Annotated in this window: 209 protein-coding genes, 9 pseudogenes and 2 riboswitches (2 of these 220 cut by a window edge); of the genes and pseudogenes, 112 read left to right on the forward strand and 106 right to left on the reverse strand. The window is 71.0% G+C overall.

Annotated elements, in window-relative coordinates:
- Together ACZ7JA_RS12360 and ACZ7JA_RS12365 are read right to left on the reverse strand one after the other, a co-directional pair.
- On the reverse strand, nt 1-604 hold the 5' portion of the coding sequence (locus ACZ7JA_RS12360; RefSeq protein ID WP_351663674.1) for an aldo/keto reductase. It extends 380 nt beyond the left edge of the window; the window shows 604 of its 984 coding nt (coding positions 1-604); its start codon is at nt 602-604; its stop codon lies off the left edge, out of view.
- Between the two features lie 222 nt (nt 605-826).
- On the reverse strand, nt 827-1,672 hold the full coding sequence (locus ACZ7JA_RS12365) for an SDR family oxidoreductase (RefSeq protein ID WP_470808039.1): 846 nt from the start codon (nt 1,670-1,672) through the stop codon (nt 827-829).
- A 130-nt stretch (nt 1,673-1,802) separates the two neighbouring features.
- On the opposite strand from ACZ7JA_RS12365, the gene ACZ7JA_RS12370 reads away from it, so the two are divergent.
- A complete protein-coding gene (locus tag ACZ7JA_RS12370; protein ID WP_351663672.1) occupies nt 1,803-2,393 on the forward strand; it encodes a TetR/AcrR family transcriptional regulator in 591 nt (196 codons plus the stop codon).
- A gap of 282 nt (nt 2,394-2,675) precedes the next feature.
- Here ACZ7JA_RS12370 and ACZ7JA_RS12375 read toward each other — a convergent pair whose 3' ends face one another.
- Nucleotides 2,676-2,879 carry a cold-shock protein gene (locus ACZ7JA_RS12375; protein ID WP_062048923.1) on the reverse strand — a complete coding sequence of 68 codons (204 nt, stop codon included), beginning with the start codon at nt 2,877-2,879 and terminating at the stop codon, nt 2,676-2,678.
- A 755-nt stretch (nt 2,880-3,634) separates the two neighbouring features.
- Between ACZ7JA_RS12375 and ACZ7JA_RS12380 the strand changes: the two genes are divergently transcribed.
- Nucleotides 3,635-3,766 (forward strand): hypothetical protein, encoded by a 132-nt coding sequence (locus ACZ7JA_RS12380; RefSeq protein ID WP_470808040.1) that lies wholly within the window; start codon nt 3,635-3,637, stop codon nt 3,764-3,766.
- 152 nt (nt 3,767-3,918) lie between these two features.
- Here ACZ7JA_RS12380 and ACZ7JA_RS12385 read toward each other — a convergent pair whose 3' ends face one another.
- The 4 genes from ACZ7JA_RS12385 to ACZ7JA_RS12400 all read right to left on the reverse strand — a co-directional run bounded on the left by ACZ7JA_RS12385 (nt 3,919) and on the right by ACZ7JA_RS12400 (nt 7,078).
- Nucleotides 3,919-4,386 carry a hypothetical protein gene (locus ACZ7JA_RS12385; protein ID WP_470808041.1) on the reverse strand — a complete coding sequence of 156 codons (468 nt, stop codon included), beginning with the start codon at nt 4,384-4,386 and terminating at the stop codon, nt 3,919-3,921.
- Between the two features lie 264 nt (nt 4,387-4,650).
- On the reverse strand, nt 4,651-5,196 hold the full coding sequence (locus ACZ7JA_RS12390) for a hypothetical protein (protein WP_351663666.1): 546 nt from the start codon (nt 5,194-5,196) through the stop codon (nt 4,651-4,653).
- Between the two features lie 783 nt (nt 5,197-5,979).
- Nucleotides 5,980-6,546 (reverse strand): SMI1/KNR4 family protein, encoded by a 567-nt coding sequence (locus tag ACZ7JA_RS12395; RefSeq protein WP_470808042.1) that lies wholly within the window; start codon nt 6,544-6,546, stop codon nt 5,980-5,982.
- 100 nt (nt 6,547-6,646) lie between these two features.
- Nucleotides 6,647-7,078 (reverse strand): SUKH-4 family immunity protein, encoded by a 432-nt coding sequence (locus ACZ7JA_RS12400; protein WP_470808043.1) that lies wholly within the window; start codon nt 7,076-7,078, stop codon nt 6,647-6,649.
- Between the two features lie 364 nt (nt 7,079-7,442).
- Here ACZ7JA_RS12400 and ACZ7JA_RS12405 point away from each other — a divergent pair, with 364 nt between their 5' ends.
- Nucleotides 7,443-8,876: a pre-peptidase C-terminal domain-containing protein gene (locus tag ACZ7JA_RS12405; protein ID WP_470808044.1), complete on the forward strand. Its 1,434-nt coding sequence runs from the start codon at nt 7,443-7,445 to the stop codon at nt 8,874-8,876.
- 258 nt (nt 8,877-9,134) lie between these two features.
- On the opposite strand, the gene ACZ7JA_RS12410 is transcribed toward ACZ7JA_RS12405, so the two are convergent.
- The 4 genes from ACZ7JA_RS12410 to ACZ7JA_RS12425 form a co-directional block, all read right to left on the reverse strand.
- Nucleotides 9,135-10,355, reverse strand: coding sequence for an MFS transporter (locus tag ACZ7JA_RS12410; RefSeq protein ID WP_470808045.1), 1,221 nt, complete (start codon nt 10,353-10,355; stop codon nt 9,135-9,137).
- A gap of 455 nt (nt 10,356-10,810) precedes the next feature.
- Entirely contained in the window at nt 10,811-11,416 is a 606-nt protein-coding gene (locus tag ACZ7JA_RS12415) for a hypothetical protein (protein WP_351663660.1), read from the reverse strand.
- Nucleotides 11,417-11,680: 264 nt separating this feature from the next.
- Nucleotides 11,681-12,229, reverse strand: coding sequence for a PaaI family thioesterase (locus ACZ7JA_RS12420; RefSeq protein WP_389297906.1), 549 nt, complete (start codon nt 12,227-12,229; stop codon nt 11,681-11,683).
- 69 nt (nt 12,230-12,298) lie between these two features.
- On the reverse strand, nt 12,299-12,598 hold the full coding sequence (locus ACZ7JA_RS12425; protein WP_351663656.1) for a putative quinol monooxygenase: 300 nt from the start codon (nt 12,596-12,598) through the stop codon (nt 12,299-12,301).
- 119 nt (nt 12,599-12,717) lie between these two features.
- Here ACZ7JA_RS12425 and ACZ7JA_RS12430 point away from each other — a divergent pair, with 119 nt between their 5' ends.
- The 4 genes from ACZ7JA_RS12430 (at nt 12,718) to ACZ7JA_RS12445 (ending at nt 17,124) form a co-directional block, all read left to right on the forward strand.
- The gene (locus tag ACZ7JA_RS12430; RefSeq protein ID WP_401132808.1) at nt 12,718-13,677 is read left to right on the forward strand and encodes a GlxA family transcriptional regulator; all 960 of its coding nucleotides are present in this window, start codon (nt 12,718-12,720) and stop codon (nt 13,675-13,677) included.
- A gap of 365 nt (nt 13,678-14,042) precedes the next feature.
- A complete protein-coding gene (locus ACZ7JA_RS12435) occupies nt 14,043-14,609 on the forward strand; it encodes a putative immunity protein (RefSeq protein ID WP_470808046.1) in 567 nt (188 codons plus the stop codon).
- 293 nt (nt 14,610-14,902) lie between these two features.
- Nucleotides 14,903-16,333: a selenium-binding protein SBP56-related protein gene (locus tag ACZ7JA_RS12440; RefSeq protein WP_351663652.1), complete on the forward strand. Its 1,431-nt coding sequence runs from the start codon at nt 14,903-14,905 to the stop codon at nt 16,331-16,333.
- An 11-nt stretch (nt 16,334-16,344) separates the two neighbouring features.
- Nucleotides 16,345-17,124, forward strand: coding sequence for a hypothetical protein (locus ACZ7JA_RS12445; RefSeq protein ID WP_470808047.1), 780 nt, complete (start codon nt 16,345-16,347; stop codon nt 17,122-17,124).
- A 294-nt stretch (nt 17,125-17,418) separates the two neighbouring features.
- Here ACZ7JA_RS12445 and ACZ7JA_RS12450 read toward each other — a convergent pair whose 3' ends face one another.
- Nucleotides 17,419-17,838 carry a hypothetical protein gene (locus ACZ7JA_RS12450; protein WP_450752015.1) on the reverse strand — a complete coding sequence of 140 codons (420 nt, stop codon included), beginning with the start codon at nt 17,836-17,838 and terminating at the stop codon, nt 17,419-17,421.
- Nucleotides 17,839-18,152: 314 nt separating this feature from the next.
- Between ACZ7JA_RS12450 and ACZ7JA_RS12455 the strand changes: the two genes are divergently transcribed.
- The 10 genes from ACZ7JA_RS12455 (at nt 18,153) to ACZ7JA_RS12500 (ending at nt 32,090) form a co-directional block, all read left to right on the forward strand.
- Complete coding sequence (locus ACZ7JA_RS12455) at nt 18,153-21,044, forward strand: nSTAND1 domain-containing NTPase (RefSeq protein ID WP_470808048.1); 2,892 nt, start codon at nt 18,153-18,155, stop codon at nt 21,042-21,044.
- Between the two features lie 200 nt (nt 21,045-21,244).
- Nucleotides 21,245-22,096 carry an MBL fold metallo-hydrolase gene (locus tag ACZ7JA_RS12460; RefSeq protein WP_351663644.1) on the forward strand — a complete coding sequence of 284 codons (852 nt, stop codon included), beginning with the start codon at nt 21,245-21,247 and terminating at the stop codon, nt 22,094-22,096.
- A 359-nt stretch (nt 22,097-22,455) separates the two neighbouring features.
- Entirely contained in the window at nt 22,456-23,817 is a 1,362-nt protein-coding gene (locus tag ACZ7JA_RS12465; RefSeq protein WP_351663642.1) for a bifunctional o-acetylhomoserine/o-acetylserine sulfhydrylase, read from the forward strand.
- 5 nt (nt 23,818-23,822) lie between these two features.
- Nucleotides 23,823-24,965 (forward strand): homoserine O-acetyltransferase MetX, encoded by a 1,143-nt coding sequence (metX, locus tag ACZ7JA_RS12470; protein ID WP_470808049.1) that lies wholly within the window; start codon nt 23,823-23,825, stop codon nt 24,963-24,965.
- A 211-nt stretch (nt 24,966-25,176) separates the two neighbouring features.
- The gene (locus tag ACZ7JA_RS12475) at nt 25,177-25,965 is read left to right on the forward strand and encodes a GntR family transcriptional regulator (RefSeq protein WP_351663640.1); all 789 of its coding nucleotides are present in this window, start codon (nt 25,177-25,179) and stop codon (nt 25,963-25,965) included.
- Nucleotides 25,966-26,004: 39 nt separating this feature from the next.
- Nucleotides 26,005-26,232, forward strand: coding sequence for a 4Fe-4S dicluster domain-containing protein (locus ACZ7JA_RS12480; protein WP_030180763.1), 228 nt, complete (start codon nt 26,005-26,007; stop codon nt 26,230-26,232).
- A 15-nt stretch (nt 26,233-26,247) separates the two neighbouring features.
- Nucleotides 26,248-27,594: an ABC transporter substrate-binding protein gene (locus ACZ7JA_RS12485; protein WP_470808050.1), complete on the forward strand. Its 1,347-nt coding sequence runs from the start codon at nt 26,248-26,250 to the stop codon at nt 27,592-27,594.
- Nucleotides 27,591-28,523 carry an ABC transporter permease gene (locus tag ACZ7JA_RS12490; protein WP_389447348.1) on the forward strand — a complete coding sequence of 311 codons (933 nt, stop codon included), beginning with the start codon at nt 27,591-27,593 and terminating at the stop codon, nt 28,521-28,523. Before ACZ7JA_RS12485 ends, ACZ7JA_RS12490 begins: the two co-directional genes overlap by 4 nt.
- Complete coding sequence (locus tag ACZ7JA_RS12495) at nt 28,507-29,301, forward strand: ABC transporter ATP-binding protein (protein ID WP_470808051.1); 795 nt, start codon at nt 28,507-28,509, stop codon at nt 29,299-29,301. The genes ACZ7JA_RS12490 and ACZ7JA_RS12495 overlap by 17 nt, the downstream gene beginning before the upstream one ends.
- 56 nt (nt 29,302-29,357) lie before the next feature.
- A complete protein-coding gene (locus ACZ7JA_RS12500) occupies nt 29,358-32,090 on the forward strand; it encodes a fumarate reductase/succinate dehydrogenase flavoprotein subunit (protein WP_470808522.1) in 2,733 nt (910 codons plus the stop codon).
- Nucleotides 32,091-32,230: 140 nt separating this feature from the next.
- Here ACZ7JA_RS12500 and ACZ7JA_RS12505 read toward each other — a convergent pair whose 3' ends face one another.
- The 10 genes from ACZ7JA_RS12505 to ACZ7JA_RS12550 form a co-directional block, all read right to left on the reverse strand.
- Nucleotides 32,231-33,376, reverse strand: coding sequence for an LLM class flavin-dependent oxidoreductase (locus ACZ7JA_RS12505; protein WP_351663630.1), 1,146 nt, complete (start codon nt 33,374-33,376; stop codon nt 32,231-32,233).
- Nucleotides 33,369-34,460: an LLM class flavin-dependent oxidoreductase gene (locus ACZ7JA_RS12510; RefSeq protein WP_470808052.1), complete on the reverse strand. Its 1,092-nt coding sequence runs from the start codon at nt 34,458-34,460 to the stop codon at nt 33,369-33,371. Before ACZ7JA_RS12510 ends, ACZ7JA_RS12505 begins: the two co-directional genes overlap by 8 nt.
- A complete protein-coding gene (locus ACZ7JA_RS12515) occupies nt 34,457-35,833 on the reverse strand; it encodes an NtaA/DmoA family FMN-dependent monooxygenase (protein WP_351663626.1) in 1,377 nt (458 codons plus the stop codon). Before ACZ7JA_RS12515 ends, ACZ7JA_RS12510 begins: the two co-directional genes overlap by 4 nt.
- A 20-nt stretch (nt 35,834-35,853) precedes the next feature.
- Nucleotides 35,854-37,062 (reverse strand): LLM class flavin-dependent oxidoreductase, encoded by a 1,209-nt coding sequence (locus ACZ7JA_RS12520; RefSeq protein ID WP_470808053.1) that lies wholly within the window; start codon nt 37,060-37,062, stop codon nt 35,854-35,856.
- Nucleotides 37,063-37,175: 113 nt separating this feature from the next.
- The gene (locus ACZ7JA_RS12525; protein WP_389447359.1) at nt 37,176-37,298 is read right to left on the reverse strand and encodes a putative leader peptide; all 123 of its coding nucleotides are present in this window, start codon (nt 37,296-37,298) and stop codon (nt 37,176-37,178) included.
- Between the two features lie 13 nt (nt 37,299-37,311).
- Complete coding sequence (locus ACZ7JA_RS12530) at nt 37,312-38,037, reverse strand: GNAT family N-acetyltransferase (protein WP_470808054.1); 726 nt, start codon at nt 38,035-38,037, stop codon at nt 37,312-37,314.
- Nucleotides 38,038-38,115: 78 nt separating this feature from the next.
- On the reverse strand, nt 38,116-39,144 hold the full coding sequence (locus ACZ7JA_RS12535; RefSeq protein WP_389447361.1) for a transporter substrate-binding domain-containing protein: 1,029 nt from the start codon (nt 39,142-39,144) through the stop codon (nt 38,116-38,118).
- A gap of 70 nt (nt 39,145-39,214) precedes the next feature.
- Nucleotides 39,215-40,012, reverse strand: coding sequence for an amino acid ABC transporter ATP-binding protein (locus ACZ7JA_RS12540; RefSeq protein WP_351663622.1), 798 nt, complete (start codon nt 40,010-40,012; stop codon nt 39,215-39,217).
- Nucleotides 40,009-40,989, reverse strand: coding sequence for an amino acid ABC transporter permease (locus ACZ7JA_RS12545; RefSeq protein ID WP_351663621.1), 981 nt, complete (start codon nt 40,987-40,989; stop codon nt 40,009-40,011). Before ACZ7JA_RS12545 ends, ACZ7JA_RS12540 begins: the two co-directional genes overlap by 4 nt.
- Nucleotides 40,990-41,313: 324 nt before the next feature.
- Nucleotides 41,314-41,422: riboswitch (SAM riboswitch) on the reverse strand.
- Between the two features lie 65 nt (nt 41,423-41,487).
- Complete coding sequence (locus ACZ7JA_RS12550; protein WP_389297866.1) at nt 41,488-42,351, reverse strand: glutathione S-transferase C-terminal domain-containing protein; 864 nt, start codon at nt 42,349-42,351, stop codon at nt 41,488-41,490.
- A gap of 468 nt (nt 42,352-42,819) precedes the next feature.
- Here ACZ7JA_RS12550 and ACZ7JA_RS12555 point away from each other — a divergent pair.
- The 3 pseudogenes from ACZ7JA_RS12555 to ACZ7JA_RS12565 all read left to right on the forward strand — a co-directional run.
- Nucleotides 42,820-43,149: pseudogene (locus ACZ7JA_RS12555) on the forward strand (LLM class flavin-dependent oxidoreductase); the annotation flags it as partial.
- A 100-nt stretch (nt 43,150-43,249) separates the two neighbouring features.
- A pseudogene (locus ACZ7JA_RS12560) lies at nt 43,250-43,396 on the forward strand (DUF1684 domain-containing protein); the annotation flags it as partial.
- Nucleotides 43,397-43,555: 159 nt separating this feature from the next.
- A pseudogene (locus ACZ7JA_RS12565) lies at nt 43,556-43,732 on the forward strand (transcriptional regulator); the annotation flags it as partial.
- A gap of 116 nt (nt 43,733-43,848) precedes the next feature.
- Here ACZ7JA_RS12565 and ACZ7JA_RS12570 read toward each other — a convergent pair.
- Nucleotides 43,849-44,754 carry an MBL fold metallo-hydrolase gene (locus ACZ7JA_RS12570; protein ID WP_450745134.1) on the reverse strand — a complete coding sequence of 302 codons (906 nt, stop codon included), beginning with the start codon at nt 44,752-44,754 and terminating at the stop codon, nt 43,849-43,851.
- Between the two features lie 12 nt (nt 44,755-44,766).
- Nucleotides 44,767-44,834, reverse strand: a riboswitch (guanidine-III (ykkC-III) riboswitch).
- 137 nt (nt 44,835-44,971) lie between these two features.
- Complete coding sequence (locus ACZ7JA_RS12575) at nt 44,972-45,358, reverse strand: hypothetical protein (RefSeq protein ID WP_470808055.1); 387 nt, start codon at nt 45,356-45,358, stop codon at nt 44,972-44,974.
- Between the two features lie 210 nt (nt 45,359-45,568).
- Here ACZ7JA_RS12575 and ACZ7JA_RS12580 point away from each other — a divergent pair, with 210 nt between their 5' ends.
- Together ACZ7JA_RS12580 and ACZ7JA_RS12585 are read left to right on the forward strand one after the other, a co-directional pair.
- A complete protein-coding gene (locus ACZ7JA_RS12580; protein ID WP_351663616.1) occupies nt 45,569-45,751 on the forward strand; it encodes a hypothetical protein in 183 nt (60 codons plus the stop codon).
- A 614-nt stretch (nt 45,752-46,365) separates the two neighbouring features.
- Nucleotides 46,366-48,600, forward strand: a complete 2,235-nt coding sequence (locus ACZ7JA_RS12585; RefSeq protein ID WP_470808056.1) for an ATP-binding SpoIIE family protein phosphatase — start codon at nt 46,366-46,368, stop codon at nt 48,598-48,600.
- Nucleotides 48,601-48,623: 23 nt separating this feature from the next.
- Here ACZ7JA_RS12585 and ACZ7JA_RS12590 read toward each other — a convergent pair.
- A pseudogene (locus ACZ7JA_RS12590) lies at nt 48,624-48,751 on the reverse strand (ATP-binding protein); the annotation flags it as partial.
- A gap of 20 nt (nt 48,752-48,771) precedes the next feature.
- Between ACZ7JA_RS12590 and ACZ7JA_RS12595 the strand changes: the two are divergent.
- The 4 genes and pseudogenes from ACZ7JA_RS12595 to ACZ7JA_RS12610 all read left to right on the forward strand — a co-directional run bounded on the left by ACZ7JA_RS12595 (nt 48,772) and on the right by ACZ7JA_RS12610 (nt 51,569).
- Nucleotides 48,772-49,128 carry a zinc-binding dehydrogenase gene (locus ACZ7JA_RS12595; protein WP_470808057.1) on the forward strand — a complete coding sequence of 119 codons (357 nt, stop codon included), beginning with the start codon at nt 48,772-48,774 and terminating at the stop codon, nt 49,126-49,128.
- A gap of 198 nt (nt 49,129-49,326) precedes the next feature.
- Nucleotides 49,327-49,596 (forward strand): annotated as a pseudogene (locus ACZ7JA_RS12600) (aminotransferase class III-fold pyridoxal phosphate-dependent enzyme); the annotation flags it as partial.
- 61 nt (nt 49,597-49,657) lie between these two features.
- On the forward strand, nt 49,658-50,332 hold the full coding sequence (locus tag ACZ7JA_RS12605) for a LysE family translocator (RefSeq protein ID WP_470808058.1): 675 nt from the start codon (nt 49,658-49,660) through the stop codon (nt 50,330-50,332).
- Nucleotides 50,333-50,954: 622 nt separating this feature from the next.
- Nucleotides 50,955-51,569 carry a hypothetical protein gene (locus tag ACZ7JA_RS12610; RefSeq protein WP_470808059.1) on the forward strand — a complete coding sequence of 205 codons (615 nt, stop codon included), beginning with the start codon at nt 50,955-50,957 and terminating at the stop codon, nt 51,567-51,569.
- A 167-nt stretch (nt 51,570-51,736) separates the two neighbouring features.
- Here the strand turns inward: ACZ7JA_RS12610 and ACZ7JA_RS12615 are convergent, their stop codons facing one another.
- The 4 genes from ACZ7JA_RS12615 to ACZ7JA_RS12630 all read right to left on the reverse strand — a co-directional run bounded on the left by ACZ7JA_RS12615 (nt 51,737) and on the right by ACZ7JA_RS12630 (nt 55,872).
- Nucleotides 51,737-53,071: an ABC transporter permease gene (locus tag ACZ7JA_RS12615; protein WP_470808060.1), complete on the reverse strand. Its 1,335-nt coding sequence runs from the start codon at nt 53,069-53,071 to the stop codon at nt 51,737-51,739.
- Nucleotides 53,068-53,763 (reverse strand): ABC transporter ATP-binding protein, encoded by a 696-nt coding sequence (locus tag ACZ7JA_RS12620; protein ID WP_470808061.1) that lies wholly within the window; start codon nt 53,761-53,763, stop codon nt 53,068-53,070. The genes ACZ7JA_RS12615 and ACZ7JA_RS12620 overlap by 4 nt, the downstream gene beginning before the upstream one ends.
- A complete protein-coding gene (locus ACZ7JA_RS12625; protein WP_389297860.1) occupies nt 53,760-54,293 on the reverse strand; it encodes a PadR family transcriptional regulator in 534 nt (177 codons plus the stop codon). Before ACZ7JA_RS12625 ends, ACZ7JA_RS12620 begins: the two co-directional genes overlap by 4 nt.
- A gap of 337 nt (nt 54,294-54,630) precedes the next feature.
- Nucleotides 54,631-55,872, reverse strand: coding sequence for a PP2C family protein-serine/threonine phosphatase (locus tag ACZ7JA_RS12630; protein ID WP_389297858.1), 1,242 nt, complete (start codon nt 55,870-55,872; stop codon nt 54,631-54,633).
- Nucleotides 55,873-55,926: 54 nt separating this feature from the next.
- Here ACZ7JA_RS12630 and ACZ7JA_RS12635 point away from each other — a divergent pair, with 54 nt between their 5' ends.
- On the forward strand, nt 55,927-56,106 hold the full coding sequence (locus ACZ7JA_RS12635) for a hypothetical protein (protein ID WP_351663607.1): 180 nt from the start codon (nt 55,927-55,929) through the stop codon (nt 56,104-56,106).
- A 12-nt stretch (nt 56,107-56,118) separates the two neighbouring features.
- Here the strand turns inward: ACZ7JA_RS12635 and ACZ7JA_RS12640 are convergent, their stop codons facing one another.
- Complete coding sequence (locus ACZ7JA_RS12640; protein WP_470808062.1) at nt 56,119-56,949, reverse strand: alpha/beta fold hydrolase; 831 nt, start codon at nt 56,947-56,949, stop codon at nt 56,119-56,121.
- 651 nt (nt 56,950-57,600) lie between these two features.
- Here ACZ7JA_RS12640 and ACZ7JA_RS12645 point away from each other — a divergent pair.
- Both ACZ7JA_RS12645 and ACZ7JA_RS12650 read left to right on the forward strand, forming a co-directional pair.
- Complete coding sequence (locus ACZ7JA_RS12645; protein WP_351663605.1) at nt 57,601-58,032, forward strand: Rrf2 family transcriptional regulator; 432 nt, start codon at nt 57,601-57,603, stop codon at nt 58,030-58,032.
- Between the two features lie 142 nt (nt 58,033-58,174).
- Nucleotides 58,175-58,924: a glucose 1-dehydrogenase gene (locus tag ACZ7JA_RS12650; protein ID WP_389297853.1), complete on the forward strand. Its 750-nt coding sequence runs from the start codon at nt 58,175-58,177 to the stop codon at nt 58,922-58,924.
- 363 nt (nt 58,925-59,287) lie between these two features.
- Here ACZ7JA_RS12650 and ACZ7JA_RS12655 read toward each other — a convergent pair whose 3' ends face one another.
- Complete coding sequence (locus ACZ7JA_RS12655) at nt 59,288-60,400, reverse strand: hypothetical protein (protein WP_351663603.1); 1,113 nt, start codon at nt 60,398-60,400, stop codon at nt 59,288-59,290.
- A 344-nt stretch (nt 60,401-60,744) separates the two neighbouring features.
- Between ACZ7JA_RS12655 and ACZ7JA_RS12660 the strand changes: the two genes are divergently transcribed.
- Nucleotides 60,745-60,951, forward strand: coding sequence for a hypothetical protein (locus tag ACZ7JA_RS12660; RefSeq protein WP_351663602.1), 207 nt, complete (start codon nt 60,745-60,747; stop codon nt 60,949-60,951).
- 36 nt (nt 60,952-60,987) lie between these two features.
- On the opposite strand, the gene ACZ7JA_RS12665 is transcribed toward ACZ7JA_RS12660, so the two are convergent.
- Nucleotides 60,988-61,554: a TetR-like C-terminal domain-containing protein gene (locus ACZ7JA_RS12665; RefSeq protein ID WP_389297850.1), complete on the reverse strand. Its 567-nt coding sequence runs from the start codon at nt 61,552-61,554 to the stop codon at nt 60,988-60,990.
- Nucleotides 61,555-61,630: 76 nt separating this feature from the next.
- Between ACZ7JA_RS12665 and ACZ7JA_RS12670 the strand changes: the two genes are divergently transcribed.
- The gene (locus ACZ7JA_RS12670; protein WP_470808063.1) at nt 61,631-62,914 is read left to right on the forward strand and encodes an MFS transporter; all 1,284 of its coding nucleotides are present in this window, start codon (nt 61,631-61,633) and stop codon (nt 62,912-62,914) included.
- A 144-nt stretch (nt 62,915-63,058) separates the two neighbouring features.
- On the opposite strand, the gene ACZ7JA_RS12675 is transcribed toward ACZ7JA_RS12670, so the two are convergent.
- Nucleotides 63,059-63,409 carry a hypothetical protein gene (locus tag ACZ7JA_RS12675; protein WP_351663599.1) on the reverse strand — a complete coding sequence of 117 codons (351 nt, stop codon included), beginning with the start codon at nt 63,407-63,409 and terminating at the stop codon, nt 63,059-63,061.
- A gap of 397 nt (nt 63,410-63,806) precedes the next feature.
- On the opposite strand from ACZ7JA_RS12675, the gene ACZ7JA_RS12680 reads away from it, so the two are divergent.
- Entirely contained in the window at nt 63,807-64,133 is a 327-nt protein-coding gene (locus ACZ7JA_RS12680) for a helix-turn-helix transcriptional regulator (protein ID WP_393438464.1), read from the forward strand.
- A gap of 306 nt (nt 64,134-64,439) precedes the next feature.
- Here the strand turns inward: ACZ7JA_RS12680 and ACZ7JA_RS12685 are convergent, their stop codons facing one another.
- On the reverse strand, nt 64,440-65,321 hold the full coding sequence (locus ACZ7JA_RS12685; protein ID WP_470808064.1) for an alpha/beta fold hydrolase: 882 nt from the start codon (nt 65,319-65,321) through the stop codon (nt 64,440-64,442).
- Between the two features lie 212 nt (nt 65,322-65,533).
- On the opposite strand from ACZ7JA_RS12685, the gene ACZ7JA_RS12690 reads away from it, so the two are divergent.
- A complete protein-coding gene (locus tag ACZ7JA_RS12690; protein WP_351663595.1) occupies nt 65,534-65,680 on the forward strand; it encodes a hypothetical protein in 147 nt (48 codons plus the stop codon).
- A gap of 83 nt (nt 65,681-65,763) precedes the next feature.
- Here ACZ7JA_RS12690 and ACZ7JA_RS12695 read toward each other — a convergent pair whose 3' ends face one another.
- Entirely contained in the window at nt 65,764-66,330 is a 567-nt protein-coding gene (locus tag ACZ7JA_RS12695) for a MarR family winged helix-turn-helix transcriptional regulator (RefSeq protein WP_470808065.1), read from the reverse strand.
- Between the two features lie 43 nt (nt 66,331-66,373).
- On the opposite strand from ACZ7JA_RS12695, the gene ACZ7JA_RS12700 reads away from it, so the two are divergent.
- Nucleotides 66,374-67,090 carry an SDR family NAD(P)-dependent oxidoreductase gene (locus tag ACZ7JA_RS12700; RefSeq protein ID WP_470808066.1) on the forward strand — a complete coding sequence of 239 codons (717 nt, stop codon included), beginning with the start codon at nt 66,374-66,376 and terminating at the stop codon, nt 67,088-67,090.
- 76 nt (nt 67,091-67,166) lie between these two features.
- Here ACZ7JA_RS12700 and ACZ7JA_RS12705 read toward each other — a convergent pair whose 3' ends face one another.
- A complete protein-coding gene (locus tag ACZ7JA_RS12705) occupies nt 67,167-67,817 on the reverse strand; it encodes an FMN-dependent NADH-azoreductase (protein ID WP_351663593.1) in 651 nt (216 codons plus the stop codon).
- 301 nt (nt 67,818-68,118) lie between these two features.
- Between ACZ7JA_RS12705 and ypfJ the strand changes: the two genes are divergently transcribed.
- Nucleotides 68,119-69,006: a KPN_02809 family neutral zinc metallopeptidase gene (ypfJ, locus tag ACZ7JA_RS12710; RefSeq protein ID WP_389297840.1), complete on the forward strand. Its 888-nt coding sequence runs from the start codon at nt 68,119-68,121 to the stop codon at nt 69,004-69,006.
- 152 nt (nt 69,007-69,158) lie between these two features.
- Here the strand turns inward: ypfJ and ACZ7JA_RS12715 are convergent, their stop codons facing one another.
- The 7 genes from ACZ7JA_RS12715 to ACZ7JA_RS12745 all read right to left on the reverse strand — a co-directional run bounded on the left by ACZ7JA_RS12715 (nt 69,159) and on the right by ACZ7JA_RS12745 (nt 77,073).
- A complete protein-coding gene (locus ACZ7JA_RS12715; RefSeq protein ID WP_470808067.1) occupies nt 69,159-70,370 on the reverse strand; it encodes a PP2C family protein-serine/threonine phosphatase in 1,212 nt (403 codons plus the stop codon).
- 293 nt (nt 70,371-70,663) lie between these two features.
- On the reverse strand, nt 70,664-71,071 hold the full coding sequence (locus ACZ7JA_RS12720; protein ID WP_351663590.1) for an STAS domain-containing protein: 408 nt from the start codon (nt 71,069-71,071) through the stop codon (nt 70,664-70,666).
- 251 nt (nt 71,072-71,322) lie between these two features.
- Nucleotides 71,323-72,759, reverse strand: coding sequence for a carotenoid oxygenase family protein (locus ACZ7JA_RS12725; protein ID WP_470808068.1), 1,437 nt, complete (start codon nt 72,757-72,759; stop codon nt 71,323-71,325).
- A gap of 303 nt (nt 72,760-73,062) precedes the next feature.
- Nucleotides 73,063-74,046: a potassium channel family protein gene (locus ACZ7JA_RS12730; protein ID WP_389297834.1), complete on the reverse strand. Its 984-nt coding sequence runs from the start codon at nt 74,044-74,046 to the stop codon at nt 73,063-73,065.
- A gap of 168 nt (nt 74,047-74,214) precedes the next feature.
- A complete protein-coding gene (locus ACZ7JA_RS12735; protein ID WP_450745369.1) occupies nt 74,215-74,856 on the reverse strand; it encodes a hypothetical protein in 642 nt (213 codons plus the stop codon).
- Between the two features lie 509 nt (nt 74,857-75,365).
- Nucleotides 75,366-76,286: an NADP-dependent oxidoreductase gene (locus ACZ7JA_RS12740; protein ID WP_389297831.1), complete on the reverse strand. Its 921-nt coding sequence runs from the start codon at nt 76,284-76,286 to the stop codon at nt 75,366-75,368.
- Nucleotides 76,287-76,434: 148 nt separating this feature from the next.
- Nucleotides 76,435-77,073, reverse strand: a complete 639-nt coding sequence (locus ACZ7JA_RS12745; protein ID WP_351663586.1) for an HD domain-containing protein — start codon at nt 77,071-77,073, stop codon at nt 76,435-76,437.
- Nucleotides 77,074-77,208: 135 nt separating this feature from the next.
- Here ACZ7JA_RS12745 and ACZ7JA_RS12750 point away from each other — a divergent pair, with 135 nt between their 5' ends.
- Nucleotides 77,209-78,186 (forward strand): GlxA family transcriptional regulator, encoded by a 978-nt coding sequence (locus tag ACZ7JA_RS12750; protein WP_389447395.1) that lies wholly within the window; start codon nt 77,209-77,211, stop codon nt 78,184-78,186.
- A 136-nt stretch (nt 78,187-78,322) separates the two neighbouring features.
- On the opposite strand, the gene ACZ7JA_RS12755 is transcribed toward ACZ7JA_RS12750, so the two are convergent.
- Both ACZ7JA_RS12755 and ACZ7JA_RS12760 read right to left on the reverse strand, forming a co-directional pair.
- On the reverse strand, nt 78,323-79,072 hold the full coding sequence (locus ACZ7JA_RS12755; protein ID WP_470808069.1) for a hypothetical protein: 750 nt from the start codon (nt 79,070-79,072) through the stop codon (nt 78,323-78,325).
- Nucleotides 79,073-79,247: 175 nt separating this feature from the next.
- Nucleotides 79,248-80,246: an aldo/keto reductase gene (locus ACZ7JA_RS12760; RefSeq protein ID WP_389297824.1), complete on the reverse strand. Its 999-nt coding sequence runs from the start codon at nt 80,244-80,246 to the stop codon at nt 79,248-79,250.
- A 106-nt stretch (nt 80,247-80,352) separates the two neighbouring features.
- Between ACZ7JA_RS12760 and ACZ7JA_RS12765 the strand changes: the two genes are divergently transcribed.
- The gene (locus ACZ7JA_RS12765; RefSeq protein ID WP_351663582.1) at nt 80,353-81,240 is read left to right on the forward strand and encodes a LysR family transcriptional regulator; all 888 of its coding nucleotides are present in this window, start codon (nt 80,353-80,355) and stop codon (nt 81,238-81,240) included.
- A gap of 140 nt (nt 81,241-81,380) precedes the next feature.
- Nucleotides 81,381-82,502, forward strand: coding sequence for a PP2C family protein-serine/threonine phosphatase (locus ACZ7JA_RS12770; protein WP_470808070.1), 1,122 nt, complete (start codon nt 81,381-81,383; stop codon nt 82,500-82,502).
- 161 nt (nt 82,503-82,663) lie between these two features.
- Here ACZ7JA_RS12770 and ACZ7JA_RS12775 read toward each other — a convergent pair whose 3' ends face one another.
- Both ACZ7JA_RS12775 and ACZ7JA_RS12780 read right to left on the reverse strand, forming a co-directional pair.
- A complete protein-coding gene (locus ACZ7JA_RS12775; protein WP_389297819.1) occupies nt 82,664-83,077 on the reverse strand; it encodes an SRPBCC family protein in 414 nt (137 codons plus the stop codon).
- Between the two features lie 892 nt (nt 83,078-83,969).
- Nucleotides 83,970-84,893: a helix-turn-helix domain-containing protein gene (locus ACZ7JA_RS12780; RefSeq protein WP_450750657.1), complete on the reverse strand. Its 924-nt coding sequence runs from the start codon at nt 84,891-84,893 to the stop codon at nt 83,970-83,972.
- Between the two features lie 83 nt (nt 84,894-84,976).
- Between ACZ7JA_RS12780 and ACZ7JA_RS12785 the strand changes: the two are divergent.
- The 5 genes and pseudogenes from ACZ7JA_RS12785 (at nt 84,977) to ACZ7JA_RS12805 (ending at nt 89,146) form a co-directional block, all read left to right on the forward strand.
- Nucleotides 84,977-85,569, forward strand: a pseudogene (locus ACZ7JA_RS12785) (non-oxidative hydroxyarylic acid decarboxylases subunit B).
- A 37-nt stretch (nt 85,570-85,606) separates the two neighbouring features.
- The gene (locus ACZ7JA_RS12790; RefSeq protein WP_470808071.1) at nt 85,607-87,034 is read left to right on the forward strand and encodes a non-oxidative hydroxyarylic acid decarboxylases subunit C; all 1,428 of its coding nucleotides are present in this window, start codon (nt 85,607-85,609) and stop codon (nt 87,032-87,034) included.
- A gap of 28 nt (nt 87,035-87,062) precedes the next feature.
- On the forward strand, nt 87,063-87,308 hold the full coding sequence (locus tag ACZ7JA_RS12795; protein ID WP_389297813.1) for a non-oxidative hydroxyarylic acid decarboxylases subunit D: 246 nt from the start codon (nt 87,063-87,065) through the stop codon (nt 87,306-87,308).
- 279 nt (nt 87,309-87,587) lie between these two features.
- On the forward strand, nt 87,588-87,722 hold the full coding sequence (locus ACZ7JA_RS12800) for a hypothetical protein (protein WP_470808565.1): 135 nt from the start codon (nt 87,588-87,590) through the stop codon (nt 87,720-87,722).
- A 158-nt stretch (nt 87,723-87,880) separates the two neighbouring features.
- Entirely contained in the window at nt 87,881-89,146 is a 1,266-nt protein-coding gene (locus tag ACZ7JA_RS12805) for a PP2C family protein-serine/threonine phosphatase (protein WP_470808072.1), read from the forward strand.
- Between the two features lie 237 nt (nt 89,147-89,383).
- Here the strand turns inward: ACZ7JA_RS12805 and ACZ7JA_RS12810 are convergent, their stop codons facing one another.
- The 10 genes from ACZ7JA_RS12810 to ACZ7JA_RS12855 form a co-directional block, all read right to left on the reverse strand.
- Nucleotides 89,384-89,554 (reverse strand): DUF5670 family protein, encoded by a 171-nt coding sequence (locus tag ACZ7JA_RS12810; RefSeq protein WP_011113206.1) that lies wholly within the window; start codon nt 89,552-89,554, stop codon nt 89,384-89,386.
- A gap of 191 nt (nt 89,555-89,745) precedes the next feature.
- Nucleotides 89,746-90,120: a VOC family protein gene (locus ACZ7JA_RS12815; RefSeq protein ID WP_389447409.1), complete on the reverse strand. Its 375-nt coding sequence runs from the start codon at nt 90,118-90,120 to the stop codon at nt 89,746-89,748.
- Between the two features lie 294 nt (nt 90,121-90,414).
- Nucleotides 90,415-91,434, reverse strand: coding sequence for a histidinol-phosphate transaminase (locus tag ACZ7JA_RS12820; RefSeq protein ID WP_470808073.1), 1,020 nt, complete (start codon nt 91,432-91,434; stop codon nt 90,415-90,417).
- 3 nt (nt 91,435-91,437) lie between these two features.
- Nucleotides 91,438-92,457 (reverse strand): ketoacyl-ACP synthase III family protein, encoded by a 1,020-nt coding sequence (locus tag ACZ7JA_RS12825; protein ID WP_389297806.1) that lies wholly within the window; start codon nt 92,455-92,457, stop codon nt 91,438-91,440.
- On the reverse strand, nt 92,454-93,107 hold the full coding sequence (locus ACZ7JA_RS12830; RefSeq protein ID WP_351663571.1) for an SRPBCC family protein: 654 nt from the start codon (nt 93,105-93,107) through the stop codon (nt 92,454-92,456). The genes ACZ7JA_RS12825 and ACZ7JA_RS12830 overlap by 4 nt, the downstream gene beginning before the upstream one ends.
- Nucleotides 93,079-94,857: a thiamine pyrophosphate-binding protein gene (locus tag ACZ7JA_RS12835; RefSeq protein ID WP_470808074.1), complete on the reverse strand. Its 1,779-nt coding sequence runs from the start codon at nt 94,855-94,857 to the stop codon at nt 93,079-93,081. The genes ACZ7JA_RS12830 and ACZ7JA_RS12835 overlap by 29 nt, the downstream gene beginning before the upstream one ends.
- Nucleotides 94,820-95,872, reverse strand: a complete 1,053-nt coding sequence (locus ACZ7JA_RS12840) for a GlxA family transcriptional regulator (RefSeq protein WP_470808075.1) — start codon at nt 95,870-95,872, stop codon at nt 94,820-94,822. Before ACZ7JA_RS12840 ends, ACZ7JA_RS12835 begins: the two co-directional genes overlap by 38 nt.
- 257 nt (nt 95,873-96,129) lie before the next feature.
- A complete protein-coding gene (locus ACZ7JA_RS12845) occupies nt 96,130-96,747 on the reverse strand; it encodes a DUF6058 family natural product biosynthesis protein (protein ID WP_470808076.1) in 618 nt (205 codons plus the stop codon).
- Between the two features lie 125 nt (nt 96,748-96,872).
- Complete coding sequence (locus tag ACZ7JA_RS12850; RefSeq protein WP_389447417.1) at nt 96,873-97,055, reverse strand: hypothetical protein; 183 nt, start codon at nt 97,053-97,055, stop codon at nt 96,873-96,875.
- Between the two features lie 459 nt (nt 97,056-97,514).
- Nucleotides 97,515-98,729, reverse strand: a complete 1,215-nt coding sequence (locus ACZ7JA_RS12855; RefSeq protein WP_351663563.1) for an MFS transporter — start codon at nt 98,727-98,729, stop codon at nt 97,515-97,517.
- A gap of 1,194 nt (nt 98,730-99,923) precedes the next feature.
- Between ACZ7JA_RS12855 and ACZ7JA_RS12860 the strand changes: the two genes are divergently transcribed.
- Together ACZ7JA_RS12860 and ACZ7JA_RS12865 are read left to right on the forward strand one after the other, a co-directional pair.
- Entirely contained in the window at nt 99,924-101,054 is a 1,131-nt protein-coding gene (locus ACZ7JA_RS12860) for a globin domain-containing protein (protein WP_351663561.1), read from the forward strand.
- The gene (locus ACZ7JA_RS12865) at nt 101,051-101,722 is read left to right on the forward strand and encodes a pyridoxamine 5'-phosphate oxidase family protein (protein WP_389447420.1); all 672 of its coding nucleotides are present in this window, start codon (nt 101,051-101,053) and stop codon (nt 101,720-101,722) included. Before ACZ7JA_RS12860 ends, ACZ7JA_RS12865 begins: the two co-directional genes overlap by 4 nt.
- A gap of 107 nt (nt 101,723-101,829) precedes the next feature.
- Here the strand turns inward: ACZ7JA_RS12865 and ACZ7JA_RS12870 are convergent, their stop codons facing one another.
- Nucleotides 101,830-102,603: a dienelactone hydrolase family protein gene (locus tag ACZ7JA_RS12870; protein ID WP_470808077.1), complete on the reverse strand. Its 774-nt coding sequence runs from the start codon at nt 102,601-102,603 to the stop codon at nt 101,830-101,832.
- 255 nt (nt 102,604-102,858) lie between these two features.
- Here ACZ7JA_RS12870 and pnuC point away from each other — a divergent pair, with 255 nt between their 5' ends.
- Complete coding sequence (pnuC, locus tag ACZ7JA_RS12875; RefSeq protein WP_389297792.1) at nt 102,859-103,524, forward strand: nicotinamide riboside transporter PnuC; 666 nt, start codon at nt 102,859-102,861, stop codon at nt 103,522-103,524.
- Nucleotides 103,521-104,639: an AAA family ATPase gene (locus ACZ7JA_RS12880; protein WP_470808078.1), complete on the forward strand. Its 1,119-nt coding sequence runs from the start codon at nt 103,521-103,523 to the stop codon at nt 104,637-104,639. Before pnuC ends, ACZ7JA_RS12880 begins: the two co-directional genes overlap by 4 nt.
- A gap of 84 nt (nt 104,640-104,723) precedes the next feature.
- Here the strand turns inward: ACZ7JA_RS12880 and ppk2 are convergent, their stop codons facing one another.
- Nucleotides 104,724-105,701, reverse strand: a complete 978-nt coding sequence (gene ppk2, locus ACZ7JA_RS12885) for a polyphosphate kinase 2 (RefSeq protein ID WP_403680671.1) — start codon at nt 105,699-105,701, stop codon at nt 104,724-104,726.
- Nucleotides 105,702-105,894: 193 nt separating this feature from the next.
- Complete coding sequence (locus ACZ7JA_RS12890; protein WP_470808079.1) at nt 105,895-106,674, reverse strand: oxidoreductase; 780 nt, start codon at nt 106,672-106,674, stop codon at nt 105,895-105,897.
- A gap of 210 nt (nt 106,675-106,884) precedes the next feature.
- Between ACZ7JA_RS12890 and ACZ7JA_RS12895 the strand changes: the two genes are divergently transcribed.
- Nucleotides 106,885-107,232 carry a VOC family protein gene (locus ACZ7JA_RS12895; protein WP_470808080.1) on the forward strand — a complete coding sequence of 116 codons (348 nt, stop codon included), beginning with the start codon at nt 106,885-106,887 and terminating at the stop codon, nt 107,230-107,232.
- Nucleotides 107,233-107,315: 83 nt separating this feature from the next.
- Nucleotides 107,316-107,747 (forward strand): ASCH domain-containing protein, encoded by a 432-nt coding sequence (locus tag ACZ7JA_RS12900; RefSeq protein ID WP_389297785.1) that lies wholly within the window; start codon nt 107,316-107,318, stop codon nt 107,745-107,747.
- Between the two features lie 68 nt (nt 107,748-107,815).
- Here ACZ7JA_RS12900 and ACZ7JA_RS12905 read toward each other — a convergent pair whose 3' ends face one another.
- The 5 genes from ACZ7JA_RS12905 to ACZ7JA_RS12925 all read right to left on the reverse strand — a co-directional run bounded on the left by ACZ7JA_RS12905 (nt 107,816) and on the right by ACZ7JA_RS12925 (nt 112,709).
- Complete coding sequence (locus ACZ7JA_RS12905; protein WP_470808081.1) at nt 107,816-109,072, reverse strand: HEAT repeat domain-containing protein; 1,257 nt, start codon at nt 109,070-109,072, stop codon at nt 107,816-107,818.
- Nucleotides 109,073-109,118: 46 nt separating this feature from the next.
- Nucleotides 109,119-109,913, reverse strand: coding sequence for an alpha/beta fold hydrolase (locus tag ACZ7JA_RS12910; RefSeq protein WP_351663543.1), 795 nt, complete (start codon nt 109,911-109,913; stop codon nt 109,119-109,121).
- The gene (locus ACZ7JA_RS12915; RefSeq protein WP_351663541.1) at nt 109,910-110,455 is read right to left on the reverse strand and encodes an NAD(P)H-dependent oxidoreductase; all 546 of its coding nucleotides are present in this window, start codon (nt 110,453-110,455) and stop codon (nt 109,910-109,912) included. Before ACZ7JA_RS12915 ends, ACZ7JA_RS12910 begins: the two co-directional genes overlap by 4 nt.
- Before the next feature lie 38 nt (nt 110,456-110,493).
- Nucleotides 110,494-111,861 carry a YhgE/Pip domain-containing protein gene (locus ACZ7JA_RS12920; RefSeq protein ID WP_389297779.1) on the reverse strand — a complete coding sequence of 456 codons (1,368 nt, stop codon included), beginning with the start codon at nt 111,859-111,861 and terminating at the stop codon, nt 110,494-110,496.
- Between the two features lie 95 nt (nt 111,862-111,956).
- Nucleotides 111,957-112,709: a thioesterase II family protein gene (locus ACZ7JA_RS12925; protein ID WP_351663539.1), complete on the reverse strand. Its 753-nt coding sequence runs from the start codon at nt 112,707-112,709 to the stop codon at nt 111,957-111,959.
- Between the two features lie 169 nt (nt 112,710-112,878).
- On the opposite strand from ACZ7JA_RS12925, the gene ACZ7JA_RS12930 reads away from it, so the two are divergent.
- Nucleotides 112,879-113,493: a TetR/AcrR family transcriptional regulator gene (locus ACZ7JA_RS12930; RefSeq protein ID WP_450743030.1), complete on the forward strand. Its 615-nt coding sequence runs from the start codon at nt 112,879-112,881 to the stop codon at nt 113,491-113,493.
- Here ACZ7JA_RS12930 and ACZ7JA_RS12935 read toward each other — a convergent pair.
- Both ACZ7JA_RS12935 and ACZ7JA_RS12940 read right to left on the reverse strand, forming a co-directional pair.
- Entirely contained in the window at nt 113,432-114,553 is a 1,122-nt protein-coding gene (locus tag ACZ7JA_RS12935) for a fatty acid desaturase family protein (protein ID WP_450743028.1), read from the reverse strand. The genes ACZ7JA_RS12930 and ACZ7JA_RS12935 overlap by 62 nt on opposite strands.
- A gap of 92 nt (nt 114,554-114,645) precedes the next feature.
- Entirely contained in the window at nt 114,646-115,134 is a 489-nt protein-coding gene (locus tag ACZ7JA_RS12940) for an SRPBCC family protein (RefSeq protein ID WP_389447439.1), read from the reverse strand.
- Nucleotides 115,135-115,752: 618 nt separating this feature from the next.
- Between ACZ7JA_RS12940 and ACZ7JA_RS12945 the strand changes: the two genes are divergently transcribed.
- The 14 genes and pseudogenes from ACZ7JA_RS12945 to ACZ7JA_RS13010 form a co-directional block, all read left to right on the forward strand.
- A complete protein-coding gene (locus ACZ7JA_RS12945; RefSeq protein WP_351663535.1) occupies nt 115,753-116,940 on the forward strand; it encodes an aminotransferase class I/II-fold pyridoxal phosphate-dependent enzyme in 1,188 nt (395 codons plus the stop codon).
- Nucleotides 116,941-116,969: 29 nt separating this feature from the next.
- The gene (locus ACZ7JA_RS12950; RefSeq protein WP_351663534.1) at nt 116,970-117,752 is read left to right on the forward strand and encodes an SDR family NAD(P)-dependent oxidoreductase; all 783 of its coding nucleotides are present in this window, start codon (nt 116,970-116,972) and stop codon (nt 117,750-117,752) included.
- Between the two features lie 45 nt (nt 117,753-117,797).
- Nucleotides 117,798-120,923, forward strand: a complete 3,126-nt coding sequence (locus ACZ7JA_RS12955) for a non-ribosomal peptide synthetase (protein ID WP_470808082.1) — start codon at nt 117,798-117,800, stop codon at nt 120,921-120,923.
- The gene (locus ACZ7JA_RS12960) at nt 120,916-123,660 is read left to right on the forward strand and encodes a type I polyketide synthase (protein ID WP_470808083.1); all 2,745 of its coding nucleotides are present in this window, start codon (nt 120,916-120,918) and stop codon (nt 123,658-123,660) included. Before ACZ7JA_RS12955 ends, ACZ7JA_RS12960 begins: the two co-directional genes overlap by 8 nt.
- A gap of 5 nt (nt 123,661-123,665) precedes the next feature.
- Nucleotides 123,666-125,300, forward strand: a complete 1,635-nt coding sequence (locus ACZ7JA_RS12965; RefSeq protein WP_450743019.1) for an aldehyde dehydrogenase family protein — start codon at nt 123,666-123,668, stop codon at nt 125,298-125,300.
- An 8-nt stretch (nt 125,301-125,308) separates the two neighbouring features.
- Nucleotides 125,309-126,436, forward strand: coding sequence for an acyl-CoA dehydrogenase family protein (locus ACZ7JA_RS12970; protein ID WP_389447449.1), 1,128 nt, complete (start codon nt 125,309-125,311; stop codon nt 126,434-126,436).
- Nucleotides 126,437-126,440: 4 nt separating this feature from the next.
- Nucleotides 126,441-127,772, forward strand: coding sequence for an aspartate aminotransferase family protein (locus ACZ7JA_RS12975; protein WP_470808084.1), 1,332 nt, complete (start codon nt 126,441-126,443; stop codon nt 127,770-127,772).
- 1 nt (nt 127,773) lies between these two features.
- Nucleotides 127,774-128,277: a type II toxin-antitoxin system RatA family toxin gene (locus ACZ7JA_RS12980; RefSeq protein ID WP_389297766.1), complete on the forward strand. Its 504-nt coding sequence runs from the start codon at nt 127,774-127,776 to the stop codon at nt 128,275-128,277.
- Nucleotides 128,277-128,783, forward strand: a complete 507-nt coding sequence (locus tag ACZ7JA_RS12985) for a hypothetical protein (protein ID WP_470808085.1) — start codon at nt 128,277-128,279, stop codon at nt 128,781-128,783. The genes ACZ7JA_RS12980 and ACZ7JA_RS12985 overlap by 1 nt, the downstream gene beginning before the upstream one ends.
- A complete protein-coding gene (locus ACZ7JA_RS12990; protein WP_470808086.1) occupies nt 128,780-129,778 on the forward strand; it encodes a phosphatidylglycerol lysyltransferase domain-containing protein in 999 nt (332 codons plus the stop codon). Before ACZ7JA_RS12985 ends, ACZ7JA_RS12990 begins: the two co-directional genes overlap by 4 nt.
- A gap of 85 nt (nt 129,779-129,863) precedes the next feature.
- Nucleotides 129,864-130,817, forward strand: a complete 954-nt coding sequence (locus ACZ7JA_RS12995) for a VlmB-like protein (protein WP_470808087.1) — start codon at nt 129,864-129,866, stop codon at nt 130,815-130,817.
- Nucleotides 130,817-131,716 (forward strand): alpha/beta hydrolase family protein, encoded by a 900-nt coding sequence (locus ACZ7JA_RS13000; RefSeq protein ID WP_470808088.1) that lies wholly within the window; start codon nt 130,817-130,819, stop codon nt 131,714-131,716. The genes ACZ7JA_RS12995 and ACZ7JA_RS13000 overlap by 1 nt, the downstream gene beginning before the upstream one ends.
- A 150-nt stretch (nt 131,717-131,866) precedes the next feature.
- Nucleotides 131,867-132,505 carry a TetR/AcrR family transcriptional regulator gene (locus tag ACZ7JA_RS13005; RefSeq protein ID WP_470808089.1) on the forward strand — a complete coding sequence of 213 codons (639 nt, stop codon included), beginning with the start codon at nt 131,867-131,869 and terminating at the stop codon, nt 132,503-132,505.
- Between the two features lie 184 nt (nt 132,506-132,689).
- Nucleotides 132,690-134,039: pseudogene (locus ACZ7JA_RS13010) on the forward strand (asparagine synthetase B family protein); the annotation flags it as partial.
- Nucleotides 134,040-134,064: 25 nt separating this feature from the next.
- On the opposite strand, the gene ACZ7JA_RS13015 reads toward ACZ7JA_RS13010, so the two are convergent.
- Nucleotides 134,065-134,628 (reverse strand): ArsR/SmtB family transcription factor, encoded by a 564-nt coding sequence (locus ACZ7JA_RS13015; protein ID WP_351663510.1) that lies wholly within the window; start codon nt 134,626-134,628, stop codon nt 134,065-134,067.
- A 66-nt stretch (nt 134,629-134,694) separates the two neighbouring features.
- Between ACZ7JA_RS13015 and ACZ7JA_RS13020 the strand changes: the two genes are divergently transcribed.
- Entirely contained in the window at nt 134,695-135,264 is a 570-nt protein-coding gene (locus ACZ7JA_RS13020; RefSeq protein WP_389297990.1) for a dienelactone hydrolase family protein, read from the forward strand.
- A gap of 81 nt (nt 135,265-135,345) precedes the next feature.
- Here ACZ7JA_RS13020 and ACZ7JA_RS13025 read toward each other — a convergent pair whose 3' ends face one another.
- From ACZ7JA_RS13025 to ACZ7JA_RS13055, 7 genes are all read right to left on the reverse strand, one after another.
- A complete protein-coding gene (locus ACZ7JA_RS13025; RefSeq protein ID WP_351663507.1) occupies nt 135,346-135,678 on the reverse strand; it encodes a putative quinol monooxygenase in 333 nt (110 codons plus the stop codon).
- 57 nt (nt 135,679-135,735) lie between these two features.
- Nucleotides 135,736-136,761, reverse strand: coding sequence for an NAD(P)-dependent alcohol dehydrogenase (locus ACZ7JA_RS13030; RefSeq protein WP_351663504.1), 1,026 nt, complete (start codon nt 136,759-136,761; stop codon nt 135,736-135,738).
- Entirely contained in the window at nt 136,758-137,513 is a 756-nt protein-coding gene (locus tag ACZ7JA_RS13035; RefSeq protein WP_470808090.1) for an iron-sulfur cluster assembly protein, read from the reverse strand. Before ACZ7JA_RS13035 ends, ACZ7JA_RS13030 begins: the two co-directional genes overlap by 4 nt.
- Before the next feature lies 1 nt (nt 137,514).
- On the reverse strand, nt 137,515-138,582 hold the full coding sequence (locus tag ACZ7JA_RS13040; protein WP_470808091.1) for an amidohydrolase family protein: 1,068 nt from the start codon (nt 138,580-138,582) through the stop codon (nt 137,515-137,517).
- Nucleotides 138,583-138,712: 130 nt separating this feature from the next.
- Nucleotides 138,713-139,654, reverse strand: a complete 942-nt coding sequence (locus ACZ7JA_RS13045; protein WP_351663495.1) for a hypothetical protein — start codon at nt 139,652-139,654, stop codon at nt 138,713-138,715.
- Nucleotides 139,655-139,974: 320 nt separating this feature from the next.
- A complete protein-coding gene (locus ACZ7JA_RS13050; RefSeq protein WP_470808092.1) occupies nt 139,975-140,550 on the reverse strand; it encodes a GNAT family N-acetyltransferase in 576 nt (191 codons plus the stop codon).
- A 34-nt stretch (nt 140,551-140,584) separates the two neighbouring features.
- Nucleotides 140,585-140,737, reverse strand: a complete 153-nt coding sequence (locus tag ACZ7JA_RS13055) for a hypothetical protein (RefSeq protein ID WP_389297754.1) — start codon at nt 140,735-140,737, stop codon at nt 140,585-140,587.
- A 216-nt stretch (nt 140,738-140,953) separates the two neighbouring features.
- Between ACZ7JA_RS13055 and ACZ7JA_RS13060 the strand changes: the two genes are divergently transcribed.
- Nucleotides 140,954-141,868, forward strand: coding sequence for a GNAT family N-acetyltransferase (locus ACZ7JA_RS13060; protein WP_470808093.1), 915 nt, complete (start codon nt 140,954-140,956; stop codon nt 141,866-141,868).
- 33 nt (nt 141,869-141,901) lie between these two features.
- Here ACZ7JA_RS13060 and ACZ7JA_RS13065 read toward each other — a convergent pair whose 3' ends face one another.
- A complete protein-coding gene (locus ACZ7JA_RS13065; protein ID WP_389447470.1) occupies nt 141,902-142,456 on the reverse strand; it encodes a peroxiredoxin in 555 nt (184 codons plus the stop codon).
- Between the two features lie 198 nt (nt 142,457-142,654).
- Here ACZ7JA_RS13065 and ACZ7JA_RS13070 point away from each other — a divergent pair, with 198 nt between their 5' ends.
- From ACZ7JA_RS13070 to ACZ7JA_RS13080, 3 genes are all read left to right on the forward strand, one after another.
- Complete coding sequence (locus ACZ7JA_RS13070; protein ID WP_351663480.1) at nt 142,655-142,894, forward strand: hypothetical protein; 240 nt, start codon at nt 142,655-142,657, stop codon at nt 142,892-142,894.
- A 78-nt stretch (nt 142,895-142,972) separates the two neighbouring features.
- Nucleotides 142,973-143,995 (forward strand): LacI family DNA-binding transcriptional regulator, encoded by a 1,023-nt coding sequence (locus ACZ7JA_RS13075; RefSeq protein ID WP_351663477.1) that lies wholly within the window; start codon nt 142,973-142,975, stop codon nt 143,993-143,995.
- A gap of 287 nt (nt 143,996-144,282) precedes the next feature.
- Complete coding sequence (locus ACZ7JA_RS13080; protein ID WP_470808094.1) at nt 144,283-145,410, forward strand: glycoside hydrolase family 12 protein; 1,128 nt, start codon at nt 144,283-144,285, stop codon at nt 145,408-145,410.
- A gap of 76 nt (nt 145,411-145,486) precedes the next feature.
- Here ACZ7JA_RS13080 and ACZ7JA_RS13085 read toward each other — a convergent pair whose 3' ends face one another.
- Nucleotides 145,487-146,713, reverse strand: coding sequence for a restriction endonuclease (locus ACZ7JA_RS13085; protein ID WP_470808095.1), 1,227 nt, complete (start codon nt 146,711-146,713; stop codon nt 145,487-145,489).
- Nucleotides 146,714-147,679: 966 nt separating this feature from the next.
- On the opposite strand from ACZ7JA_RS13085, the gene ACZ7JA_RS13090 reads away from it, so the two are divergent.
- Nucleotides 147,680-149,308: an alkaline phosphatase D family protein gene (locus ACZ7JA_RS13090; RefSeq protein WP_470808096.1), complete on the forward strand. Its 1,629-nt coding sequence runs from the start codon at nt 147,680-147,682 to the stop codon at nt 149,306-149,308.
- A gap of 94 nt (nt 149,309-149,402) precedes the next feature.
- Here ACZ7JA_RS13090 and ACZ7JA_RS13095 read toward each other — a convergent pair whose 3' ends face one another.
- Entirely contained in the window at nt 149,403-150,143 is a 741-nt protein-coding gene (locus tag ACZ7JA_RS13095; protein WP_351663466.1) for a class I SAM-dependent methyltransferase, read from the reverse strand.
- Between the two features lie 133 nt (nt 150,144-150,276).
- Entirely contained in the window at nt 150,277-151,365 is a 1,089-nt protein-coding gene (locus ACZ7JA_RS13100; protein ID WP_470808097.1) for an epoxide hydrolase family protein, read from the reverse strand.
- A 100-nt stretch (nt 151,366-151,465) separates the two neighbouring features.
- Between ACZ7JA_RS13100 and ACZ7JA_RS13105 the strand changes: the two genes are divergently transcribed.
- Nucleotides 151,466-151,942, forward strand: coding sequence for a MarR family winged helix-turn-helix transcriptional regulator (locus ACZ7JA_RS13105; RefSeq protein ID WP_470808098.1), 477 nt, complete (start codon nt 151,466-151,468; stop codon nt 151,940-151,942).
- Between the two features lie 342 nt (nt 151,943-152,284).
- On the opposite strand, the gene ACZ7JA_RS13110 is transcribed toward ACZ7JA_RS13105, so the two are convergent.
- The 4 genes from ACZ7JA_RS13110 to ACZ7JA_RS13125 form a co-directional block, all read right to left on the reverse strand.
- Nucleotides 152,285-152,746 (reverse strand): hypothetical protein, encoded by a 462-nt coding sequence (locus ACZ7JA_RS13110; RefSeq protein ID WP_470808099.1) that lies wholly within the window; start codon nt 152,744-152,746, stop codon nt 152,285-152,287.
- Nucleotides 152,747-152,844: 98 nt separating this feature from the next.
- Nucleotides 152,845-153,297, reverse strand: a complete 453-nt coding sequence (locus ACZ7JA_RS13115) for an iron chaperone (RefSeq protein WP_401133050.1) — start codon at nt 153,295-153,297, stop codon at nt 152,845-152,847.
- Between the two features lie 118 nt (nt 153,298-153,415).
- The gene (locus ACZ7JA_RS13120) at nt 153,416-154,195 is read right to left on the reverse strand and encodes a VOC family protein (RefSeq protein ID WP_351663454.1); all 780 of its coding nucleotides are present in this window, start codon (nt 154,193-154,195) and stop codon (nt 153,416-153,418) included.
- A 116-nt stretch (nt 154,196-154,311) separates the two neighbouring features.
- Nucleotides 154,312-155,181 carry a class II glutamine amidotransferase gene (locus ACZ7JA_RS13125; RefSeq protein ID WP_351663451.1) on the reverse strand — a complete coding sequence of 290 codons (870 nt, stop codon included), beginning with the start codon at nt 155,179-155,181 and terminating at the stop codon, nt 154,312-154,314.
- Between the two features lie 323 nt (nt 155,182-155,504).
- On the opposite strand from ACZ7JA_RS13125, the gene ACZ7JA_RS13130 reads away from it, so the two are divergent.
- Nucleotides 155,505-156,164 carry a BlaI/MecI/CopY family transcriptional regulator gene (locus ACZ7JA_RS13130; RefSeq protein ID WP_470808100.1) on the forward strand — a complete coding sequence of 220 codons (660 nt, stop codon included), beginning with the start codon at nt 155,505-155,507 and terminating at the stop codon, nt 156,162-156,164.
- Nucleotides 156,165-156,245: 81 nt separating this feature from the next.
- Here ACZ7JA_RS13130 and ACZ7JA_RS13135 read toward each other — a convergent pair whose 3' ends face one another.
- On the reverse strand, nt 156,246-158,552 hold the full coding sequence (locus ACZ7JA_RS13135) for a helix-turn-helix domain-containing protein (protein ID WP_389297732.1): 2,307 nt from the start codon (nt 158,550-158,552) through the stop codon (nt 156,246-156,248).
- Between the two features lie 285 nt (nt 158,553-158,837).
- Between ACZ7JA_RS13135 and ACZ7JA_RS13140 the strand changes: the two genes are divergently transcribed.
- The 12 genes and pseudogenes from ACZ7JA_RS13140 (at nt 158,838) to ACZ7JA_RS13195 (ending at nt 170,400) form a co-directional block, all read left to right on the forward strand.
- Complete coding sequence (locus ACZ7JA_RS13140; protein WP_470808101.1) at nt 158,838-159,740, forward strand: PIG-L deacetylase family protein; 903 nt, start codon at nt 158,838-158,840, stop codon at nt 159,738-159,740.
- A gap of 78 nt (nt 159,741-159,818) precedes the next feature.
- Nucleotides 159,819-160,511: a DUF4232 domain-containing protein gene (locus ACZ7JA_RS13145; protein ID WP_470808102.1), complete on the forward strand. Its 693-nt coding sequence runs from the start codon at nt 159,819-159,821 to the stop codon at nt 160,509-160,511.
- A 301-nt stretch (nt 160,512-160,812) separates the two neighbouring features.
- Nucleotides 160,813-161,211 carry a DUF6234 family protein gene (locus ACZ7JA_RS13150; RefSeq protein WP_351663436.1) on the forward strand — a complete coding sequence of 133 codons (399 nt, stop codon included), beginning with the start codon at nt 160,813-160,815 and terminating at the stop codon, nt 161,209-161,211.
- A 129-nt stretch (nt 161,212-161,340) separates the two neighbouring features.
- On the forward strand, nt 161,341-161,670 hold the full coding sequence (locus ACZ7JA_RS13155) for a hypothetical protein (protein WP_389297724.1): 330 nt from the start codon (nt 161,341-161,343) through the stop codon (nt 161,668-161,670).
- Nucleotides 161,671-161,732: 62 nt separating this feature from the next.
- Nucleotides 161,733-162,272, forward strand: a complete 540-nt coding sequence (locus ACZ7JA_RS13160) for a GNAT family N-acetyltransferase (RefSeq protein ID WP_389297722.1) — start codon at nt 161,733-161,735, stop codon at nt 162,270-162,272.
- A 210-nt stretch (nt 162,273-162,482) separates the two neighbouring features.
- Nucleotides 162,483-162,920: a nuclear transport factor 2 family protein gene (locus ACZ7JA_RS13165; RefSeq protein WP_351663428.1), complete on the forward strand. Its 438-nt coding sequence runs from the start codon at nt 162,483-162,485 to the stop codon at nt 162,918-162,920.
- A gap of 111 nt (nt 162,921-163,031) precedes the next feature.
- Complete coding sequence (locus ACZ7JA_RS13170) at nt 163,032-163,613, forward strand: sugar O-acetyltransferase (protein ID WP_389297718.1); 582 nt, start codon at nt 163,032-163,034, stop codon at nt 163,611-163,613.
- A 10-nt stretch (nt 163,614-163,623) separates the two neighbouring features.
- Complete coding sequence (locus tag ACZ7JA_RS13175) at nt 163,624-164,181, forward strand: TetR/AcrR family transcriptional regulator (RefSeq protein WP_351663422.1); 558 nt, start codon at nt 163,624-163,626, stop codon at nt 164,179-164,181.
- Between the two features lie 169 nt (nt 164,182-164,350).
- Entirely contained in the window at nt 164,351-165,337 is a 987-nt protein-coding gene (locus ACZ7JA_RS13180; RefSeq protein WP_389297989.1) for a hypothetical protein, read from the forward strand.
- Between the two features lie 49 nt (nt 165,338-165,386).
- The gene (locus tag ACZ7JA_RS13185) at nt 165,387-167,234 is read left to right on the forward strand and encodes an HSP90 family protein (protein ID WP_470808103.1); all 1,848 of its coding nucleotides are present in this window, start codon (nt 165,387-165,389) and stop codon (nt 167,232-167,234) included.
- Nucleotides 167,235-167,236: 2 nt separating this feature from the next.
- Entirely contained in the window at nt 167,237-170,161 is a 2,925-nt protein-coding gene (locus tag ACZ7JA_RS13190; RefSeq protein ID WP_470808104.1) for a hypothetical protein, read from the forward strand.
- A gap of 143 nt (nt 170,162-170,304) precedes the next feature.
- Nucleotides 170,305-170,400, forward strand: a pseudogene (locus tag ACZ7JA_RS13195).
- A 49-nt stretch (nt 170,401-170,449) separates the two neighbouring features.
- Here ACZ7JA_RS13195 and ACZ7JA_RS13200 read toward each other — a convergent pair.
- The gene (locus ACZ7JA_RS13200) at nt 170,450-171,520 is read right to left on the reverse strand and encodes an acyltransferase family protein (RefSeq protein ID WP_470808105.1); all 1,071 of its coding nucleotides are present in this window, start codon (nt 171,518-171,520) and stop codon (nt 170,450-170,452) included.
- A 244-nt stretch (nt 171,521-171,764) separates the two neighbouring features.
- Here ACZ7JA_RS13200 and ACZ7JA_RS13205 point away from each other — a divergent pair, with 244 nt between their 5' ends.
- The gene (locus ACZ7JA_RS13205) at nt 171,765-172,079 is read left to right on the forward strand and encodes a hypothetical protein (protein WP_389297711.1); all 315 of its coding nucleotides are present in this window, start codon (nt 171,765-171,767) and stop codon (nt 172,077-172,079) included.
- A gap of 33 nt (nt 172,080-172,112) precedes the next feature.
- Here ACZ7JA_RS13205 and ACZ7JA_RS13210 read toward each other — a convergent pair whose 3' ends face one another.
- Nucleotides 172,113-172,415 carry a protealysin inhibitor emfourin gene (locus ACZ7JA_RS13210; protein ID WP_470808106.1) on the reverse strand — a complete coding sequence of 101 codons (303 nt, stop codon included), beginning with the start codon at nt 172,413-172,415 and terminating at the stop codon, nt 172,113-172,115.
- A complete protein-coding gene (locus ACZ7JA_RS13215) occupies nt 172,412-173,623 on the reverse strand; it encodes a M4 family metallopeptidase (RefSeq protein WP_470808107.1) in 1,212 nt (403 codons plus the stop codon). The genes ACZ7JA_RS13210 and ACZ7JA_RS13215 overlap by 4 nt, the downstream gene beginning before the upstream one ends.
- 570 nt (nt 173,624-174,193) lie before the next feature.
- Here ACZ7JA_RS13215 and ACZ7JA_RS13220 point away from each other — a divergent pair.
- Nucleotides 174,194-176,047, forward strand: coding sequence for a peroxidase family protein (locus ACZ7JA_RS13220; protein WP_470808108.1), 1,854 nt, complete (start codon nt 174,194-174,196; stop codon nt 176,045-176,047).
- A gap of 86 nt (nt 176,048-176,133) precedes the next feature.
- On the opposite strand, the gene ACZ7JA_RS13225 is transcribed toward ACZ7JA_RS13220, so the two are convergent.
- On the reverse strand, nt 176,134-176,712 hold the full coding sequence (locus tag ACZ7JA_RS13225; RefSeq protein ID WP_351663393.1) for a glycoside hydrolase family 25 protein: 579 nt from the start codon (nt 176,710-176,712) through the stop codon (nt 176,134-176,136).
- 561 nt (nt 176,713-177,273) lie between these two features.
- On the opposite strand from ACZ7JA_RS13225, the gene ACZ7JA_RS13230 reads away from it, so the two are divergent.
- Together ACZ7JA_RS13230 and ACZ7JA_RS13235 are read left to right on the forward strand one after the other, a co-directional pair.
- Nucleotides 177,274-180,840 (forward strand): tetratricopeptide repeat protein, encoded by a 3,567-nt coding sequence (locus ACZ7JA_RS13230; protein ID WP_470808109.1) that lies wholly within the window; start codon nt 177,274-177,276, stop codon nt 180,838-180,840.
- Between the two features lie 36 nt (nt 180,841-180,876).
- On the forward strand, nt 180,877-181,983 hold the full coding sequence (locus tag ACZ7JA_RS13235) for a DUF2235 domain-containing protein (RefSeq protein WP_450749020.1): 1,107 nt from the start codon (nt 180,877-180,879) through the stop codon (nt 181,981-181,983).
- A 16-nt stretch (nt 181,984-181,999) separates the two neighbouring features.
- Here ACZ7JA_RS13235 and ACZ7JA_RS13240 read toward each other — a convergent pair whose 3' ends face one another.
- Entirely contained in the window at nt 182,000-183,154 is a 1,155-nt protein-coding gene (locus ACZ7JA_RS13240; protein WP_470808110.1) for an ARPP-2 domain-containing protein, read from the reverse strand.
- Nucleotides 183,151-184,590: a hypothetical protein gene (locus ACZ7JA_RS13245; RefSeq protein WP_450749023.1), complete on the reverse strand. Its 1,440-nt coding sequence runs from the start codon at nt 184,588-184,590 to the stop codon at nt 183,151-183,153. Before ACZ7JA_RS13245 ends, ACZ7JA_RS13240 begins: the two co-directional genes overlap by 4 nt.
- A gap of 193 nt (nt 184,591-184,783) precedes the next feature.
- Here ACZ7JA_RS13245 and ACZ7JA_RS13250 point away from each other — a divergent pair, with 193 nt between their 5' ends.
- A complete protein-coding gene (locus tag ACZ7JA_RS13250) occupies nt 184,784-185,197 on the forward strand; it encodes a DUF3224 domain-containing protein (RefSeq protein ID WP_351663378.1) in 414 nt (137 codons plus the stop codon).
- Between the two features lie 70 nt (nt 185,198-185,267).
- Here ACZ7JA_RS13250 and ACZ7JA_RS13255 read toward each other — a convergent pair whose 3' ends face one another.
- Both ACZ7JA_RS13255 and ACZ7JA_RS13260 read right to left on the reverse strand, forming a co-directional pair.
- Nucleotides 185,268-187,031, reverse strand: coding sequence for a thiamine pyrophosphate-dependent enzyme (locus ACZ7JA_RS13255; protein WP_351663375.1), 1,764 nt, complete (start codon nt 187,029-187,031; stop codon nt 185,268-185,270).
- Between the two features lie 14 nt (nt 187,032-187,045).
- Nucleotides 187,046-188,629: an FMN-binding glutamate synthase family protein gene (locus ACZ7JA_RS13260; RefSeq protein ID WP_470808111.1), complete on the reverse strand. Its 1,584-nt coding sequence runs from the start codon at nt 188,627-188,629 to the stop codon at nt 187,046-187,048.
- A gap of 130 nt (nt 188,630-188,759) precedes the next feature.
- Here ACZ7JA_RS13260 and ACZ7JA_RS13265 point away from each other — a divergent pair, with 130 nt between their 5' ends.
- The 4 genes from ACZ7JA_RS13265 to ACZ7JA_RS13280 all read left to right on the forward strand — a co-directional run bounded on the left by ACZ7JA_RS13265 (nt 188,760) and on the right by ACZ7JA_RS13280 (nt 191,073).
- Nucleotides 188,760-189,398: a hypothetical protein gene (locus ACZ7JA_RS13265; RefSeq protein ID WP_470808112.1), complete on the forward strand. Its 639-nt coding sequence runs from the start codon at nt 188,760-188,762 to the stop codon at nt 189,396-189,398.
- A 31-nt stretch (nt 189,399-189,429) separates the two neighbouring features.
- Nucleotides 189,430-189,921, forward strand: coding sequence for a hemerythrin domain-containing protein (locus ACZ7JA_RS13270; protein ID WP_351663366.1), 492 nt, complete (start codon nt 189,430-189,432; stop codon nt 189,919-189,921).
- Nucleotides 189,922-190,146: 225 nt separating this feature from the next.
- Complete coding sequence (locus tag ACZ7JA_RS13275) at nt 190,147-190,521, forward strand: hypothetical protein (RefSeq protein WP_351663363.1); 375 nt, start codon at nt 190,147-190,149, stop codon at nt 190,519-190,521.
- A 192-nt stretch (nt 190,522-190,713) separates the two neighbouring features.
- Complete coding sequence (locus ACZ7JA_RS13280) at nt 190,714-191,073, forward strand: ArsR/SmtB family transcription factor (RefSeq protein ID WP_351663360.1); 360 nt, start codon at nt 190,714-190,716, stop codon at nt 191,071-191,073.
- Nucleotides 191,074-191,106: 33 nt separating this feature from the next.
- On the opposite strand, the gene ACZ7JA_RS13285 is transcribed toward ACZ7JA_RS13280, so the two are convergent.
- Entirely contained in the window at nt 191,107-191,244 is a 138-nt protein-coding gene (locus tag ACZ7JA_RS13285) for a hypothetical protein (RefSeq protein ID WP_389447527.1), read from the reverse strand.
- A 186-nt stretch (nt 191,245-191,430) separates the two neighbouring features.
- On the opposite strand from ACZ7JA_RS13285, the gene ACZ7JA_RS13290 reads away from it, so the two are divergent.
- Nucleotides 191,431-192,357 (forward strand): DUF3626 domain-containing protein, encoded by a 927-nt coding sequence (locus tag ACZ7JA_RS13290; RefSeq protein ID WP_389447530.1) that lies wholly within the window; start codon nt 191,431-191,433, stop codon nt 192,355-192,357.
- Here ACZ7JA_RS13290 and ACZ7JA_RS13295 read toward each other — a convergent pair.
- From ACZ7JA_RS13295 to ACZ7JA_RS13310, 4 genes are all read right to left on the reverse strand, one after another.
- Nucleotides 192,329-193,303, reverse strand: a complete 975-nt coding sequence (locus ACZ7JA_RS13295; protein WP_470808113.1) for an antibiotic biosynthesis monooxygenase — start codon at nt 193,301-193,303, stop codon at nt 192,329-192,331. The genes ACZ7JA_RS13290 and ACZ7JA_RS13295 overlap by 29 nt on opposite strands.
- 6 nt (nt 193,304-193,309) lie before the next feature.
- On the reverse strand, nt 193,310-196,027 hold the full coding sequence (locus ACZ7JA_RS13300; RefSeq protein ID WP_470808114.1) for a molybdopterin-dependent oxidoreductase: 2,718 nt from the start codon (nt 196,025-196,027) through the stop codon (nt 193,310-193,312).
- On the reverse strand, nt 196,024-196,851 hold the full coding sequence (locus ACZ7JA_RS13305) for an FAD binding domain-containing protein (protein ID WP_389297691.1): 828 nt from the start codon (nt 196,849-196,851) through the stop codon (nt 196,024-196,026). The genes ACZ7JA_RS13300 and ACZ7JA_RS13305 overlap by 4 nt, the downstream gene beginning before the upstream one ends.
- 477 nt (nt 196,852-197,328) lie before the next feature.
- Complete coding sequence (locus tag ACZ7JA_RS13310) at nt 197,329-197,619, reverse strand: hypothetical protein (protein ID WP_389297690.1); 291 nt, start codon at nt 197,617-197,619, stop codon at nt 197,329-197,331.
- Nucleotides 197,620-197,966: 347 nt separating this feature from the next.
- Here ACZ7JA_RS13310 and ACZ7JA_RS13315 point away from each other — a divergent pair, with 347 nt between their 5' ends.
- Nucleotides 197,967-201,155, forward strand: coding sequence for a TIM-barrel domain-containing protein (locus ACZ7JA_RS13315; protein ID WP_470808528.1), 3,189 nt, complete (start codon nt 197,967-197,969; stop codon nt 201,153-201,155).
- A gap of 64 nt (nt 201,156-201,219) precedes the next feature.
- On the opposite strand, the gene ACZ7JA_RS13320 is transcribed toward ACZ7JA_RS13315, so the two are convergent.
- The gene (locus ACZ7JA_RS13320) at nt 201,220-202,227 is read right to left on the reverse strand and encodes a YihY/virulence factor BrkB family protein (RefSeq protein ID WP_470808115.1); all 1,008 of its coding nucleotides are present in this window, start codon (nt 202,225-202,227) and stop codon (nt 201,220-201,222) included.
- Nucleotides 202,228-202,442: 215 nt separating this feature from the next.
- Here ACZ7JA_RS13320 and ACZ7JA_RS13325 point away from each other — a divergent pair, with 215 nt between their 5' ends.
- Both ACZ7JA_RS13325 and ACZ7JA_RS13330 read left to right on the forward strand, forming a co-directional pair.
- Entirely contained in the window at nt 202,443-202,763 is a 321-nt protein-coding gene (locus ACZ7JA_RS13325) for a UBP-type zinc finger domain-containing protein (protein WP_470808116.1), read from the forward strand.
- A gap of 191 nt (nt 202,764-202,954) precedes the next feature.
- A complete protein-coding gene (locus ACZ7JA_RS13330) occupies nt 202,955-203,482 on the forward strand; it encodes an STM3941 family protein (RefSeq protein WP_389297685.1) in 528 nt (175 codons plus the stop codon).
- Nucleotides 203,483-203,583: 101 nt separating this feature from the next.
- Here ACZ7JA_RS13330 and ACZ7JA_RS13335 read toward each other — a convergent pair whose 3' ends face one another.
- Both ACZ7JA_RS13335 and ku read right to left on the reverse strand, forming a co-directional pair.
- Nucleotides 203,584-204,180, reverse strand: a complete 597-nt coding sequence (locus ACZ7JA_RS13335; RefSeq protein WP_389447542.1) for a DUF488 domain-containing protein — start codon at nt 204,178-204,180, stop codon at nt 203,584-203,586.
- Between the two features lie 223 nt (nt 204,181-204,403).
- The gene (ku, locus tag ACZ7JA_RS13340) at nt 204,404-205,327 is read right to left on the reverse strand and encodes a non-homologous end joining protein Ku (RefSeq protein WP_351663331.1); all 924 of its coding nucleotides are present in this window, start codon (nt 205,325-205,327) and stop codon (nt 204,404-204,406) included.
- Nucleotides 205,328-205,468: 141 nt separating this feature from the next.
- Here ku and ACZ7JA_RS13345 point away from each other — a divergent pair, with 141 nt between their 5' ends.
- Complete coding sequence (locus ACZ7JA_RS13345; protein ID WP_351663328.1) at nt 205,469-206,014, forward strand: hypothetical protein; 546 nt, start codon at nt 205,469-205,471, stop codon at nt 206,012-206,014.
- Between the two features lie 65 nt (nt 206,015-206,079).
- On the opposite strand, the gene ACZ7JA_RS13350 is transcribed toward ACZ7JA_RS13345, so the two are convergent.
- The gene (locus tag ACZ7JA_RS13350) at nt 206,080-206,385 is read right to left on the reverse strand and encodes an STAS domain-containing protein (RefSeq protein WP_389297678.1); all 306 of its coding nucleotides are present in this window, start codon (nt 206,383-206,385) and stop codon (nt 206,080-206,082) included.
- Between the two features lie 329 nt (nt 206,386-206,714).
- Between ACZ7JA_RS13350 and ACZ7JA_RS13355 the strand changes: the two genes are divergently transcribed.
- Nucleotides 206,715-206,993: a GlsB/YeaQ/YmgE family stress response membrane protein gene (locus tag ACZ7JA_RS13355; RefSeq protein ID WP_351663322.1), complete on the forward strand. Its 279-nt coding sequence runs from the start codon at nt 206,715-206,717 to the stop codon at nt 206,991-206,993.
- A gap of 145 nt (nt 206,994-207,138) precedes the next feature.
- On the opposite strand, the gene ACZ7JA_RS13360 is transcribed toward ACZ7JA_RS13355, so the two are convergent.
- The gene (locus ACZ7JA_RS13360; RefSeq protein ID WP_351663710.1) at nt 207,139-208,077 is read right to left on the reverse strand and encodes a L,D-transpeptidase; all 939 of its coding nucleotides are present in this window, start codon (nt 208,075-208,077) and stop codon (nt 207,139-207,141) included.
- Nucleotides 208,078-208,475: 398 nt separating this feature from the next.
- Between ACZ7JA_RS13360 and ACZ7JA_RS13365 the strand changes: the two genes are divergently transcribed.
- The 4 genes from ACZ7JA_RS13365 (at nt 208,476) to ACZ7JA_RS13380 (ending at nt 211,332) form a co-directional block, all read left to right on the forward strand.
- Nucleotides 208,476-208,721, forward strand: a complete 246-nt coding sequence (locus tag ACZ7JA_RS13365) for a DUF5133 domain-containing protein (protein ID WP_351663319.1) — start codon at nt 208,476-208,478, stop codon at nt 208,719-208,721.
- A 73-nt stretch (nt 208,722-208,794) separates the two neighbouring features.
- Nucleotides 208,795-209,202: a thiol-disulfide oxidoreductase DCC family protein gene (locus ACZ7JA_RS13370; protein WP_389297675.1), complete on the forward strand. Its 408-nt coding sequence runs from the start codon at nt 208,795-208,797 to the stop codon at nt 209,200-209,202.
- Between the two features lie 120 nt (nt 209,203-209,322).
- Entirely contained in the window at nt 209,323-210,363 is a 1,041-nt protein-coding gene (locus tag ACZ7JA_RS13375) for a vWA domain-containing protein (RefSeq protein ID WP_351663314.1), read from the forward strand.
- Nucleotides 210,364-210,483: 120 nt separating this feature from the next.
- Complete coding sequence (locus tag ACZ7JA_RS13380; protein ID WP_389447547.1) at nt 210,484-211,332, forward strand: maleylpyruvate isomerase family mycothiol-dependent enzyme; 849 nt, start codon at nt 210,484-210,486, stop codon at nt 211,330-211,332.
- Between the two features lie 51 nt (nt 211,333-211,383).
- On the opposite strand, the gene ACZ7JA_RS13385 is transcribed toward ACZ7JA_RS13380, so the two are convergent.
- Both ACZ7JA_RS13385 and ACZ7JA_RS13390 read right to left on the reverse strand, forming a co-directional pair.
- Nucleotides 211,384-211,767, reverse strand: coding sequence for a VOC family protein (locus ACZ7JA_RS13385; protein ID WP_351663309.1), 384 nt, complete (start codon nt 211,765-211,767; stop codon nt 211,384-211,386).
- A 156-nt stretch (nt 211,768-211,923) separates the two neighbouring features.
- On the reverse strand, nt 211,924-212,445 hold the full coding sequence (locus ACZ7JA_RS13390; protein WP_351663306.1) for a transglycosylase SLT domain-containing protein: 522 nt from the start codon (nt 212,443-212,445) through the stop codon (nt 211,924-211,926).
- A gap of 452 nt (nt 212,446-212,897) precedes the next feature.
- Between ACZ7JA_RS13390 and ACZ7JA_RS13395 the strand changes: the two are divergent.
- Nucleotides 212,898-212,992, forward strand: a pseudogene (locus ACZ7JA_RS13395).
- 48 nt (nt 212,993-213,040) lie between these two features.
- On the opposite strand, the gene ACZ7JA_RS13400 reads toward ACZ7JA_RS13395, so the two are convergent.
- Nucleotides 213,041-213,964, reverse strand: a complete 924-nt coding sequence (locus ACZ7JA_RS13400; RefSeq protein ID WP_351663708.1) for an NADP-dependent oxidoreductase — start codon at nt 213,962-213,964, stop codon at nt 213,041-213,043.
- A gap of 130 nt (nt 213,965-214,094) precedes the next feature.
- Between ACZ7JA_RS13400 and ACZ7JA_RS13405 the strand changes: the two genes are divergently transcribed.
- From ACZ7JA_RS13405 to ACZ7JA_RS13425, 5 genes are all read left to right on the forward strand, one after another.
- Nucleotides 214,095-215,138: a GlxA family transcriptional regulator gene (locus ACZ7JA_RS13405; protein ID WP_470808117.1), complete on the forward strand. Its 1,044-nt coding sequence runs from the start codon at nt 214,095-214,097 to the stop codon at nt 215,136-215,138.
- A 102-nt stretch (nt 215,139-215,240) separates the two neighbouring features.
- Nucleotides 215,241-216,074 (forward strand): hypothetical protein, encoded by an 834-nt coding sequence (locus tag ACZ7JA_RS13410; protein ID WP_470808118.1) that lies wholly within the window; start codon nt 215,241-215,243, stop codon nt 216,072-216,074.
- Between the two features lie 185 nt (nt 216,075-216,259).
- On the forward strand, nt 216,260-217,993 hold the full coding sequence (locus ACZ7JA_RS13415) for a SpoIIE family protein phosphatase (protein WP_351663297.1): 1,734 nt from the start codon (nt 216,260-216,262) through the stop codon (nt 217,991-217,993).
- Between the two features lie 223 nt (nt 217,994-218,216).
- Nucleotides 218,217-219,338, forward strand: coding sequence for an aminotransferase class V-fold PLP-dependent enzyme (locus ACZ7JA_RS13420; RefSeq protein ID WP_470808119.1), 1,122 nt, complete (start codon nt 218,217-218,219; stop codon nt 219,336-219,338).
- 106 nt (nt 219,339-219,444) lie between these two features.
- Nucleotides 219,445-220,656 (forward strand): PP2C family protein-serine/threonine phosphatase, encoded by a 1,212-nt coding sequence (locus ACZ7JA_RS13425; RefSeq protein WP_351663291.1) that lies wholly within the window; start codon nt 219,445-219,447, stop codon nt 220,654-220,656.
- Between the two features lie 31 nt (nt 220,657-220,687).
- Here the strand turns inward: ACZ7JA_RS13425 and ACZ7JA_RS13430 are convergent, their stop codons facing one another.
- A complete protein-coding gene (locus tag ACZ7JA_RS13430; RefSeq protein WP_389297662.1) occupies nt 220,688-221,272 on the reverse strand; it encodes a helix-turn-helix domain-containing protein in 585 nt (194 codons plus the stop codon).
- Nucleotides 221,273-221,388: 116 nt separating this feature from the next.
- Between ACZ7JA_RS13430 and ACZ7JA_RS13435 the strand changes: the two genes are divergently transcribed.
- The 3 genes in view from ACZ7JA_RS13435 to ACZ7JA_RS13445 are tightly spaced (at most 45 nt apart) and all read left to right on the forward strand, a layout consistent with a single transcriptional unit that may run on beyond the window.
- On the forward strand, nt 221,389-222,225 hold the full coding sequence (locus ACZ7JA_RS13435) for an EamA family transporter (RefSeq protein WP_470808120.1): 837 nt from the start codon (nt 221,389-221,391) through the stop codon (nt 222,223-222,225).
- Nucleotides 222,226-222,258: 33 nt separating this feature from the next.
- Nucleotides 222,259-222,906: an FMN-binding negative transcriptional regulator gene (locus tag ACZ7JA_RS13440; RefSeq protein WP_450749048.1), complete on the forward strand. Its 648-nt coding sequence runs from the start codon at nt 222,259-222,261 to the stop codon at nt 222,904-222,906.
- Nucleotides 222,907-222,951: 45 nt separating this feature from the next.
- On the forward strand, nt 222,952-223,159 hold the 5' end (the start) of the coding sequence (locus ACZ7JA_RS13445) for a B3/B4 domain-containing protein (protein WP_450745186.1). It continues 500 nt past the right edge of the window; only the first 208 of its 708 coding nucleotides appear in the window; it begins with the start codon at nt 222,952-222,954; its stop codon lies off the right edge, out of view.

The following is a 223,159-nucleotide window of genomic DNA, read 5'->3' on the forward strand; positions in this document are numbered from 1 at the left end:
CGACCAGGCCAATCCCGAGCTCGTTCAGGGTGGCCAGGACCCCGTCGTCCTCGATGCCGCGCTCGAAGAGCGAGTACTCGGTCTGGACGGCCGTGATCGGGTGGACGGAGTGGGCGCGGCGGATGGTCCGCGGTGCGACTTCGGACAGGCCGATGTAGCGGACCTTGCCGGCGGCCACCAGCTCGCCCATGGCGCCGACGGTCTCCTCGATCGGCACCTGCGGGTCTACCCGGTGCAGGTAGTAGAGGTCGACGTAGTCGGTGTTCAGGTGGCGCAGGGAGCGGTCGAGGGAACGACGGATGTATTCGGGGCGCCCGTTGTGGCCGACGAGCGTCCCTTCGTCGGTGAACTCGACGCCGGTCTTGGTGGCGACGACGGCCTGATCGCGGCGGCCGGCGAGGGCTTTGCCGAGGAGCTGCTCGTTGATGAAGGGGCCGTAGCTCTCGGCGGTGTCCAGCAGGGTGACGCCCAGTTGCAGGGCGCGGTCGATGGTGGCCAGGGACTCGGCCTCGTCGGTGCTGCCGTAGAAGGCGCTCATGCCCATGCAGCCGAGTCCTTCGGCGGAGACGGTCAGGCCCTGGTTGCCAAGGGTGCGGAGTTCCATAGTGATCTTCTTTCCGTTGCGGGTCACCCCGCGGTGTGTGAGGGAGTGGTTCAGCATCCGGCGCGTTGGGGCCCTCGGGCCGGAACCGGGTGCGGCTGCGCGCCGGCTACGTGTGAGTGGGCGCGGCGGCGGTGTAGCGCCGGTGGGCGGATGGGGGTGCGGCTGCCGCGCCTGCCACCGACAGTGCGTGCAGTGCATCAACCGGGACGCGGGACCGGGAGGTCAGCGGAGCCAGGCGCCGGTGATGGTCCGGACGGCGGAGCCGTCGAGGTCGGCGAGGGTGGTGGCGACGAAGTCGCGGGCCCACTGCGAGGTCTGGATGCGGAAGGGCGGGCGGGCGACGGTCAGGGCGTCGACGATGGGGGCGGCTGCCTCGGCCGGAGTCTGGGCGTTGCCGTACGACTGCTGGGTGCGGGTGATGTACGCCTCAAGCGCCGGTCCGTAGGGTCCGGCGGCGGCGAGCAGCGTCGGGACGTCCAGGCCGAGGTTGGCCACGAACTCGGTCGCCACCGCGCCCGGCTCGACCACGGTGACATCGACGCCGACGGTGGCGGCGACCGGCGCGAGGGACTGCATGAAGCCCTCGACGGCGAACTTCGCCGCGCAGTACGCCTCGTTGAAGGGCTGGCCGACGGCACCGCCTACGCTGCTGACGGTGATAACCCGGCCCTTCGACGCCCGCAGGTACGGCAGGGCGGCCCGGGTCATCGTCACCACGCCGAAGAAATTGACCTCCATGGCCGCGCGGACGTCATCGACGCTGCTCTGCTCGATGGTGCCGACCTGGGCGGCGCCGGCGTTGTTGATCAGCGCGTCGAGGCCGCCGTGCTCGGCGACGACCTCGTCCAGGCATGCGGTGATGCTCGCGGAGTCGGTCACATCCAGGTGCTTGACCTCGATCCGGTCCGCGACATCCGCCTCGGCGGCGGCCTTGAGCAGGGCCTCGGCCTTGCCGATGTCGCGCATGGTGGCGATGGTCGCCCAGCCCGCCCGGGCGGCGCCGATGGCGGTGGCCAGGCCGATGCCGGAGGACGTACCGGTGATCAGCGCTGTCTTTGTCGAGGTCATGAGGGTCTTCCCTGCCTAGGTAGCAACGAGCGGAAATCCGTAACCGGGGAGTCCCCCGGTTATCCGCAACGGTAAGCGGGGAACTCCCCGGTTGTCCAGCTAGACTGGTCTTCCGACGAAGGGAGCAACCTTGACCACCAAGCCGGGCGCGTTGCGCGCCGATGCCCGCCGCAACCGGGAGCGCATCCTCGAAGCGGCCGTGCGCGCCTTCTCCGACAAGGGCCCGGACGTCGCGATCGACACGATCGCCAAGGCCGCGGGCGTCGGCTCGGCCACGCTCTACCGCCACTTCCCCACGCGTGAGGCGCTCATCGAGGCGGCCTACCGCAACGAGCTGGCCCGCGTCTGCGACAGTGCCGAGAAGCTACTGGCCGACAACCCGCCGGACCGGGCGATCCGCCTGTGGATGGACGACTTCATCGATTACGTGGCGGCCAAGCAGGGCATGGCGGACGCCCTGCGGGCCGCTGTCGCATCCGGCGCAGACCCCTTCGCCGAAACCCTCGACAAACTCGGCACCGCGCTCGGCACCCTGCTGCACGCCGGCGCCGACGCCGGCCTCCTGCGCCCAGACATCGACACCTTGGATGTCGGCTTCAGCCTGGCCGGCGTCGCCCTCATCACCAGTGCCCCCGACCAACGCGAACGGGCCGGCCGCCTCCTCGACCTGCTCCTCGACGGCCTCCGCTACGGGGCGCCCGGGCCGACGCCCGGCGCCTGACCAGGCTCGAACGACGACCGATCCCCGGTACGCGAACCTGGTGGCGGCGTGGAAGCGCGCGCAGCAGCCGGCGTCCAGGGCTCCGCAGCAGGAAAGGCCCGTGCGGGGGTTCGTCATCCTGCCCAAGCCCTAACAGCAGCACGGCGGCTGCCCCTTGCTTGGCCAGCCGCCCCTCAAGCGCCCGCCCCGTCGGAGGACCGGAAACCTCTGGCGGGGCGAATGAAAGCGAAGAGGCCCCAGCCGGTGGTGCGTTCCGGCTGGGGCCTCTTCCTTGTTCCCTCGTTACAGCGGGCGGATGTTCTCCGCCTGCGGGCCCTTCTGGCCCTGCGTAACGTCGAACTCGACCTTCTGGCCCTCCTGAAGCTCACGGAAGCCCTGGGCGGCGATGTTCGAGTAGTGGGCGAAGACGTCGGGGCCGCCACCCTCCTGCTCGATGAAGCCGAAGCCCTTTTCCGAGTTGAACCACTTCACAGTGCCCTTGGCCATGCCTGTCTCCTTCGAAAGGACTCGTATCGGGTCTCGCACCGTGCGGGACCCGGAGGTGATCGCCCTGGTCCGGAGAGGCGTCGAACAGCAAGAACGCCCGCGATGGCGATCACGGGCGAACGGGACTTCGGAACCACGACTGCTAGTCACGACGCTACACCGACTGGTGAGGCTCGGCCACGCGGTTCCGGTCATCATGGCGTGTTGCCCCGACGCGCCGCATACGTGCCAACGTCTCACGAGGCCCAAGTCAGTGACTGGCAACCGTGTCCCTGCGGTCGGTCTCCCACACCTTGTTCCGCCAAGGGCGCGGTCTTGCCAGGAACACATCACGCCTGCCGCGCAGCCCGCTCCCCACCCGCAAGCCCGGCCCGCTCCCCCGGCGTCAGATCACGACGGATCACCCGGTGCAAGGTGGGCAGTGACGGCGGCTGGACGCGTCGCAGAAGCCGCTGGGCGGGCGGCCGGTGCGTGCTCGGCGAGGCTCCTACCTGCGGTGACGCCGACGGCGCACCGTGACCCAGGCCAGTCAAGGCTATGGAGCAGACCCCGCCGGGAGACGCTCGCCGCCACCTTGACCGGCCCCTGCGAGGATCACCGACGCCGACCGCTCTCGCACCCGCACGGCAAGACGTCACCCAAATGGCCCACACCAGCCCCGTGCCGCTGTGCGGCGTAACCCGTTCGGCCGCAAGGTGAGCATGACCCGATGGCCGCCGACGAAGCCACCGAGGGGGCCAGCGCGGGGAGGCGTCATGCTTCTGACAGTTCTGATCGTCCCCGTACTACTGGTTCTCATGCTGTTCGGATTGCCCATGCTGGAAGACCACCTGTTCCCCCAGCTCCCGCACGAGGACGAGCCGAACGGCGAACCCGGAGCACGGTAGCCAACCCACCAGGCCGCCCTAGGACCAGTTGCCCCTGGACGACGAGCGCGAAGAGCTGCCCGATAGCGAGGAGCAGGTCAAGGTCCCGCCGTCACTCCCGCTGCGTCCACGACCGAGTTCGACACGCTCGCTCCGCGTGATCTCAGTCGGCGTCAGGGCGATCCGGGAAGCATGTGTGCGCCTGTTCTGCCGCTCGTCGGGGATGGACGGAATCTGTGGCTGAAGTTCAGGGCGATGTTCAGTGCGAGGAAGTTCTTTCCGACGTCCGTCCGGGCGCGCAGCTGGATGCGGTGCTCTGCCACCGGCACTGCCTCGGGTAGCTGGAGGTTCCACGTCTGACGCCACGGTCCGGCGGCCGGCCTGAGGTGACCGGAGAGCTGCGCGCCCATGCACTCCAGCAGGTCGGGCAACCTGTACTCCCTGTCGAGCATTCTCACCGGACCGAATTTCATGATCACGTTGCAGGTGACCCGGGTGAGGTCGACGGGTTCCTTGAGGTGGCCGGTCATCTCCCAGCGGACCTGGTGTCCCAGCCGGGGCAGAGCCGGGGTCAGCGTGATGTCGAGGCTGTCCAGGACGTAGGTGCCGTCGCTCACGTCTTCCACAAGGCGGATGCTCATGTCACTCCTCACCCGTTCGCGGGGTCGGGAAAGCACCCGGAGGACAGCCGGGCCAACGGCCTGGGATCACATACAGATGGGCGGAAATCCGCAGGTAGGACGGACAGTGACGGCAGGGTGCAGCCGCGCGGACACTGATGGCGCGCGCCTCGCATCCGGCACCGGCAGGGGTGTGCGCGGGGCGTGGACGTCGGACAATGGGACAGACTGGGACCCCGGCCCGATTCCGGCGGGCCGGGGCTCCACAGTACGGCCGGCTGCGGCCTAGTACTCGTCGTGGTGACGCTTGACCACCCGGAAGCTGGCCACCACACCCTCGTCGATGTCGATGCCCTCGGTGCATCCCGGGTCCACGCCGTAGCTGGAGCTGTGCGGGCCGACGGTGGCGATGGGAGCGCCGTTGTCGCAGACGGCCCCGCGGAAGACCTCGACGGCCTTACGGCTTTCGTTGCGGACGTTCAGGGTCTTCGCGCCCAGGCCGCTGACCACGGTGATGCAGTCGCCGGGGTGGGTGGAGTAGGACCGCTCGTTGATCTGGATGCGGCCCTCGTCCTCTCCTCGGTGCCCGTTGTTGTCGTTGTCGTCGTCGCCTTCGTTGCCCTTGCCCTCGTTGCCCTTGCTGTTGTTGCCCTCGTTGCCCTTGCTGTTGTTGTTTCCGTTGCTGCCGCCGTGGGGCGCGGCTGCGGTGGCCTGGGCCTGCTGGGGGGCCGGAGCGGAGGCGGGGGCGGCCGAAGCGTAGGTGATGCCGGTCGCGGCCAGCGCGGCGGCCGCTGAAACGGCGGCGGTGATCACCGTGGAACGAAGCTGCATTTCGCGGTCTCCTGTTCGGGGTGCCGGCCTGTCAGCCGGCTCGTTGATGAACCTACCTACAGCTGACATGACGGGCATATCGGGAGGTCAGGGACTCAGCTCCGAACAGGGTATTCTCGGGCATTTCGCATTGGTTGATGGAGCGTCACATCCATTAAGCAAAAGGCAGATTGACATACTATTAGCCTTTCCAGGTGATAATTGACGTCTCCTTACTCGCGTCGTTACGGCGCGTCGCTGCGAACCTCATGAGCTGAGTCGTGCTAGATGGGGCCACACTGGAGACCGCCGACGGGCCGCACCGCCGGGCAGAAGATCGGAGAGCACCCGGTCAGAGCGGGCCTGGGTGCCAGGCCACCGTCGTTGCCCGTACCGGCCTCGATGATGGCCATCGCGGGGATGTTCTTGACCAGTGCGTTCCAGAGGCCCTCGCGCGAGAACTTGAGGGAGCTGTTCGCTTCCAGTTCAGGTCGTCGGACTCCGCCAGCCAGTCGGCAGCAGCCTCGACGACGATGCCGAAGCCCAGGGGCCGGGCGCAGCCCCCCGAGGTGCTCATGCAGTCGTGTCCAGGAAGGTGCCCTGCCTAGCACCTAGTGCGTGGCACTGACACCGACCGTCGCACCCGCCCTTAGGCGTTGCGGGCTCAGTGGCGACGGTGGCCGGTTGGGCGGCGAGCTCGCGGCGGGAGAGGCCGCCCAGGGGCCGCTCGTAGATGGCCTTCCAATGCCCGAAGGCACATCAGGCACGTTGATCGAAGCTGGGCCCCGAGACCGTGTACGAGATCTAATGGGATGCCAGCCATGCGGTGTACCAGTCGTGGAAGTCCGGTCCTGGGGTCAGGCCGCCCCAGGACCGGTCGTCGAGCCAGACTTGTCCGGCGTTCGTGCCCGTGATGAGGAGGCGAGAGAAGGTACCGCAGCCGATCTCACTGAGGACAAGAGTCCCCGCAACCGAGTAGTCGGCGTCGCCTCCCCTGCCCGATCCCGGCCAGTCCGTGGTGTGCGGGAACGGGGTGGTCAGAAAGCCGGCTCGCAGGCACTCGGTCCGGAAGTCGTGCAGGGCCTCTTCGTCATCCACTTCCTCTGCCAGGCCCAGCAGTCCGTAATGAGGTCCCGCTCCGCCACCGGCGACCGTGCCCAGAAAGTCCCGATAGGACGCGGGCAGGGTGACGCCGTGTAGTTGCTCGAAGGAGCGGATCGCGCCCTCCGGCAGGAGCGGTTGGAGCCGGTATCCGTGGTGCGCAGCACCGAAGCGGCGACGCTCAGGATCCTCCAGGGCCATCGCGGCAACACGAGAGCGCACCGAGACGCCGTTCCAGGTCCCGCTCGGGGCGGCAGCATCAGCGGTCACGCCCGAACCGTATCCCCGTCCGGCTCCACCAGGATCAATGGCCTGGGGCCCGGCCGTGTGGCGGGATGGCAGTCCGGGGCCTTGCTCACGATAGGCGGCTTCAGATGTGCACGGTGCCGTCGTGCCGGTGGAGGTACAACTCGCCGAACTCGGTGTCAGCGAAGGCGACCAGATCCTTCGCTGACAATCCGTCGGGCAGACCCTTTCCGGCCAGATCCTCCCGCGCCGGGGGACGCATTGCGTCGGCCGGGCGGGTCTCGTACTGGCCACTGTGGCACACCCACCAGATGGGCAGGCCGACGTCCCACAGAAACCGTCTGCTACCGGCGTAGGTGAGCCCTTCGGGCAGCTCCTCATCGGGGATGCGCAGCACGTGCTGCTCCCCGAAGGCGTCGTCGAACCGTGCCGCGGTAAGCGGACCCATCGGCCGCCGTACGGCGGGGGTCGGTTCCGGCGGCGGCTCCTCCGCCGACGTGGGGTCAATGCCCGCGTCGCGCGGCCAGTCCCGCAGCGTGACGGCGTCCGTTTCCACGACCGCTATGCCGTGCACGCTCTCGATGAGGTGACGGGTCGCCGTCCGTGGCGAAGGCCTCGGCGCCCTCCCACTCTGCAGGAAACTACAGAAGTCCAATCGCCTTGCATAGATGTAACACCGATTACGTCGCTGTAGCTCCACCCGACCACCGCGTAGATTGGCCAAATGTCCGCTTACGTGCGGCTTCTGAGGCTCCGATAGAGCCGTCTCGCTGAATTCCGCCTTACATCTTCCCGTAACAAGCTACTGCTTGTATGTTCCGCTACTGCCGACTCAACACGCCGCTGTCGGTCCGTCAGAAAGAGGTGAGCGGAGGCGCGTTCCTCCCGCACCCGTCTCTTCCCGCAACCCAGGAGCACCGATGACCTCACGCGCGCTGAGCAGGCCCCTCACCTCGCTCCTTGTGATCGCGGCGGCCGCCACGACCCTCGCCGTCACCAGTGATCCCGCCCATGCCGCCGCGGACCGCATCCGCCTCGGCAGCGCGTCCGATGTCAGCCGATCAAGCTGGTCCGGCCCCGCCTTCACCATGAATGGCGACGGCGGTGTCGTCGGTGGCTCCATGACGAGGGCCATCGACGCGATCCGCGGCAACACCGGAAGCCTCGACGTCGTCGTGCTGGCCGGCTCGGCTCCCACGTCGGGCGGCAAGACCCCCGAGTGCGACACGATCACCGCACTCTCCGGCGTCAACTCCTGTACCACCTGGACGCTGACTGCCGCATCCGACGGCAACAACACCCAACTGAACGCTGACATCCGCAACGCGGAGTTCGTCTACTTCGCCGGCGGCGACCAGTGCCGCTACGCCGCCTGGAAAGGCACTTCTCTCCAGGCCTCCGTACAGTCCGTCATCGCCAAGGGTGGCGGCTCCGGCGGCGGCAGTGCCGGCCTCCACATCAACAGCTCCATCGTCTACGACGCCTGCACCGCGAGCGCGACCTCGGCCACCGCGCTCGCCAACCCCTACGACAAGTCCGTCACGTTCACCACCGGCATGTTCAACTGGCCGAACTACGGCGACACGATCAACGACTCCCATTTCGTTGCCCGCGACCGCATGGGCCGCACCATGGCGTTCGTCGCCCGTGCCATCAAGGACGGCCTGACCAGCCAGGGCAAGGCATGGGGCGTGGGTATCAACGAAGGAGGCAGCTCTCTCTACGTCGACAAGAACGGACTGGCCACACTGATTGGCAGCGACGCCTATGTCGTCCTCGGCGACCACCAGCCGGAGCAGGCCGTCGCCGGCAAGCCCCTGACTTTCTCCGACTACAAGATCTGGCACCTCACCAGCGGCCAGACCTTTGACTTCAAAAACCGTCCCACTTGCGGCTATTACCGACGCAGCGTCAACAATGGCGTCGCTGACCCCAACCTGTACAGCGGCACGCCCGAGACCGGTTGCGGCACCTCGGGGGGAGGCACGACGGTCGGCGAAAGCGAGCCGAACGACTCCCGCTCCACCGCTGACGACATCACGTCGAGCACTCCCCCGCTGACCCTGACCGGCGCCCTGAGCACCACTTCCGACCGGGACTACTTCAAGTTCACCCTGGCCTCAGGCAGGACCGCGACCATCTCCTGCGCGATCCCCGACGCCTACGACGCGGACGCCTATCTCCTCGACTCGACCGGAACCACACTCACGAGGTCGGTGAACGACGGCCGGGGCACCGACGAGTCCCTCACCTACACCCGCACGGCCTCGGGTAGTGGGACGTACTACCTGGACCTCGAGGCCTACGCCGGTTCCGGCTCGGCCACCTACGCCTGCGACCTGAGTGCGGTCTGACTGCGACCAGAGGCCCAGACCGCTCGCGCGTCCGGAAATGCTGCTAACGGACCTATGCCGGCCCCTCAACCGCGGCGCCGAGTTGGTCGTGGGTCTCGGCCCTGTGGTCTGCGGGCGCCCACTGTCCGACCGACCCGCAGACCGGGGCGCTCATCCCCACCCGGCGCCGAGCACTTCGCGACGAATCGGCCGCCGGTCTGGGCGTCGACCTGCGCCCCGTCTGGGTCCGGGCCCGCACCGACACCCGCCTCGCACATGTCACCCGATGCCCGGCTGTGCGAAGCGCCTGAAATCCGGGACCGCCGTATACAGCACCAGCATGACCGCCACCACCAGCAGACCTCCGCCCGTGACCGCCCACATGGGACCGACCAGGGAGGCCGCTGCACCGTGGGCCAGGCCCGCGAGGCGGGGACCGCCGGCGGCTATCACCGTGTCGGCGCCTTGCAGACGACCTCGCAGCTCGTCGGTGACGACGGTTTGAAGCGCGGACTTGCGGTACGCGCTCAGCACGGTGAGCGCAGCGCCGGCCAGGACGAGCAGGCCTGAAGCGGCTGCCAGGGACCGGGCCAGGCCGAACCCGGCGATGGCCCCGCCCCAGCAGCAGACCGCGCCGCAGATCGCGGGGCCATAGCGACGGTTCCGGGTGAACGTCCCGGACAGCAGCCCGGCCAGCACGCTGCCGACCGGGATCGCCGCATACAGCACGCCCACGACGTCAGCGCCGCGCAGTCCTGTGGCGAGTTGCGGGTACACCGCGTAGGGCAGGCCGAGGAAGAGCGCTGAGAAGTCGGCGGCGTAGGTGACGACCAGGACCTTGTCCGTGGTGAGCAGTCGGAGCCCGGCCAACACGCCGTTCCTGCCAAGGCCGCGTCCGCCGGAACTTACAGGCAACAGGGGCGGAAGGCGCCACACGGCCAGGAGCGTCGCCGTGAGCGCCACGGCATCGATCAAGTAGAGCGTGGGACTCCCCACAACAGGCAGCAGCGCGCCGGCCAGCAGCGGGCCGGCGATTCCTGCTGACCAGGAAGCCGTCGACTGCAGCGTGTTCGCCGCCGGGAGGACTGCAGCGGGCACCAGGCGTGGAACGACTGCGCCGCCTGCGGCGGCGTTCGCGCCGAAGCAGGCCTGTTGCAGCCCCACAAGGACGAGCAGTAGCACCACCGAACGCAGGTGGGCCGCGGCTTGGAACCACAGCAGCAGCGAGGCCACCCCGATCGCGGCATTGGTGCACAGCAGCACCAGACGTCGGTCGGCGGTGTCCGCCACGGCTCCTCCCCACAGCGATCCGAGGACCATCGGAACGAAGCCGACGAGGCCCGCGAGTCCAACGTCTGCGGAGGAACCGGTCAGACCGTAGATCTGCATCGGTACGGCCACCGCCGTGAACTGAGCACCCGACGTCGTAATCGCACCCGCGAGCCACAGTCTGCGGAAGTCCCTATGCCGCAGCGGCTCGATATCCATGAAGATCCGCATGGCCAAACGCTGGGGCTTACCCCTGCGGCAAGGTCAAGGCCGGCCCCCAGGACCCCGTCCTCACCTGCCGAGGGCCCCTGTCGCTCTGTCCTCTCCCTAGCACCGGCGGAACCTCCGGGGAGTGCGCGGAGCCCGCCTGTCAGTGGTGCGAGACCAGGGAGAATGCGTCATGACTCACCGATCGCGCCCCCGCGTGCAGCTACTCACCGGCGGGCCAGGACCGCCGCTTCCCTGAAGCGTCGGGACACCACCGACATACGTAGCGCGGACTTGGGCGGGCCCCCTGACGAGTGGGCGTTCCCCCGCAGAAGGCCCACCCCGTGTCAGACGGGACGCGTTGGGCGCGGACGCCGACTGGCTTATGCGGTCGAGGTAGGCGTGCGTATGCCGTACGGGACGTGTGCGACGCGCGCCGTCACCACGGAGACGGTTCAGATCGGGCGCCCCGCCCGGTGTCAGTCCAGCGCCTCCAAGCTGGTAGCCGCCTCGGACACCCCGGCGATTTGGGAAACAGGTCGTCCTGCAAACCGCACCTGATGCGCGTCACGTTGCGGGGATGCGGCTTCGGGGAACGTCCCGTGTCCGCGCCATGGGAGGGCGGACGGCACGTAGTGGGCCCGGGCGGCGGCTCCGCCGCTGTCGATTTCGAAGTACAGCAGGGAGAACGCGAGGACGGTGGTGGCCCACACGCTGCCGCCGGCCTGCAGGAGGGCGTCGGCGGAATTGGTCTCGCTGCCGCCGTGCACGAGGTCGTCGGTCAACCGGACGGTCGACCAGATCGCGCCGCACGCCAGCACGCTGACCAGGGCTATCGAGATCGCGCGCAGAGCGGCCGAGCGGCGGCTGATGCGGCCCGGGTCGCCGGCGATCAGCGCCACCAGGAGGAGCCCTTCGACGGCGGGGAGCGCCCAGCGGGGCCCCAGGCGAAGGTCGTCGGGCAGCAGCAGGGTCAGCACCGCGGCGGCGATGACGGCTGCGGCCATCGGCCAGCGGGACTCGCCATAGGGCACCTGCCGGGGCTCGTGCCGGCTGCTCTCGTCCGCGGGGTGCGGTCCGGTCATGTCCGGCTGCCGTCCGAGGTCGAGCCGCTGAGGCGGGTGCGGTGGCGGACCGGCCACGGTCGGGTCGTCTCGAATGCCATCGCCTCATTGTGCGGAAGGGCTGCCATGTCGACATCGTGTGACACGCGCGTACGCGGCTCGACAGCGGGTGGGCCCTCCCTATTGAGAGAGGGCCCACCCGTGGGGCGCCGGTCTCATGGAACGGTGTGAACGCGGACCGCGCAGCGACCGGCTCACGCGAGCACCGGCTGACGGGCGACTCCGCTACGGCAGCGGGAAGACGGCGCACGTGGTGGTCGCGTGGGCGTACAGCTTCCCGTCCGCGGAGCCGATGACCCTGGCCTCGGCCGTCGCGGTGGTCCGGCCCGCGTGGATTACGGTGCCCTCGCACCGCAGGCTCGGGGTGTCGGGGAAGACGGGGCGCACCATGTTCACGCCGAGCTGGATCGTGGTGTAGGCGCGCCCCGCGGGGAGCGTCGACATCACGGCGCTGCCGAGAGCCGAGTCGAGGAGCGTGGCGAGGAACCCGCCGTGCACCGTGCCCATGGGGTTGAGCAGGTGCTCGGCGGGTTCGCCCACGAAGACGGCCCGGCCGTGCTCCGCCGCCACGAGACGGAAGCCGAGCGTCCCGCAGATCGGTGCCTGCGGGAACCGGCCCTCGACGCACATTCGGAGCACCTCGAGACCCGAGCGGCCGGCGCCGTCGGCGTAGCTGGTGGGCGGCTCCCACGTGTGGGTCCGGGAGCGGACGCCGGGTCCCGCCTCGCGCGGGGCTGTGGTGTCCGGCGCCGCGGCGGAGGGCGTTGATGTCATGGTCGGTGGATCTCCGTGTTCTTCTCGTCGTTCACATACTCAAGGGGTTCGCGGGGCGTGAGGGGCCGATCAGGGCAGCTTGACCGCGAGCAGGTCGACCGGCCGGATGTCGGGGGCCGAGGCGAGCATGGTGTCCGCGGCGCCCATGAGCGCGGCGGCGATCCGTCCGCGGAGGTGTTCCGTGCGGTCGTCGTCGTTCTCGAAGGTGTCGAAGACACCGAAGGTGGTGGCGTTCTCCCGGAAGGCGAACCAGGTGACGGTCCGCTTCTCCTCCTCGGCGAGGCGCACGGCCTCGGTCAGCATCCGGGCGATGTCGTCGGCGTATTCGGGCTTGGCCTCGATGCGGGCCAGCAGGCCGATGTTGTTCATGACGGGATTCCTTCGGCTCGGTGTGCGGTGCTCTGCGGCACCGGCGACACCACTCACGCTAGGTCGCCGAAGGGCTCGGCCCCAGTGTCGGAAACGACAGCTCTGATACCGTTCCCGACATGGATGTCTCCGTACTCGTGTACGACGGCGTGTTCGACTCGGGGCTCTGCGCTGCTCTGGACGTGCTGGAGGCGGCCAACGCCATGCGCGGCGAGCTGCCCCAGCCCCCGCCCGCCTGGAACGTCCGGACGATCGCCTTCACTCCGCAGGTGCGCACCGGCGCCGGGCACCTCGTCACGGCGGAGCCCGCGGGGAGCACGGACGGCACGGAGCTGCTGCTCGTGCCCGCCCTGGCCGAGCGCAGACCGGAGGCGCTGCTGGAGCGGGTCGGCGGGGCCGGTCTGGCCGAGGTGCGGGATCTGGTCGCCGAGCACCGGGGCCGGGACGCGCCGGTGGCCTCGGCCTGCACGGGCACCTTCCTGCTCGCCGAGTCGGGCGTGCTCGACGGCCGCCGCGCGACGACCACCTGGTGGCTCGCGCCCGTCTTCCGCCGCCGCTACCCGAAGGTCGTGCTCGACGAGAGCAGCATGGTGACCGCCACGCAGGGGGTGACCACGGCGGGTGCCGCCTTCGGCCACGTCGACCTGGCGCTCGCCGTCGTGCGGATGGCGAGTCCCGCTCTCGCCGACCTGGTCGCCCGGTACCTGGTCGTGGACGAGCGTCCCTCGCAGTCCGCGTACACCATTCCGAGCGCCCTCGCGCAGAGCGACCCGCTGATCGCCGCGTTCGAACACTGGGCGCGCCGGCACCTGGACACACCGAACAGCCTGGCCGAGGCCGCGCGTGCCCTCGGCGTCAGCGAGCGCACGCTCCAACGCACGGTTCGCCGGGTGATGAACACGACGCCCGTACGGTTCGTCCAGGACCTGCGGGTCGAACAGGCCACGCATCTGCTGCGGACCACCGACCTGTCCCTGGAGACCATCGCGCGCAAGGTGGGGTACGAGCACGCCGCCACCCTGCGCGCGCTGCTGCGCGCCCGTACCGGCGCCACCACGGCGGGTCTGCGCACCCGGTGACCGCGGGGGCGCCCCGGCCCTGGCGCAGCACCCGGCCCAGCTCGGCGAGCAGCCGGGCGTCGCCGAACGGCTTGGCCAGCAGTCCGGTGACGCCGGCCGCCTCGCCCTCGTCCACCTGGGACGGCTCCGGCTTGTCGGTCAGCACGATGATGGGCGTGGAGGCGTAACGCAGGCACCAGTGCATCGACACCGGACTCGGCCAACTCGCCGACCCCCTCACCCGCGACACCGCCCTCGCCGTCGTCAGCCTGTCAACGAGAGCGGGCCGCATGACATCGCATTGACGATCATGCGTCCCGTGAGACATCTCAAAGGCCCAGGAAGGCAAGCCTCCTCCATGAACCGCTTTGAAGGCGGTCGGGGCAGTGGTCAAGGATGAGTTCATGGCAGCTAACGGGAGCGAGATCGTTCTGAGCAAGCAGGAACTTCGTGAGGTGACCGCGTTCGCCGCCGCGTGCGCGGAGATGGCGCTCGTCATATTCGCGGCCGATCAGCCAGACGACTCGCGACCCCGAGACGCTGTCGCTGCCGCGTGGGAATTCGCTCGGGGTGGCGAGCGCGGGAAGTCTCTGCGCGACACAGCGTCGGCGGCCCTCAAGGCGGCCAAGAGCGCGGACACCGAGGCAGCGCGCGATGCAGCCTGGGCGGCGATGTCCGCGGCAGGCGCCGCCTATCTCCATCCACTCGCCAAGGCCACCCAGGTCAAGCACATCCTCGGAGCCGGCGCTTACGCGGCCAGAGCGGCCGAACTGGCCGCCGGTGAAGATCGGAGCGTTGCTTCGGAGCAACTCGAGCGAGCGGCGCGACACGCGACCCCGGTTGTCGTGGACGTACTCAGACGTTTCCCGGCGGCACCAGGCGGGGGCGGACGGGTCGGTGAGTTGATCCGCCGGTTGGACGCCGAGCTTCGTTCACTCGCCTTCACGGAGTGACGTCGATGGTCCGGCTGCGGTCGACGCCCGACGCCACCAGCAGAGAGCACGACACGGGCGAGCCATGTCAGCGGGGGCGCCGGCCGCCCGCTGGGGACGCAGCGGGATCAAGCGGCGACACTCCCTTGCGGCCGCCAGCCGCCGTGGCAGGGCCCCGGGGACTGTGAAACGCTCGGAAACAGTGGCATATCCGTCCTTCACCGCACGTCGACGGCGGACGAGAGAGCCGGCCCGTCCGTGACGGGGGTTCACCCGGTTCCTGGCCCTGATGTTCGCCGAGTGGGGAACACACGATGACGACGACCGAGCACCCGCACGACCACGACGGCCACCAGGATTCGACCTTGTACCGCACCCCGGCAGACGCCGTCGCCGCGCCCAGGGAGGAACTCGCCTACGTCGTCGGGTTCGACCCGGCCGGAACGCGCCCGGACGCGCTGTTCACCGTCGGCACCGACCCCGACTCCGCGGCGTACGGCCGGGTGATCGCCCACGCCGAGGTGCCCGGCGTGGGCAACGAACTGCACCACTTCGGCTGGAACGCCTGCTCGAGCGCGCTGGCCCATGCCGGTCACCACCACGCCACGCGCCGCTACCTCATCGTCCCCGGATTGCGCTCCTCCAGGCTGCACGTCTTCGACACCGTCCCCGATCCGGCCCGTCCCCGCCTGGTCAAGACGGTCGAGCCCGGCGAACTGGCCACCCGGGCCGGGTACTCGCGCCCGCACACCCTGCACTGCGGTCCCGACGGCGTCTTCCTGTCCTGCCTGGGCGGCGCGGACGGCGCGGACGGGCCCGGCGGCGTGGCGCTCCTGGATCACGAGAGCTTCGAGGTGCTGCGCGGTTGGGAGAGCGAGCGCGGGCCGCAGCACCTCGCCTACGACGTCTGGTGGCACCTGGCGCAGAACATCGCCGTCACCAGCGAGTGGGGAACGCCCTCCATGATCGAGGACGGTCTCGTCCCCGACCTGCTGCTGGATCGCCGATACGGCCACTGCCTGCACTTCTGGGAACTCGGCACCGGCCGGCACCTGCAGCAGGTCGACCTGGGCGACGCCCACCAGATGGTCCTGGAACTGCGTCCCGCGCACGACCCCGAGGCCACCTGGGGGTTCACCAACACCGTGGTCGACGTCGAGGACCTGTCGGCCTCGGTGTGGCGTTGGGACCGCGACGGCGAGGACTTCCACGTCACCAAGGTGATCACCCTCCCGGCCGAGCCCGCCCCGGCCGAAGACCTGCCTCCGGCGCTCAAGCCGTTCGGCGCCGTGCCCCCGCTGATCACCGACATCGACCTCTCGGTGGACGACCGGTGGCTGTACGTCTCTGCGTGGGGCACCGGCGACCTCATCCAGTACGACGTGAGCGACCCGCGGCAGCCCAGGCGGACCGCGGCCGTTCGGCTCGGCGGCATCACCGCCCGCCGACCGCACCCCGCCACGCCCGACGTGCCTCTGACGGGCGGGGCTCAGATGGTCGAGGTCAGCCGCGACGGGCAGCGCGTATACCTGACGAACTCCCTGTACGCCGCCTGGGACGAGCAGTTCTATCCCGCGGGCATCGAGCCGTGGATGGTCAAGCTGGACGCCGATACTTCCCGCGGCGGGCTGTCGGTGGACGGCCGCTTCTTCCCCCACGGCGAGGACTTCGCCGGCCTGCGCGTGCACCAGACACGCCTGCAGGGCGGCGACGCCTCCTCCGACTCCTACTGCTACCGCCGCTGACCCCAGCGCCGGTGACCAGAAGCACCATGCTCTGCGCCTTCGAAGCGGTTGGCACGCACCACGCCGGAGATTCGGCCGGGCTGCTGACTCTGGCCGCGTCGCTGGTGGCAGCATCGCTGGTGGCTCTGGCCACGATGGCGGGAGCTTGGGCGGCGCGGCGGGTACCGGGCCCTACCGTGCTCGTGCCGGCCGCCGCGTCCGGCATCCTGCTGGTCATCGCTGTCCTCGATCTGCTGCCCGACGCGTGGGACGAGGCCGCCGAGGCCGGCCTGCCGCCGTGGGCGGTGCCGTTCACAGCGCTCGCCTCGTTCGCCCTCATGGGCGCCCCTGCCCGGACCGGCTGCCCGTGCGGGCGGGAACGTGCGGGCGGCGTCGGTGCGGCGGCAGGACTCGCCGTGCACCGCTTCGTGGAAGGCACGGCCCTCGCCCTGACCACCTCCCCCGCCGTGATCGCCGCGCTCCTCGTACACGCCGCAGGGGAAGGCCTGGCCCTGGCCGCACTCTTGGCCGCCCAGCCCGGACGGCGCACGGCTTGCTGGCTCGCACTCGCCTGCCTCAGCCCACTCGCCGGCGTGCTCGTCACGAGTGCCGTCCCGCTCCCGGACGGCCTCCTGCCCTTCCTCCTCGCCGCCGTCGCCGGCGTCCTCGGCCAGGCCGCACGGGTGGCACTCGGCCTCGCCCGCCGCCAACGACCCGCCGGTCGGTGGGTGCGGACGGTCCCGATCAGCGCAGCAGTGACCCTGGCGGCCGTCGCCACCGTTCTCTCTCTGCTCATAGCGGCCGGCCGCTGAACGCGATACGAACACGGACCGGATACCGGAGGGCGTCCTGAGAGCCGCAGAGGCAGGAGGTGGCGGCGGCCTTCTCGTACGCGGCGGCGCCGCAAACGGCTGGGGCGTGTATCGGATGTGCTCTTCGGCGGCGAGAGGGCGGCCACCCTCCACCAATCGCCCGGGTGCCCCGAAGGGCGGCGCGCTCCGGGCGCATCCACTGCCCGTACGCCGGCCAGCGTCGTGGTGTCCTGTGGCCGGTCTCCGGCGAGACCGGCCACAGCTCACCTCGTCACCAGGTTCCCGTCCCGCGCCTCAGCTGACGTCCTTGCAGGGCAGTCCCACGGAGGTGTACGTGCCACCGGAGAGCTCCCACCCTTCGGCGCAGGTCTGACCGGTTCCCCTGCCGGACCCCACGACGCCGGGATAGGCGCTGTCCTGGCCGTTGACCCTCATGTTGGGGCCCCACACGTTGATGTGGCCGTAGAACCGGTTCGTGCCGCTGTAACTGCCTCGGGTCGTGTAGCCGGACGCGTTGCCGGTCACGCTGATGCAGACCTTGTGGTTGCATCCGCGCGCATCCTTCATCTGCGCCTCGCTGCCCACCCGGAGACACACGTCTTTGGCGCATGCCCAGTTCGCGTCGGCCGCCTCAGCCGTCTCCGCGGCTCCGGCGACCGCGCCGCTTCCTACGATCAGGCCGAACACCGCTGCCGCGACGAGTACTGAACGCATCGAGCCTCCTATGTGAGGGAGTACCGGGCCCTGGGCGGTCCCCTGGGCCTCGGCTCAGGGATAGCCGGAATCCCTTGTTCGGTGTCCGGGCGGCGGCGGTGAACAATCAATCGCGGAACATCACATCGCCGGCCAGCGCACGCGAGCCCGTCCGGTCAGCCGGCTCCGGGCGCCAGGCATCGTGCGCCGATCGCAAGAGCCGGCCCCCGTCACACGGAACGGTGACGAACGGGCCGAAAATCTTCGCCCAGGCACCGGTGGCCTCCGCCGGCCGGGAACACTTGCTGCAGACCAGGTCGGATCGTGGGGGAAGCATGCCGCGCAAGGAGTCACCGCTGCCTGAGGGCGACGCCCCCGTGGTCAGGTTCGCCGCAGGGCTGAGGGAACTTCGCCGGACGGCAGGTGGGCCCCCCTACCGCGATCTCGCGGCGCGCGCGCACTATTCGGTGGCGACTCTGTCGAGCGCCGCCGCGGGCCGGAGGCTGCCGTCCCTGGAGGTGACCCGGGGCTATGTCAGCGCCTGCGGCGGTGACGTGGAGCAATGGGAGGCCCTCTGGCACGCGACGGCCGCAGCCATCGCTCACGCGGAGGGCCCGGCGCGCACCGCTCCCCCGCAGGATGAGGGCGACTCGCCCTACCCGGGACTCGCCTCCTTCGGCTCCCGGCAGAGCCGGTTCTTCTTCGGGCGCGAACGCGTGGTCGAGCAGCTGGGCAGGCGGCTCGGAGAACAACGGCTCATCGCCCTTTTCGGCGCATCCGGAGCGGGGAAGTCCTCGGTGCTCCACGCAGGGCTGTCAGCGAGCCTGCGATCCGAGGGCCGGACCGTTGTCACGCTCACACCAGGCGTCCGGCCGCTGGAAGAGCTCGCGGTACGGCTGGCCGGCCATGTCGGCACCACGCCAGGCCGCTTGCTGGAGGAGGTGCGCGCGCATCCCGGGAACCTGCACCTCCTCCTGCGTCAGATCGTCACCGACAGGCCCGGCCATGACGCAGTGATCCTGGTCGTCGACCAGTTCGAGGAACTCTTCACCCTCTGCACCCGCCCCGAGGAACGGCGCCATTTCATCGATGCTCTCCTCCTGGCCGCCCGTGCCGAGAACAGTGCGTGCCGCGTCGTCCTGGGTGTCAGGGCGGACTTCTACGCCCACTGCATCGCACACGTCGAACTCGCCAGGGCCCTCGACGCGGCGATGGTGACGCTCGGGCCGATGCATGGCGAGGAGCTGCAACGAGCCATCTGCCGCCCCGCGGACGTGGTCGGCTGCCGAGTCGAAGGGCGGCTGCTGGCCTACCTGATCGCCCAGGCGCAGGGCAACGCCGGGATGCTTCCGCTGCTCTCCCACGCGCTTCTGGAAACATGGCGGCACCGCCGGGGCACGCTGCTGACCATGGAGGCCTGCCGGGCCGCGGGATCGATCGAGCACGCCCTGACTCACACGGCAGAACGGTTCTACGAAGCGCTCAGCGCCCGCCAGAAGGACGCAGCCAGGCACCTTTTCTTGAGGCTTGTCGCCGTCGGGGAGACCGTCGAGGACACCAAGCGCCGCATCCGCCGCTCCGAGTTGTCCACCGATGCGGACACCACGGCGATCGTCGATCGCGCGACCGCTGAACGGCTGATCATCCTGGACGGCCAGCATGTGGAACTGACGCACGAAGCACTCATCCGCGGGTGGCCGCGACTGCGCGGATGGCTCGCGGAGGACCGCGAGGTTCTGCGCACCCACCGGCAACTGACGGAAGCGGCCGCGACCTGGGCGCACCTGGAGCAGGACCCGGGTGCCCTGTTGCGAGGTGCACGACTGGAAGCGGCTCGCCCTCTGGCTCAGGCCGAGGGCGCGGTCCTCACTGCACGCGAAAGGGCGTTCCTTGACGCGAGTCTGGCCGCGGAAGGCGCGGACCTGGCGGCAACTGCCCGGCGCAGGCGCCGACGGCGTCTGATGATCGCGGCGTCAGCGGTGCTTCTCGGGGTGTCCCTGACCACTTCTTTCCTCGCGGTGCACGCCGACCGGGAGGTCACGGCCCAGCGCGACGAAGCCGTCGCCCACAACGCGAGCGCGGCAGCCACCGAACTGTCGCACCGGTCACCGGGGCTAGCCGCACAGATCGCCCTGGCCGCCTACCGGTTACGGCCCGGCCGGCACAGCCGCGACGCGCTGCTCAGTACGCTGATGTCCACTTGGACCGCGCACAGGGCCGAGATGTACGCCTTCGACGTCAGCCCCGACGGCACGGTGCTCGCAACGGGAGGACGAGACCGCACCGTACGCCTGTGGGACATGCGCGCTCCGCGTCACCCCCGCGAAACAGCCGTGCTCACCGGCCACAAGGAGGCGGTCTACGCGGTCGCCATGGACCCCGGTCGCGCCGTACTGGCCAGCGCGGGAGCCGACGGAATGCTCACCCTGTGGGACGTCGCCGATCCGCGCCGACCGCGCCGACTCTCCACTGTGCAGACCCACACGAGGACGGTCCGCGCCCTGGCCTTCAGCCCGTCCGGGCAGACCCTCGTCAGCGCCGGCAGCGACGGGAAGGTGGTGCTGTGGAACACCCGGTCCGTCAGCAGACCCGTCCGCGGCCTCAGCTTGCACGGCCATCGGGACGAGGTCCGGTCCCTGGCCTTCAGCGCGGACGGACGGCTGCTGGCGAGCGCGGGAGGCGGCGACGAACGCGTCATCCTCTGGGATACGACGTCCCCTGCTCATCCTGTGAAGCGGGCCGATTGGCGGGCGCACACCACGACCGCTCTCTCCGTCGCGTTCAACCCGCGCACCTCTGTCCTCGCCACAGCCGGCGGCGGTGACCGTCCCGTGAAACTGTGGCGCGTCACGGGAACGCACCGGCCGGTGTTGCTCGCCGGGCTGGACGGGCCGACCGACGTGGTCGGCAGCGTCGAGTTCAGCCCCGACGGCCGCATGCTGGCGGCGGGCAGCGACGACCGCACAGCCCGTGTCTGGCGAGTCTCCTCACCTCGGCGGCCGCAGAAGGAGGTCGCACTCGCGGGATTCACGACGGCGGTACTGGGGCTCAGGTTCACTCCCGACGGGAAGCAGGTGGTCACCGCCGTGTTCGACGGGACCGCCCACACGCTGCCGACCGATTTCGGCCAGCTCGTCATCCACGCATGTGCCTACGCCGGCCAGCCCCTTACCCACGACCAGTGGCGTCACTATTTTGGCGAACTGCCGTATCGTCGGCCGTGTTGAAGAAGGTGACACCAGTACTCAACAGGCTCTGCCGCAGTGGCCACGAACATCACGGCACATCTCCTTACGATCACCGCGACCGGCAGATCGTGTTCCACCCGGCACGATGACGACTGCAGTAGCTCCCGAACCCATCGACACAGGCCGGCGGATCTGGCCCCGACCTCCGTCCACCGGCCTTCGACCCCTACCATCGGGCCATGGTCGATGACGCTCAGGTACGCGCCACCTTCTTGGGAACCTCAACCGTCTACCTGAACGATGGGGTCTCGGGCGTGCTGATCGACGGCTTCCTGAGCAGACCGTCGCTGCTGCGCGTCGCGTTCGGGCGTGTCGCTCCCAATCCCAAGCGCGTCACCCACGCGCTGTCGAAGGCAGGCATCAGTCGCCTCGATGCGCTCCTGGTCGCTCACTCCCACTATGACCACGCTATGGACGCTCCCGAGATCGTCAGGCGTCTGGGCGGCGTGATGTACGGGTCGTCCTCGACCCTCAACATCGGGCGCGGCGCTGGTCTGGGTGAAGCCTCGATGGCGATCATCGGCGACGGTGACGTTGTGACTGCAGGAGCCTTCACTGTTCGCGTCTTCGAGGGTGAGCACAGTCCAGGGAACCGCTTCCCAGGCCCCATCGAGCAACCACTGGTGCCGCCGGCCAAGGTAGGCGACTACCGCGACGGCGGCTGCTACTCCTTCCACGTCGCCCACCCCAGCGGGTCGTTGCTCATCCACCCGAGCGCGAACTTCGTGCCGGGCAAATTCGACGATCTGAACGTCGATGCCCTGTATCTCGGCGTGGGCGCCCTAGGTGCACAGTCGGAGCAGTTCCAAGACGAGTACTGGCGACATGTGGTGGACGCTACCCGGCCGTCCTTGATTGTGCCGGTGCACTGGGACAACTTCTTCCGGTCGCTCGACCGGGCGCTGCGGCCCCTGCCCTCTTTCATGGACAAGTTCGACCGCACGAGAGCGTGGCTGGACCGCCAGAGCGCCGCCACCGGCATCCCCGTCCGTTTCCAGCAGCCTTTCGAGATCATTTCCCCTCTCGCCTGACCCGCGGACGACGCGTCGGGCACCGGGCGGCTCGGGCGAAGCCATCGGCCCCGATGTCCGCCAGCGCTGGAGGGTTCGCGTTGCGCTGGTGCGCGGCTACCCCCATGTGGTTATCTGGCCTCATGACCGTGCTCGTGACCCGCCGCCACGTTGACTACGTGCGTGTCACCACCACGCTCTGTTCTGCCGTGAGCTGAGTCCGCGCTCCGGCCTCCGGCCCGGCCTTTCCCACTCTTTCCACCGCACTGCGCTGACCGCCACCCGCGTTCCGGTCGCGGCTCTCAGCCCTGTGGTTCCTTCGCGCCTTTCCGTCTGCCGTATCGCGGGCATCTCCGCCTTCCGCACAAGGGAGCACCACCATGAGCCAGCCCATCGACTCCGTCACCGCCGGCCACACCCCTGAAGAACCGTCCACCGGGCCCGACCTCTCGGCCTGGTCGTTCGAGACCAAGCAGATCCACGCCGGGGCCGCCCCTGACCCGACCACGGGCGCTCGGGCGACGCCCATCTACCAGACGACGTCTTTCGTGTTCCGCAACACCCAGCACGCCGCAGACCTGTTCTCGCTCGCCGAGCCCGGCAACATCTACACCCGCATCCACAACCCCACCCAGGACGTCTTCGAGCAGCGGATCGCCGCCCTTGAGGGTGGGGTCGCGGCCGTAGCGCTCTCCTCCGGGCAGGCCGCGGAGACCCTGGCGATCCTGACGCTCGCCGGCTCCGGCGACCACATCGTCTCCGCTACGTCGCTGTACGGCGGCACGTACAACCTGTTCCGGCACACTCTGCCCAAGCTGGGCATCGAGGTGTCGTTCGTGGACGACCCGGACGACTTCGATGCCTGGCGGGCGGCGATCCGGCCGAACACCAAGGCGCTGTTCGCGGAGACGCTGGGCAATCCGCGCGGCAACGTGCTCGACGTACGAGCGGTCGCGGACGTTGCGCACGCGGCCGGGCTGCCGCTGATCGTGGACAACACGGTCCCTACTCCCTATCTCCTGCGGCCCATCGAGCACGGCGCGGACATCGTCGTCCACTCGGCGACCAAGTTCCTGGGCGGGCACGGCACGGCGATCGCGGGTGTCGTCGTCGACGGCGGCACCTTCGACTTCGGGGCTCATGCCCAGCGGTTCCCGGACTTCACGGAGCCCGACCCCAGCTACCACGGGCTGCAGTACTGGCCGGCGCTCGGCCCGGGTTCTTTCGCCGTGAAGCTCCGGGTGCAGCTGCTCCGCGACCTCGGACCGGCCCTCTCGCCGCACTCCGCCTTCCTGCTGCTGCAGGGCGTGGAGACTCTGAGCCTCCGTATCGAACGGCATTCGGCCAACGCCCAGGCCCTGGCCGAATGGCTGGAACAGCGGGATGAGGTAGCGGCCGTCCACTATGCGGGGCTGGAGTCCAGCAAGTGGTACGAGGCGGGGCAGAAGTACCTGCCGCGCGGCGCCGGTGCCGTGGTCTCCTTCGAGCTGCGGGACGGTGTCGAGGCGGGCAAACGGTTCGTGGACGCGGTGGAGCTCTTCAGTCACCTGGCCAACATCGGTGATGTGCGCAGCCTCATCATCCATCCGGCGTCCACCACGCACAGTCAGCTCGACGAGGAGCAGTTGGCGGCCACCGGCACCTCCCCCGGCCTGGTGCGTTTGTCGGTGGGCATCGAGAACCTCGCCGATCTGAAGGCCGACCTGGAGGCAGGGTTCCGCGCGGCGAAGGGCGCGTCCTGAACACCGTGGTGACGCCGTACGAGGTCCCCCTCCCGCCGGCCTCCGGGGCCTGGCGGGAGGGGGACCCGCCCGGGCGTCGCCAGTGGTACGAGCGTGACACACCGATTCCCTTGGAGGTGGGCGGCGAACTTCCGGGGGTGCGGCTCGCGTTCGAGACGTGGGGGCGGCCGGCGCCCGACCGTTCGAACGCGGTGCTGGTCCTGCACGCCCTGACCGGCGACAGCCACGTCGTCGGGCCCGCCGAGCCCGGGCACCCCACTCCCGGCTGGTGGGACGGGCTCATCGGTCCCGGGCGCGCGCTCGACACGGACCGCTGGTTCGTCGTGGCTCCGAACGTGCTGGGCGGTTGTCAGGGCAGCACCGGACCGTCGTCGTTCACCCCGGATGGACGCCGCTGGGGCAGTGCCTTCCCCTTCCTGACACAGCGCGACCAGGTCGCCGTCGAGGCGGACTTGGCAGACGCGTTGGGCGTCGACCGTTGGGCGTTGGTCGTCGGCGGGTCGATGGGCGGGATGCGGGCGCTGGAATGGGCCGTGTCGCATCCGGAACGGACTCGGGCGCTGCTGCTGCTCGCCACGACGGCCGCGACGAGCGCAGAGCAGATTGCCTGGGCGAACATCCAGCTCCATGCCATTCGCAGCGACCCGCACTGGCGCGGCGGTGACTACCACGACGCCGGCCCCGGGCTCGGCCCGCATGCGGGGCTCGGCCTGGCCCGTCGCCTGGCCCATGTGACCTACCGCAGCGAGCCTGAGCTTCAGGTCCGCTTCGGCCGCGCACCGCAGGGTACGGAGGATCCCTGGAACGGCGGCCGGTTCCAGGTCGAGTCCTACCTCGACCACCACGCCGCCAAGCTCGTGAGCCGTTTCGACGCGGGCAGCTACGTCACCCTGGCAGAGGCCATGAACAGTCACGACATCGGTCGCGGCCGGGGCGGTACGCGCGCCGCCCTGAGCCGTGTGACAGCCAGGACCCTCGTCGCGGGCGTCGACTCGGACCGCCTCTATCCGCTGTCCCAGCAGGCGGAGTTGGCGGCCGGGATCCCAACAGCGGATCACGTCCGGGTAGTCGAATCCCAGTACGGTCACGACGGCTTCCTCATCGAAGTGGATCAGGTCGCCGAACTCGTGGGCGAACTCGTCGACTAGACCGCGTGGGGTGGCCGTGGCCTCGCCGTCCAAGTCAGCGCGCTCGCGGCGGCGGGTGCGCCGCTCGATCCCGCCAGCCACCGGCGAACACACTGGCAGATCTTCCCGTCCGTCCGACGAAACCCCAGGTCAGATGATGGCTGATTGCGTGTCAGGTGGCGCAATACTCCGGCAACACCGCTTTCCCTACCAGATAGGTAGGGTCCAAAACATGTCAACCGCGGACCGCATCCGAGACCACGCCGGCCAAGGCGCGACCACCGTCGCCGCCCACCGTGCGCGGCGACGGCTGCGCGCCGACCGGGCACGCCAGCTCGCCGACCTGCTCCGCCACCAGCTTCTGGCCGGGGAGTTCCCGGACGGCGCGCTCCCCCACGAGACGACCCTCGCCGCCGACTACAGTGCCTCCCGCAACACCGTCCGCCAGGCACTGGACCTGCTTCGAGCCGAGGGCCTGGTGGAACGCCTCCCCGGCGTCGGCACGGTCGTCGTAGGCCAGAAGTACCTCCACGGTCTGGACCGCCTGATGGGCCTTGCGGAAACCCTTCGCGAACACGGCCACGTCACCAACGAGGTCCGCACCATGGGCCCCGTGCCCGCTCCCGCCCCGGTGGCCGACCGGCTGCGCCTCCCGCCCGGTGCCGACGTCCTCTACATCGAACGTCTCCGCCGGCTGAACGGCCTGCCCCTGTCCCTCGACCTCACGTACATCCCGCTCGACCTCGGCACCGCCCTGCTCGGCCAGGACCTCGAGAACACCGACATCTTCCGGCTCCTGGAGACGCTCACCGGCCGGCGTCTCGGCCACGCGGAGATCAGCCTGGAGGCGGTGAACGCCGACGCCCACTCCGCTGCCGTCCTCGAAGCCCCGCAGGGCGCCGCCGTCCTGATGCTGGAACGCCTCACCCACCTCTCCGACGGCCGTCCGGTCGATCTCGAGTTCATCCGCTTCCGCGGCGACCGCATCACGATGAGCGGCCTGCTGCACCGCTCCCTCTGACGCGACCACCCTCCTTGTCCGACCTCCCTGGAGACAGCCATGCCCTTGGCACCCCAGCGGGCCGACGTGCCCGTGACCATCGACGAGTCCAAGTGCATCGACGGCTGCACCCTCTGCGTGGACATGTGCCCGCTGGACTCCCTCGCCATCGACGACAGCACCGGCAAGGCGTACATGCACGTCGACGAGTGCTGGTACTGCGGCCCGTGCGCGGCCCGCTGTCCCACCGGAGCCGTCACGGTCAACATGCCCTACCTGCTCCGGTGAAAGGTCACACCTCCCGTGAAACGCACAGCACTTGCCGCAGCCGCCGCCCTGCTCCTCGCGCCGCTCACCGCCTGCGGCGGCAACGCCGCGGCAGGCGGTGACGGCTCCACCGTGACCGTCACCGTCGGCTACCAGTCCAAGACCATCAACACCGTCACCGCGGGGACGCTCCTCCGTTCGCTCGGCTACTTCGAGAAGCAGCTGAACTCCCTCCACGACGGCAGGACATACGAGGTCGACTGGCAGGACTACGCCACCGGCGCCCCCATCACCGCCCAGATGACCGCCGGGAAGATCGACATCGGCTCGATGGGCGACTTCCCCCTGCTCATCAACGCCGCCCGCGGCAAGCAGCTCGGCAAGCCCACCCACCTGGTCTCCGTCACCGGCTACAACCTCCGGGGCGGCCTCAACACCATCGTCACCGCCCCCGGCTCCAAGCTCACCTCCCTGACGGACCTGAAGGGCAAGAAGGTCTCCACGAGCGTGGGCTCCGCCGCCGACGGCACCCTCGTACGGGCCCTGCAGCGCGCCGGCATCGACCCGAACGACGGCATCAAAAAGCTCAACCAGCAGCCCGCCGTGGGTGCTTCGGCGCTTGCCGCGAGCAGCACGGACGCGCTCTCGCAGTTCGTCGCCTGGCCCGGTCTGCTCGCTTTCCAGGGCAAGGCGAAGGCCCTGTACGACGGCGCTCAGCTGAACCTGCCCACCTTCCATGGAGTGACCGCCCGCGAGGACTTCGCCAAGCAGCGTCCTGCCGTGCTGGAGGCCTTCCTCAAGGCCCAGGCCGAGGCCACCGAATACCTCAACGCCCGCCCCGTGGCCGCCGCCGAGAAGGTCGCCAAGGCCACCGGCCTGCCCGCGGAGGTCGTCTACCTCTACAACGGCGCCCACGGCATCTCCACCTTCGATCCGGCAGTCAAGCCGCAACTCGTCTCCGCGCTCAAGCAGGACGTGTCGGTCCTGAAAGCGGCGAAGCTGACCGGCGATGTGGACGTGGACTCCTTCGTCGACGACCAGTACGTGAAGAAGGCCCTGGGGGCGTCGTACGCGAAGCAGCTCGCCGCTACTCCCCCTGCGGCCGCCAGTGAGGCGTGGCCGCAGAGCGCCGAGGAGACCAAGGCCTTCAAGTCCCCGGCACAGCTCCTGAGGTATGTGGCCGCCCACCACGACGGCATCCGCGCCGCCTACGTGCCCGACGCCACCACCGGCACTTTGTGGTTCGCCGACAAGGCGGTGTGGGTGGCCGACGGCGAGAAGCTCCTGCCGTTCGTCGCCCCGGCGACCGCGCAGGCGTACGTCTCCGCGCAAGGCGGCGCCCGCGTCATCACCTACGCCGACGCCCTGGAGCGTGCCGCATGAGCCGGCCCGCGCCGCGAGCGGGCCGTGACCAGCGACCCCTCCCGCCGCTCGGCCGGTACGCGCTGCGGGTGGGCGCCCTCGCGGCAGCCCTGGGCCTCTGGCAGCTCCTGACCGGCCTGGACGTCGATCTGTGGCTGCGCTTCTCGCAGTTCCCCACGGTCACCGACATCGCTCACGCCTTCGCGGACCGTCTCTCCGGGCCTGACTACTGGACCGACCTCACCGACAGCCTGACCCGCATCCTCACCGGCTTCCTGCTGGCCACGGTGCTGGGCGTGGTGGTGGGCGTGCTCGTGGCCCGCTCCCGTCTCGCCGAGGACCTGCTCGGCCCCGTTCTGGAAGTGGTCCGCCCGATCCCGGCGATCGCCCTGGTCCCCGTCGCGATCCTCCTGTTCCCCTCCAACGAACAGGGCATCGTCTTCATCACCTTCACCGCCGCCTTCTTCCCGATCCTGGTCTCCACCCGGCACGCCGTCCGTGCGCTGACCCCCGTGTGGGAGGAGGGCGTGCTCACGATGGGCGGCGGCCGGTGGCGCATCCTGGGCTCGGTCGTCCTGCCGGGCGCGCTGCCCGGCATCTTCGGCGGCCTGTCGATCGGCATCGGCGTCTCGTGGATCTGCGTGATCTCCGCCGAGATGATCTCCGGCCAGTACGGCGTCGGCTACCGCACCTGGCAGGACTACACGATCGTCAACTACCCGGGCGTCTTCGTCGGCATGGTCACCATCGGCGTCCTCGGCTGGCTCACCTCCACCGCGGTGGAACTCCTGGGCCGACGCCTGACCCGGTGGCTGCCGCGTACGTCGTACGTACCCGGAGGCCGGCCGGCGGCACCGCGCACGCGCCCGCCCGCCCGCCCGGCCACCACTGCCGCACGCACCGACAAGCCCTCCGACCCCGAGGAGGCACGCGATGAGCACCTCGTCTGACACCAAGCCGGACCTCCATACGGTGGAGCAGGCATCGTCCCCCGTACGCGGCACCCGGCTCACCTTCCACGCCGCCACGCTGGGCCGCCCCGACGCCCCCGTCCTGGCCGGCGTCGACCTGGACATCGCGCCGGGCGAGATCCTCACCGTCGTCGGTCCTTCGGGCTGTGGCAAGTCGACCCTCCTGCGCACCCTGGCCGGCCTGCTGCCCCCGCTCTCCGGAGAACTCAGCCAGGACGGGCAGCCGCTGGCAGGCGCGTCCGCCGAACGCGCCCTGGTCTTCCAGGAGGACGCCCTGCTCCCCTGGCGCACCCTGCGGGCCAACGTGGAACTCCCGCTGGCCATCCGCGGGGTGCCGCGCACCGAACGCCGCACGCAGGCGGAGGCGTGGCTGGCCCGGGTCGGGCTCGCCGAGCAGGCCCGGCAGTTGCCGCACCGCGTTTCCGGCGGGCAGCGTCAGCGCGCCCAGCTGGCACGCGCCCTCGCGGGAACGCCCCACGCCGTCCTGATGGACGAGCCGTTCGGCGCCCTCGACGCCCAGATCCGCGCCGGCATGCAGGACCTGCTGGTGCGGGTTCTGCAGGGCACGGGTGCGACCGTCGTCTTCGTCACCCACGACGTGGACGAGGCCCTCTTCCTCGGCGACCGCGTGGCCCTGCTCGGCAAAGGCCGCCTCATCGCCGTACGAGACGTACCGCGACCGCGCGACCGCTCCGCCCATGACGATCCGGCGCGCATCGCCCTGCGGCGCGAAGTCCTCACGTCACTCGGTTCTTGAAAGGCATCCCGGTGGACATCCCCCTGCAGATCCCGGCCCTCACCGACGCCGAGGAGATGAGCTGCGACGTTCTCGTCGTCGGCGGCGGTACCGCCGGCACCATGGCCGCGCTCACCGCCGCCGAACACGGCGCGAACGTCCTCCTCCTGGAGAAGGCCCACGTCCGCCACTCCGGCGCGCTCGCCATGGGTATGGACGGCGTCAACAACGCGGTCATCCCCGGCCGTGCGGAACCCGAGGACTACGTCGCCGAGATCACCCGCGCGAACGACGGCATCGTCGACCAGTCCACCGTCCGCCAGACCGCCACCCGCGGCTTCGCCATGGTGCAGCGGCTGGAGTCGTACGGCGTGAAGTTCGAGAAGGACGAGCACGGCGAGTACGCGGTCCGCCAGGTGCACCGCTCGGGGTCGTATGTGCTGCCGATGCCGGAGGGCAAGGACGTCAAGAAGGTCCTCTACCGGCAGCTGCGGCGCCGGGAGATGCGGGAGCGGATCCGCATCGAGAACCGGGTGATGCCGGTGCGGGTGCTGACGGCAGGAGGGCGGGCCGTCGGAGCGGTGGGCTTTCACACCCGCACGGGCGCGTTCGTCACCATCCGCGCGGGTGCCGTGATCCTGGCGACGGGCGCCTGCGGCCGGCTGGGTCTGCCCGCCTCGGGCTACCTGTACGGCACGTACGAGAACCCGACCAACGCGGGCGACGGCTACGCCATGGCGTACCACGCCGGCGCGGAACTCACCGGCATCGAATGCTTCCAGATCAACCCGCTGATCAAGGACTACAACGGCCCCGCCTGCGCCTATGTCGCCAATCCCTTCGGCGGCTACCAGGTGAACCGGCACGGTGAGCGCTTCGTCGACTCCGACTACTGGTCCGGCCAGATGATGGCCGAGTTCGCGGCGGAGGTGGCCTCCGACCGAGGCCCGGTCTACCTGAAGCTCAGCCACCTGCCCGAGGAGTCGGTCTCCGCGCTGGAGTCGATCCTGCACTCGACCGAGCGACCCACCCGAGGGGTCTTCCACGCCGGCCGCGGCCACGACTACCGCACCCACGACGTCGAGATGCACATCTCCGAGATCGGCCTGTGCGGCGGCCACTCGGCCTCCGGCGTCCGCGTCGACGACCACGCCCGTACGACCGTCCCCCGGCTGTACGCCGCCGGGGACCTGGCCTGCGTTCCGCACAATTACATGATCGGCGCGTTCGTCTTCGGCGACCTCGCGGGCGCGGACGCCTCCCAGTATTCGCCCTACGAGGGTGAGTTGCCCGCCGACCAGCTCCGCGAAGCGCACGAGATGATCTACCGGCCGCTGCGCAATGCGGACGGCCCGCCGCAGCCCCAGGTCGAGTACAAACTGCGCCGCTTCGTGAACGACTACGTCGCCCCGCCGAAGTCCGGCGCCCGTCTCTCCCTCGCCCTGGAGGCCTTCGAGCGGATGCGCGACGACATCGCGGCGATGGGCGCCCGCACCGCGCACGAACTCATGCGCTGCGCCGAGGTCACGTTCATCCGCGACTGCGCGGAGATGGCCGCCCGCGCCTCCCTGGCCCGCACCGAGTCCCGCTGGGGCCTCTACCACGACCGGCTCGACCATCCGCGGCGCGACGACGCCTCCTGGTTCCACCATCTCGATCTGTACAAGTCGCCCTCCGGCGCGATGGAGTTCACGGCCCGTCCGGTGGCTCCCTACCTGGTCCCGGTCGACGGCTTCGCCCCGGCCGGCGGCCCCTCCCGGCACCTCGGCGAGGTCCACCCGGAACAGGTGGCGACGGCAGGGGCCCGGGAAGCGGCACCGGTGGCGTTGCGGCAGGAACCCACCCCGGCCGACACAGTCGCCCACTCCCGGGCCGACGCGGATGCGCCGGCCACACCCCGTCTGCTCGAACTGCTCTCTCTCGCGGAGGACGAGCCCGATCTCTCCGCGCTCACCGCCTACTTGACGGACCCCGAGCCCGGCGTGCGCCGGACGGCCGTCGCGGTCCTGACGGAGACAGTGCCGCCGGGCACCGGGCCAGCACTGGCCTCGGCGCTCACCGACACCGACGCCGGCGTCCGCGCCGCCGCGGCGGCTTCCCTGCGCGAACTGGTCGAGACGCTGCCGCCGGAACCGGCCCTGCGTGACGGCCTCGCCGCCGCCCTGTCCGAGGCCGACCCCGCCGTCCGCGCCGCCGCACTGGACGTGCTGCGCGCCCTGCGGGTCGGTGACGTGGAGTTGTTCACGGACTCCCTCTCGGACTCCGACATCGCCGTACGCGTCGCGGCCGTGCGCGCGCTCGTCTCTGTCGACGCCACCGCAGAGGTGGCCCGCGCGGCGACCGTCGATCCGTCCCGCGAGGTCCGCGTCACGATCGCCAAGGCCCTGGCTGTCCTGGGGACAAGCTCGGACACGGCAGTCCGCTCGGCCCTCGCCGCGCTCGTCGACGATTCCGACGCCCTGGTGCGTGGGGCCGCCTACGAGGCTCTGGGTACGACGGGCTGCCCGGCCGCCCTGGCCACACGCGCCGAGGCGGCCTTGTCCGACCCGGCCTGGCAGGTACGGGCCGGCGCCGCCACCGCTCTGTCCGCCGCGGACTCCGACCTGGCCGTGCCGGCCCTCGCCAAGTCCCTCACCGACGACCTCAACGCCGATGTCCGCAAGGCCGCCGTGCTGGCCCTGATCCGCCACCGTGCCGTCGAGGACGCCCGAACAGCCCTGGCCACCGCGACGACGGACTCGGACGCGGACGTCAGGGCCTATGCGACACGGGCGCTGTCCCGCAGTGCCTCGCCCGCCTCCGTGAGGTGATGGTCCACACGGGGCGGCGGCACCGTCGCGTGCACGGTTCGCGAACAGCTCGGTGGCGTCGGGGATCGCCGGATGCCGGAAGTCCGCGCCGAGCACCTCTGGTCGCCGATCTCCAGAATGACGTTCGGCGGCGCGGGCCTTCACTGCCGGCGGGAGTGACCCCGTCGGTGCCATTCCGCCGCAAGCAGTTCGTACGAGCGGACCCGGTCCGTATGGTCGTGAGTGATCGTCGTGATGAGCAACTCGTCCGCGCCCGTGGCCTCCTGCAGTTGTTCCAACTGGTCGGCGACCCTGCCCGGCGAGCCGACGAACTGGGTGTCGAGGCGGTCCTGGACGAGGGCCCGGTCCTCGTCGTTCCATGCGTGGGCGCGCGCTTCCTGCGGCGTCGGGAACTCGATGGCGCCCTCGGCGGTACGAATGCTGCGCACCCACGGGCCGTAACCGGTGGCGAGTTCACGTGCTGTTGCGTCGTCCTCGGCGACGACCACGTCCGCCGAGACGCTGACGTAGGGCTTGTCGAGGAACTCGGAGGGCTGGAAGAAGGACCGGTAGCCCTCCACCGCCTCCAGGACTGTGGCCGGGCTGACGTGATAGTTGGCTGCGAACCGCAGACCGTTTCCGCCCGCAACCTCGGCGCTCTGACCACCGCTGCTGCCCAGGATCCACACCTCGACGTCGGCGCCCTCCCCCGGCACGACGTGCGCTTCGACGCCTTCCGGTGAGCGGTAGGTGCCGGCCAGCAGGGCGAGGATGTCGTCGATCTGCTCGGCGTAGTCCTGTGACTCGGCGCCCGGCAGCAGGAGCAGCCTGCGTTGCAGCGCGATGCGGGGTGAGCCGAGCAGATGCTCGAAGGAGAAGCGGGGCGGTATGAGCAGACCGTTCGGGGCGCGGCCGTCGGCGACCGGGGTCGCCGTCGGCTGCGGTGAGGACGTCTGCCCCGGTGGGCGGCCGCCCGAGCGGCCGAGGCCCAGATCGAAGCGCCCCGGATGCAGTGCGTCGAGCAGGCCGAACTCCTCCACGGTGGACAGCGCCGTGCGGTGCCCGAGCTGCACGGCCCCGGAGCCGAGCCGGATGGTAGAGGTGGCGGAGGCGGTCAGCGCCAGGACGACTGCGGGTGACGTGCCGGCGACGCCGGGATTGAGATGGTGCTCGGCGAACCAGTAGCGGCCGTATCCGAAGCGTTCGGCCTGCTGTGCCAGGTCGATGGAGTTGCGCAGGGCGTCGGCCGGCGTCGAACCGGACGGGATCGGAACCAGGTCGAGGATGCCGAGGGGGATGTCAGACACGGGTGGGCTCCTGAGTGAGTGGTGATGCGGGAAGCGCGGGGCCCCAGGCGAACGGTGGGTTCGGAATCCCGCGGCGCAGCACGGGGGCGACCTCGGACTGAAACAACTCGAGGGAGGCGCGGTGTTGGACATCCGTCAGCCCCCCAGCGTCAGCGGGCACGTGGAGCACGGTGTGCCCGAATTGCCCGTGGTAGCGGTGCACCTTGTCGATGACCTGCTGTGGGCTGCCGATCAGGGCGGAGCTGCGTTCGACGAAGTCCTCCAGGGTCTCGAAGACCACAGGGAGTCCCGCCTGCTTGAAGAAGGCCAGGTTGGCTTCGAAGATCGGCCGGTACGCGGCGAGCGCCTCCTGTGAGGTGGGGGCGACGCAGATGCCGGCGGTGCCGGCGCCGACGGCTGTCTGCGCCGGGTCGTGGCCGTAGTGCTCCCAGCGCTCGCGGTAGTAGTGGATCAATTCGGCGTACGGCTCGATGGGGTTGCTGACGTTGGCCGAGAACAGTGGGTCGCCATACCGGGCGGCCAGGTCGACGGACTCCTTACTGGTGGCGCTGCCGTGCCAGACCCGGATCGGCTGCTGGTAGGGCCGTGGCCACACCTCGGCGTCGGTCAGTGGGGGTCGGAAGCGGGTGTCGGCGGTGACTTTGTCCTGGCGCCAGATCTTCCGGAAGACCTCGTAGCTTTCGGCGTTGCGGTCCCACTGGTCCTCGGGCGTGACATGGAACAGGTCGCGTTGGGCGGCGCCGTTGCCCTTGCCGATGATCAGTTCGAGGCGCCCGTTGGACAGGTGGTCGAGGGTGGCGTAGTCCTCGTATGCCCGGACCGGGTCCAGCAGGCTGAGCGTCGTGACGGCCGTGAACAGGCGGATCCGCTTCGTCAGGGCGGCCACATGGCTGAGTACGACGGTCGGGGACGAGGAGATGAACGGCCGCTCGTGCCGCTCCCCCACGCCGAAGCCGTCGAAGCCCAGTTCCTCGGCGAGCAGCGCGTTGTCGAGCACCTCGCGGTAGCGGTCGTGGGTCGGTTTCTGTATCCCGGTGAGCGGGTCCGGTCGATGGACGATCAGGGTGATGGCGATGAACTTCACGACGCGACTCGCTCGCCCTGGACGTCGTCCGGGTGCGCGAGGCCGAGGTGGTCGCGCAGGGTCGTGCCTTCGTATTCGGTGCGGAAGACGCCGCGCTCCTGCAGCAGGGGCACGACCTTGTCGGCGAAGGGGTCGAGTCCGCCGGGGGTGATGTGCGGGACGAGGATGAAGCCGTCCGATGCGTCGGCCTGGACGAAGTCGTTGATGGTTTTGGCTACGGTGGCCGGGGAGCCGATGAAGGTCTGGCGGTTGCCGGTGCTGATGACCAGGTCGCGGATGGACCAGTTGTTGGCGGCCGCCAGCTCGCGCCATTCGCGCGCGGTGGCGAGTGGGTCGCGGTACATGCGCACCTGGGCGCGGCCCTTGGAGATGTGGTCGTCGCTGACATTCGGGTCGATGTCGGGCAGCGGCCCGTCCGGGTCATAGGCCGACAGGTCCCGGTTCCAGACGAACTCCAGATGTTTGATGGCGGTGGCCCCGCTGACCTGCTGTCGGCGAACCTCCTTGGCCAGTTCTTCGGCCTCGGCGTCGGTGTCGCCGAGCACAAAGGTGGCGGCGGGCAGGATCAGCAGATCATGGTGGGTGCGGCCGTACTTCGCGAGGCGACTCTTGACGTCCGTGTAGAACGCCTGGCCCTCCTTGAGGGTGGCGTACCGGCTGAAGATCGCATCGGCGCTGGAGGCGGCGAACTCGCGCCCCTCGTCGGAGTCGCCGGCCTGGAAGATCACCGGGCGGCCCTGTGGCGAGCGCGGGACGTTGAACTGACCGTGGATGTCGAAGTGCCGGCCGGTGTGGACGAAGGAGCCGGCCTTCGCGTCGCTCAGGAAGACGCCGGTCGCCTGGTCTGCGATGATCTCGTCGCCGTGCCAGGAGTCGAGGAGTTCGTTCGCGGTGGCCAGGAACTCCTTGGCGCGGGAGTAGCGCTCTTCCTGCGGAAGGAAGCCGCCGCGGCGGAAGTTCTCGCCGGTGAAGGCGTCCCAGGAGGTGACCACGTTCCACGCGGAGCGGCCTCCGGAGAGATGGTCGAGGCTGGCGAACTGGCGCGCCACCTCATAGGGCTCGTTGAAGGTCGAGTTGATGGTGCCGGTCAGGCCGAGGTGCTCGGTGACGGCGGCGAGCGCGGCGAGGACGGTGAACGTGTCGGGGCGGCCGACGACGTCGAGGTCGTAGATCTTCCCGCCCTGTTCGCGCAGCCTGAGCCCCTCGGCGAGGAAGAGGAAGTCGAATTTGGCGCGCTCGGCGGTCTGCGCGAAGTGCACGAACGAGCTGAACTCGATATGGCTGCCGGCCCGCGGGTCGCTCCACACGGTGGTGTTGTTGACACCCGGGAAGTGCGCGGCCAGATGGATCTGCTTCAGCGGCTTGCTGGTCATGTCGGTGTGGTCCTTCCGGCTCAGGCGGTGGCCGCGGCGGCGTAACGGTTGGCGGGGCGGGACAGACGCAGCAGGCCGCGGAGCGTGTCGGCTTCGTAGGCGGTACGGAAGGCGCCTCGGCGCTGGAGTTCGGGGACCAGTCGGCGGGTGATGGCCGGCAGGTCGTGTCCGGCGACGGCTGGACGAAGCCTGAAGCCACTCAGCCCCGCCTCGCTGAACTCGAGCAAGAGGTCGGCCAGTTGAGAGGGTGTGCCGGCGAAGATCCGGGCGTCGCTGATGTTCGGCTCCCCCGCGAGCGCGTCGAGGCGTGCGCGCCGGTCCTCCGCGGCGGCCTGATCGTCGTCCAGGAAGACCACCAGATCGGCGAAGATGTGCAGCAGTTCATCGGCGCGCCCGGCTGCCTCCTGTTCGGCGCGGATCTCGGCGACGATCGCGCCGGCCTGCTCGGCGTCGTGCGGGGTGACGTAGCCGACGTCGGCTTGGCGGGCGACGAGCCGGTAGGGGACCGTCTGGTGGGCGAGGGCGGTGACCAGCGGCTGGCCCTGCGGCGGGCGGGGTGTGATGGAGGGGCCCTTGACGCTGAAGTACTTGCCCTCGAAGCCTATGTAGTGCAGTTTGTCGCGGTCGATGAAACGGCCGGTGGCGACGTCCCGGATCTCTGCGTCGTCCTCCCAGCTGTCCCAGAGCCGGCGCACGACCTCGACGTGGTCGGCGGCCTCGTCGAAGAGGTCGGTCAGCCGCTCCTGCCCGCCCGGGGTCTGCAGTTCCCGCAGGCTGAGCGACGGCAAGGTGCGGCGGCCGAAGTGGTCGGCTTCATGCGGACGGGCGGAGATCTGCACTCGCAGGCCGGCGCGGCCGGTGCTCACGTAGTCGAGAGTGGCGATCGCCTTGGAGATGTGGAACGGCTCGGTGTGGGTGGCGATCACGGTCGGCACCAGCCCGATGTGCCGGGTCAGGGGCGCGATCCGGGAGGCGATCAGGACGGCGTCCAGCCGTCCGCGGACCTGGTCGGTGCGGCCGTCCAACTCGCCGTAGTGCGAGGACTGCAGGCCGAGCCCGTCCTCGAAGGTGACGAAGTCGAGAAGCCCACGCTCGGCTTCGGCGGCCAGGTCGGCCCAGTACCCGGCGGTGAACAGGTCCCGGGGGCGTGCGACGGGTTCGCGCCAGGATGCGGGGTGCCAGCCGGTGCCGTCGAGGGCGACGGCGAGGTGCAGCGAAGAAGGGGACACGAATGGATGCCTTCCTGGAGATCTGTACGAGAACGCCGACCCGCGTGAATGGGGCGAACGGTGGCTGGCGGCGGGCAGCGAGACGGAGTCCGCCGGCCGAAGTCCGAAGAGGGTCAGGGGTGACAGAGGGCGCTGGCCACGCGCTGAAGGTCGATGTGGGGCCGGGAGTGCAGGCGGACGGTACGGAGTACACGTGTCATGTGGCGCACTCCGTCCGAACTGCCGCCATCCGCCATGACAACAGCATGGTCATGCCTCGTCTGCCACAGCGATGGCTCCGGTGTTCCGCACGAGCGAGAAGACCGTACGGCAGCGCAGGGTGAAGCCGAGCGACTCGTACAGCCGGATGGCGTCGGTGTTGGTGGCGCTGGCGTGCAGGAAGGGTTGCTCTCCACGTTCCTTGATGCCGGCGGCGACGGCGCGGACCAGGCGCGTGGCCAGGCCCCGGCCGCGGTGGTCGGGGTCGGTGCACACGGCGCTGATCTCGGTCCAGCCGGGTGGGCGCAGCCGTTCGCCGGCCATCGCGATCAGTCGGCCGCGGTGGCGGATTCCCAGATAGGTGCCCAGCTCGACGGTGCGCGGCAGGTAGGGGCCCGGTTGGGTGCGGGCGACCAGATCGAGGATATCGGGTACGTCGGCGGGGCCGAGCAGTACTGCGTCAGGGTCGGGCTCCGCCCGTAGCCCAGTGTCCACGAGCTGCACGCCAGGGCCTGTCTGAACGAGCTCCCAGCCGGTCGGCGGTTCGCTCACGCCGCGGATCGCGGCGCTGCCGCCGGGGCCGACGAGCGTGGCGAGGTCGGCCCAGGCGCGCGGGTCGTCCTCGTCGGTGACGGCGTGGAAGGGGGCCACGTCCAGCGGATAGCGGGCGGCTCGGCCGACGCGTTCGGCGAAGTGGGCGTGCGGGCCGGTGAGGGCGGCCCAGGCGGGGTTGTCGAGGACATGGGATGAGGTGGCTTCGAGACTGATGACGGACATCGCGTGACGTCTCCGGTGCTGGGGGCGGGGCGGGGATCCCGCCGCGAGATGACGGCAGGATCCCCGGCCGAGGGTGGGTCAGGAGTTGTCCAGCGGAAGTCCGGGCGGGTTGACTTCGGACTTGGCGACGGCCTCGTTGGAGAGGTTGTAGGCCTTGAGCCACTCGGTGTACTGGCCGTTCTTTATCAAGTAGTTGATGGCGTCGGCGAGCGGCTTGGCCAGGCCGCTGTCCTTCTTCGCGGTGGCCGCGATCAGGCCCTGCAGGCTCGCGCCGGCGCCGGAGTAGGTGCCCGCGGTGCGGGTGGCGTTCGGCGTGCCCGCGACCTGACGGTTGTGGTAGGCGAAACCGGGGTTGGGGCCGAAGGAGGCGTCGACCTTTCCGCTGTTCAGCGCCAGGTAGGTGCTGGTGCTGTCCTGGAAGTATTTGACGTTGAGCTTCTTGCCCTCCTTGGCGAGCTTCGCCTTCCACTCCAGGAGGATTCTCTCCTGGTTGGTGCCGGAGGCGACTGCGATCGTCTTGCCGGCGAGGTGCTCGTAGTCGCCGTCGAAGTTCCAGGTGTTCTTCTTTGCGACGAGGAAGGCGAGGTTGTCCTGCCGGTAGGCGGCGAACTCGTACTTTCTCTTGCGCTCCTCGGTGTCGGTGACGTTGGAGAAGGCCACGTCGACCTTGCCGCTGTCGATGCCGACGAAGAGGTTCTCCCATGTGGAGTTCTTCACCTCGGGCTTGAGACCGAGGACCGCCGCGACCAGGCGGCCGAGGTCGGGTTCGGAGCCGGTGAGGGTCTTCTGGTCGTCGCCGACGTAGGCCAGCGGCGGGAAGCCGGCCGGCAGGGCGCCGATGCCGATCTCCAGCTTGCCGCTTTTCTTGATGGCGGCGGGCAGTTCGGCGCTGATGGACTTGACCTCGGAGACCTTGATGGTGGTCTGCTTGGCTGCGCCGTTGGAAACCTGGCCGACCACGACCTCGCCGGACTTGGCGTCGCTGGTGGTGGAGGTGGCCGCGTCGCTGTTGCCACCGCAGGCGGCGAGCCCGGTGGCCAGGGAGGCGACAGCGGTCGCCGCAGTGATGGCGCGTGTCAGGCTGCGTCGGGGGAAGTGGGTAGACATGGCCGTTCCTTGTCGTTCAGGGGCGGTGATGAGGTGGTGGTGCTGGCGGGGTGAGGGTTGGGGCGGGCGGTCAGAGGACCTTGCTGAGAAAGTCCCTGGTCCGCTCGAGCCGGGGATTGTCGAGGACGTCGGAGGGCGGGCCCTGCTCGATGATCCTGCCGCTGTCGATGAAGACGACCTGGTCCGCGATCTCGCGGGCGAATCCGATCTCGTGGGTGACGATGACGAGGGTGGTGCCACTGTGCGCCAGGTCCCGGATGACGCCGAGGACTTCGCCGACGAGCTCGGGGTCCAGGGCAGAGGTGGGCTCGTCGAAGAGGATGACGCCGGGGCGCAGGGCGAGGGCGCGGGCGATGGCCACGCGCTGCTGCTGGCCGCCGGAGAGCTGGCGTGGATAGGCGCCGGTCTTGTCGGCGAGGCCGACCCGGCTCAGGAGCTCACGGGCGAGTTCCCGGGCCTCGGGCTTGCCGAGCCGGCCGGTGGCGACGGGGGCGGCAGCCACGTTGTCCAGGACCGTCAGGTGCGGGAAGAGGTTGAAGTTCTGGAAGACGAACCCGATCCTCCCGCGCTGGGTGAGGATGGCCCGCTCGCTCAGCTCCTTCAGCCGGTCGCCCTGGCGCTTCACGCCGATCAGCTCGCCGTTGATGCTGACGTAGCCGATCTCGGGCTTCTCCAAGTGATTGATGACCCGCAGCAGGGTGGACTTGCCGGAGCCGGAGGGGCCGAGGATCACGGTGACCTCGCCGGGGCGGACGGTCAGATCGATCCCGTTCAGCACCCGATGGGCGCCGTACCACTTGTGCACATCGTGCACCTCGACGGTGGCGGCCTCGACCTCCGCCAGGGCTTCGAGCGTCTCGGCGGTCATACGGTGGCCTCCCGGCGGATGCGGGCCCGCAGGTCGGTGAGACCGGTGCGGAGCTTCTGCAGCGGCGTCGGCGGCTGGACGCGGGTGGCACCGCGGGCGAAGTACCGCTCGACGTAGAACTGGACGACGGAGACGACGCTGGTCAGGATCAGGTACCAGACGGTCACTACCAGCAGCAGCGGCACGATGTCGCCGGGGTAGGTGGAGCCCATGGTCTGCGCGGAGCCGAACAGGTCGAGCAGGGAGACGTAGAAGACCAGCGAGGTCCCCTTGATGAGGCCGATGAGCTGGTTGACGTAGTTCGGGGTGATCGAGCGCAGGGCCTGCGGGAAGACGATTCTCCGGAACTGGTAGGCCTTGGGCAGGCCGAGCGCCGCGGCCGCCTCGTGATGGCCCTGATCGACGGAAAGGATGCCGCCGCGCACCACCTCGGCCGCGTAGGCGGCCTCGTTGAGGCTGAGGCCGATGACGGCGACGACCATGTCGGTGGCGAGTTTCGACTCGTCGAAGGTGAAAAGGGCCGGCCCGAAGGGAATGCCGACGCTCAACGTCTTGTACAGGGCACTGAAGTTGTAGAGGAAGATCAGCACCACGATGAGCGGTATGGAGCGGAACGCCCAGACGTAGGTCCAGCTGAGGGCGCGCAGCACCGGGCTCTTCGACAGCCGGGCCAGAGCGAGCAGGATGCCGCCGATCAGTCCCAACACGGCGCTGTAGGCGGTCGCTTCGAGGGTGATCAGGAGCCCGTCGAGGATGTTCGGTCGCAGGAACCAGTAGCCGAAGCGGTTCCACTGGTAGAAGGGGTTGGAGATCAGTCCGTGCAAGACCTGGGCGACGAGGACCAGGGCGACCGCGGTGACGATCCAGCGTCCTGGCCGCCGTAGCGGTAGAACTCGTTGGGCCGTGAGGGCTTTCGACGGTTCGTTGGCGGTATGCGCCTCGGGGAGGGTGATGGTGGCGCCAGGGGGTTCGCTCATGGTGGGCTCCGGCTGGGTGGTAACGCCCCGGGAGCGCGGCGGCATGCGGGGACGCACACGACGGCGAGGTACCGGGGGGCGGAGGGACGACGGCACACCGCGCGGGCGGTGTCGGTCAGGGGGTGCGGGGGCTGCGGGGAGGTGTCAGCCCCGGCAGCGGGCACAGCCCGGTGCGGTACACAATGCGCTGTTCACGCGGAGCAGATCGACGGTGCGATCGGCCACCAGCAGATTGCGGTACGCCCGTACGCAGCCCTGTGGGCGGCGGATCGCCGTCCTGGGAGCTGCGTGCATGGCGTCACCGTCACTCTTCCGGCCCTTCGGGCCTCGCGCTTACCGAAACGTTTTCGGTCCGGTCGTCACCTGGGGCACCCCACCGCGGCGCGAGGGTTGCCGGTCAGCTAGCCAGGGCTTGTTGCTGACGCTCATGACCGTTCTGGGCCGTAGTTAAGACAACTGCCCGAACGAATGTCAATGCTGGTCCACCAGATGGACCGGCTAACGGGCTGCGTGTGCCGCCCAGTCAAGGATCGGGACGGCTGCTCCGGCGGCCTCCAGGCCATGACAGCGGGCGTGGTGCCGGCGTGCGATGCCGTCGAGGTTCAGGTGGGTACCGAAGGCCGGGTGGGCGGTCAGGCGGCGGGCGTAAGCCCACAGCGCCGGTTGGCCGGCGATGCGCTGCACCGCGGCGGCGTCCAAATGGTTGCGGTGCACGGTGTCGAGTTGGACCAGAGCGACCCACAACTCCACGTCCGCGACGGTGACTTCGTCGCGAATCACGTAGGTACGCCCGGCAAGCCAGCGCTCCAGCACGCCCAGCGTCTCCAGCAGCGTCCCGAGCGCCGCGTCGCGCTCCGCCCGCTCCGCGCCGGCCGAACCGGCGCGCTGGGCGGCCTCCTCGATGCCCTGCGCGCACATCCGCTCGACGGCCTCGATCTCGGACTCCGCGCCGCAGGGGTAGGGCGAGGGGCGCTCGCTGCCGAATCTCCGGGCGAGGTCGCGCATGATGTCCGGGGCGTGGGTGCTGACGATCCGTCCGGACCAGTCGTCACTGAGCACAGGAGCGACGGCCGGACCGGTGTACCGGTGTGCGCTCGCGTCGTAGAGCGGCCGCAGAGCCGAGTGACCGCCCTCGGGGCAGTCGGGCACGGCGGGCAGGAAAGTCGTGGGGCATACGGTGTCCAGGCTGAGCAGGCTGTGGACGACGGCGAGGCGGAGCCCATCGGGACACGCGGTCGACAGATGGAGCCGGTAGCGGCCGGGAACGGCGTAGTGGCCGCTGCGTGCGTCCCGGCCGATCCGGCCCCGGAAGGCGGGCGCGGATCGGCCGGACGGGTGGGCGGCCAGCGGTGTGACGGTCATGACTCTCCCCGAGAGCGGGCGCGGGACGTACGCGCGGCGGAAGCGACGTCGGACGAGGGAGCAGGGCTCACCTGCGCACACCGGACAGGGCGAACGATGAGGGGACGCCGTCGGCGCGGGATGGGCGCGGCTCAGGCCCGGGACCTGATCGCGCTGCAGACGCGCTGCAGGTCGATGTGGCGGCGGCAGGTCAGGTGAAGAGACGGACGGCTCACTCGGACGGTGACCGGTTTCAGACGTCTCATATTTCCCTACCGATTTACTGGGATTCCTGCAGTGAGTGTCGATCCGACCGACGTCGACGTCAAGAGGTCCGTCCCGGATCGCGGACTTCCCGATGGACGGTGTCCCTCGGTGGCACAGTCACCACACGTTTCCCACTGCAACCGTCGGAACGCGGTGACGGTCTCCTGCAAGGGACCCAGAAGGGCTCGCAGGCTCTCTCGATCGGAGCCGGTTCTGACTGACATGATTGTTGGAATAGCGCTCAACGCGTCCGACGCGCCGAACCAGGTCGACGCGACCGTCCAACTGGCCCGAGAGACCGCGGAACTCGGCCTCGCGTTGGCCTGGTTCGGGCAGGCCTTCGGCCCGGACTCGCCCCAGCTTGCGGCGATCGTCGGTCGCGAAGTGCCCGCACTGCAGGTCGGCACCTCCGCGATCCCCGTTTTCGGCCGCCACCCGCTGCTGATCTCCAGCCAGGCCCAGACCGCCCAGGCCGCGACCCACGGCCGCTACCACCTCGGTCTGGCCCTGGGCACGAAGCTACTGACGGAGGCCGGCTTCGGTCTGCCCTTCTAGCGCCCCATCGCCCGTCTGCGTGAATTCCGCAGACGGGATCCTTCCCGTACCTGGCGGGACCGCGCGCGCCCCCGACGACCGTGGGCGCCGCCGTCTCGACGGTACCGTCGTCCTGAACCGCGCCGCGAACCTGCCGTGCGCGTACACGGACCTGGCCACCTGCCCGCTGCCCCCGGCCGAGAACCGGTTGCCGGTGGCGGTCGAGGCCGGTCAGAAAATCCCCCGCGAGCGCGGCGGTGCTTGAGCCCTCAGCTTGGGAAGCTCCTGTCTTGCGACCCCGGCCGCCTCGCTGACCTGCGACCAGGGCGCCCGCGCCCCGAGCAGGTCAGCGCGCGATTCCCCGGTATCGAGGAAGAGGAACGGCATCCCACCCCAGGCGCTGGACGACACCGTCCACCAGCGCGTGCGGCTCGGCGTCCTCACCGTTGCCCGCGAAGCCGATCGGGTCGAATTCAGCTTCCTGAAGAAGCAACTGGCTGTCACCGACGGAAATCTCTCCCGGCGCCTGAAGGTGCTGGAAGAGTCCGGAATGATCACCGTCGAGAAGGGCTACGCCGGTCGACGCCCCAACAGGGTATCCCTCACGCGCGAAGGTGCGCAGGCCCTGGACGCTGAACTCCGGGCCCTACGTGCGCTCGTCCTACGCCTTGAGGCTCCTGAACCTGTGCCTGATACACCTGACACCCGATCGCCGCTTCAGGAGTTCGTTCTCCACCCGATCGAGCTTTCGCTGGGGCACAGGACGAAGAGCGGGAAGGCCCGACGGCGCGGCCGGTCGCCCATCTCTTCCAGCGCCACGCGGATCTCACGCAGGTGGTCGGTGGTCATCTGCAGCGGGGGCTCGTCAGGCTGATAGACGGTACGGATCGGATAGTCCACACCAGGTTGCCGGGACATCTCGATGTGGCAGCCGAGCACGTGGGTGACCGTCCGGTGGTCGCAGAAGTCGATCAAGCGATCAATCGTCCGGATGAACGCCGGCCAGTCATCGATGTAGAGCCGGCCGGGGTAGACCGTGTCACCGGTGAGAAGGAACCCGGTCCACGGATCGTAGAAGGTCACCGCCGCTTCGTGGTGGCCCGGGGTGGCCAGACACTCCAGCACCCTCCCCCCGAGGTCGATGTGCGCCACAGCATCAGGGTCGGTGGCAAATCCGAAATACGGCCAGGCGGCGGCCGACTCCGCACCGACGACCGTGGTGTCAGGACGATCGGAGAACTGGCCGTCGCCTGCGACGTGATCACCGTGCGGGTGAGTGTGCAGCACGAGCAACTGGTAGCCGTGCCGTGGGTGACGCGCGAGCCAGGACTCCATGAGCTCGTCGACCACCTGGCGAAGAGGGAAAAACTCGGCGGATGCGGTGGCGCCGGTGTCGATCAGCACCGCCCGCTCATTGCCGAACAACAGGAACAAGAACGGCGCCTCGTAGTCGATCGCCATGTTCTGCCGGAGGATGAACGTGTGCTCGTCATAGCCGTGGACCTGGATGTCCGGATCGGCGTTGTGCTTGGCCGACGGCGAGCCGTGAATCCACCGCACATCCAGCGCACCAGGCCTGGGCTTGGCTCCCTCGAAGTCGATCAGGAAGCTGTCGGCACCCATGACGTCTCCTTGAGTGCGTCGTCTTGGCGGGCCGGGTACGGCGCACATCTCGTCCGGGGCAGGCACCTGTGAGCCTCCACGCCGACGCTAACACGCACATCGTCAAGGGTCTGCCAGAAGCCCGATGGCCTCGGATCGCCGCTCCACGCTCTGGCACGTGCACGGCACGGGCCGGGGGCCGAGTGGTGCCTGCCACTCCGACACCAGCGGGCCCCGGTCACAGGTCGCCTGAATACCGGTCGTGATGCTCTCGGCGACAGGGGTCTGACTCCCGGATCGGTCCGACTCCGCCGTGGCGGCGCTCTTGCGGCTTGAGGGGACCGAGCGTGGCTGGTGGTGGGCCGGGAACGATGAGGGGCGGCGTGAGCTGCTGGCTACTCCCTTTCCGCATCCCGACTCCTACGCCGGGGCGGACGACGAACTGATGGCGCGTGAGCCACAGGCTGAGGCGTTCGAGGACGACGCCGCGTACCGGGAGGCTCGGTCTGCCTGGGAGGGCGAGGTCGACAGGTTCGAGGACTTGAAGACGGCCGGTGCGCTCGTCATCCAGGACCATCATGTCGGCGGCGCGCAGCCCGTTCAGTTCGGGCAGCGGGGGGATCACGGCTCCTGGGCACTGTTGTCGCCGAGCTGGGGGCCATCCGTTCCACCAAGTCCTGTTGTTCAGCGCTAGGTTTTGACTCTGTGGTCGGCGTCGGCTCCGGATAAGGGTGCCTGCGACGTGGAAGCATGGAGCGGCTCGTGGGATCGAGCATCGTTAGTGCTTCCGTCTGCCACCAAGCCAGCCCATAATCCGTCTGGTTGGGGGTGGGTGGTGGCCGATTTCTTCCTCTGGTTCCAGGTGTTTTTCTGGGAGTACCTGGCTTTCGCGGCTTTGCTGGGCCTTGTTTTCCTGGTCGGCGGTGCCGGCTGGCGGGCCAGCCTCCTATGGGGGCTAGGACTCGCGACGCTTCTGCCCACGTCGATCTTCGTCGGCTTCCGAGTCTTGGGGGTCTAGCCCGTGACGTCCTGGTTCGCGCTGACGAGAAGCGGCTGTGCCGCTCCTGGGGCCGGCCTGGGCGCGTCAGTAGCGAAGAAGTCAAGGGTCGGGTCGCTGACCTGCGGACGTAACCTCGCGGGCACGGCTTGGTCAGAAGGCGTTCCACCACCAACGATCCGGCGGATCACCGTACGGCACGGCGTCGGGACGTTCGAGGATCTTCAGATCCAGAGGCTGCACGATGCTGCGGAGCTCGCGTGAGCTCTTCTTGGGGAGAGCGCAGATCGCCAGCTCCAGTAGATCTCGCTCATCCGCCGGTTCGGGGCAGCATGCGGGGACACCGCATCGGTCGCTGAAGGGCGATGGGAGCTGATCCATCGGTGCTCTCGCGATGGCAGCCCACCGGGAGAGCGCCTGCTCGATCAGCCCTGGCTGGAGCCGAGTCCGTTCCAACCGAATGATCTGCGCTTGGGCCGGACCGGAAACCTGACCGATCTTCGAGAAGGTGCAACGCGCACCGGAGTACCTGTTCTCCGCCCGGAGGCGTGAGGGGCGCCTACGCGGCACGGCCCTTTCGGTTGTGAGTCATGAACAGCAGTCTGGCACGCCTCGCGGCGTAGCGGTCCCCATCCATGACCAGGACGCTTCCCACCCCCACGAAGACTGGCGAGCTCCCTGCGCCAGTGCGGCGTAACGTCGTCCTTGTGGACGTCCCTGCGGACACCCTTGTCTCCCGTGCCGCTCGTGAGGTCAGTTCGCGGGTGGACGAGTTGATCCATGACGTGCAGCGGTCACTGCGGCGTGGGGTTCCCGAGGTGTGGGAGGACCCGGACGTCGCCCGCATGACGGCGGAGAACGTCACCGAGCATGTGCTGGCGGCCCTCGCCGGGCTGGTGGACGCCGTCGAGCCGGGGCAGATCCGGACCCCGGTCGCCGATCCGGACCGGGCGCGTCGGTTGGCCCAGCACGGAACGCCCGTCAATGCACTGCTGAGGGCCTTCCGGCTCGCGCAGGGCGTCATCCTCGACCGGCTCCTGGAAGAGATGCCTCGGCTCACCGATGACGCCGCGTTGATCAGTGCAGCGACGCGCAAGCTGATCGTGACGATGACCGAGTACATCGACCGCATGTCGGAACAGGGCGTGGCGGTCTACCAGGCGGAGCGGGACCGGCGGCTGCAGTGGCGGCTGTCGGTGGTGAACGAGGCAGGCCTGCGCATCGGCACAATGCTGGACATCGATCGCACCGCACAGGAGCTGGCGGACCTCGGCACCGAGACGTTCGCCGACCTTGTCACCGTCGACCTGCTCGACTCCGTGCTTCGTGGACATGTCCCACCTGCGGCCGGCCCTCTCCTGCTCCGGCGAGTCGCGCAGCGGACCGTGGTGGGCGGTGCCCCTTCATCGACGATCCGCCTGCAGCAGCTCCACGTCAGCCCGGACGGTTCGCCTCAGGCCCGCGCCCTGATCAACGGTGAGCCGTCACGGCTCGCGGGACCTGCAGGGACGCCCAGGGATGTCGACGGTGGCGGCGGTGCCGGCGAGCACCGGGTCCAGTCGACACTGGTGGTGCCGCTGCGGGCACGAGACTGCATCCTGGGCGTCGCGGAGTTCGGCAGGTGCCGCAACCCGCGCCTGTTCGACGACGAGGATCTGCTGCTCGCCCAGGAGATCGCGGCCAGGGCGGCAGTGGCCATCGACAACGCCCGCCGTTACACGCACGCGCGCAGCACCGCCCTCACCCTCCAGCGCAGCCTGCTCCCGCAGCACACCGCCGAGCAGTCGGCCGTGGAGATCGCCTACCGTTACCTGCCGGCAGAGGCCCAGGCCGGTGTGGGTGGGGATTGGTACGACGTTATCCCGTTGTCCGGAGCGCGCGTCGCCCTGGTGGTGGGCGATGTGGTCGGCCATGGCATCCACGCCGCCGCCACCATGGGACGGCTGCGGACCGCGGTGCGCACCCTGGCCGACATCGATCTGCCGCCCGACGAGCTCCTCACCCACCTGGACGACGTGGTCCTGCGCCTGTCCGCCGAAGCCTCCCCGGATGGCGAACCCGCAGGTGACATCGGCGCCACCTGCCTGTACGCCGTCTACGACCCCGTCTCCCGCCAGTGCACCGTCGCCCGCGCGGGGCATGTACTGCCCGTCGTGGTGAGCCGTGACGGAACCACCGATCTTCTGGACGTGCCCCCAGGGCCGCCGCTGGGGTTGGGCGGTCTGCCGTTCGAGGCGGCGGAGTTCGTGCTGCCCGAAGGCAGCCTCCTCGCCCTCTACACGGATGGCCTGATCGAAGCCCGCGATCACGACGTCGAAACGGGTGTCGCCCTGCTGCGGCACACCCTCGGCCAGCCCTCCGCCTCCCTCCAGGCCGCCTGCGACACCGTGCTCCAGGCCCTGCTTCCCCCTGATCGACCCAGCGACGATGTCGCCCTGCTTCTGGCCCGCACCCACGCCCTGGGTGCTCGGCAGGTCGCCAGCTGGGATGTGGACCCCGACCCGGTCTCCGTGTCGCGGGCCCGGTCGGACGTCGCTCGGCAGCTGGTCAGTTGGGGTCTGGAAAGTCTGGAGTTCACCACCGAGCTGATGGTCAGCGAACTGGTCACCAACGCGATCCGCTACGGCCGCCCTCCCATACGGCTGCGCCTGATCCACGACCGTGCCCTGATGTGTGAGGTCTCGGACACCAGCAACACGACTCCGCACATGCGTCGTGCTCGAACCTACGACGAGGGAGGACGCGGTCTGCTGTTGATCGCCCAGCTGGCCGCGCACTGGGGAACACGGCACGCCCGGCAGGGCAAGACGGTCTGGGCCGAACTGAGCGAGAAGGAGCCTGCCGGACCAGTCCTGGGCGACTTGCTGTGAGCCACACAGTGCTCGAGCCATGTTCAGCGAGGGCCTACGATCGTCTGGTCCGACCAGATGGTCCTGCGGTTCCTGCATGACGGCAGCCCCAGCGCTCGGCGAGTTGCGCGACCAGGAACAGGCCGCGTCCTCCCTCATCGGTTGTGCGGGCGGCGTAGGCCGTGTCTCGGCGTGGCCGAAAGGCGTCTGGGCCTGGACTTAGCCTTCGACTGCGCCGGCGTCCCCGCCGTCCGCGAGCAGGCCGCTTCCGTGCTCGGGATGGGCGGCTCGCTGATCGTGGTGGGCATCACCCCCAAGCCGCTCACCCTCACCGAGGGCCTGACCTTCAACTACCTGCAGAATCAGGTCCGCGGCCACTACGGCGGCTTCCCCGAGTCCGTCTCCGAGCTGGTGCGGCTGACGGCGGCCGGCCGTCTCGACCTGGCCCCCTCCATCACGGACCACATCCCGCTCGTCGACGCGGCCGACGCAGTCAGCCGCCGGCAGAACAAGACCGGCGACCCGATCCGCCTCATTCTCGTCCCCTGACATCTGTCAGCAGGGCCACTGGCCACCTCGGGCAGAGGTGAGTGGGCGCCGGTGCTCGAGTGAGTACCGGCGCCCATGGCTCGCCGACAGGCAGTGCCGCCTGACGCCGGAAGCAGGCGATCCCCGGCGAGGCCTACCCGCAGATCGAGGCGGAGTTGTCTTCGGTCAGGCGGGGGTCGCATCGGGCCCGAGAGCACGCTCCAGATGGGCTGTGGGCGCATCGGACCGTTCTTCTCCTTCGAACCGGCCGGCATCGTCCCCGACATCGTCCGCCTGTCCAAGTCCATCAGCGGGTACGGGAATCCCATGGCCCTCACGCTGATGCGCCCCGAGCACGACGTGTGGAAGCCCGGCGAGCACAACGGCACCTTTCGCGGCTGCAACCCCGCGTTCGTCACCGCCGCCCGCGCACTGGGGTTGTTCTGGTCCGACGACGCGTTGGAGGCCCGGACCACCGCACTCGGCGAGCCACGCCGCCCCGGCGGCGGACGGGCCACGGGTCAACGAAGGCCAACGAAAGGAAGAACGAATGTCGGTCGACCTCGTCGGCTTCCTCGGCGTCGTACTCGTGGCCTACGTGGTCCCCGGCCCGGACTTCCTCGTGGTGCTCAGATCGGCGACCGAACATCCCGCCAAGGGGCGGGCTGCGGCGCTGGGGGCCCAGACCGGGCTGTGCGTGCACATGCTTGCCGCCGCCGTCGGCCTGTCGCTGATCGCCGCTCGCTCCCCCGTGGTCTACGACGCCATCAAGCTCCTGGGCGCGGCCTACCTCGTCCACCTCGGCATCAGGGCGGTGCTGGCCGCCCGGCGCGCCGCCCGCGAACGACGCGCCGGCCAAGACACGACCGCTGGTCCCGGGGACGATGCCGGGCCACCGGCCTCGGCGGCAGACGGGCCGGCCCGCGGCCGATGGCGGTCCGGCTTCACGCAGGGACTTCTCACCAACGTACTCAACCCCAAGGCGGCGCTGTTCTTTCTGAGCATCCTGCCGCAGTTCGTCCAGGGCGGCGGCTCGCCCACCCGGCAGATCTTCTTCCTCGGCATCCTGGACGTCCTCATAGGCGTCGCCTACTGGTTCGTTCTCGTCGCCGTCGCGGTGCGCCTGCGCACCCTCCTCGCCCGCCCCAAGATCCGCCACCGCTGGGAGCTGACGACCGGCTGGCTGTTCATCGCCATCGGTATCGGCGTCGCTGCGGCCTCCTGAAGCAACGGAAGCACCTCAGCGGCAGCTCCACGTCCGTCCCCGCGGGCTCACGACGCCCGCTCCAGACTCCCCGCCCGTTCTGGCACGAGAGCGGCACGGTCGCACAACGGATCCCGCAAATGGCCGGCACAGGCGCTCTCCACACTCGCCCATTTCTGCCATGAGGACCCGGCGGGCCAGTTCGCGGACTTTGATCCACCCTCATCGCTGGACAGCCCGTCCGCGGCCCAGGCAGGCCGGTAGGGCACCTGATCGCCATCGTCGTCAGGTGAGCCCGAGAACACCTCGCCGGAGCGAGTGACGCGCTCGACAGTCGCGCGGGCGAGTACCGGGTCGCCGTAAGGGGCGTCCGAGCCGAACAGGGTGCGGTCCGGTATCTCCCGGATGGCCAGACGAACGGCGAAGATCACTGTTCGTGTGCACCGGCGTTCGGCGGCCTCACGTCTGAGCCCGAGCCGAGGACAGCAGTCGCTATGGCGGGGCGCCGACCCTCCCTCATCCCGATGTGCGGGGTCGGCACAGGCAGATGACGCTCAAGGCGAGGCACGGGACAGACGATCGGAGAGATCAACACCTTCTGCCACAATCAGCGCAACGACAAGTGCCCCACATGGACGCATCCGTGACAGACCCCGAAGACCGAGAGCAACAGGCAGCGGTCACCCGCCTGTTGCTGTACTACCTGAACGCCCCCATCGCCGACTACTGCCTTCTGCGCGGTGTCCTCCCCGCCCCCGGGGCCGTACGGATCGCCGTCCGAGCCGGGGAGGCCGAGTACGTCAAGAACTTCCTGTACGAGATTCCCCACGACACGGTGGCCCCGTACTTCATCCCCGGCATGCTGCGCACCGTCCTGACCGGGACCCGGATCTACAGCAGCAGCGACGTCGACGAGGTGATGGGGATGACGCTCATCCGCCTCCGCCCTCAGGAGATCACCCCGACCCCGGAAACCGAACAAGGCGAGGCGCTCACCGTCGTACGCGCCCTCTCCGACCCCGTGGACGACGAGAACCCGTTCCTTGTCGGCTTTCTCATGCACGGCGACGGCCTGATCCGCCTGTACGTGCAGCGTCCCGACCGGCCGGGCATCATCGGGGTCGACATCCGTTTGGCCGGGACGCCGACGACCGCCCTCCTCGCCTCCCTACCCTCCCTCAGCGGGGAGGAGCAGTACCGGCGCCCGGCCCCGGATGACCCGCACTGCGACGTACTGGTCGACCTGACCAACTGGTAGAGCTCCCCCGCCTAACGCGTGCCTGGGTCACGGAACGTTCCAGCATCCGTGTCCACTGAGGGGGACGGCTCCCACGCCGGCTCCGGGCCCGACGCACGCCGCTGCCAGTTCGTAGGCGTCCCGGCTCCAACCGCCTGCATGGATGAACGAGCGCCGTGCGGCGGTTCTCATCCGTGCCTCAGCTCCGCGGGCCGTGTCGAGCGGCGCAGCAGTGGCAGCGAGGTGGCCGCGGCCAGTAGGCAGGCCGCATATATCAGGGGCGGGACCGCCAGGGCCGCGTACGGCACGGTGAGTCCGTGTGCGGTGAGCGACGCGTACCAGGTGCCGACGGCCAGCCCGCCTCCGCCCGCGACGAGCATGGCCGGTGCCAGCGGCAGGGCGGTCTCCAGAAGCACCGCCCGGTTCAGGACCGTCCGTGGCACACCGGCGGCGACCTGCTGGGCCAGCCCTTGGCGCCGGTGTGCCACGGACTCGGCGGCGCCCACGGCGACCGAGACAAGGACGATCAGCAGGCCGACCAGGATCGCCGCGCCCGCCAGGTCGATCCCGCCGGTGTAGAAGTCCAGGTCGGCGGCCGGGGAGTAGCCGCCGTCGTTCAGCGTTCCGAGCAATCCCTCGCGTACGCCCATGAAGCCGGTTCCCACCACCGTCGCCATCAGAACAGCGGCATGGGTGCGCGCCGCCGCCCAGGGGTCGGCGGACAGCCGCTCCGCGGCGATCAGCACGGCTGGGGTCTGGGCGCGCACGGCCCACCAGCGCCCGGTCAGCCGGGCCATGCCGCCGCTCAGCCACACGGACCCCGCCCCGACCAGGAGCAACGCGCCGAACAGGGCCAACGGGGCCAGCCCGGCGGATCCGTATGCGAGCGTCAGGATGCCGCCGGTGACGGCCACCACGACCAAGGCCACGCCCAGCGTGACCGCCAGTCCCCCGCCCGTTCGCCGCGGTGTCGCGCGCACCTCGCCGAGCGGCGAGGCGACCACCCGGCGCAGCGCGGCCAGGCTCACCGCCACACCCACGGCCGGGACCGCGAGCATGACGGCGACCAGCATCCACCACAACCGCGCCGGGAACCGGTGGGCGTACAGCGCGCATCCGGCCACCGCGGCGGTGCCCAGGAGCGAGCCGACGAGGCATGCGGGCCCGGACTCCAGCGCGGCGATCCGACGCACCCGCCCCGGAGCGGCGCCCGCCAGCCGCAGCCGGGCCATGCGGCGGTCGCGGTGCGCAGCACCCAGGCGCGCGCACTGCCCGAGGAAGCCGAGCCCGGGAATCAGCAGGAGCAGCAACGCCATGACGACACCACTGCGTTGACCGGGATTGTCCAGCAGACCATGGGCGATTGGAAGGTGGGTGTAGCCGCGCACGGATGCCACCGCGCCGGCCATCGCACCGAAGGCGGCCACGCAGGCCGCGCCCACGACCGTGAGGCCGATCCGCCACCACTCGCGACGGTCCGAGCCGTTGGTGAGCAGCCAGGCCAGCCGAAGATCCGCCCTCACGCGGACACCTCGAGCCTGGTCGTGCGGCCGTCCGCCAGCCGGATCTCACGGTCGGCGTATGCGGCGACCGTGGCCTCATGGGTGACCAGCAATACCGCTGCTCGCAACTCTCGCGCAGCCTTGGTGAGTTCGGTCATCACTCGCTCGCCCGCGAGGGAGTCGAGGGCGCCGGTCGGCTCATCGGCGAAGACCACCTTCGGGCCGGTGACCAGGGCGCGGGCCAGTGCGACGCGTTGCGCTTGGCCGCCGCTGAGTTCGCCGGGGCGTGCCTCGGCTCGGCCCAGCACCCCGAATCGCTCCAGCCACGTACGTGCCTGCTCCTGGGCGGCGCGCCGGTTGGTTCCGCTGAGGATCAGCGGCAGGGAGACGTTGTCGAGCGAGGTCAGCTCGGGGATCAGCTGCCCGAACTGAAACACCACGGCGAACTCGGTCCGCCGCAGCTCGCTGAGCCGCTCCTCTGGCGCGTGATCGAGGCGCTCGTCGCGGTAGAGCACTGATCCCTGATCGGGACGGGCGATCCCCGCCATGCAGTGCAGCAGACTGGACTTGCCGCTGCCGCTGGGACCGGTCACGGCGAGGATCTCCCCGGCGTGGAGCTCAACCGACGCGCCGCACAGGGCGGTGGTCGAGCCGTATGCCTTGTACAACTCCTGTGCAGCGAGCAGTGGTTGTTCCGCTGTGGTGGTACTCATGCTGCATCGACCTCCGCGGTCAGGGTGGTGAGCCGGCCGGCAGTGGTCGTCATCCAGCGCAGATCGGCGTCGAGGTGGGTGAGGGCGTAGTCCGCCGAGAGCACAGTGGCGAGATCGGCGCCCTCCGCGGACTTCACCGCCGTGAGCTCTCGCATCCGCTGCATGTGTGCGGCCCGCTGTGCCACCAGGTAGGCCGCAGGGTCGCCCCCGGACAGGATCGCGACGACGACCTTCGCGAAGATCTCGTTCGCGACGAACGGCGCGGGCGGTGTCACGGCCGCTGCCCAGTCGGTGAGTTCACGAGCCCCGGCGTCCGTGCGGCGGTACGTCGTCCGCTCCGGCCCTCCGTCGGAACCGGTCTCCTCGACCTCGGCGAGTCCGTCCCTGACCAGCCGCTGCAGTGTCGTGTAGACCTGCCCGTAGGCGAGCGGCCGGGCCTGCGGGAAGCGCTCGTCGTGCAGGCGCTTGAGGTCGTATCCGTGCCTCGGGCCCGTGGCGAGCAGGCCAAGGAGTATGTGGCGGGCACTCATGGACGTCAGTATTCACTGAGTACATGTAGTCAGTGAATAGTGAGCTGAGACTTACTCAGGGCCAAGTGTCGTGATCTATCTCTCAGGTCGCTCCGTGACGACGGTGTGGGGCTCCGCGGAGGTTGTCACGTCGTTTGAGACGGGACTACGTCATCGCGCAGACCGACGCCGGCGAACAGATGGGTGCGGCCTGGGCGCGGCACCTCCCCGAGCGCGAGCCCGGATAGGGATTCGTCGATCGAGACGTGCCCGAAGTCACCCTCGGCCTGCTGGCGAAGACGGCGGCCGCGGGCACGGCCGAGCCCATCAGACGCGTCGGACTCCGCCCGGTACCGTGTCAGTGGGACTGGGAGCGCCATTCGAAGAGCAGGATGGTCGCATCGTCCCGGAGCTGATTGCCCTGGTAGTCAAGGATCGCGTGGATGAGCAGCCGCAGTACCTCTGCTGGGCGCTCGCCGGCAGCGTTGGACCGGATGATGAAGTCGGTGAATCGGTCGAGACCGAACTCTCCACCGCTCGCGTCCCGCGCCTCCACGACGCCGTCGCTGTAGAGCAGGACGCAGTCGTCTGGTTCGAGTTCCGTCTCCTGAACCTGCCGCGTTGCCGGGGCGAGTGGGCCGGCGAGCCCCAACGGTGGCTGCGGAGGACTGTCCAGTGCCCCGGGCAGTACCCTGCCCTTGCGGATCAGCAGTGGTGGTGGATGGCCGCAGTTCACCCAGCGCAACAGCCCGGTCTCGGCGTCGAATCGGCTCAGTACTCCGGTGCAGAAGTGGTCCGGTAGCCACTGGGCGAGTGCCTGATCGACGGAGCTGACGACGTCGACCAGGGCAGCTCCGGCGCGGCGGGCGTTACGCGCCGCGGCCATCGCGACCGATGCCGTCAGACCGGCGGTCAGATCATGGCCCATGGCATCGAGGATCGCGGTGTGCAGCTCGTTCTTGATCACCGAGTGATCGAAGGCATCACCGGCTATCTCATACGCCGGTTCGAGCACCGCTGTCGAAACGCATCTGCTGGACCCGATGGTGCGCGGTGGCATGAAAGCACGCACCATCTCTGCGGGCAACTGCATGGGCGCGGTGCGGATGCGGGCGGCGAGCCAGTCGCTGTAGGCGCGCTTGGAGGTGATCAGCATCGCGAACAGATGGGCCAGCATACGGCTGCGGCGCATCAGCACGCTGTCGAGCGAGACGGTTCCAACACCCAGTACGCCGAGCCGCTCTGCGCCGTCGACGAGAGGTATCCATACCGTCAAGCTGGCGTCGGATTCTGCGACGCGCAGGGAGAGTGTGCGATAGGCCCAGCCGGCCGACGAGTGGTCCACCAGCAGCGGTTCTGATGTCTCGTCGAGTGGAATGAGTAGCCGTTGCTGCAGGTCGGCCAGGTAGATCTGCGCTGTGTCCAGTCCGACAGCCATGGCGCATTGGTCGGCCAGTGCAGGCAATTCGACCGGCAGCGCCGTTTGCGCCTCGGCTATCAGCTGCTCCAGCCGACTTTCATCCACTAGGGGCCCGGAACGGCCGGACCCGTGAGGCGGGTCCGACACGGGAATCACCCCTTCACTCCCCCAGTTTCGCATTGATCACGTCCTGTGACCCGTCGCTGCGCCGAGCATGCCCGTCTCGTGTCTGAGGTGCACCGTGCGCATGAGTACGCCCGCCACGAGCACGCCTACACCGTCGGCCGCCGCCTCGGCCTGGCGACCTCCGACATCCTGCCGGAGGCGCACAGTTCGCACCCGTCACGCGCCACACTGGTGTTCACGGTGGCGGGGGCGGCGTTCATGCTGCTGGTGATCAGCCTGACCGGCTGATCGTCGGGCCGGCTATGCCTTGAGGAAGTCGAGGATGACGGGGTTGAGGACGTCCGGGTGGACGGACAGCATCCCGTGCGGGTACCCCTCGTAGGTCGCCAGGGTCGCGTTCCGCAGGATCTCCGCACTCTTCGGTCCCGCATCCGCGTAGGGCACGACCTGGTCGTCGGTGCCGTGCATGACGAGCACCGGGATGTCGATCTTCTTCAGGTCCTCGGTGAAGTCCGTCTCGGAGAACGCCTTGATGCACTCGTAGTGCGCGTTCGCGGCGCCCATCATCCCCTGCGCCCACCACCGGCCGATGAGTCCCTGGTTCGCCTCGGCGCCAGGCCGGTTGTAACCGTAGAAGGGCCCGGATGCCACGTCGATGTAGAACTGGGCGCGGTTGGCGGCGAGCCCGGCGCGCAACTCGTCGAAGGCCTCTATCGGGGTCCCCTCGGGGTTGCTCTCCTTCTTGACCATGACGGGCGGCACCGCCGACGCGATCACCGCCTTGGAGACGCGGCCGGGCTCGGCCCGCGCCACGTAGTGGACCACCTCACCGCCTCCGGTGGAGTGTCCGATGTGCACAGCGTCCCGCAGATCCAGCGCGTCCGTCAGGGCGGCCACGTCCGCGGCGTAGGTGTCCATCTCGTGGCCCGACGACGGCTGGCTGGAGCGCCCGTGACCACGACGGTCGTGTGCGATGACCCGGTAGCCCTTGGAGAGGAAGTACAGCAGCTGGTTGTCCCAGTCCACGTGGCTCAGGGGCCAGCCGTGGTGGAAGACGAGCGGTGTCGCGTCCCTCGGCCCCCAGTCGACGTAGAAGATGCTCGTACCGTCCGCGGTGGTGACCGTGCTCATGGTGTATCCCTTCCGAGCGTTGGTTCGGTTTCTTCCGCGCTTCTGCCGTGCGCCCCGCGCTCTGCCGGTGGGCGGGCGGCCGACCGGAGCCCGGCCCCGTGCAGCCGCTTGCCCGGGGTGGCTTCATGTGGGGGAAGTCAGCCGACGGACTCGCGCTTTCCCGTGAAACGTCGATGGAGTTGCCGGCGCTGTCGGGGACGGCGGCGCAGACAGTGACGTCCGCCAAGCCCTGTTCGTCCTGACGTCGATCACGTCGAAACTCTCCCGCGATGTCACAAGCCTGAGACCCGCTGCCACTAGCCCACGGACACGACGTTACTGAAGGTTGCGATGACGTTGCGCAAGGTAAGCGTGGAGCGGTCGGAGTTCCTCATGGCGATCGTCACTTCTGTGTCGTTGGCGGCGTCTTCCCGCCATGCCGGCGCCGGCCGCTCCGCACAGCGGCGGCTGGCGCGCGGGCCAGCCGTACCGGGCACCTTTCCAGGGTGCGTCCGTCCGTCAGAGGCGGCAAATCCGCAGGCGGGGCGCGAGCCGCGAGCTGATGAGACCGTGGACGGGGGCGGTGCAGGCGGGGCTCCGCCCGCAGTGTCGTCGGCATCGTTTGACGAGCCTGGGTGTAACAATTATGGTTACTTCCAAGGAGGTGGTGATGTGGCGGGCAACAGTCAGCTCACCGTGGCGGCACACGCGCTGACGTGGATCGAGCTGCACCGTCGGATCGGGGACGGAAACGCGACGTCCGAGGGGATCGCGGGCAGCGTCAACACCAACCCCGTCGTGATCCGCCGACTGCTCGGCCGGATGCGCGACGCCGGACTGGTGCACTCGCGACGCGGCGCCGAGGCGGGGTGGGTGCTCGCCAGACCTCTGGAGGACATCACCCTGCGGCACGTGTACGAGGCGATCGAGCCGCCACCGCTGTTCGCCATGCACCGCTCGGACCCCAACCTCGGCTGTCCGGTCGGTTCCGGTATCCAGCCTGCGATGCGCCCGGTGTACGCCCGTGTCGAAGAAGCCGTCCGCACCGAGTTGGACCGGATCACGCTGGCCGACGTCCTGCGGGACGTCCTGGCGTCTCGGTAACTCTCGGGAATCGCTTCACACTCCCCCTGCGAGACCGGCTCAGCGAACCGCCGGCAACCTCTCCGCGTCGGGCCCTGCCGGGCAAGCGACGTAACCGACCTTCGAGGCCAGTCATGGCCGTAATTGAACTGGAGTTCCAATCATGGGACAGCTTGACGGAAAGACCGCCGTGGTCACCGGTGGCAACAGCGGCATCGGACTGGCCAGCGCCAAGCGCTTCGCCGCCGAGGGCGCGCACGTGTTCATCACCGGCCGACGGCAGGAGGCACTGGACGCCGCACTGGCCGAGATCGGCCAGAACGCCACGGCCGTCCGCAGCGACGTCTCCGACCCGGCCGACATCGACCGGCTCTACTCCGTCGTCGCCGACCAGGGGCGGCGCGTGGACGTGCTGTTCGCCAACGCGGGCGGCGGTGAGTTCTCCACCCTCGAACAGGTCACCGAGCAGCACTTCGACACCACCTTCGGCATCAACGTGCGCGGCACGCTCTTCACCGTCCAGAAGGCGCTGCCCCTGCTGAACGACGGCGCGTCGGTCATCCTCACCGGCTCCACCGCAGCGACCTCCGGTGGCGAGGCGTTCGGCGTCTACGCCGCGTCCAAGGCCGCCATCCGATCGTTCTCCCGGACCTGGGCCAACGAGCTCAAGCACCGGAGGATCCGCGTCAACACCCTCGTCCCCGGCCCCATCGAGACTCCCGGCAACGCCGGCCTCGCCCCCGACGCGGACGACGCCGCCAAGCTGTGGGGCTTCTTCGCCAGCCAGGTGCCGCTGGGCCGCATGGGCCGTCCCGACGAGGTGGCCGCCGCCGCCCTCTTCCTCGCCAGCGACCAGAGCAGCTTCGTCACCGGCACAGAACTCTTTGTCGACGGCGGCCTCAACCAGATCTGAAGCACAGACACGACCCAGGCGCACCAGCAGTCGGTGCGCGAGGGCCGGTTCCGTCATGGCGGACCCCGCCACGATGGGACCGATGTCGTACTGGGGCCGTGGCTCCGTTGGGAGCGACTCACCGCTGCCACGACATGAGGCCTGAGCATCGTGGAAGGTCTGCCCTTCACATGGGCACCGGCACATGGGCACCGACCCGCCTGACGGATGACCAGGCCGATCCACTTGCCACCGTCGCGCCCGCCGCCGTCCTTGGCCCGGTCGATCGCGCGAGGGTGGGAACCGCTCGGTCGAGGAGGGCGCGCGACCGTGGCGTTCGGGACAGGGGCCCCGGGCGTCCCCCTTGGAAGCGAGGACGCTGACCTATCCCGCGGTAGAGGGCCCCTTCGGCTGTCCTTCCGCGGGCTTTCGGTCGGCAGGGCGACGCGGCGGGATCGGATCGCCGGGAAAGTCACGAGGGCCGCTCCAGAGTGCGGGAACGGCGTCGCAGCGGCGGCACAGCTCGTAGGCCATCGCCTCGTAGTTGACGCGCCAGCCCTTGAAATGCGGCCAAGCCTCCTTTGGTGTCCGCTCACTGCGGAAGCCGGCTGACTCCAGCATGCTCACGGCTTCGTTGAACTCGGCGAAAGTGAGTTGGATGGTCTCGTCCGGCGTGGGGTCTTCGTCGAAGGGGATACGCAAAGCGCGGGCGATGTCGCGCAGCGCAGTGAAGCCGGCTCTAAGTGCCAACCGGGCTTCCGGCGGGGCGAGGCGTGGGTCCAAGGCGAGCTGCAAGGCCGCTGCATCCATGACGGCGACGAGTCCGACCAGCCAACTCCGGTGCGGACGCGGGGAACGGAATGTCAGCAGAATGGGATATGCAGAATGACTCTCCCCGATATCAGAGGCCAGGCGTTCCCAGGCGGTGTAGAGCGTGGGGAGAGCGCTTTCGGTGTCGACCAGCCACTGCCGGGCGAGGATCTCCGGTCCCCAGGCGGGTTCACTGGCCCGCGCCTGCAGCAGAGTCACCTCGACTTCCCGACGGTTGTACGCGGCGTAGAGGGTGGGCAGGTAGGCGATTTGCAAGGCGATCAGGATCGGTCCGGTGGCCGCGGCGAGGAAGTCGAGCGCCGAGAGCCGCAGCCGTGCGCCACTGGCAAAACCGAGTGTGAACAGGCTGGACCCTGCCTCGAGCAACGCGGTGGTCCAGGAAAGCGGGGACAAGGCGTACAGCAGTAGCGCGAATCCGAGCAACGCGCCGACCAGCCAGGCGGCGAGCATGCCGATGAGCATCAGCGGGGCGAGCCAGGTCTGAGCACGGTCGACTGACGCGTAGTCCTTGTGCACGGTGCTGAGCCGGAGAATTCGCCGCAGCACCCACCAGAGTTGGAAGACCAATGCCGAATAGAGGCCTCGGGGCACCACAAGGGTCTTGAGGATGCTGCTTAGGACCAGCACAAGTACCAGTACACCGGCCACACCGGAGATGTATTCCATGGATCCCTCTTTGCGCCATCCGACGTGATCCAAGCTGAGCCGAGTGGGGGCAGTGCGGTTCTTCAGCGCCTTCGGCACGACGCAGAGGAAGGGAGCCACGCCGAGCCGGTGGGTTTGCGATATGACCAAGCATGCGTCACCGCGTCTAGCAGTGTATGACGTGGCGGTGGCGGTCGACGGCATGCCAACGGCGCGCTCCGCGGCAACTGGTGCACACCCTTTTCGAAGCTGCGGCGAGCCACGGCCCTGTGTCGGAGTGCGGCCTTCACCCCGCACCGCGCGCTTGCGGCAAGGGGCGCATCCGCGTCGCCTCCCACCGCGGAAGTCACGGCAGGAGGTGGAGGATGGAACAGTTCGGCTTCCTACCGCGGCATGTCCTGGAGGTGACGTACGCGCGATGCGTCCGGTGCCGCTTCATGGGACGCGTGATCATGGCCGACGAGGACAGCGCGTCGGTCTTCGACGATGCCCGAACTCATGCCCGTGGACACCATGCCGCGGCTTCCATGGCCGGAGTCGAGATCGTCTGGGACGTCATCCCCGCACTGTGACTCCGGGCAGCGCTGCCGCACTCCGGGCGCAGCCTCTCAGGCAGCCTTGAGTGTGGCCAGGTACGTCGTCACCATCGCTCGTGTCCAGTCAGCGGAGGCGGGCTCGGGAGTGAAGACGGCGCGGTAGTAGAGCGGGCCGAGGAGGAAGTCGGCGGCGCTTTCCACGTCGAGCACCGGCCCCCCTCTGTCGTGTTCGCGCTGAAGGATGGCACCGAGTTGGCGGTGGCGGTCCTCGACGCACGCACAGCCGCCCGCCGGGCCGGAGCCGATGGTCGCCCGCATGAGGGCGAGCGTGTCGGGGTCGGCGACGTCGGTGGCCACGTCCGCCAGCCAGCGCTGCAGGTCGTCGGCGAGTGAGCCGGAGTCAGGGACGACCAGGTCGTCCGTGAAGCGACTGGTGGCGACGTCGTTGAGCAGTTGGGCGGCCGATCCCCAGCGTCGGTAGAGGGTGGTGGGGTGCACGCCGGCGCGTGCGGCCACCGCGGGAAGGGTCAAGGTCTCCGCCTCCTCTTCGGCGAGGAGTTCCGCGACGGCGCTGTGTACGGCCGCCCGCACCTTCGCGGAGCGGCCACCGGGACGTACTTGAGTCGAAGCATCAGCCATGGGGAAATTATCGCACTGATCGTTGCGTTAGTGGTAGCGTCGCTAACGCATCGATCACTGCTTTTGGAGGCGCTTCGTGTCAGGCCCTGCCCCGTCCCAGATCCAGTCGCCCCCTCTGGCCCCCACGCGAAGGCCCCTGCCCGACAGAGGCCGACGGCAGCTGAGCCGTCCTGTCGCCTTCGCCACGCTGTCCGCGGTATTCGTGCTTTTCATGGCCGCCTCCAGTGCGCCCTCCCCGCTCTACGTCGTCTACCAGCGGCAGTGGCACTTCTCCGCCACCACGCTCACCACGGTCTTCGCCGTCTACGTGATCGGCATGATCGGGGCGCTCCTCGTCCTCGGCGCCCTGTCGGACCACCTCGGCCGCCGGCCGGTGCTGCTCTCCGCGATCGCGCTCGAGGCGATGTCGATGGCACTGTTCCTCGACGCGGACGACGTCGGCCTGCTGCTCACGGCGCGACTGGTCCAGGGCATAGCCACCGGGGCCGCCATGACCACCCTCGGCGCCGCCCTTTCCGACCTCAACCCCTCGCACGCCCCGCACCGCGCAGGGCTCGTCACGGGAACCGCACCCACCTTCGGGCTCGGACTCGGCTCGTTGGGATGCGGACTCCTCATCCAGTACGGGCCGCACCCCACGCGACTCGTGTACGTTCTGCTGCTCCTCGCGCTGGTGGCCGCCGGCGCTGTGCTGTCGGCTCTGCCGGAGACCTCGACGCGGCGCCCTGGCGCCGCCCGCTCGCTCCAGCCACGCCTCCGCATTGCGCCGCACCTGCGGGCGGATCTGCTGAGCCTGGTGCCGATCCTCATCGCCAGTTGGGCGCTCGGCGGCCTCTACCTCTCCCTGGGCCCGTCCGTCGCCGTCGGCCTGTTCGGCCTCTCCAGCCACGTCGTCGGCGGCCTGGTGGTCACCATGCTGACCGGCCCTGCCTTTCTCACCGCCCTCACTCTGCGCGGCTGGCCCGTCGGACGGACCCTCGCCGTCAGCGCCACCCTGCTCCTGGTCGGCACGGCCATCGCCCTGACTGGCGTGGAGGAGCACATCCTGATCGCGGCGGCGGTCGGTACCGCTGTCGCGGGTGTCGGCTTCGGCGGCTCCGCCCTGGCCAGCTTCGGCACCTTGGCCCGGATAGCCCGGCCCGCCGAGCGCAGCGAACTGCTCTCCGTGGCCTTCGTGATCTCCTACCTGGCCTTCAGCATCCCTGCGGTGATCGCCGGCGTCGCCGCCGCTCGCGCGGGCCTGAAGGAAACGTTCGTCATCTACGCGGCGACGGTCGCCGCCCTCTGCGCCCTCGCACTCCTCGCCCAGCGTCTGCGCTCGGCCCGCAGGCCGGCCATCGGCAGCGTTCTCCAGGCATGAGGGACCGCCGGTCTGCGGACGTCTCGGAACCCCACGGTTCCTCCTCCCGCTCTGCGCCCCCAGGCCCACTCCCATCCGCGAAGGGGGTCTCGCCGCCTACACCGCGACCTGCTTGGGCGTAAAGGGCCAGCCGGCGTGAGCCTCTCACCCACCTGAACAAGCGGCCCGGTAGACGGCGATGAGGACGGTCAGGCGCGGGTTGAACCCCTCTGCCTCCTGCAGGGCCGGATCAGGCATCGGGTCGTCGACCGCATAGCCGAGGGCGGGGTATCCGGTGACGTGCCCACGCAAGGCGTCCAGGTGATCGAGGAGAGCAGCGCGGCGAGCCTGCTCGGGGTTCAGTGAGCGCAGCCACGCGAGGCGCTCCGCCGTGGTCTCGGGGCGCGGGGGCAGGCCGCGACGGATTCCGTCGGCCCGCCTGGTGAGGATGCTCCACACGGGCATGCGCAGCGCGGCGACCAGTGTCTCGGGTGCGACCTCCACGGCGGGCGTCATGCTCCCCACAGTCGCAGCGGCCGCTGACGGCGCGAGGTAGCCCGCGCACCAGATCAGTCGTCCGTGGTGCGCTCTTGGTGCAGTCGGCTCAGCCGTGCGTTCCTGAGCACAGGCGGCCGGCCGTCAAGCAGCCGGGCCGCGCTCACCGGCCGCTACCACCTACGGCACAGCGCTGCCAGCAGGAAGCACTCTGTGGTGCATCCGGTGCGCGGGCGCAGGTGGAAGAGAGGTCGACAGATCGTGCTGCGAGGCCCGTGCGGCCTCATCCGCGGAAGGACCACGGCCGACAGCGGCCGCGCCCTTGACTGCTGGCCGCATCAGAAGGCTTACGACGCAAAGGCCGAACATGGTTAATGATCGCCCTATCAGGTGGGGGTTTTTCACCAACCACGCCCGCGTGTTCCTGGCCATCGCACGCGACCCCGACATCCGTCTGCGCGACATCGCCGTCGGATGCCACATCGCCGAACGCACCGCGCAGAGCATCGTCGCGGACCTGGAGCGGGCGGGCTACGTCAGCCGTGAGCGCCATGGACGCCGCACGCGTTACACGCTCCGCCGGGACGGCCTGCTCCACCATCCAGCGGAGGCTCATCTGTCTCTGGGGGAACTGTTGGACGTCTGCTTTCCGCGCCAGCGTCACGCCGACGATCCCGGGCGGTGCGCGGTAGGGGCAGCCGACCCGTCCCTCGCTCCCTCGCGGCATCTCGACGGGTTGCGCTGACCGATCGCAGTCGAGTCTTCTCTTGGGCAGAAGGTGCAGCGATGAATCTGCCCGAACGCCTACGCCAAGCGGTAGAGCACCCGATCTCCTCGGACGCTTTCGCCGGGCAAGGGAGTGGCAGCGTCCGCGATCTGGCGGGACCGGGGCGGAGAGCCGCAAGACGGCACGATCGATGTCCGCAAGGCCTTCCGGCGGTTCGGCGGATTCCGCTGCGCTGGGACCGCTGACCGGCCTGACCGGTTCCGGCTGACGAGCTCCGTGGGATGGAGCGCCGCAGGTCGGCCCGGACCCAATGCGGTGCCTCCATCACGCCGGCTGGTGTCGCCCGCGGCTGTTCCACTCGTAGTCTTCGGCGGCGTTGACGATGAGATTCTTGACCGCTACGGGCTGCGAGATGAGAGAGACATGCGAAGCATTGATTTCCACTGTCTTGCGAGCCTTGGCCCTGCGGGCTTCGAAACGCTCCAGGTCGGGATTGATCGCCCGATCCTGCTTGCCGACAAGTACGTATACCGGCTTGTCGCGCCAGGCAGCGCGGGTGAGCTTGTCCGTGAAAGCCGACGCCGCGATCGGTCGCTGAGACGCGGCGAGCACGTCGGTCCGGTTGGTGGGCAGGTCGGCTGCGAAGACCTGGCGGAACTTGGCGGTCTGGACATAGACGTCCGTACCGGCGCTGCCGGCACCGTTGCTGAAAGGCACCTGCCTCAGCGCTTGCGACAGGAGCGGCGGCGCGAACTTCGCGGAAAGGGTGGTGAACGATTCCCCGGCATCGGGCATGATCGCGTTGATGTACACCAGCGCCTTGACGTTGTCGTTGCCGGCGGCGGCCTGCGAGATGACCGCGCCGCCGTAGGAATGACCCGCAAGCACGATCGGCCCCTTGACCGACTTCAGCAGGCTCGCCAGATAGCTCGAGTCCTGCGGGACACCGCGCAGTGGGTTGGCCGGCGCGATGACCTTGTAACCGTTCTCCTGTAGTTGCTTGACCACGCCGCTCCAACTGGAGGCATCGGCGAAAGCGCCGTGCACCAGTACGACGGTCGGCTTCTCGTTGGGAGACTCACCGCTCGGCCCCCCGGCTTGGGCCGACACAGCTGCGAGTACGGTCGCGGTTCCCGATATCGCCAGGAACGCGGCGCCCCAGCGAACAGCTTGTACGGACCGACGCGGCTCACCAGATACGCCCATGTCACTCCTTCGCCACGAGGGCGCCGGACGACGCCCAGGGACAACAGGATTCAGGCCCCTCCCCCACGCGAGCCACACACGGATGGCATTCGAGTGGACACATAGCGTTACGGCGACCCTGTCATCCACTTCTGCCAATGGCGGACGGGAAGCGCGGCGTCGGCGCCGAGTTGCGACCCCGACGCACACGACGCCCGCCCCCACGCCATGCAATGAGAGACACCACACTCGAAGCCCGCTGGTCGTACGTGGACACCACCCTGCCCAAGGGCACGACCATGTACTACCGCGTGACCGCCACCCTCGCCGACGGCACGGAGACGGCCGTCCGCGAGACGGCGATCGCCTCGGTGGACTAGCTCCGGCCAGGGGAAGCAAGTTGGGACGCCCGGCTTGAATTCCGGCCGAGCGCCCCTGCTTGCCGCCGCTGCATGCGGCCGGTTCAGCGCTCCTCGGGGGCCGTGCGCCGGCGGACGTCGGCCATCAGCTTGTCCAGCAGGGTGATGAACGCGGTGCGTTCGTGTGCCGACAGGCAGCTGACGAGTGTGGCCTCCCGGCCGAGTACGGCGTCGACGGACCGTTCGATGAGCGCGTGGCCTTCGGGCGTGAGGTTCACCAGGACGGTTCGCCGGCCGGTGGCCCCCGGCGCCCGCCGGACGAGACCGTCGCGTTCGGCCCGGGCGACGCGTTGAGAGATCGCGCCGGCGGTCACCAGCGTCCTCGCGGCGATCTCGCGGGTGCTGAGGGCGTAGGGCGGCCCTGACCGGCGGATGACGGACAGCAGGTCGAGGGTGGCCGCGTCGATCCCCGCCTCTCGCAGCACCCGGTTGCGGTCGTCGGCGAAGAGCTTGGCCAGCTGCCATACGGGGGTGACGATCTCGATCGATCCGGTCGGGGTGCCCGGCCGTTCCCGCCGCCAGGCCGCGGCGATCCCGGCGGCGCGGGAGTGGTCGGTGGCGGGGTCCCCCGATGCGGCGGCGTCGGACACGATGCGATCCCCTGTCATCATCCTCTATGTTTAGGCCTAAACGTAGCAGTGAACGGGAGGACCCTTGAACCGCACCGTGCTCATCACCGGAGGAGCCAGCGGCATCGGCCGTGCCGTCGCCCAACGGTTCGCCGCCGACCAGGCAGAGGTCTTCATCACCGGCCGCACCCCCGACACCGTCGAACAGACCGCCAAGGAACTCGGCGTGCACGGCGTCGTCTGCGACGCGACCGACCCCGGGCAGGTCGAGGCGCTCGCCGCCCGGCTCGACGAGCTGGACGTGCTGGTCAACGCCGCCGGCGGCCTGCCTCAGACGACCTCCGGCGAAGAATCCGCACTCGAGGCGCTGCTCGCCCAGTGGCACGCCAGCCTGGCGCAGAACCTGCTCACCGCGGTGCTGACCACCACCTCGGTCCAGGACAAGCTCACCGGCGGCAGCTCCGTCATCAGCATCGGCTCGATCGGCGCCGAACGCCGAGGCGGATCCTACGGAGCGGCCAAAGCCGCCCTGGGCGCGTGGAACGCCTCGCTGTCCGCCGAACTCGCCCCCCAGGGCATCACCTGCAACGTCATCTCCGCGGGCTACATCGCCGGCACCAACTTCTTCCACGGCCAGCTGAGCGACGAACGCCACCGCGCCCTGGTGGAGGAGACACACAACAAGCGACCCGGCACGGTCGACGACATCGCCGAGACGGCCCTCTTCCTCGCCTCCCCAGGGGCCCGCCACCTCACCGGCCAGACCATCCACGTCAACGGAGGCGCCTTCACCACACGGTGAGGCCGGCCCTGGACGGACGGCGGGACCCCCGGGTCCGCCCCTACACCACCGACCAGGAACGGGCCGAAGCCCCCACCTAGGCGGCCAGCCGTGTCGCCAACTCCTTGGCCTGGGACGAGGCGGCGGCGAGGGCCTCGGTGCGGGAGGCTTCGAAGAGCGGGACCAGGTCGGCCATCGCGGGGACGGTCGGGGCCAGGGTCAGCTCCGGGACGATGAAGCTGACGTTCAGGCCGAGACCGCCACCGAGGGCCTGCCGCAGGTAGCTCTGCACGTAGTCATTGCCGTACTGCGGAGTTCCTTTCTGGTACGACCCACCGCGGCTGGTCACGACCACGGCCGGCTTGCCCGCGAGCGAGGGATGCTCGGTCATCGCGGTGCGGCCCACGACAAAGACATGGTCGATCCAGGCCTTCAGCGTCGAGGGAATGGAGTAGTTGTACATCGGGGCGCCGAGAAGGATCACATCCGCCGCCTCGGCCTCCTCGACCAGCCGGGCGCGTAGGGCGAAGGCGTCCCTCTGCTCCGGGGACCGGTCGGCGGGGGCGACATACCCGGCGTAGTAGGCGTCGGCCCGCAGGTGGGGCACGGGGTCTGCGTCGAGATCCCGGTGGATCACGGTGCCGTGAGGATGCCGGCTCTCCCATACCTCGCGGAAGGCGGTGGTCACAGCGCGGGAGTGCGAGTTCTCACCGTTGAGGGAGGTGTCGATGTGCAGCAGCGTGGCCATGCCGGTTCTCCTGGACGTCGGACGAAGGGCTGCCGTTGCGCGGCCGCCCCGTGATGCCCAACAGCCTGCTTCCTCAAGCATGGTTGAGGTCCAGAACCTGTGATCCACATCACCGGCCCTCCGGAGTCGGCGAGTGCGCCTGCTCGGGCCGTGCCGATCTCGTCGCCCTCGTGCACATCCCGTAGATCGTCGCGGGACGGCCGAGCCGCCAAGGTTGTCCGGGATGGAGATGTCCTCGTACGGGGTAGGCGAGCGGGACGACGCGGGGTGGTCCGGCGCGCTGCTTGAGGGAGGTCAACGTATGCGATTCGACGACGATGCTGCTCTGGACACGTCCGAGGTCGAGGACGGGCGGGGAGGTGCGCTGGGCGGGATCCCGGGCGGCGGGAAGACCATCGGCGGGGGGCTGGTCGGGCTCGTGGTACTGGTCGCGTCCGTGCTCTTGGGCGTCGACCCCGGCATGTTCAGTTCGGGCAGCAGCGACACGGCCTCGTCCGGCGAGTCGGCCGCGGACCTCGCGGCGGACTGCCGGACCGGTGCCGACGCCAACCGCAAGGAGCAGTGCCGGATCGTCGCCGTGGTCGACAGCGTGCAGGCGTTCTGGAAGCAGACGGAGACAGCCGCCGGCAAGCCCTACCAGCAGGCCCCCACGTTCCTGTTCAGCGGCAGTGTGAACACCGGCTGCGGGAACGCGACTTCCGACGTCGGCCCCTTCTACTGCTCAGCCGATGACAAGGTCTACCTCGACCTCGGCTTCTTCAACGACCTGAGCAGCAAGTTCGGCGCCAAGGGCGGTCCGTTCGCCGAGGCCTACGTCATCGCGCACGAATACGGCCACCACTTCCAGGACCTCAGCGGAACGATCTCCCGCGGCAGCGGAGAAGGCCAGAACAGCGGCTCGGTGAAACTCGAGTTGCAGGCGGACTGCTACGCCGGAGTGTGGGCCCACCACGCCACCACCACCCCCGACCCCAAGAGCGGTAGGCCACTGATCACCGAGCTGACGAAGGACGACATCAACCGCGGGCTGGACGCGGCCGCCGCCGTAGGAGACGACCGTATCCAGCAGCGCTACCAGGGCAAGGTCACTCCGGACACCTGGACCCACGGCTCCGCGAGCCAGCGCCAGCAATGGTTCTCCACCGGCTACCGCTCCGGCCGCGTCGCCAACTGCAACACGTTCAGCTGACCGTACTGAGAAGCACGGTGGGCGGATGGGAGAGGCGGCCCGGGGGCGCTCGGGGTGGTCCGCCTCACTGTGGGCAGGCACACCGCAGCCCACCCCAGCCGTCCACCACCGAGGGCCCCCTATGCCCCGCCGGCCGAACGAGCCCTTCCTGATCACTTGGCGGGAACTGCTGCCCCTCCGTTGCTGCGCCGCTGCCCGGTACGGCTGCCGTGCCAGTCCAGGACCAATGCGGTGGCATCGTCGGCCAGTGATCCCCGGCACGCGGTGAGGACCGCCGCTGTCAGGGCCCGGACCACTTCGCGCGGATGCTGGTCGCGGGTGTCGCTGATGAGGGCGGGCAGGTCCACGGCGGCCGCGCCACGTTCCCGCATGCCGTCGGTGAGCAGCACCAGGCGGTCGCCCGGCTCCAGCCGCAGCCGCTGCACCTCGTAGCTGACGGGGGCGGGCACGCCGAAGGGCAGGTTGACCCTGAGGGGCAGTTCCTCCACCCGGCCTTCGCGCAGCCGCAGGGGCCAGGGGTGGCCGGCGTTGATCAGCTCGCCGGCCCCGGTGTCCAGTGCGATGCGTAGCAGTTGGCCGGTGGTCATGCCGCGGCCGTGGCGGGTGAGTGCCTGGTGTGCGGCGTCGGCCTGCTCGACGATGCTCTGCCCGGCGCGGCGGGCGCCGCGCAGGGCGTTCACGGTGAGCGTGGCCAGCAGCGCGGAGGCGGTGTCGTGGCCCATCGCGTCGGTGATCGACAGGTGGAGGGTGTCCTGGTCGAGGGCGTAGTCGTAGGTGTCGCCGCCGATGTCGTCGGCCGGGGCGAGGCTGCCGGCCAGGGTGAAGTGCGCTCCCTCGCAGGAGGACGCCGAGGGCAGCAGCTGGTGCTGGATCTCCGCGGCCAGACTCATCGTGGTGGTGCGCCGACCCCAGTGATAGAGGTCGGTGAAGCGGCGGTCGGTGACCACGATGTAGGCCAGCGCGTGCGCGGCCTGTCCCACCGCCTCGCGCACCGCGTCGTCCGCGTGCGGCACGAGCAGGTCCAGTACGCCGATGCAGTCACCGCGGTTCGTCACCGGCGCCACCAGCCGACAACCGTCTTCCCCGTCGTCTTCCTGGTGCAGCCGCTGGGAGCGCAGCACACGCTCGTAGACGCTGCCCGCCAGATCGATGCGCTGCGCCTCGCCCCGCGCCTGCCCGGCCGTGCCGGCCCTCGGCAGGCGGACGGCCTCCCGCCCGACCATGTCGACGAACCAGAGCGACACCTCCGAAGCGGAGAACCGCTTCTCCAGGTTCCGGGCGACCACGTCCACCGACTCCACCGGCGCGGCATCCTCCGCCGCACCCAACACCTCGTCCAGGCCCAAGCCGACATCCTCGGCCACAGCCACCTCCCAATCCACCCGGTCCACTCCATCCGCCTTCCCCGGCAATAGGGAAACCGGATGCGTGAGATTCGAGCAGTTGAGAAGGGGGCGGCCGGTCGTCCAATCGGCGTAGGCCTGAACGTCCGGCCGGGCGCGTACCTGTGGGCGTTGATCACCAGCTCACCGATCACCGACTGAGTCGGATCCATGGCACACTGCGACACCGGCAGATGCTGATCGGCCCGGACGCAAGCGAGGAAGTCGGCGGTCAAGTGGCCGCCCCGAACAGCGGCGCCGCTGACGTGGTTTCGCTATCGATGCGCCGTGTCGCGCGCTACGCGATCAGGCTCCTCGTCCTTCCGGCCGAGCAGGGCCTCACAGGCCGCGTCCGCGGTGTCGAATATCCGGCAGGTCATACCGACCCCGGTCAGGTCGAGCACACGTCGTACCACTTCGCTGGGCGCGGCCAGAGATACGGATCCGTCGACGTTCCGCATCTCGTTGACGGTCCGCACGATGACACGCAGCCCGGAGGAGTCCATGAACGGCACGTTCGCCAGGTCCAGCACCAGGTGACGTCGTCCGTGCACCACCTGGCCGGCCAACTGGTGCTGAAGGACGAGGCCGATGTCGGCGTCGAGCTCTCCACTCACGGTGATGATCGCGGCGTCGGAGCTGATCACGGCCACCTCGACACCCAGACCTGCTGGTTCGCTCACAAGTTCTCCTCAGACGGGCCTTACACGGCAGCAGCCCAACTACCCCGTCCGGCGACGTTCATTTCCCGCCGGGCCCGGCCGCGCGGTGATCTCGAACACTCGGCGCCGAGCCGGCCGGGCGCGCTCAGCGTGGACTCCTTCCTCGCGTTTCGAGGCTTCGACGCCCCCTCGCGGGGCCCGGTGCTCGCGGTGTTCAGCGGTCGGTTGCCGCGCTGCGGGAGGTGTTCGGTGGCCGCCGCGCCGCGACCGCGTCACTCCTCGGTGGGCAGCCAGGTGCCGTGCAGGCCGAGCGGGACGCGGACCGGGATGCGGACGCGGGCGACCGGCCCTTGAGCGAAATCCTCCGCCGGCAGGACGAGGAACCAACTGGTGCTGTCGGTCCGGTCGGTGGCGAAGGTCAGCCAGTAGCCGCGCTCGCCGCCGCGCGTGCCCGGCACCGGCGCGAAGACGGGCTCGCCGACGGACAGGGCACCGGCGTTCCAGGATTGCGCGGCGACTCCGGTGCCGCGGATGTCGTACCGGCGCAGCGCGTCGTACTCGCCGGGCAGCAGACCGCCGACGCGACCGCTGTCCGCGGCCACCGCGAGCCGCTGATGGGGGCCGGTCAGGAGGCGGTCGTCGATGCGGGGCAACTCCACCCGTGCGTCATCCAGGCGTGTGCGTGCCACGGTGCCGGCGGCCGGGTCGATGACGGCCCGCGTCAGTCCGTGGTGCCCGCTCTCCCGGGGCCTGCCGTCAGGGGAGCCCGGGCCGAGGGTGAGGGCCGGCCACTGCACATAGTCGAGGATCACGCGTCCGTCGTCGGGGTCTTCGTAGGCGTTGACCGTGTGCCACAGCCAGAACGCCTCGTCGTCGGCCCAGCCGACGGGACCGCCGTCGCGGGGGATCAGCGCGATGCGCGTGCCGCGCTCCGGGCGCCACGCGACGAAGGAGCCGCCGCTCATGGCCGCCTCGATGTCGAAGAAGGCCGGGGCCAGCACCAGGACGACATGGCGGCGGGTGAGGGCCATGTCGTGGATCATCTGCGGTTCCGCGATGCCCTCGACGGCGGTGGGGCCCTGCCGGAGGACGCCGTCCGGGCCGATCACCGCCCACGTCAGGTACGGCGGCTCCAGGCCGTAGCAGAAGACGGCCATCTCACCGGTCACGGGATCGATCTTGGGGTGGGCGGTGATGCCGGCCGGCAGTTGCCCGTCGAAGGTCTCCTTGCCGAGGGTGTCGAGCCCGGGGCTCATCCGGAACGGGCAGTCGGACTCGGCGAGGGCGAGCAGGCGGCCGGCGTGCTGTACGACGTTGATGTCGGGCAGCGGCTTGAAGGTGTGCGCGAGCACGTCGCCGACCTCTTCCGCACCGGGCAGGATCATGGATTGCAGACCGCCCCACAGTGCCCGCCCGGCGCTTTCCTCGGCGATCATCGAGGGGGTGCGGACGAAGCGGTTGCGGTAGCGGGCACGCCGGGCCGACAGCCAGACGCCGTGGATCATGCCGTCGCCGTCCAGCGGATACAGATAGCTGCCGATCGGGGTGAAGCGCGGGTTGGGGCCGTTGCGCAGGTACACGCCGTCCAGCTCGTCCGGCAACTCCCCGGTGACCTCCAGGTCCACCGCGTCGACTTCCTCCGTGACCGGGGCGAAGCGACCGGTGAGGTGGGCTACGCGCGTCGGATCGAAGGCGGCGGCAGGCGTCATGGGATCCTCCTCATGGGATCCTCCCCAGACGGAGTGCAGGCACCTGATCAGTCAAATACCGGTCCTGGCCCCCTGCCACTCGGGCCGACCCCGGACGCAGCAGCGAACGCGCGGTCACGGCGCGCGTCCAGGTCCCGCAACGCAGCCGAGGCATTGGGCCCTCGACCTCGCCGCCGCCACCTGGTTCTCCCGCGGCTAAGGCCACCCGCGCGTCCCGAGGAGCCACGAGGAAAGCGGCGAGTCAGAAAGCGGCGAGTCAGCAGCCCTCCCCCGGCTACCGGGACTCCCCATGGCCGGCTTCGTCTAGTCGTCCTCGATGGGGCGCAGGGCGCCGGGGTCACCGAACACGATCATGGTGTCGCCGGCCTGTACGGCGGTCTCGGGATCAGGGTGGGGCTCCAGCGAGCCGTCGGCGCGGCGGATCAGCAGGGGCAGCGCTCCCCCGCAGGCCTGGCGCAGGGGCCGGCCCACCAGGCGTGAGCCGGCATCGACGCGGATCTCCTCGATCCGGACGTCGGAGCTGCCGGCCCGGGTGAACTCCAGGAAGTCCACCACGTGCGGGCGGACCGCCAGCAGAGCCATCCGCCGGCCGCTGGTGATGTACGGAGAGACCACGCTGCTGGCGCCGGCATGGGTGAGGCGTTCGGCCGACGCCGCCTCCGAGGCGCGCGAGACGATGGCCAGGGAGGGATTGAGGGAGTGGGCGATCAGGGTGATGTAGACGTTCTCGGCGTCCGAGTCCACCGCGCAGACCAGACCACGTGCATGGTCGATGCCCGCGCGGCGCAGCACCTGCTCGGAGGCGGCGTTGCCGATCAGGTAGGGCACACGCTCACGCTGCAACTGCTCTTCCAGGTCGGCCTTGTTCTCGATCATGACGAAGGGGACGCCCTCGGCCTGGAACTCGCGGGCCACGGCCTGGCCGACCCGCCCGTAGGCGCAGACGATGAAGTGGTCGCGCAGCGCGTCGATGCGATGCTGCATGCGTCGCTTCCTTCCCGCAGGCCCGAACCGTCCTTCCACCAGCGCCGTCCCGATCAGCCCCAGGACCGCGACGAAGACCGCGACACCCACCACCGCCAGGGCGGCGGTGAAGAGCTTGCCGGCCTCGGTGAGCCGGTCGGCGCCGGAGAACCCTTCCGTGGTCAGCGTCATCACCGTCATGTAGACGGCGTCCGGCAGTGGGAACCCCAGCAGCGAGAACCCGCCGATGCCGGATGCGAGCAGGGCCAGGAGGGCGAACGCCGCCAGGAGTACCCGCCGCCCCGTACCGCGTGACGGCCACACAGCACCTCCTGCCCCTCGCCTTGTCTTCAGTGTCCTCACCGGGCATCGGGGAGCAACACGGAGCGGCGCCCTGAGGACGGGCGGGGTACGCCGAACGTGCGGTGCTTGCACGCCGTGAGGGCCGCACGCCGTGGGGGCGAAGGGGATGCGCCACCGGTGCGCGGCGCCTCAGTGCAGGATGCTGACGGCTCGGGCGATCACCAGGAGCGAGGTCAGGAGCGCGGAGATGCTCTGGATGCCCATCATGGCCTTGGCCCGGATCGACAGCGGCATCGTGTCGGTCGGGCTGAAGGCGGTGGAGTTGGTGGTGGACACGTACAGGTAGTCCATCAGTGTGGGGACCCAGTCCGAGGTGGCACTGGCGCCGTCGGCGACTTCCTGGACGGCGTCGTCGTTCTCGTCCTGGGAGAAGCGGAAGTCGGCCAGGGGCAGGGCGGAGCGGGGTGCCTGGGTGCGGCTGACCGGGCCGCCCCTGTCCAGCTCCCAGTACGCCAGCCCGAAGACGATGATGTTGGTGAGCCACACCTGCAGTGCGGCCACCAGCAGGGACCGGCCGTCCTTCACCCCCGCGTAGAGCAGTTCATGGATGAGGATGGCCAGCGCCACGAGATTGCTGACCGCGATGACGCCCACGAGCGTCAGCGACAGCACGCGGAACGTCTTCGTCTGCCGGGTCAGCCGTTTCGGATTGATCGCGATGAGCGGGATGAGCAGCAGGCATTCCAGGGCGGGCAGCACGTAGCGAGGAGCGATCAGCAGCTGTTGCGGCAGCACCAGGTACAGGGCGATCGCGATGAGGGTGGCGACCACCGCCGGAAGCCGTGCCTCTCCCCTGCGCTCATGCCTCGGATGCCTGGTACTCGCCTGTGCCCGCGTACGCGCCATATCCGCCCGCTCTTCCGCTCGTTGCCACAGACAGCGCGCGGCGCCTGGCGTCCCTGTGCAATGCCCGCCGCCGCGCACCTTCAGCATGTACCCCGATGCCCGCTACCAGTGCCCGCGGCTTTGCGGTCCGGGTGGAAGTGCTGCCGGGCGTGAGCGGTCCGGTCGCGGACAGACCTGTGGCCCGGACCTCAAGGCCGGGCCACAGTCACAGCCATGATCGTGAAGGGCGGTCGCCTACGCGGCGAAAGGCGATGCAGGGCTTCAGCCGAACGATCGTCCCTGCATGCGATGGGTGAGGCCCGGGGACACTGTCCCCTCCACGATCACGACATGCACAACCGCGCCGGACCGCGCGACATTCCCGTGCGCTCCCGACGGGCCCTCGCCGCCGGCGCTGCCGGCCCGGCGCCGGCTCGGTGCTCTCCTGGTCGCGCTCAGTCCTCGGCGACGCGGATGATCGTGCGGCCGGGGACGCGCTGCTTGGTGGTGAGGGCGTCGACCGCTTCGGCGAGCGGCCGGACCGCTCCGACCCGCACCCGCAGCCGGCCGTCCCGCAGACGCTGGGCGAGGTCGCCGAGGCGGTCGCGGTCGGGTTCCACGACGAAGAAGAGGGCCCGACCGTCGTCCGGGCGCACGGTGGGCGGATGGGCGATGGTGACGAGCGTGCCGCCGGCGCGTACCAGGGCGGCGGAGCGGTCGAGGATCTCGCCTCCGATCACGTCGAAGACGACGTCGACCTGACCGGCCTCCTCCCACCGGTCGGCCCCCAGGTCGAGGAACGCGTGAGCGCCCAGGTCGAGCACGGTGTCCCGGTCGGCGGAGCGGCCGGTGCCGACGACACGGGCTCCCGCTTCGTGGGCGAGCTGGACTGCGATCGAGCCTACTCCGCCCGCGGCGCCGTGGATCAGGACGGTCTGGCCGGCGGTGAGCCGGGCGTGGTCGAACAGGGCCTGCCAGGCGGTCAGGCCGGAGACGGGCAGTGCTGCCGCCAGTGTGTGGTCTATGTCGGCAGGCAGCGGCGCGAGGTTCCGGGCCTCCACGGCGACGTACTCGGCGAGCGCGCCGTCGCGGGTCCAGTCGGTCAGTCCGAACACGCGCTGACCGATGGTGAGGCCGGTCGTCCCGTACCCGAGTTCCGTCACCACCCCCGAGACCTCGTGGCCCGGCACGCTGGGGGTGCGGTCGCGGCCGGCGCGGTCGGTCCAGGTCGCGGGCCAGTCGAGCTCCCCGCGGGTGAAGCCGGCGGCGTGCACCCGCAGAACGACGTCGTTCTCGGCGGCGTGGGGAGGGGCCAGGTCCTCGAGGATCAGCCCCGTGATTCCTGCCTGGCGGTCCCGGACGGTTATGGCGCGCACGAGCGCTCCTTTCTTGCTGAGGTGTCTTCTTCTACGTCCGCGGGCGAATTCGAATTCATACGGAGGGCGAAATCCTGATGCGTTTCGCGGAGAGGAGGGGAAGCGTTCGCATCAGCGTGATCACGGCGATCGCCGGCACGCGTTCGCGTCAGCGCGGCCACGGAGAGTCCATGATCCGCTGCACCATCGACGTACGGTGGAAATCGGGAACGAAGTGCTCCAGGACGTCCGCGTTGACGGTCCCGTAGGTGGTGTCCGGCCGGTCCCTGAGGCCGTCGACGAACGCCTGCAGGAATTCCTTTTTGAAGTCACCGCGCGGATGAGCGGCGACGATCTCGTCCAGCCGGTCGCTCTCCAGGCCGTCCAGCCCCCAGCCGACCGCGTCGGTCAGCACGCCGTAGTTCGTCGCGGCGACCTCGGGCTCCATGCGGCCGGGGATCCCGGGTGAGGTGTGCAGGGCGATGGCCCGCCACACCACGTCGGCCGCGTCCTCCGAGAATCCGCGGTCGAGCAGGAATGTCCGTGCGTGGTCGGCGCCGTCGAGTTCGAAACGCTGCTGCGTTGCGGAGAAGGGAAGCACAAGGCCCACGTCGTGGAACATCGCCGAGATGTAGAGCAGCTCCGGATCGGGTCGCAGATCGAACGCGGGGGCGTGGAGTGCGGCGAAGAGGAATACACGCCGGGAGTGGTGGAAGATCAGCGGGCTGGTCCTGTCCCGAACGAATTGCGTGGCCTGTGCGACGGCCGACGTCTCGGGTATTTCCACGCCTGCGATGATGTCCGTCATGGTGACTGTGTTCTCCGATGCGATCTGTTACGAGTGGACCGTGTGTCCGTCCTCCACGGTGCCGACCGCACGGCCCATGGCGCCGCCTCGGTCGGGCCATGAACCACTCGAATCCAGTCATCTCAGGATGGGCCAGTGAGCCCGGGCCCGCATCGGGTGACGATCCTCGTCCACGACGGCGTGAAACTGCTGGACGTCGCCGGTCCAGCCGAGGTCTTCGGGGAGGCGAACCTGCTCGGCGCCGACTACCGGATCGCCCTTGTGTCACCGAAGGGCACCGAGGTCACCACATCGATGGGACTGCGGATCGCCGTGGAAGGCAGTGCCGCCGCACAGCCGGACCCCGACACGTTCCTGATGCCGGGCGGTGACGTCCACCCCAGGACGCCCGTCCCTCGTGAGCTGGCCGAAGCGGCGAGGAACCTCGCGGCCCGGGCCGGCCGGATCACCTCCGTGTGTTCCGGCGCCTTCGTGCTCGGCGCATCGGGTCTCCTGGACGGCAAACGGGCGACCACCCACTGGAAGATCGCGGCCGAGCTCACCGCCCGGCACCCGAGGACACATGTCGAGCCCGACGCCATCTATGTGCGCGACGGCAACACGTACACGTCGGCGGGTGTCTCCGCGGGCATCGACCTGGCGCTCGCTCTCGTCGAGGAGGACCACGGCCCCGACATCAGCCGGGAGGTGGCCCGCTCCCTGGTGGTCTATCTGCAACGCGCGGGCGGGCAGTCGCAGTTCTCCGCACCGCTGCAGGGCCCGCCGCCCCGCTCCCCCGCTCTGCGCCGGGTCGTCGACCTCGTCACCGCGGATCCCGCCGGCGACTACTCCCTGGCCGGACTCGCCCGGCGGCTCAACGTCAGCACACGGCACCTCACCAGGCTGTTCCGTGAGGAGTTGGGCACCACGCCCGCCCGGTACGTCGAGTCGATCCGTTTCGGTATCGCGAAGTCGCTGCTCGATCAGGGACACACCGCGACACAGACGGCGGCCATGTCCGGGTTCCCGAGCTACGAGAGCCTCCGCCGCGTGTTCACGCGGGAGCTGGCCATCAGCCCGGCCGCCTACCAGCGCCGGTTCGCCACCGCCCGGCGCGAGCCGTCCGAGGGGTGAAACCGAGCGCGGCGGGGGGGATCCCCAGGGCAGGGCACCCGTCGATCGCGTCGCAGTGTGTCGCAGTGAAGTCCCTAGGTTGCTCCGGCAGGGCAGAAGGCGGCCCACGACCCTTGCGTGCTCCCGTGTGATTCGGTCAGGACGTGGGCGCGTCCGGCTTCGGCTTCCGTCGCACGTCGACCACCTTCACGTCGTCGGTCTCCGGAGCACCGAACGCTTCGACGATCACCCCGCTGCTGGTACCGGTGATCTCCAATGCCAGGTTGCCGCCCATGAAGTGCAGGTCGAGCCTGGCCCGCGGCGCACCCGAATGGTTCGGCATCCGGTGAATGCGCGACGCCGGGTAGTCCAGGCTCATGAGCCTCCTACGCATCGCCTCATAGCTGGTCCTCCTCGTGGCCCTGAAAGCCTCGCTGATGCGCTCCGCGTGCTCCCTGCCGCTGTACTTCTCGATGCCGGTCAGCGGCACTTCCTTGAGCGACTCGGGCTCGGCGGGGGACGGCGTCGACTCGGGCGGCCGGGGAGCATCCGAAGGGAGGGGAACGGGTATGTCGCCGTCGGCGTTCGGGGCACCCGGCGGGGTCTCGCTCGGCCCGTATCTCTGTGTGGGCCCTTCCTCCGCACCAGGCAGGTCCTCTGGCTTGGGCACGGCACCATCGCCCTTGTCGTTCGGGCGGTCCGGGGCGCAGCCCAGCGTGATGCGGGTGATCAGCTGAAGGAACCGCATTTGCGGATCGTCGTGCCGGGTGCCCTGGGTGGTCGCCGCGGAGACCGCACTGCCTGCGGAGGTTTGATCCGTGGCGGTCTTCTGAGTGCCACAGCCGGACAACACCAAGCAGCCGAGCGCGGCCACCAGAACGGGCTTCGAGAGGGATGTTGATCGCATGTACGCAACATGCCGGAAGCTGATCACCCCCACATGAGCGCTCGCACTCACCTTCACCCGAGTAACGCCCAGGATCGGCTGCCTCCCGTGCTCACGAACCTCGACTGTGGTGCGACCGAGGATGCGGCGATCGCCCGGCCCCGTGTCATCACGTGCCGGCGGCTAGGCAGTGGTCTCAGTCGCCGAGCAGGGCGCCGGCGCCCTCGGGGACGAACCGCTTCAGCGCCTCGTCGATGCGGCCCAAGGTGTCCGGGTGCAGGTGCACTCGAGCCGCAGCCAGATTCTCGGCGATGTGGGCCGGGGTCCGGCTGCCGGGCAGGGGAACGACATGCTCGTCCTGGTGGAGCAGCCAGGCCAGGGCCAGCTGGGCGGGGGTGAGTCCGAGGTCGGCGGCGATGCCGCGCAGTGGGGCGTAGCGGTCGTAGTTCGTCTTGAGGTTGGCCGAGTCGAAGCGCGGGAGGTTGCGGCGGAAGTCGTCCTCGGCAACGTTCTGGACGGTTCCGGTGAGGAAGCCGCCGCCGAGTGGGCTCCAGGCGGCGATGCCGACGCCGAGTTCGCGGGCGGTTGCGTGCAGGTCCGGGTCGATGGGCTGCCACATCGACCACTGGACCTGGACGGCGGCGACGGGATGGACGGCGTGGGCCCTGCGCAGCTGGTCCGCGGTGACGTTGGATAGGCCGAGGTGGCGGACCAGCCCGTCGGAGATCAGGTCGGCGATGGCGCCGACGGTGTCCTCCAGTGGTACTTCCGGGTCGGGGAAGTGGGGGTAGTACAGGTCGATGGCGTCTGTGCCGAGGTTTCGCAGCGATTGCTCGGCGTAGCCGCGCACATGCTTCGGCTCGGCGTTGACGGCAAGCTCGCCGAAGGCGTAGGCGACCGGGAAGCGATGCGCCTGCGCGCCGTCGGGGATGCGGAATCCGAACTTGGTGGCGACTGTCACCTCCTCGCGTCGCCCGCGCAACGCCTGGCCGACGATCCGTTCGTTGTGGCCGTCGGGGCCGTAGCCGTCGGCCGTGTCGATCAGCGTGGCGCCCTCGTCGAGGGCGGCGTGCAGGGCGGCGACCGCGCGGCGGTCGTCGATCTCCCCGTACATGCCGGGTGACAGGACCATCGCGCCGAATCCGATCGCGGAGGTTTCCAGGCTCGCGAGGTGGCGTGTGGGCAACGTGGTCATGGGGTCTCTCCTGTGGAGTGGATTCGCCGGCCGGGAGCTCGGCCGTACTCCAGGATCCGGCGCTGCCGGCCGGCACGTCCAAGACCCTCGGCTATAACCATTGGCTATGGATGTCCACCTGCGCGACCTCAGGTATTTCGTCACCGTGGCCGAGGAACTGCACTTCACCCGGGCGGCGGAACGGCTCTATGTCTCCCAGCCGGCGCTGTCGAAGCAGATCCGGGTGCTGGAGCGACAGCTGGGCTTCCAGCTGTTCGACCGGCGCCCCACCCAGTTGGCACTCACCGCCCAGGGGGAGGCGTTGCTTCCCCGGGCCCGGGAGTTGTTGGCGGCCTGGCGGGACGCGCTGAGGACGGCACGGACGGCCGGGCCCGCTGTCGCACTCACGGTGGGGATGCAGACGGCTGTCGGCCGGGACGTGCAGCGCGATGTGCTCAGCGGCTTCCGGGAGCGCGGCTGGCAGATCACGCTGCGGCTGGTGGCTTGGGAGGACCCGAGTGCGGGTCTGGCCGACGGCGGTTCCGATCTGGCGTTCGTCTGGCTGCCGCTGCCTGGCAGGGACTTCGCGACCCGGACCCTGGCACGGGAGCGCCTCTGGGTGGCGTTGCCCGCCGGCCATCGCCTGGCTGACCAGCCAGAAGTCGACTTCGCCGAGCTCGCCGACGAGCCGTTCGTCGCCCTCCCCCGCAGTGCGGGTCCACTGCGGGACTTCTGGCTGGCGACCGCGGCCCGCGCCGGCCGAGAGCCGCGGATCGGCGCGGAGGCCGGAAGCTCCGACGAGGTCTTCGAAGCGGTGGTCTCCGGACAGGGCGTGGTGCTGATCGCAGAGGGCAATGTCGGCCTGTACCAGCGCCCCGACCTCGTTTACCGGCCGGTGCGGGGACTGCCCGAGGCCGAGCTGGCCATCGCCTGGCGCGCCGACGACCACCGGCCGCAGGTGACGGAACTGGTTGCCGCCCTGACCAGACACGGCCGCTCGGCGTCGAACAGTTGAGGAAGCGGCCGCGTGCCGAGCTTGCCGGACGGTCCGCGCTGATCAGCGCAGCACGTGGTTGCATTTCGAACGGCCCGTGCAGCACCCGCACTGCGGAGCGGCGCGTTCCCGCAGGGAGTGGCGGGTGGAAGGCTTGGGGCATGGCTTTGCGACCGTGGCGGGACGCCCGCCTGTCCTGGTGGCCGGGTCACGCGCCCGCGCTGATGGTGATCCCTCTGGGGCTGATCGTCACGGTGTGCGTCGTGGATGTGCTCGCTCCGCCGCACATCCATCTCGGGCCCCTGCTGGTGGCGGCGCCGGCGATCACGGTGGCGTTCGCCGGGGCCCGCGTGACGGCGCTGATGGGAGCGCTCGCGGTGGCGGCCCAGGTCGTCATCGGTGTGCTGAGAGGGGTCCTGTCCACCGCCAACATCCAGGCGCAGATCATCGCTCTGATGGTCGTCTCCGCCGTCTGTGTCGGCATCTGCGTGGTGCGGGACCGGCGTGAGCGCCAGTTGCACCAGGTGCGGTCCGTCGCCGAGGCGGCGCAGAGCGTCCTTCTGCAGCCCCTGCCCGCCCGCACCGGCCCGCTCCGGATCGCCAGCCTGTACATGCCCGCCGAGGAAGAGGCCGATCTCGGCGGAGACCTGTACGCGGCTGCGCGGACCGATCATCACAGCACCCGGCTCCTCATCGGCGATGTGCGCGGCAACGGCCTGTCCGCGATCAACAACGCCGCCCTGCTGCTGGGCGCGTTCCGGGCAGCCGCCCATCGGCAGGCCACCCTGCCCCGTCTCGCGGTCCACCTGGACGCGGCGTTCCGCTGGGACACCCGTCAGTGGCGTGCACCGGAGGCGCAGGACACCGACGAGGACTTCGCCACCGCGATTCTGCTCGACATCCCCGACCACGAGCCGGTCGTCCACCTCATCAGCTGCGGCCACCCGCCACCGCTCCTCCTGCGAGGGACTCGGGTCACCCCTCTCGTGCCCGACGCGAGCCATCTCCCGATCGGATTCGGCGGTCCCTTCGGCTTCACCGCCTACGAGATCCAGACGTTCCCGTTCGCGGCGGGCGACCTGCTGATCCTCTACACGGACGGCGTCATCGAAGCGCGCGATGCCGGCGGCCGCTTCTACCCGTTGACCGAACGAACGTCCCAGTGGGCGAAGGACGACCCCGACGAACTCCTGCACGCGCTCCACGACGACCTGCTGGCCCACGTCCACGGGCACCTCGACGACGACGACGCCGTGGTCGCGATCCGCCGTCTGTCCGTCTGAAGGAGACGCGTTGCCGGCCGGCACCGGCTGCTGAGTGCGCGCTGCGCTGTCGCCGGGCCGGTCGCGCATGGCTCACCGGCAGCCGTCATCGGTCTTGAGGCGGGCGCGGTGAGCGGGTCCTGTGGCACGGCAAGGGTCGGGCCTGGGTGGACGCCGCAGGTCTAGGCTTCAGCGGCCTCGACCTCTTGCTTGATCCCGTTCAGGGCCTCCCGGATGCCATGATCAATGTGCTCGCCCTCCGCGTGCTCGGTGTGCAGTTCCACGGTCAGGCGGGATGTGCCGGCGTCCTCACCGTCGTCGACGTGCAGCCGGCCGTGGTAATCATGGGGGCCGGGCGCGCCCCATTCCAGGCTCTTGCCGTCCTCGAGGACACGCAGCCATGCCTCGCTGGTCACGTCCTGTTCCGGGGCGTCGGGGGGATCGATGTGCGCGGTGACGGTCACTTTGTCGCCGTTGTGAGGGCGCGCCGAGGTCAGCCGGGGCATGTAGGAGGGCAGGTGCTGCACGTCGGACAGGTAGGCGAAGAGCCTGTCAGGCGGGACGTGCACCGTGATGCTGTCGCTGTAGTCACCCATAGCCCACCATGTCCCCGGGGGCGGGCCGTTCCGAAACGGGGAATGCGTCCCGTCGCCCGGTTCGCGCAGTGACTGTCGACTGCCGTCCGTCCGTCCGGGCATGGTCATCGCGCCCTGGCAGCCCGGTGACGCGGGTGCCTATCGCGGTTCGTGGGCTGCCGCCCGGCAGGCGCCGTTCGCGGCGCCGCCCGCCACTCCGGCCCCGGTCAGGCCGGCCACGCAGCTCTGCAAGTCTCCGACCACGCCACGGCTGCAGGCCGCTGTTACGGAGTCGGTGTCGGTGGCACCGGCCTGTGTGGCCATCTGCGCGCAGGCGGGGATGTCCGCCCGGGCCGCGGGGGCGACGAGGACCGCACCGCCGAGAGTGAGGGCCAGCGCTGTGAAGGCGCCGGCTGCACGGGTCGGACTGCGCATGAGAACCACCAGCTTTCCAGGCTGTTCACTCGGGACGGAAACGGGGCTCGACGCGAATCGACTGCCGGCACCCGGCAGGTACTCGCTCCCGTCCCGCTGGTCACGCGACTCTTGATGAGTGCGGGAGCCGGCTCGGAGCGGACACCGGCGGCCTGGCGCGACGCGCGTGGGGAGCGCGCGCGCCTTCCGCGTCGGTCGCGCGGTCCTTCGCCCAACCGGCCGGATTCACGCGGTTACGCCGCCCGGCGGCGGTCGGTGAGCGGTGCTCCCCGCCCGCAGGCCGGAGGAGATGGCCGCGCGCCGGATGAGACGCACCCGGACCGCCACTCGCTGCCTCCCCATCCAGCGTCGCATCCTCTTCCCCGTCCGTCCTGTGCAGCAGCGGCCCCGTCAGGGATGAGCGAGGGACGAGCGGGCGCAGCGCAGGAGCGGGCGCGCAGCGTCCCGGCGCTCCCGCCAGGACGGCCGACCCGAGTCCTCAGGGCTCCGTACGAGCGAGGTCGGTCCCCGCCTCGGCCTGACGCGGCGACAGGTCCTCGCGGAACGCGCCCGGCGTCACGTCCGTCCGCAGCCGGAAGAACTTGGTGAAGTCGCTGGCGTCGGTGAATCCGAGCCGGTCCGCGACCTCCTTGGCGGTGAGGCCGCTGTGCCACAGCAGCCGCTTCGCCTCGAGAAGGACCCGGTCGTCGACGTACTGCTTGGCGGTGCGGCCCGTCGCTGCGAGCGTCGCCCGGGTCAGGGTGCGCGGGTTGTAGCCGAGTGCCGCCGCGTAGTCCTCCACACGCCGGGTCACCGCGTGGTCCCGCTCGACGGCCGCGTGGAAGCGGCGGAACGTCTGCGACGCGGGCGCCGGCCGGGGCACCGGGCCGCGTGCCTGCGCGAGCCGCACCACCAGCACGGACAGCAGCGCACGCAGCACGTCGGCGTGGACCGACAGGGGCAGCGAGGCCATCGCCCGGTATTCGTAGGCGAGATGGTCGAGCGCCCGCTGCAGGCCCTCCACGGCCGGTCCTTCGGGTGTCGTCGGACGCTGCTCGTACGGCGGGTCCATGTGCGCCGCCGTCACCGTGGCCGGCGGCAGGAAGCCCGGCTGGAACAGCACCACCACCCCGTCCGCCGCCACCAGGTCGGGGCCGAACCGCTGCACCTGGCCCGGCCGGATCCACAGCCACGCTCCGGGGCGCAGCTCGTGCTCGACGAAGTCCACCCAGACGCGCAGCGGCCGTGCCCGAACACCGATCAGCTGGTGAAAAGCCGGCCGCAGCGGCGTGTAGGGGTCGTTGCCGTGACGGCGCGAGCGCTCGTACAGATCGGCGAGCTCCATCACCTCGACCCCGGCCGCGGCCCCCACGGTCGGGGTGTAGGCCAGGTCCCTGACCTCAGACTGTCCGTTTTTCCCCATCGCGAGTCCCGAGCATACCGCCACCCGCCTCTCACTGCTGTCTAGCGTCAAAGCACAGGTCAGCGACGTGGAGGAGTGATCCGGTGCGGTTGGTCGTGGGAATGACCGGGGCGACGGGAGCCCCGTTCGGTGTCCGGCTCCTGGAACAGCTGAGGGAGCTGCCGGACGTGGAGACACATCTGGTGCTGTCCCGGTGGGCGCGCGCCACCATCGAGCTGGAGACCGGGCGGTCCGCGGCCGACGTGGCCACGCTCGCCGACGTCACGCACCACCCCGACGACCAGGGAGCCACCATCTCCTCCGGGTCCTTCCGCACCGACGGCATGGTGATCGTGCCCTGTTCCATGAAGACTCTGGCCGGCATCGGGGCCGGGTACGCCGAAGGGCTCGTGGCCCGCGCCGCCGACGTCACCCTCAAGGAGCGCCGCAAGCTCGTCCTCGTTCCGCGGGAAACACCGCTGAGCCAGATCCACTTGCGGAACATGCTCGATCTGGCCCGCATGGGCGTGCAGTTGGTGCCGCCGATGCCCGCCTTCTACAACAACCCGCGCACCGTCGACGACATCGTCGACCACGTCGTGACCCGCATCCTCGACCAGTCGACCTGCCGGCGCCGGCCGCCAAGCGCTGGGCCGGTATGCGCGCGGCCCGGACCGCCTCGGCGCCCCTCGGCTGACACCGCCTCAGATCATCCACCCCAGAAGGACTTCATCATGGCCCATGACGATCTGCGCAGCTTTCTCGACACCTTGGAGAAGGAGGGCCAACTGCTGCGCATCACCGACGAAGTACTGCCCGAACCCGATCTCGCGGCCGCGGCCAACGCCACCGGCCGCATCGGCGAGAACGCCCCCGCCCTCTTTTTCGACCGGGTCAAGGGCTTCACCGACGCCCGCATCGCCCTGAACGTCCACGGCTCGTGGGCCAACCACGCGCTCGCCCTCGGACTGCCGCGCAACACGCCGGTCAAGGAGCAGGTCGAGGAGTTCGCCCGCCGCTGGGACGCCTTCCCCGTCCCGCCGGAGCGCCGCGAGGACGCACCCTGGCGGGAGAACCACCAGGACGGCGACGACGTCGACCTCTTCTCCGTCCTCCCACTTTTCCGCCTCAACGACGGCGACGGCGGCTTCTACCTGGACAAGGCCGCCGTCGTCTCACGCGACCCCGAGGATCCGGAGAACTTCGGCAAGCAGAACGTGGGCACGTACCGCATCCAGGTCATCGGGCGCGACCGGCTCGCCTTCCAGCCCGTCCCCATGCACGACGTCGCCCAGCACCTGCGTAAGGCCGAGGAGGTGGGCGAGGACCTGCCCATCGCCATCACCCTCGGCAACGACCCCGTGATGGCGATCGTCGCCGGGATGCCGATGGCGTACGACCAGAGCGAGTACGAGATGGCCGGTGCGCTGCGCGGTGCGCCCGCTCCGATCGCCACCGCGCCGCTCACCGGGTTCGACGTGCCGTGGGGCAGCGAAGTCGTCATCGATGGCGTCATCGAGTCCCGTAAGCGGCAAATAGAGGGCCCGTTCGGGGAGTTCACGGGCCACTACTCGGGCGGGCGCCGCATGCCCGTCATCCGCGTGGACCGAGTCTCGTACCGCACGAACCCGGTTTTCGAGTCGCTGTATCTCGGCATGCCGTGGACGGAGTGCGACTACCTCGTCGGCCCCAACACCTGCGTGCCGCTCCTGAAGCAGCTGCGCGCGGAGTTCCCCGAGGTGCAGGCCGTGAACGCCATGTACACGCACGGCCTCATGGTGATCATCTCGACGAGGAAGCGGTACGGCGGCTTCGCCAAGGCCGTCGCCATGCGGGCCATGACGACACCGCACGGTCTCGGCTACGTGTCCCAGGTGATCCTCGTCGACGAGGACGTCGATCCGTTCAACCTGCCGCAGGTCATGTGGGCCATGTCCGCCAAGGTCAACCCCAAGGACGACGTCGTCGTCATCCCGAACCTGTCGGTCGTGGAACTCGCGCCCGCCGCCCAGCCCGCCGGTATCACCAGCAAGATGATCATCGACGCGACGACCCCGGTCGCCCCCGACCTCCGCGGCAACTTCTCCACGCCGGCCAAGGACCTGCCCGAGACCGCCGAGTGGGCTGCCCGCCTGCAGCGGCTCATCGCGGCCCGCCACTGACCCCCTCTCCCTCGATAGGACGACTTCCATGAACGAAAAGCCTGTTGATTGCCCCCGCTGCGCGTTCGAGACCGTCACCCGGCTCGCCACGTCACCCGTCCCCGGAGTATGGGATGTGCTCCAGTGCGGCCGCTGCCTGTACACCTGGCGAACCATCGAACCCGCCCGCCGCACCCGTCGCGATGCCTACCCGGACGCCTTCAAGCTGACCGAGGCCGACATCGACGACGCCATCGAAGTACCGGCCGTCCCACCACTGCGAAGCCACAGCTGACGATGCCGTGGCCGTCGCCTCGGGCAGTGCCGGGTTGCTCGCGGCGGCTCGTGCGAGGGAGCTGCCAGAGGCGTCGATCAAGATCCTCAGGGTCGAGAGAGCGAGGGCCGGGTTGGCGGCCGCGTGACGGCGTGTGACGGCCGGATCCGCCGCCATGCGGTGGAACGGGGCGGCAGGACAGCCCGGGTGGCGGGCCACCGCGGCGAAGACGGGCGGTCCGTCGCGGGACGGGGCCGGGGCCCGGGGCCCTGGGCGGCCGGGGACTGGGCCAGGAGGCTGGTGATCACTGTCCGCAAGCGGTTCGTCGCCGGTGCCGTCGCCCGGGCCGACAGGCTGCGCAGCGAGTTCGACGACGCGTTCCCCGACGAGGTTCCCCCCTCGCAGCGAGGCGACGGAGCTGCGGCAGCCTGGTGAACCTATGGCACCGTGTCCGACCTTGTCCGCAACGTCCGGGACACCCGCCTGGCGCCTCAACCGCCTGCGGGGCAGGGCGTGTGCCACAGGTTTCTCCGGTGGGCGGCACTGCTGAACCTTACGTAGATTTGAGAGCGAGCCATTGGCAGGGAATGGGTGTGGAACCCGACATCGACTACTCCGGGGTGTTCGCCGCCCTTCCGAGCCCGTGCCTGGTGCTCGGCACGGACCTGGTGATCGCCGATGCCAACGCGGCCTTCTGCGCGGTGACCGGACGCAGCCGTGGCGAGCTGGTCGGGCAGTACCTCTTCGACGCCTTCCCCAGCAATCCCGCCAGCCCGGAAGCCGACGGGGTGGCGACGCTGAAGGACTCACTGCACCGTGTCCTGTCCTCCCGCCAAACGGATCACATGGCGTTGCAGAAGTACGACATCCCGGTCGCCGGCAATCCCGAGGTCTTCAAGGAGCGGTGGTGGACCGCGATCAACGTGCCGGTCCTCGGCCCGGGCGGGGAGGTCGCCTGGATAGTCCACCGGTCCGAGGACATGACCGAGGTCGTCCGTGCCCGCCGCACGGCGGATCTGCCGTCGGTGAGTCCCGGCCGGGAAGCGGCCATGGAGGCCGAGCTGTACTCCCGGGCACGGCAGCTGCAGCGGCTGAACGAGGAACTGCGGCAAGCTCACGCCCGTGAACGGCGCATCGCCGTCGCTCTCCAGGAAGCCATGCTTCACTCCCCCGACCTGGCCCGGCACCCGGATGTCGCCGTGCGCTACCTGCCCGCGACCGGATCACTGAACGTGTGCGGCGACTGGTACGACGCGGTGGACCTGCCCACGGACCGCTTCACGGTCACGGTCGGCGACGTGGTCGGCCACGGGCTGATGGCCGCCACCGTCATGGGCAGGCTCCGCAGCGCGCTGAGCGCCGCCACCCGCGCCGTTTACGGCCCTGCCCAGGCTCTTGAGGTTCTGGGGTTGTATGCGCGCTCCGTCGAGGGCGCGCTGGCCGCCACCGTCGCCCAAGTCCTGGTGGACTGTCACAGCCGCCTGCTGTTCTACAGCAGCGCCGGCCACCCCCCACCCGTTCTTCTGCATCCGGACGGGACCTGCACTCTGCTCGACCAGGCCACCGACCCCCCGCTGGGCGCCCGCCCCGAACACGTCCCCAGGCCACAGGCCACCGCGACCTACACTCCCGGCGACACTTTGATCCTTTACACCGACGGTCTGATCGAACGCCGCGGTGAGGACATCGACGCCGGGCTGTCCCGGCTGATCTCCACGCTCGCCGCCTGCACCGCGTTCGGCGCGGAGCACCTCGCCGACGCCCTCCTCGCCCGCCTCGACGTCGCCGGCGGCGCCGACGACGACATCGCCTTGGTCGTCGTCCGCCTGGACGGGTCGACCAAGCCGTCGGCGCCCTGAAAGGAAACCGTCGGCCGCTCGGGCGCAGCGGCCCCGCAGGCAGGAGGAGCAGGGTTCCACTGCTGGGCCTGCGGGGCCGTTGCATGTCTCACGTACCCTGCGGTGCGCCCGATACGCCCGATCCCTCCCAACCGCCAGCGGGATGGCCGGTTACGCGAGTGGGGCCCGGCCGTATGCGGCCGGGCCCCACTCACTTCCCGCGCACGGCGCGTTCCGCGCGCCAGGTGTATCTGTCGTCTACCAGCGGTACCAGCGGCCCTTGCGGCCGCCACTGTCCGCCGTACGGACGACGAAGCCCAGCAGCCACACGACGAGCACGATCACCGCGATCCACCACAGTGCCTTCAGCGCGAAACCCGCACCGAAGAGGATCAGGGCCAGCAGAAGAACCAGAAGCAGGGGAACCATCGTTATCAACCTCCTGGCCAACAGGTGCCCTTACCTCATGCTGACAAGCCCACAAAACAGGAGTTACTTTCGCAGAGGACGGGGCATATGCGCGGGCCCCGCACGCCGGACATGGTCCCCCAGCCCCGTCGGGGTCGGGTCGCGGCGGGCCGGGCACCGCGTTTCGGCTGCCCGACCAGACGCTCCCTCAGCTACAGGTACGGGCGGGTGATCAGCTCGATCGCGTGACCGGCGGGGTCCTTGAAGTACACCCCGCGACCGCCGTGCTCGCTGTTGATCTCGCCTGGGCGTCGCATCTGCGGATCGGCCCAGTGCTCGATGCCGCGGTCACACAGCCGCCGATAGGCCCGGTCGAACAACTCGTCGTCGATCAGGAACGCGTAATGCTGCATCTGGATCTCCACCGGCGGCTCGGCGAACTGGAGCAGCACGCCGTCGGAGAGCTGGATGTTGGTGAACGGGCCCCAGGACGGCGCTTCGGGGACTTCCAACAGCTCACGGAAGAACCGAGCCGACTCGTTGCGATCTTCGGCCGCGATGATGGTGTGGTTGAACGTGACTGTCATTCAAACCTCGATGTGGTTCGACACGGAAGACGGACTCGTAGTGCACGAGTGTCGGGAGGTCCGCGTGCCGAACCGAGGGGGTGCCTACCGCGCACCCGGTCATCGATCAGCCCTCCACCGGATAGCCAATCCGTGCGTGGCGCAGCGCCGGTCCGGTGTTCATGTCCGGTGACCCTACTCAGTCTCGCCGGCTGCGACAACAGCGAGGCACCCGTGACAGCCGACGGCACGAACCGGTCCGGGGCTCCGGCCGCCGGCGGTGGCCGGAGCCCCTGGACCGTACCGCCGGGTGCTTCACGCGTTCGGCGCGCGCCGCTGTCCGCGCAGTCCGGCCAGCGCGGTCAGCACGGCGTCGCTGGCCTTCCGGTCGCCCACGGTGAGCCGCAGGCCCTCGTTGGGGTAGTGGCGCACCTGGACGCCGGCGCCGGCGAGCGCCGCGGCGCCCTCGCCGACCGGATCGGGCGCCGCGAGCCAGACGGAGTTCGCGTGGCCGGCCGGTACCCGCCAGCCGAGGGACACGAGCTCGTCGCGGAGCCGCTCGCGTTCGGCGACGACGGTGTCCACGCGCCGGCGCAGCTCGCTCTCGGCCCGCAGCGAGGCCTTCACCGCGGCCGCTGCCACCGCGTTGATCCCGAAGGGCAGCTGCTGCCCGCGGATCCACTCCACCAGGGCGGGGGCGCCCAACCCGTAGCCGATCCGCAGTGCCGCGAGACCGTAGGCCTTGGAGAACGTACGCAGCACCAGCAGGTTGGGGTACGCACCCGAGAGTGCCGGCGAGTCCGGCAGGTCGGCGCCGCGGGCGAACTCCACGTACGCCTCGTCGAGGAGCACGGTGACGTGCCGGGGAACCCGGCGCAGGAATGCCGACAGGGCCTCGGCACCGATGAGGCTGCCGGTGGGGTTGTGAGGGTTGCACAGCACCACGACCCGCGTGCGGTGGTCGAGCGCCGCGAGCAGGGCGCCCAGATCCTGGTGTCCGTCCGGCGACAGCGGTACGGGGACGGATCGGGCGCCGGCCATGGCGGCCAGTAGGGGATACGCGTCGAACGTGCGCCAGGCGTGGGCCACGGTGTCGCCGGGCCGGACCACTGCCCGGAACAACTGCAGCGCCACGCCGACCGATCCGCTGCCGACGGCGACCCGGTCGGGAGGCACCCGGCACCAAGCGGCGATCCGCTCGGTGAGGTCGTCGGGGTGGAACTCCGGATAGCGGTGGGCCTGCGCCACGGCCCGCCGCATCGCCTCGCGCACCGAGGGCAGCGGCGGATACGGACTCTCGTTCAGGGCGAGCCGGTGCAGCACGGGGACGTCCACGGCTCAGCTCCGTCCGCCGTGCCAGCGAACGGCGACCGCACCGGCGAAGTCGCCCGCGTGGGCGAAGCCCCCGAGCACCACCAGATCGCCGTCCGCCACCTGCCCGGAGCCGATCGCCCGGTCCAGGGTGACCGGGATCGCCGCTCCGAACAGGTTCCCGCACTCGTCGAAGGTGTCCAGGTGCCGTTCGGCAGGCAGCAGCAGCGCCTCGCGCCAGTTCCGCAGGAAGGTGCGGTTGGGCTGGTTGGTGATGAGCATGTCGATGTCGGTGCTGGCCACGCCGAGCCGTCCGCACAGCTCCGTGACCACCTCGGGCACGAGCCTGTTGCCCCGCGCCAGGACCTTGGCCACGCTCGAGTCGGTGAACCCGATCCGCAGCTGGGACTCTCCCGGTTCCCAGTATTTGCGACCGTCGTCGACCGCCACCGTCATGTCACCGGCGTACTCGCCGATGTGCCGCGTCTCCACGCCGAGGACCGGCGACCCGGACGACGTCGTCACATACCCCACACCGCACCCGTCGCCCGGGATCGCCGCCTGGGCGAGCCTGCGCACCTCGGACTGGGTGAACCACTGCCCGGCGGCGCTCTGCGCGTTGCAGATCAGCGCCGTCTTCGCGTCGGTGGTGGCGAGGATCTGCCGTGACAGCTTCAACATGTGGACGAAGGACGCGCAGCCCGCGTTGGCCACGTCGACGAGCCACTCGGGGTTCAGGCCCAGCCGGCGCGCCACCTCGGTCCCGGCGCCCACGAACGGCAGGTCGGGCAACTGGCTGTGCACCAGAAGCACGTCGACGTTCCGGATCTCGGCCCGGCCGTGCCGTTCGATCAGCGGCTGTACGGCACGCTCCACCATCTCGGCGTTGGTCTCGTCCCGGGCCACGTGGTGCCGTGCCGGCGGGACCCTGAACATGGGGTGGTGGCGGAGCTTGTCCTCCGCTCCGGGGAACTCCGTGTAGAACTCCGCAGGAACCGGCTCGCCGGGCAGATAGCTCGCGACGTCGGTGAGGCTGACCGTGGTCACGGCGCCACCGCCCTCGCCGGCGCCGAACCGACCGACAGACCGTTGCGATGGCGATGCTCCAGGATGGCCTTGAGGTTGCGCATCTCCAGGGTGTGGCCGGCGTAGAAGAGGTCCCAGTAGTCGCCCACCCAGGGCCGCTCCGGGCTGGGAGCCAGCTCGGGGTGCGGGTTGTCGTCGTAGTAGGGGTGCCGGCAGTTGGTCCACGTGATCACCGAGCCGGGCCTGTCGAGTACCAGCCGGGCCGGTACGACCCGCATCAGGTAGATCATCCACAGCTTGTCGCCCTGGTCCCAGGAGCAGTGGTAGTCCACGGTCATGGCCTCACGGTTGGCGAGCACCCTGCAGTAGATCGGGGTGTCGTCCTCCAGCCGGTCCCTGCCGGCCCACAGCCCCGGCGTGCCGGTGGGAGCGAAGTCCCGCAGGCTGCAGGTCCACTCCTCCAGGTGGTGTCCCTGGCGCAGGTAGTCGTACGCCTGCTCCGGCGGGCAGTCGACGTACTCGTGGATGGTGCAGTACTGCCCGTGGACCTGGTGGTGCGGATACACCGCGTGGGTCAGCTCCATGCAGTGGGCGGTCAGTTCTTCCTTTCCTGCGCTCTCGATGCGGACCAGACCGGGGATGTCAGCCAACGTGGACGGCTTCTCGCTCATCTGAATCCTTCTTGCTCTTGGTGACTTCGGCGGTTTCGGTGGTTCGGGTGCCTTCGGCGGCGAAGGACCGGAAGGGAAGGAACGGGGGGATTTCCAGCGGGTCGCAGGCCACCGAGACCAGCACCGGGCCGTCGCCCTCGTTGCCGCGCAGCAGTGCCCCGCGCAGCCGCGCCGCGTCGGTGGCGTCCGTGGCCGGCAGAGACGGGAAGGCGGCGGCCGCTCCGGCGGCGAGGTCGGTGGGTGCGAACAGGTCGTCGTCGCGGGACCGGCCCTGGAGGAACCGCTCCCGCAGCGCGCACATGGCGTGCGCGTTGTTGTTGAGGATCACGAACGTCACGGGTGCGCCGTACTCCACGGCGGTGTGCACCTCCATGCCGTGCATGAAGAAGGACCCGTCGCCGGCGAGGACGTAGGTGCGCCGGCCGGTGGCGAGCGCGGCGCCGATCCCGGCGCCGAAGGTGTAGCCCATGCCGCCCATCCCGACCGCCACCACGAAGCGGCCGTGGCGCGGTGCCGGGAGGAGATGGATCGCGCACGCACCGGCGTTGCCGGCGTCCACGAAGACGTTCGCGTCCGGTGGGAGGGCCACCTCCACCGCGGCGACCGCCCGGGCGAGGGGGACGGTTCCCTCCCGTGCCGGGCGGGAGGGCACCGGCGCGGGCACCGGGCCGGCGTGCGGTGGGCAGGGGCGTGGGTGGGACGGCAGCCGGGCGGCCACCGCGCGCAGCGCGTCGCGCACATTCCCGCCGAGCGTGCTGCCTGCCACGAACGGCGGCTCGGAGCCGAGGCAGACGACATCGGTGGCGGTCAGCGCCCGGTCGAGGCCGCCGCGTGCCAGGAGCGGCAACCGGGTACCGACGAGCAGGCACAGGTCGGCCCGCCGCAAGCAGTCCTCCACGTTGGCGTGGCCCATCACCCCGGCCACACCGGCGAATCGCGGATCACGGTTGTCGAAGACGTCCTTGGCGTCCGGGGTGACCGCCACCCAGGCCCCCAGCCGCCGGGCCAGTGCCGCGAGATCCTCACGCGCGCCGGTGGCGGCCACCTCCTCGCCGGCGACGACGAGGACGCGGCCGGCCTTGCGAAGGGCGTCCGACACGGCGGCGACGGCGGCCGCGCCGGGCGGGGCCGCGGATGCCGCCGCGAGATCGTCCGGCACCTGCGCCTCACCGTGGACCGGCACCCGGATCCGGGCTTGCTGCACGTCCTTGGGCAGCAGCAGCACGGCCGGACCGCGGGGAGTGGACTGTGCCGCAGCGAGTGCCCGGGGCAGTAACTCCGCGAACGAATCCGGGTCGTCGACGCGGGCGCAGAACCGCGACACAGGGGCGAAGACGTCCCGCGCGTCGAAAGAGCCCGCTTTGCCGCTGGAGTCCTGGAACGCCCCGTGCCCTTCCTGGCCGGTCGGCGGCTGTCCCACCAGTGCCAGCACGGGCACCCGGGAGGCATGGGCCTCCGCCAGCCCTGGTACCAGGTTCATCGCCCCACCACCCGAGGTGGCGGCGACCACGCCGAGGCGCCCGGTGGTGCGCGCGTACCCGTCGGCCATGGTGACGGCGGAGAACTCGTGTTTGGCGACGACGCCGCGGACGGTGCCGACGCGGTGCACGGCGTCGTACAGGTCCTCGATGTTCGCGCCGCCGACCCCGAACATGTGGGTGACGCCGGTCCTGGCGAGTTCCCTTGCGAGAAGGTCGACCAGGCGTACCGATTCAGATCCTTCGCACGGTCCTGGAGCCGTGGTGGTCATAAGGGGGGCTCCCCTCCCTTTCGTGGTGCCGGTCGATGAGGCCGGACGGCGAGATGACCTGGAAGCGCAGCCGGTACTCCTTGGGGGTGAGCCCCAGGGTTCGTCCGAAGGAGCGGAAGAACGTCTCGGGGGCCGAGAATCCGCAGCGGCCGGCTATCTGGCCGATCGCCAGGTCAGTGGTCTCCAGCAGTTCACGGGCCCGGGCGATACGCGTGCGCTCGACGTACTGGCCGGGTGTCATGCCGACTTCGCGCCGGAACACCCGGGCGAAGTTGCGCTGGCTCATGGTGGCCCGCCGCGCGATCTCGGCCACGGGCAGCGGGCCGTCCAGGTTGTCCTGGATCCACTCCTGTGCCGCCCGGATCGGCGGATGGTCGGCCAACTGGGCGTCGAGGACGGCGCTGTACTGGGACTGCCCTCCGTGCCGCTTGAGGAACAGCACAAGGAACCGCGCCGTCTCCAGTGCCAGCGCCGACCCGTGGTCGGCCTCCACCAGGGCGAGCGCCATGTCGATCCCCGTCGACACGCCCGCGGACGTCACGAAGGGTCCGTCCCAGACGAAGATCGGCTCCGCGTCCACCGTCACCCGTGGATAGCGGCACGCCATCGCCTCGCTGTACGCCCAGTGCGTGGTGGCGCGCCGGCCGTCGAGAAGGCCTGCCTCGGCCAGCAGAAACGATCCGCCGCACACGGAGGCGACTCTGCGCGACCGAGCCGCGGCACGGCCGATCCAGGAGACGAGTTCCCGGTCGCGCAGCGCGTTGTCGAGACTCCAGCCGCCCGGCACCAGAAGCGTGTCGACCGGGCCCTCACCCGCCTCCAGCGGCGAGGCGTGCACCACCACTCCCGAACTCATGCGCACCAGCGGTGCGTCGGCCGAGACGAAGTCGGTCCGGTAGGGGGCGCCCGTGGGGCCCAGAAGCCGGTTCGCCGTATCGAACACTTCGATCGGTCCGGTGACGTCCAGGGCCATCGCACCGGCGTACACCACCACAACAACACGTCGCTCCAACACGGTCACAGCCTGTATCGGCTACCGCACTGGCTGCAATGACAGATTACTGACGCATCCGGCCACCGGGCCCCGCCGCACACGCGGACAACGCGCTGGCGAGGCACTTCGCGCGCAGAGCGGGCTGCTTCGAGTGAGGCAGCTCACAGGGTGTGGCGGTGCGGTGGCCTGTCCGCCCCGACGGCGCAGTGGTCCGGTCAGGCCGCCGGCGCCCGTCTCGTACGCCTTCGGGACCGCAGCCGGTCAGCGGACGATCCGGGTCACGGGCGCGGGAAGCGGGCGCGCACGTCGTCGATGCAAATGTCCCGAGATGTGGGCCCGCCGAACCGAAGACGGTCGTAGGCGGTGAACGCCGGTTCCAACGTGTCGAGTTCGTCGACCAGAGCGTGCAGCCGAGCAGACCACTGCGCTGAACCGGCATCCGGCTCTTTCGCCGCGGCGCCGATCGCGGCCGTCAGGTAGTCCTTGCGCTGAATGTTGGCCGGCGTCACCGAGTGCAGACACACGTACTGTCCGCTGAGATACGAATTCCACTCCGCCTTCCCCGTGATCGGGTCGGCCCAGTGAGCGGTGAACCACGCTTCGAGCAGGTCTTCGCCGCCGGCCCCGTCGGCGAGAGCGAACAGGTCGGCCGGCACCATCTCGGCACCGTCGGAGCGCAGGTATCCCGGAAGCGGCAGACGCTGCCCCAGCATCAGCCGACGGACCGCATCGACGTCGCGATCATGGACTGCGCACAGTTCCTCCAGGACGACGAACTGCGCACTGACATATACGTCATCGGCATCGGTCATCGGATGATGTCCGTTGACCTCGTGGAACCGCTCGACGAGTTGCTGCTTCAGGTCCGTCTCCGGCACAGGGGCCTCCAGCGTCATCAGCGCGGGCATCTCCCGCGCAGGACTCGGCACGCTATAGGCAAGACAATTCGGCACTCACCGAACCATCGGGGAGGGACGGGCGGCTGGGGTGACGTGACGCGGCACCAGAGCGAGCATGATCCCTACTGCCCCCGCCGATCACGGCTGGGGCGCCGCTGGTCGGGGTGGGCGGCCCGGTCGGCCGGCGGTGTGCCGGGACGGCCTTCTCCCAGGGACCGTGCGATGACCCGCTCCATCGTCGCCTCCGGCAGTGCCGGGTTGCTCGCGGCGGCTCGGGCGAGGGAGCTGTCAGCGGCGTCGATCACGGTCTCCAGGGCCGAGAGGGCGAGGGCGAGGTTGACAGTCCCGCGGGCAGGGCCGGGTTGTCGGCCAGTCCCAGCAGCGCGTCACGCACAGGGTCCCTCTCCTCGACGACCCGGCCTGCCGGCCACCTGGCGGTGGCTGTCCGCGGCAGGTCGATGCGACAGGAGCCGGTGTAACAGGAGCGGCGCGCCGCCGTCCATCGCATTGACCGGGTCCACCGGCGGACGTCGCGGTCAGCCGGGTACGGAGGGGGGCCATGGCCTGCGGGCTGCCGCCGCGACCTCGGCTTGGCCTGTAGGCGTACGAACGCGCGTGGAAGGCCCTGGTGACGGGCCGAGCACGGGTCGCTACCGGGAGCCGCTCATCTCCGGGCTCGTATGCGACGAGCCTGGGCATTGACCGCGCGACGCTGATCGACGCGAACCGCTGTGCCGTGACGACCAGGGGACCGCCCTGCCCGGTCAGTCCGCGGTGGGGACCGGTGTCTTCTGCTCCGCCGTCGGCGATGCCTGCGTGATCACTTCGGAGCGCCGGCGGTCCCGGTCCATGACACCGCCCGTGAAGGCGAGGCCCAGACCGGCCACGGCGAGCGCCGCGCCGACCAGGTTGGGCGCGGCCCAGCCCCAGCCGGCCGAGATGACCAGACCGCCGAGCCAGGCGCCGCCCGCGTTGGCCAGGTTGAAGGCCGAGTGGTTGGACGCCGCCGCCATGGTCGGGGCGTTCTTGGCCTTGGCCATGAGCAGCATCTGAACGGGTGTGGTGATGAGGGAGCCCATCGCGCCGATGAAGGTGATCGTCACCAGCGCGGGGACGGTGCTGTGGACCGCGAAGTAGAACGTCACCAGGGCCGCGGCCAGCAGGATGAGCCCCCAGTACATCGTCGGGCGCAGTGCGCGGTCGGTGAGCGGTCCGGCGATCAGGGTGCCGAGCGTCATGCCGACGCCGTACAGCGCGAGCACCCAGGTCGTCGACGAGTCGGAGAGTCGGGTCAGGTGCGTGAGCATCGGGACGAGGTAGCTGTACACGGCGAAGAAGCCGCCGAAGCCCACGACGGCCGTGGCCAGACCGAGGACGACCTGCTTGTTGCCCATGGCCCGCAGCTCGTGCCGGACGCCGGACTGCTCCCCGCGCGGCTGGTGCGGGACGAACGCGGCCAGCGCGGCCAGCGCGACGAGGCCGATGACGGCGACCGCGCCGTAGGCGGAGCGCCAGCCCAGATGCTGGCCGAGGGCCGTGGCGGCCGGAACTCCGACGATGTTGGCGACGGTCAGTCCGAGGAACATCTTCGAGACGGCGCGTGCCGCCCTGTCCGCGGCGACCAGCCGCGAGGCGACTACGGCGCCGACGCCGAACAGCGCGCCGTGCGGCAGGCCCGCCAGGAAACGGGCGGCGAAAAGCGTGCCGAAGTCGGGGGCCAGGGCGGACGCCGTGTTGCCGATCACGAACAGTCCGGTCAGGAGCAGCAGCAGCCGTTTGTGCGGGACACGCGCGCATATGCCCGTCAGCAGCGGAGCGCCGACGACGACACCGAGCGCGTAGGCCGACACGACGTTGCCGGCGTGCGGTACGGACACACCGATTCCGTCGGCGATCTGGGGCAGCAGCCCCATGGTCGCGAACTCGGTCGTGCCGATACCGAACGCGACGACAGCCAGGGCCAGCAGAGCCAAGGGCATGGTGCAGGAGAACCTTTCGAAGACGACGGGCCGGGGACCGGGAGCGGGGCTGTGCGGACTCGTCCGCGGATTCCTCGCCCGGCCGCGCCGGTCGTCATGACCCGCAGCGCCCTGGGAAGAGGGTGAGCCCACAGGGATGCAGCAATGGAGCGGAGGAATCCATTCCAAGATCGCCTGGCGATGTGCGGCATCAGGCTGAGCGCGGACGCCCTGGCTGCGGCGGTCGGCTACCGGCCGGTGAGCAAGGATAGCCGTTGCGATTCGGACACCGTCCCGGAGGGTCATACCTCTGTGTGGAGGGCCGGCTGCACGATCGCGTGCTGTTCGGAATGCTCCGCGAGGAGTGGACGAACCCCCGCACGACGACCAAATCACGCCGACTCTGACCGCCGCCGAGCTGATCGTCTCGCGGTGACGCCGGCTCGGATCCCCTGCGAGGCCGAGTGGGTCCGGTGCTTCCGGACCCATTTGCGGCGCCCCTTCCCAAACGTGCCGCAGCAACTCGGCCGGCACGAACGAAGCGCAATTCGGCCGAGATGCGCCGTCGCGTCACCCGCCTTCCGGCCGCCGGTACCCCGCTGTGGCGCGGCGACGTGCGGAGGGAGCGGGCGCGGTACTCCATGCCTGTTCAGAGCGCGAATTTCGGCTACTGGTCGGTAACCCTCATAGATCGTTCCACCGGGCCCTCCTGGGTCGTTCGGCGCCATCCTCGGACGCTAGGGTGACGGGCGCCTGACGGTTGCCCTTGCCGGGCTGCCGGGCTGTCGGCGTACGCATCTGCACACATGCGCGTGTCTCTCAGCGGTTTTGATCCAGTGTCCGACGACGTCGTACCGCTTGTGCCGAGGGTGCCGACATGGAGAGAAGAAGGTACGTGAGTTCCCTACACAGCGCTCCACGGCGCACTGGCGTCAACCGAGTCGGGCCCGTACCTGGTCGCGCCCCGCAGGAAGTGCCCGGCCTTCGAGTCTGTGCCGTGTGGGCAACCGAACAGGTCTGGGGTGGACGGTGACGGGCAGGTTCGAGTCCATGCAACTGACCTCGCACCCCGACAGACCCATCGCGCCGGCAGACGGCTGGCGCGGGACCGCCCCGGGCCGCCCGGCGTTCCCGGCGCCACCGGGTCACACAGCGACCACCCCGGCCCCGGTCAGTGCCGAGGACGTCGCCCTGGTACGGGGCAGTCTGACGATTGTGGCTCCTCATGTCTCCGAGCTGGCCGCGCACTTCTACAGCATCCTGTTCGCGCGTTACCCACAGGTCAGGAATCTGTTTCCGGCTGATCTCGATGTCCAGCGGGAACGTCTGGTGCGCGGACTGCTGCGCATCGTGGAACTGGTCGACGACCCCGACAACCTCATAGCCTTCTGCTCCCGCCTGGGTCGCGGCCACCGCAAGTTCGGCACGCAGAGCGCCCATTACCCCGCCGTCGGCGAATGCCTGCTGCAGGCCCTCTCCCACTTCGCGGGCCCGGCATGGAGCCCGGCACTGGCGGCGGCATGGCAGCGCGCCTACACCGCGGCCGCGGACGTGATGGCCCGGGCCGCGGAGGAGGACGCCCGTGACCGTCCCGCCGTGTGGGACGCGCATATCGTCGGGCACGTGCACCGCGGGCATGGAATCGCCGAGATCACCGTCCAGCCGCACCAGCCCTACCCGTTCGTGGCGGGCCAGTACGTGAGCGTCGAAACGCCTTGGGCACCGAGACTGTGGCGCCAGTACTCCCCCGCGCACGCCCCACGTCCCAATTCCGAGCTGACCTTCCACGTACGGGCCGTACCCGGAGGACAGGTCAGCAACCCGCTCGTCCACCAGGCTCGCCCCGGAGACCCGCTCCGGCTCGGCCCGCCGGAAGGCGACATGGTCCTGCGCCAGACCCCGCAGCGGGACCTGCTGTTCGTGGCCGGCGGCACCGGCCTCGCCCCCATTCGCGCCCTGATCGAGGAAGCGGCCCGGGACGGCATCGGCGACGCGCGTGAAGTCAGCCTGTTCATCGGCGCCAGAACGGCGGACGAACTCTACGGACTCGATGACATGCTGCGCATGTCCCAGCGCTACCACTGGCTCCGCGTCCGGGCAGCGGTCTCCCACGAGCGCATCGTGGGGCTGGAGGGCACGCTGCCCGAGGTGCTGGCGGAGTTCGGCCCGTGGTACCGGCACGAGGCGTACCTGTGCGGCCCGCCGCAGATGCTGGGCGAGGCCGTGCAGGCCCTGCGGCGCCATGGTGTGCCGCCCCGGCACATCCACTACGACCCCTGGGACACCCCCGTGCTGACCGCCCCGTTGGGGCCGCCTCCGTCCGACGAGGAGACCGACCAGCTGTGAACGGATCCGAGACGCCGGGCTCCACCGGAGAACGGCTGCTGCAGCAGCAGCTCGGCACCACCGACCGGGCGGCGGAGTTCTACGACCGCCAGGTCCACCCCTACCTGACGCCCGCCATGAGGGAGTTCATAGCCCGGCAGAACATGGTGTTCCTGTCGACCGCGGACTCCGGGGGAGCCTGCGACGCCAGCTTCCGCTCCGGGCCGCCGGGCTTCTGCGTCGCCCTCGACGACCGCTCGCTGGCGTACCCCGAGTACCGGGGCAACGGCGTCATGGCCAGTGCGGGCAACATGACCGAGAATCCCCAGCTCGGGATGCTCTTCATGGACTTCACCCACGACCACATAGGGCTGCACGTGAACGGCACCGTCCGGCTGTACACGGACCACGAGATCCGCGCGTGGTATCCGCGACTGCCGACCGAGACGGCGCCCGGTCGCCAGCCTCACCTGTGGGTGCACGTCACCGTCGAGGAAGCGTACGTCCACTGCTCCAAGCACATCCCCCACCTCGAGCCGGCCCCGCGCCCCCGCTCGACGACGGACCGGAACCGCCCCAAGGACAGCGCGTACTTCCCGGAGCCCGCCCCTGCCCACCAGGCCTCCGAACTGGTCGACGCCCAAGCCGGCCGCACCTCCTGGCGAGACCGCCTGCGGATCCGCCCCTGACCCCACGACGCCTTGGTCCCCGCGTACCGCCCCGCGGTTGCGGGAGCCCGGCTGTCGGCGCACAACGTCGGCGACGCCGGCCGGGGATTGCCCCGGCCGGCGCTCCGTCACTCGGTCATCTGGTCACGAGTCAGCCGCCGGCGCAGATGCCGGGCGAAGAACTGGGCCGCCGCGTCGCCCGCGAACTGCGGGACGCCCGCGTGCCCGCCCATGTTGGCGTTCAGCGTCTTCTCCTTGGAGCCGAAGGCGTCGAACAGGTCCAGGGCTGCCTGCCGGTGGTTCCCCTCGTCGTCCCACTGCAGCAGGACGTGCAGCGGAATGGCGACCTGGCGGGCCTCCTCGAACATGACGCGGGGTACGAAACTCCCGGCGAACAGAACGGCGGCCGAGATGCGCGGCTCGACCACCGCGAGCCGGACGCCGATGGAGACGACTCCCCCCGAGTACCCGACCGGGCCGCCGATCTCCGGCAGCGACAGAAGGGCGTCCAGGGCGGCCTGCCATTCCGGGACCGCCTTGTCGACGAGAGGGAGGACGAGGGCGTCGATGATCTCGTCGCCGACGGGCTCGCCGGCCTCCATGACCCGGCGCATGTCGGCCCGGGCCTGCTCGGCGGCGGCCCAACGCGGCCGGTCGCCGATCCCGGGGAGTTCGATGGTGGCCGCGGCGAAGCCGTCCGCCGCGGCCTGCCGGGCGCGCGCCACCAGCCGGGGGTACATCCTGCGCAGCCCGAGCGGAGGGTGGCCGAGCAGGATCAGCGGGGCCGGTGTGGACGCGGATGCGGATACGGGCGTCCACAGGATGCCCGGGATCTCGCCGCCGAGGGTGAAATCGCGCTCGAGGACGCCGTCGTCGAGGCGCTGTTCGGAAGTGAAGTGCATGGTCGTGCCTTTCGGGAGTGCGCTTGAACGGCGCTCCCGGACGACCTACCGCCCGACCGCGACCCCAGAGGGGAGCGCCCATGTCGATACTGCGTTCACGGGTCTCACCTCCTGGTTCTCTGTACGGCCTCTGGGAGGTTAGCAACGGCCCCCCTGGTCCGCCAACGGGTTTTCGCGGCGTTCCGGAAGGGGCTTGGCACGCGACGGCTCCACCCTTTATCGTCATGCTGACATTTACTGGGCAAGGAGCACTCCATGGCTGTCAGCGACGTCCTGGGCGAGATCGTCGCGCCCCTGAACACCGTACTGTTCGGTTTCGGCCGCGATGCGGTGACCTGGGCGGAGCTGCTCGGCTTCGCCACGGGTGCGGCCTGCGTCTGGCTGACCGTCAGGGCGCGGATCGCCAACTTCCCCGTCGGCATCGCCAACAACCTGTTCTTCCTCGTCCTGTTCTGGAGCGCCCAGTTGTACGCCGACGCCCTCCTGCAGGTCGTGTACCTGCTCCTGGCCGCCGTCGGCTGGTGGACCTGGCTGCGCGGCGGCGAGCGCCGTTCCCCCCGCTCCATGGGCCACGCCTCCGTGCGCACCATCGCCGTCCTGCTGCTGCTCGCCGTACCCGCGACCTGGGGCCTGACCGTCGTCCTGGCCCGCGCCCACGACATCGCACCGTTCTGGGACGCCCTCACCACCACGCTGTCACTGATCGCGCAATGGCTCCTCAACACCAAGTCGTACGAGAACTGGTACTTCTGGATCGCCGCGGACGTGGTCTACATCCCGCTGTACTTCGCCAAGGCGCTCTATCTGACCGGCATCGTGTACGTGCTCTTCCTGACGATGTGCCTGCTCGGACTGCGGGGTTGGCAACGGCAGTTGGCCGCGGGCCGGTCGGCCGCCGCGACCGGCCTGGTGCGCGCGTGAGCGCCCCCTTCGACCACGGACTGGTCATCGGCAAGTTCTATCCCCCGCACGCCGGCCACCACTTCCTGGTGCGCACCGCGGCGGAGAACTGCCGGCGCGTCACGGTCGTGGTGATGGCAGCCGACGTGGAGTCGATACCGCCGGCCGTCCGGGTCGGCTGGCTGCGGGAGGCGTACGCGGACAGCCCGCATGTGGCCGTCACCGGCGTCGTCGACAACATCCCGGTGGACTACGGCAGCGACAGCGCCTGGACGGGGCACGTCGCCCTGATGCGTGAGGGGGTGGCCGCGGGAGCCCATGCGACCGTCCCGGTGGACGCGGTGTTCACCTCAGAGCCGTACGGCGCCGAGCTGGCACGCCGGTTCGGCGCGGCGAACGTTCGCCTGGACGTCGCACGAGAGACGTTCGCGGTCTCGGCCACCGCGGTGCGCGACGACCCGGTGGGCCGCTGGGACGCGCTGGAGCCGCCGGTGCGGGCCTGGTTCGCCCTGCGGGTGGTGGTGCTGGGCGCCGAGTCCACCGGCACCACCACGCTCTCGCGGGACCTCGCGGAGGCACTGCGTCAGCGTGGCGGTCCGCATGCGCTCACGCGCTGGGTTCCCGAGTACGGGCGCGAGCTGACCGTCGCCAAGCTCGCGGTGGCCCGCGCGCTGGCCGGGCGCCGCGGCTTGCCGGAGCCCACTGTCTTCGACCTGGAGTGGAGCGACGCCGACTTCGAGGCCGTCGCGGCCCGCCAGTCGGCCGAGGAGGAGCGCGCCGCCCGTGACGGCGGGCCGGTGCTGGTGTGCGACACCGACGCGCTGGCCACCACCGTCTGGCAGGAGCGCTATGTCGGCCGGACCACCGAGGCGGTGCACGGGCTCGCCGACGCCATGCCGCCCAGGGCGCTGTACCTGCTCACCGGCCACGAGGACGTGCCGTTCCACGACGACGGCCTGCGCGACGGTGAGGAGTTGCGGCCCTGGATGACCGAGCGGTTCCGCAAGGTGCTGTCCGGTCTCGGTGTGCCCTGGCAGGAGGTGGGCGGCGACCGCACGACCCGGCTGCGACTCGCCCTGGAGGCGGTCGACCGGCTGCTCGCGGAGGGCTGGCGCCTGGCCGCACCGCTCGGCTGAGCGCGGCGGCACGGTGCGTCGGACGATGCCGACGGCGGCACGGCAAGCTGCTTCGCGGAGCAGAAGGGTGCGGCTGCCCGGCCGTCACCTGGGTTCCGGATGGTTTCCCGGTCCGCCGCCCGGTCCCGCCAGCGGCGTCGGGGAGAGGGCCGTCGGTCGCTCGCCCGGTTCCAGCAGGGTGTCCGCCGCACCGACGATCAGCGGGTCGGGCGTGCCCACCGCCGCCAGGTCCTTGGCCGGATAGTCGAAACGGTCCAGCAGACTGCGCATCGCCTCCAGCCGGCCGCGCCGCTTGTCGTTGTTCTTGACGACCGTCCAAGGGGCGTGCGCGGTGTCGGTCGCCCGGAACATGTCGACCTTGGCCGCGGTGTAGTCGTCCCAGCGGTCGAGCGAGGCCAGATCGGTCGGGGACAGCTTCCAGCGGCGCACCGGATCGACCTGCCGGATCGCGAACCGGGTCCGCTGCTCGGCACGCGAGACGGAGAACCAGAACTTCACCAGCAGGATGTCGTCGTCGGTCAGCAACCGCTCGAACAGCGGCGCCTGCTGGAGGAACTGCTGATACTCCTCCTCGGAGCAGAAGTCCATGACCCTCTCGACTCCCGCCCGGTTGTACCAGGACCGGTCGAAGAAGACGATCTCGCCGCGGGCCGGCAGGTGGGTGACGTACCGCTGGAAGTACCACTGACCCGCCTCACGCTCGGTGGGCTTGTCCAGTGCCACGACACGGGCGCCGCGGGGGTTCAGCCGCTCGGTGAACCGCTTGATGGCGCCGCCCTTGCCGGCCGCGTCCCGCCCTTCGCAGACCACGACGATGCGCTGTCCCGTCTCCTTCGCCCAGCGCTGCAGCTTGAGCAGCTCGATCTGCAGGATCCGCTTGGTCCGCTCGTACTCGCGCCGCCGGACCCGGTGGTCGTAGGGGTGGTTCTCCCGCCAGGTCTCGATCGGCCGGCCGTCGCCGTCCAGAAGGACCGGCCGCTCCGGCTGCCGGTCATCCACCGCGAGCCCGTGCAGCAGGTCGTCCTCCCGCCCCGTGCTCCGACTCCCCTGCGCCTCGAGCATCTGCTCCGCCTCGGCCACGCATCCCGCCTCTCCGCCGTGTCACCCGGACCGAGTGACCCCCTCCGCGTGCCCCGGCAGGCCGGACCCAGACACACCACTGCGAGACCACGGCCGGGCGCCGGGGTCCTACACGGTCATGAACGCCCCCCGACGCCGGCTGGGGCGTGTGAGCCTGCCGTCCGCGCTGTCGCCGTCACCGGGTGGGGACGAAACCTCCGTCGATGATCATGTCGCTGCCGGTGATGTTGCTCGCCTGGTCGCCGGCGAGGAACAGGACCAGCTCGGCGACTTCCGCGGGGGTGGAGAAGCGGCCGGTAGGGACGGAGCCGGCCACCTGCGCGACCACGTCGTCCGGGGTGATGCCGGCCGCCGCGGAGACGGTGGCCGCTACACCGTCCTGGGCCAGCCACAAGTCGGTGCGCACGGGTCCGGGACTGACGGTGTTGACGCGGATTCCCTTGGGCCCGACCTCCTTGGACAGCGCCTTGGAGAAGGCGACGAGAGCGGCTTTGCCGGTGCTGTAGTCGATCACCATCGGGTCGGGCAGCGTGGCGTTGACGGAGGCTACGGTGACGATGGAACCCCGCCCGGCCTCCAGCATGAGGGGCAGCGCCGCCCGGGTGACCCGCACGGCGCTGAGCAGGTTCAGATCCAGCCCCTGCTGCCAGTCCGCGTCGCTCACCGACAGGAAGCCGCCGGTCCGGGCGGGGGCGGCGCCGACGTTGTTGACCAGCACGTCGACGCGTCCCGCGGCCTCGTGGACGAGCCGCTCGGCGCCCTGGGCGTCCCTGAGGTCGACGGGGACCCAGGTGACCGAGCCCTCCTTCACCAGAGCGTCCAGTTCGGGTGTCGAGGTGCGGGATCCGGCGATCACCGCGGCCCCCGCCTGCGCCAGGGCTTCGACGACCGCCAGGCCGATGCCTTTGCTGGCACCGGTCACGACGGCGGTGCGGCCGTGCAGCGGGCTGTTCATCAGCGCTCCCGGGTCTCTCGGTGACGATGGCGACCTGTTCTTCTCCACGACGGCCTCGCCGGGCCGTCACTTCCTTCAGAATCCGATGACAGTCGTGCACCGCGCATGTTGATCGGCCGCGTGATGTGGGCGAGGTGCGTGCGGCGGCGGACATGCCGTAGTACTCCTGGGGGGACCCGCAGACTGGTTCGTCGTCGTTTGGAGTCACCGATGATCGTTCGTCGCGTCATGCCCGTCATCCGGTCCGAGGCGGCGCGGGAAAGCCGTGAGTTCTACGGCCTGCTGGGCTTGGAGGAGGTCATGAACCACGGCTGGATCATGACGCTCGCCTCCCCGTCCAGCCCGACGGCGCAGATCAGCGTCATGACCAGCGACAAGACCGCTCCTGTCACCCCCGACGTGAGCGTCGAGGTCGACGACGTGGACGCGGCCTACCGGCTCATGCGGGAGAGCGGGGCGGAGATCGTCCACCCCTTGCAGGACGAGGAGTGGGGTGTACGGCGGTTCTTCGTCCGCGATCCCAGCGGACGGGTGGTCAACGTGCTGGCCCACCGCTGACGGCCTCACCCCGCGACCGGCACGAGTGCCTGCGGCGAACGGCGATGCGGTCGTCGGTCCGGCTGCGGATGTACGCTCCCTCGATGGGACACGACGACCTTCCGACCCTTGAACTCGCCTTTCCCGGACCGGAACGTGACCGGGGCGTGGAGGCGGTCCTCGCCGGGCGGAAGACCGCGCTCACGGGTCTCCTGGAGATCTACGAGCACGCCGGCGAGGCGGTACCGGTACCCGGTCAGCGCTTCTCGGTGCTGGACTCCGACGGTCGCCCGGCCGTCACGATCGAGCTCGTCGACGTGCGCGTCGTTCCCGTGAAGGAGATCGACGAGGACTTCGCGCGAGCCGAGGGACGCGGTTACGCCGACGTGGCCGAGTGGCGTGCGGCCCACGAGGAGTTCTTCCGCAGCGACGGCGTGAGCGAGTACCTGGGACACACCCCGGTCATCGATGACGACACACTCGTCGTCGCGGAACGCTTCCGGGTGGTCGGGTCAGAGGCCTCACCCGGTCGGTGACCCGCTCGGCGAGCTCACACCGACCGTCCCGCGGAAGCGGCTTCGGTGGACCGGTGTGGAGGCGCGTGTCAGGGCTGGGCGTGTGCGCCGGCCGCTCGCAGCAGCCGGGTCGCCGCCACCCGTTGGTGGCGCGGGCGGTCCTCGGTCAGGAGTGCGCGCAGCCGCTCTCGGGGCACGCTGTCGGCCCACGGCAGCAGAGCCAGGGTCGCCTGCCGGACCACGGCCGCTGACGGGTCGTCGAGAAGCGGGCGTACGTCGTCGAGGCGCACCGCGTCCAGCGCCCGCAGTCCCGCCACCGCGCAGGCACGCACCCTGGGGTCCGGGTGCGCAAGCAGTGTCCTGACCAGGTCGGCGTCCTCGCGTACGCCGCACTCGCCGAGGCCCACCGCGGCGGCGGGCCGGTCAGCGGGGTCGGCGCACAGCGCGCGGTACAGCGGTGCCGGGTCCGTGCCGCCCTGCCGCAGTACCCACCGGGCACACGCCCGCACCACGGGCGACCGGTCGGTGAGGTACGGCTCGGCGTCGGCGTGCCGCCCGGTGCGGCGCAGCGCGGTCACCCCCGCCGACCTGACCCGCGAGTACCGGGACCCGAGCAGCGGCACCACCACCTCGGTGAACTCGTCGTCACCGCCCTCGCGAAGGGCGGCCACGGCCGCTTCGGCGCACAGGTCCTGCACCACGACGTCGCGGTGGCGGGCGGCGGTCCGGGCGAGCCGCGACGCGAGGAGCAGCCGCCGCTCGACGGCCACGCGGTGCGCCAGACGGGCCGTGGCCCGGTCGCCGCTGTCGAGCAGCGCCTCGGTCTGTGCGGCCGGCCCGGTGCGCAGCGCCCCGGTCAGCAGGTCCTGGGCGAAGCCGCCCCGGGAGCGGCGGCCGATCCTCAGGACCAGGGCGGATTGCGCGGCCAGCCGGTGCGGGGGTGTTCCGGCGAGGAGGGCGCGCGCCCGTTCGCGTACCGGTCCCGCCCAGTCCGCGCAGCGGATGACGACCAGGGGGAGCAGGGCGGGCCGCTTCACGGCGTGGTCGAGCGCGGCCTCGCGGACACGGCCGTCGGGGTGGCAGAGGGCGAGGGCGAGTTCGGCGTCACCTGGCGTCCGTGACCGGGTGACGGTGATCGTCGACGCAAGCCGGGCCCAGATCGTCCGCCGTCCGGACGGCGACGCGTTCGAGTGGAACAGCTCCGGCCGTTGCCAGGCCAGTGCGCGGACTCCGGTGTCGAGATCGATCCAGGAGTCCGGGTCCGTCACGTCGAGCGCCTGGTCCGGAGCCGTTCCGGCGGCCAGTCGCCTGGCTGCCTCGTACGGCTCCCTTCCCCTTGTCACCATGGGCGCAGCCTACGGGTCGGTCTCCGGCGTGGCTCCGGTGCACGGCTCAGTGCGGGTCGGTGAGTTCCTCGTGTGCGCGGCGCAGCAGGGTCGCGAACGCTTCGGGGTGCTGCATCGGGAAGACGTGGCCGCCGCCGACGTGCCGCAGCCCGGCCCGCGATCCCGCGCTACGGGCCGCGGCCAGGAAGTCGGCTTCCTCGCGGCGGAAGACGAAGTCCGATCGTCCGTTCACCAGCAGGGTGGGTGAACCGAGACGCCCGGTGATGCGGAGGAAGTCCGCGCGGCGCAGCTCCCGCACGGCCTCGCCGAAAGCCCGGATGGCCAGTCCGCCGGCCAGGGCTGCTTCCGCGCACTCCGCGGGGGCGATGCGCCGGAACAGCCGGGCGTCCCGCGCGGCACTGAGGTCGGGTCCCATGAGTTCGTTGAGGCGCGCGGCCGTACGGTAGGCGAGCCCCTTCCAGCCGCGTGGACGCGCCGTGCAGCTGCACAGGACGAGCGCGCCCACGTCCTGCGGGTGTGCCGCGGCGTGGGCCAGCGCCACATAGCCGCCGAGGGAGAGGCCGGCGACCAGCGGCCGCCGGCCCGTCGCGCCGGCCGCCTCCCGGACCGCGTCGTCGACGGCCCGCACGGCCGAGGCGAGGGTGAACGTACGGTCCTGGAGGGCGCCGTGTCCGGGGAGGTCCGGGGCGCTGACCCGGAAGTCGGGAGCGAGGCGGCGGGCGTGCGGGGTCCACATGGAGGCCGAGAGGCGGATGCCGTGCACCAGCACGATCGGGGGCCTCGTGTCGTCGCCGAGAACCCACAGACCCGGTTGGACGTGGCGTTCGGGACCGGACTTCATGCCGCTCCCCGTCCGGCCGGAACCCGCCAGTGGGCGCCGAACCGGTCCAGTGCGTGGTCGAGTCGCCGGATGGCCTCGGTGTGCCGGGGGCCGGACGGCTCCCGCGCGGCGGAACCGGTCAGGAAGCAGCGGTCGGGGCGGCCCCGCGCGCCCATGGAGAGCAGCACGGTCTCCAGGGCCTGATGGGTCGGGTGTCCCTGGGCGGGATCGTGACCCACCACGAGCTGCAGGACGTGCTTGCCCGCGAGGCCGGACCGTGGCATGGCGTCCAGGAACGTTTTGAGCAGGCCTGAGTACGCCGCCTTGTACACCGGGGTCGCGACGACGACGCCGTCGGCGCCGGCGAGCAGCCCGGCCGCCTGCCGCAGGCGGGGGTGGTCCGCGTCCTGGGCCAGCAGCGGCGCGGGGGGAAGATCGCGCAGCGCGAGGTGGACGACGTCGTGGCCCTGTGTCACGAGCCGGGGAACGGCATGGGAGGAGAGCAGGCGCGCGGTGGCGGAGCTCTCTGCGGGACTTCCCGAGATCGTCAGGATCACGGCCATCGGCGATGGTCTCCTTGTCGTGCTGCGGGAGGGACGTGCTACGGAAGGGCCGGTGCGGCGGCCTCGGCCGGCACCAACTCGTGCTCGTGGGCGCGGTGGAAGCCCTTGCGGTCGTACCAGTGGGTGACGCCCAGTCCGAGCAGCAGGGCGCCCGCCGCGTACCCGCCGAGCACGGTCCAGTCCCGTGCCGGCATGCTCGAGCCGCCGAAGAACATGAGGGAGCGCACGCCCTCGACGACGTACCGGGCCGGCAGGAGGTCGCCGAGGGTGTTCAGCGCGCCGGGCAACGCCTCGACGGGGATGGGCCCACCGGACAGCGGGATGCCGGCGAGGGTCAGCAGGACCAGCGCCAGGATCTGGCCGGGCGTGCCGAACACCGCGAACAGGGCCAGGGTGACCAGGGAGACCGCGGCGCAGGCCGCGCCGCAGAAGAGGAGCAGTTCACCGCCCGCCTCGGGGTCGATGCCCGTGCTCCACAGGCCGGTCGCGGCGACGGTGGTGCCCGCGGCGAAGCCCATCACCGTGCCGAGCAGGGCCTTGGCGAGGAAGGTGGACGAGCGGGCGATCCGGATGACGGGGCTGAGCCGCCGCCGGGGGCCGATCTCCAGTGGGAGGTAGCCGAGCCGGGCGTCCACCAGCATCGTGAGCAGGCTGGCGGGCAGCAGGCCGGAGATGAGCAGGGCGACGGCGAAGTAGAGCGGAAGGATCCCGGCCGTGGCTCCGGCCGAGGGGCCTCCGGCCTGCTGTACGGTCTCGGTGACCTGGACCGGGTCGCTGAGCAGGGCGAGGAAACCGGGGCCGGCCGCGACAGGCGGTGCCGCGGTCCTGCCCTGGGTGGCGGCGCCTTCAACGGCCTTCACCGGGGCGGCTTTTCGCGCGCCCGCGGCGGACGCGTCCGCCTGATCGGCGAGCTGGGCGCCGATCCGCTGCGACACCTGTTCCGCCGTGGCGCGCAGCGCCTTCTCCGCCATCGAGGTGGCCATCGCGCCGACGCCCCGCCGCTCGATGATCTGCAGCTGCGGCCGCTGCGTGTCCTTCGCGGCGCCGAGCAGGGACAGGGCGCGCCGGCTGAAGTCGCCGGGGACGACGAGCGCGGCGTAGGCGTCCTGGTCGGTCATGATCCGCCGGGCCGCGGCGCGGTCGGAGACGACCGTCCAGTGGACGCGGCCGTCCCGGTGGGAGGCGGCCACGGCGTTCCGGGTGATCTGCTCGCCGAGACGCACCGTGCCCTGCGGTCCCGGAGCGCCCTGGTCCTCGTCGACGAGCACCAGGGGGAGGGCGCGCAGATGCCCCTCGGGGTCGCCGGCCGGCCCCAGGTAGCTGATCGTCGCGATGGCGGCGAGGAGGGCCCCGAGTACGACCACGATCCAGGATTGCCGCTGTTTCCACACGCTTGTAGCCCGCACGGGAACCACCTTCCTCGAACAGTGTCGGCTTGCGTTGTCTTGGGTCCGCGTGCGTCCGCCGTGGCCTTCGGGCGGTACGTGCGGCATGCCGGGGCTCACCCCGTCCGGACCGGGCCGCCCGGCGACCGGCGGCGGTCCGTCGCGCGGCCGGACGCGGCGGCCGAGCGGGCCAGCCGGGCGAGCAGGGTCGGCACCGTGTCGTCCTGCCAGGGGAAGAAGTGGTCGCCGGGCAGGGTCCGCAGGCCCTGCCACCGGGGCGCGTGGGGCTGCCACCGGGCGACCTCGTCCGGCGGGTGGACCGGGTCCCCGTCGCCCGCGAAGGCGTGGAAGGGCACGGTGACGCTCCGGGTGGGCCGGGCGGAGGCCTGACCGAGGAGCCGGAAGTCGGCCTGGAGCGGGCGCAGCAGGAGGGCGCGCATCTGCGGGCTGGCCAGCACCTCGGGCGGGGTCGCGCCGAGGCGGGCCACCCGGTCCAGCAGCGCGTCCGGGTCGTTCGCCAGGTGCCGTGCGTAGCCCTGGAGTTCGGGCGGCCCGACGGCCGAGACGACGAGTGCGTGCGGTGGCGTCCCTCGTGCGCACAGGGCCTGGCACAGCTCGTACGCCAGCAGGCCGCCCATGCTGTGCCCGAACAGGACGAGCGGGACGGCCGGGTCACCGATCCGGGCCAGCAGCTCACTGACGACCTTGGCGAGGTCGTCCAGCGGTTCCTCGGGCAGCCGGCGGCCGTGCCCGGGCAGCTCCGGTGCGATCAGCTCGCACCCCTCCGGCAGCCCGCCCGCCCAGGGCCGGTAGACGTCGGCGGAGCCGCCCGCGTACGGCAGGCAGACGAGTCGGGCGGTCGGACTCATGCGAAGGACTCCCCCGGGTCTGGACGGACCGGGCAGTTCCCCGGCTTCGATCGCAACGCAACGGTGCGTTGCAATCCTAGAGCTGTCACTATCATCGATGCAACACAACGTTGCGTTTCGTTACGTCGCCCCGGCCGAACGGGTCCGGGCGGGAGATCCGGAGGACGTCATGACGGCCACCACTCGGCAGGACCGGTCGCAGAGCGGCCCCCGGCGCCGCGACGACATCTTCGCGGCCTGTCTGGACCTGCTCGCGGACCAGGGTTACGACATGCTGACGATCGAGGGGGTCGCCCAGCGCTCCGGCGTCAACAAGACGACCATCTACCGCTGGTGGGCCTCGAAGTCCGAACTGCTCAGGGACGCCCTGATGGACTCGGGCACCTTCGCCTTCGACCTGCCCGACACCGGCAGCCTGGCCGGGGACCTCGCAGGGCTCACCGCCCGCCTCCAGGACCTGCTCGGCGACGAGCGCAAGGCCGCCGTGGTGGAGGCGGCCCTGGTGGGCGCGGTGCGGCATCCGGCGATGCGGGAGCTGGTGATGTCCTTCCTGGACGACCGGCTGGGCCGCCACCAGCCCCTCTTCACCCGTGCGGTGGAACGCGGCGAGCTGCCGCCGGACTTCGACCCCGCGCTCCTGGTGGACGCGCTCGCCGGGGCGCTGTGGATCCGCGTGCTGGTGCGCCGGCGGCCGGTCGCCGCCGACTTCGGCGAGCAGATGGTCAGCCTGCTGCTGGCGGGCGCGGGTGCGGCGTCTGTTCCCGCGCGGCGACCCGGCGGGTGACCTCCGCGAGGTGAGCGAGGACTTCCCGGTAGGAGCGCAGGGCGCCGACCTCGTAGTACGGCAGCGAGACCGTGGCGCAGTGCTCCCGTACCAGCAGCCGGCAGCGGCGCAGGTGCGGGCGCGGCATGCCCGGGAACAGATGGTGCTCGATCTGGTAGTTGAGGCCGCCGTAGAGGAAGTCGTGCACACGCGAGCTGCGGATGTTGCGCGAGGTGAGGACCTGGCGGCTCAGCCAGTCCGGCTCCTCCCCCTGCCGTACCGGCATGCCCTTGTGGTTCGGCGCGAAGACGCACCCGAGATAGGCGCCGAACAGCCCCTGGTGGACGGCGATGAAGGCGAGGCCGGTCAGCGGGGAGAGGACGCCGAACACGGCGGTGAGGTAGCCGGCCGCGTGCACCGCGAGCAGAGCCAGCTCGAGGCGGGGGCGGCGCGGCACCCCGCGCCGGATCGCGATCACCGAGCCCACTCTGAGCCCCACCGCCTCCAGCCCCAGCAGAGGGAAGAACAGCGCCGCCTGATGCCGGATCACGAAGGCCCGCAGCCGCGAGACGCCCTGGGCCTGGGCCGGGGAGAACGCGACGACCCGGCGCAGGATGTCCGGGTCCAGGTCGAGGTGGTTGGGGTGGTTGTGGTGCCGGGTGTGGTGGCTCATCCACCAGCCGTAGCTGAAGCCGAGGGCCAGGTTGCCGTGCAGCAGCCCGAGCGTCTCCATCGCGCGGCGGCCGCGGATGACCTGCCCGTGACCCACGTCGTGGCCGAGCAGGCCGGTCTGCCCGTAGGCGAACGCCAGCAGGGCGGCGGTGGCCAGCTGCCACCAGGAGTCGCCGAGCAGCGCGAACACCGCCCATGAGGCCCCGAACAGGGTCGTGTTCATCGCGAACTTGGCCGCGTAGTAGCCGGTGCACGGGCGCAGCAGACCGGCCGCCCGCACCCGCTCCTGGAGCGGCGCGAAGGAGTTGCCGCCGATGGGTGCCGTGCCGCCGACGGGTGCGCCCGGGCCCGGGGGCCCGGCCGACGCGACGGTCGGGGAGCCCGGGGAAGCGGTGTCCGGAACGCTCATGTCAACTCTGCCTCTCTGCCGGGAAGCCGGCGGGTTTCGTCAGGGTGCGGCCGCGGAACCCGCGGCGCCGAGCCCGCTTCCGGGAGCCGGTCTCAGCGCTCGGCGTCGTCCTTGATGCGCCGCAGGGTGGCGCGCATGCCGGACCGGTTGGCCTCCGCCCGCTCGGCGGGAGGCGTTCCGGTGAACACGCGGCCGAGGAGTTCGGCGACCCGGGAGCCCGGCCCGGTGCGCAGGTCCCGCCAGTACTCGGTGACCCGGGTGGCGGACTCCCCCGCCGGCTCCAGCCGGTACCCCCACAGCGCGACCGGCAGGCCGAAGGTGGTGACCCGGAAGGCGAACTCCGCGGGCTCGTCGGCGACGACGACCCGGCACGTGGTGAACCAGACCAGCGGGCCCTTGCGGTTGAAGCCGACGAAGCGCGTCCCCCTGCCCGCGGCGGCCGTGCCGCACCAGACGGCGAAGCACTCCGGGCTCCACCGCCCCATGTTCTTCACCCGGGAAATCGCGGTGTACAGCTCTTTTCGTCCCGCGTTCACGAGAATGCTTTCCTCGATCTGCCAAAGCCGTTTCACAGAATACACTCCCGGACAGCACCCGACGGCGACAAACGGTCGCGACCATAACCGCGCCCGCCGGGCCGTGTCCAGCGCCGTCGGGGGCGTCCGAGCGGAATGGTTCAATCCTCTATTTCCGGCCCTTCCGCAGGAATGCAGTTCACACGTTTGTCACTTGACACCCCGGGCTCGCCTGGACATGCTGGAACGAGTCGGATCGTTCTGAGTGCGGAGCGCGTCAGCGTCGACGCCTCCCTCGGAGCCCGACGACCAGCACTTCACGGGGGTTCCACACAGCGGCGTCGGCCAGTCCGACCGCCGTGTCGACCCCTGCGGTTAGCCAGGGGGATGTAAATGAGCAAGATCGCCAGCATGGTGGGCACCACCATCTGTGACATCGCCTCGGTCTTCCAGCTGCTCTGGAACAGTTGGGACCGAGCCGGCCGATGACGCCGTTCCGCGACACGCACGCGGATACTCACAACAAACCCACCTCGCGCCATTCAAACGGTGTGGCAGCGGCACGCCACCCGGAACCCACCACCATGTCGAACATCTTTCACATGGTGCTTCGCGAGATGGAAACGAGAATTCCGCGTCCGAGCTTTTCCATGTCTTCTCACGGTCTTCAGAAAGGTCGGTCAGGTGAGTCATCTGCTTGAAAAGTGCGCGTCCTACACACGAGCACGCGACGCGCGGAACGCGGGCCTGTACCCCTACTTCCTGAACTTCGACGGACGCGACGCCGGCACCGCCCGGCTGGCCGGCGGACACGAAGTGGTCATGTGCGGTTCCAACGACTACCTGGGGCTGAGCACGGACCCCCGGGTGGCCGACGCCGCGGCCGAGGCCGCGCACCGCTACGGGGCCGGCTGCACCGGCTCCCGCTTCCTCAACGGCAACCTCGACCTGCACGACCGTCTGGAGGCGGAACTCGCCGAGTTCTTCGGGAAGGAGGCCGCGCTGGTCCTCACCACCGGTTACCAGGCCAACCTCGGCGCGATAGGCGGCCTCTGCGGACCCGGCGACCTGATACTCATCGACAAGGACGCGCACGCCTCTCTCATCGACGCCGCCCGGCTCAGCCGCGCCAAGGTCGCCTGGTTCGAGCACAACGACGCCGACGACCTCGCCGACAAACTGGCCCGTCTGCCGCGGCGCGGCGGAGCGCTCGTCGTCGTGGACGGCGTCTACAGCATGGAGGGCGACCTCTGCCCGCTGCCCGCGCTGGTCGAGGTGTGCCGCCGGTTCGACGCCACCCTGCTGGTCGACGACGCGCACGGCGCGGGCGTCCTCGACAAGGGCCGCGGCACCTCCTCGCACTTCGGCCTCACCGACGAGGTGCCCCTGATCACCCTCACCTTCTCCAAGGCGTTCGGCTCCATCGGCGGCGCGATCCTCGGTGACGCCGTCGTCATCGACTACCTGCGCCACCACGCGCGTCCCCTGATGTTCTCGGCCAGCGCGAGCCCCGCCAACACGGCCGCCGCCCTGGAATCCCTGCGCATCCTGCGCGAGGAGCCCTGGCGGTGCACGACGGTCGCGGAGAACGCCGCGTACATGCGCCGCGAACTCACCGCGCTCGGCTACCGCGTCGGCTCCGGCATCACCCCGATCGTCCCGGTCGACACGGGCGACGACCTCAGCACCCTGCGCGCCTGGGACCTCCTCGTGGAGGAGGGGGTGTACGTCAACGCCGTACTGCCGCCGGCCGCCTCCCCGCGGCTGCGCACGAGCTACACGGCGGTGCAGACCGAGGAGCAACTGAACCGCGCCGTCGCGGGCTTCGCCGCCGTACGCGACCGGGTCCTCGCGCTGCCGGCCGCGGCCTGAGCGCGTCCACGCAGACAGGAGCCACCGCCATGCCCACCGCACTCGTCACCGGAGCCTCCGCGGGCCTCGGACGCGCCTTCGCCAAGGTCCTGGCCGAACAGGGCTACGACCTGATCCTGGTCGCCCGCTCCGAGAGCGACCTGAAGGAGCGCGCCGAGGACCTGTACCGCGCCTACGGCACCGACACCGAGGTCCTGCCCGCCGACCTGACCACCGACGACGGCTGTGCCGCCGTCACCTCGCGCATCAGGACCGGACCGCCGGTCGACCTGCTCGTCAACAACGCGGGCATCGGCCACGAGCGGCCCTTCCTCGACACCGGCGCCGCCGCCGAGGAGCGCCTCCTCGACCTCAACGTCCGCGCCGTGCTGCGGCTGACCGACGCCGCGCTGTCCGTCATGACCGCGCGCGGCTCGGGGAGCGTGCTGAACGTGGCCAGCGTCGCGGGCCTCGGCCCCGCCTGGCTCAGCTCCACCTACCCCGCGAGCAAGGCGTGGATCATCGCCTTCACCGAGTCACTGGGCGCCTCGCACCAGGTCAAGTCCGCGGGCGTCCGGATGACGGCCCTGCTGCCCGGTTACACCCGCACCGAGTTCCACCAGCGCGCCGGCATCCCCACCACCTTCCCGCCGCCCTGGCTGTGGCTCGACGCCGAGCGGGTCGTCCGCAGAGGCCTGCGCGACCTGGCGGCCGGGCGCGTCCTCAGCGTCCCGAGCCTGCGCTACAAGGTCGCCGCCTGGGGTCTGCGGCACCTGCCGCGCCCGGTCTCCCGGCTGGTCGCCTGGGACCTCAGCGCACCGGCCCACAGCTGATCCCCGAGTCAACTCGAAGAACAGCCCGAAAAGGGGAATCCCCGCATGACTGAGAGTGTGCCGGCCCGTCCGGCCACCCCGGCCCAGCTGAAGCTCCACACCCACGCACAGCTCTTCACCGACGACGCGGCGTTCAACCTCAGCGGCGCCTACCGCATCACGGGGGCACCGGAGAAGCCGGACACCGACCGGCTGCGGGCCGCGCTGTCCCGGCTCAGCGTCTCCATCCGCGCCATCAACACCTCGTTCGACCAGCGCGGCAACACCGTGCTGGCGGTGGACCGGCCGCCGCGCTACCCGGCGCCGCAGGACGTCCCGCTGATCCGGCTGCCCGGCGACTCCCGCGCGGAGGTCGCCGCCCGGCTGGCACGGGAAGCCGACACCCCGCTGCCGCCGGACGCGCCCGAGCAGTACGCGTTCGCCGTCTACGAGGACGACCACGCCGTCTACCTCACGCTCCTGTTCTCGCACCTCGTCTTCGACGGGTACTCGTACTACAACTTCGTCGCGGAACTGGAGCGGCTGTACGCCGACCCGGCGGCCGAACTGCCCGAGTCGGTCCACGACGACCCCTCGGCCCTGGTCGCACCGGCACCGCCGCGGCCGGAGGCGGTGGCGCACTTCGCCGCGCAACTCGGCCATCTCACGACCTTCGCCGACGACCGGCTGCTCGGCCAGCGCAGCCCGGGCGGCGCGCTCGAGGGCGAGGAGCGCCGGCTCCGGCTGGACGCCGCGGCCAGCGACCGTGTCCGGGCGCTCGCCGGGGAACTCGGCTGCACGCCGTTCTCGTTCTTCCTCGCCGCCCATCTCGTCACCCTCAGCCGCTGCACCGGCGGCAGGCGGCTGGTCACCGGGCTGCCCCTGGCGGGACGTCGCGGGGTCCGGCAGCGCCGGGCGTTCGGCTACTTCGTCAACACGCTGCCACTCGCCGTCGACCTCACCGCCTTCGAGACCTTCGCGGACCTGTGCCGTGAGGTGCAGTCCCTGACCACGGGCATGCTGCGGCACCAGGACTTCGACCTCGCGGCCTCGGCGCGCGAGGTGTGCCCGAGAATCACCGGCGGCCTGCTGAGCGCCGACACCAGCTTCACCTACTACAAGCAGCCGCTGCAGATCCGGCTCGACGGCTTCACCGTGGAGCAGCTGGACCAGCCCCGCAGGCTCGTGAAGTACCCGCTGTCGGTGAACGTCGAGGACTTCGGCTCGACGTTCACGCTGAACGTGGAGTGCTCGCACGAGCAGTGGGCCACGGATCCGCTCGCCGTGATGCGCACCGTCATCGACGCGGTCGGCGCGGACCCGCACCGGACCGTCCGCTCCATCCCGGCGCTCGCGCCGGAGGCGGAGCGACGCGTCCACCGCCTCGTCAACCCGCAGGCCGGCCGCCCCGCGTACCCGGTGGAGCCGTCTCTGGCGGCGTGGTTCCGGCAGACCGCCCGGAGCCACCCCGGCCGCACGGCCGTCAGCTCCGGCGAGGACAGCCTGACCTACGCCGAACTGGACCGCCGGTCCGACACGGTCGCCGCGCGGCTCGCCGAGCGGGCCGCGGGACGGCACGTGGGCATCGCGATGCGGCGCGGCGTCGACCTGGTGACCGTGATCCTCGGCGTCCTCAAGGCGGGGCGGACGTACGTGCCTCTGGACCCGTCGTCACCCGGCGCCCGGATCGGGCAGATCCTGCGCAGCTTCCCCGACGGGCTGCCGCTGGTGGAGGACGAGGCACGCTGGCCCGACGCGGGCGGCGCCCGGGTGCGCGCCGGCGATCTGCTGGCGCCGGGCGAGCGGCCGGCCCCCGCCGTGCCGGAGGACCCGGACGCGGACGCCTACGTCATCTTCACCTCGGGCTCGACGGGGCGCCCCAAGGGCGTTCAGGTCACGCACCGCAACGTGATGCGGCTGATGCGCTCCACCGAGGAGCTGTTCGGCTTCGGTCCCCAGGACGTGTGGAGCCTGTTCCACTCGTACGCGTTCGACTTCTCCGTCTGGGAGATCTTCGGGGCCCTGCTGTACGGCGGCCGGCTCGCCGTCGTACCGGAGACCACCGCCAAGTCCCCGGACGCCTTCCGTGACTTCCTCGTCCGCGAGCAGGTCACCGTGCTGAACCAGACGCCGTCGGCGTTCGGCCAGCTGCTGAAGGTGCTCGGCCCGGAGCACCGCGACGCGCACGCCCTGCGCTACGTCGTGTTCGGCGGCGAGGCACTGCGCTACGCGGCCCTGCGGCCCTGGTTCGAGGCGATGGGCGACAGGACCCGGCTGGTGAACATGTACGGCATCACCGAGACGACCGTGCACGTCACCTTCCGTCCCGTCACGGCCGCCGACGCCCGTCAGGAGACCGCGTCGGCCATCGGGCGCCCGCTGCCCGACCTCACGGTGCGGGTCGTGGACGCCGACGGGCACCTCTGCCCGCCCGGCGTGCCCGGCGAGATGATCGTCGGCGGCGCCGGTGTCACCCGGGGCTACCTGGAGCGTCCGGAGCTGACCGCCGAACGGTTCCCGGAGCAGGACGGCTCGGTGGTCTACCGCTCGGGAGACCTGGGCCTGGTTCGGCCCGACGGCGGCCTGGTCCATCTGGGCCGCATCGACCAGCAGGTGCAACTGCGCGGTTTCCGGATCGAGCTGGGCGAGATCGAGTCGGCCCTGCTGTCGGTGCCCGGTGTCGCCGAGTGCGCGGTGCGGCTCGACGAGCGGGACGCCGAGCACCCGGCGCTGGTCGCCTTCGTCGCCGGGCCCGCGGTGCCCGCCGACGGCGCGGTCCGCGAGCGGCTGCGGACGCTGCTGCCGCCGTACATGGTGCCGGCCGCCTTCGTCCGGACGGCCGGACTGCCGCTGACCGTCAACGGCAAGGTCGACACGAAGGCACTGCCCTGGCCCGACCTGGACGGGGATCCGGCGGAGCGTCCGGCCGCCGCGGCCGGACCGGAGACCGGGTCCACCGCCGAGGCGGTGGGGGAGGTCTGGCGGCAGGTGCTGCCGGCGGGGACGGCCTTCGGCCCGGACGACAACTTCTTCGACGTCGGCGGCTCCTCGATGCACGTGGTCGAGATGCACCGGCTGCTGCAGTCGCGGCTGGCCGTCGACAGCCTCGAAATGATCGAACTGTTCACCCACACCACACCGCGCAAACTCGCCGCACACATAGATGCCATACGGGGGGCCTCTCATGTCTGACCTGACCGAGACGCAGACGACACCGATAGCCGTGGTCGGCATGGCCGGCCGGTTCCCGGGCGCCGGTTCCGTCGCCGAACTGTGGGAGATGCTGGTGCGCGGGGCGGAGGCCGTGCACCGCTTCTCCCCCGAGGAACTCGCCTCGGCCGGCGTTCCCGCCGACGTGGCGGACGCGCCCGGTTACGTGCCGTACGGCGCCGACCTCGCGGACGCCGACCGCTTCGACGCCGACTTCTTCGGCGTCACCCCGCGCGACGCGCGGATCATGGACCCGCAGCACCGCGTGTTCCTGACCTGCGCCTGGCAGGCCCTGGAGGACGCGGGGCTCGCCCCCGACGCCCAGGACAACGTCGGCGTGTACGCGGCGAGCAGCCTGAGCACCTACCTGCTGTACCACGTGCTGCGCTCCGCGGAGCACGCCGGGAGCGCCCTCACGTATCCCGTCCTGCTCGGCAACGACAAGGACTTCCTGGCCACCCGCGTCGCCTACAAGCTCGGGCTGCACGGTCCCGCCCTCACGGTGCAGACCGCCTGCTCCAGTTCGCTGACGGCGGTGCACCTGGCGTGCCGGGCGCTGGCGTCCGGCGAGGTGGACGCGGCGCTGGCGGGCGGGGTGAGCATCACGGTGCCCCAGACCGCGGGCTACGACTACCAGGAGGGCGGGATCCTCTCCCGCGACGGGCACTGCCGGGTCTTCGACGCGGAGTCCTCCGGCACGGTGAAGGGCAACGGCGCCGGCGTCGTCGTCCTCAAGCGGCTGGCCGACGCCGAGCGCGACGGCGATCGCGTGTACGCCGTCGTCCGGGGCAGCGCCGTGAACAACGACGGCGCCGACAAGATCGGGTTCACCGCTCCCGGCACCGCCGGACAGCGGGAGGTCATCCGCCGCGCCCTCACGGCCTCCGGGGTGCCGGCGGGCGACATCGGCTACGTCGAGACCCACGGCACCGGAACCACCGTCGGCGACCCGCTGGAGCTGAGCTCGCTCGCCGCCGCCCACCGGGACGCCGGCGGCGCCGCGGACGGCTGCCTCATCGGCAGCCTCAAGGCGAACCTCGGACACCTGGACGCGGCCGCCGGAGTGACCGGGCTGATCAAGGCGGCGCTCGCCCTGTACCACCAGACCGTCCCGCCGCAGATCAACCTCGACCGGCCGAACCCGCTGCTGCAGCTCGACCGGACGCCGTACGACGTGCCACGGTCCGCCGTGGAGTTCACCGACGAGCCGCTGCGGGCCACCGCGGTCAGCTCGTTCGGCATCGGCGGCACCAACGCGCACTGCGTCCTGGCGCGGGCCCCGCAGCCCGGAGCGCGCCCGGCCGGCGCCCCGGCCGGCCCGTTCCCCGTCGTGCTCTCCGCGAAGGACGAGGACGCCCTGCGCGCCCTGGCCCGCACGCTGCGCGAGCACCTCGCCGGTGCGCCCGGCACCGACCCGGCCGACGTGGCGTACACCCTGTTCACCGGTCGTTCCCGGTTCGCGACGCGGCACGCCTTCGTGGCCGCGGACCTCGACGGGATGGTCGCCGGCCTGGACGCGCTGCTCGACGGCGCCCCCAACGGCGAGCTGCCCGAGGCCACCACGTGGCCCCTGGCGCCCGCCCGCAAGATCTCCCTGCCGGGTCACCCCCTGCGGGAGGAACGCCACTGGCTCGAGCCGGACATCGCCCGGCCCGAGCCGGAGCGGCAGCCCACCGGGCAGCCGCACGGCGTTCGGCCGCCGGCCCCCGTACTCCCCCGGGCGGGGGCCGGCGAGGGGCTCGGCGACGAGGTGCTGCAGGAGGTCCTCCCCATCCTCCGCGAGCACCTCGGCGTCGACTCGCTCGCGCCCGACGACGACTTCCACGAGCTGGGCGGCGACTCCCTGCTGGCCGTGGAGGTGGTCAGCACCTTCCGCACGGCGTTCGGCGTCACCGTGGAGCTGGACGCCCTCGGCCGCACCGCGCGGCAGATGGCCGACGCCGTCCGGGCCGCCCGGACCGGCGCCCGCGGCAGCGGGGTGATCACCGTCCGCGAGGGCGAGGGGACCCCGGTCTTCCTGGTGCACCCCGCGGGCGGCACCAACCTCGTGTACTCCACGCTCGCCCGGCACTCGCGCTCGACGGCGCCGCTCATGGCGCTGTCCTTCCCGTCCGCCGAGGAAGGCCGGCCGGAGACCCTGCGCGAGCTGGCGGCGCGGTACCTGGAGCGGGTGCGCTCGGTGCAGCCGTCGGGGCCGTACCGGCTCGGCGGCTACTCCTTCGGCGGCAACGTGGCGCTGGAGATGGCCCTGCAGCTGCAGGCCGCCGGGGAGCGGGTCGAACCGCTGCTGATGCTGGACTCGCACGTTCCCGAGACCTACGTCGGCGGGCGGCTGGACCCCCAGGAGTTCGAGGACGCCTTCGCGGTGCTCGCGCGGCAGACGGCCCTGGTCGACGGCATCGACGTCGCGGTCCTGCGCGAGGAGGGCTTCCTCGACGTGTGGCGCACGAACCACGACTGGCTCAAGTCCTACTATCCGGACCGGCCGTTCGACGGCGACATCCTGCTGCTGCAGGCGGAGGAGCAGGAGCCGGTGGAGCTGCTCGACGCGCTACGCCTGTCCGTCCGCGACAAATCCCTGTGGCAGGCGCACATCACCGGCCGGCTGCGGGTGCGCAAGGTGCCCGGACACCACTTCACCATGTTCGACGAGGGCGAGCACATCACGAGTCTCGCCGCGGCGTTCGACGAGGCGCTGTCCTCGCAGCGGGCCCGGTGACGCGCATGCTCAGCTACGGGTCCTACATCGCGGGCGTGGAACAGCCCGCCCGGCAGTGGGTCTACACCCTGCGCAGTTCGGCGATGCTGCGCGACTTCTTCGGCGCCGTGCGCCTCAAGCGCAGCCTGGAGCGCGGCCGGATCGCCCCCGAGGAAGCGGGCGTGGAGGTGGTCGGGCGCAGCGCGGTGGCCGACCAGGAGGACATGGCGGTCGCCCTGCGGCGGGCCGCTGCGGCTGTCGAGGAGTGGGCGGCCGTCCCGGCGGCGACCCGCATGCGCGTCGTGGCGGAGTTCCACGCCCTCGTGGCGGAGAAGCACGACGCGCTGGTCGAGCTGATGATCGCCGAGGGGCATCCCCGGTCGCTGGCCCGCTGGGAGGCCGCGGGCATGCTCGCGGCCACCGGGCCGGCCACCCGCGACTTCCTCTCCGGCCAGCTGGAGCACCGGGTGCGCGACGGTGCCCGGGAGCTGCGGGTGCGCCGGGTCGCGGACGGCGTGGTCTGTCTCAACCCCCCGCAGAACGCGACCGTCGCCAACGCGCTGCTCGGCATCTGGGCACTGGCGGCCGGCAACGCGCTGGTCGTCAGGGCGCCCCGGAGCGCACCGCTCGGGGTGATGTACGCGCTGCGCGAGCTGGTGGCGCCCGCGCTGGAGCGGGTGGGGGCGCCGGCGGCCGCGCTGTCGGTGCTGTGCTGCGAGGCCGGCGCCACCCTGCGGCAGTGGCTGGCCAGTCCGCTGGTCGACGACATCATGTACTTCGGCGGCAGCGAGCAGGGCATCGCCTTCGGCGCGGAGTGCGTCGCCGCGGGCAAGAAGCCGGTGCTGGAACTGGCCGGCAACGACGTCTGCGTGGTCTGGCACGACGCCGACCTCGACCTCGCCGCGGAGGCGCTGTCCGAGGCGTTCTACGGTTCCGGGCAGATCTGCATGGTGCCCAACTGCGCGGTCGTCCACCCCCGGGTCGCCGACGAACTGCTCGCCAAGCTGGCGGCACGGGCCGCGGCGATCCGTCCGGGGCCGCCCGAGGAGCCGGGGGCGCTGCTGTCCCCCGTACTGCGCACGGACCGGTTCCACGAGGTGCTGCGCCAGGCCGAGGCGGCGGGCGCCGAGATCGTCTGCGGCGGCCGCCGGCTGGACGTCGACGGACGGCCCGACGAGGTGCGGGGGCTGTTCCTGGAGCCCACGGTGATCCGCGTGGACGGCCTGAAGGGCGCCCGGGACCTGGACGCCGTGCGGCACGAGACGTTCTTCCCGCTGCTGCCGGTGGTGGTGCCCGAGGAGGCCTCCGACGGCGAACTGCTGGCGCAGGTGACGGACTTCGTCAACAGCAACGAGTACGGGCTGCGGAACTCACTGTGGACGGGCGACGAGGAGACCGCGGAGCGGTTCCTGAGCCGGCTGCGCAACGGCGGCCTGGTGAAGGTGAACGACTCGCACATCGGGTTCCTTCCCGTGCTGCCGACCCACGGGGGCACCGGCCTGACCGGCGGCCCCGGCGGCGAGGCCAACTATCCGCTGCTGCGCACGTCCCACCTTCAGGGCGTCAGCGTGGCCCGGGGTGTGCGGCCGTCCGAGGCGGTCTTCGGCGGTCCCGCCGCCCCGGGCGGTCCGGTCGAGGAGAACGAGGGGGTTCAGGTCTGATGCGCGGCATGGACAGGGCACGCGAGGCGTGCGAGGAGCTGTTGCCCGGACTCGCTCCGGCGCTGGCGGACGTACCGCTGCCGGAGCTGGAGTCGCCCGGCGGGCCGGGGCTCGACGCGTTCCGCAAGAGCGGCGGTCCGGGACTGCTGGTGCCCGCCGCGTACGGCGGGGCGGGCGCGGGCGCGCTCCGGGCGGCGCGGGTCACCCGGGCGATCGGCGCGCTGTCCCCCTCTCTGGGGGTGGCGACCGCGATGCACAACTTCTCGGTGGCGAGTCTGGTGGCGCTGGTCGCCTCCGCGGACGCCTCCGGCCTCGAGTGGATGCTGATCGAGGGCATCGCCCGGGACCGGCTGCTGGTGGCCTCCGCGTTCGCCGAGGGACGCGCGGGAGCCGGCACCCTGGACGCCGCGGTCTCGGCGCGGGCGACCGAGGGCGGGTACCTCGTCAACGGCAGCAAGAAGCCGTGCAGCCTGTCGAGGTCGATGAACCTGATCACCGCGAGCGTCTCGCTGCCCGGTGCGGACGGCGGCAGGGAGCTCGGGGTGGCGCTGGTGCCCGCCGACTCGCCGGGCATCACCCGGCGGCCGTTCTGGAACGCCCCGTTCCTCGCGGGCGCCGAGAGCGACGAGGTCGTCCTGGAGGACGTCCTCGTGCCCGAGGAGCTGATGCTGCGTCCGCAGGTGGAGCTCGGCACCGGTCTTGACACCCTGCAGACGGTCGGATTCGTGTGGTTCGAGCTGCTGGTCAGCAGCGTGTACACCGGAGCGGTGGCCCGGCTCGCGGAAAGCGCGCTGGACGCCGGCCGGGGCAGCGCCACCGACCGGGCCGCCGTGGTGACGAGCGTGGAGGCGGCGATCGCGCTGACCGAGAACGCGGCGCGGATCGTGGACGAGGGCCAGGTCGGCAACGACGAGCTGGCGACGGTGCTCACGGCCCGCTACGCGGTGCAGGAACTGCTGGTCACGGCGGCGGACCGGGCCGCGGAGCTGCTCGGCGGCCTGGCCTTCGCGACGTCCGTGGACACCGGGCACCTGCTGGCGGTCAGCCGCGCCCTGGCGTTCCACCCGCCCTCCCGCGGGGCCATGGCGGACTCCCTGCTGGAGCACCATGCCGGCGCGCCGCTGCGGGTGGTGTGACGCGATGGACACGGACGCGAGGCCGCTCGGGCGGCAGCCCGGCGCCACGCCGGCGGGCACCCAGGCGTCGCCGGGCCGGGACGTGCCCGGCCGCTACAAGGCGTACCTGAGCCGGGGCCGGGGCAAGCTCGGCGAGATGTTCGGCGGCCATGTCGAGGTCGACTCCTACGGCGCCACGGTCCGCACGGCCGACGGGCGGGAGTTCCTCAACTGCGGCGGCTACGGCGTCTTCCTCGCCGGGGCCCGGCATCCGCGGGTGGTCGCCGCCGTCGAACGGCAGTTGCACCGCCACCCGCTGGCCACCCGGCTCCTGCTGGAGCCGAAGGCGGCCGACGCGGCGGAGGCCCTGGTGCGGGTCGCTCCGGCCGGCCTGGAGCGGGTCCACTTCACCAACTCCGGCGCGGAGGCCGTCGAGACGGCGCTCAAGCTGGCGCGGGCGCACGGCCACCGGCGGATCGTGTCGACGGCCGGCGGGTTCCACGGCAAGACGCTCGGCGCCCTGACCGCCACCGGAAAACCGCTGTACCGGGACCCGTTCCTGCCGCTCCTGCCGGACACCGTGCACGTCCCCTACGGCGACGCCGCCGCGCTGCGCGAGGCGCTGGGCCCGGACGGGTCGGACGCGGTGGTGCTGGTGGAACCGGTGCAGAGCGAGGCCGGTGTCGTCGTACCAGCGGACGGCTACCTCCGCGCGGTCGCGGCGGCCTGCGCGGACGCCGGGGCGTTCTTCGTCCTCGACGAGGTGACGACCGGCCTCGGACGCCTCGGCCACTGGTGGGGGGCCGACCGCGAGGCGGTGACGCCGGACGTGCTGCTGGTCGGCAAGGCGCTGAGCGGCGGGGTGGTCCCGGTGGCCGCGGCGGTCGCCACGGCGCGGGCCTTCGCCCCCTTCGACCGGGACCCCTTCCTGCACACGTCGACGTTCTCGGCGGCGCCGTTGGCGATGGCCGCCGCCGAGGCGGCGGTCGCGGTGGTCGAGGAGGAGGGCCTGGTCGGCCGGGCGGCCGGGCTGGGCGCGACGCTGCTCGGGGCCCTGCGGAACCTGGTGGCCCGGCACTGCGGCCACCTGGTGCGGGACGTGCGCGGGCTGGGTCTGCTCATCGGTGTGGAGTTCCAGGACGCGGGCCTGGCGGGCGAGTTCCTGCTGGAACTGCTCGAACGGGACGTGATCGCCAACCACTCGCTGAACGCGCACACCGTCGTCCGCCTGACCCCGCCCGCGGTGCTCGACGACGCCGAGACCGACCGACTGACCGAGGCGCTGGAGGGCGCCGCCCGGGCCCTGGGAGAGCGATTCCCCGCAGCGCGCCCCCAGCCCGACCCCGGAGGGAACTGACATGCGTACCGTTGAACTCAGCTACGACGGAACCCGGTTGACGCCACCGGAGGCGTACGACCGGATCCGTGACTTCGCCCGCTATCCCGAACTCGTCGACGTGGTCCGCTCGGTGGCGGTGCACCCGACCGGCAAGGGCACGACGGTGCTCAGCGACTGGGAGGTCGACTTCCGCAACGGCGTCCTGGCCTGGACCGAGCAGGACGACTTCGACGATGCTGCGCTGACCATCACGTTCCGGCAGACGGACGGCGACTTCGAGAGTTTCGAGGGCCGTTGGGAGGTGGCCCCGCGGGCGTCGGGAGGTGCGCGGGTGCGGTTCGCCGCCGCCTTCGACTTCGGGCTGCCGAGCCTCGCCGGGATCATCGACCCGGTCGCCGAACGCGTCCTTCGCGAGACCGTCGAGCAGATCCTGCGCGCGCTGCTCGGGGACGCGCCGGCCGCGCTCGGGCCGGCCCTGACCGCAGCGGGCGGCGCGGCCGGCGCGACGAGGGAGGCGGCCTGATGGACGCCGCCAACCGCTTCGAAACCCGGGTCACCTACCGGCTGCTGCGCGCGGAGTACTGCGCGGGGCTGGCCCTCAGCGCCGGGCTCCTGCTCACGCACCTGGACCAGGTGCGCTGGTGGGTGGCCGTGGGCATGTTCGCCTACATCGACGTGATCGGCTATCTGCCCGGGGCCCTGGCCCATCGCCGGTCCGCATCCGGGTACGTCCCCCGGGTCTACTACGTCCTGTACAACACGATGCACAGCTGGCTCACCGCGGCGGCGGTGGCCGGTCTGTGGGCCTGGCTGGTCCGCCCGGAGTGGGCGCTGCTCGCCGTGCCCATCCATCTGTGCGGCGACCGGGGGCTGCTCGGGAACTTCCTCAAGCCGTTCGCCGTGCCGTTCGAGCCCAAGCCGCACCCGGCCTTCGTCCGCCTGGAGCAGTCCCTGAGCGGCGGTGACGGCGCCGCGACCGCTCCGGTGAGCGCCGAACCGGCGCTGGACACCGTGCGGGCGACCCGATGAGGGCCGCCGTCCGGGCGCCGGGGACGCCGGACGCGATCGACGTGCTGCGCGCCCACGCCGACCACCCGAGCGCGTTCCTCGCCGTCAACTCGGACACGCGGCACCACCACGGCCGACGCTCCCCCGGCCTGGTCGCCTACCTGCCGGGGCGCCGTCACGTCGTCCAGTTCGCCGCGCCCTTCGCACCCGGCGAGGCGCGCGGCCCGCTGCTCGACGAGTACCTGGCGACGCTGGGCGGACGGCGACGGCTGACCGCCGTGCAACTGCGGGCGCAGGACGTCGGCCTCTATACCGAGCGGGGCTTCACCGTCAACCAGATCGGCAGCTCGTACGGCATCGACCTGGAGCGTTTCACGCTGCGCGGCAAGGCGCTGGCCAAGGTCCGGCAGAACGTCTCGCGGGCCCGCCGCGAGGGCGTGACGGTGACGGAGGCGCCGGCGGGGTCGCTCGACGAGCAGGCCCTGGACCGGATCGACCGGGACTGGCTGCGGGCCAAGGGACGCCACGTCAAGCAGCTCACCTTCCTGGTCGGCGAACGCGGCGGCCCGGGGCGGCCGTTGCGCCGCACCTTCCTCGCCCGGCACCGGGGGGCGATCGTCGCCTACATCACCTACTCCCCCGTGTGGGGCGAGCGCTCCGGCTGGCTGTACGACCTGACGCGCCGCAGTCCGCAGGCCCCGACCGGCACGGTCGAACTGGTCAACCTCACCGCGCTGAACCGTTTCGCGGAAGAGGGGGCCGGCTGGCTCCACCTGGGTCTCACACCGTTCGCCGGACTCGCGGACGCACACGAGCCCTCCTGTGCGTCGGCGTCCCTCACCCGGGCTCTGCGCCTGGTCGCCCGGCACGGCGGCGCGGTCTATCCGGCGCGCACCCAGGAGGCCTTCAAGCTCAAGTGGGACCCGCACACGATCGAACCGGAGTACGCCGCCTTCCAGGACCGGGTGCGGCCCGGCGCCGTCTGGCGCCTGCTGCGCGCGACCGGCGCGCTCTGACGGCGCCCTCCCGCCACCGGTCACCTCCGGGCACACCGCCTGCGAACACCCCTTTCACCCGACACCCCGACTCTAGGAGCAGCACATGACCGCACTCCCCCTGGAAGCCGACTGGGACAACGCTCCCGGCGTGCTGGAGGGCGCCCGCGAACTCCACCTCACCCCCGGCGACTGCGATCTGCCCTACTGGCTCGAGCACGTGGCGGGCTCCATGCTGCGCCGCCTGACCGACGGCACCGTGACGGCCGGTGCCGCCGCCGAGGCCGCGCGCCGCCCCGGCCCGCTGCGCGACGCCCTCGTCGACGAGTTCACCTTCCGGACGCTGGCGGAGGAGAAGGCCGCGCGTGCCCTGTCCTTCCTCGTCTTCCACGCCCCGGACCGCGACTGCCTGGAGTTCTTCTCCACCCAGCTGATCGACGAGGCGCGCCATGCGCGTGTCTTCCGCGAGCACCTGGTCGAGGCGGGGCTGTCCGAGGCCGAGGTGGCGGCCGCCGTGGCAAGGACCGCGAGCGGGTCCGGCGCCGCGGTCCTCGACCCGCTGGAGGCCTTCGGTCTGCACGTACTGCGCGACCAGGGCGACTTCTACGGCGGCGTCCTCGTCCTGACCGTGCTCGTCGAGGGTGTCCTGGCGCCCGCCGCGGAGCTGAGCGAGCGGAAGTGGCGCCTGCTGGATCCCGGTGCGGCGCTCGTCGAACGCGGGGCGAACATGGACGAGATCCGCCATCTCGCGGTGGGCAGCTCCGTGATCCGGCAGTACCTCACCGAGCGTCCCGGGGAGCGCGAGCGCCTGCTCGGCCTCCTGCAGGAGGGGCGGCGGCTGTGGGAGAAACTCCCCATGGAGGAGGTGCTGTTCCGTCGGGAGTCGCTGTTCCAGCAGGGGATCGCCGAGCACGGCGAACTGCTGGGCGACTACGAGATCTGGCCGGGGCGCCGCCTGGTCGACACCGGGATCGAGGAGCGGATGACGGCGGCCGAACGGTGGTCCCGTGAGACCCAGGAAGCGCGACTGGCCCACATGCTGCTCGACGGGGCCTTGTAGTGGGTACCGCCGGGGACGTCTGGCGGATCCCCCTGTCCGGTAGGGCCGCCGGCGACGGCCCGGCCGGCGGGCCGTGCGTGGCCGCGCTGGTGACGGTGCCGCGAACCGCCCCGGGGGCGGTCGTCCTGCTCTGGCCCGCCCTCGCGGTGACCGCCTCGTACTACGCCCCCTTCGCCGGGGAACTCGCCGCCCGCGGCATCGCCGTCGTCGTCGCCGACCTGCGCGGACAGGGGCACAGCCGGCCGCGGGCGGGGCGCGCGACGCGCCACGGGTACCACGAACTCGCCGTACGTGACTGGCCCGTCGTGGTCGGGGCCGTCCGCGAGCGGTTCGGCGGGGAGGTTCCGCTGTTCCTCCTCGGGCACAGCTTCGGCGGCCAGGTCAGCGCCCTCTACACGGCCCGCGAGCCCAAGGGCGTGGAGGGTCTGGTCACGGTGGCGGCCGGGTCGGTGGACCACCGCGGGTTCTCCGGCGCCGCCCGTCTACGGGTGCTGGCCGGGACGCAGTTCATCTCGGTGGTCTCCGCCCTGTGGGGGTACTGGCCGGGGCACCGGCTGGGCTTCGGCGGCCGCCAGCCCGCCCGGCTCATGCGCGACTGGGCGCGGATCAGCCGCACCGGGCGCTTCCGGCCGTCCGGCGCGGACTTCGACTACGAAGCCGCTTTCGGCGGGGTGACCTTGCCGGTGCTGGCCGTCTCCGTGGCGGGCGACAGGCTCGCCCCTCCGAGTGCGGTGGACCGGCTGTGCGCGAAACTGAGCTCCGCCGAGGTGGAGCGCTGGCACTACCAGCCGCCGGCCGGTGACCGGAGCGACCATGTCCGGTGGGCTCGTTCGGGCGCGGACATCGCGGCCCGGATCTCCGACTGGGTACGTGACCGGGCGGCGAGTGGTGACAAGTAGGGCCTGGCGTCGATAGCAGGATTGTTATCGACGGAGACTTGAGAAATCGCTTTCGAATCATCACTATACTGAACGAGACGGCTCGTTCTACATCACCTCCTTATCGGTGAATCCCCCGCAGAGCCGCGTGGCCGAGAGAGGTGGCAAGACATGGGACAGACCAGATCCCTCACTGCGACGTCAGGGGAGAACGGCCAGCGCATGCGGGATCTCGAGGCCCGCGAACGCATCCTGACGACGACGCTCAGAATGCTCGGGGAGCTGGGATACAGCCGGCTCACCATCGGCGGCATCGCCCAGGAGGCCGGTGTCGGCAAGGCCACGATCTACCGTTCCTGGCCCAACAAGGCGGCCCTCACGCTGGACGCCGTACGCACGCAGCTTCCGCAGATCCCCGTCGAGGAGACGGGGGACAGCGAGCAGGAGGTGATCGCCGTGGCCGAGACGCTCGCAGCGCTCTACGGCTCCCCCAGGGTCCGCCTGGTACTGCCGGCCCTGGTCTCGGACGCGGCGGCCGATCCCGAGCTGGGCCGCCGGCTGAGAGAGGAACTCATCGAGGAACGCAAGCGGCAGTCCACGGCGGTGCTGCAGCGCGCCGTCGACCGAGGCGACATGGCCAAGGACGCCGACATCTCCACCATCCTGGACATGTGGGCGGGCCTGATGCTGTTCCGCAGCCTCTTCTTCGACGTGAGCTTCGACGAGCAGGCGGTCCGCAATCTGGTGGCGGCGACGCTCGACTCCCCGCCACGCCTCACCGACGCCCGCGAGCGCCCCTCCGACCGGTAGCCCCCGCGGGACGCCCCCTCCCACGCGCCCCGGACAGCTCACGACGCCCTGCCGTCGCGACTTCCCCCGACCACGCCCCCCCCCCCCGCGGCCCGGGAGGAGCCCGACGGCAGGGCGTCCCCCGGTTCGGCCCTCGCCGCACAGGCCCGGAGTCCGGTGTCCCGGCCGGTTCGAGGAGCCTGTGACGCAGTCCCGTGCTGCCATGGCGTTGCCGCCCGACCGCGCGGAGACGCTCCTCGACGAGTGCCGCGTCATGGTCAAGACCCCCGGGCACGCCGTCTGGGACGGCATGCGCGAGGTGGAACCCGGCACGGTCGTCACCGTCGACCGCTCCGGCCTCGCCACCCGCGTCTACTGGCGGCTGGAGACCCGCCCACACCCGGACGACCGCGACACCACCGTCGCCACGGTGCGCTCGCTCCTGGACGACATCGTGCGCCGCCAGCTCGTCGCCGACGTACCGCGCTGCACACTGCTCTCGGGCGGCCTCGACTCCTCCGCCATGACCGCGCTCGCCGCCCGGCAACTGGCCGAACAGGGCGAGACGGTGCGCAGCTTCGCCGTCGACTTCGTCGGCCAGACGGACAACTTCGTCGCCGACGAACTGCGGGGCACCCCCGACGCCCCGTTCGTGCACGACGTGGCCCGGCTCGCCGGCACCGACCACCAGGACATCGTGCTCGACGCCGAGTCCCTGGCCGACCCCGCCGTGCGCGAGCGGGTGATCCGGGCCCGCGACCTGCCCGCCGGCTTCGGCGACATGGACGCCTCGCTGCTGCTCCTCTTCCGCGCCGTCCGCCAGAAGTCCACCGTGGCCCTGTCCGGCGAGTCCGCCGACGAGGTGTTCGGCGGCTACCTGCAGTTCTTCGACGAGGAGGCGCGCCGCGCCGGCACCTTCCCGTGGCTGGCGACCATGGGGCGCCATTTCGGCGAGGACGCCGATGTGCTCCGCACCGACCTCACCAAGTCACTCGACCTGGAGGGGTACGTCGCCGACGGCTACCGCACCGCCGTCGCCGCCGTCGACCGGTCGGACGGCGAGAGCGACTTCGAGTACCGCATGCGGCAGATCAGCCACATGCACCTGACCCGCTTCGTCCGCGTCCTGCTCGACCGCAAGGACCGGATGAGCATGGCCGTCGGCCTCGAGGTCCGGGTGCCGTTCTGCGACCACCGGCTGGTCGAGTACGTGTACAACGCGCCGTGGGCGCTGAAGTCCTTCGACGGCCGCGAGAAGAGCCTGCTGCGTGAGGCGTCCGCGGACGTGCTGCCGCGCTCGGTCTACGACCGGGTCAAGAGCCCCTACCCGTCCACACAGGACCCCCGGTACGCCCGCGCCCTGCAGGAGCAGGTCGGGCGACTGCTCACCCGGCCCTCCCACCCCGTCTTCGACCTGGTGGACCGGGACCGGCTCCGGCGGGCGGCGGAACGCGAGGCGCCGGTCAGCACACAGGCGGCCCGACGCGGTCTGGAACGCGCCCTGGACCTCGCGGGGTGGCTGGACCTCTACTCGCCGGAACTCACCCTCGACTGAACCCCACGGACTCCGGGCAGGTGCGTCACTCCGGTGCCGGCAGGGTCGGGTGGTCGGTGGGGTAGATGCCGACCGCGAACCCGTACACGGTCTCACCGGCTCTCGGCATCCGGTCGAACTCGTCCACCAGCCGGGCCATCCGGTCCCAGAACTCGGAGGCCTGCTCCTCCGAGATGCGCGCGTGCCGGATGAAGCCCCAGAGTCTCCCCTGCTCGAACGCGTCGGAGGACTCGCGTGCAGCCACCTCGAAGTCGTTGAAGTCGCCGGACGCCTCCTCGCCGGCGGGTGAGGACTCGGCCGCGATGTGGAACATGCGCGCGGTGCGCCCGTAGAAGCGCTCCTCGATCGCCCGGACCCGCCGCGTGCGCACCACCTGGAGCAGACCGTTGCGAGTGAGCACGTCCACGTGGTGCGCGACCGTGCTCTTGGGCCGCCCGACCGCGGTCGCGAGCTCGGTGACGGTCGCGGCCCGCTCGTGGAGGAGCTGCAGGATCGTGGTGCGGAGCGGGTGGCCGATGGCCTTCACCTGGGCCGGCCTGGTCAGCGCCATCCGATCGGCCAGCTCGTAGTCCGGGGGGTTGTCGGCCATGGCAGAACAGTCTAGCCTCGCCGAACGTTCCAAAATAGTCGAACATTGAGCGAGGGAACCGCCGACATGGCCGAAGTGCTGCTGTACCACCACATCCAGGGCCTGACCGACGGCGTGCGGGCCTTCGCCGACGACCTGCGGCAGGCCGGGCACACCGTGCACACGCCCGACCTGTTCGACGGCCGCACCTTCGCCGGGATCGAGGAGGGGTTCGCATTCGTGCGTGAGCAGGGTCTCGACGCGATCCGGGAGCGCGGCGCCGCCGCGGCCGACGGCCTGCGCCCCGAGCTCGTCTACGCCGGCTTCTCCTTCGGCGTGACGTTCGCCCAGCGGCTCGCCCAGACCCGGCCGGGGGCCCGCGGGGCACTGCTCCTGGACTCCTGCCTCCCGGTCACGGAGTTCGGGGAGGCGTGGCCCGAGGGGGTGCCGGTGCAGATCCACGGCAAGGAAGGCGACGAGTTCTTCGACGAGGACCTGCCGGCCGCACGCGAACTCACCGGCGCCACGTCGGCCGCCGAGCTGTTCGTCTACCCCGGCGACGGGCACCTCTTCGCCGACTCCTCGCTCGCCGCGTACGACCCGGAGGCGTCCCGACTGCTCCTGGAACGGGTGCGGGCGTTCCTCACCTCCGTCTGACCGGCGCGGGCCGTGGCCGCCGTCGCCGAGTGGTCGCGACGGACGCCCACTTCGGGATCGGCGGCCGGAGAAGGCCTGAAGTCAGCTCCTCTCCGGCACCGTCATCTCGCCCAGGCGTGACCAGTCGTCCTGGGGGACGGTCACGTTGACGATGCGGGGTGTCTCGGCGAGGTGGCGCGGGAGTGTCTCGCAGGCCGTGCGGAAGTGGTCGGAGCCGACGTGCGCCGCCCCGGCGTCGTCGTCGCGGAACGCCTCGACCAGGACGTACTCCGTCGGGTCGTCGACGCTGCGGGACCAGTCGAACCACAGGCAGCCGGGTTCGGCGCGGGTGGCCCGGGTGAACTCCCCGGTGATCTCGGGCCAGGCGTCGGCGTGCTCGGGCAGGACCCGGAACTTGGCGGTGATGAAGATCATCGATGCTCCTTGCGGACGTGCGGGTGCCCGGCGGCCCGGGCCTGACGGGATGTCCGCTCAGGGGACCAGGATCGCGCGGCCCCGGACCCGGCCCGCGTCCAGGTCGGAGAGGGCGTCCTGGAAGCGGTCGAGCGGATAGGGCGTGGTGTGCAGGCGGACCCGGCCCTGGGCGGCGAGCACCATCAGCTCGCGCAGGTCGTTGTAGGAGCCGACGAGGTTGCCGATGAAGTTGATCTCGTTGGAGATGATGTCGATGGTCGGCACGTCGATGTTCTCGCCGTACCCGACCACGTGGTAGTCGCCCGCGCGGCGCAGCATGCGCACCCCGTCCCGGGTGGCGCCGCCCTCGCCGACGAAGTCGATGACCACTTCCGCTCCCCGTCCCCCGGTCAGCTCCAGCACCTGCTCGACGTGCCCCCCGTCGGCGACGACGCCGTGGTCGGCGCCGATGGAGCCGGCCAGCTTCACCGCATCGGCATTGCGGTCCACGACCACGATCTGGGCGGCCGTCAGGGCTTTGAGCACCTGCACACCGATGTGCCCGAGCCCGCCGGCGCCGATGACCACGCAGCGGTCGCCGGGCCGCAGTTTCCGGGCCGCCTTGGCGACGGCGTGGTACGCCGTGAGGCCGGCGTCCGCGAGGGCGGCGACGTCGGCCGGCTCCAGTGAGTCGTCGATGCGGATCACGCTGCGGGCGGAGGTCTTCAGGTACTCGGCGTAGCCGCCGGCCGTGTCGATGCCGGGGAAGAGGCTCTGCTCGCAGTGGACGTCGTCGCCCGACCGGCACGCCCGGCACAGTCCGCAGGTGATCAGCGGATGGACGATGACCTTGTCGCCCTCGGCGACGTTGGTGACGGCGCTTCCGATCGCGTGCACCCAGCCGGCGTTCTCGTGCCCGATCGTGTAGGGCAGCGTCACCCCGGACTTCTGCGCCCACTGCCCCTCCAGGATGTGCAGGTCCGTCCGGCACACGCCGGCGCCGCCGATCCTCACGACCACGTCGTACGGGCCGGTGACCGAGGGTTCCGGCACGTCGGTCATCTCGGGGTCACGGCCGTAGCCGACGACCTGGACTGCTTTCACGAGGCCTTCTCCCTGGGCAGCACGGCGGGCCGCGGCTCCGCGGCCCGGGGGGACTGGTCCGCCGCGGACTGCGGGTAGCGGGTCCGCAGCAGCCCGCGGCAGAAGTGGGCGTTGCCGTCGATCGAGATACGGACCGCACGGGCGAACCGGACCCGCAGCGGAATCTCCTCCGGCGTGAAGGGGCGCCCGTCGTCGTCGACGAGGAGGGGATCCGCGGGAGACGTGCCGAGGCCGAGCGCCGCACGCCGGCGCAGCAGCGCACGGGTCGCGGCGGTGTCGGGCAGGTCCCCGAGCACCACCTCGTGCAGTCTCTCCTCGGTGCGCGAGCGGTCCTGCCGCAGCAGCGCGGTCAGGGCCCGCTCCATCGCCGCGGCGTGGGCCTTGCGCCGGAAGACCAGCCGCAACTCCTCCAGGCCCTCCTCGGCCTCGGCGCCGAACGTGCCCCGGTATCCGGCGTCGGCCGCCAGACCGCGGTTGATGAGGTCGGAGTCGTGGTGGTCGTCGAGCAGGACCGTGACCGGGCCGGCGTCCGGCAGGGCGGTCAGCACGTCCTTGGCGTCGGAGGCCATGAGGTAGGCGAAGTTCGGGGAGCAGAAGGAGGTGGGCAGCCGCAGGTGCACCGTCAGCCCGCCGTCGGGACGGGCCTCGACTGAGCGGACGAAGCCGAGGTCGGTGATGGGTTCGTCCAGTTCGGGGTCGAGAACCGCGTCCAGCGCCTTCCTGGCCCGCTGCTCCAGGGTTCCGCCGGGCATGTCACGCCTCCGTGGGCTGCGCCGCGACCGAGGCGGCCCCGGCCGGGCCGGCGGCCTCGCTCGCGGCGGGGCCCGGGGCGGTGGGCGCGACCTCGGCCTCGGCGGGCACCGGGATGCCGTACATGGCCGCCGCGTTGAGGCCGAGGATCTTCTTCTTCTGTTCGACGGTGATCGGCGCGTACTCGTCCTGCATGTCCTGCGGGATCTGGAAGTCCACGAACCGCTCGATCAGCCACCGCGGTGTCCACAGCGCGTAGTCGCTCGAGAACTGGATGCGGTTCTCGTCCAGCCAGTACAGCAGCTCTCCGATGATCTGGGCGAAGTAGCGGGGGCGGGTGTGGATGAACGGCATGGCGACCGCGAGTCCGGCGTGCACGTTGGGCTCCTGGGTGGCGATCCAGCAGAAGTCCTCCAGCCGGGGCAGCCCGCAGTGCTCGACGACGAAGTTCAGTTCGGGAAAGTCCGTTGCGGCCTTGTCGACGTCCGCGACGTCGAAGGCGTCCCGGTCCAGCGGCCGGATCGTCGGCCCTTTGTGCACGTGGATGTTCCTGATGCCCAGTTCCTGGGCCATCTCCAGGTAGCGGTAGGACCACGGGTCGTCCAGCTTCCAGCCGCGCGAGTCGCCGTGCCACTCCGCGGTGTAGAGCTTGGCGCCCTTGAGCGCGAACCGGTCCGCGTCGCGCCGCAGCTGTTCGAGGCCCCGCTCCTCGTACCGCGGGTCCCAGCAGTGGTTGTAGGTGAGCTTGTCGGGGTGCTGGCCGGCCAGCGCGGAGGCCTCCTCCGTCTGTCCGAAGCCGGTGCGGTAGAAGGCGCTGAGCAAGGCGGGCTGGAAGATCGCGTGGTCCACGTACCCGTCGACGAAGAGGTCCTTCATCAGCCGCTGCCCGCCGTAGTAGAGGTACTCCTCGTACGGCCACACCTCCGACTCGGGGCTCAGGTTGCGGTGGTAGTCGTAGAAGCAGTCGATGAACTGCTTGCCGTGGATGTTGAGCTGGTTCTCTGGGCGTGCGTCCCACAGCGCTATGTGCGCGTCCACGATGAAGTACTTCTCGCCGTCCTTGCTGTACACGTCGGCCTCCGTCCCTCTGAATGCCTCGTGCCACACCATCGACGTTAGGCACGGAGCGGGGAGCCTGCGAGTCGTCGGCCGTCACGCCGCGCGTCCCCTCCCCCGGCCCGCGGGAACCCGCCCGTTCCCGTCACTGGTCCGGCCCCTTGGTCTGCCGACGGGAGATCTCCCCGCGCGCCTTGCGCCACCGTGACCGGGTCTGCTCGACGACGTTGTCCCACTGCCGGCGGACCTCCCGGTCCGAAGGGCGGTGGCCCGCACGGATCCGGGCGAGTTCGTCCCGGACCTCGCGTCCCAGCGCCGCCGACGCGACCAGGGAGAGCATGACCGCGAAGAGGGCGGAGATCATCGCGAACACCGCGCCGACCACCCCGTAGCGGGTCACGGAGGAGTCGAAGAGGCGCGGCATGTAGATCGTCGCGCCCACGGAGTAGGTCGCCGTCAGGACGGCGCCGGTGACGCCGAAGGGAAGCAGGTCCGGCCAGCTGATCCGCCTCGCCGACAGGATCCAGCCGGTCCAGACGAGGAACGCCGCGGTCACCGGCGCCTCACACGCCAGGGCGACCAGACCGAGCGCGTATCCGCCGAGGAGCGCGGAGAGCAGCGTGATGACCAGGGCGTAGGCACCGAGCGTGAGGATCCACCACAGGCCGTTGCGGGTGTTGCGCACGCTGAGGGGCTTCAGGTCCCACGTCTGTTCGAAGAGCCGCTGCGCTGCGCGCGCGAAGCTCAGCACCGAGATCGTCGCGAACACCACGCCGAAGAAGCCGAAGCTCGCGCTGGGCCCTTCGGAGGAGGAGAAGAGCGAGCTGACCGCCGAGGCACCCGCTCCGGTGAGGTTGTAGCGTTCGATGATCCGCTCCGCGGCGTCGTAGTGCGCGAAGACGGAGCCGAGGAGGATGGACAGCGGGACCAGCGCCGTCAAGGCGCTGGACGCCAGGGCCATCGAGCGGTCGAAGCCCAGGATCTTCTGGAACCGGTTGATGATCCGCAGCGCGAACGCGGGCCGCAGCCAGAACGTCAGCGTTCTGACGAGGCGCTCCCGGTTGAACTCCGGCGCTCTACCTTCCATGGGCCCGCACGGAGACGGAGTCGGCGCACGTGATCGACCGGCCGACGGCTCCCGTGGTGTCGACGTGCTGCCGGCCGTGGGCACGCGGGCGGACCGCGGCTCCGTCGGCCGGCCGTCGGAGCAGGCGTACGGGGAAGGTCTTCCGCGGGCCGCAACGCCCGGGCGGGACCCGCGCCGGTCGGCCCGTCCGGGGAGTGCCCGGCGACGACTCGGTCACCGCCCACGACTCATCAGTCAACTCATGACGAAGCACCACGAATCGACCAACGAACATGCGCCCGCGAGGACACGACCCGGTGAGGACGCGGCGTCGTCGGCGATCAGTCCTGCCCGCGGAGGTCCAGCATGCAGAAGACCTTGTCGTAGCGGCGGTCACCGACGGCGACGAAGTCGGGCAGGCGCCCGTACTCGCTGAAGCCCAGGGACCGGTAGAGGCGCAGGGCATGGGTGTTGTCGCCGCGGGCGTCCAGGGTGAGAACCTCGATCCCGGCTTCCCTGGCGTCCGCGACCAGGGCGGCGGTCAGCGCCCGGCCCACACCCCGACCCTGGACAGCGGCATCCACCGCGATCTTCTCCAGGTCGGCGTGCGGCCGGTGGGTCGGCCGGGCGTAGCGGAGCCAGTATCCGAATCCGACGAGCCGGTGGTCGAGATATGCCGCTCGCAGGGACGCGTCCCCGGCCCGCGCCGCTGAGGCGACGTGGCCGAGGAGCTGCGCCACCTCATGCGGCGCGGGCGGTTCCACCCAGCCGAGCGCGGCGCCCGCGCCGACCAGATCCGCCAGGATCCGGTGGGCCGACTCGGCGAACCCGCCCTCCAGAGCGGGGTCGGAGGCCAGTTCCGCGGCGTCGAGGACGGCGGGCTCAGTGGCCTCGCCGCTGGTCATGGGCGGACTCATGACCAGCAGCTTAGGCGTTTCGGGAGGTCGGGGCTCAGGAGTCGGCCGCGGACGGGTCGGTGTCGTCGTCCTCGCCCTTGGCCCGCACGTCCGGCGGGGTGGGCGCGGTGATGTTCCGCTGCTCCGCGGACCGCTCCTTCGTCTCCTCGTCGACCTGCCGGGTTTCGTTCTGCTCGGAGCTACCCATCGCCCAACCTTTCACCGGTTCGGATCCGACGGCGCCACGGTGCGCGAACGCGTCGGCGTCCGGCGCGCCCGAGGCGCCTGCTCGATCACTTCTCCTGCAATCGGGACACAGGTTCCCTGCGGCGGCCACCTGACGCACGCGGTCCGCATCTCACCGGGGGCCGGATCCCTTGTCAGGGGATTGTCAGGGGATACGGCCCGCGGCTAGCGTGCGCCGATGCCTTCCCTCGTCCCGTTACTGCCGCCCGGCTACCGCTCACGGCCCGCGACCGCCGGTGACATCCCGGCGATACACGCTCTGGTCATGGACTGCGAACGGCAGGCGTACGGGCGGGTTCAGCGTGACGCCGGGGCCATAGCCGCCGATCTCTCGCGGCCTGGCCTGGCGCCCGAGTCCGACACCGTCCTCGTGCACGACCCGGCCGGTCGCCTGGTCGCCCGCGCCTGGGTGGACCGGCGCTCCGAGGTGGACGTGCATCCGGAGCACCGGGGCCGGGGGCTGGGCGCCTCGCTCCTCACCTGGACGCTGGCGCGGGCACGGCAGGCCGGCACCGCCCGCGTGGTGCAGAGCGTGCCGGACTCGGACACCGGCGCGGCGGCGCTGCTGCGCGCGCACGGGTACGAGCCGCTGGTGACGGCCTGGCTGCTGGAGTTCGCCATGCCGGCGGAGCCCTCCGTGCCCGAGGCGCCGCCGGGCATCACGGTGCGGCCCTTCGGCGCCGGCGACGGGCCCGCCGCGCACACCCTCGTCCAGGACGCGTTCGACGAGTGGCAGGAGCGGAGGCAGGGGTACGAGGAGTGGGCCGTCCACACCGTCGAGCGGCCGACGTTCGCCCCTCGCCAGTCGGCCCTGGCCTTCGCCGGCGACGATCTCGTAGGCGCCGCGCTGGCGCTGAACGTGCCGGGCACGGACGAGGGCTACCTCGAACAGGTCGCCGTGCGGCGCGATCACCGGGGCCGCGGCATCGCCCGGCTCCTGCTGCGCCACACCTTCCGCGCCTTCCACCGCACGGGCCTGCGCTGCTGCACCCTGTGGACCCACTCCGACACCGGCGCCCTCGACCTCTACCACCGGGTCGGCATGACCGTCCGGCACAGCTCCACGGTCATGAGCAAGGACCTCGGGGTGTAGCCGTACCTGCGCCTCGCCGGCCACGGAGGACTGTCACCGTGGGTTGCCCCGGAGCCAGGCCAGTACCTGCTCGGCGTGCTCGTTCGGCGGGAAGACGGGATAGAAGACGTGCTCGACCAGCCCGTCGTGCACGATCAGCGTCAGCCGCGAGTAGAGCCTCGTTCCCTCGACCGTGAACGTGGGCAGGTCGAGCGCCCGCGCCAGGCGCCGCTCCGGGTCGGAGAGCATCCGGAACGGCAGACGCAGTCGCTCGACGACCTCGCGCTGGTAGTCCGTGTCCTGGCTGGAGAGGCCGAACACGCGTGCCGCGCCGGCAGCGAGCAGGTCCTCGTGGTGATCGCGAAAGCCACAGGCCTCGGTGGTGCAGCCGCGCGCTCCGGGGATCGTGTCCCAGCCCTCGGGCATATCGGTACCGGGGCGTCCGGTGAGCGGATAGACGTAGAGCACGGTCCGGCCGGCGCCCAGCGTGTCCAGGCGGACCGCCTCTCCCCCGCTGCTCTCCAGTGTCAGCGACGGAACCGCCGTTCCGGGCAGGTGCTCGGCGGCGCCGTCGTCCTCGGGTACGGGAAGGCCGTCGGGCAGTTTCATGTAGTCACTCATCATGTCCCCGTGTTCGTGTGCCGGTTCGGTGCGGCCGCCCGGCGGGCCGGCTCTCCGATCCGTATCTGTCTCGTACGAAGAACCTAAACCTTTCCCTTAGGGTGAGAGTCAAGTCGGCCGGCCGGGCCGCGCGATCAGGTGTGAAGCCGGCCTCCCGGGCAACCTGCTGTGCACACACGCATTTCCGTGGACCACACAGCGGGGGACGACATGCAGGTCAAGGCTCGGTACGCGGGCACCATCGCCGCAGCGGCGCTCACCGGAAGCTGTATGAGCGTATGCGCCGTCCGCTGGTGGGCGCGCCGTGCGTCGAGGCGGTCGCAGGCCTGGCCACCGGCCTCCGAGCGGGTCGTCGGACCGACGACTCCGGAGGAGACACTGCACAGTTACTGGAACGCCCTGCAGCCGTTGGACCTGACCTCCTAGATCCCGGCCGGAGCCACGGGAAGGTCTGTGCCCGCCGCCGTCCGCGCCGTAGTATCGGTGATCTCTGGGGAGGTGGCCATGGGCAGGCGGCAGCCGGGGGCTCCGACGCTCGAGGAGGTGGCCGCCCGTGCCGGGGTGGGCCGGGGCACCGTCTCCCGGGTCGTCAACAACGCCGCGGGCGTCAAGGAGTCGACGCGCCGTGCCGTTCAGCGGGCCATCGCCGAGCTGGGCTACGTGCCCAATCTCGCGGCACGTTCCCTCGCCGGGCAGCGGGCCGACGCCGTCGCGCTCGTGATGACGGAGCCCAGGTGGCGGCAGTTCTCCGAGCCGTTCTTCTCCGAGATCGTTCACGCGATCGGCGACGCGCTGGCCGGCACCGGGCCGCAACTGCTGTTGACCCTGGTCCGCTCGGACGCCGAGCGGCAGCGCTTCTTCGAGTACGCCCGCGGCGGACGGGTCGACGGCGTCCTGCTGATGTCCGTGCACGCCGACGATCCGCTCCCCGACATGCTCGCCGAGGCCCGGCTGCCGACGGTGCTGATGGGACGCCGCTCCGGCGACGAGCGTGTCAGTTACGTCGACGCGGACAACACGGGCGGCGCCCGCAGCGCGGTCGCCCACCTGCTGGCCACGGGCCGGCGGGCGATCGCCACGATCACCGGGCCGCTCGACATGTACGTCGCGCAGTGCCGGCTCCGCGGCTACCGGGAGGCACTCGCCCTGGGCGGTCCGGGGGCCGCGCCGTCGCGGGTCTGCGAGGGCGACTTCACCGAGGAGGGCGGCCACCGGGCCATGACCCGGCTGCTCGAACGGCATCCGGAGATCGACGGCGTCCTGGCCGCTTCGGACACCACGGCCGAAGGCGCCCTCGCCGCACTGCGGGCGGCGGGGCGCCGCGTGCCCGAGGATGTCGCCGTCATCGGTTTCGACGATTTCCCGCTGGCCGAGCGGACCGCGCCACGACTGACGACGGTGCGTCAGCCGCTCGGTGAGATCGGCCGGACGATGGTCCGGCTCCTCCTCCAGGAGATAGAGGAGCCGTCCGTGGCGTGGCGCCACGTCATCCTGCGCACGGAACTGGTGCTGCGCGACTCGGCCTGACCGGCGCCGCCGAAGGGCGGCGCGCCGTGGACCCGTCCGCGCGACGAGGCGGGCGGTCCGGCGGAGTTCGGGAGCGCTCCCAAGTAGCCGATCGCCACGCCCTCACACCTGCCTGATCTCGCCGACCTGCGCCTTCGACGATCCTTCGACGGGATCCTGTGCACTGTCTTGTCAGGGCCACGACGCTTCTCTACAGTCCCCGGGAACGCAGGAGTTGGGAGCGCTCCCAAAGTGCGTTCCGTTCCCAGGCTCCCGTGAGCTCTCCCCCACACCTCCGAGAGGACCCCATGCGAACCTCACGGCACCCCCTCCTCACCCGGACGCAGGCCCTGTTAGGCGCGCTGCTCGCCGCGCTCGCCGTCCTGGCGGCGCTGCTGGGCACCGCCCCGGCAGCCCACGCCGACACGTCGATCTGCGAACCGTTCGGCTCGACCACGATCCAGGGCCGCTACGTCGTCCAGAACAACCGCTGGGGCACCAGTCAGACCCAGTGCATCACCGCGACCGACTCGGGATTCCGGATCACCCAGGCCGACGGCTCGGTCCCGACGAACGGCGCCCCGAAGTCCTACCCGTCCCTCTTCAACGGCTGCCACTACACCAACTGCTCGCCGGGCACCCGTCTTCCGACGCAGCTCAGCGCCATTTCCAGCGCACCGACCGGCATCTCCTACAGCTACGTGAGCGACGCCGTGTACGACGCGGCGTACGACATCTGGCTCGACCCCACGCCTCGCACCGACGGGGTCAACCGGACGGAGATCATGGTCTGGTTCAACAAGGTGGGCTCCGTCCAGCCCGTCGGCTCGCAGGTGGGCACGGCCACCGTGGCCGGGCGCCAATGGCAGGTGTGGTCCGGCAACAACGGCTCCAACGACGTGCTGTCCTTCGTCGCCCCGGCGGCGATCGGGAGCTGGAGTTTCGACGTCATGGACTTCGTCCGGCAGGCCGTCTCCCGCGGGCTGGCGCAGAACAACTGGTACCTGACCAGCGTTCAGGCCGGCTTCGAGCCCTGGCAGAACGGCACCGGTCTCGCGGTCACCTCGTTCTCCTCCACGATCAACACCGGCGACGGCTCCGGAAACCCCGGGACCCCCGCGGCCTGCACCGTGTCGTACACGACGAACGTATGGCAGGGGGGCTTCACCGCCGACGTCACCCTGACCAACACCGGCTCCTCCCCCGTCGGCGACTGGAAGCTGGGATTCACGCTGCCGGCCGGGCAGCAGATCACCAGCGCCTGGAACGCCACTCTGGCCCCTGCCTCCGGAGGCGTCACGGCCGGCGCCCTCGCCTACAACGCGCAGATCCCGGCCGGCGGCAAGGTCTCCTTCGGCTTCCAGGGGACGTACAGCGGCAGCTTCGCCAAGCCCGCGGCGTTCACCCTCAACGGGGCGGCCTGCGCCACCGCGTGAACCTTCCGCCCAAGGCCCGTCCCGTGAACGGACCCAGCACGACCCCGAGTCGGACACACTTCCCCGGCCGAGCAGGCTACGCCCCGCTGCCTTGGTCGGCCTCGACCGGCTTGGACGCCCGCGCGTCGGCTGTCTCCAGCAGCCGTAGCGCGGGCGTGTTGACGGGTTCGGGCGTCCCCTGGTGGTCGTACCGGAAGAGGGCGATGCCGTGCCGCGAGGCCCACTCGACCGCCGGCGGGGTGTAGCCGGCCAGTGAGAAGAAGAGGGCCTCCTTCTCCTTGGCGGTGGCGACGCCGTGGAGTTGCTGAACGGTCGGGCGGGTGGTGGGGCTGCCCTCCATCTTCACCTGGGCCAGGCCCCGCGCGGAGATCACGTCGATTCCCTCGTCGGCCCCTTCAGGCGTGGCCACCGCATCGGTGAAGCCCAGGTAACGCATCCAGTCGACGGCGATGAGTTCGGACTCCCGCGCGGTGCGGATCAGCCGTGGCTCGGGGCGCCCCGCCGGGGGTGCGGCCGGCGCGGGAAGGGCCACGACCTCCTGCCGGGCCGCGAGCGCGGTCCGTAGGCGGGGGTTGCCGACGAAGGAGAAGTGCAGGTCTCCGACGTCCAGCCCCCAGCCTTCGGTCACGTCATCGGGATCGGGGTCGTACCGGTAGGCCATGCCCTTGTCCGAGACGGCCGCTCCCCGGTCGGTGAGGATCAACAGCGCCGGGCGCTTTGCTGATCCGACGGTCTCAGCCAGGGCGATGCACAGAATGCGCTCGTCGACGGCGACATGGCGTCGCGCGAGTCGCTCCGCCTCGGCCCGGACGCGGGGATTGCGTGCCACGCTGGTCCCCGACAGGCAGTAGGCGATCGCCTCTTCCTGCGGCGCTCCGCGCTCCGGCAGGTCGTCGAGCAGCTGACGCGCGGCGCGTTGCAGCGCCTCGGCCGCTCGGGCCGCCTCACGGGCCAGCGCATCCTGCTGCTCCTGCCGGAGCTGCTGTTCGGCGCGGGCGGCCTTCCCCTCGCGGATCCTGGCCTGTCGTGCCACTTCGGCGTCGTTGCGGGCGGTGTTGCGCCGGCCCGCCGGGGTGGAGTTGAGGATCCACAGGGCGATTCCCCCGACAGCGACGACAGCCAGTGTGATCAGCGCGACGAACTCGGAGAAGAACAGCGCGACGAGCGCCACTAGGACCCCGACGACACACAGGGCGCCGAGCGACATCTGAACGGCCTCCACCCGGGTGTCCACCCGCGAGCGCCGTGCCGTGCTCTTGTCCGCGCCCGCGTCCCGGGCGTCGACCTCCGAGGGGGGCCGCACCTCGGCCGCCCGGCCGGATCCTGGGCAGGCCTGCCCTTTCACCTTGTGGGAGACGACCAGCCCTTTGGACAAAGGCAACTGGAGCCGACAAACCGAGCATATGCCGAGTTGCACAACTTACCCCCATACCCCTTGCTGTGAAGTGAGCAGACTGTAACTGATCACCACAGCACGGTGAGTCGGACCGGCCTGGGGGCCGCCCCGCTTGTCGGGGCGTGGGTCGCCGGCGCGGGCGGCGGGATCGAGATGCCGTCTAGTCCCAGGCCTGGTGGCACAGGTGCGCGATGTCGGGGTCGGTCAGCCCGTCGGCGCTGCGGCACAGCTGTCGCATCTGCCGGGGATACGGCTGAGGCCGCGGGTGCGGCATGGGTGCGTGTACGGCGGGGTGTCGCTTCCTCGGGTTCTTCGAGTGCGAGTGCGGGTGGCGGCGTGGGGCGGGGTGGACGCGCGGCGCCGGACGTGTTCGGGCGACGGTTGCGGGTGTCCGCCGGGTGGGCGTCACGGACGCTGGAGGGCGATGTCGGTGCGCGCGCCGGGGCTTAGGGGTGTGCCGCGCCCGGTCCGGTCCGGTGCGCACCAGGGCGGTGTGCGCCGGCAGCGGTGTCGCGGGCATCGGCGTCGTCGTTCCGTCCGGCGCGAGCGGGGCCTGTGCGCCCACGGCGCGGTCGCCGGCCGGCGGTGAGCCGGTCGGCACGGTGGTGCAGCCCGTGACGCCCAGCAGCACCAGGAGGAGAAGGGTCGGAAAGCGAGGAGACACCGGCCCACTGTGCTGCACCGCGGGCTTCCGGCGGGCGCCACCACGCGGCCGGTCACCGCAAGGAGGGACGGGGCGGGACACGGCTGACGTCCGGTGGGGCCGCCGGGGCCCGTCGCACGCCCGGACACTCCGCTGCCCGGCCCTGTACCGTCGCTACGGTCGTTCCATTTCCCTACACGCCCCTACTCGCGAGACAGGAAGGCGATCACGTGGCCGAACTGCGCCTGGGACCGCTGTTGAGGTGCACCGAAGGCTCGTGTGCGACGGTGTGGGTCGAGACCAGCGAGCCCTGCACGGTGGAGGTGCGCTGCTCCGACGGCGCGGGCGGCACCGCCCCCACCTTCCAGGTGGCCGGGCACCACTACGCGCTCGTCACGGTGACCGGCCTGCGCCCCGACGGCTCCACCGCCTACGAGGTGCTGCTGGACGACTCCCAGGTGTGGCCCCTTCCCGACTCCCGCTTCCCGCCCTCCGTCATCCGCCCACCGGGCACCGGCGACGCCGTCCGGGTCACCTTCGGATCGTGCCGCTGGGCCGCGCCCCCGGCCGACGGCAAGGATCCGGTCGGCCCCGACGCCCTCGACACCCTTGCCGCCCGGCTGATGGCCGACCCCGACGCGGAACGGCCGGACGTGCTGCTCCTCCTGGGCGATCAGATCTACGCGGACGAGACCTCCGCGCGCACTCGGAGCTGGCTGGCGGAACGACGCGATCTCGACAAGCCGCCCGGCGGTCAGGTCGCCGACTACGAGGAGTACTGCCACCTCTACTACGAATCGTGGCTCGACCCCGAGGTCCGCTGGCTGCTGTCCACCGTGCCCAGCTTCATGATCTTCGACGACCACGACATCGTGGACGACTGGAACACCTCCGCCGCCTGGCTCGCCGACATGCGCGCCACCGACTGGTGGCAGGAGCGGCTGCTGAGCGGCCTGATGTCCTACTGGGTTCACCAGCACCTGGGCAACCTCTCCCCCGCCGAGCTGGCCGACGACCCCACCTGGGCCGCCGTGCACGCCACGCCGGACGGCACCCCCGCGGTGCGCGCCCTGGCCGAGCAGGCGGACGCCGACTCCGCCTCGGTCCGCTTCAGCCACCGTCGCGACTTCGGCCGTATCAGGGTCGTGATGGTGGACTCCCGGGCCGCTCGGGTCCTCGCCGAGGACCGCCGGGCCATGCTCGACCCGGGTGAGGACGCCTGGCTGCGCAAGCAGATACTGGCCGACGAGGGAGCGTACGACCACCTGCTGATCGGCACTTCACTGCCCTGGCTCCTGCCGCACCTGGTGCACGACACCGAAACCTGGGACGCGGCTTTGTGCGCCGGAGAACGCGGGAAGCGCTGGGCGCGCTTCGGCGAGTGGCTGCGTCGCGGAGCCGACCTGGAGCACTGGGCGGCCTTCCCCCGCTCCTTCGCCGCTCTCGCCGATCTCATCGCCGAGACCGGGGCCTCCCCGGCCGCCCCCGCGACCGTGTGCGTACTGTCCGGCGACGTCCACCACGGTTATGTGGCGAAGGCGTTCTGGCCGTCCGGCGGCCCCAGCATTCCCGTCGTCCAGCTCACCTGCTCGCCCGTCCACAACTCCGTGCCCCTGATGATGCGCGTCGGTTTCCGCTTCGGCTGGAGCGCACCGGCCCGCCTGCTGGGCCGCCTCCTCGCCCGGCACGGCCGCAGCCACCGGCCGCCGGTCAAGTGGCGCAAGAAGGGCGGCCCCTGGTTCGGCAACCAGCTCATGACGCTGACCCTGCGCGACCGCTCGGCCCGCCTGCGCCTGGAACGCACCACCTCGGACGCGACGCTGGAGACCGTGCACGAGTCCTCCCTGACCGCCGGCTGAACCGGCGAGAAACGCGCCGCCCTCGTGCCCTGGCTCGGATGCTGCGAAGCCCGCCCGTCGGGAGAATCCCCTTCACGTCTCGGCGCGGCGGGACCTACGGTTTGTGGGTCACCCAGAGCAGTTCCGCCGGCCAGTGGTGTGCCCAGTCGGGCGGGTCGGTCTCGTTGTAGCCGTTGGTCGTTCCGAGGTCGGGCCGCGGCTCGATGAGGTCGTCGATGACGAGCCCTGCGCCGCGCAGGACCTTGACCCAGTCGCCGTAGGTGAGCTGATAGCTCGTCGCACCCTTGCCTTCGGCGATGGTGTCCAGCCCGAAGTAGTCCTGCCGCAGTGAAGTCGTCACGCGGCCGGCGACTTCGTCGTAGCAGGCTTCGAACCATGGGCTGGCGACGTTGAACACCAGCCGCCCACCCGGGCGCAGGACGCGTGCGGCCTGCGGGACGGCCAGGTGCGGAGGCGCCCAGCTGAGCCCGCCGTAGTCACAGAACACCAGGTCGAAGCTGTCGGCGGCGAACGGCAGTTGTTCGGCGGCGCCTTGCACCAGCGGGTAGCGGGCCGTTCCCATCGCCCGGGATGCCGACGCGAGTTGGGCTTCGGACAGGTCGAGCCCGACCACGGTGGCGCCCTCGGCGGCGAGCGCCCTGGACCACTGGCCGGCGCCGCAGCCGAGTTCGAGGACGCGCTTGCCGGTGACGTCACCCAGGGCCTGCAGGTGGGCGTCGGGGATGGAGTACATGCCCCACAGCCGGGGCGCGGCGCCGATTCGCGGGTCGTGCCTGTGCTGGTAGTCGCTGCTGATCTGGTTCCAGAGCCGCCGGTTGGCGGGGATGCTGTCCACGCGCCGACTCCAGCACTGGCTACCGGGGGCGGTCAACACGATTAGGGCACTGGCCGGCCCCCCTCGGTCCAGCCGTGGTTCGGCACTGGTTCGGCCGTGGTTCGGTCATGGTCCGCCGGACGAGCCCTTCTCTTCAGGCGTGTTCGACGTGGTGGAGGAAGAAGTCGCTGATGTCCTCGGAGAGCAGGTCCGGCGCCTCCATCGCGGCGAAGTGGCCGCCGCGGTCGAACTCCGACCAGTGCCTGATGTCGTACAGCCGCTCGGCCAGCGGCCGCACCGACTGCGTGATGTCGTGCGCGAACACCGCGACGCCCATCGGCACCGGGCAGCGTTCGGTCCGGCGCGGCGCCTCGCGGTGCAGCCGCGCCGAGGAAGCCGCGGTGGCGGTCAGCCAGTACAACGAGACGTCGGTGAGCATCCGCTCGTCGCTGATCGTCGAGCCGGGGTCGGTCCACTGTGCGAAGCGCTCGGCGATCCAGGCCAGTTGGCCGACCGGGGAATCGGTCAGCGCGTAGCCGAGGGTCTGCGGCGTGGTGGCCTGCAGCGCCTGGTACGGCGGGCGGGCGGCCATCATCCGCCTGACCTTGTCCAGGCGGGCCTCGTCCGTCTCGGAGAGTTCGACACCGGCGTCCGGGTCCGGACGGGTCGGCAGGTAGTTGACGTGCACCCCGACGACCCGCTCGGGCGCCACCGCGCCGAGCGCCATCGAGATGCCCGCGCCGAAGTCGCCGCCCTGCGCGCCGTAGCGCTCATAGCCGAGACGGCGCATCAACTCGGCCCAGGCTCGCGCGACATGGACGACGTCCCAGCCGCGCTCGTGCGTCGGCCCCGAGAAGCCGTAGCCCGGGATGGAAGGGATGACCAGGTGGAAGTTCCGTGACAGCGGCTCGATCACGTCGAGGAACTCCAGGAACGAACCGGGCCAGCCGTGGGTGAGGATCAGTGCGAGCGCGTCCGGGTTCGCGGACCGGACGTGGACGAAGTGGATGTTCTGGCCGTCGATCTCGGTGGTGAAGTGCGGTAGTTCGTTGAGCTCGACCTCGTGCGCACGCCAGTCGTAGTCGGTGCGCCAGAGTTCGGCGAGCTCCTTCAGCCGCGCCAGCGGGAAGCCGTAGTCCCATCCGGCGTCGGCGACCTCGTTGGGCCAGCGGGTGCGGGAGAGGCGGTCGGTCAGGTCGTCGAGGTCGGCCTGGGGGATGTCGATGCGGAACGGCTCGATCATGGTCTTCGCTCCCGAGTAAATCGTTCGAATCACAAACGTTCGTGGGACTAACGAAGCTAGACTGTTAGTGGCACAAACGCAACAGGCGGAGGACCTTCCCATGAGTACGACCCCCGACCGCACCCCGGCCCGGCTGCGCGCCGTCCCCAGCCGCCTGCTCGCCGGGGCCGCGGCCGTCGCCGACCGGCTCGTCGGCGAGCGCCTGGCGGCCGAGGGCGCCCACAAGTGGCACTTCGCGGTGCTCGTCGCACTCGCCGAGGACGGCGCCGCCAGCCAGGCGGGGCTCAGCCGCCGCACCGGCATCTACCGCAGCGACATGGTCGCCGTGCTCAACGAGCTCGCCCGCACCGGTTGCGTCAGCCGCGAACCCGACCCGGTCGACCGTCGCCGCAACGTCATCTCCCTCACCCCCGCCGGCCGGCGTCGCCTGGAGCGCCTCGACGCGCTGATCTCGGACGCCCAGCGCGAGCTCCTCGCCCCTCTCACCCCCGCCCAGCAGGAGGAACTCATCCGCCTGCTCACCGTCCTGACCGAGCACCACCGCCCCGAGCACCCCGGCTCGCAGGAGGCGCGCTGACCCCCGAGCCGCGCCCGGCCCGGCCGTGCCGTGACTTGCCGCACCGCCCGGAGCGGTGGCCGACCGGATGACGCGGCGGTTTCGCAGGCCTGGCTGCGACTGGGCCGCACCGCGAACCGGTCACATGGACCGGGGCTGCCGCATACCGGAGGGGGGATGTCGATGGCGGGTCACTGCCCGCGCCCGCAGCGGCTCTGGAGCCCGCGGGTAAGGGCCCGATCGCACCGGTTGCGGAAGAGCAGGCCGAACGGTACGCGGACGGGGTGCCGGTCAGGCCGTCATGGTTGGGTCGCGCCGACCTGGCGTGAACCGTTCCCGGGATCCGTGCGGCTGCCGCACGGATCAGGGGGACGCTGACGGTGAAGCCAGTGACCTGAGGTGATCGCGCCAGGCAGCGGTCACGACCGGCGGCACCTTCGTGGTGAGCCCGCCCTGTCTGGTGAAGGCGAGGCCCTTGCTGTAGGCGCTGCCTCCGCAGCCGTCCGACTGGCGGGTGAGCTTCACGTCGACGGACTCGTCGATCTCGGGGCTGCCGCCTCCCTTCGGGGTGACCCGAAAACGGACAGCGCCGAGGTCGGAGCCCACGTCGTCGGGAAGTCGCAGGCTCAGCCGGGTGATGTCCCCCGGTTCGAGCGTGTCCCGGACGCATCTGCCCCCTGCGCACAACTCGTAGGAGGCGCCCGCGAGGTCGGTGTAGCCCCGTTGGAGGAACGTCACGCCCACCTGCGAAGCGACGCCGACGCCGGCGCACGACTCGGAGCCGCCGCACGCCGACGCGGTCACCGTCACCGTCACGGCGGACACGATCGCCAGGACTCCCGGTCCGACCGCTCGTTTCACCGGTTCTCGTCGCCAGGGTCGCCGTGTCTGCCGGAGCGGCGCGTTCAGCGCCTGCGCCTGCCTCAGCGCACCGCCTGCTTCACGAGGGCGGCGATGCGTTCCTCGACCTCGGGGGTCACCTCGGTCAGCGCGAACCCGGCGGCCCACATGGGGCCGTCGTCCAGCTTCGCCTCGTCACTGAACCCGAGCGTCGCATAGCGTGCCTTGAACTTCTCCGCGCTCTGGAAGAAGCAGACCACCTTGCCGTTCAGGGCATAGGCCGGCATCCCGTACCAGAGTTTCGGAGCGAGGAGCGGGGCGCTCGCCGTGACGACGGCGTGCACGCGCTCGGCCATGATCCGGTCCGAGTCCCGCATCTCGGCGATCTTCGCGAGCACGTCCCGCTCCGCCTCCGCCGCCTTGTCCGCGCGCGAACTCCGGCGAGCCGCCTTCTTCAGCTCCTGGGCGTGGTCCTTCATCGCGGCCCGCTCCTCGGCCGTGAACCCCTCGTGCGCGCTGCGTTCGGTGCTGCTCATGACTGTCCCCCCACAGGATCTCGGTGCTCGGATCTCGGGAGGGACCATACCCCGGCCCACCGACACCGGTCTCGCGTCAGCGGTCATGTGTCTCCGGTGCCGGGCAGGCGGGCGTGCCCTACAGCGGGGTGGGCTTGATCATGGCGAACGGGGCGCCCTGCGGGTCGGCGACCACCGTCATACGGCCGGCCATCATGTCGAACGGCGGGGCGAGGACCGTGCCGTTGCGCTTGACCAGGGCGTCCACGGTGGAGTCGACGTCGTCGACGGCGAAGTACGTGAGCCAGTGCGCCGGGGTGCCGGGCGGGTCGTTGGCGAGGAGCGTGACGCCCCCGACCGCGCGCCCGCCCACCCGCAGTTCCCAGTAGGAGTCGGCGCCCTCCAGCGGCTCGATCTCGATGCCGAACGCCTCGCCGTAGAAGGCGGTGGCGGCGGGCACATCACTGGTGTGCAGTTCGTTCCAGGTCAGGGCACCCGCTTCGTTGACCACCCGGGCCCCGTGGAACTCGCCGGGCTGCCAGACCCCGAACACCGCGCCCTGCGGGTCGGCGGCGACCAGCATCCGCCCGAGCGTGCCGACATCCATCACCGGGACGAGCAGGGTGCCGCCCGCGGAGACGATCGCGTCCTGGGTGGCCTGGGCGTCGGTGCTCGCCAGGTAGCTGGTCCAGACGGTGGGCGGTTCCGGGGCTCCCTCGGGGGACATCGCCGGGCCGATACCGGCCGCCGCCCTGCCGTTCAGCTCACAGACCGCGTATCCGCCGAACTCGGCCGGACCGGGCTGCCCCTGCCAGCCGAACAGGTCGCGGTAGAAGTCCAGCGCGGCCTGCTGGTCCTTGGCCATCAGGTCGACCCAGCACGGCGTGCCGGTCGGATACGGAGCGGTGACTTCTGTCATCTTCTGTCCTTTCTCGTGCGGTGTGTCCGCCAGCCTTCCTCCGGGAGCTGTCATCCGCCGCCCGACACGCCGCCGCCCACCCCGGCGAGCAGGGTCCGGAGCGTGGGCCGCGCAGGTCAGGCGGCCTTCTGCGACGCGGCCGCACCGCCCTGCAGGTCGTCGAGGGTGAGCCGGTGCGCCGGGGGGTCCGGCAGGAGAACCTGGCGGATGACGCGCAGGTCGGAACCCACTTGGAGGAGTTCGCCGGGCTCCAGCAGGCGCCAGTCGGGATGGTCGTCCATCCGCTCGCTGGCGACCACGACCGCCGGGTGCTCGGCGAGGGACGCCGAATGGACGCGCATACGGCCGTGACTGCCGCTGTGGTCGAGATGCCGACTGCCGTGCTGGCCGCCCGCGGGACGCTCGAGGACGAACAGGTCGTGGGTGTCGGGGTAGCGCAGCGCCCACAGCTGCCGGGGGGTGATGAGTATCAGGTTCATCGCGAAGACGGGCAGGTTCGCGGCGATCCACCCGGCGGCCCGCCGGATGCCTTCGGCGACGTCGCCGCCGTTGCGCCGGGTCTCGCGGGTGATCAGGGCGAAGAAGCGCTCGGAATCCGTTTCGCCGCGGACCAGCGAGCGGTCCTCGTGCAGGTGGTGGTCGAGGGCGTCCAGGCCCTCGATCACCCCGTTGTGGGCGAAGAGCCGGCCGTCCTGTTCGAAGGGGTGGGTGTTGCGGACATCGAGGCCGCCGGTGGAGGCGTACCGGATGTGTGCCACGAAGGTCGCCGACTCGTCCTGCCGTGCCTCCTCCGCGAAGGCGCGGTCGCGGTAGGCGGCGATGGCGGCCTTGTCGACGCGCGGGGTGCCGTCGGCGGCGAAGCGGCCGAGGCCGGTGCCGTCGGGGTCACGGTGGCTCTGCCGGCTGAGGCTGTCGGGGGCGTCGAGCAGCCAGAAGGTCGCGTGGGTACGGAGCGGGGCGCTGCTGAGGCCGAAAAGGCGACACATGGTTTCCTCCGTGGTGACCGGCTTCCGACATGGCGCCGACCGGGTCTCCCCTCCACGATCCGCCATGCGCCCGGTGATCGCCTCCGTCCCGCCTGCTCGCCCCGAACCGTCACCGTTCGTGGCTGTGCGTGCGGGCTGCTCGGGAGGAAGGCCGCCAACGCCGCACGACCCCGTCAGCAAACGGGGTCCGCTCACCTCGCAAAAAAGGGGCGTTCCACCCGTATCATCGCTGCACCAGGGCACATTGCGGCCGCAACACCATCCCTGGCCCGCTTCAACGGCCCGCCAGAGCCACGTCCCGGCCGCCGACCAAGGAGACGACCATGTCCGAAGGAACGGCGTCAGCAACCGCGTTGACCTCGCAGTACATCAGCCAGGTGGCCGGCGACCTCGAGCGGAACGTCAAGGAGCAGGAACGCGTCAGCGCGGAACTCTCCGCCTTGCAGGAACAGTTGACCGCGCTGCAGCACGACCACGGCGTGCTGCTGAGCATGCAGCAGGCGCTCGGCGTTCCGGCTCCTGGCGCCGCGCCCTCCGACGCCGGCGGCGCCGCTGTGCCGTCCCCCAGGAAGAGGGCCACGGGCGCCTCCGCGGAGCGGCGAGCGGCGAAGACGGCCGCGGTGAAGCCACCCGAGGGCCGGAAGCGGGCGAAGCGGGGCGGTGCGAAGTCCGTCGCCGGGAAGTCCGGCGCGGGCAAGGGGACGCGTCCCACGCTGGTCGATCTGCTCCACCGGCATCTCACCGAGCAGCACGAGCCCCGTTCGGCGGCGGAGGTGGCGAAGGCGGTCGCTGACGCGCACCCCGACCGCAGCATCTCGACCAACGTCGTGCGCACCACCCTGGAGAACCTCGTCGCCAGGAGCCTCGCGCAGCGGAACAAGCAGGGCAGCTCCGTCTTCTACACCGCTTCCACGTCGGCGGAGTCGGCGTCGGAGTCGACGCCGGCGTCCGAGGAAGGGACGCGGCCCGACACCGTCAAGTGAGGTGGAAGCCGTCCGAGCGGACGCGGGGTCCGGTCGGGGCGCGGCGGGCAGGAGAGCCGTTCGCCCACGCCGGACCTCCACTCACCTGCCGGTGCCGGCTTCACCGAGTTCGGCGAGCGCGGAGGCGGCCTCGGCCTGTCGCGGGCTCCTGAGCTCGGCGAGGGCGTCACGGGCGGCGAGCAGGGTCTGCCGGGCCTCCGGGTGGCCCATGGCGCCGAGCACCCGCCCCAGGTCGAGCCGTGCCTGTTCGGCCCAGGCCGGCATCTGCGCGGCGTCGAAGAAGTCGAGGGCCTGCCGGAGTGAGGGCTCGGCCTCGTGCCAGCGCTCCAGGGCCGCGAGGTCGTTGCCGATCTGCTGCCGGTGGACGGCGTGGTAGAACGCGATCAGCTCGTCCGCGCGGCCCGGGACGCCCGCCCGGCAGATCCGTTCGCCGCGGCGGTGGATGTCCAACGCGTCTGCCGCCCGGCCCAGTTGGCGCAGCAGGGCGCCGAGGGCGTTGAGGATCGACAGCTCGGCGAGCCTCGCCTGCCCGGTCTCCTGAGCGGCGAGGCGGTGGGCCGCCTCCCGCAGCCGCGTGTGGGCCTCCTCCAGCCTGCCCAGCCGGTGCAGTGCGCCGGCGCCGTACCCGAGTGCCCAGCCCTGCTGGAGTCCGTCGTCGCTGTCGCGGGCCGCGGCGAGCGCGGAGTCGGCGGACACCAGGGCGGCCCGGGGGTCGTGCGCGCAGAGGTTGTGGGCCCAGGCGAGGTAGTTGAGGTGGACCGCCTCCTCCCGCCTGCTGCCGAGTGCGCGGGCGGAGTCGGAGGAGCGCTGGAACACCTCGACCCACTGCTCCCAGTGCTGGTTGAGGTCGGAGAACCAGTGCATGGCCTCAGCCGTGTCCAGGACCTGCCGGTGCCGGCCGGTGTCGTGGGCGCGGCGGAGCGCGGCGAGCCACTGGGCCCGCTCGGCCTCCAGCCAGGCCCGCGCCTCCTCCCGGCCGGTGGGCGCCGCGTCCGGGTCCGGGTCGCCGGACGGCGCGGTGTGGTCGTGGTCGGCGTCGAAGTGCAGCGCGGCGGCCGTGGCCCGGCGCAGCATCCACCGCGCGGTCCGGTCGAGGGCGTCGTCGCGGACCGCTGGGCCGTCATCGGCCTCGACCTGTTCGGCCGCGTACAGCCTGAGCAGGTCGTGGAAGCGGTAGCGCTCGGCGGCGGGATCGCTCTGGAGCAGTCCGGCGTCGGTCAGTTCCTCGGCGCAGGCGACCGCCTCGTCGTAGGACAGCCCGGCCAGAAGCGCGCCGGTCTCCGGGCTGAAGTCCGCCCCCGCGGCCAGTGAGGCGCGGCGCAGCAACGTCTGTGCATCCGGGCGCAGTTGCCGGTACGAGAGTGCGAACGCCGCACGGATCCGGAGGTTTCCGGCCTGAAGCCCGTCAAGGCGTCGGCCCTCGGCGGCGAGACGGGCGACGAGCTTGCCCAGGCGTTCGTGCGGCCGGCTGAGCAGCCGCTGTCCGGCGATCCGGACGGCCAGTGGCAGGTGTCCGCACAGATCGGCGAGATCGCGTGCGGCCTGCGCCTCCGCCCGCACCCGTTCCGGGCCGAGGATGCGGGTCAGCAGTTCCACCGCCTCCTCGCGCCGCAGCAGGGCCAGGTCGCAGCGGTGGACGGCCGTCAGACCGGCCAGGGCCTGGCGGCTGGTGACGATGGTCAGGGACGGGCCGGTGCCGGGCAGCAGCGGGCCGATCTGGGCCTCGTCGGCGGCGTTGTCCAGCAGCAGGAGCAGCCGTCGCTCGGCTGCCAGGGACCGCCACAGGCCCGCGCGGTCGTCGGTGCCGGCCGGTATCGCGGCTTCGGCCAACCCCAGGGCGCCCAGCAGCCGGGCCAGCGCGTCTCGGGGGCTGGTCGGCTCGGCGTCCATGCCGTGCAGGTCCAGGGCGAATTGCCCGTCCGGGAAGTGCGGGGCGAGACGGTGCGCGGCGTGCACCGCGAAGGCGGTCTTGCCCAGCCCGGGCTGTCCGGCGACCACGGTGACCTGCGGCTGCCCCGGGTCGGCGTCCCGCACCAGGTCCAGCAGCCGGGCGAGCGCCGCGTCACGGGCGGTGAAGTCCTGGATGTCACGCGGCAGGGGCAGGGCGACGGGTGCGGCCGGTCCCCCGGCCGCCCGGGGCCGCGGACGCCCCAGGGCCGCGGACTCCTCCAAGCCGGCCGCCTCGTCCGCGTCCAGCCCCAGCGCGTCGGCCAGCGCCCGGACCGTGCGGCGCTGCGGCCCTCGGGTGCGTCCGCGCTCCATGTCGGCCAGCGCCCTGACGCTCACCCCGGCCGCATGTGCCAGCGCCTCCTGGCTCAGTGCCGCACGGGCCCGCAGGAAGCGCAGCCGCTGCCCGAAGTCCTCAGTGGAAGGCGTGCCGCCGCGCACCGTGGAAGTCCCCCGATCGTCCGGCTCGTCCGGTCGCGAGCCCCCCGGCAGAAGTATGGCGGACGGTACTTCTGCCGGTGGAACCGCCTGGGACGCGGCGGCCGTTGCTGGTCGACTGAGGGCAGGCGCGGAACAACTCCTCCCGGCCGGACGGGGTCCGGGCGGCCCCTCCTTCACGGACGGTGTCGCCGGACCACGGGCCCCGTGCGAAGCGGGGAGCGGCGCCGGCCACCGTCTCCGGACGACCACCGGAGACGCGACGACCATGAAACGGGGCTACTTCGAATGAACAGCAGCAACGACGACCGGGCCGCCGGGATCTCCAGGCGGGGCGTTCTGGCGGCGGGCGCGCTGACCGCCGCCGCCGTGGCCTACCAGGTGGGGCGGGCCCCCGCGGCGTCCGCTGCCGCCAAGCCCGCCATCTTCTACGCACCCCACCAGGACGACGACGCGATCGGCCTGGCCGGGTCGATCCTGGAGCACAAGGCGGCGGGCCGGCCCGTCTACCTCGTGCTGGTGAGCGACGGCAGGAATCCCGACCTGGCCAAGCTCATGAACACCGACCCCTGCCCGCTGACCACGTGGAGCAGCCCGCACTCGTGCGCTGCGGGCGGCAGGCACGGCCTGTCCTGGCCGACCGACGGGACGACCAAGATCGTCGCGGGCCGGACGGCCGAGTTCACGGCCTCCGCGAAGGCGCTGGGCGTGGACAGGGTCATCAACTTCAAGATCGCGGACGACGGGTTCGCGAGCACGTCCGCCTACAACAGGCTCGTCGACCGGATCGACGCGAAGGTCCGAGCGCTCGCCGCGCAGTACCCGGGCGCCTCGCACAAGTTCACGGCCGGCTGGCTGGAGCGCACCGAGACGCACAAGGCGTGCAGTGACGTGGCCTACCGCCTGATGAACGACGGCACGATCTCCGACGTGCGCTTCAACCACGTCTACGCCTACGGGCGGCCCAGGGATCGGCGCGCGGACGGCGCGGCGTACGTGCTGAACATCCCGGGCTCCCACATGAAGGTCAAGCGCAACGCGATGTACGCCTACAACACGTGGGATCCGAGCCGGAACCTGTACGCCCTCGGCTATCACAGCGTTCCCGAACTGCTGGAGGCCGCGCACGCCGACCCCCGCGAATTCATCCACACCCTCCCGTCCGACTACCGGCCGGGCAAGGGCGACTGAGAACCGCACCGCATCACCAGGACCACCTCGGCCGCCGGCACCGAGCCGCGGCCCCGCACCGCTCACGGGGAAGACTCCATGAACATCAAGCGTCACCACACCGCTCTGCTCGCCCTCGCGGGCACGGCCCTCGCCCTGTCCCTCACCGCCTGCCAGAGCGACGACACGTCCGGCAAGTCCGCCCCGGCGTCGACGGCTTCGGCGGCCGGGAAGGCTGCGGACGGCGGTCGGACCGGCGCGGCCGGAACGGCGGGCTCGACCGACCCGGCGCGCGCGGCCGCGTCGAAGGGCTCGACGGGCCGTACCGGCAGCGGCGGCTCCGGGGGCTCGACCGGTGAGCAGCCGAGCGCCGCCACCCGGGTCTGCACCGCGCGGGACGTCACCGTCACGGCGGCCACCGAGGGGGGTGCTCCCTACACCCACCTCGTCCTCACGGCGAAGAACACCTCCGGCCGCTCCTGCCGGCTCGCGGGTGCTCCGCACCTCCAGTTCCTCGAGAGCCACAAGCAGGACGTCCCGGTCGTCGCGAAGAGCAAGCCGGCCGCGCCGGTCGTGCTGACGGCGGGAGCCCCTGCCTACGCCCTGGTCAAGTTGTCGGACGGCGGGGTCGACGAGGACAACGAACCCGTGTCGGCGTTCTCCCTCATGCTGGAGGGCGACTCCACGGTCATCGCCGTCACCGCCCCCGGCAGCGGGGTGGCCGTCGACCCGGCGAAGGCCCTCACCGGCTACTGGACCCCCGAACTCCGCGACGGCGCGGACGACTTCTGAGACACGTCGCGGGGCGGAAGCCGACCCTGCCGGGCTCGCGACTGTCCCGCCTCCGGGCGGTGCCGCACAGCCCGGCCGGGAATCGGCCCCGCGGACTTCACGTTTCGGGGTGCCGCGCTTCGGCCCGGCACCCCGGCCTGAACGACTCGCGTCCTCCGCCGTCGAGTCGTACCGACTCAGCGGGTCGGCAGCGCCGTTGCGTCCGCCTACACAGAAACGAGGAGGCCGGCCGCGTGGCCGGGCGGCGGCTTGAGTACGGGTACTCATGCGCGTCGGACGGCGGCCGCGGCACCCTGCACGCATGACGGACATCCTTCTCGTGCCGAAGCGCCGGCGCCCCTGGTCGCGGCGGACACGCCTGGGCGTGGACCTCGCGCTGGCGATTCCCCTGTCGCTGCTGGAGACCGGGTGGCTCGTGGTGGACTGGATCTACGGCTACGGCCTTGACGTGTGGGCGGCGCAAGGACAGCAGTCACAGATCGACGCGGCCGACCTTGCGCACCTGGGGCGGTTGCGGGTCATGCTGGTCGCGCTGCTCGTCGCCGCCGTCCTCGCCGCGCTCTTCCGCGCCCGCTGGACGGTGACCGCGCACCTGCTGGTGGCCCTCCTGGCGGGGGGATCCCTGGCAGCCGCACAGCACGAGTGGGACCACAGCCACGCCCCGGCACCCGGATGCGTCCGCTACAGCGCGAACTGCTGAGGCAGCAGCGGTGAATGAGCCGTGCCGTCGCCTCGTGACCTCACTCGCGCACGCCCGCCGGCCCGACCGCGCCTCGGCGCCGCAGGAGGCCGGCCGGTACGAGGACATGGAAGGCGCTAGTCTGCCGGGATGGAGCAGGCCCACCCCCTCGTCCGCGACGTCTTCCCCGACCTCGTCGCCGAGCTGATCGCGCTCCTGGAGGACGAAGGGGAACGCGAGTTGGCTCTCTGCGCGTGGGACCTCCCGCTGGTCGCCATGTGCGACTGCGGCGACGACTTCTGCCAGAGCATCCACACGACGGTCCGCCCGAAGGGGGAGCCGTACGGCGAGGGCCATCGATGCGTGCCGCTCCACCCCGAGGAAGGCATGCTGGTCCTGGACGTCGTGAAGGGCAGGATCATGTACATCGAGGTGCTGGACCGGCCGCCCATGGAGGCTCGCCGCGGTACGCAGGACTGATGCCCCACTGACCCAATCGCCTCCGTACCCAAGCTGGTTGACCGCCTGTTAGCGTGGGCGGAATGGAAGATCTTGGATCCGTGGCCTGGCCGCCCGAGCCGATCAGGACCGAGAGGCTGGTGCTCCGTCGGTCCGAGCCCCGGGACCGGGCGACGTTCGTCGAACTGCTCGCCTCGCCGGAGGTGAACGCCTACCTCGGTGGCCCACGGCCGCGTGATGAGCTCGAGCGCGAGTTGCCCACGGCGCCCGAGCAGTGGGCCGGGAGTCTCGTCGTCGATCTCGACGGGTCGATGATCGGCCATATCCTGCTCAGGAGGGCGACGGGCCACCGTCGCCCGGCCGCCGCCGGGAAGCTCGACCTGGGCTACATGTTCCTGCCGCGGGCGTGGGGGTTCGGGTACGCCGCCGAGGCCTGCGAGGCGGCGCTCGGCTGGCTCGCCGGCGTGCTTCCCGGTGAGCCGGTGGTGCTCACCACCCAGAGCGCGAACGTCGCCTCGATGCGTCTCGCGGCGAAGCTGGGGTTCGACGAGGTGGAGCGGTTCGAGGCCTGGGACGCCGAGCAGTGGCTCGGCATGCGGTCCCCGGGCACGCCGTCGGACTGAGTTCGCGGCGGTCACCGCGCCGCCGACGGCCGGTTGTCGGCCGGACTTACTGATGGTCTCGAATCCCGCGAACGAGGATCTGCGCCGAACGCGGGCCTTGGTGCTTCGCGCCGTTACCCGGGAGGTAATGGCGCCGAACTGCCGGCGCGGACGAGGATGTGCACGTCGCCGCGTCAGGCGGACACGGATGCCGGATCGGAGTGATGAGTCATGTCCACCGCCCCACTTGCCACCACTCGCGCTGTCGTGGACGAGCTGCTGCGCAGGATCGGCGGGGGTGAGCCCGAAAGCATCGCCGCGATGTACGCCGAGCAGGTCGACTGGAAGCTGGACTGGCCGGAGGCCGAGCACGGCCGGCCCTCGACCCCGTGGATTCGTCACCGGGCCACCCGCGCCGATGCCTCCGCACACTTCCGTGAGCTCGCCGAGCACCATGCGCCCGGTCAGGCGTCGACCGAGATCGAGCGCATCCTCGTCGACGGCACCGACGCGGTCGTGATCGGCGAGATCCGCCAAACCGCCCGCTCCACCGGACGTGCCTACCGTGCTCGGTTCGCGCTGCACCTCACCGTCGAGGACGGCCTCGTCACCCGGCATCACGTCTACGAGGACAGCCTTGCCGTCGCCCAGGCCTTCGATGCGAGTTGAGCGAGTAAGGCTGAGCCCGGCGCCGCGCAGCTCCCCTGGCGCGGGGCGGGGGCTGACCCCGCGGGCGCTACGAGTGTACGTTCGTACGCTCTCGGCGGTAGGGTGGCGCGCATGGAGACGGACTACTTCGCCCAGGACCCCCGCACGAACCTGGAGCGCATGCAGGCGGGCGATCTCTACATCGCGGACGATCCCGAGATCAGCCGCCGTCAGCAGCGGGCCGTTCAGCTGGCCAGCCGCTACCAGGCCGCCTACGCCGAGGACGCCGACGCCGCGCAGCCGCTGCTGAGCGAACTGCTCGGGTTCCTCGGTGAGCAGGCCCATCTGCGTCCGCCCCTGTACGTCGACTACGGCAGCAACATCTCCGTGGGCGCGCGCACCTTCGTCAACTACAACCTCACGGCGCTGGACGTAGCGGCCATCACCATCGGCGAGGACTGCCAGATCGGCCCCAACGTCCAGTTGCTGACGCCGACCCACCCGCTGGAGCCGCAGCCGCGGCGCGACAAGCTCGAGGCCGCCCGTCCCATCGTCATCGGCGACAACGTGTGGATCGGCGGCGGCGCCATCGTCCTGCCCGGAGTCACCATCGGCGACAACTCCGTCGTCGGCGCCGGCGCCGTCGTCACCAAGGACGTGCCCGCGAACGTCGTCGCCGTCGGCAACCCCGCCCGCGTGGTGCGGAGTCTGTGAGCCCGACGTCATGGCCACCGGACACACCGACCCCGAGCGCCGCGCCCGCATCCTCGACGCCACCCTCGACCTGATCGCCGAGGAGGGGATCGCACGTGTCTCCCACCGGAAGGTCGCGGCTCGCGCCGGCGTACCTCTGGGGTCGATGACCTATCACTTCGGCGGCATGGACGAGGTCCTGCGCGAGGCCTTCGGCCGGTTCACCGACCACATCGTCGCCGTGTTCGACGACCACCTCTCGGCTCCCGCCGACCCCGGCGCGGCCCGGCAGGCGGTGGCCGATCTCGTCCACGCGCTGTCCGAAGGCGACCGGCGCGACCTGGTCCTCACGCAGGAGCTGTACACGCTCGCCGCCCGCCACCCCGCCTACCGGGAGCTCACGCACGAGTGGATGCGCCGCAGCCGTGTCCACCTGGAGAAGCACTTCGACGCCGGCACCGCCCGCCAGCTCGACGCGCTCATCGAGGGGCTGACCCTGCACCGGGCGCTCTCGCCGCGGCCCCACGACCGTGCCCTGACCCTCGAAGCGATCACCCGCATCACCACACCGGGCGAGCGTTCCCGCTGACCGCCCGTGCGGCACGAACCCGACCGGTGCCGCATGGGCCCGCGCGCGTGACACCCCGGCGGCTTCGCGCTCGGGCCCGCCGTCTCGGTGAGAAAACCCTGTGGAAGCGGTGTCGGTGGGGCCGCTTATGCTGCACCCGATGATCACGCGGGCCAGGGGAGGGCGCGGCATGTTCGGCAGGCTGTTCGGCAGGGACGCGGAGAGACCGGGGGCGGATCCGCACGCCCTGCCCGTCCCGCGCAAGCGGAAGAACGGGATCCACCCGCTGCGCGCGCTCGGAGACGCTCGGGTGCTCGCGCTGCTGGAGGCGGCCGAAGCGGGTGACTGGGCGTCGGTCAAGGAGGCGCTGGCTCCGTTCGACCTCGGCCGCGACGACCAGGTGCTGGGCGAGCTGGCGGACCTGGACGGTGTGCAGGAGTGGATCGGCCGGGCCGTCGAGGAGGACAAGGAGCAGCGGGCGACCGCTCTGCTGATATCCGGGGCGCGCCACGTCGTGTGGGGCTGGGAGGCGCGCACCGCCGCGCGAGCCGTGGACGTCACTCAGGAGCAGTGGCGGGTTTTCCACGAGCGGCTCCAGGTCGCCGAGGAGCAGTTGCTCGAAGCCGCCGAACTGCGGCCGGAGTGGGTCACTCCGTGGCGCCGCCTCCTCACCTCGGGCCGCGGCATGTCGCTGGGCGACGCCGTCAACGAGGCCCGGCTCGACGCGGCCCTGCGCCGCGAACCGCTGGATCCCGAGACGCACCTCGAGTGGTTGTCGCACCTGCAGCCCCGGTGGAACGGGGAGCCCGGCCAGGCCCTGGCGTTCGCGCGTGACGCGTTCACCCGTGCGCCCGAAGGACATCGGCTCGGCTGTGTGATCGCCATGGCCCACATCGAGGACTGGGTGGAGTCGGAGCAGGCCGACTGCCTCGTCACGCCCGCGATCCAGGCCGAGTTGAGGGCCGCCGCCGAGCACAGCATCCTGCACCCCGCCTACGAGCGGCGCCCGGGTTGGCAGCAGGACTTCAACACCTTCGCCATGGCCCTGGGGCTGGCCTCCGAGAGCGTCGTGGCCCCGCGCGTCTTCCGCGAGCTGGACGGGGCGTTCACGTCGTGGCCCTGGCTCTACATGGCACAGCCGGAGAAGTCGTACGCCCGTTTCCGGGGCCGTGCCTGAGCCCGCCGACCCTTCCGCCGCTCCCCCATCACCTTCCACGGACTGCCCGATGACTCTGTCCCACTCCGCCGCGAACCCGCCCGGTGCCGACCGCACCTTCCAGGTGGACCTGCGTGGTCTCGTCGATCTCCTGTCCCACCACCTCTACTCCAGCCCCCGTGTCTACCTGCGTGAACTCATGCAGAACGCGGTGGACGCCCTCACCGCCCGGCACACCCTCGAACCGGACGCGCCCGCCGGCTCCTTCGGCATCCGCCTGTACGCCGACGGCTCGGTGGTGCGCGTCGAGGACGACGGCGTCGGTCTCACCGAGGCCGACGTGCACGCCTTCCTCGCCACCATCGGCCGCAGCAGCAAGCGCGCCGACCAGATAGCCGACCAGCGCGGTGACTTCATCGGCCAGTTCGGGATCGGCCTGCTCTCCTGCTTCCTGGTCGCGGACGAGATCCACGTCCTGAGCCGCTCCGCCCGCACGCCCGACGCTCCCGCCGTCGAGTGGCGTGGCCGCGGCGACGGCAGCTACAGCGTCCGCACCCTGCCCGCGTCCGCCTGCCCCCGGCCCGGCACCACCGTCACCCTGACCCCGCGCGCCGACGCGGCCGAATGGACCCGGCCGGCCCAGGTGCACGCCCTGGCCCGGCACTTCGGGTCCCTGCTGCGCCATCCGGTGACCTTCGACGACGGCGCCGGCGGGACCGGCGCACCCGTCAACCCGGAGCCCGCGCCCTGGGCCCGTACGTACGCCACACCCGGAGCCCGCTCCCGCGCCATGGCCGCGTACGGCGAGGAGGTCTTCGGATTCACGCCGCTGGACACCATCGAGCTGGATCTGCCGGCCGTGGGTCTGAAGGGCATCGCGTGCGTGCTCTCCGAGGCGGTGCCCGCGGGACGCCGCCACGGCCACCGCGTGCACGTCAAGGGCATGCTGCTGTCCGAGCAGGCGGAGGAGATCCTGCCCGAGTGGGCGTTCTTCGTCCGCTGCGTCGTCGACGCCGAGAGCCTGCGCCCGACGGCGTCCCGCGAGTCCCTGTACGAAGACGACATCCTCGCCGCCGTACGCGACGCCCTCGCCGAGCGGCTGCGCGCCTGGATCGCGCGGACCGCCGCCAGCGACCCGGACCTGCTCGGCCGCTTCCTCCAGGTCCACCACTTGGCCGTGAAGTCGCTCGCGGTGCACGACGACGAGATCCTGCGGATGCTGCTGCCCTGGCTGCCGTTCGAGACCACCGACGGACACGCCACCCTCGACGAGTTCGCGCGCACCCACCGCACCGTACTCGTGACGTCCAGCGTCGAGGAGTTCCGCCAGGTCGCGGCGATCGCGTCGGCCGCCGGGCTGGGCGTCGTCAACGGCGGGTACACCTACGACCGCGAACTCGTGCACCGGCTGCCTGAGATCAGGCCCGAGACCAGCGTCGCCGACCTCGACCCCGCGACCCTGACCGCGCACCTCGACCCCGTGGACCGGGAGACGGAAATGGCCGCCGCGGCCTACCTCTCGCTGGCCCGCGACGCCCTCGCCGTCTTCGACTGCGACGTCGCGCTGCGCACCTTCCACCCGGCCTCCGCCCCCGCCCTCCTCGTGGACAGCCGCGAGGCCCGGCACGAACGCACCCGCTCCCAGCTCGCGCGTGAGCAGCAGGGCGGGGTGTGGGGCGACATCCTCGGCGCCCTGCGCCAGGAGGCGCCGCGGGCCCAGCTGATCCTCAACCAGCTCAACCCGCTGGTCCGCACCGCCGTCACCATCGACGAGCCCGAACTGGCCCGCACCAGCGCAGAGGCGCTCTACGGGCAGGCGGCGATGCTGTCCCGGCGCCCGCTCAGGCCCGCCGAGTCGAGCCTCATCAACCGCTCCTTCCTCGACCTCCTCGCCCACGCCCTCCGCAAGGACAGCTGACGATGCCGACCGCACCCCAGACCACCGACGAGCTGTACCAGGCGCTCCAGGAGAACGACCGGCGTCCCTACGGCCGCACCCGCACCGTCACGGCCGAGGAACTGGTCGAGGCCGCCGAGCAGTTCGCCGAGCCCGTCCCCCTCGTCCACGGGCTCCTCGAACTGCAGGAGGCGTACACCTACGGCTCCGAGCCCCGGAAGTCGCCCGTCGTCTTCGCCCGTCTGCTCACCCTCTTCGACGAGCAGCCCGACGTCTTCGACGAGCGCCTGCGCCACATGCTGTTCTGGCGGTTCAAGTGGGTGGCCAACGCGCTGCTCGCACTGCCCGAGGTGCCGCTGGCCAGCCTGCGCCAGTGGCTGACGGAGATGCGGGACCGGTACGAGAAGGCCGGCTTCGGCCTCCAGCCCTACTACGGGCAGGCGTACCAGCTGGCCGCCCACCTCGGTGAGGGCACCCCCCTCGCCTACGAGCTGTGGGCCGGCCGTACCCGTACCCGGCTCAGCGACTGCGAGGCCTGCGAGATCTGCGAGCGGGCCCGGTACCACCTCGCGGCGGGCGACGACGAGCGGGCGCTGCGCATATGGGACCCCGTCCTGGCGGGCAAGGAGTCCTGCCAGGAGGAGCCGAGCCGCTCCATCTCGTACGCCCTGCTGCCCCTGCTGCGCACCGGTCTCACCGAGCGGGCCCGCGAACTGCACCTGGCCGGCTACCGCGGCTGCCGCCGCAACCCCTCGATGTCCGGGGAGGTCGGCAGGCACCTTGAGTTCTGCGCCCTGACCGGGAACGAGGCACGCGGCCTGGAGTTGCTCGCCGAGAACCGGAACCTGTTCGACGAGGTCGACTCGCCGTTCGACCTGCTCGACTTCCTCACCGGCGTGGAGGTCCTCCTCCAGCGTGTCGAGCTCCTCGGCCACGGCGAGCTGCCCGCCGCCGGATACGCGGGCCGCTCCTGGACGGTGTCCGGTCTGCGCGCCGAGGTGCGCGGCCGCGCCGACGACCTCGCCGCCCGTTTCGACGCCCGCAACGGGACCACGGCCCACACCGACCGCCGCAGGGCCCGCCTGGACCGGACCCCGCTCACGGAGAGCCTGGAGCTGACCCTGCGCAGCCGCGGCCTCGACGACGCCGTCCCGGCCGCGGCGCCCGCCGCCCGTACGGCCGCCGCCGTGCCCGACGCGCCGGTGGAACTCATCCTGCGGGCGAGGGCGCTTGACGACCAGGGGCACCCCGACGCGCAGGCCTGCTGGGCGCGCCTGCGCACGCTCACCGCGGCCCGCGACTACGTGCACCCCGACGACCCGGCCGTCGGCCCGCTCGTACGGCTGCGCGCGGACCTGCTGGCCGAGGAGGCGGGCCGGGCAGGCGTCAAGGACGACCACACCGCCGCCGCGGCCCTCCACGAGGAGGCCGCCGCCCTGTACGAGGACGCCGGGCTGCCCGGTCACGCGGCGCTCGCCCGTGCCTGCGCCCTGCTCGCCGCCGCCGAGAGCGCCGCTCAGGGCGCCGACGGAACCGAAGCGCAGGCGGCCGTGCTGACCGACGCGCACGCCTCGGTGGTCCGCCTGCACGAGGGGACCGGCGGCCTCACCCCGGTCCAGGAGTCGCGGCTGCTGCGGTTGCGGGCGTCCGCGCTCGGCCTGCGCCTGCAGACGTCGAGGAGCGAGGAGGACGTGGCGCCGGTCCTCGCCGAGGTGGACCTGCTGTACGGCTTCGCCACCCGGCACGACATCCCCACGCAGGTCTCCGGCGCCCTGCTGCTGAAGGCCAGCACGTACGCCCTGTCCGGCGACCTGCCCACCGCGGTCGCCGAGATCGACGCGCTGCTCGACCGGCTGAGGAAGGACGGCCCCGCCTGGCACCTGCCCCGCACGCTCGGCCTGCGCGGCCGGATGCAGCTCGGCCTCCGGGACGCGCAGGCCGCGTACGCGGACCTGGCCGAGGCCCTGCGGCTGGCCGCCGACTGGCCGGCCGAGGCGGTGGACACCGCCCGGCTCCACGGCGACCTGGCTGAGGCGAGCATGCACCTCGGGCGTCCCGAGGAGGCGCTGCGGCATCTGACGCGCTCCGCGGAGCGGGACCTTCGCCGCGGCAGCCGGACCGACGCGTTCTGCGCCTACAGCAACGCGGCGCAGCTCAGCCTCGATCTGGGCCGGGTCGAGGACTGCATCGCCCTGCTGGACTCCCTGCTGGCGGAGCCGGACGTCACCAGCGGCGAGCTGGACGACCGGCTCGTCGCGCAACTGCGCCTGACGCGTGCCCGGGCGCTGCACGCGGGCGACGACCTCAAGGCCGCCACGGCGGAGTTCGCCGAGCTTGCGGCGGAGTCGGCCGGCTGGGACGACGACCCCGGAAGCCACGCCATGATCGCCGCGGAGACGGCCGTACTCCTCGCGGAGTCCGGCGAGTTCGGCAGAGCCCGGGAGGCCGCGGACCAGGCGCTCGCCGCCCACGCCCGGGCCCCGCGGTACGAGCAGCTCAGCAACTGCCTGCGTGAACTCGCCCGCGTCCAGGCCCAGCGGCAGGGCTCCGACGGCCTGGCCGACGCCCTCGCCTACCTCGCCGACGCCGGCCGGATCGCCGACGAGGCCCGCGCCGCCGGGTACGAGGCCCACGGCCGTTCCCTGGACTCGGCCCTGGCCTACGAGCACGGCCGGGTCAACGCCTACTCCGGGGAGTACGAGGACGCGCTGGCCGCCCTGACGCGGGCCCTCGATCTGCTCGGCGAGCCGGGACCGGAACAGGACCGCGCGGGCGAGTGGGCCGAGTGCACCCGTCTCGCGGGCGCCGTGGAGGGCATCTATCTGGAACGCCCGGCCCCCGCCCTCAGCCGTCTCGACGCGGCGGTGTCCCGTCTCACCGCCCTGGGCCACACCGAGGAGACCGAGCCGCTGGCCTCCTTGGCGCGGCGGCTGCGCGACGAGGAGTGAGATCCGCCCGGGCACCGGGGCTGCGGCGCCCTGGTGCCCGGCGCACCGCGGTCCCCGAGCCCCTGCACGTCAGCGACGTGTCAGGGGCGCCTGGCAATGTCGTCGTTGTGAACGGCGGCGGGCGAACCGGGGCCGGGAACAAGGGAGAGGTGCCCGGAGTGGTTGATCGGGGACCAGCGAGCTCGCCTCACGGTCGGGCCCTTCACGGGTCCACGCAGGTTCGAATCCTGCCCTCTCCGCCGAACGCCTTCCGCGCGACCCGTAGGTTCACAGCGCTCACGCAGTGCCCTACGGAGTGCCTTGTGGAGCAACGCGGAGATCCTCTTCCGGCGCCTTTCCGGGCGCCGGAAGCACGTGCGTCGGCTCCGGGACGCCCGCCGGCACCAGGGCGGCCGCGGGGGCCGGAGCAGGGGCCAGCAGCCAGCCCACCGGGGGCCTGGTCAGCGGCTGGGCCAGGCGGCGCACGGGTGACGACGCGAGAAGCGCCGTGAGCAGGACGCCGCCCAGCAGCAGGGCGGCCAGCTCCGGTGCGGTGTCGGCCCGCTCGATGAGGCCCTTCTCCCGCAGCGGCAGGATGACGAGCGGATGCAGCAGGTAGACGGTGAAGCCGCCCGCGCCGAGCGCCGAGATGAGCGGCAGCCGCCGCTTCGGCATCAGGCGCAGCAGGCAGAGCACCAGCGTCGCGGCCGAGGCCAGTACCGCCAGCCGCACCAGCCAGGCGCCCTCCATGCCCAGCGCGGTGTCCGCCCTGTAGGCGTGGCGCATGGACAGCCAGGTGCCCTCGATGTCCCGGTGCCACTGCCAGGCCGCGAGTCCCGCGGCGCATATCCCGGCCGCCGCCACCGGCAGGCTCCACCGGCTCTCGAACCACCCGCCGAACATGCCCTGCCCGAGCCGCCAGCCGAAGTAGAACAGCGGCATGTACACCAGCGTCCGGCTGGCCGAGAACTGCAGGCCGAACTCCTCGACGTAGCCGACCGCGAGTGCCACGGCCGTAGTCACCACCAGCGGATGGCGCAGTTGTGCCACCAGCGGCAGCAACAGCCGCCAGAAGAAGAGCGACATCAGGAACCACAGGGTCCACGGAAGCTGGGTGACGTGCAGGGTGAAGGGCGAGCCGAGGGCGTACGACTCCACCGAGAAGAGCAGGCTGAACAGGAGCGCGGGAAGCACGATGCTGCGCAACAGGGTCCGCAGATGGCGCGGCCCGAGCGGCCCGGCGCTGCTGAACACCCCGGCGAGCACCACGAAGGCGGGGACCCGGAACGCCCAGGCCGCGACGTGGAACGCGTGCAGCGGGCCGTAGCGGTCCATGATGCTGCCCATCGTGTGCAGCACCACGATCAACGAGGCGGACACGAAGCGTGTGTTGTCCCACCAGGGATTGCGGGCCGGGCTCACCCCGGTGGCAGCGGCGCGGTCGGTGGAACCGCGGGTCTCGACGGGTCTCGGCGGTGGACTGTCCATCGCGGGCGCGTACTCCTGACAGGGCTGTGGCTACGGAAACCGCCACCTTCGCGACCCGTGTGAAGCACCGGGTTACATCACGCGCCCCGGACGGTGAACGGCATCTGTACGCCGCGGGCTGCGTCATACTCCACGAGTGACTACGCCGATCGGTCCCGTGATCCTCTTCGACGACGACCACCACATGTACGTCCTCCAGGACCGCGCGTCCGCCGAGGCATGGTGGGAGATGCCCGACGAGTACGCCTGTGGGTTCGACGCCCTGGCCAGACCGCTGCGCATGACGGGTGAGCCGCATCGGGTCGCCCTCGAACTCAGCGGCGATGCACCGGCCGAGGCAGACCTGCGCCGTCTCGTCGCCGCCCACTACCAGCGCTTCCTGCACGGCCAGGCACCGCCCCGCGCCGCCGATCTCGGGGACTTCGTGGCGGGACTGACCGTAGAGGGGTGACTCACGCCGCCCGACGCCCCGGCCCATTGCGCGTCACTGCTGCGCGAACCGTCTCTTGAGCCAGGTGAGCAGCTCGGCGAACGCAGGGGTCATGGCGGCGTCCGACTGTTCGAGGACCCTTACGTCGTCGCCGGTCCGCACCGTGAGGGTGTAGCTCATCGCGTCCCTGACGTGCTCGGGCGGTTTCTCCTGGGGTGTCGAGGCGGCTTCTTCGAGCAGTCGGGTCAGTTCGGCCGTGGCGGTCTCGGGGAGGGCGTCCGTATCCAGGACCCTGGGCGGGCGGCGGAGGTCGGTCACGGCCGCCAGCCCGCCGAAGGTCTCCAGTGTCAGCTTCACTTGGCGCCCTTGAGGGCGGCCAAGTCCTTGGCCAGCTCCGAGATCTTGTCGTTCAGGGCCCCGATCTGCCTGGCGAGGGCGGCCTGGCCGTCACCTCGGCCCGTGGCACCGTCGCCGTTGGCCGCGAAGCGCCGTACCCGGGCGACTCCGGTCGGGACGCCCTTCACCGGGACCTCGACCTCCTGCCACGCGGACAGCACGGCCGACTGTTCGGCGCTTCCGGCGCCGAACAGTTCGCCGGCCTTCTGGAAGGTGGTGCCCGCGAAGTCCTGGAACTGGTCCTGGGCACTGGACGCCTTCAGCGATTCGTACCAGATGGTGCCGGCGGCCTCCCAGGCGAATCCGCCGATGTGCTGGGCGGTGAGGAAGAACGCCTTGTTCGGGATGCCGGAGTTGTAGTGCACTCCGCCGAAATCGCCTCGCTTGGCGTCGGGCAGGTGGATGAACTTGCTCATCCGGTCGGGCTGGGGGTCCTTCCCGAACTGCGGGTTGTCGAAGGCGTGCCCCGGGTCCTTCATCGACCGCAGGGCGTCGCCCCCGATTCCCGGAGTCCACACGTCGGCCCCGATCAGCCAGTCCGCCTCCTCGGCCGTCTGCTTCAGCGACCACTGCTTGACCAGCGACCCGAAGACGTCCGACATCGATTCGTTCAGGGCCCCGGACTGGTTGTGGTACTCGAACTCCGACGTGTTGTCCGTGACTCCGTGCGTCAACTCGTGGGCGATGACTTCGAGCGATCCGGTGAGATTGCTGAACTCCTTCCCGTCGCCGTCACCGAAAAGCATTTGGCGTCCGTCCCAGAACGCATTGTTGACCTGGAAACCGAAGTGCACGTATCCGTCCAGGCGCATCCCCCTGTCGTCGACCGAATTGCGCTGGAACACCTCCTTGTAGAAGTCGCGCGTAAGGCCGAGCGCGTCGAATGCCCGGTTGACGGACGGGTCCGCGACCTCCGGGCCGTCCTCCGGCCGGGCCAGGACCGCGCTGGACAGCGTTTCCGCCTGTTCGCAGTCGAAGACGGTGCGCCGACCTTCACCCGGAGCGGCCGCGCCGGCGAAGGACGCCCGGACGGCTCGCTCACCCCGCAGACGAGCCGTGACCAGCAGGGTGTCCAAGGCGGCCCGGCGCACCTCGCTGTCTTCGCTGTCCAGGAGCTTGTCGAGAATGTACGGAGGGATGATGCAGTTGATCGGGCGAGCCCTGCTCATGGGACACCTCCTGAGTGAGAGGGCCGACGGCTGATCGTTCGGCGCTCCGCCGCGTACTCGGCCGTTCTCGGATCACCGCTCGTCGTGGTTCGGCCGTCGCCGCGGGATGACGGTTTCTCCGGTATGCGACACAGCCGGTCGCAGGCAGAACGCGGATGCCCGTTGGCGGGGCAGCAGAAGGGGAGGCGTCGGTGGCGCCCATTCCCGTTTCCAGCGGCGCTGTCACGCTGATATGTCCAGTCTCCTGCCGTCCACAGTGAGTGGCAAATGCAAACCGAGGGCCGGAGAACCGGCTGCCCGACCGTAAAAAGTAGCCAATTTGGTTGAAGGCGAAACGCCAATGGATATCGCGTCCCCGAGGTGCAGCCGCGCAGCCGTCCTCATAGCCTGGCAGTAGGAGTGCGTTCCGGGTGTCCTTCTCCCCTTTTCCGTGAGGTTCGGCCGACAGTCCCGTTCGGCGCGGGAACCAGCACATCCGCCGCCGCCGGCTTCGGACTGTTCGATCGCCGCGCCCGTTCGCCTGATCCCGTTCGCCTGATCATCGAGGAGCCACACCCAAGGAGTATCGCGATGAGCACGCACCGACGCGCCGCTCGGCGCTCCCCGGCCGGATACCGCACGTCACTCCCCTGGCGCGTCGTCACCGGCGCGGCCCAGTACGTCGACCGCCGTGTCGGCTGGGACCAACTCCCCGTCGCCGCAGGTCTGCTGACGCTCTTCGGACTGCGCATCAGGCTTCGGCAGAAGAACCTGTACGACACCGGCGGGCTGCCCTCGGTGAACGGGCCCAAGCCCGCGCCGCCGTCCGCGTGGCACCGGGTCAACCGGACCGCCGACGGCAGCCACAACGACCTCGGCGACCCGCGCATGGGCATGGCGGGCACCCGCTTCGGCCGGAACATCCCCCTGGGGAACATCGCCCCGACCGCACCCGGGGACGTACTGGCCGCGCCGAGTCCGCGCGAGGTCAGCCGCACCCTGCTCACCCGCCACGAACTCATCGCGGCCGAGTCCGTGAACTCCCTGGTGTCCGCCTGGCTCCAGTTCATGATCCGTGACTGGTTCAGTCACGGGACGAGCCCCGCCGACCGGCCCTGGGAGGTTCCCCTGCTCGACGACGACCCGTGGCCGGAAAACCCCATGAAGATCCTCCGGACCCCGGACGACCCGACTCGTGACCCGCAGGCGCCTCCCGGGACGCCCGACACCCGCGTCAACGTCTCCTCCCACTGGTGGGACGCCTCCCAGATCTACGGCAGGAACGAGGTCGAGCAGCACCAGTTGCGCACCGGGCGACTCGGCAGGCTGCACCTCTGGGACGACGAGCAGGCCCCCGTCCCCGCGGACCCGTCCCAGGACCCGACGCGCGTTCCCGGCTTCTGGCTGGGCCTGGCGATGATGCAGGACCTCTTCACCAGGGAGCACAACGCGATCTGCGACCACCTGCACGGCGCCTACCCCTCGTGGAGTGACGAGGAGCTGTTCCAGCGGGCGCGGCTCGTCAACGCCGCGCTCCTCGCCAAGATCCACACCGTGGAGTGGACGCCGGCCGTGATCAGCCACCCCACCACCGTGAAGGCACTGCGGGCCAACTGGTGGGGCGTCGCGGGCGAGCGCGTCCACAACATGTTCGGCCGGATCGGCGGCAGCGAGGTGATCAGCGGCATCCCCGGCGGCGAGACCGACCACTACGGCGTCCCCTACGCCCTCACCGAGGAGTTCGTGGCGGTCTACCGGATGCATCCGCTGATCCGCGACGACTGGCACCTGCGTTCCGCCACCGACGACACGACCCTGCGCCGGTGCACCCTGCGCGATATCTCGGGCCCGGGGGCGGTGAAGTTCCTGCGGGACACGGAGATGGCCGACCTGCTGTACAGCTTCGGCACGCTCCATCCCGGGCTGGTGACGCTGCACAACTTCCCCCGCTTCCTTCAGGAGTTCGTGCGGCCCGACGGTCATCTTCAGGATCTCGCCGCGACCGACATCCTGCGCTCCCGGGAACTGGGGGTGCCCCGCTACAACGAGTTCCGGCGGCTGCTGCGGCTCAAGCCCGCCGAGAACTTCACGGATCTGGCGCACGACCCGGCGTCCGCCGAGCAGATCGAGCGGCTCTACGGCGGCGACATCGAGAAGGTCGACCTGATGGTCGGGCTGTACGCGGAGAAGCTACCGGCCGGATTCGCCTTCAGCGACACGGCGTTCCGCATCTTCATCCTGATGGCCTCGCGCCGGCTGAACAGCGACCGCTTCTTCACCACGTACTACACCCCCGAGGTCTACTCGAAGGCCGGATTGGCCTGGATCGACGACAACAGCATGGTCACCGTCCTGCTGCGCCACCACCCCGAGCTGCGTACGGCCCTGTCGGGGCTGACCAACGCCTTCACGCCCTGGCACGAAGCCGGGCCGCAGGACGCCTGAGACGAAGGTGGGGCCAAGCTCCGGGACGGGTGAGGGTACGCGGATCGGCGGGCGGAGCCTGAGGCTCCGCCCGCCGGTGTCGGACTTCAGTTCTTCACGCCGTTGACACCGCCCGCGAAGGCGACCAGTTCGGCCTTGGAGCCGAAGGCGCAGACGTTGGTGTCCAGTGGCTTGTCGGTGAACTGGTGGAACACCCACTTGCTCTGGATGCCGGGTTTGCCCGCGGCGACGCCGTACTCGGCGATCCAGAGGAAGTCGCCGGCGTTGCCGGTGGTGTCCCGGTGCCGCCAGAAGTCCCGGTTGCAGTACAGCCCGACCTTGTGGGCGGAGCCGCGCAGCCGCTTGACCTCGGCGATGAAGGAGTCCTTCTCCGCGCAGGTCGCGGCGGTGCCGTCCGGGTTGGTCTCCCAGTCGACGACGAGCAGGTCGTACTCGATGCTCGCGGAGCCCTGTACGAAGTGAGCCGCCTGCTCCTTGATGTGCCCCGGGTGCAGGAAGTGGTAGAAGCCGACGACCAGGCCCGCGGCGCGGGCGTGGGCGGACTGCTCCTTCTGCTTGGGGTTCACGTAAGAACGTCCCTCGGTGCCCTTGATGAACGCGAAACTGGTGCCGGCGGTGGGGAAGTTCGCGCTCTGGAAGGCGGATACGTCGTAGCCCTTGATCATCACGGTGATCCTCCCGATGCGTTGATCCGGAGGGAGCGCCGTGGGGCGGCCACGCGGAGAACGTCACGCCTCGTCCGAGGGGGGACCCGTCGACGACTTCGGCGTCCCTGGACGCCGTAGTGCTCGTGGTGCTGCCGCTTCGGATACCAGGCGTCCGCGCGCCGGTCCGGCACGGTGCGGTCCTCCACGGTCTCCTTCCACGATCTGACCAGCGGCGAAGACATGCAACTCACAGATGTCGAACGAGCGATGGAGTCACCGCGCCGAGCCCGGCGGCACACCCCGAAGCATTTGACGAGTCAACATATTCGGGACTGGACAGCCGCCGGTGCAAGAGAGACGCTTGCAGCAGGAAGGTGCGCAAACAGTCACCGCCACTCCGACCAGCGATCCCACAGACCCCGTCCCCGGCGAGACGAAGTGGCCCGGTCATCGCGGGGCCGGGCGCCGTCCGGCCCATCTGCTCGATCTGAAGAATGTGGCGCCCCTGAGGAACCGGACGCGCGCGGGAACCGGAAGGGTGCCGCCGGGGATCAGGCGCCACGAGAGGGGTGCAGGGGCATGCCCTCCCTCAAGCGTCTCGGACATCTCGTCAAGGAGACGTCCCGCATCGCCGTCTCCGAGCCGTTCACACCCGCCCGTCAGGCTCGGCGGATCCTCCTGCTCTGGTATCGGGCGCTGGGCAGCACGAACAAGATCCTGCTCCTGCTGACGGTCGCGTTCGTGGTGCTGGTCGTCCTGAGGGCGACGGGGGCGAACCACCTCCGCAACCTGTCTCCCGTCGACTGGGCCATCGTCTGTCTCGGTGTGCTGCTGGCGGCCGCTCACCTGGGACGTTCCCGGCCGGTCAGGATCCTGCCCTTCAAGAACCTCGTCGACGGAGCCGGCGACCGGCAGGCGGCCGCCGTCGCCGCCGGCTTCGCCGAGCTGCTCGACGACGAGATACGCCGCATTGTCGACCTGGTGCGGCAGGAGCCGTTCCGGACGCCCGCGGACGTGCTCAATCCGGCCGGCCGTCGGGGTGACATGGTGCGGCGGTCGTCCGCACGGGTGCCGTTCAAGACCGGGGTGGCGGCCACGGGCCTGCCCGGGGACATCAAACCGACCGAGGTCGGGACCATCACCCTCGGGCCCCTGAAGCTCCAGGTCGGCACGGTGCTCGCATGTGTGGAGCGGATCTTCGGCACGACGCTTCAGGGGTCCCTGATGGAGGCCGACGGTGTGCTGCGGGTCGTCGCGAGCCAGGCCGGGCTGCGCGGCGGTCGTACCTGGTCGGCACAGATACGGGTCGACGGCGACACCCGCTCGCCCGACGGGCGCCTCGCCAGGGAGCTGGCGCACCGCATAGAGCTCGACCGCCCCGGAGCCTCGGAGTCGGCCGCGGACGTCGAGAGTTTCCAGCGGCTGGTGGACGGACTCGAAAGCTATCAGCGCTTCCAGCGGGAGGGCGCGCTCCAGGACCTCGACGAGGCGGAGGACCACTTCCGAGCGGCCCTCGCCCACAGCCCCGAGTATGCCGCGGCGTACCACAACCTCGGTCTGGTCTACCGGGAGCAGCGGCGCGTGCGGACCGAGATCCGTCTCACCGTGTCGGAGGCGATGGGAGACGGACCGATCCGCATGTGGCAGAAAGCGGTCGATCTCGACCCGGCACTGGCGCCGTCCCGTGTCCAGTTGGCACGTGCCTTCCTCGACAAGGCCCGATCGCCCCAACTGGCGGACGACAAGCGGGCCGACCTCTTGCAACAGGCGGTCCAGTCCGCCCGCAGTGCGCTCGAGCAGCCCTCCGGCGCCCACTCCATGGAGAGCACGCTCGCCAGGTACTGGCTCGGATACGCGCTACGGAAGCAGGGCGGGCAGCGGCAAACCCTGGGAAAGCACGAGTCCGACGGCAGGACGTGGGAGGCGCTCGCCAACTTCCGTCGCGCGGAACAGGACCTCGTCGACGAGCGCGCCCGACGGCTCGTCCGGGACGGGAACGCGAACGCGGTGCGGCCGTTGACGGAGCGGATCGCCCAGGTCATCGGCCAGCAGGCCAAGTGCTGGGCCCAGCTCGCGGACGCAGCGGAGGGAGAACACCGACAGCGCTGTGTCAGGAACGCGAAGAACCGCATCGGCACCGCGATCGGGTGGGCTCCCGGGATGCCCGAACTGCACGCCCTGCGCGGCAGCATGCTGTTGCGGTACGACCTCGGGGACGGCGCGTGGCACGCGTTCATGGAGGCCCTGCAGCGGGACCCGCAGAACCATCACATCACGCCCCGGGACCTGGGTGTGTTCACGGCGATGACCAGCAGGAGGGGCGACGACTACGCGCTGGCAGCGGACCTCTTCGTGCTGGCGGCGCACCGGCGTCCGGACGACGCCATGGCCTGGCTCCTGCTCGCGTTGCTCGCACCGGACGACCGTCATGCCCGCTCGCTCGCGGGCAAGGCACTGGCCCTGGATCCGGGCAGTGACGAGGTACGCCACATGGTCGACACCCAGTGGTCGGCCGACGGCGCCGCCGGCCCCCGGAAGCACTTCACCCGGCTCTGGGCGCAGGCATGGGACACCGCCCGCCGTGCACAGCAGAGCGGAAACGCGCATCGTCTGCGTGCGGCGCTCGGCGACATCGGCAGGCTCTGCGCCCAGCACGGCCGGACGGAACCCGAGGTCGCCTACGTGTCACGAGAGATCGGCCTGCTGCACACGTCCCTGGCGCTGATGATGGACCCTTCCGGTGACCAGCGAGCGCAGTTCCGGCTGGCCGTCCGGCACCTCACGCGGGCCGTCACGGACAGGCCGCCGCCGGGAGTGGAGGTGCCGCCGTTGTGGTATGTGGAACTCGCCGACGCGCACGCCGCCCTCGCGGACTCCCTGTCCGCCCGAGAGCACGGCGGCAGGGCCACGGCCAAGGAGAGGGCGGCGGCCAGGAACTACGAAGCCGCCATCACGAACTACGACGAGGCGATCAACAAGTCGCCCAAAACCGTCCGGCCGCAGTACCACACAGGGTACGAGGGCCGGGAGCGGTTCACGGAGCTGACCGCCGAAGCGCCGGACCTCTCCCCGCGAGCGCGCGCCACAGCGGGCCGGGCCGCGGTGTACGCCAGTCAGGGACGGATCAACGACGCAGTACAGGACTGCCGCGACGCCCTGAAACTGGATCCCCTCTACGCCTATCCGCGGTTCACGCTCGCGGTTCTGTACCGTGAGCAGCGGGCCCAGTACGACCTGGCGCGGCAGACGCTCCTCCGGTTGATCGAGCTGCTGCCGGCCGGCGAGGAACGGGACCGTGGCCGTCTGGAACTGGGGCGCACCTACCGCATGCACGCCGAGGCATCGCCGGTCGGCGACCGCGAACGGCTTCTGCACCTCGCCCTGGAAGGGCTGGTCAAGGCCACTCGCGAGGCCTCGCTGAGCACGGATCTCGAGGCGGAGATCTACGAGGAGCTGGCCACAGTACTGGCTCTCCTCGGCCGTTCCAGAGAGGCCATCGCCGCGCTGCGCTCCATCGGCGACACGTCCGACCGCACGCACTGCGTCCGTCACCATGAACGCATCGCCCGCATGTTGGCACGCGGTGAGCAGCCGCTGGAGGTGGAGCGGGAACTGATCACGGCTCAGCGGGCCTGCCGGGACCGGCTCAGGCAGACCCGTGGCACCGACGAGGAGCAGGTGCTGGAGGCCGCGCTGGTCAGCCTGAAGGCACAGCTGGCGATGTTCTACGCGGAGCAGGGCATCAAGCTCAGGAAGGCGCACCGCATGGCCCGGAACGCCCTGCGGACCGCGCCGACCTCCTTGGACCCGGCCAGTCGGGCGGTGTGCGAAGACGCCCGCGGGTGGGTCGCCTACCGTGAGGGCCGGGTCCGCCAGGCCGTCCGTCTCCTCAGGGTCGCCGTGGAGCACTCCGCCGGCGACGCGCAGGAGTGGGCCCATCTCGCGCTCGCGCTGGAGGCCCGGTCGACCTCTCCGCTGGGGCACGGGAAGAAGCATCTCGACCGCGCGCGGGACATCTGGCAGCAGATCCTCGAGCAGTGCCCCCAGAGTCCCGCGGCCGAGCAGGCCAGGCACCACCTGGACCTGCTGCCCGACCACCTGCACCGGCCCAGGCCGCTGACCTCCCGGGGTCTGGGCGGGGGCTGAGGAGCGGGTGCTCACCCTTCGTCAGGAGGGACCGTCATGGTCAAGCGTCTCGTCATCTGCTGCGACGGAACCTGGAACTTCGCCGACCAGTCCAGCAGAACCAATGTCGCCAAGGTCGCCCTGTCCGTGTGCACCGGGGTCGCCGCGGGCAAGGACCAGCGGCTGTACTACCACAGCGGCGTCGGAACCAGCCGCCGGGACCACCTCAGCGGTGGTGCTTTCGGGGTGGGGCTGTCCCGCAACGTGCTCGACGCCTACCGCTTCCTCGTCGAGATGTACGAGCCCCGTGACGAGCTGTTCCTGTTCGGGTTCAGCCGCGGTGCGTTCACCGTACGGAGTCTGGCAGGTCTCGTGCGCAACTCCGGCATCGTGCGCCGGGCGCACGCCGACCGGGTCCAGGAGGCCTGGCACCTCTACCGCGACCGGCTCGAGAAGCCGAGCGGCGCCGCCGCCACCCTGTTCCGCCGCTCGTACGCGCAGGAGACGAAGATCCGCTTCATCGGGGTGTGGGACACGGTCGGCTCCCTCGGTATCCCGGTTCCCGCGTCCAAGGGCCTCGGCGCGGTCGTGGAACGCTGCAACAGACAGTGGGCGTTCCACGACACCGAGCTGAGCAGTTGGGTCAGGGCGGCGTTCCACGCGCTGGCCATCGACGAGGAGCGCGCCTCGTTCCGGCCCACGCTCTGGCACCAGCAGCCCGGCGCCGAGCGGCAGGGCCAGGAACTGAAGCAGGTGTGGTTCGCCGGGGTGCACTGCGACGTCGGCGGCGGTTACCCGGAGACGGGGCTGTCCGACATCACCCTGCTCTGGATGGTCGAGCAGGCCCACAGGTACGGGCTCGTGTTCGATCCGCAGACGCTCAGCGCCGCCGGGCCGAGCGTGATGCGGCCCGAGGACGCCGTCGAGTTCCGGGTGCGGCCGGATGTGCTGGGTGAGGTGCACTGCTCGCGCAACGGCCTGTTCCGGCTGGCGCAGCCGCTGCACCGGGCCATCGCAGGCGCCGAGGACGCGGAGGGCCGGCCCGACGGGAACGAGTACCTGGCGCTGCCGGCCATGGAGCGCTTCGACAAGGACACCGGCTACCGGCCGCCCGCACTGGAGAAGTACCTCGCCGACCGGGAGCGGGTCCGCCTGGAGCCGTGAGGGGCGATCCGGCCGGTCACCCGGCCCGGGTTCGTCCGTGCTGCTTGCGGTAGCGGTCCAGGACGTCCTGCCGCAGCAGGTGCCCGAAGCCGGCGGACTCCAGTCGCAGGCCCAGCTGAGCCTCGTCGATGCCGAGGTCGACCGCGGTGCTCGCGAGGTGCCAGTGGTGGGCGGCGAGTCTGCTGAGCAGGTGACCGCGGCGAACCTGGCTCTCCGACAGCCGGAACGTCTTGAGGTAGACGATCCTTCCGCGGTCGTCGGTGATGGCCTCACCGATGTGGTTCTCCTGCTTGGGACGGAACGACGGCAGGAAGCGGGCAAGCGTGAAGCGTCCCAGTCGGTGGACCGACTGCCAGGTGTACGGCTGTTCCAGCAGGCCTGCCGCCATGTTCCCGTCGTGGAAACGCTGCCAGTCGTCCTCCTGTGCGGCGACCGCCGTGCGCAGGTCGTCCAGGGAGCGGATCCGGGTGTCGGGTATGCGGGCCCGGAAGTCCGGCACCGGTGGCATGAACGTGGCGTAGTGGTGGATCAGTTCGCCGTACAGGTCCTGCAGGAGGGTCGCGTGGAGGGCGCGGTAGTCGTCGGGATGCGGGACGGCGAACGCGGCGGCGAGCGCGTCGGCGACGTAGACCATGACGCCGCACTGGCCGGGGTGGATCTCGAAGACGCGCAACGCGTCGGCGAGTCCGCGCACTTCGACGCCCGCGTAGGCCTCCTCGACGCGCGGCGACAGTCCTTGCCGGATCGCCCGCTGTGACCACTCCTCCCAGGCGAGGCTGGGCCCGCCGAAGTGGAGTGCCAGGTAGCCCTCCAGTGCCAGGTGCATGGGGAGGAACCGCAGCCGGTCCTTGGCCTGGCGGCGGGCCATTCTGCGGTGGAGGCGCAGACCCATGGTGGCGGCGGGAGCCGAGCCGGCGTCGGCGGAGAGCTGTGTGCCGTAGGCGGCCGCCGGTGTGCCGTCGCCGGTCCACGTGGCGACGAAGCCGTGCGGGATGTAGGAGATGTACGCGTGGCGCCGGTCGACCTCGACCAGTCCGGCACCGTCACCGTAGAGCTGCGGGCGCAGCCGGAGGTCGTCGATCGGTTCGTCGCGCACGAGCGGCACCAGCCGGACGGCGTTCCAGACCTGGGAGGGACGGGCGGCCAGGCCGGTCAGGTCGAGCCGGGTCATCGCACTCGCTCCTCGTGGTGCCCGCCCGTCATCCGGGCCGCACGCGTGTCCATGTAGCCGATCAGCTCGGTCAGTCCAGTCCGGCCCTCCGCGAACTGGGCGAGCTCCACCAGGGCGGGAAGGTCCTCGGCGTCGCGGATACCGGCGGTGGGCACCGTCGCGGACAGCCGGCGCACGTCGAAGTCGTCGGCGTCGTAGACGGGGTTGAGGTGCACGATGCTGGTGCGGCGCTCGGGGTCGAGCCGGGTCCGCCAGACGCGCAGCACCTCGGCGGCCAGTCCGGGAGGCGCGTTGTCCCAGCCGTCGGAGACGATCACCAGCCGGGACGGGGCGGTGTCCAGGGCGTCGAGGATCCGTCGGCCGACGGGCGTCGGCCCGTGCGGGAAGGCCAGCAGCGCGTCGGTCCGGCCGGACGTCCACAGACCGGTGTAGTCGCTCGCGAGGGCCGCGAGCAGATAGTGGCAGGCCAGGGCCACGGCGAGCGGGCGGCGGCGCTTGTGCGCCGATCCGAAGGCGGAGTAGCTGTCGTCCAGGACCGCGCTGACCCTGCCCCAGCTCCCCCGGTGGACACCGGCCACCCGGTGGGCGGCCGCCTCCAGGGCCCGGGTCAACTCGGCACGCCGGCGCCGGCGGTCCTCGACCGGCAGGGACAGCACGTAGGTCGCCAGTCGGGTCAGCGGCATCCCCGCCAGGTCCGCTTGCACCGGTGTGATCCCGCGCTTGTGCGCGGACTCCTGCAGCCGCAGGGTCTCCAGACGGGTCATCCGTGGCGCGATGCGCGCCAGGAACACGTCCCGGGGAATGCCGTGCTTGGCGGCGAAGCCCTCGGCGACCGTGTAGGGCAGTTCGTACAGGGCGGCCTGCTCGAAGTGCGCGCGACGCCACATCTCCAGCACGGGTGTCGCGTAGTGCGGTCGGGTCAGGGGCGCGAACACGAAGGTCCCCAGTTCCTCGTTGGCGGGGGTCACGTGCGCGTGCCGAAGGGCTCGCTTGAGGCCGCCGCGGTACTTCACGGCGTCGAACGCCAGGTCCTTGCGCGCGGACAGCCAGTCACGCATGATCGCGCGGCTGCGGCGGTTGTTGACCCTCGCCCTGCTCAGGGCGTCGAACAAGGCGTACACGCGCTGCGGCGGCAGCGTCGCCAGACGGGCCGCGATCAGACGGCCCTCGTTGCGGCGCTGGCCGGCGGTGGCTTCGCCGGCGGTCTCCAGCAACCGCCGGATGATGAGGGCCGCGTTGTGGTCGTTGATGTCGAGCGCCAGGACCCCGGCGTACAGGTCGCGGTAGTTGCCCAGCATGTACGCGTGCAGGAAGTCAAGGGACAGCCGCTGCTCGCCCGCCGCGCTGTGGAATTCGCGCTGGCCCGTTGAGGTGATCGCCGCGTTCACGAACAGCAGCACGTCGTCGGCCGCGACCAGGTCCCCGTACGACTCCATCCGAGCCTTCCCCCGAGAGTGCGGACGCCGGCCGGGGAATGGGGGCGCGAGCTGCGAATCATTGCTTCATAGGCAGGTTCCGGAAGTCGCACCGGAGTCCCGCGGCCGGCCAGAGGACCGTAACAGAGCAGGCCACAAGCCCTCTACTGACTTTGGGAGGGGTGGTGTCGGACCCCGCCGGTACGGTCGTGCCATGAGAGCTGCAGGCACGTTCACCGTGGAAGCGTTCGTACCGACCGAGCTGAAACCGGACCCGGCGGTGTCCACCGGGCTGCCGGTGGGCGTCGCGACGATGGAGAAGCGTTTCGAGGGGGAGGTCGCCGGCCGCTCGGCGACCTTGTTCACCGCCGCCTTCGACCAGACGACCGGTGTGGGCACCTATGTGGCCATGGAGTCGTTCGAAGGCTCGCTGTGCGGCCGGGCCGGCGCCTTCAACTTCGTGCACTCGGCGTCGACGTCCGGCAGCGACCGCACCGCCGAGTTCTTCTCCGTCGTGCCCTCCAGCGGCACGGGAGAGCTGGCCGGGATCTCCGGTGCCGGAGGCATGGCCGTCGACGCCGACGGAACGCACCGGATCTGGTTCGACTTCGAGCTGGACGCGCGCTGACGGCCGGGCAGGGGCCGTAGCCGCCCGTCGACGGGTACGGCCCCTGCCCGGTCGGCGTCCGAGGTTCCGGTCAGTTCCCGCCCGGCTCTCCGCTGCTGCGCACGACCTCCTTGACCTTGGCCAGCGCGAACCCCCAGCCCTGCTCGACGGTCGGCTTGGCCGGGACGGCGATCTCGTCGGGGTTGGTGAGGACGTCCAGCAGCACCGGGCCGGGACTGCTGAAGGCGCGCCGCACGGCACCCTCCACATCGGCGGGGTCCTCCACGCGGATGCCGGTGATGCCCATGGCCTCGGCCACCGCGGCGAAGTCGGGGTTGTCGAGCACCGTGCCGAACTCGGGCAGGCCGGCCTGCTCCTGTTCGAGTTTCACCATTCCCAGCCGGCGGTTGTCGAAGACGACGAGCTTGACGGGGAGCCGGTACGTCTTCAGGGTCATGAGGTCGCCGAGGAGCATGCTCAGTCCGCCGTCGCCGCAGAAGGCGACGACCTGCCGCTCGCGGTCGAGGCACTGGGCGCCCAGGGCCTGGGGCATGGCGTTGGCCATCGAGCCCAGGTTGTAGGAGCCGATGAGGCGTCGCTCGCCGCGCATCTCGACGAAGCGCGAGAGCCACACCGTGGCCATGCCCGTGTCGGAGGTGAAGACGGCGTCGTCCGCCGCCGCACGGTCGACGGCCGCGGCCAGGGCCTCCGGGCGGATGTCGTGCGCCCTGTTGTCCAGCGCGGAGCGGATGCGGCCCACGACACCCTTGTCGTGCGCGGGGTCGGCGAGCCGGGCCTGACCGGTGCGCCACTGCTCGAAGCGTTTCCGCGACTTCTCCAGGTGCGAGCGGTCGCGTGCGCCGTCGGACCCGGCGGGCGCGGCGGCGAGGTGCTCGAGGAGGTCGCGTACGGTGGCGCCGGTGTCCCCCACCAGCCCGATCTCGACCGGCACGCGCCGTCCGATGTGGGTCGCCTCGGTGTCCACCTGGATCACCTTGCGGCCCTCGGGATACCAGTCCCGGTAGGGGAAGTCCGTGCCGAGCAGCAAAAGCGTGTCCGCCTCCTGGAGGGCGTCCGCCGCGGCGGGATTGCCGATCAGGCCCGTCTGGCCGACCTGGAAGGGATTGCCGTCGCCCTCGAAGCCGGCTTTGGCCTTCAGGGTGAGCACCATGGGTGCGGCCAGGCGGTCGGCGAGGGTGAGCACGTCCTGGCGGGCGGCCCGGGCTCCCTCGCCGACGAGCAGGGTGACGCGCTCGGAGCGGTCGAGGAGCTCCGCCGCGCGGATGACTGCGGACTCGTCCGGCCGGCTGACCGGGGGGTTCAGGGAGAACCGGGCCGGCCGGTCGGCGGTCAGTTCGCGCTCGCCGAGGTCGCCCGGCACGGTGAGGACGGCGACGCCCTTGCGGCCCAGTGCGTGGCGCACCGCGGTCTCCAGCATCTGCGGCAGCTGGTCGGGCGAGGTGACGGTCGCGCGGAAGACGGCGACGTCGCTGAAGAGGGCGTCGTTGTCGACCTCCTGGAAATAGTCGCTGCCGAGCTCGGCGAGCGGCACCTGGCCGGCGATGGCCAGGACCGGGGCGTGGCTCTTGGCGGCGTCGTACAGCCCGTTGAGGAGGTGGACGGAACCGGGTCCTACGGTTCCCATGCACACGCCGAGGGTCTGGGTGAGCTGGGACTGGGCGCTCGCGGCGAAGGCGGCCGCCTCTTCATGCCGGCAGCCCACCCACTCCAGGCCGTCGGTGGTGCGGATGGCGTCGGTCAGCGGGTTGAGCGCGTCTCCCACGACGCCGAAGACCTGGCGCACGCCGAGTTCGCTCAGCGCGTCCACGATCACTTGGGCAACGGTACGGGGCACGTGAGTCCTCCAGGTCACACGGTGAAACGGTCGGGGTCGGCGGCCTTCCAGTCGGCCGCCCAGGAAGCCGGCGGCTCGGCGAGCAACCGCCCGGGCTCGAGCCACTCGTACAGCTCCTCGTAGGAGCGTTCGGTGATGGGGTCGACGCGCCGGCGGAGCATGTGGGGGCGCAGCTCCGCGGGGTCGGTGACGCCCATGGACGCCATGATCTGCAGTGCGCTGGCCACGGTCGCCTCCTGGAAGCGCTGGACGCGCGGCGCCTTGTCCCGGACGTCGAGGGCGCGGGCCCGGCGGGGGTCCTGGGTCGTGACGCCGGTGGGGCAGGTGTTGGTGTGGCACCGCTGCGCCTGGATGCAGCCGACCGCGAACATCATCGCCCGCGCCGCGTTGCCGTAGTCGGCGCCCTGCACCATGCGCTTGACGAGGTCGGTGCCCGTGGCGATCTTGCCGCTCGCGCCGATCCTGATCCGGTCGCGCAGGCCCGCCCCGACGAGTGCGTTGTGCACGGTGAGCAGGCCCTCGGTGAGCGGGGTGCCCACGTGGTCGGCGAACTCCAGCGGCGCGGCTCCGGTCCCGCCTTCGGCGCCGTCCACCACGATGAAGTCGGGCGTGGTGCCCTCCTCCAGCATGGCTTTGCACACGGCCAGGAACTGCCGGCGCGAGCCCACGCAGAGTTTGAACCCGGCGGGCTTGCCACCGGACAGCTCGCGCATACGGGCCACGAAGCGGACGAGTTCGCGCGGAGTGGAGAACACCCGGTGGTAGGGCGGGGAGATGACCGTGCGTCCCTCGGGCACGTCCCGGACCCGGGCTATCTCGGCGTTCACCTTGGCTCCGGGCAGCACACCGCCGATGCCGGGCTTGGCGCCCTGCGACAGTTTCAGGGAGACGCACTTGACGTGGTCGTGCGCCGCCTTGTCGGCGAACTCGGCCGCGTCGAAGTCGCCGTCGTCGGTCCGGCAGCCGAAGTAGCCGGTGCCGATCTCCCACACGAGGTCACCGCCTGGACGCAGGTGGTACTCCGACAGCCCGCCCTCGCCGGTGTCGTGGGCGAACCCCCCGGCGGCGGCACCGCCGTTGAGGGCGAGGACCGCGTTGGCCGACAGCGAGCCGAAGCTCATCGCCGACACGTTCAGCAGTGCCATGTCGTACGGCCGCGCGCAGTCCGGACCGCCGATCCGTACGCGCGGCGCCGACTCCGGCACCGGGCACGGCGCCATCGACGGGACCAGGAACTCGTAGCCGGGCTGGTAGACGTCGCGTTCGGTGCCGTAGGGCTCCTCCGCGTCGGTGCCCTTGGCCCGCTCGTAGACGATGCTGCGGACGTCCCGGTCGAACGGGCGCCCGTCGTAGTTCCGCTCGATGAAGTACTGCTGCAGCTCCGGACGTATGCGCTCCATGAGGAAGCGGGCGTGGCCGAGGACCGGGTAGTTGCGCAGCACCGAGTGCCGGCGCTGCACCACGTCCCACACGGCCAGCAGGCCCAGCAGGACCAGTGGCACGGCGGCGACCGACCACCAGGGCGAGATCCGGACCGCTGCCAGGGACGCGAGCACACCCGCGACGACGGTCAGCACGACGATTGCAATGCGTATCACCACTTGCTCATTGCCGGGTGATCGCCCTCCAGTCCTGCGGCTGCGTCAAGAACGGTCCAAGGGCGGAGTGCGGCCATGACGCGGGTGACCGGGGATGCCGGATGTCCGAGGCGGTTGGGACGATGTACCGGTGAACTACTTCTCGTACGCGCGCAACGATCCTGGTCACGGCCGGCAGGGTCCTCCGGAGCCGAGGCCGGCCGAGCCCGGTCGGTGGCCCAAGCTGGAGGCCGCGCTCGCCGTGGTCAACCGCGACGTGCTGGCGACCCTGCCCGGCCAGGAGGCGCTGGTGCTGATGGCCGAGCCGCCTTGGCAGGATGCGTCCCCGGGCGGGATCGACAGGGGTCGGGTGTACGTGGCGATGGCCGACGGCCGCTGGCACGGCAACGCGGTGAACGCGTGCGACCTGGAGGAGGGCGACCCGCCGGAGCCGGACGACGCGGCGACGGTCCTGGCCGTGGTCGCGGATGCGGCGCAGTCGACCCTCATGGAGTTGCTGTGGAAGGTCTGGCCGACCTGCTGGGAGCACGGGATCGGACTGCATCCGGGTCCAGTGGGGACCGCTGACGACGAGGACCCTGAGGAGGCCGACGCGGACGGGCCGCCGGTGTGGTGGTGCCGGGGCGGCCGGGACGGCGAAGGCCACGACGTGGCGCCGGTGGGTGAGCTGGCCGGCGCGTTGCCGGGCAAGCAGCGGCGTGCGCTGCGGCGTGGCGAGCGCCGACGAGACGGCCGAATCATGCCTCATGGTGTGGGTAAACGGGAGTGACCCAGCCGTTCGTACGAAAGTGATGCCTGCCATGGCCGAGACTCAGGACGTCGTCGATCTCATCCTCCAGGACCACCGGCGCATGGAGGACCTGTTCCGCCTCATGCGCAGCGTCGAGGCCGACCGGGGCGCCGCGCTGCGTGAGTTCGCGGACCTTCTGGTCGCCCACGCGCTGGCCGAGGAGGCCAAGGTCTATCCGGCCCTGAAGAGGTACAAGGACATCGACGACGAGGAGGTCGAGCACGGGGAGCACGAGCACGACGAGGGCAACGAGGCCCTCCTGGAGCTCCTGGAGGTGGAGGAGGTCGGCTCCGAGGAGTGGGACTCCAAGCTGGAGGCGCTGGTGGAGGCCGTCACTCACCACGCCGACGAGGAGGAGCGCACCATCCTCAACGGCGCCCGCGAGAACGTCGCGATGGAGCGGCGGGAGGAACTCGGAGTGGCTTTCCGTGAGGAGCGCGAGCGTCAGCTGAAGGCCGGTTGCGGCTCGGTCGACAACGTGCGTCGTCTCGTCAAGAACTGACGAACGCCACTGAGTGAATCCGGGTATGACGTCGCACGCCGTCCTGACGGCTGCGGCACACCTAGCAAGACCGATCACCGGATCATCAGATCGGAAGGCTTTTCGATCATCTTTGGACGGTCTTGAGCAGGCTTCTCCCCCGCCCGTTCGATACGCATACGGTGCGTTCACGGGCGGGCCCGGAAACGGTGCCGGCCGCAGCCGACAACCAAGGGGAGGGCGCCGATGGCGACTGTGGAAGTGGCACTCAAGGAGATGGTGACCGGGATCGAGGGGGCGATGGGGGCCGCTGTCGTCGACTACACGAGCGGCATGGCCCTGGGCACCCTGGGCGGGGGCAAGGACCTGGACCTGACGGTCGCCGCGGCCGGGAACACCGACGTGATCCGCGCCAAGGTGCGCACCATGGAGCTCCTCGGACTCCAGAGTCAGATCGAGGACATCCTGATCACGCTGGACGGGCAGTACCACCTGATCCGGCTGGTGACCGGCCGGGACGGGAACGGCCTGTTCCTCTACCTCGTGATCGACAGGGCCCGCTCGAACCTGGCCATGGCACGCCACCAGCTCAAACGGATCGAAGGGCAACTCGAGGTGTAGGGCTTCTTCGAGGCGGGGCTGACGCATGCCCATGAATTGAAGACTTCTTCAAGCCATCACATGGAGAGGACGACAATTCGTGAACGTCGGCCGCCCGTGACGAGAAGATGAAGAGGCAGGACTCATGGCGCGGCCGCGTCCCCGGGGCGTCGCCGCGCCATGAGAGGCCCCTAAACAGGCAGGAAGAACGCTATGCAGGTACCGCTCTACCAAGCCAAGGCAGAGTTCTTCCGCATGCTCGGGCATCCCACGCGCATCAGGGTCCTGGAACTGCTGCAGCACGGCCCGGTCCCCGTGCGGGACCTGCTCGCCGACATCGAGATCGAGCCCTCCAGCCTGTCCCAGCAGCTGGCCATCCTGCGCCGCGCGGGCATCGTCGTGTCCACACGGGAGGGCTCGACCGTCACGTACGCGCTGGCCGGTGGCGACGTGGCCGAACTCCTGCGCGCCGCCCGCCGTATCCTCACCGAGCTGCTGGCCGGGCGGAACCAGCTCCTCGCGGAACTGCAGCAGACGGACACCTCACCACCACGGGCGGCGGGCGCCGCGTGACGCGGGCGTCGGGCCGGCGGCGCCCCCGGCCTCTCAGTGGGGCAGTTCGTGGGCCTCGACTATCTCGACGGAGTCGACGCGGTCCCTGACAGCCGCCGCGGCCGGCATGCCCGCGCTGCTTCCCCCGATCACGACGGCGTGCTTGCGCCGGATCTTCGACTGTTCTGCCATCGTGGAAGACTTTCTGTGAGGGCTCGTACTGGTCGGGTACGGGCCGGACGATGAGCCAGGTGAATGCCTGCGCGAGTGCATCAGATCATCTGACCGCCCGTTCTCGCCTGCTTCATCCGGCCAGAAGCAGTGCCGCTCAGGGAAATGGAGATGTCCCGGCGGACGGCGCTCGTGCACACTTCACGGATGCCGGCTGACACGCCTTGCTCGCCGCGGGAGCGGGCACTGCGCCACGTCGCCTCCCTGTCCACGGGAGGCCCGTTGGACCCTCGGCTGCGGCTGACGATGAACTTCCACCCCGACCGCGTCGCGGGTGGCCGGCCGATCCTGCTGAGCATGGCGGCGGACGGCGTCTACCGGTCGCAGTTCGTCACAGGCACCAGCAACGGCGGCCTGACCGCGCACCCCGGCGGGGACCGGTGGCGCTGGGAGAGCCGTATCTTCGCGGGCGCCTACGACCAGGCCGCTCCGCACGAACGCCCTGTGTACGGCGCACTGAACTTCCGGCGCGATCCCGCCGGTGGGGCACCGCGCTTCGGCTCCTCGTACTTCCGGCTCACGGCCGACGTCCTCACCCGAGCCACCTTCTGCTATCCGGACAGCTCGGCCGAGCCCTCGGCTTTCGGCGTCGCGGATCGCTGTTCTCTGGTCGAACTGGCCGAGGCCGATGGGCTCGATGTCCTCGACGGCCATGTCGAGGCGCAGGTTCACGGGCCGGTCGCACTCGACCGTGACGTCGAGGCTCTGGTTCTGGATGTCAGTTATCGCGGCACGACCGTGGAGGACGCGGCCCGGGGGCTGCCCTGCCCGGTCGAGTGGCATCCCGGCTTCCGGCTCGGCGTGGGGCATCTGCGGCGCCACCCGGGCTATCGCGGGCAGCGGTACGTCGATCTGGGCGCCGAGATCGCGGTCGACGGCCGACTCGACCCCAAGGTCATCGGAGACGCGGCCCGGACAGGCCGGTACGACCCGCAGGACCTGAAGAAGGTCTGGCACTGCTTGGCACGCTTCGGCTCTCCGGCCCGCGCGGACACCGGCGGCGCCCCGGGGCTGCTCCGGGCGTCGGCCGTCGGGGCGGCGCCGGTCAGGGAAGGGTCCAGAAGCGGACCGTGACGAGGTAGAAGACGGCAGCCCAGAAGGCCATCGCGACCGCGACGATGCCGAGGCCGCGCAGGTTGGCTCTGGTCGCCGGCTCGTCCGGCGGAGGCCGGAGCCAGCGGCCGAGCAGCGGGTTCACGTAGTAGGGCATGGTCAGGAAGCTCATGGCGAAGCTCGACAGCAGGTTGCCCACGAGCAGGCCGATCCAGAGCGGCATGTGCAGCGGGAACAGCGCGAGCGTCAGGAGCACGACGGTCGGGTACAGGCCGACCCAGACGGCGAGGGAGGTCCTCGTCTCGGAGGGCGGCGGCGGTGACTCCTTGCCGTTTCCCTGGAAGGCGAACCAGCTGCCGAACGAGTTGTCGATCGTGTGCAGTCTGAAGTCCTTGAACTTCTCCCCCTCGGCCAGCACCTCCTGCCGCTGGGGTGACGTCAGCCAGGCGTCGAGGTGTTCGGCGTTGTCGTAGCGGTACAGCGTGGTCCATTCCTCCTGGAGACCTTCTATGGGGCGGAACAGCTCGGTGCCGCGGAACCCCTCGAACTTGCTCTCCTCCTCGACCATGTGGTGCTGCCACTCGAGGAAGTCGTCGACCTGGTTCGGGTGGACGCGGTGGGTGACGACCACGGTCACCAGCGGATCCAGTGACTGGGTGCCGCTGCTGACCACCTGCTGGGTCGCCGGGCCGTCGAAGTACTTGGCGCCGACGTCGAGATACGTCTGCCGGGTCGCGCTGTTGATCCACGCCTGCAGATGGGCCACCGAGTCGAACCGGTACACGACGACCCAGTCGGGTTGCAGCGGAGTCGGCGGGGAGATCTCGGCGCCGAGGAAGCCGGGATAGTAGGCGGCGGCAGCGTTGAGGTTCTCCTGCCAGGACTCGTACTCCTGTTCCGCTCCGGGCAGGATCTTCTGGCCGATGATCGCCGTCGCCGCGGCGGCTACGTTTCTTCCGGTGTTCATGGCGGCTCAGCCTGCCGACACCGACTGCTCCGCGGGGAGCCGGCCGTAGACGCGTTCCGGAGTCAGCGGCAGCGCGCGGTAGCGGACGCCCGTGGCGTCGTGCAACGCGTTCGCGAGCGCCGGGGCCACCGGGTTGATGCAGCACTCCGCCATGCCCTTCGCCCGCATGGGCCCGACCGAGTCGGCCGTGCCCACCAGGAGGACCTCGGTGCGGGGGATGTCGGCGTAGGTGGGGATGCGGTAGTTCCGCAGGTTCGGGTTGACCATGACGCCGTTGTCGTCGATGTGGTGGTTCTCGGTCAGCGCGAAGCCCAGTCCCTGGGCGACACCGCCCTCGATCTGGCCCCGGACCTGCGCCGGGTTGATGATCACTCCGGCGTCCGCCGCGTGCACGCTGTCCAGGACGCGAATCTCACCCGTGACGCGGTGCACCGCGACCCGGAACCCCTGCGTGTTGGAGGTGACGCTCCGGGGCGAGCCGTACGCCTTGCGTGCCGCGGTGAAACGGATGCCGCGCGCCCGGGCCAGCGCGACCAGTTCGGCCAGCGAGGTGCGCCGGTCCCCGCAGACGACACCGTCGTCGTCCATCGTGCACATCACGACGTGGACGCCGGTGTGCGCGGCGGCGAACTCCAGGATGCGGTCGCGTACGGCACCGGCCGCCCGCAGGACCGCGTTGCCCGCCACGAAGAGGCCCGCGCTGGCGAAGGCGCCGGTGTCGAAGCCGGTGCGGTCGGTGTCGGACTGCACCAGCCGGATGCGCGACGGCGTCGTGCCCAGTTGGTGGGCCGCGATCTGGACGTGTGCCGTGGAGGTTCCCTCCCCGAACTCGACCGTGCCGACGGCCAGTTCGTAGACGAGGTCGTCGCCCAGGGTGACCCAGGCCTCGGAGAGGTGCTCCGTCGGGGGCGCCGTCTCGTGCAGCGAACTCGCCACTCCGGTGCCGACGAACCACTCGGGGCCGGGAGGCGGCCGGTCGGCCGTCCGGGCCAGGGCCTCGCCCACCAGGTCGACGCACTTGGCGAGGCCGTCCTCGGTGAAGACCACGTCGTCGGGGCCGTCGTCCATGGCGACCAGGGGCTCCCCCGGCCGCACGATGTTGCGCCGGCGCAGTTCGAGCGGGTCGAGGTGCAGCGCGCGGGCGAGTTCGTCCATCGCCGACTCCACGGCGAACGCCGGCTGGGTCATCCCGTAGCCGCGCAGCGCGCCGCTCGGCACGGTGTTGGTGTAGACGGAGTACGCGTCGTACTTCTTGTTGGGGCAGCGGTAGATCATCACGGCGGCTCCGCCCGCGTACGCCGTCTCACCGCCGTGATTGCCGTAGGCGCCCGTGTTCGACACGTTGCGCACCTGGAGGGCGGTGAGCGTTCCGTCGGACTTGGCGCCGAGTCTGACCGTCAGGGTCATCGGATGGCGCGGCGAGGCCGTGGTGAACTCCTCCTCGCGGGTGTACTCGAGGCAGGTGGGCCGCCCGGTGTCCAGGGTGGCGAGGGCGACGAGGTCTTCGGCGATCACCTCCTGCTTGCCGCCGAACCCGCCGCCGACGCGCTTGCAGAACACCCTGAGCTGATCCGGGCGCAGCGCGAACAGGTACTCCAGTTTGACCTTCGCGATCGACGGCGACTGCGAACTGGTCCGGACGTTCAGGCGGCCGTCGTCCATCCAGGCGATCGATCCGTGCGTCTCCAGATGGGCGTGCTGGACGCGTGGTGAGAAGTACGTGCCTTCGTGGATCACGTCGGCCGCGGCGAACCCGGCGTCGACGTCGCCGATGTGCGAGTGGAGTTCGAGCAGGATGTTGTGGACGGGGTCGCGGACGAACGGATCGTCCGAGCCGTGCAGTTGGGGTGCGCCGTCGGCCATCGCCGCCTCGGGGTCGAACACCGCCGGCAGGAGCTCGTACTCGACCACGAGACGCCGGCAGCCCTCCTCGGCCGCCCCGACCGTGTCGGCCAGGACCGCGGCGACGCGCTGCCCGGCGAAGCGGACCGTGTCGTCGAGGATGTAGGTGTCGTCCGGGTCGACCAGGTGGTCGGTGTGGATGGCCGTGGTGAAGCGTCTGCGGGGTGCGTCCTGCCAGGTGTAGACCCGGTGCACGCCGGGGACCGCGAGGGCCGCGCTCTTGTCGACCGACAGGATCCGGGCGTGCGCGTGAGGTGAGTGCAGCACCTTGAGGTGCAGCATGCCGTCGATCCGGGTGTCCATGGTGAACTCGGCGTGCCCCGTCACCACGTCGTGGCCCGCGGGCGCGCCCACGCTCGTCCCGACGGCCCTGCCGGGCGCCGCCGTCTCCACCGCGCCGACGCCCTTCACGGCGTCCTCGATCGCCCGGTAGCCGGTGCAGCGGCAGAGGTTGCCCTTCAACGCCCGTGGCAGGTCCGCCTTCTGCTCTTCGGTGAAGGTCGCCGACGTCATGATCATCCCGGCGGTGCAGAAACCGCACTGGAACCCCGGGGCGTTCTCGAACTGCCGTTGCATGGGGTGCGGGGCGCCCGGCCGGCCGAGGCCTTCGATCGTGGTCACCTCGTGGCCGTCCGCGCGGAACGCGGGGGTGATGCAGCTGTGCACCGGTGAGCCGTCCAGCCACACCGTGCAGGCGCCGCAGTCGCCCGCGTCGCACCCCTTCTTGACCCCGAAGTGGCCGAGTTCGCGCAGGAAGGTGCGCAGGCACTGGCCGGGGGCGGGTTCCTGTCCGAATTCCTTGCCGTTCACGGAGTAGTTCATGCGAGGTCCCCAGCCGTGAGTTCGCGGCAGATCTCCTCGGCGAAGTGCCGGGTCAGGTGCCGGCGGTGGTCAGGTGTCCCGTTGGGGTCGGCGTACCAGAGGCCGGCCGGCACGGCGTCGATGCGCTGCCGCACGGTTCCGGCGTCGGGGAGGGAGTCGAAGGCGATGCGGAGCGGCCTCGTGGTGCCGGCGGTGATGGTGAGCAACAGGTCGCTCGCGCCGAGCCGTTGGGTGCCGACGAGGAACACCGTCGAGCGGCCCAGGCGCGTCAGTGTGAAGCGGCGGTGCGCGGTGCGTTTGCGCAGCGCGTGCTCCGGGATGGTGACGCGCCTGAGGATCTCCCCCGGGGCGAGGACGTTGCGGTGGTCGCCCGTGACGAAGTCGAGGGCGTCGACGAACCGCACGGAGCCGTCGAGCGCCCAGAGTTCGTACCGCGCCTCCAGCGCGACCGTGAGCGTGATCATCGGTCCGGCCGGCAGGGACATGCAGATGTTGCCGCCGACGGTGGCCGTGTTCCAGACCTTGAACGAGGAAAGGAACGCCTCGCAGCTCTTCCGGAGGAGGATTCCGGCGGTCCAGCCCACCGGCCAGGAGAAGGCGTAGAGGTCGCGGATCGTGCAGGTGGCGCCGATCTCCAGGCCCTCGTCCGTCCGGACGAGCGGTTCCCAGCGCATCGCCGTCAGATCGATCAGCCGCCGCAGGTCGGGCTGCTCCACGGAGTAGAGCCAGGTTCCGCCCGCGAGCCAGGCGTCGCCCTCCTGCCAGTCCAGGCCCGGCCGCTCGGACGGTCGCCGGACCACTTCGGTGATGGTGTTGAGATCCATGAGGGCCGACCCACAGGAGAACGGGACTATGGGACGAGGACTGTCCTTGTGCCGCCCGCCGGCCCTGCTCTCACGCCGGCCGAGCAGCCGTGAGCCGCCGGACCGGGCCGCTCGTCGCGGCTGTGCCGCGGAGGGCCGGCCGACACGGACAGTGGACATGCGCGCTTTCGCCACATTTTATCGCGGCAGACGGCCATGGGCCCGGTGGCGGGCTCGAGGTGGCCCCGGCACGGAAACCCTGTGCACCCACTCGCATTCCCTGCGCGACGGCGTCGACGGGTGCCGCAGGGCTTTTGCTACCCGACCGGAGCAGGCACGGATCGTCGGGTGCGGCAGGCTTGGCCCTCCCTAGGTTGGTGCCGCAAGAGGAAGGAGGTCCGGGTTGCTGGATCGGCTGAACCAGGCCATCAGAGCGCGAGACACCACGGAGCGCCCGGGCGCCGTGTGCTGACGCCCGACCGAGCCGTCGGGGGTGCGTCAGGCGTGTGCGTGGCGGGCTCCGGTTGTCGTTCGTGGGGCGGCGTGGTGGGCGGGGGCCGGGGCGCTCGCGGCCTGGAGGCGTTGGAGCCACAGGGTGGTCGCGGTCAGGAGGCCGGCGAAGACGGCGAGGAGGAGGACGGATACCCACATCTGCCGGCTCCCGGGAGACTGCCAGCTCGTCCAGGCGGTGGACGCGGTCCACAGGAGGACGCCCACCGCGTAGAAGGCGCGAACCCGGCGCAGCTGCCGCACGGCCCGCAGGGACACGAGATCAGTACTGGATGCCATGCCGGCCCGTGTACCCCGTGGGACGCCGTTCAGCGCCTTCGGATCGCCTCTTCCGCTCACCTCGGCACGGCCCGCGTCTCCTTCGTGTGTTCAGGAGCCTCCCGAGCCGCCTCTCGCCTCCTTATGGACACCCCGTGAGGCGGCGTGCTCTCATGCTGGGTGCGTGATTTCCATCGTTGAAAGAGCAGGCGGCTCCTCCTCAACACGCCGCACGCTCGCGCTACTTGAGCCACCCGGCCGACAGCAGAACGGAGTTGCGTATGCCAGCACCATGGACTCGGCGCCGCCGGCCGGGACCGGCGCACCGGCTGGTGGGAGGCGCGGTCGCCCTCCTCACGACCGCCGCGATGGCACTGGCCCACACCGGTGCGGCAGCGGCGGGCAAGGGGGCGGGCGGGCACGCTCGTATTCCGAGCGTCACGTCGGGGGACGCCCGCTTCCAGATCCTCTCGCCGACCCTGATCCGCACCGAGTACGCGGGAGACGGGAGGTTCACGGACGAGCCGACGTTCAACGCGATCGGCCGCGCCGGGTTCACACCGGCGCCGTACACCGCCACCACGTCCGACGGCTGGCTCACCGTCAGGACGAGCGCGATGTCTTTGCGCTACCGGGTCGGCTCCGGACCGTTCGACGCCGAGAACCTCTCCATCGAGCGAACGGCGGGCGGCACGCCGGTCACCGCGACTCCGTGGCACCGCCTGACCTGCGCGGTCGGCGCCCTGTGCGAGGCCGAGACCCTGCAGCTCAGCGGCGTCTCCGTGGCCTCCGACCACCGCGGCCACACCGGAACCGGATTCGCGGCGGGCTTCGAAGGCACAGGCAGCTCGGTGTCCGCTGACATCGATGTCAGCACCGCCGGCGGCTACCAGCTCGGCCTGCGGTACGCCAACTCCCGTGGCGGGGACGGCCGTACCGAGCCCCGTACGCTCACCCTGAGCGTGGACGGCGGCGAGCGGCAGACGGTGACCCTGCCGACCACGGCCGACTGGGACACGTGGGGCCTGGTCACCGAGAACCTCCAACTGGGCGCGGGACACCACACCCTGGCCCTGACCCGGACCGCCTCGGACTCAGGTGACGTCAACCTGGACAGCGTGGCACTCGTACGGCCCGGAGACCCCTATCCCCCGGTCTCCGCCACCGCCGTCCCCGACTGCCGCTTCGGTGTGAGCTGTGAGGCGGAGAGCTCGCGGATCGGCGGCACGGCCGTCAGCGCCACGGACCACGCGGGATACGCGGGCACGGGTTTCGTCGCCGAACTCAACCAGGGGGCGAGCCTGTCGACCCATGTGGTCGGCGTGCCCGCCGACGGGGTCTACACCCTGCGCGTGCGGTACGCCAACGGCACGGGCGGCGACGGCCGGCACGAGGACCGCACCGCCACCGTCGGCGCGGGCGGCGCGACCAGCACGCTGACGTTCCCGGCGACGAAGGACTGGGACGACTGGCAGACGGCCTCGGCACCCGTGGCCCTCAAGGCGGGCGCGAACGACATCAGCCTGAACTGCCCGAACGCCGCGAGCTGTCACGTCAACGCGGACACCGTCTCCGTGGCTCGCCCGGAGGCGGCCGCGCCCCCGCCGCATGTCGCCCTCGGCGGCTACCGCCGCGGCCTGGACGGAGTGAACGGCGGTTCTCCCGTCGTGACCACGCCCGGACTGCTGAACAAGGACGGCTGGTACCTCCTGGACGACACCTCGTCGGCCCTGTACGACACCGCCGCGCGGAAGGTCACGCAGCGGCCCGGCCACGGCGGAACCCCCTACCAGGACGGCTACGTCTTCGGCTTCGGCCACGACTACAAACAGGCCCTGGCCGATCTGGCCGCGCTGACCGGGCCGCCCGCACTGCTGCCGCGGTGGGCCTACGGCGTCTGGTACTCCGAGTACATCGACCGCACCGCGGCCGACTACGAGGACAGGATCCTGCCGGCGTTCCGGTCCGAGGGCGTTCCGCTGGACGTCCTGGTCACCGACACGGACTTCAAGGCCGTGAACAGCTGGAGCGGCTGGGAGATGGACCCCGCCAAGTTCCCCGATCCCCAGGGTTTCTTCGACTGGTCGGCGTCGCAGGGGCTGCACAACACGCTCAACGTGCACCCCAGCATCCTCGCCTCCGACCCCCAGTTCGCCCAGGCGCAGGCCACGGCCAAGGGCAGGCTGTCGAAGGGAGGCTGCGCCGGGGGCGCGAGCGTCCAGGACAACTGCTACACCTTCGACTTCGGCGATCCCGACCAGCTCAGGGCGTACCTGGACCTGCACCGCACGATGGACCGGCAGGGCAACGACTTCTGGTGGCTGGACTGGTGCTGCGACGCCTCGCAGTCCTCGCTGCCCGGCGTGACCCCGGACGCGTGGATCAACCAGCAGTACGCCGCCGCCGTCCCCGGCCGGGGCTTCGTCCTCTCCCGGGCCTACGGCTCACTGCAGGCCGGCGGGTACAGCGGTCAGCAGGCCCTGCCGACCGGTCCGTGGGCGGACAAGCGCACGACCGTCCACTTCACCGGCGACACGTCCTCCACGTGGGGTGTGCTGAGGCAGGAGGTCGGCTACACGCCGGGCGAGTCCGCCGCGACCGGGATGGCCGCCATCACCCACGACATCGGCGGCCACAACGACACGACGGGGCTGACCGGTTCGGAGACGTACACGGACGGCGGCAGGCTCCGCACCACGTACAAGCTGCCCGACGACCTGTACGCACGCTGGGTTCAGTTCGGCGCGTTCCAGCCGATCGACCGCCTGCACAGCAATCACAGCGACCGGCTGCCCTGGCAGTACGGCACGGCGGCCCGCCGGTCGGCCGACAAGTTCCTCAACCTGCGCGAGAACCTCGTGCCCTACACCTACTCACTCGCCGAGGAGGCGCACCGCACCGGCGTGCCGATCGTCCGTCCCGCCTATCTCGAGTACCCGGACGAGCCGCGGGCGTACGACGTCGCGGACAGCGAGTACTTCTACGGCTCCGACGTACTGGTCGCCCCGGTGACCACGCCGGGTGACTCCGCCACCACCTCCGTGTGGTTCCCGCCCGGCCGGTGGACCGACTACTTCACCGGGAAGTCCTACGCCGGCGGAACCACCCAGGACATCACCACCGGTCTCGACTCGATGCCGGTGTTCGTCAGGGCCGGCGGCATCCTGCCCACGCGCACGCACGACGTCGCGCACGACGACCGCGAGGCCCTGACCGATGTCACGCTGACCGTCTCCGCCGGTGCGTCGGGCGCGTACCGCCTCTACGAGGACGACGGCACCGCTGAGCCGAGGAGCGCCACGACGAGGATCCGGTACCGGGAGACCGGATCGCGTCACACCGTGTCGATCAGTCCGGTGAAAGGGTCGTATCCGGGCCAGACCGGGAAGCGCCGGTGGACCCTGAGGTTCCTGGGGGGTGAGGCGCCGGCCAGGGTGGCCGCCGACGGGGCGAGGCTCTCCCCCGACGCGTACCGCTGGGACGGTGAGACCGGGACGCTGACCGTCACCCTTCCGCGGCACAGCGTGCGCACCCCCGTCACCGTCACGTACCAGTAGGGCGCGGGACGGAGGGCCACGGCGGCGCCCACACGGCCTTCGGGGCCGTGTGGGCGCTCGCGCGTCAAGGCGGTCCCTTGTCGCCCATGGCGGGCGGCGGGGGCTCGCCGAAGCGGACGGAGACCTTCTCGAAGCCCTTGAAGGCCTCGGCGTTCGCGTACGAGCGGTAGGCGCGCACGTCACCCCGGGCGAGGTGGACGTGGTCGGTGAACGGCGTGAGCAGGCTGCGCGGCCACAGCCGCAGGGAGCGCACCGCGATGACCTCGGCCGTGGCGAGGTAGACCACGGAGGCGAGGTAGACCCAGGCGAGCAGGCCGAGCACGATGCCGAACATCCCGTACGTCGCCGTGGCGCCCCGGAGCACATGGCCGACGTAGTAGGAGCCGCCCCACTGCAGCACCTGCCAGGCGCACGCGGCTCCCAGCGCGGGGCCGTACATCAGGCGGAGCGTGGGCCGGCGGCGGGTCATGATCCGGTAGCTCAGCAGCAGGAGCCCGGCGTTGACGGCGACTCCCGCGGCGCCGACGGCCACCCGGAGACCGACCGCGAGGCTGGTCCCGAAGATGCCGGCGGCGGACTCCGCGGCCGACAGGGCCGTCGTCAGGCCGAGGCCGACCGCGAGCAGCAGCAGAAAGCCCAGGCCCCTGGCCCGTGAGCGCAGGGGGTCGGGGCGGGCGTGCCTCGGCACGGCGAAGATCTTGTTCAGGGCGTGCTGCACCGCCTGGGCCACCCCCAGGGCGCCGTAGACGCTGCCGATCACGCCCACCGCGAGCGCGGCTCCGCTGCCGTGGAACGAGTGGACGTTCTGACCGAGCTGGTCGCCGATGACGGGGAACTCACCGAGCGCGGAGTGGAGCACGGAGTGCTGCAGCTGCGGGTTGCCGTGCAGGGCGCCGCTGAGGATGGCGACCAGGAGCAGCAGCAGCGGGAACAGGGAGACGAAGCCGTAGTAGGTCAGCAGCGCGGCGAGGTAGGTGGCCTGGTCGTCGAAGAACTTGTACACGACCGCGAGCGGCATGCCCGCCCACCGGTGCCGTCGCTGATATCGGTCCAGCCGGGCCAGCACGTCCATGTGCCCTCCCATACCTCGGGCGGGTCTCCGTACTTCGGGCGAGACGCCGCAGCAATCCTGTGCCCCCGCCCACGCGATCCCACACCGCTCAGGCGCTCGACGCGGCTCGACGGCGATGGGCGCCCCGGGCGGGACCCTGGGCGCATCCGGTTCCCCGTCCGCGTGCGAAGCAGGTACGACGGACGCGACAGCGATCAGCGGCGAATGGGGAGCTCATGACCGGCTGGGTGGTGCGACCGGACGGTGGCCGTCCGGAGGGTCGCACCTGTGCGCATGTGCCGGATGCCGGCCCGTCGCCGGTGCCCCGGAGCGGGGTGTGCCTGGAGTGCGAGGCCCGGGGGCAGGGCGGAGGGCACCTGCGGTTCTGTCTGAGCTGCGGGCACACGGGATGCAGCGACAGTTCGCCGGGCGCCCACGCCACCGCTCACCACGAATCGACCGGGCACCCGCTCGTACGCTCCATGGAACCGGGCGAGGAATGGGCCTGGTGCTACGTCGACGAGGTGTACCTGCAGCCCGCGGGGAGCCGCCCCTGACGACACTGGGGGTCCAAGTGCTGCTGTCCGTACGGTACTTGCCATGACGAAGGACAGCGCAGGAGAGCCGCGGAAGACCGATGTAAGGGTGAGCCTGATCGGCGGCGTGACCGTCCGGCGCGCCTGGAGCATGTCTCGCGGGCCGCGAAAAGGCTTCCGCCGACGAGGGTCTGGTCCTATCGTCTCGGCCCGTGATCAGAAAAGGCGTCCCCCTGCCCCCGACGGTCTACCCGCTCGCCAAGGGGCGCGTGTGGGCCATGCTGGCCGGCTCTCTGCTCTTCGTCACCCTGGGCACTGTCCTCCTGGTCGCCCACAGCACCGTGAGGATGACGGTGGCGGGGGCACTGGCCGTGGTCTTCTTCGGATTCTGCTCGGTGCTCATCGGCCGGCGCCTGCTCCGCGGCCGTCCGGAGCTGGTGCTGGACGACGCGGGACTGGAACACGTGACGCTGGGCCGGTTCGGCTGGGACGAGATAGCCGCCGTGCGGATACGCGAGCAGCGGGTACGGCACACCACGCAACGGTTCATCGAGCTGGTGCTGCGTGCTCCGGACGCCTATCTGGCCCGAGCACCCAGGCTCGTCCGCAGAACCGCGTCCATGAACGCACGACTGGGCTTCGGTCCGGCCAACATGGCCACGAACACCCTGCCGGTGCCGCCCGAGGAGGTTCTCGACGCGATGCGGCGTCACTGCCCCGGACTCGTGGTTCAGCGGTGAGCGCGCCCGCCGGAAAGACCGGCTGATCCGGTGTCCTCGCTCGGCGCCGGATCCGGACGAGGACGCCGGCGAGGCGGCCCCGGCTGCTGCGTTCATCCGGGTCAGAAGAGTGTCGCTCCCGCCGCGGGCGCGCCGTCGTCGTAGACGAGGAGGCCGTCGTCCCGGAGGCGCACGCCCTTCGTGGGGGTGTGCGGGGTGAGGCGGCCGTCGTGCATCAGATGGAGGACGCGGGCGCCGCGGGCCAGCACGGCGAAGTCGGCGATCAGACGCCGGTGACAGCGCCACCACACGGCCTCGCTGCACATCACCGCGGTCCGCGTCTCGCCGGCCTGACGCATGAGCGCGTCCATCGCCGTGACGAACTCGGGGCTGCGGGTGTGGGCGGCGTAGCCGCGGAACGACTCGTTGCGCCAGACGGTGTCGGGCGAGTCGGGGGCGGGCCTGCGCCATCCGCCCAGCCGCTGCTCCCACCGGTAGGCGATGTCCGCCTCGGGCATCCACTCCGCCAGCCGCTGCCGTGCCAGGTCGGGATTCCGGCGGCTGCCTGGAGCGGTCCTGACGTCCACCACGGAGGCGACCCCGGCGTGCCGGAGGAGGTCGGCGAGCGTGGTCCGGTCCGCCGTGCTATGACCGAACGTGATCAGCTCCGGCCCGGGCCTCGAAGGCCCGGCACCGGGGTCCGTGTCTCCGTCACCCATCGCTCACGCCGTTCGCCCGCGCCGGCACGCTCGGGACGTGGTCGCCCGAGCCCGCGCCTCCCGGGTCCCCCGAGTACCCCGGCCGGGCGGCGCCGGCCTTGTGACTCCCCCGCCCCGCGGCGGGCTGCGTCGCAAGCGGCGTCCGGAGGGGCACGCGGGTCGACGGTGGGGCAGGTGTTCGACGAGGGGTGGCCTCACCCGGCCGTCCGGCGGAAACGGTCGGCTACGCGCTTCGCGGCCGCCGGGAGGACGTCTTCTTCGCGGCCGCCTTCTTCGTCGGGGTCTTCTTGGCCGGCTGCTTCTTGGCGGCCGGTGTCTTCTTGGGCTTGGGCAGCCGGTGCACCTCGGCGGGGCCGGCTTCCTCGCCGCGGGAGGCCTTCGCCTTCTCCACCGACTCGCTCAGCGCCGCCATCAGGTCGAGCACCTGGGCCGGTGCTTCCGGCTCCGGCGCCTCGGGCAGCGGCTTCTCCTCCCGCTTCGCCTCGATGATCCGGGCCATGGCCTCGGTGTAGCGGTCCTGGAACTCCTCCCCCTCGAGGTCCTCGCGGCTCATGGTCTCCATCAGCGCGAGCGCGCCCTCGATCTCCTCGTCCGACACCTCCACCGGCGGTGGCAGCAGCTCCTGCGGGGAACGGATCTCGTCGGGCCAGCGCATGGCATGGAGCACCAGGACGTCGCCCTTCACCCGGAGCAGGCCGAGCCGCTCACGACCGGACCACGCGTACTTCGCGACCGCCACCTTCGCCGACCGGCCCAGCGCCTGGACGAGCAGCTTGTACGGCTTGGCCGCGACCTTCCCGGCCGGCTGGAGGTAGTAGCCCTCGCCGATCCGGATCGGGTCGATGGAGGCGAGCGGTACGAAGGCGTCGATCTCGATGGCCTTGGCCGTCGGCAGCGGAAGATTGCGCAGATCCTCTTCGGTGATGGGGATGACCTGCGTCTTCGTCAGCTCGTAGCCCTTGCCGATCTCGTCCTGGGAGACCTCCCGGTCCTCCAGCTCGCAGATCTTGCGGTAGCGGACCCGTCCCATGTCCGTGGTGTGGAACTGGTGGAACCTGATCGAGTGGTCCTCCGTCGCGCTGACCACGTTGATCGGCACGGTGACGAGACCGAACGAGATGGCACCGGACCAGATGGTTCGGGGCATGCCCACACCTCCGCAGTAGCCCCCAGCACCACCAGCGTAGGGACGCCGTATGCGGTCCGCACCCCACCGGGGGCCGGCCGGGAGTGCTCCCACCGGGTGCGTGGGCGGGCGACGACGCCTTCGAGGGGTGAAGCTGAGAGCGTGAGCATGAAGAGCGAGCGTCCGGTGAGTGCCGAACAGATCAATGCGGCGTTGAGTGCTCTGGGAGCCGAACCGACGGCGGATCCAGCGGCACGGCGCGAGGAGCCGCAGGAACCCGATCGCCTGCGGTTGCTGGGCCATCTGCTGGCCAAGGCGGAGTGGGAGATCACCGCCGCTACGCGTCTGTCCGAGGAGGAGGAGATCGAGGACGTCCTCGACACGATGCTCGGCTGGGCGGAGCAGCTGGGCCACGATCCCGGCCTGGCGGTCAACATCCTGACGAACCGGCTGCAGCGCACCGCCATCCAGGTCTCGGAGTCCGAGGCCGACGAAACGCCTCCGGGCCGGGAGGCGTCCTTCGCGGCCGCGATGACGGCCCTGTACACCCTCAGCGCCCAGTTGCACGCCGACCGGGGCGACGTCGAGGGGACCAGACAGGCCCTGAGCGGGGCGGAGGAAGCCCTCATCGACACCATGCAGGGCATGCACGATCTGCGGGTCGCCATCGGGGACACGGCCGGCGAGGACGAGGAGCCGGAGGACTGAGGCCGGGGGCCGGGCGACACGGCCCCCGGTGTCACGGGCTCGGCCGTGACAACCGGGGCCGGCGGTCAGGTGACCCCGGGTGCGTCGGTGGCGATGAGTTCCAGGATGCGGCGCGGCTGCTCCTGCAGGCCGGACAGTTCCAGCGTCCCGCCCTGCGCCTCGGTGTTCCGGTTCAGACTCTGCAACAGGGTCAGGCCGCTGGCGTCCATGAAGGACACCCCGGCCATGTCGAGGCAGAGGGTGCGGTCACCGAGGCTCACATCGTCGGTGACCTGGGTGATCCGCGGGCAGGTGTCGAAGTCCAGTTCGCCCGCCACGCTGATCATGATGCGGTTGCGCTGATCGCTGACGTGCACTGCGAAAGACGGCATGGTGAAACCACCGTTCGGGATCAAAGCCCATCACGGTCGGCTCCCACTCTCGGAAGTTGGCCGTCAAGCGCGCGGCATGTGCCGCTCACAGCCGAGCGAGACCACCCGCACCGTCCTTCGGCCACTCGTGTTCGGTCACCACACGGCGGCGCGGGGTCTCCCACCAGACCAGGCTGGCTCTCCCTGCAGGGTGTCACATCCACGCGCGCTCCGGGAGGCCCCCCGTCGCCCCGTCACACCCAGGATCCGGAATCAGGGACGTTTGTTCGGGCGCAGACGGAACACACGAGGAGCTAACAAGTTCTTTATGAGACGAAGCGGAGACGTACATGGGCATCATCGCGTGGATCATCATCGGCCTGCTCGCCGGCGCCATCGCCAAGGCGCTGATGCCGGGCAAGGACCCGGGCGGCATCATCGTCACGATGCTCATCGGCATCGTCGGCGGTCTGCTCGGCGGCTGGCTCGGCAAGGTCATCTTCGGAGTCGACTCGATCGACGGCTTCTTCGACCTCTCCACCTGGATCGCGGCGATCGTCGGATCCCTCATCCTGCTCGTGCTCTACCGCCTCGTCACCGGCAACCGGCGCTCGCACCGTCACGCGTGACACCGCACGGCCGGGCACCGCGAATCGGCTCCCTCCCACCCGGGAGGGAGCCGATTCGCTTTTCGGCGCCGTGCCCCAAAGGGGCGGTGAGGGCGGGGCGTTCCGCCGCCGACGGCTACTGGCCCCGGCCCTCATCCGCGGTGTGTCACAGGGCCGCGGTCGTCCCCTCGCCGGACCCGCTGGCCGCGAGCCACTGGTCCCAAGCCAGGTTGAAGTCGGCGTAGCCGTTGTCGGCCGGGGCCTTGGCCCGGCTCGAACCGGTGATGGTGACCGGGTCGCCCTGCTTGACCTGGCCGTAGAACCACTTGGCGTCCGACATCGACAGGTGGACGCAGCCGTGCGAGCCGCGCGCGCTGCCGCTGCCCGGGTTGGGGTCGCCGGTCGAGTAGTGCACGTACGTGCCCGACTGGGTGAGGTGGACGTCCCACGGCAGCGTCAGGTCGTAGTAGTTGGGACTGCCCTTGTCACAGCTGATGCCGACGCTGCAGGAGGTCATGTGGACCTTCTCCTGCTTGTCGATGACGGCCATGGTGCCGTTCCAGGTCGGGTACTGGGGGCTGCCCGCGTTGATCGACAGGGTGCGCACCGGCTTGCCGTTCCTGGTCACCTTCATGGTGTGACCGGTCACCGACACGTCCGCGCGCACATCGTCGCCGACCGTGAAGGTGTGCGTGTAGCCGTGCACGCCGTAGCGGCCGTTGCCGTTGCTGACGCCCTGCATGTCGGCGTCGATCTTCACCTTGGTGCCGGACGGCCAGTACGTCTTGGGCCGCCAGTCGGCGCGCCTGTCGCCGAACCAGTGCCAGGCGCCGGTCACCGGCTGCGAGGCGCTCACCTTCATGTGCTTCTCCACCGCGGCCCGCGCCTTCTGCGCCACCGGGTTGGTGAAGACCACCGAGATGGGCATGGCCACGCCGACCGTGGCCCCCGTCTGCGGAGTGATCGTCTCCAGCAGCATCGGCGGCCCCTTGGGCTTGGCCGGTGACGGAGAGGCGCTCACACTCCGCTTGCCGGGAGCCTTCGCGTCGTCCCCGCCGGCCTTGTCACTGCCGATTCCGCCACAGGCGCTCACGCCCATCAGCATCGCGCCCGTGACGACCGCGATCCCTATGCCGCCCTTGCCCCGTCCCACGACGTGCCCCACTCTCTCTCCATTCGGCCCTGGAAGGCCCAACGCCCTGTCAGACAGTGCGGGCGCGGGCCTCAGTTGCGTGTATCGCGTAAAGCGTCTGCCAAAACTCGGGGCACGACACCGCTGGAGTATCGGGCAGCTCATCACATGGGCCCACTACGCCCGGCCGGCCCGGTGGGGGTGTCGTCGACAGGCTGTGCCAGGAGTAGTGCATACGGTGATCCTTCGGGGGCACACGAACCCGGAGGACGGATCCATGTCCTTCCAGTGGCGCCGCCACCCCTGCGGGTGTGCGCCCACGTTGTCACGGGCCCCGGGTGACGGCCCGTCTGTCGAAAGAGGTTGTCGCTGTGCTGTTGCCTGCGGAGAAGGAACTGCGTGCGGTACTGGCTCGCTTCGCCGACGCGCGCTTCCGCCACGACCTGCAGCCCACCGGCCACTCGAGCCGGGAACTGGAGGAAACCTCCACCACACTGTGCGCCCTCACCGGCACCCGGTCGGTGGAGGAGGCCCTCGCCGCCGCCGACGCGCTCCTCGACCGGTTGCGCGCGGACCGCGGCCGGCACAAGAGGGCGGTCCAGTCCCTGGCCGCCTGAACCGCCCGTCCCGCGGACGCCGCCGGAACCGGACACCGGGTCGGACGGCACGGATGCGCGCATCATGGAAGTCATGCGAACGCGACCTGTGCTGGTCTACGACGGCGACTGCGGCTTCTGCACGACCTCGGTGACCCTCGTGCAGAGATGGATCGGGCCGCGCTGCGACGTCACGGCCGGCCAGTGGGCCGACCTGGAGGCGCTGGGCGTGACCCGGGAGCGGGCCGAGTACGAGGCCCTGTGGGTCACCCCGGACGGAACGGTGTACGGCGGCGCACAGGCGGTCGCCAAAATGCTGGCCAGCGCGCCCGGCGGCTGGCCCGTCATGGGGGCGGCGCTGCAGCTGGCGCCGGCCCGCTGGATCGCCCACGGCGTCTATCGCGCCATCGCCCGCAACCGTCATCGACTGCCCGGCGGCACGCCGGCCTGCGCCCTCCCCGCCGGCCCGCCGGCGACCCGCCTCCGACGCCGCTCCCGATGACACGGCGGCCCTCCGCGCGCACTCACTGAAAGGCGGATTCGTCCCCTATGGGCGTCAGGTCCGATTGTCAGTGGCGGGTGAGACGGTAGGGGCACCGAGTCGGAAAGAGGGGGAGCCGTCATGTCCGGAAACCAGAACTACATCAACCACGTCGCCCTTGTGCTGGACGCCAGTTCTTCCATGTCCCACCTGAGCCGCAAGGTCGTCGACGTCGCCGACCAGCAGATCGCCTACCTCGCCCGCCGGTCGAGGGAGCTGGACCAGGAAACGCGTGTGACGGTGTACGTCTTCGCGGACAAGGTGGAGTGCGTCATCTACGACAAGGACGTGCTCCGGATGCCGTCGCTCAAGCAGTTGTACCGGGTCGGCGGGATGACGGCCCTGCTGGCGGCCGCACTGAAGTCGCAGCGCGAACTGGCCCGGACGGCGCAACTGTACGGCGACCACAGCTTCCTGACGTTCGTTCTCACGGACGGGCAGGAGAACGCGAGCCACCGCTGCCCGGACGCCCCTTCCAGGGAGCCGCGTGAACTGGTCGAGGCCGTGGCCGAGATGATGCGGACGCAGCAGGACAACTGGACGCTGGCCGTCCTCGTGCCGGACCAGATGGGCAAGCGCGAGGCCATGCAGTGCGGTTTCCCGAAGGACAACATCGCCATCTGGGACGCCACGAGCACACAGGGCCTGGAGGAGGCCGGGCAGGTCATCCAGCAGGCCACCGAGAACTTCATGGTGGGCCGCTCCCAGGGCATCCGGGGGTCGCGGGCGGTGTTCTCCACGGGCGCCCAGGCGGTCAACAAGAAGACGATCAAGGCGGCCGGCCTCACCCCCGTGAAGCCGTCGGAGTACCAGCTGATACCGGTGGCCCGGCACGCGGGCATCCGCGAGTGGGTCGTCGAGTGCGGGCACGAGTACCGCACCGGTGGCGCCTTCTACCAGCTGAGCAAGTCGGAGAAGATCCAGGCGCAGAAGCAGATCGCGGTGCTGGAGAAGAAGACGGACCGGGTCTACACCGGGCCCGAGGCCCGGGCCCTGCTCGGCCTGCCGGACGTGGAGGTGCGCGTCAAGCCGGACCACAACGACGACTACACGATCTTCGTGCAGAGCACCAGCGTCAACCGCAAGCTCGTACCGAACACCCGGCTGCTGCTGATGCTCTGACCCCCTCCGGGTGAGCACTGCCATCGGACCGGCGCGCGGCAGGGGCGGGCGGGGGCTTGTCGTGCGCCGTCAGGTCTGGTTGGGTACCAGCTCCGTCGGCACGTCTGGTGTGCGCGGTGAATGTGGAGTGGAGCGAGCGGCGTGCACGGGACGGAACGGCAGGACGGGTCGTGGACCTTGCCCGAGGGGCTGGAGCAGGCGATCCGGGGCACCGCCGAGGAGATAGCCCTGCTGGTCCGGAGCGCCGGCGACACGGCGCTCGCCGTGCCGGGATCGGAGTGGACCGTCGGTGAGGTCGCCGCGCACCTGGCGGTGGCGAACGAGCTGATGGCCGATCTGGCGGCCGGGCGGGAGAGGCCCTACGGAGACGGCACGCCGCAGAGTCTCGCCGCCGCCAACGCGGAGTCCCTGGCCGTCTTCACGGAGCGCCGGGCGGAGCCGCTCGCGACGATGATCACCGATCAGTGCGAGAGGTTCCTTGACGCCCTGGCGCGCTCGACGGCGGACGGTCAGGCGCCGGCCACGCCGCTGGGCCTCATGAACCGGTCCGTGCTCGCCTCGTACCTGCTCACGCACATGCTCGGCCATGGGTACGACCTGGCTCGCGCGTTGAAGCGCCCGCACATGGTCGATGCGGCACGCGTGGGCCTGTGCATGCCGTTCATGCTCTCGGTCATGCCCCGTGTCGCCGATCCCGGGGCCACGGCCGGGCTCGACGCCCGTTACCGGATCCGTCTGCGGGGCGGTGAGACGTTCGGTGTGTCGCTGGCCGACGGCGTCGTGCGGGTGTCGCCCGGATCGGACCTGCGGGATGTGGACTGCACCATCCGGCTCGACCCGGTGGCCTTCCTGCTCATCGCGCTCGGCCGGCTCGATCCGTGGCGTGCCATCGCCCGGGGACAGGTCCTCGCCTGGGGCCGCCGGCCCTGGCTCGGCCCCCGCTTCCCCACGTTGTTCACCGCGCCCTGAGCGGTCCGCCGCATCCGGGTCCGGACCTGCGCGGGCCGCGGACCCACGGGGTCAGACGGGCTGGATCCGTGCGCGCAGGAGGCAGAACTCGTTGCCCTCCGGGTCGGCCAGGACGTGCCAGCTCTCGCTGCCGGTCTGACCGACGTCGGCGGCCCGGGCGCCGAGGGCGAGCAACCGCTCCAACTCCGCGTCCTGGTCGCGGTCGGTGGCGCTCACGTCGATGTGCAGCGGCAGTTTCCCGCTTCGCGGGTCGTCGCTGGGGCTGATGACGAGGGTGGGCTGCGGGCCGCCGAAGCCGGCGCCGGGCGGACCGATCTCGATGCTTCCGTCGTCCTCCCGGCCGAGTTCGACGTAGCCGAGGACCTCGCTCCAGAACGCGGCGAGCCGCTCGGGATCCGCGGCGTCGAGGACCAGTTCACTGATGCGGCATGCCATGCCCGTCAGTGTAGGTGGATCACCTGGCCGCGGCGCCGGTGTTCGGTCCGGCGCCGTCCGCGGCAGGTGTCGCGCCCGGTCGGGCAACTCGGCGGCGCCGCCGGGCGATCGACGACTTCACACCGGTTGCCGGGCGGCTGGGCCCGTGGGCGGTGCTCAGTACGCGGAGTTGACGTTGTCGATGGAACCGTAGCGGTGCGCGGCGTAGTTGGCGGCGGCGGTGATGTTCGCGACCGGGTCGGTGATGCTGTTGGAGGTGCCGTCGACGTGGTAGGCCTTGAAGGTGGGGTCGATCACCTGGAGCAGACCCTTGGACGGGATGCCGTTCTGGGCGTTGACGTCCCAGTTGTTCTGGGCGTTGGGGTTGCCGCTGGACTCCCGCATGATGTTGCGGTGCAGGCCGTCGTAGCTGCCCGGGATGCCCTTGTCCTTCATGATGGCGAGCGACTGCTTGATCCAGCCGTCGAGGTTGCCGGCGCTGCCGGTGGACCCCTTGGAGTCGGCGTGGCTGTCGCGGGACGGAGCCGAGGCGCTGTGGGCGGTCTGCGAAGCCTCGGCGGCCTGGGCGGAGGCCGGCATGAGGGTGAGGGCCACGGTCGCGGCGCCGGTCGTGGCTATGCCGGTCAGAGCGAGAGTGCGCAGGCGGGCAAAGCGGCGGGTGGCGGTGATCGCGGTCATGTGAAAGGGACTCCTGGGACGTCTGAAAGGCGCCGGCCGGGTGCCGGTCACGATGCGGGCTTCGACAACCACGGCCTGTGCCGCATGAGGCGGCGGGAAGGCCTGGTGGTGATCGCCCGGTCGACCCCACGGCTCGCGGGGCAACGACCAACATGTTTAGCGGCCCGCCGAAACCATGCAAGAGTGTGACCTACTACCCAACGGCGTAGCTCTGGCGCATATCGGACTTCTCGCCGCGTGGAGGCCCCGCTCACCATGGACCGCTTCTACGATCCCGCATAGGACGTGACATGGCTCCTATGGGCCGTGTCACCCCTTTTCGCCCCGATCGGCGCTCCGCACCACGTCCTGCGGGGCCCGCGCCGACGCCGTCAGAGGCGGATCAGCGCCCCGTCAGGGGGTCCTGCCAATGTTGTTCTCGTGAACGGGCCGGGACACCGGGCCGGGAACGAGGAGAGGTGCCCGGAGTGGTTGATCGGGGACCGCGAGCACGCTCATGGTCGGACCCCCGCGGGGGTCCACGCAGGTTCGAATCCTGTCCTCTCCGCAACAGGGAACGCCCCTCCCCCCCCCGGCCCGGCATGCGGGGCCGGGATCAGACCACCGTGAGGACGATCTTCCCCGCGGTCCGGCCCAGCTCGCCGATCTCGTGCGCCTTCGCGGCGTCCGCCAGCGGCAGGACCGTGTCCACCACGGGCTTCAGGGCGCCCCGCTCAACCAGAGCGGCGATCTCGCGCAGGCCCAGGGGGTCGGGTTCCACCAGCATCCAGACCGCGCGGACCCCGTCATGGGTCGCGGGCACGTCGTCGGGACCGGGCAGGGTGATCAGCCGGCCGCCCGCCCGGAGCACCTTCACCGAGCGCTCGGCGGTCTCCCCGCCCAGTCCGTCGAGCACCACGTCGACGTCGCTCACCGCGTCCTCGAACCGCACCGCGCGGTAGTCGATCACCTCGTCCGCGCCCAGCGAGCGCACCAGGCCGTGCTTGCCGGCGCCGGCGGTGCCGATGACGTACGCGCCGCGGGCCTTGGCGATCTGCACCGCGAAGTGACCGACGCCGCCGCCCGCCGCGTGCACCAGCACCCGCTCCCCCGGGCGCACGTTCGCCGTGTCCACCAGGGCCTGCCAGGCCGTCAGCGCGGCCAGCGGCAGGGCGGCCGCCTCCACGTGCGTGAGGCCGGCCGGCTTGGCGGCGAAGTGCCGGGCCGGCGCCACCACGTAATCGGCGTAGGCCCCCGCCTGGCGCGGGAACAGCGGCATCCCGAAGACCTCGTCCCCGGGGCGCCACATCCCCACACCCGGTCCGACGGCCTCGACCGTGCCGGACACGTCCCAGCCCACGGCGGGAACGGCGCCCCAGCCGATGAGGGCCCCGCCGGCGCGGGTCTTCCAGTCCACCGGGTTCACTCCGGCCGCGTGCACCCGCACCAGCACCTCGTTCAGTCCCGGCTCGGGGCGCTCGACCTCACGCTGGACCAGGTTCTCGGGTCCGCCCCACTGCTCCACGACCACCGCACGCATGCTCACTGCCTCGTCTTCCGTCTCGAATCCGCACGTCACCGGGACCTCCCCGGCGCGACACGGTCCACGATCCGGGAGACGGGACCACCATGGTGTTGGCCGTCAGGCCACTATGTGACAGGATCTGGCCATGAGTGGAACGCGCGCATGCGGGACGTCGGCGACACCCGACCGGGTGGTGGCCGCGTCGCCTCCTCGGCACCGGATCGCCGTACTGGCCCTGCCGGGCGTCCCGCCCTTCGAACTGGGCATTCCCTCCCGTGTGTTCGGCAGCGTGGAGGACGCCGAGGGCCGCCCGCTCTACGACGTCACCGTCTGCACCGCCGACGGTGCGCCGGTGCTCAGCGACGCCGGATTCACCGTGCAGCCCGCGGCCGGGCCGGAGGCGCTGGCCGCCGCGGACACCGTGATCGTCCCGCCCACGCACGCCATGCCCGAGCTGGGCCGCGGCGGCCCGCTGCCCCCCGAGGTGACGGCGGCCATCGCCGGCATCCGGCCGGGCACCCGGCTGGTGTCGATCTGCTCCGGCTCCTACGTACTGGCCGCGGCCGGGCTGCTCGACGGCCGGCCGGCCACCACCCACTGGAACCTGGCGCCGGAGTTCCGCCGCGCCTACCCGAAGGTCAAGGTGGACGAGGAGGTGCTGTTCGTCGACGACGGCGACGTGCTGACCTCGGCGGGCGTGGCCGCCGGCGTGGACCTGTGCCTGCACCTGATCCGCCGCGACCACGGCGCCGCCCTGGCCAACCGGGCCGCCCGGATGTGCGTCGTACCGCCGTGGCGGGACGGCGGACAGGCCCAGTACATCGACCGCCCGGTCCCCGAACCCACCGTCGCCAGCACCACCGCCACCCGCGCGTGGGCGCTGGAGCGCCTCGGCGAGCCGCTGTCCCTCCTGCAGCTCGCCGAGCACGCCCGGATGAGCCTGCGCACCTTCACCCGGCGGTTCCGCGACGAGGTCGGCATGACCCCGGTGCAGTGGCTGACCGCTCAACGCCTCGAACTTGCCAAGCAGTTGCTGGAGACCACGGACCTCTCCATCGACCTGGTCGCGCACCGGGCCGGCTTCGGTTCCGCGAACTCCCTGCGCGCGCACATGCGCACGACGTTCGGGGTCTCCCCCGCGGCGTACCGTCGCGCCTTCAGCCCCAACGACCTCGCCGGGGCGCTGTGAGGCGGACGGACCGTGCGGCAGCCGGGGCGCTCGCACCCGGCGGGCCCGGCGGGACGGCGTTTCGCGCGCGGCCCCGGGCAGCGTGCCGTCTAACCTCGACGCGTGGGGCAGCCGGAGCAGCGTGCCGAGGGTGCGGGACCGTTCGTCACCAGGCGGACCTGGCGCCGTCCCGGCGGCGAGAGCGTGGTGTGGGAGTCCCGGACCGCACGGCGGCGCGGAACCGTCGCCGTCCGGCCGCCCGGCGCCGTGCCGAGCCGTCAGGCCTCGGCGGACGCCGTGTCCGTCGGCCGGCTGCGCAGGCTGAACGCCGTCGCGGCGACCGCCTTCGTCATCGGCGGAGCCCTCTTCGCGGCGGGCGCGGGCGTCTCCCTCTCCGGCGCCGGCGCCCGCGAGTGCGCCTCCGTCTACTTCGCCGGTGGTCTGTTCTTCAACACCGGCGGCTATGTGTCCCTGCTCCAGGTGGTCAACGCGCCGGTGCACGCCGAGGGCCGGCTGGTGACACCCCGCTGGCGCTGGTGGAGCTACGAGCCGATGCGGGTGGACTGGCTGGGCGCGTTCGTCCTCTTCGCCGGCACCCTCGTGTTCGCCGTCAACCTGATCGACTCCTTCCTGCGGGGTCTCAGCGTCCAGCAGATCAACCGGCTGGTCTGGACGCCCGACGTGATCGGCTGCGTGCTCTTCCTGGTCTCCGGGCACCTGGGCTTCACCGAGATCTGCCACCGGGGCCTGCCGTGCGTCCGGACCCGCAGCCTCGGCTGGTGGATCGTCGCCGTGAACCAGCTCGGCTCGGTGCTGTTCATGGTCTCCGCCCTCGCCGCCTTCACCCGTCCCGCCACCGGCGGCCTCGTCAACGCCGACATCGCCGACTGGGGCACGCTCACCGGAGCCCTGTGCTTCTCCGTCGGCGGCCTCCTCCAGCTCCGCGAGCGCCCCTGACCGGACCGCTCCGGGTGGTGGTCCGCCGCCCTGCGGCCACCGGCCGCTGAGCGTCGGGATCCGGATACGTGGCCGGTTTCCCATCATCAGCGGGGCACACGGGGTACAAGAGACAGGCAGAAGCCTCGCACACGCGTCCAGGAGCGACACGAGGCCGACGACCCGACGAGCTGGAGGCGAGAGACATGGGGCGGCCGGAGAGCACGGAAACCCGCCATGAGCGGTTCCGGACGGCGACTTCCTCCCGGCTGACCCGCGCCCTGGAGGCCATAGGCGCCGGCGCGTACGCCGTCGACGAGCAGGGCCGTATCGTCGCCGTCAACCCCCGCGCCTTGCACCTGCTCGGCCGGAGCGCCCAGGAGATGATCGGCCAGGACGCCCATGACCTGCTGCACCGCGGCCCACAGGGACAGCGGCTGCCCGCCGCGCAGTGCGGCATGCGGGAGGCCTTCCACTCCGGAGACCCGGCACACGGCCCCATCGACTACTTCGCCCACGCCGACGGCAGCCTGCTGGCCATCTCCTGGATGATCACCCCGTACGACATCGGGGACGACGCGAGCGGCACCCTGGTGGTGTTCCACCCGCTCGAGAGCACGCACCTGGCCGACACCCACCCCGAACAGGCGTCCGAAACGCTCACCGACCTGGAGCGACTGGCTCTCCTCGCCGAGACCACCACCCAGCTGACCTCGACCCTCGACGTGGACGAGGCGCTGCGCCGGCTGCTGGGCCTGGTCCTGCCCCGACTGGCGGACTGGGCCGTCATCGACCTGATCACCGAGCGCGACGAGGTGTGGCGCACCGCCGTGGTCCAGGCCGACGGGGGCACGCTGATCCATCACACGGAGCTGCAGGGACCGATGCCGCCGGTACCGGAGTCGTCCCCCATGCCCCTGTCCAGGGCGCTGCGGGGCGTCGCCTCCACCCTCGCCGGGCCGGAGACGTACCACGTCGCCCCGGACTCCGGCATCGCGGTGGAACAGCGCCACCTGTTCGACGCCACCGGCATCCGCTCCGCCGCCATCGCGCCCATCCGCAGTACCCGGGACGTCCTGGGCGCCCTGACGCTGGGCCGCGCCGCGCAGCCGGACGACTTCACCGTCGCCGACCTCACCCTGCTGGAGGACATCGGCCGCCGCGCCGGCCTCGCCTTGGACAACGCGCGCCTCTACCAGCGGCAGCGCGCGATCGCCGAGACGATGCAGAACCATCTGCTGCCCCAGATGCCGCGCGTGCCCGGTCTGCAGATGACGGTGCGCTATCTGCCCGCCCCCGACGCCTCGCAGGTCGGCGGGGACTGGTACGACGCCTTCGCCCTCTCCGACGGCGCCACGGCGCTGGCGATCGGCGACGTCGTGGGCCACGACCTGGAGGCCGCGGCCGGCATGGCCCAGCTGCGCAACATGCTCCGCGCCTACGCCTGGTCCCAGCAGAAGCCGCCCAGCAGGATCGTCGACCGGCTCGACGAGGCCATCATGCCCATCACCGACGTCGCGATGGCCACGCTGATCTTCGCCCGGCTGACACTCGCCGAGGACGGCCGGTGGGAGCTGTCCTGGACGAACGCCGGACACCCTCCGCCGCTGCTCATCACGCACGACGGCCTGACCGAGTTCCTGACCGACGGGCACGGCATCCTGCTCGGCACCGGAACCGGGGCGAAGCGGCCCGACGCCACGATCACGCTGCCCCCGGACAGCACCCTGCTGCTCTACACCGACGGCCTCATCGAGGCGCCCGGCCGAACCCTCGACGAGGGTCTGGGCGAGCTGCGCCAGCACGCCGCGGCCCTGGCCCACCGCTCGCTGACCTCGTTCACCGATCAGCTCCTGCGGCGGGTGCGCCCGCCGGGCCTCGACGACGTCGCCCTCCTTGCCCTGCGCACCCCGCCGGGTCCCGGCGGCAGCAACCCGTAGCCGCGGGTCGCACGGGTCCGCGGCCGTGCCGCCGCCGAGGCGCACCCCGAGACCGCCGGCGCGGCGCCCGCCGCGTACCGTGCGGGCGGGGCGCGCACGCGGGCCGGGGAGGACGCCGGGTCACCAGCCGGATCGAGGTACCGCCCCGCCGGGCGCTCCCCGCGCCGCCACCCCGCTGCCGCCGGTCCCGCCGGTCCCGCCGGTCCCGCCGTGAAAGGTTCCCGTGCTCACCTCCTACGCCGCCCACTTCGACACCCCTGCCGGGTACCTCGACTTCGCTCGGTTCGGTCCGCCCTCGCGCGACGCCGTGGCCGCCACCGCGCACGCCATGACCGAGGCCGCGCACGCGGGCCACACCACCGTGGACGACCTGATGCGCGCGGAGGAGACGGCACGCGAGGCCGCCGCCCGTCTGGCGGGGACCGACGCCGAGCACACCGTGCTGCTGCCCAACGCGTCCACCGGTCTGTTCCACGCCGCTCTGGGCGTCCGGGAGGGCGTGGTCCTCGTGTCGCGCGGCGACTTCCCGGCGAACCACTACCCGTGGCGGCGCACCGCCGGGCTGGGCCGGGCCACACCTCGCTGGCTGGAACCGGGCCCCGGCGAAGGGGTCACCGCCGAGCTGGTCCGCGGCGCGCTCACCGACGACGTGGTCGCGGTGTCCGTCAGCGCCGTCGACTTCCGCACCGGTTTCCGCGCCGACCTGGCGGCGCTGCGCGAGGCGATCGGGCCCGGCCGGCTGCTCGTCGTGGACGCCATCCAGGCGTTCGGCGTGGCCGAGATGGCCTGGGAGGCGGCCGACGTGGTGGTCGCGGGCGGCCAGAAGTGGCTGCGGGCCGGCTGGGCCACGGGTTTCGCGACCCTGTCCGACCGCGCCCTGGGGATGCTGGAGCCGGTGCTGACCGGCTGGACGGGTGTGCGCGACGTCGGCGTGTTCGACGGCGCGGAGCACCCGCCCGCGCTGTCCGCGCAGCGGTGGTCCATCACGAATCTCAGTCCCGTGACGGCGGCCGCGTTCGCCGCCGCGCTGGACCTCGTCGAACGGCACACGGTCAGGGCGATCGAGGCGGCCGTCGCCGAGCGGATCGACGAACTCACCGAGGTGATCCGGCGGCACCGGGGCCGGGTCCTGTCCCCCGCCGACCCCGCCCGGCGCGCGGGCATCCTCTCCTTCACGATGCCGGAGCACGATCCGTCGCACGTCGCGAAGGCGCTGCACGCCGAGGACGTCGCGCTGACCGTGCGGGAGGACTCGCTCCGGCTCTCCCCGCACGCCTCCACCCCGCCCGAGGCGTCGGAGCGGCTCGCCGCCGCGCTCCGCGCACTGCCCGGCCGGCGTTCGTGACACCGGCCGGCCCGGCCGCGGGGGCGCACGGGCCAGCGAGGCCGTGCCCCCGGGGCATCCGGGCCGGGCTGCGGGGAACCCGCAATGGAGGAACGGGGAGGTGTGCATGTTCGGCGATGACGGCTTGGGCCTGGACGAGGTGCTGCGGGCGGCGGAGGACGCCGCCCCGGTGGAGTCCGTGGACGTGGTGGCCCGGAACCTGGAGAAGCGGTTCTCGGCGGCACAGGTGTCCTTTCTACTCGTCGACATGCTCGGCCGGGAAGCCGTCCGGCTGCCCAGGGCCGGTACGGCGGCCGAGTCCCGCGGCGAGCCGGAGAGGATGAGACTGGCGGGCAGCGTCTACGACCGGGTGCTGCGCTCCCAGTGCCTGCACCAGGAGGAGGACGGCGGGGGCGGCCACCGATTGGTGGCCCCGGTGACGAACCGGGGCGACTGCGTCGGCGTGCTGGAGATGGTGGTGCCCTGCCTGGACGAGACGGTCCGCGACGCGGTGACGCAGGCGGCGCACGCGCTGGCGTACATCGTGGTGACCGACCGGCGCTTCACCGACCTCTACCACTCGGGGCGGCGCACCACCACGATGAGTCTGGCGGCGGAGATCCAGCACCAGCTCCTGCCCTCGGCGGCCTGCTGCGAGGCGGCCTACTTCACCCTGGCGGGCGGTCTCGCACCGGCCGACGACGTCGGCGGCGACACCTACGACTACGCCCTGGACCAGGACGTTCTCCATATGTCGATCACGGACGCGATGGGGCACGACACCGCTTCGGCGCTGCTGGCGACCCTGACCGTCAACGCCCTGCGCGGGGCCCGCCGCGGCGACCGCGGCCTCCTCGAGCAGGCTTATGCCGCGCACGACGCGATCACCGCCAACACCCGCGGCATGACCACCGGCCAGTTGCTCCGCGTCGAGCTGGAGTCGGGCGCCTGCGAGCTGGTGAACGCCGGCCACCCCTGGCCGCTGCGGCTGCGGGGCGGCCGGGTCGAGCAGCTGCCCCTCAAGATCAACCTGCCGTTCGGGGTGCCCGCGCCGGTCGCCTACGAGGTGCAGCGGTTCCAGCTCGAGCCCGGTGACCGCCTGGTGCTGCTCACCGACGGCATGCAGGATCGCCAGGCCGCCGCGGTCGATCTGCCCGCCCTCATCGGGGACACCGCCGACGAGCACCCCCGCGAGGTGGTCAGGGCCCTGACCACGGCGGTCATCGACGCCTGCGGCGGGACGCTGGCGGACGACGCCACCACCCTGGTGCTGGACTGGCACGGCAGCCGGTCGGGACTGCGCACCACCAGCGGCGGCTCCAACGCCGACGTCCGCTGACGGCGCGGTCCGGGCGCCGTGGCAGCCCCGGTCAGGCGGGGGAGCCGGGGCCAGGAGGAATGTGCACGGTCATGATCAGACGGCAGGTCCCGGTGCCCGAGCCGCGGTAGGTGTGGGCGGTGTCCCCGTCGAAGGTGGCGGTCTGCCCGGCTTCCACGGGATGCTCGGCGCCGTCGACGATCAGTGTCATCCGTCCGGCGGTGACACTGACGGTCTCCACGACCCCGGCCTGGTGCGGGTGGCTGGGGTACTCCTCGCCCGGCTCCAGGTTCCAGCGCCAGACCTCGACCGGGGCGGGGCCCGCGGTGGTCAACATCAGCCTGGCCTCGCTGCCCCGAGGACCGGTCCACAGCGGAGTGAGCGCGTCCTCGGACACGACGCGTACGCGTCCCTCGGCACGGCCCTCCATGAGGGCGGACACGGAGACGCCCAGGGTGTCGGCCAGCCGTACGAGGGTGGCGAAGTTCGGGTTGCCCTGCGCCTTCTCCAGCGCGACCAGGGCGCCCTTGCTCACCTGCGCGCGCCGGCCGAGTTCGTCCAGCGAGAGCCCCGCGCGGGTGCGCGCCGCCCGGACGTTCTGCGCAAGCGTCCGCAGGGCCGCCTCGGTCTCCGCCATCCGTTCACCATCCTTGCCAGTGGTCCACTGGAATGCACCGTCCGGTCGTTTGGTTGACACTGCCCGGTCGGTTCGTTGTACGGTTCAGTCGTTCCATTGATAGTAAGGGATGTACCGTGATCGCTCTGCTGCTTGCCCTGGGCAGCTCCCTCGCCTACGGCTGCGCCGACTTCCTCGGCGGCCTCGGCGCCCGGAAGGCCCATGTGCTGCGCACCGTCATGGTCGCCGCCCCGGCCTCCCTGGCGGTGGAGCTGCTGCTGTGGCCGGTCCTCGGCGCCTCGTTCGGCACCGGCGCCCTCGCCTGGGGAGCGGCCTCGGGAGTCGCCTCGGCCGCCGCTTTCGCGCTGCTGTACAGGACGCTGGCGATCGGTCCGATGAACGTGCTGTCGCCGGTCACCGCACTGGTGTCCGCCGCGCTCCCGGTCACCGTGGGGCTGCTCCAGGGCGAACACCTCACGGTCGCCGGGCTGATCGGGCTGCCGCTCGCGCTCGTCGCGGTCGTCCTCGTGAGCGCCGGACCCGGCGCCCGCTCCGCGCGTATCTCCCGTACGGCACTGCTGTCGGCGTTCGGCGCGGGCGCCGCCATCGCGCTCCAGCTCGTCTTCCTGCACCAGGCGCCCGCGGACAGCGGCGTGGCCCCGCTGATCGCGGGCCGGGCGGTGGCCTCGGCCGTCATCCTGGGGGCGGCCGGGGTGCTGCGCCGCAGACTCGGCGCGGAGAAGCCCGCGTACGCGATGTCCGCCGCCGCAGGCGTACTGGACTCGCTCGCGAACCTGCTGTTCCTGCTCGCCGTACGCGGCGGGGACCTCACCGTCGTCGCCGTGACGACCGCGCTGTACCCGGCCGGCACGGTCCTGCTCGCCCGCGGCGTGCTCGCCGAACGCATCCACCGCGCTCAGCTCCTCGGGCTGGGCACCGCCGCCGTCGCCGTCGGCCTCCTCGCCCTCACCTGAACCACCGCCCTTCCCCCTCGCAAGGAGAACCGCATGTTCATCCAGCCCTGGGACGCCTGTCTGGACGACGCCGAATGGCAGACCTGGATCGCCGACGGCCACGACTTCGGCCAGCTCAGCGTCAACGGGCTGCCCGGCCGCCCGCCGGCCGTCGTCCCCACCCACTTCACCACCGGCGACGGCCGGCTGCTGATACACCTCGCCAGAGCCAACCCGGTGTGGGAGGCCGTCGAGCACGACCCGAACGTCACCTTCACCGTCTTCGGCGACTACGCCTTCGTCCCCGGACCCTGGCGCGCCAGGCCCGGCACTCCGCCCACCGACGGCGTGCCCACCAGCTACTACGCGGCCGTGCAGTTCTCCTGCCGCGCACACGTCATCGACGACCCCGAGGCCAAGGCCGAGCTGCTGCGCCGTCAGATGGCGCACTTCCAGCCCGACGGCGACCACGCGCCGATCGACGCCGACCGCCCGCCCTACGGACGGATGCTGCCCGGCATCCGCGGTCTGGAGCTGGAAGTCGTCGAGGTGCGGGCCAAGTTCAAGTACGACGACCACAAGAACGTGGAGCACCGCACGGCGGTCGCCGGTCACCTGGCCGAGCGCGGACAGGGCCTCGACGTGCCCACCGCACGGCAGCAGTTGCGCCGCCTGGACCGCATCGGCCCCTGGCGGCCCTGATTCCAAGACACCCTCCGCACACGCGCACGAGACAGGACGCCGCCCATGACCGTCTTCCGCATCAGCCCCGCCGTCGCCGACGCCTTCCCCGACACCCTCATCGCCGTGGTCACCGCCACCGGTCTGCACGGCCGCGAGCCCTGGCCCGACACCTCCGCCGCCCTGGAGGACCTGGAGCGGCAACTCGCCGACGGCGCCTGGCGGCCCGCCGACGAGCAGGACCCCCGCATCGTCGCCTGGCACACCGCCTACC

The organism is Streptomyces sp. NPDC038135, assembly GCF_055601245.1.

What these genes read in the sequence shown, in the direction of transcription:
- ACZ7JA_RS13355 (WP_351663322.1), top strand. Translation starts at nt 206,715, where the DNA reads ATGGGCATCATCGCGTGGATCATCATCGGCCTGCTCGCCGGCGCCATC.
- ACZ7JA_RS12425 (WP_351663656.1), bottom strand. Translation starts at nt 12,598, where the DNA reads ATGAACAACATCGGCCTGCTGGCCCGCATCGAGGCCAAGCCCGAATAC.
- ACZ7JA_RS12570 (WP_450745134.1), bottom strand. Translation starts at nt 44,754, where the DNA reads ATGGGTGCCGACAGCTTCCTGATCGACTTCGAGGGAGCCAAGCCCAGG.
- ACZ7JA_RS12895 (WP_470808080.1), top strand. Translation starts at nt 106,885, where the DNA reads ATGATCGTTCGTCGCGTCATGCCCGTCATCCGGTCCGAGGCGGCGCGG.
- ACZ7JA_RS13130 (WP_470808100.1), top strand. Translation starts at nt 155,505, where the DNA reads ATGTCCGAAGGAACGGCGTCAGCAACCGCGTTGACCTCGCAGTACATC.
- ACZ7JA_RS13250 (WP_351663378.1), top strand. Translation starts at nt 184,784, where the DNA reads ATGAGAGCTGCAGGCACGTTCACCGTGGAAGCGTTCGTACCGACCGAG.
- ACZ7JA_RS12985 (WP_470808085.1), top strand. Translation starts at nt 128,277, where the DNA reads ATGGACGCCGCCAACCGCTTCGAAACCCGGGTCACCTACCGGCTGCTG.
- ACZ7JA_RS13305 (WP_389297691.1), bottom strand. Translation starts at nt 196,851, where the DNA reads ATGGATCTCAACACCATCACCGAAGTGGTCCGGCGACCGTCCGAGCGG.
- ACZ7JA_RS13080 (WP_470808094.1), top strand. Translation starts at nt 144,283, where the DNA reads ATGCGAACCTCACGGCACCCCCTCCTCACCCGGACGCAGGCCCTGTTA.
- ACZ7JA_RS12480 (WP_030180763.1), top strand. Translation starts at nt 26,005, where the DNA reads ATGCCCTTGGCACCCCAGCGGGCCGACGTGCCCGTGACCATCGACGAG.
- ACZ7JA_RS13225 (WP_351663393.1), bottom strand. Translation starts at nt 176,712, where the DNA reads ATGATCAAGGGCTACGACGTATCCGCCTTCCAGAGCGCGAACTTCCCC.
- ACZ7JA_RS13170 (WP_389297718.1), top strand. Translation starts at nt 163,032, where the DNA reads ATGGAGACGGACTACTTCGCCCAGGACCCCCGCACGAACCTGGAGCGC.
- ACZ7JA_RS12450 (WP_450752015.1), bottom strand. Translation starts at nt 17,838, where the DNA reads ATGCGTTCAGTACTCGTCGCGGCAGCGGTGTTCGGCCTGATCGTAGGA.
- ACZ7JA_RS13405 (WP_470808117.1), top strand. Translation starts at nt 214,095, where the DNA reads ATGAGTGGAACGCGCGCATGCGGGACGTCGGCGACACCCGACCGGGTG.
- ACZ7JA_RS13060 (WP_470808093.1), top strand. Translation starts at nt 140,954, where the DNA reads ATGCCTTCCCTCGTCCCGTTACTGCCGCCCGGCTACCGCTCACGGCCC.
- ACZ7JA_RS12950 (WP_351663534.1), top strand. Translation starts at nt 116,970, where the DNA reads ATGCCCACCGCACTCGTCACCGGAGCCTCCGCGGGCCTCGGACGCGCC.
- ACZ7JA_RS13275 (WP_351663363.1), top strand. Translation starts at nt 190,147, where the DNA reads ATGGCGACTGTGGAAGTGGCACTCAAGGAGATGGTGACCGGGATCGAG.
- ACZ7JA_RS12990 (WP_470808086.1), top strand. Translation starts at nt 128,780, where the DNA reads ATGAGGGCCGCCGTCCGGGCGCCGGGGACGCCGGACGCGATCGACGTG.
- ypfJ (WP_389297840.1), top strand. Translation starts at nt 68,119, where the DNA reads ATGCGATTCGACGACGATGCTGCTCTGGACACGTCCGAGGTCGAGGAC.
- ACZ7JA_RS13045 (WP_351663495.1), bottom strand. Translation starts at nt 139,654, where the DNA reads ATGGAAGGTAGAGCGCCGGAGTTCAACCGGGAGCGCCTCGTCAGAACG.
- ACZ7JA_RS12975 (WP_470808084.1), top strand. Translation starts at nt 126,441, where the DNA reads ATGGACACGGACGCGAGGCCGCTCGGGCGGCAGCCCGGCGCCACGCCG.
- ACZ7JA_RS13020 (WP_389297990.1), top strand. Translation starts at nt 134,695, where the DNA reads ATGGCCGAAGTGCTGCTGTACCACCACATCCAGGGCCTGACCGACGGC.
- ppk2 (WP_403680671.1), bottom strand. Translation starts at nt 105,701, where the DNA reads ATGCTCGAGGCGCAGGGGAGTCGGAGCACGGGGCGGGAGGACGACCTG.
- ACZ7JA_RS12535 (WP_389447361.1), bottom strand. Translation starts at nt 39,144, where the DNA reads ATGTCTACCCACTTCCCCCGACGCAGCCTGACACGCGCCATCACTGCG.
- ACZ7JA_RS12970 (WP_389447449.1), top strand. Translation starts at nt 125,309, where the DNA reads ATGGACAGGGCACGCGAGGCGTGCGAGGAGCTGTTGCCCGGACTCGCT.
- ACZ7JA_RS12375 (WP_062048923.1), bottom strand. Translation starts at nt 2,879, where the DNA reads ATGGCCAAGGGCACTGTGAAGTGGTTCAACTCGGAAAAGGGCTTCGGC.
- ACZ7JA_RS13025 (WP_351663507.1), bottom strand. Translation starts at nt 135,678, where the DNA reads ATGATCTTCATCACCGCCAAGTTCCGGGTCCTGCCCGAGCACGCCGAC.
- ACZ7JA_RS12810 (WP_011113206.1), bottom strand. Translation starts at nt 89,554, where the DNA reads ATGGTTCCCCTGCTTCTGGTTCTTCTGCTGGCCCTGATCCTCTTCGGT.
- ACZ7JA_RS13105 (WP_470808098.1), top strand. Translation starts at nt 151,466, where the DNA reads ATGAGTACGACCCCCGACCGCACCCCGGCCCGGCTGCGCGCCGTCCCC.
- ACZ7JA_RS12490 (WP_389447348.1), top strand. Translation starts at nt 27,591, where the DNA reads ATGAGCCGGCCCGCGCCGCGAGCGGGCCGTGACCAGCGACCCCTCCCG.
- ACZ7JA_RS12815 (WP_389447409.1), bottom strand. Translation starts at nt 90,120, where the DNA reads ATGACAGTCACGTTCAACCACACCATCATCGCGGCCGAAGATCGCAAC.
- ACZ7JA_RS13230 (WP_470808109.1), top strand. Translation starts at nt 177,274, where the DNA reads ATGCCCTCCCTCAAGCGTCTCGGACATCTCGTCAAGGAGACGTCCCGC.
- ACZ7JA_RS12620 (WP_470808061.1), bottom strand. Translation starts at nt 53,763, where the DNA reads ATGAGTACCACCACAGCGGAACAACCACTGCTCGCTGCACAGGAGTTG.
- ACZ7JA_RS13240 (WP_470808110.1), bottom strand. Translation starts at nt 183,154, where the DNA reads ATGACCCGGCTCGACCTGACCGGCCTGGCCGCCCGTCCCTCCCAGGTC.
- ACZ7JA_RS13155 (WP_389297724.1), top strand. Translation starts at nt 161,341, where the DNA reads ATGGAGCAGGCCCACCCCCTCGTCCGCGACGTCTTCCCCGACCTCGTC.
- ACZ7JA_RS12685 (WP_470808064.1), bottom strand. Translation starts at nt 65,321, where the DNA reads ATGGGCGTATCTGGTGAGCCGCGTCGGTCCGTACAAGCTGTTCGCTGG.
- ACZ7JA_RS12855 (WP_351663563.1), bottom strand. Translation starts at nt 98,729, where the DNA reads ATGCCCTTGGCTCTGCTGGCCCTGGCTGTCGTCGCGTTCGGTATCGGC.
- ACZ7JA_RS12415 (WP_351663660.1), bottom strand. Translation starts at nt 11,416, where the DNA reads ATGACCGGACCGCACCCCGCGGACGAGAGCAGCCGGCACGAGCCCCGG.
- ACZ7JA_RS12410 (WP_470808045.1), bottom strand. Translation starts at nt 10,355, where the DNA reads ATGCGGATCTTCATGGATATCGAGCCGCTGCGGCATAGGGACTTCCGC.
- ACZ7JA_RS12965 (WP_450743019.1), top strand. Translation starts at nt 123,666, where the DNA reads ATGCTCAGCTACGGGTCCTACATCGCGGGCGTGGAACAGCCCGCCCGG.
- ACZ7JA_RS12980 (WP_389297766.1), top strand. Translation starts at nt 127,774, where the DNA reads ATGCGTACCGTTGAACTCAGCTACGACGGAACCCGGTTGACGCCACCG.
- ACZ7JA_RS12655 (WP_351663603.1), bottom strand. Translation starts at nt 60,400, where the DNA reads ATGGAATACATCTCCGGTGTGGCCGGTGTACTGGTACTTGTGCTGGTC.
- ACZ7JA_RS12430 (WP_401132808.1), top strand. Translation starts at nt 12,718, where the DNA reads ATGGATGTCTCCGTACTCGTGTACGACGGCGTGTTCGACTCGGGGCTC.
- ACZ7JA_RS13125 (WP_351663451.1), bottom strand. Translation starts at nt 155,181, where the DNA reads ATGTGTCGCCTTTTCGGCCTCAGCAGCGCCCCGCTCCGTACCCACGCG.
- ACZ7JA_RS12790 (WP_470808071.1), top strand. Translation starts at nt 85,607, where the DNA reads ATGGCCCATGACGATCTGCGCAGCTTTCTCGACACCTTGGAGAAGGAG.
- ACZ7JA_RS12475 (WP_351663640.1), top strand. Translation starts at nt 25,177, where the DNA reads ATGTCAACCGCGGACCGCATCCGAGACCACGCCGGCCAAGGCGCGACC.
- ACZ7JA_RS12845 (WP_470808076.1), bottom strand. Translation starts at nt 96,747, where the DNA reads ATGACGCTGGAGGCCCCTGTGCCGGAGACGGACCTGAAGCAGCAACTC.
- ACZ7JA_RS13325 (WP_470808116.1), top strand. Translation starts at nt 202,443, where the DNA reads ATGACCGGCTGGGTGGTGCGACCGGACGGTGGCCGTCCGGAGGGTCGC.
- ACZ7JA_RS13295 (WP_470808113.1), bottom strand. Translation starts at nt 193,303, where the DNA reads ATGAACACCGGAAGAAACGTAGCCGCCGCGGCGACGGCGATCATCGGC.
- ACZ7JA_RS12900 (WP_389297785.1), top strand. Translation starts at nt 107,316, where the DNA reads ATGGGACACGACGACCTTCCGACCCTTGAACTCGCCTTTCCCGGACCG.
- ACZ7JA_RS12770 (WP_470808070.1), top strand. Translation starts at nt 81,381, where the DNA reads ATGGCTTTGCGACCGTGGCGGGACGCCCGCCTGTCCTGGTGGCCGGGT.
- ACZ7JA_RS12545 (WP_351663621.1), bottom strand. Translation starts at nt 40,989, where the DNA reads ATGAGCGAACCCCCTGGCGCCACCATCACCCTCCCCGAGGCGCATACC.
- ACZ7JA_RS12460 (WP_351663644.1), top strand. Translation starts at nt 21,245, where the DNA reads ATGGTCGATGACGCTCAGGTACGCGCCACCTTCTTGGGAACCTCAACC.
- ACZ7JA_RS12440 (WP_351663652.1), top strand. Translation starts at nt 14,903, where the DNA reads ATGACGACGACCGAGCACCCGCACGACCACGACGGCCACCAGGATTCG.
- ACZ7JA_RS12935 (WP_450743028.1), bottom strand. Translation starts at nt 114,553, where the DNA reads ATGAGCGTTCCGGACACCGCTTCCCCGGGCTCCCCGACCGTCGCGTCG.
- ACZ7JA_RS12495 (WP_470808051.1), top strand. Translation starts at nt 28,507, where the DNA reads ATGAGCACCTCGTCTGACACCAAGCCGGACCTCCATACGGTGGAGCAG.
- ACZ7JA_RS12660 (WP_351663602.1), top strand. Translation starts at nt 60,745, where the DNA reads ATGGAACAGTTCGGCTTCCTACCGCGGCATGTCCTGGAGGTGACGTAC.
- ACZ7JA_RS13300 (WP_470808114.1), bottom strand. Translation starts at nt 196,027, where the DNA reads ATGAACTACTCCGTGAACGGCAAGGAATTCGGACAGGAACCCGCCCCC.
- ACZ7JA_RS13290 (WP_389447530.1), top strand. Translation starts at nt 191,431, where the DNA reads ATGCCGGCTGACACGCCTTGCTCGCCGCGGGAGCGGGCACTGCGCCAC.
- ACZ7JA_RS12995 (WP_470808087.1), top strand. Translation starts at nt 129,864, where the DNA reads ATGACCGCACTCCCCCTGGAAGCCGACTGGGACAACGCTCCCGGCGTG.
- ACZ7JA_RS13055 (WP_389297754.1), bottom strand. Translation starts at nt 140,737, where the DNA reads ATGGGTAGCTCCGAGCAGAACGAAACCCGGCAGGTCGACGAGGAGACG.
- ACZ7JA_RS13150 (WP_351663436.1), top strand. Translation starts at nt 160,813, where the DNA reads ATGACGGACATCCTTCTCGTGCCGAAGCGCCGGCGCCCCTGGTCGCGG.
- ACZ7JA_RS13180 (WP_389297989.1), top strand. Translation starts at nt 164,351, where the DNA reads ATGTTCGGCAGGCTGTTCGGCAGGGACGCGGAGAGACCGGGGGCGGAT.
- ACZ7JA_RS13430 (WP_389297662.1), bottom strand. Translation starts at nt 221,272, where the DNA reads ATGGCGGAGACCGAGGCGGCCCTGCGGACGCTTGCGCAGAACGTCCGG.
- ACZ7JA_RS13165 (WP_351663428.1), top strand. Translation starts at nt 162,483, where the DNA reads ATGTCCACCGCCCCACTTGCCACCACTCGCGCTGTCGTGGACGAGCTG.
- ACZ7JA_RS12870 (WP_470808077.1), bottom strand. Translation starts at nt 102,603, where the DNA reads ATGCACTTCACTTCCGAACAGCGCCTCGACGACGGCGTCCTCGAGCGC.
- ACZ7JA_RS12530 (WP_470808054.1), bottom strand. Translation starts at nt 38,037, where the DNA reads ATGTCCGTCATCAGTCTCGAAGCCACCTCATCCCATGTCCTCGACAAC.
- ACZ7JA_RS13015 (WP_351663510.1), bottom strand. Translation starts at nt 134,628, where the DNA reads ATGGCCGACAACCCCCCGGACTACGAGCTGGCCGATCGGATGGCGCTG.
- ACZ7JA_RS12465 (WP_351663642.1), top strand. Translation starts at nt 22,456, where the DNA reads ATGAGCCAGCCCATCGACTCCGTCACCGCCGGCCACACCCCTGAAGAA.
- ACZ7JA_RS13415 (WP_351663297.1), top strand. Translation starts at nt 216,260, where the DNA reads ATGGGGCGGCCGGAGAGCACGGAAACCCGCCATGAGCGGTTCCGGACG.
- ACZ7JA_RS13035 (WP_470808090.1), bottom strand. Translation starts at nt 137,513, where the DNA reads ATGCCCGGCGGAACCCTGGAGCAGCGGGCCAGGAAGGCGCTGGACGCG.
- ACZ7JA_RS13285 (WP_389447527.1), bottom strand. Translation starts at nt 191,244, where the DNA reads ATGGCAGAACAGTCGAAGATCCGGCGCAAGCACGCCGTCGTGATCGGG.
- ACZ7JA_RS12690 (WP_351663595.1), top strand. Translation starts at nt 65,534, where the DNA reads ATGAGAGACACCACACTCGAAGCCCGCTGGTCGTACGTGGACACCACC.
- ACZ7JA_RS12500 (WP_470808522.1), top strand. Translation starts at nt 29,358, where the DNA reads ATGAGCTGCGACGTTCTCGTCGTCGGCGGCGGTACCGCCGGCACCATG.
- ACZ7JA_RS13425 (WP_351663291.1), top strand. Translation starts at nt 219,445, where the DNA reads ATGTTCGGCGATGACGGCTTGGGCCTGGACGAGGTGCTGCGGGCGGCG.
- ACZ7JA_RS13390 (WP_351663306.1), bottom strand. Translation starts at nt 212,445, where the DNA reads ATGACCGCGATCACCGCCACCCGCCGCTTTGCCCGCCTGCGCACTCTC.
- ACZ7JA_RS13335 (WP_389447542.1), bottom strand. Translation starts at nt 204,180, where the DNA reads ATGGGTGACGGAGACACGGACCCCGGTGCCGGGCCTTCGAGGCCCGGG.
- ACZ7JA_RS13245 (WP_450749023.1), bottom strand. Translation starts at nt 184,590, where the DNA reads ATGGAGTCGTACGGGGACCTGGTCGCGGCCGACGACGTGCTGCTGTTC.
- ACZ7JA_RS13270 (WP_351663366.1), top strand. Translation starts at nt 189,430, where the DNA reads ATGGCCGAGACTCAGGACGTCGTCGATCTCATCCTCCAGGACCACCGG.
- ACZ7JA_RS12675 (WP_351663599.1), bottom strand. Translation starts at nt 63,409, where the DNA reads ATGACGCCCGCCGTGGAGGTCGCACCCGAGACACTGGTCGCCGCGCTG.
- ACZ7JA_RS12780 (WP_450750657.1), bottom strand. Translation starts at nt 84,893, where the DNA reads ATGGGGAAAAACGGACAGTCTGAGGTCAGGGACCTGGCCTACACCCCG.
- ACZ7JA_RS12630 (WP_389297858.1), bottom strand. Translation starts at nt 55,872, where the DNA reads ATGCGAAACTGGGGGAGTGAAGGGGTGATTCCCGTGTCGGACCCGCCT.
- ACZ7JA_RS12385 (WP_470808041.1), bottom strand. Translation starts at nt 4,386, where the DNA reads ATGAGCATCCGCCTTGTGGAAGACGTGAGCGACGGCACCTACGTCCTG.
- ACZ7JA_RS12745 (WP_351663586.1), bottom strand. Translation starts at nt 77,073, where the DNA reads ATGACGGACATCATCGCAGGCGTGGAAATACCCGAGACGTCGGCCGTC.
- ACZ7JA_RS13360 (WP_351663710.1), bottom strand. Translation starts at nt 208,077, where the DNA reads ATGCTGATGGGCGTGAGCGCCTGTGGCGGAATCGGCAGTGACAAGGCC.
- ACZ7JA_RS12760 (WP_389297824.1), bottom strand. Translation starts at nt 80,246, where the DNA reads ATGACCACGTTGCCCACACGCCACCTCGCGAGCCTGGAAACCTCCGCG.
- ACZ7JA_RS13315 (WP_470808528.1), top strand. Translation starts at nt 197,967, where the DNA reads ATGGCACTGGCCCACACCGGTGCGGCAGCGGCGGGCAAGGGGGCGGGC.
- ACZ7JA_RS13140 (WP_470808101.1), top strand. Translation starts at nt 158,838, where the DNA reads ATGAACAGCAGCAACGACGACCGGGCCGCCGGGATCTCCAGGCGGGGC.
- ACZ7JA_RS13370 (WP_389297675.1), top strand. Translation starts at nt 208,795, where the DNA reads ATGCGAACGCGACCTGTGCTGGTCTACGACGGCGACTGCGGCTTCTGC.
- ACZ7JA_RS13160 (WP_389297722.1), top strand. Translation starts at nt 161,733, where the DNA reads ATGGAAGATCTTGGATCCGTGGCCTGGCCGCCCGAGCCGATCAGGACC.
- ACZ7JA_RS12795 (WP_389297813.1), top strand. Translation starts at nt 87,063, where the DNA reads ATGAACGAAAAGCCTGTTGATTGCCCCCGCTGCGCGTTCGAGACCGTC.
- ACZ7JA_RS12650 (WP_389297853.1), top strand. Translation starts at nt 58,175, where the DNA reads ATGGGACAGCTTGACGGAAAGACCGCCGTGGTCACCGGTGGCAACAGC.
- ACZ7JA_RS13375 (WP_351663314.1), top strand. Translation starts at nt 209,323, where the DNA reads ATGTCCGGAAACCAGAACTACATCAACCACGTCGCCCTTGTGCTGGAC.
- pnuC (WP_389297792.1), top strand. Translation starts at nt 102,859, where the DNA reads ATGGCTGTCAGCGACGTCCTGGGCGAGATCGTCGCGCCCCTGAACACC.
- ACZ7JA_RS13145 (WP_470808102.1), top strand. Translation starts at nt 159,819, where the DNA reads ATGAACATCAAGCGTCACCACACCGCTCTGCTCGCCCTCGCGGGCACG.
- ACZ7JA_RS12830 (WP_351663571.1), bottom strand. Translation starts at nt 93,107, where the DNA reads ATGAGCGAGAAGCCGTCCACGTTGGCTGACATCCCCGGTCTGGTCCGC.
- ACZ7JA_RS13100 (WP_470808097.1), bottom strand. Translation starts at nt 151,365, where the DNA reads ATGATCGAGCCGTTCCGCATCGACATCCCCCAGGCCGACCTCGACGAC.
- ACZ7JA_RS12525 (WP_389447359.1), bottom strand. Translation starts at nt 37,298, where the DNA reads ATGGCGGATGGCGGCAGTTCGGACGGAGTGCGCCACATGACACGTGTA.
- ACZ7JA_RS13320 (WP_470808115.1), bottom strand. Translation starts at nt 202,227, where the DNA reads ATGGACGTGCTGGCCCGGCTGGACCGATATCAGCGACGGCACCGGTGG.
- ACZ7JA_RS12765 (WP_351663582.1), top strand. Translation starts at nt 80,353, where the DNA reads ATGGATGTCCACCTGCGCGACCTCAGGTATTTCGTCACCGTGGCCGAG.
- ACZ7JA_RS12910 (WP_351663543.1), bottom strand. Translation starts at nt 109,913, where the DNA reads ATGAAGTCCGGTCCCGAACGCCACGTCCAACCGGGTCTGTGGGTTCTC.
- ACZ7JA_RS12905 (WP_470808081.1), bottom strand. Translation starts at nt 109,072, where the DNA reads ATGGTGACAAGGGGAAGGGAGCCGTACGAGGCAGCCAGGCGACTGGCC.
- ACZ7JA_RS12835 (WP_470808074.1), bottom strand. Translation starts at nt 94,857, where the DNA reads ATGACCACCACGGCTCCAGGACCGTGCGAAGGATCTGAATCGGTACGC.
- ACZ7JA_RS13120 (WP_351663454.1), bottom strand. Translation starts at nt 154,195, where the DNA reads ATGACAGAAGTCACCGCTCCGTATCCGACCGGCACGCCGTGCTGGGTC.
- ACZ7JA_RS12640 (WP_470808062.1), bottom strand. Translation starts at nt 56,949, where the DNA reads ATGAGCACGGTCACCACCGCGGACGGTACGAGCATCTTCTACGTCGAC.
- ACZ7JA_RS12605 (WP_470808058.1), top strand. Translation starts at nt 49,658, where the DNA reads ATGTCGGTCGACCTCGTCGGCTTCCTCGGCGTCGTACTCGTGGCCTAC.
- ACZ7JA_RS12665 (WP_389297850.1), bottom strand. Translation starts at nt 61,554, where the DNA reads ATGGCTGATGCTTCGACTCAAGTACGTCCCGGTGGCCGCTCCGCGAAG.
- ACZ7JA_RS13235 (WP_450749020.1), top strand. Translation starts at nt 180,877, where the DNA reads ATGGTCAAGCGTCTCGTCATCTGCTGCGACGGAACCTGGAACTTCGCC.
- ACZ7JA_RS12585 (WP_470808056.1), top strand. Translation starts at nt 46,366, where the DNA reads ATGACCAGGACGCTTCCCACCCCCACGAAGACTGGCGAGCTCCCTGCG.
- ACZ7JA_RS12515 (WP_351663626.1), bottom strand. Translation starts at nt 35,833, where the DNA reads ATGACCAGCAAGCCGCTGAAGCAGATCCATCTGGCCGCGCACTTCCCG.
- ACZ7JA_RS12625 (WP_389297860.1), bottom strand. Translation starts at nt 54,293, where the DNA reads ATGAGTGCCCGCCACATACTCCTTGGCCTGCTCGCCACGGGCCCGAGG.
- ACZ7JA_RS13280 (WP_351663360.1), top strand. Translation starts at nt 190,714, where the DNA reads ATGCAGGTACCGCTCTACCAAGCCAAGGCAGAGTTCTTCCGCATGCTC.
- ACZ7JA_RS12405 (WP_470808044.1), top strand. Translation starts at nt 7,443, where the DNA reads ATGACCTCACGCGCGCTGAGCAGGCCCCTCACCTCGCTCCTTGTGATC.
- ACZ7JA_RS13065 (WP_389447470.1), bottom strand. Translation starts at nt 142,456, where the DNA reads ATGAAACTGCCCGACGGCCTTCCCGTACCCGAGGACGACGGCGCCGCC.
- ACZ7JA_RS13175 (WP_351663422.1), top strand. Translation starts at nt 163,624, where the DNA reads ATGGCCACCGGACACACCGACCCCGAGCGCCGCGCCCGCATCCTCGAC.
- ku (WP_351663331.1), bottom strand. Translation starts at nt 205,327, where the DNA reads ATGCCCCGAACCATCTGGTCCGGTGCCATCTCGTTCGGTCTCGTCACC.
- ACZ7JA_RS13075 (WP_351663477.1), top strand. Translation starts at nt 142,973, where the DNA reads ATGGGCAGGCGGCAGCCGGGGGCTCCGACGCTCGAGGAGGTGGCCGCC.
- ACZ7JA_RS12365 (WP_470808039.1), bottom strand. Translation starts at nt 1,672, where the DNA reads ATGACCTCGACAAAGACAGCGCTGATCACCGGTACGTCCTCCGGCATC.
- ACZ7JA_RS12915 (WP_351663541.1), bottom strand. Translation starts at nt 110,455, where the DNA reads ATGGCCGTGATCCTGACGATCTCGGGAAGTCCCGCAGAGAGCTCCGCC.
- ACZ7JA_RS13115 (WP_401133050.1), bottom strand. Translation starts at nt 153,297, where the DNA reads ATGAGCAGCACCGAACGCAGCGCGCACGAGGGGTTCACGGCCGAGGAG.
- ACZ7JA_RS12725 (WP_470808068.1), bottom strand. Translation starts at nt 72,759, where the DNA reads ATGACGCCTGCCGCCGCCTTCGATCCGACGCGCGTAGCCCACCTCACC.
- ACZ7JA_RS12455 (WP_470808048.1), top strand. Translation starts at nt 18,153, where the DNA reads ATGCCGCGCAAGGAGTCACCGCTGCCTGAGGGCGACGCCCCCGTGGTC.
- ACZ7JA_RS13220 (WP_470808108.1), top strand. Translation starts at nt 174,194, where the DNA reads ATGAGCACGCACCGACGCGCCGCTCGGCGCTCCCCGGCCGGATACCGC.
- ACZ7JA_RS12960 (WP_470808083.1), top strand. Translation starts at nt 120,916, where the DNA reads ATGTCTGACCTGACCGAGACGCAGACGACACCGATAGCCGTGGTCGGC.
- ACZ7JA_RS13050 (WP_470808092.1), bottom strand. Translation starts at nt 140,550, where the DNA reads ATGAGTCCGCCCATGACCAGCGGCGAGGCCACTGAGCCCGCCGTCCTC.
- ACZ7JA_RS12925 (WP_351663539.1), bottom strand. Translation starts at nt 112,709, where the DNA reads ATGAGTCCGACCGCCCGACTCGTCTGCCTGCCGTACGCGGGCGGCTCC.
- ACZ7JA_RS13215 (WP_470808107.1), bottom strand. Translation starts at nt 173,623, where the DNA reads ATGAGCAGGGCTCGCCCGATCAACTGCATCATCCCTCCGTACATTCTC.
- ACZ7JA_RS12695 (WP_470808065.1), bottom strand. Translation starts at nt 66,330, where the DNA reads ATGATGACAGGGGATCGCATCGTGTCCGACGCCGCCGCATCGGGGGAC.
- ACZ7JA_RS13190 (WP_470808104.1), top strand. Translation starts at nt 167,237, where the DNA reads ATGCCGACCGCACCCCAGACCACCGACGAGCTGTACCAGGCGCTCCAG.
- ACZ7JA_RS12390 (WP_351663666.1), bottom strand. Translation starts at nt 5,196, where the DNA reads ATGCAGCTTCGTTCCACGGTGATCACCGCCGCCGTTTCAGCGGCCGCC.
- ACZ7JA_RS12705 (WP_351663593.1), bottom strand. Translation starts at nt 67,817, where the DNA reads ATGGCCACGCTGCTGCACATCGACACCTCCCTCAACGGTGAGAACTCG.
- ACZ7JA_RS13385 (WP_351663309.1), bottom strand. Translation starts at nt 211,767, where the DNA reads ATGGCATGCCGCATCAGTGAACTGGTCCTCGACGCCGCGGATCCCGAG.
- ACZ7JA_RS12380 (WP_470808040.1), top strand. Translation starts at nt 3,635, where the DNA reads ATGCTTCTGACAGTTCTGATCGTCCCCGTACTACTGGTTCTCATGCTG.
- ACZ7JA_RS13350 (WP_389297678.1), bottom strand. Translation starts at nt 206,385, where the DNA reads ATGCCGTCTTTCGCAGTGCACGTCAGCGATCAGCGCAACCGCATCATG.
- ACZ7JA_RS12775 (WP_389297819.1), bottom strand. Translation starts at nt 83,077, where the DNA reads ATGGGTGACTACAGCGACAGCATCACGGTGCACGTCCCGCCTGACAGG.
- ACZ7JA_RS13185 (WP_470808103.1), top strand. Translation starts at nt 165,387, where the DNA reads ATGACTCTGTCCCACTCCGCCGCGAACCCGCCCGGTGCCGACCGCACC.
- ACZ7JA_RS13440 (WP_450749048.1), top strand. Translation starts at nt 222,259, where the DNA reads ATGTTCATCCAGCCCTGGGACGCCTGTCTGGACGACGCCGAATGGCAG.
- ACZ7JA_RS13380 (WP_389447547.1), top strand. Translation starts at nt 210,484, where the DNA reads ATGTGGAGTGGAGCGAGCGGCGTGCACGGGACGGAACGGCAGGACGGG.
- ACZ7JA_RS12890 (WP_470808079.1), bottom strand. Translation starts at nt 106,674, where the DNA reads ATGAACAGCCCGCTGCACGGCCGCACCGCCGTCGTGACCGGTGCCAGC.
- ACZ7JA_RS13310 (WP_389297690.1), bottom strand. Translation starts at nt 197,619, where the DNA reads ATGGCATCCAGTACTGATCTCGTGTCCCTGCGGGCCGTGCGGCAGCTG.
- ACZ7JA_RS12755 (WP_470808069.1), bottom strand. Translation starts at nt 79,072, where the DNA reads ATGCGATCAACATCCCTCTCGAAGCCCGTTCTGGTGGCCGCGCTCGGC.
- ACZ7JA_RS12540 (WP_351663622.1), bottom strand. Translation starts at nt 40,012, where the DNA reads ATGACCGCCGAGACGCTCGAAGCCCTGGCGGAGGTCGAGGCCGCCACC.
- ACZ7JA_RS12550 (WP_389297866.1), bottom strand. Translation starts at nt 42,351, where the DNA reads ATGACCGTCACACCGCTGGCCGCCCACCCGTCCGGCCGATCCGCGCCC.
- ACZ7JA_RS13005 (WP_470808089.1), top strand. Translation starts at nt 131,867, where the DNA reads ATGGGACAGACCAGATCCCTCACTGCGACGTCAGGGGAGAACGGCCAG.
- ACZ7JA_RS12955 (WP_470808082.1), top strand. Translation starts at nt 117,798, where the DNA reads ATGACTGAGAGTGTGCCGGCCCGTCCGGCCACCCCGGCCCAGCTGAAG.
- ACZ7JA_RS12420 (WP_389297906.1), bottom strand. Translation starts at nt 12,229, where the DNA reads ATGACATCAACGCCCTCCGCCGCGGCGCCGGACACCACAGCCCCGCGC.
- ACZ7JA_RS13400 (WP_351663708.1), bottom strand. Translation starts at nt 213,964, where the DNA reads ATGCGTGCGGTGGTCGTGGAGCAGTGGGGCGGACCCGAGAACCTGGTC.
- ACZ7JA_RS12930 (WP_450743030.1), top strand. Translation starts at nt 112,879, where the DNA reads ATGACGGCCACCACTCGGCAGGACCGGTCGCAGAGCGGCCCCCGGCGC.